Below are 162510 nucleotides of genomic sequence, written 5' to 3' on the forward strand. Positions count from 1 at the left end.
CGAACACGGCGCGCAGATAGGCGAAGGGCTCCACGTCATTGAGCCGCGCCGTGCTGATCAAGCTATAGATTACCGCCGCACTGTGCCCGCCGCTATCGGCGCCGGCAAATAAGTAATTGCGTCGACCAAGCACCAACGGGCGGATCGAACGCTCGGCGGTATTGTTGTCTATTTCAATGCGACCATCGTCGCAATAACGGGTCAGTGCCGCCCAGTGGCCCAGCGTGTACTTAATTGCCTTAGCCAGTTCAGACTTCGCTGAGACGGTCACGAGCACTTGCTCCAGCCATTCCTTTAAACTGGTCAGTAGTGGCGCGGCCTGTCGTTGGCGCACTGATTGGCGAAGCGGCACCGCACAGCCTCGGATGTCCCGCTCAATGGCATACAGGGCGCCAATGCGGGCTAACGCCTCTTGTGCGATGGGCGATGGCTCATGCTTGAACAGGTCGTAGAATTTGCGCCGAGCGTGCGCCCAGCAGCCAGCCTCCACGATTTGTCCGCCACGGTACAGGGCACCATAGCCACTATAGGCGTCGGCTTGCAGAATGCCGCTAAAGCCTTGTAAATGTTTCTGAGGTCGTTCGCTTTTGCGATCCGGCGAGTACTGATACCAGACCGCAGGCGGCGCGCGGCTGCCGGCCGGTCGATCATCACGCACATAGGTCCACAGCCGCCCGGTGCGGGTTTTACCCCGCCCCGGGTCAAGAACCGGCACGGGCGTATCGTCTGTGTGGATCTTGTCGGCTTGGCGTACGTAACGGCCCAACGCATTGCTTAAAGGCTCCAGTAAGCGGCTCGACTCACGCACCCATGCGCCCAGCGTTGCACGTTCCAACTGAACGCCGGCACGACGATAGATTTGCGCTTGCCGATACAAGGGCGTGTGATCGGCATACTTGGCCACAACGACCTGCGCAAGCAAACCGGCATCGGCCATGCCGCGCGTAATCGGGCGCGAAGGCGCCGGCACTTGCTCGATATGAGAGCAGGCGCGACAGGCAAGTTTGGGCCGCACATGTCGGTGCACCTTGAAGTAGCCCGGCACGTAGTCAAGCGTTTCGCTGACGTCCTCACCCAATGTGCGCAACTGGCCACCACAGTGCGCACAGCCGCAAGCAGTGGGCGCATGAACGATGGTTTCGCGTGGCAGGTGCGTGGGGAAGGCGCGCGGCTTGCGACGTAAGATGGTGACGTTATTAGACGGCTGCGTCGGCAAAGCATCAGACGACCCAGCAACGGGCAATGATTCGTCGGCAGTTTCGGGCAGATCGCCCAGCGCCAACTGCAATTGATCCATCAATTCGCTCACCCGCTCCGAGGAGCGCCCGTATTGCCAGCGCTTTAATCGGGCAATTTCTGCCACCAACTTGGCAATGGTCTCGTCGCGCGAGACTAGCATGCGCTTGAGCGTATCAATGTCGTTGGGTAAGGCGTTGGCGAGCATGTGCGTCAGTATAAAGTAAGGCGCTTACCCTGGAAATAACTTTGTACTGATTCTATGCCTAGGCCGCCCTGGTTGGCTGCCACGTGCGCTCTGGACGGCGCCAATCGATGCCTTCGAGCAACATCGACAATTGCGCACCCGTCAAATGCACACTGCCATCTTGGGCTTGCGGCCAGACGAAGCGACCACGCTCCAGACGCTTGGCGTACAGGTTCATCCCGTCGCCGCTCCACCACAGCAGCTTGACCAGATCGCCGCGTCGGCCACGGAAGATAAAAATATGACCTGAGAACGGATCGTGTGCCAGCGTGGTCTGAATGAGTGCTGCCAGTCCATTCATGCCGCGACGCATGTCGGTCACGCCTGCGGCAAGCCAGATGCGTGTACCAAAGGGTGGCGCGATCATACCGGCATCAGGCAACGTAGGACCAGACGCAACTGGGTCGGATCCACCTTGCCGCGTACCTGCACCCGAGCTCCGTTCAGTTCGATCTCGATGCAGCTAGCCATCGCCAGCGTGCTCTCGACCGATTCCGGCTCGCGCTGATCGGTGGCCTTGATTGCGCCGGTCAGCGCCGGCGGCAACGTCACCGGCACCAGTGCACAGCCATCAGTGCTGCCCAGCAAACCAGCACGCAGCTCCCGCCGCCACTTGAACACCATATTGGCGTTCAGCCCATGAGCCAGGGCCACCTTCGCTACCGAAACATCCGGTGCGCAGGCGGCCATCGCCACCTCACGTTTGTAGGCACGCGGGTAATTGGGTCGACCTTTGCGGTTTGAAACCCGCACTTCACTTGTAGACATTGTGATCCCCACTACTTTTTGGTGGGCACCACTTTGGACTGATTCAGCCGTCGCGACTAGGCGGCCTTCACATGACGCTTACTTATTATCGATAAAACGGGCACCTTAACGGAAGGACGGCCAGGATTCGATCATGCCGCTGGAACGCATGACTATGAAGCAACGGAAGTCCTGCGGCTTGCCGCCAGCCTGGATCAAGGCAGCGAACACCCACTGGCCGCAGCCATTGTTTCAGCCGCGAAAGAACAAGGCTTGTCTCTAGCTGCAGTGCAAGATTTTGATTCCGAAAGCGGCATTGGAGTGAGCGGCACAGTTGAAGGGCGCAGGCTCATTTTGGGCAATACAACACTCCTGCAGGCGATGGGTATAGATGCGAGCCCACTGAAACAAACGGCTGATGCGTTGCGTGAACAAGGAGCCAGCGTAATGTTTCTGGCTGTTGATAACAGCCTGGCAGGCTTGCTCTCCGTCACCGACCCAATCAAACCCAACACGCAAGAAGCCGTGAAAAACTTACAAGAGGCGAACATTCAAATTATCATGGCCACGGGCGATGGCCTCGCCACAGCAAAAGCGGTTGCCAGTGAACTGGATATCGATGAAGTACATGGCGAGGTAAAGCCCGAAGACAAGCTGAACCTGGTGGCCGACCTGCAAAGCCAGGGACGCATCGTGGCCATGGCAGGCGACGGTATCAACGATGCGCCCGCGCTTGCCAAGGCCAATGTGGGTATTGCAATGGGAACCGGCACCGACGTCGCGATGAACTCAGCTCAGGTGACCCTTGTCAAAGGAGACCTTCGCGGCATCGCCATTGCCCGGAGTCTATCCGAAAAAACCATTGTTAACATGAAACAAAACCTGGGTTTCGCCTTTATCTACAATGCGCTGGGCGTACCCATAGCGGCCGGAGTGCTCTACCCCATAACGGGAATGCTGCTTTCCCCAATGTTTGCGGCACTGGCGATGAGCCTAAGCTCGGCATCGGTTGTATTCAACGCGTTGCGCTTGCGCAGAAAAACTTAAGACCAATAAAAAATTAAAAGAAATCAGCGAACGACGAACTGGCCCATCATCCCGTTATCCTCATGCTCAAGAATATGGCAGTGGTACATGAAAGGGGATGATATCGCCGGTTGCAAAAACCTCACCAGAAGTTCCACCGGCTCTCGGACTACGACCGTGTCTCTAAGACCTTGATCTCGAATACCTTTGTCCGACCCGTTCCGGCTCAAAACTTCGAAATGAACACCATGAATGTGAAACGGATGTGTCATCATATTTCCCGAAACATCCCAAATCTCTGTATCACCGAGCCTTACTTTTTCATTGATTCTTTGCATATCGAATGCATGCCCATTGATACCGAACATTCCCATGCCTCTGCCCATCATGCCGCCCATGCCCATATTCATTACAAAGCGCCGCCGCCGAACCGCCTTCGATACATCCAGACGCTCATGGGTGGAAAGCTTCTCTGGCACCTTGGCCCCAAGGGCTTCCGTGCCCTCAGGCTCGAAGCCGACGACTGTCTCCCGTCCGACCCCACCCAGTCCGGCAACACCTGACATCATTCGCATCATCATCGAAACATTGTTATCCGGCGCTGTATCCAGAGTGGTGGCTCGACCATCAGAGAAATCAACGAGTATTTCGGCTCGTTCACCCGGCGCAAGTCTCAGAGATCGCAGTTCGACCGGTTTTTCAAGCAGACCGCCTTCAGAAGCAATCCAGTGAAATAACCGATCGTCTGCAAAAGCAAGATCGTACTCCCTGGCGTTGGAACCATTTGCCAAGCGGAGACGAACCAGTCTGCGCGGCACACGGGTGACCGGGTTAACGGTTCCATTGACCATGAGGGTATCGCCTCTTCTACCGTGCATCGCCGCCATCATTCCCTGAGGGAATACAAGAGCACCATCTTCGAATTGCCGATCCTGCAATATTAAAGGTAGATCGTCAACCCCGTATTCCGAAGGCAACCCAAGCGCCTTTTCCTCGTCATCGGTGACGATAAGCAACCCCGCCAACCCGGTATACACTTGTTTCGCCGTACGACCATGGACATGCGAGTGATACCAGAGGGTCGCTGCGGGCTGATTGATCGGGAGCACCGGTCGCCATGTAGACCTGGGACGTATTAGCTGGTGGGGTCCACCGTCAAGCTCTCCTGGAACAAGCAAGCCATGCCAATGGACCGTTGTGTCTTCACGAAGAGCGTTTGTAATGGCGACCTCTACGTCATCGCCGCGATGAACACGCAGTGTCGGGCCAAGATAATTTCCGTTGTAGCCAAGCGTCACGCTTTCCCGCTCTGGAAAAAAGGAGGTCTTACCTGCCTGCGCGATTAACGCAATTGATTGTCTCTGATTGCGGGCATCGATCAACTCAGGAATTTTCAATTTTCTCGGATCACTATTTGCCGACGATGGCCATATGGCTGACCCAACTAAAAGTGAGCCTCCCGCAAGTACGGCACCAGTCAGAAAAGAACGACGAGTAAACATCATATTTTTTTCCTATAATAAAATTCTGTTCAACTATTGTCCTGCACGCCAGTGAAATAAAGTTTCACGAACCAAAAGAAAAACTTTATCGCTGTCTAAACCCCGACCCACCTCAATGCGTTGTACGTATAGGTACTAAGCCGGATTTCATTCAGCCTAGACTGGCATCAAAATTGATCGGGGCGTTGATGGAGGATTGGCTATCACCAAAGATATGGATTCCTAAAAAGATGCATCACAAGACAGTAAACGACGTTCGCGGATGTCAATATTTGTCTGTACATAGATGTAATCAGCCAATGTTCCCCAAAACCGGGAACGTTCTAAGCAGCCAAATCGCAAAACGAACCATTTGCCCGCTGGCCACTGCAATACCCATCAGTACCATAATCACGCCCGTCACGATCCGAAGGTAGCGACCTGTCCGTCTCAGCGCACCTAATCGGCGCACAAACGGCGTCATGAAGTAAGCCGACAACAAAAAGGGAATACCAAGCCCCAACGCATATACACCTAGTAGCAACATTCCCTGATCTAATGTCTGAGCCGTGGCGCCCAATGCCAGAATGCCTCCTAACACCGGCCCGATACAAGGGGTCCAGCCAAAGCCAAAAGCTATACCCAGCACGCCTGCCGACCAGGGGTTACCTCCACTTGCCTTCGACTCAAAGCGATAATAGCGTTGCGTCCATAAGGGTGCCCGCACCACACCCATAATCAATAGACCGGAAATAACAATAATGACACCCGCTACAATATTGAGCTCATAGCGATAGGACAAGAACAGGCGTCCAATCGCCGTAATGCTGGCGCCAAGAACGAGAAAAACCAAAGAAAATCCCAGAACAAAACACGCACTCAATCCCAATATTCGCCACCGGGCGATACGCGCCTCCGCAGAAGATACTGTGGGAGCCACTGAGCCACCGGCAATATAAGAAAGATAGCCTGGAACGAGCGGTAAAACACAGGGCGACAGGAATGACGCAATACCGGCAAAAAATGCCGTCGGCAACCCCAAAATACTTAACTCAAGCATCGCACCTCCTCAAAAACTTCATTAACTTAATCTTTAGCGCTAGAGCGCAGCAGTGCGGCATCAATCAAGGCGTCGACTTGCGGGCTGTCCCAGGCAGCCGCGCCCATTGCCCGCCCTATTTCACGACCCTCATGATTAATCAGCAATGTCGTTGGTACCCCCGGAATTCGCAAAGTATCGGCAACCTTTGTAGTCGGATCAAAATAACCGTGCAGGGTTTGTATGTTGAACTCTTTATAGAACGGCTTGACCAACGCCGGGTCCCGATCAATAGAAAGCGCCACCACTTCGAATGTCGGCCCCCCTCGCTTGGCATTCAACCGATCAAGCGACGGCATTTCCTCACGGCAAGGCGGACACCATGTAGCCCAGATATTGAGTAAAACAACTCGACCGCGAAAATCAGCCAGACTGATTGTTTTTCCTGCTTCGTTCTGAAAAGAGAAGGCCGGCAATTCGCGCGGGGTGTGCCACCGCATGAAGCGCTGATTACCTATATCAATCGCAACATTCAGCACACCGCCAAAGTTATTATTCGAGGCGTTATTATCCTGATAACGATATAAAGCCGCGGCTATGGCGATGACACTTATTAGCCCAAGTGCAATCCATCCGGTTTTCCTAAAAATTTGCTTCATCATAAAAATCCAATACTCAACGCTCTTGAGGTACGAAGCGGCCTTGCTCGCGACGCGCCCGCTCTATACTGCCAGCCACTGCGCGCGAGGCATCGGAGCCGTCAGGAAGCAAAGCCAACAACTTTTGCCAGGACTGGATAGCCTCCTGATAATCACGTCGTTCAAGCGCTGCCGCGCCGGCTAAAGTCAACGCAAAAGGCTGATTGGGATCAAGACTTAATGCTTTCTCAATCAATTGCTGAGGCTTACCCTCAAACCCTTCGCTAGAGCTTCTAGCCAGCGTTTCTGCATATTCTGCCAACGCCAACGGGTCTGCCTCAATCACAGTCGTCGCCTTGCCAAAGGCTTGAGCCGCTTCCTCATATCTTTCAAAATATCGATAAGAACGCGCCAGCATAAGCCAGCCAGCCGGATCGTCCGGATTGCGTTCGAGTCGCGCTGCAAGCGATTCCACCATGGACTGCACATCGGCCTGTGTAACTCGCGCCGGGCTTTGTATCGGCTCCGGGGCAATCGTCGCAGGATTGCCCAAAGCCAGATATGTCAATGCGGAAGCAAGAGGGAGTGCAATAGACAGAACAACGGCTGAATACTTGCCGCCCTGCCGGGCCATGGTGCCTGTTCGTGCAGGCTCCACCTCATCGAGCACCCGTCGTTGGATATCTTGTCTGGCTTCAGCGTGATCACGCGCAGAGAGCGTGCCGCTCACGCGATCATGCTCCAGCTCCCGTAATTGATCACACAGTACGGTCGCATTGACAGCCTGATGCTCAAGATTGCTATCGTTCCGTGGGCTTCGCCAGAGTACAAGTCCAAGAGGAAGAACTACACCAGTCACGAGGAGTGCCGCGAACAAGATAAAAGTATGACTCATGGCTGATTTCCATTACTTGTGATTTGCTTCAAGAGTGCGTCTGCTCGCGCACGCTCTTCATCGGACAATACCGGGTTCATCGCTCTCGCTTTACGGCGGATCAGAGAAACTATCAATACGAGAAGACCCAAAAGAAAAAACAACCCAGGGCCGAGCCATAGCAAAAACGTAGTAGCTTTGAAAGGCGGGCGATAAAGCACGAAATCGCCGTAGCGTTCGACCATATATGCGCGAATTTCTGCATCACTCTGGCCGGCTTCAATTTGCTCGCGAATCTGCTGACGCAAATCGACCGCCAAATCTGCTCTTGAGGCGGCGATCGACTCGTTTTGGCACACCAGACATCGCAGTTCAGACGCAATGCCGAGCATGCGTTTCTCTAGGTCAGGGCTTGTCGCCCACGACGGCACCACAAGCGCCGCACATAGTAAGACCATCCACAAACGCCTCATTGCTGCAACTCCCTAATCAACGGCAAAATGGTGTCGCGTGCAACGCGTGGCGTAACTGCGCCAATGTGCTTATAACGAATGACACCAGCCTTATCGATGACAAAGGTTTCTGGTACCCCATAGACACCAAAGTCTATGCCCACCCGCCCCTGTGTGTCGGATACAGAAAGCATATAAGCGTCGCCATTGCGTTCCAGCCATGCCAGCGCCTCACTGCGCACATCCTTATAGTTGAGCCCTACTATTGGAACTGAATGCGTCTTGGCTAGATCCATAATGACAGGATGCTCTTCAAGGCACGCGTAGCACCACGATGCCCAAACATTGAGTAGCCACACTTTGCCTTTCAACTGCTCCGGCGAAAAAGTGTGTTCAGGCGAGGCCAATAACGGCAGGGTAAAGCTGGGTGCAGGCTTATCAATTAATGGCGAAGGCACTTCACTGGGCTTCAATGTAAGACCCACAGCAAGAAAGCCCACCAACACAATGAAACCCACAAATGGCCATAAAAAACGAGTCATGAGGCGCCTCCCTGAAGCTGTACAGATACACGGCGCTCTCGTCTTTTCAGTCGATAACGCCGATCACTGATCGCTAACAACCCACCCAGGGCCATCAGTATGCAGCCACCCCAGATCCAGTCCACGAAAGGTTTGTAATAAACCCGTATGCTCCAGGCCCTTTCGCCAAGCTGTTCCCCCAAGGCGACATATATATGACGTAACCCGTTGGCATCAATCGCCGCCTCCGTCATCGGCATGGGCGAAGAGGCATAACTTCGTTTTTCAGGGTGAAGCAAGCGCAAAACTTCTCCATCGAGTGACATTTCGATGTCCCCAACGTCGGCGATATAATTTGGCCCTGGTGCTTTACGTACCCCTAAAAACTTCAGGTCGTAACCGCCCGCAGTCACGATATCTCCGGGTGCCATGCGTACATCTTGCTCAGTTTCGTAGCCCACGACGAGCGTCACTCCCGCCACAAAGACAGCAATGCCCAGATGCGCCACATGCATGCCAAGCCAACTGCGCGGCTGGGCAAACAATCCACCGCGTGTAGCCCGCACACGCTCTAAGACACCCAACACCACAGCGGTTGCAATCCACGTGGCCAATGCCAATCCCAAAGCCACCGGCCAAGACCAGCGACCCAACGCAATTGGCGTCGCGACGCCAATTACTAATGCTACAGCGGCCGGTATGTACAACCGTTTGAGCATGGCCCTCATTTTGGCCGATTTCCAATTGGCAACCGGCCCTACCGCCATCAATAACAGTGCCGGCACCATAAGTGGCACAAAGACAGCATTAAAGTACGGCGGGCCCACAGAAAGCTTGCCTAATCCCAACGCATCAATAAAAAGTGGATACAAGGTTCCAAGAATAATCGAACCCGCCGCCACGGCCAGCAATACGTTATTCACAAGCAACAAGGATTCACGAGAGAGCAAATCGAACCGTCCACCAAGCCCCACCTTTGGGGCGCGTAGGGCAAACAAAAATAAGGAGGTCCCCACCACCACAGTAAAGAGCAGCAGAATGAATACACCCCGGCGTGGATCGGTGGCAAAGGCGTGTACTGATGTCAGCACACCCGAACGCACGAGAAATGCGCCCAATAAGGACAAGGAAAAGGTGCTAATGGCAAGTAACACCGTCCAGCTTTTGAAACTGCCCCGCTTTTCTGTGACGGCCAATGAATGAATTAAAGCCGTACCCACCAGCCAAGGGATAAAGGAGGAATTTTCAACCGGATCCCAGAACCACCAGCCGCCCCAACCAAGTTCGTAATAGGCCCACCAACTTCCCAAGGCAATGCCCAAGGTAAGGAATAGCCACGCCGCCGTGGCCCATGGCCTGGACCAGCGGGCCCAGGCGGCGTCCAACTGCCCCGTTAAAAGCGCAGCAACCGCAAACGCAAACACGACTGAAAATCCTACGTAGCCCATATATAGCAGAGGAGGATGGAAGATCAATCCAACGTCCTGCAGCAACGGATTTAAATCCAATCCCTCCATCGGTGGCGGTACCAACCGTTCGAAAGGGTTGGATGTAAGCAAGACGAAAAGCAGAAACCCCGCCGCTACCAGCCCCAACACTCCCAATATGCGCGCCACCATCTCATCGGGTAACTGCCGTGAGAACACACTGACCGCGCACGCCCAGCCGGTTTGCATTAGCATCCACAATAAAAGCGAACCTTCATGCCCTCCCCAGACTGCTGCGATTCGATAAAACAAGGGTAACTGCGAATTAGAGTTCTGGGCGACATATGCTACCGAGAAGTCTTTGGCAATAAACGCCCAAGCCAGACTGACAAAGCTGATAATGATCAATAAAAATTGAATGCACGCAGCCGGCCTGGCAAAAGCCATCCACCGCAAATTGCCGTTAGCGGCGCCGGCAAGCGCGAAACCACCCTGGGCCAGCGCCACAAACAATGTCAGAATCAGAGAAAAATGGCCGATTTCAGGAATCATGGTCGTCATGGCCTCGTAGATGAAGTGTTCTTGGTGGCCTGGTCCAAAGCATGCTGGGCCTCAGGCGGCATGTAGTTCTCGTCGTGTTTGGCTAGAACCTCCTGAGCACGAAAATGCCCGCTTGGCTCAAGCCTGCCTTGGGCCACAACTCCTTTCCCTTCCCTGAACAAATCGGGCAAAATTCCCGTATAGGTAACGGGTATGGTCTTAACGGTGTCGGTGACGATAAAACTCACAGTAAGGCCGTCGTTTTGGCGCTGAACACTGCCTGTTTGAACCATTCCCCCAATGCGAAACGTATGCTCTTTGGGAGCTTCGCCCGCACTAACCTGAGTTGGGGTAAAAAAGAACACAAGGTTGCTTTGAAACGCATTAAGCACTAGCACCGTAGCTACGCCCAATGCAGCGACACCACCCGCGATGAGCGCAATTCGCTTATGTCTGTTTTTCATTGTCATCATTCCTTTCCGTAGTTGATGCACGCTTTATCCGGGACAAGGCGCTTTTGCGCCGTTGACCGAGCACGAATAACTCAAGGCTCAGAGCTGCGACGGTAACGCCTACTGAACCCCATACATAAAGCCCATAGCCACCCATCGCAAAAAAATCAGCCGCACTATTCCAACTCATCGCCTCACCTCAATCAATTCAATTAGCCAATCAGCATGCCGTTCTCTTTCCAGCACAATGCAACGCAGCCGCATCAAAGCAACAACCACCGTATACATCCAGGATGCAAAGGCCATAAGCAACATGCCTACGAGCATGAGCGTTGCCATCGAAGGAGCTTGCGTTAAAGAGACCGATGCCCCTTGATGCAAGGTGTTCCACCACTGCACTGAGAAATAAATAATCGGAATATTGACAACGCCGACAAGCGCGAGCACCGCTCCTGCTCTATCGGCTCGACGCGGCTCATCAATCGCAGACTGCAGTGCCAGAAACCCCGCATAGAGAAAAAATAAAAGCAGTTCCGAAGTTAAACGCGCATCCCACACCCACCAAGTTCCCCACATCGGTTTTCCCCAGAGCGCGCCGGTCCAAAGCGAAAGAAATGTGAACATAGCACCAGTGGGCGCCAAGGCCGAGGCCATCATGGCCGACAGCCGACTGTTAAATGCCAGGCCTATCGCTGCCCAAAAAGCCATGACCAAATATATGAACATCGACATCCAGGAGACAGGCACATGAAAAAAGATAATTCGATAACCTTCACCCTGTTGCGCGTCTGTCGGAGCCAAAATAAAGCCAACATACAGCCCCGCGGCGGCCAATGACACCGCGCCCGCAGCGAACCAAGGAATCATTTTTTCGGCCAGAGGATAGAACATTCTGGGCGAAGCATACTTAAACCAATTAATCATTCAATTGCCCTTATTCCAATGCAATACGCAGCGCCACGGTCGTAGCCCACGGTGCAAAAAAGCCGGCCAGAACCAATATCGCGGCCAGCAATGACAGATGTGAAGCTGCTTCCAACCCAGCATTCACGGCGCCCACCGAGCCGGCACCAAAGACCAGGACCGGCACATAAAGAGGCAGCACCAATAACGCCACCAACACCCCTCCACCACGTAAACCAAGGGTCAACCCGGCACCGATCGCTCCCACCAGACTGAGCACCGGCGTGCCGATCACCAAAGATAGAGTCAATGCAGTCAATGACGAGGCCGAAAGGTCGTATTGCAAGCCTAACAGCGGTGCCAATAACACCAGGGGCAATCCAGAGAGCAGCCAATGTGCAAACACTTTCCCTACTACCAGCATGCCCAACGGAGCAGACGAAAAAAACAGTTGCTCCAGAGTGCCATCGGCGTAATCCTGCTCAAACAGCCGATTCAACGACAACATACCGGCTAACAGTGCTGCCACCCAAAGAACGCCTGGCGCAATTTGTCGCAACGTATCTCGCTCCGGACCAACTCCTAAAGGAAACAGGCTCACCACGATGACAAAGAAAACAAGCGGTGTGAACGCATCCGCCTTACGACGCATGGCGATCTTTAAGTCACGACGTATAACTCCACTCAACGCAATCAATCCAAACATCTTGCTCATACGCCTATCCGGATGACCTGCGGCGTGTTCATTAGCGCCATTCCCTGATGACTCGTGATGACCACGACGCCGCCAGAATCAAGGTGTGCGTCTATCACACCAGTAAGCCATCGAACAGCCTTGGCATCCAGCGCTGTCAGGGGCTCATCCAGAATCCAAAGTGCACGTGGCTGAAGCAGTAAACGAACCAGGCTAACGCGTCGCTTTTGCCCTTGCGATAAAAATCGCACCGGAAGATCCTCCCTGTCAGCCAGCCCGCTCCGTCGCAACGCGTCGCGAACAGCACAAACCTCAACTGGGTCGTCTGCCAATGAAGCCGCGAACATCAAATTTTCTATTGCGCTCAACTCATCTTTAAGGCCCAAAAGGTGGCCACAATAGAGCAACTCACGACGATAATCACCGCCTGATTGCTGTATGGATCGCCCATTCCAGGACACAATTCCGGCCGAGGGTGGAATTAACCCCGCAATCATGCGCAGAAGACTAGTTTTGCCACTACCATTCTCACCTTGCACATGTAAACACTGGCCAGATCCAATCTGAAAACTGACATGACTGAATAAACTGCGCTCGTCGCGTATGGCCTGCAGGTTGACGCCTTCAAGCATCATCGCTCATGAATATTAAAAATATGAACATCAGAAATCTCCACTACTCGCACTTGCCACCTAACGGCCGCACATGCAAATGTGCTGGGGTTATGACATGCACAACAACCCCATCAATCAATTAATAGTTGGCAATAAACTTAGTGTTGCAGCAAGCTTATTTTCGTGATTGAGACGTGCACCAAGCGCGCACCCCGTAAGAGTTCAACGCTTTAACTTGCGGCTATAAATGAGATAGCTGGCGAGAACGACTCAGTAATGTGCCATTTAAGCCACGTTAAACCACTGAGGCCGCTCGGGTCGTTCGCCAAGGGTGCCTGAAAAATGACGCATCTCAAGAAATTGATGCGCTATATCAGAGGGAATTTGCGGTGTATTAGCGTGTTGCACGCTAATAAAAGGGGCACAATATACGTGACATGAATGCACGTTATGTTTGACATTTCCTTCATCAAATGCGCTGCCATCTGCACTCGTGGAGACATCGTCTGAAGCTTGTTGCCCTTCACTGTCACATGGTGTTGAACACACTGGCTGCCCGGACTGACAATATAAACCCACGACGCCCCAAGACGCCTGGAGCGGAAGCAGAGCCAGTATGAAGAGAAGAAGCAGCTTTTTCATCGCAGTGAAGATTTTACGTACAACAGTTCAGGTTAGTAAACTACCATTAATATAAAAACGTCAATTTCGGTAATCCCGCTGCTCGTTCGTCCAGAGGGTTTTGAGGTACTCGATCACCGCCCGTATTTCCCGGTCAGTCAGCTCATCTTCAAAGGCCGGCATAGTCAGTCGATCAGTCTCATTGAAAGGGTGTCGCCAACCCTTTGCGATCATTTTAAACAACATAGCATCGCTATGGCGCCAGGTATGGCCGGTTTCATCATGAGGAGGTGCCGGCATTTCGCCTTTTTCATCGGGCTGTTGCCAAACGGCGGCACCTTCGCCCTGCCATCCATGGCAAACGGCACAGGACTGCTCATACACTTGCCGACCCTGCTGAATTTCGTCAAGCGCGCCGGCGCTATCCGGCTGCTCGCCGGAGGCAATAGCAACTACCGGCACAAAGAGTACCGCAAGTGCACCAACCCACTTATTCATCGATCCGCACCCACTCACGAGCAGCATTCAGAAAAAGCAAGTTCCCGGTGGCCGTACCCACCACAAGCCCCAGTATCGGCGAAAATACAACAGCCGTCACAGTTTGAGGTACCTGAAGAGATGTCCAGTTCTGACCGCCATCCGCGCTGTGATAAATCGCGCCATCGATAACTGCATAGACATTTACAGGAGCTGCCGGATCATAACTGATGGCGGATACCGTACCACGCAGGTCACCGGCATCACCCCACAAGCAAAAGCAATCCATGGAACGGGAAACGCCACGAGTTGTCCCGGCGAAAAGCCAGCCGCTCTCCATACTGCCAGGCATGTCCGAATGCAGGAATGCCTGCACAGGCTCTCTGGGACCATTGTCAACTTTTACCCATTCGTCCCCGCCGTCGATGGATCGAAACATACCTTTATCCAGATAATAAGCGTAGAGCGTAGCCGGCTGGGTCGCGTGAGCCGCAATGGCCGTAACGTCAAGACTGGGCAAGGTCTTATTGAGGGACTGCCAGCGCTCACCGGCGCTGTCATATCGCCAGACGCCCATGCCTGGCCCCCCAAGGTAGACACTGCTGTCCGCGCCTTTGGCCAAAGTTGAAGCATGAGCTTGCGGATTGTTCATCGGAAGCGGGATTCTGGTCGACGCCCCACCTTTAATGGTAAACAAGCCTGTGTCTCGCAACACCACAAGTTCACCTGAAGAGTTCGTAGTCAGTGCCTTCACTAATTGATCTTCAACCGTAGGCTGGGCGTAAACCAGTGCGGGCAGCATGGCCACAAGCGTGGGCAAACCAAAGCGACGGATTGCCCTGCCAACAAGATAAATAATTGCTGTCATCGGATCAACCTCAGTAATCCTTATACTCGCGGAATACGCTTTGCTGACCGTTGGCACTAAAAGCGATGACTTGATAGTCTTCCTTTTTGCCCGTTTCCATTCCCGGAGTGCCCTGAACCATACCTGGCACCGAAAGCCCGACTATATTGAACTGCGGATTTTCCAGATAAGCCAAAATATCACTAGCTGGCACATGCCCTTCAATGACCAAACCATTGATCAACGCAGTATGGCAGGAGGCCATTTCCCGTGGAACGCTATGTTTCTGCTTAATCTCATAGAGACTATTGGTATTAACGATTTTGGTTTTAAATCCGTTGGCTTCGAGATATTCCACCCACGACTGGCAACAACCGCAACTGGGGCTCTTGTAGATGGTGATTGCGCGCTCATCGGCATCGGTGAAGCCTTGTATGGACGACGCTAAGACAGGTTGCGCCAAGGTGGAAGCGGTAGCTAGAAGAATGGAGGTTACGCTTGTATACAAGGGATTCTTTTTCGTCTTCATGATAATTCTCAAATTAGATCGGTAATAGTCGCTATCAAACCCGGGGTTGCCGTAGCCTCCCCGGGCAAGTGATTTTAGTTCAGGTTATTGCCAATGTCGTTAGTTAGCGTTAGCGGCACCTTCATGCTCCGCGCCAGCGCTGGTGTCGCTACCGTAGTTTTGCATCATTTTCATGCAAGCCTCGGTCATGGCTTTCCGATCTTCGGGGGACATGTCAGACATCATGTTCATCATCCCCATCATGCTGCCCATTCCCTCCATGCTTTCCGATGACATCATTCCTTTTCCTTCGCTCTCATGAGCAATGGCCGAGAAAGTGCCGATCGAACCAACCAGGAAAAGCGCTGTAGCAGCTAATTTGATTTTTGAGTTTTTCATTTAATTCACTCCAGTTAAGGTACCGTGATAGCTCGTATAAAGCACGGGGCCTTGTTGTAAAAATTAACTTCAATGGAATTTGCACGATGAGCAATATCCAAGTTAAAAATCAGGAGCGATATTTCGGAGGGGGTAAAAGAGAGACCAAGAACGGATCCTGGTAAAAAATTGCGCGGATGCGGGTTCTTAGGCAAGAACTACTACTTGCCAAATTACCAGAACCTGCTGGCAAGAAAACAAAATTGAAGCTGGTATTGCAATTATTTGTCCCGCTCGGGCCGGGACAGCTCATATCCGCAACGACAATGCAATTATTTCCAGCTTCAAGGAATGAGCTGGCACCTTTAGCTTGAGTTGACTTTAAGGAATCACAATTTGTTGTCACTGCGGAACTCGTTTGCTCTTTCGCGACTTTCGAAATAGCCAAAGTTGGCCCGCTCACCATAAGAAGTAGTGAAATCAGAGCAGAAAAGATATGGCGGCAGGTTGCAGTCATCTTGACATCAAGTACTAGAAATGGCCTCAACAATGAGGTTACGCATCTAAGACAGAACCATCCCAATTTAGTTCCCAGCAGCATTCAATGCTGCGTTTCTGGCATCCAGATACACCGATTCTGTATTTGATACAAAATCACGTAGGGAAAAACTTGAAACAGCCCTATGTCGAGCAGCAAGACGCATCGGAATCAAACTGTATCGATTCATTAACACACGCTTCAAAATAGATGAAACGGCCTCTGGACTTTTAACAGGCACAATCCAACCATCTACACCATGTTCGACATTCTCTGCCAACCCACCAGAATTACTAACAATAACCGGAACACCCGTACTCATCATTTCCCGACAAGCAAACGATATCGTCTCCACTCCAGAAGAGAGTACGAAACCTATATCCAAAGTAGTAATAAAGGGGTAAACGTCCTGCAACAAACCTGTAAATACTACATTTTGTCCCATACCAAGCTGATGAACTTTGGCCAAATCAGACTTTGGGGGTAACAGACCTGCGACCATAACAACGACTTGCCTACGTAAATTGTGAGGCAACATGGCTACTGCCTCTACCATGTCCATCCAACGCTTATATTCTGCCGTCCCGGCATTACTGCCTATAACCAGCTTTCCTGAATGCGTCGAGCCAATCCAATGAGCACGATTACGTTCCACTTCGTCTGCGCTAGGAGGACTAAATCTATCCACATCAACACCGTTATATATTCTAGTTATGTCACATTGCGAGAATGGGCTTTTTCCCAACTTACGCTTGCTATTGTCGCATACACAAATTACTTTCGTTGTACCAAAACGAGCTCTTATCCAAACACCTAAACTATTCATTTCTTTATCATTATGCTTTGTAAAAACGATGGCAGGGCGCCTCGAACCAAGAGTCACAGCAGCCAAAAAACACAATCGGTGATCAACGGAACCATTTACATGCACGACATCAAAGTTCTCTCTACGAAGTAAGGCACGAAAACTAACAACATCACCTAAAGTTTTTAACAAGGCACCTTTAAAATCGTGAGCGATAAAACGGACGCCAGAAAATACGGAAAGAGTTTGATATAAACGACTGGTCTTTGGGGCAATAACGGTTATATCGTGCTTTTCTTTAAAGGCCATCACCAACGCAGTAATGTATGTAGTGTGACCTCCGCCATCGCCCCGGTGAAAATTGGTGATAAGAATTTTCATATATTTTTAATACAAAAAGGAACCCTTCAACGCACGAGAACCACGTAGCAGCATGCTCTTGTAGTGAATATGAGTGCGCTTAATAGCTGATGTGGTCCATCAGAAATACAATGATTATTTCTGCTCTTGTGGCGCCTTAACCTGATCCAAGATATATTTGGGGCGTGCCTTGGTTTCATGGAAAAGACGACCGACATACTCACCCACAATGCCAACTGCCACGAGTTGCAACCCACCCAAAAACAAAACGGCGACAATCAGCGTAGGAAATCCTGGCACAGGATCGCCATAGACTATGGCTTTAACCATAAAGTAGACACCGCTAAAGAAAGCCGCTAAAGAACTAACCAAGCCCAGATACATTGAAACTTTCAAAGGTCCTGTGGAAAAAGAGGTGATGCCATCCAAAGCGTAATTCCATAGTTTCCAATATTTCCACTTGGTAATTCCTGCGTGACGCGGCTCACGAAAATAGTTCAACGTAACTTGATGGAAACCAATCCACGCATACAACCCTTTCATAAACCGGCAGCGCTCAGGCAAAGTGTTTAATGCATCAACTGCACGTCGGCTTAATAGCCGGAAATCACCTACATCTTGGGCAACCGGAACATCACTCAGTCGATTCATTACTCGATAAAAAAAATGAGCAGTAAACCGCTTGAAGAGCGTTTCTCCCTCGCGGCTGATCCGCCGCATATTGACAACATCAGCCCCCTCTCGCCAGACGTTCATCATGTCTATAATCAGTTCAGGAGGGTCTTGCAAATCAGCATCAATAACCACCACTGCTTGCCCTCTTGCAAGATCCAGACCGGCACTCAGAGCACTTTCTTTACCAAAATTTCGACTAAGTCGCACAAGCCCTACACGTACATCATGAGAATGAATGGCTTCTAATTTTGCAAAAGACTCGTCCGTGCTGCCATCATCAATGTACAGAACTTCGCTCTGCATTCCCTCTAACTGATTTAGCGTTGAGCTTAATCGTGCATGAAATGCATCGAGTACCGGGGCCTCGTTGTAAACCGGAACGATGACACTCACCAAAACTTCATGAGCATTGTCGTCCAGCTCTGCGGATAAAGACATTTGACTAGCAGCAGGCTTAATCACGAGAAAATTTCCGTCCCTTAAAGTCTACTGTTACTAAATTTCCATCTAGTGCTCCCATGCCCGGCGAATTGATAGGCATACCCGGAGCAGACACCCCTTCTATTTCAGGCATGGCAAGAAGCTTTTTGACGGCGGCAATTGGAACATGCCCTTCAATAATTTGCCCCGACGTTGCCAGAATAGCGGTATGACAAGAACTTAACTTTTCTGGAACACCCAACCGAACCTTATGTGAGGCGACGTCTGCAGTCTTGATAGTTGTGACATTGAAGCCCGAAGACTTCATGTAATCTGACCATCCAGAACAACACCCACAGTTCGGATTCTGATAAACCGTAATACTCTCAACCCCAGCACTCACCGCTGAATTTGCCGACAGTATTGCGGCAAGGAGAATCCATCTTTTCATGCATATCCTTATCTTTTCACAGAGGCACAAATCACTTGCTGTTTCTGAGCGTGACTTCTTTTTGTGCCTCTAATACTCTTGGCGGCCATGTGCTCTTAATATATGCAATGACCGCAACTATTTCCTCGTCTGTCAACAACCCGCCATAGGCTGGCATGTCACTTTCATAGCCTGGCGGGGCGGTACGGCCAGGCACCAATCCGTGTTTCACCATATCGACTAACAGCCTGTCAGGGTGGTGCCACGTATGCCCAGTTTTGTCATGGGGAGGGGCAGGCAAGCGGCCATTATCAAGCCGCTCCCTCCAGTTCGCCTGACCTTCCAGATTAGCCCCGTGACATGCAGCACAATTTGCGGTGTACACCGTCTTTCCCTGCAGAAGTCGCCCCTGATCAGCGAACGGATCGATAAAGCCATCACTGCGCGCCAAAGTAGTCAAGTAAAAAGCTATTACCAGCAAGACCACCAACATCACAAACAATAATGGAATACGCCGGGTTTTCAGCACGCCAGTCGCCTACCGTCAGTTGACTTCGACTTTACCCATCATGCCTGCCTCCATATGGCCGGGAATCAGGCAAGCAAAATCAACAGTGCCTGCCTGATCAAAAGTCCATACCAACCCCCCTCGTTGACCACCGTTCAAAGTAATCATGTTGGGCTCGGCATGCTTCATATCAGACATATTCCGCATTTCTTCAGCGTGCGCCTTCAAATCATCTATTGAACCAATCACCATTTCGTGAGGAATTTTTCCTGCGTTCTTGACAAAAAAACGAATAGTTTCGCCCTTTTTTACTTCAATCAAAGCCGGCTCAAAACGCATGGAATCATTCATGACCACCTCCACCGTGCGATCCACCTTACCCGGATCGCCCGGTTTACCGACACTCGACATACTTGACATGTCATGCCCTTCCATACTGTGCCCCGGCATGTCATTACCATCCATGGTGTGACCGCCCGAATGCTCACCTGCAGCCAATGTCAACAAAGGTGCAACACTTAAAACCAGCGCTAATACGTACTTTTTCATGCTATCTATCCTCATTGAATTAACATCAGAACCAGAAACCAACACCGGCGACAAAACGCGTTTCTTGCTTGGCACCACCAGCTTCTTCAGCTATGTCGGCTGTTTTCCCAAATTTGCTTGACCATTCCACCCCTATATAAGGCACAAACTGACGGGTTATCTCGTACTTCAACCGCAAACCCACTGTGCCATCCGAAAACCCCCGTCCAATATCTCGTTCTGGGTCATCCTTGCCATAAAAATTCACTTCCATAGCTGGCTGAAGGTACAGCTTCTGCGTTAAAAGCAAGTTGTACTCCGCGCTGAAGCGCAAGGCCGTCCTGCCTTCAGAACCCAAATAAGCTGTTGCATCGAGCTCAAACCAATAGGGAGCAAGCCCCTGAACGCCAAGAGCCAACCATTGTCGAGAAGGCTCGCCCCGACCGTAATCGAACCTGCCGCCCATTTGGGTATCCCAAAATGTACTTATTGCGTGGCCCCACAGCACCTCTGTACGTGATTCCTGTATTTTTCCATCTTTAAACTCACCTTCACCTTTAAGTACAAGCCGGTTGAATGTACTGCCTATCCAGGCCTGTCCCTCGTAGGCGCCCCATTCCTGTCCACGCGCTCTGACATATTCCAGGTTATCCATCCACAAGCTGGCGAACAAGTGTTCATCTGACATCTTCAAGCGGTAGCGCGGATCCAGCGCATACTGACCCTCGTTGCGCTTAAAGCCCCCGGAGTAGGCATTTGGATCCCGTGCATCAGCGGGAGGCGAACCGCCCTGCATTTTCATGTCACCATGATCCATTGGCGTCATTTCGGTTGCCGGATCGCGCGTCGTATCAGCCTGAGACGACGAACTGTGGCCGGCATGGGAGTCTTGAGTTTGTCCTTGCGCAGCGAAAGGCAAGACCAACACGACAACCAGGCCAAAGACTATTTTCTTGAGTCCTGTTTTCATTATCAAAGTATCCTTTCGTTGTTTTGTTGTAGTCATGCAATCACCACTTCACGGAACATACCCATATCCATGTGGAACATAAGATGACAATGCCAGGCCCAACGGCCCAATGCGTCAGCCGTTACCAAAAAACTGATACGTTGGGCAGGTTGCACAGGAATCGTGTGCAAGCGTGCCTGGAAGTTGCCATCGGGAGTTTCTAGCTCACTCCATACGCCGTGTAAATGCATGGGATGTGTCATCATGGTGTCGTTGTGAAGAATCACCCGAACCCGCTCACCATAACGAAAATGCACAGGCGTTGACTGCCCAAACTCCAGGCCGTCGAACGACCAGCTGTAGCGTTCCATATTGCCGGTCAGATGCAGTTCAATTTCCCGCTCAGCACCGCGCGGATCCATAGGGCCGCCAACCGTATGCAAATCGGCCAGGGTTAAGACCTTACGACCGTTGTTTCTCAAGCCAATGCCAGGATCGTCCAGATTCATACGTGGTGTGTCCACCCGCATATCAATGCTGGCGCCGTACTCGGTGCGCGCATGACGCACGGTCTTGCTTGGTCCGGCAGAAGACGAGCCATGTCCCATCGCACCATGATCCATTCCCGATGGTTTGGAACTGGAAGAGGCATGATTCATTTCACCATGACCCATTGGGACTTGGCCCATACTGCCATGATCCATCGCACCATGATCCATCGCACCATGATCCATGCCTCCCATATCGCCCATCATGTCAGTCATGGTCAGCCATTGTGCCGGATCAAGTGCCGGAATCGGCGCCTGCAAGCCCTCACGAACCGCCAGCGTTCCCCGGGCATAGCCGGTGCGATCCATCGACTGGGCAAACACCGTGTAAGCGTCGTCTTTGGGTTGCACTACTACATCGTAGGTTTGTCCGGGCCCAAACCGGAATTCGTCCACGGTAACCGGCTCAACGTTCTGGCCATCGGCTTGCACCACCGTCATTTTCAAGCCGGGAATCCGGACATCGTAAAACGTGTTGGCCGCACCATTCACAAAACGCAAGCGTACGCGTTCGCCTGGCCGGAACAACCCCGTCCAGTTGCCAGCTGGTGTCGTTCCATTCATCAAGTACGTTAATACATCTGCCGACAGATCAGCCAGGTCTGTCGGGTTCATACGCATTTCGTTCCACATCTGGCGTTTGTCCAGCGCCGCGCTCATTCCCATTTCGGAAACATCACGAAAGAAATCCACAACCGTTGGCTTGTTATAGTTGTAATAGTCGCCCTGGGCTTTTAACTTCGAAAGAACCCGCATCGGGCTTTCGTCTGTCCAGTCAGAAAGCTGAATAATATAATCACGATCAACACGAATAGGGTCGGTATCTCGCGGCTCAACGATAATAGCGCCGTACATTCCCTGGGCTTCCTGCATACCGGAATGGGAGTGATACCAGTAGGTGCCACTTTGCTCGAGCTTAAACTGGTAAACAAAAGTCTCGCCCGGCGCAATGCCCGGAAAGCTGATGCCAGGCACACCATCCATCTGATAAGGCAAAATAATGCCATGCCAGTGAATCGACGTATCTTCTTTCAGGGTATTTTTGACCCGGATAGTCACCGTATCGCCTTCGCGCCAGCGCAAAGTAGGAGCAGGAAGAGAGCCATTGATCGTGACTGCCATTCGCGGATTACCCGTAAAATTCACAGGCGATTGCCCCACTTCCAAGTTGAACTCTGTGCCAGTAAGCACCGGGGCCGCTCCTGTGCGTGTACGCTCTGAAATGGCACCCGCGGCATGCGCAAACGGCGATAAACCCAACATGACACCGCCGGCAGCGAGGCCCTGAACGAACCGGCGCCGTGGCATACGCGGAGAGATTGTTGATAACGAACGTCTCACGTGAAAATATCCTTCTGAAAAAATTGATGAAAAACGCTACGGCGGGTAAACCGCTGAGCTAAAGTTGAGAATTAAACTTTAGCGGTATGCAGCTGTCACCAGAGTGACGCTTGAATTACATTTGTGTAATGCAAATTGAACTGCTGTCAGAAAACCCGAACGACTTTTGAAATGGCCCCTGTCTTTTATCAGTTGCTTTCAATTGGTTCATCAACAACACGCTTTGGAGTGTCACCCGGGCGAGCCGATGTCGTTTGACCCGTTGTTTTGTGATCTTGGGAACTCATGCCTTTCATCATTAAAAACATCGATAAGGGACAAATAAGAAACAACAGAAATGGTGCGATTGCTAAAAGCACCTCCCGGAATGCCGGAAAAGCAAGGTACAAAGCACCGAGCGAGAGCAGCACTCCAAAACCAACTTTCAGCATAGTTTTCATCGAACACTTCATGACAACCTCCGTCCACAAAATACGCGGCCTCCAAAAACGGGATCCAAATATATAGGCCTTTCGCTTACTGTAATGCCCTACACCTGTCGACGACATGACGTTGGAATTACATTTAAGTAATGATTTTCAGATGGCTAGTTTCATTATACTCTAGTCATACAATCGCAATGTTTCTGACATGTTCGCCACGTTAAAGTAGAGTTATATTCAGTTGGCTTCATATCTCGGGGATAACGGTCACCTGACATGCAACCGCTTGGATTACACGTTATGAAATTATTAGTTGTTGAGGACGAATTAAAAACAGGCGAGTATCTTCGTCAAGGATTAGTAGAGTCAGGCTTTCTCGTTGATTTAGTCCATACGGGCCTGGACGGACATCACCGGGCGCTCACGGAACACTATGATCTTATTGTTCTAGATGTAATGCTTCCTGATGTGGACGGCTGGCGCATTGTTCAGGCCCTGCGTGATGCCCAGTCCAGTACACCTGTACTGTTCCTTACCGCTCGAGACAGCGTCGAAGATCGCGTGAAAGGATTGGAACTCGGTGCAGACGACTACCTGGTCAAGCCATTCGTATTTTCCGAATTGCTGGCACGAGTACGAACTCTCCTGCGACGTGGTAACGCCACCTTGGCGCAAGAACAGATTCAGATTGCAAATCTTATACTTGATATTCCCCGACGACGGGCCATACGCGGTAATGTGCGCATTAACCTCACGAACAAGGAATTTGCATTGCTAGAGCTTCTGGTACGCCGACAAGGTGAAGTATTACCAAGATCGCTCATCGCCTCGCAAGTGTGGGATATGAATTTTGATAGCGACACCAATGTCATTGATGTTGCCGTTCGTCGTCTCAGGGCGAAGATTGATGATGCATTTGAACCCAAACTTATCCACACGGTACGCGGTATGGGCTACATGCTGGACATACCGGAGCAACAGAATCCATGAAATTTTGGATACACGGCACGCCTTCCCTTACACTAAGACTGACGATATCCATTGGGGCAGGCATATCCTTGCTTTTACTTAGCTTTGGATGGCTGATAGAGCGTTCAATAAATAATCATTTTGTCGATCAAGACGTTGATGAGCTTAACGCGGCGCGCAAATCAATTGAATCGACAATTGAGCTTGTTGCGGCCGGCGAATCCATTGAGTTCTTGAAAAACCGCTTCTCCAGCGCAATTTCAGGCCATCACAACGCCGAATTTCTCGTAGCCGACACCAATGGAACAGTCATTTATGCTACACCCGGCGGGAACCTTACTCGGCTTCTCACCGACATTCCTCCCACACGCGTGATCGACGACAATACGGTTAGTCTTTGGACAAGCAACGGTCAAACGTATCGAAGCGCTGTTTTTGAAGCTATCTCACCCACAAGCCAAATCCAGAGTCCACTTAAGATCGCACTTGCGACCGAGATCGACTTTCATCTGCACTATCTGGAAAGTTTTCACGCGTATCTGCGATGGCTAACAATTCTTGCGTGCCTTATCGCCATCGTGACCACATGGCTTGCTGTTCATCAAGGCCATGCCCCCATTCGCCGAATCAGTCGCCAGATCAACGCCATCACCTCAGAACAGCTACATCTTCGTTTGGAGACTCAAGGCGTACCGTCGGAACTAATGCCTCTGGCAGCTGCATTCAACAACATGATTGATCGTCTGGAAGATGGATTTCAACGTCTGTCCAATTTTAGCGGTGACATCGCACATGAGTTGCGCACCCCCATCACGAATCTGATGACCCAAACGCAGGTTGCTTTGTCAAAAGCCAGAACGGCAACGGAATATCGTGAGATACTCTACTCAGGCTTGGAAGAGTATGAGCGCATGACCAAGATGGTCAGTGACATGTTGTTTTTGGCGAAGGCCGACAATCAACTCATCGAACCTGAGCTCACAGACATATACCTTGTCAACGAGTTGCTGGAACTAGCAGACTTCTTTGAAGCTTGGTCTGAAGCTCGGCAAGTCGCTATTGTGGTGGCAGGTAACAAAGAAATTACGGTGACCGCCGATCGGGCCATGTTGCGAAGGGCGCTTTCAAATCTAATCTCAAATGCTGTTCGATATACTCCTGCTGGCAATAGCGTACAAGCCGTTGTACAGACGGATAAAGACGGGGTAACTGTGAGTATCACAAACCCAGGACCAACTATTCCGCCCGAACATCTGGGACATCTTTTCAAGCGATTTTATCGCCCAGATCCCTCACGACGCCGCAATGGTGAAGGGGCAGGATTGGGACTGGCAATCGTTAAGTCAATTGTTCAAGCCCACGGTGGAAAAATAAAAGCAACTTCTACTAACGGAGTTACAGTCTTTCAAATCCGCTTTAATACAGTAGATCCACACCCATATCAGCACACAACAGATTAGCGCGGCCACTTAGACAAGAACTAAATATTTGGTCGTCGTCAAGTTGACTTAATGTATCACCCGTGAAGATAAATTGTTGGCTTTCCTAATAACAATCGAGAAGCATCAAGCCGATAACCATTGTCGCGTTTTAAAATGCCTCTTTACAAAAGATCCCAATTTCAGTGAACGCTTCTTGGCTAAATGCTTAATGAGCTAAGCCTTCTTGCTGAACCTTGAATCGGCCAGGGTTTGCTAGACACTTTTTAGCCTCATAATACTCACCCAGGAGATGATTATGAGCACGGTCCGATTTACGGAAGAATTCAAACTTGAGGCGGTCAAGCAGGTGACCGAATACAAGCGGCCGGTGGCCGATGTGGCCCAACGTTTGGGTGTGTCGACCCACAGCATGTATGCCTGGCTCAAGCGCTATGGCAAGCCTGCCGAACAACGTCAGCAAGAGTCGAACGAGGCCGCAGAATTGCGTCGGTTGCGTGCTGAGGTCAAACGTCTGACCGAGGAGCGAGACATCCTAAAAAAGGCCGCCGCGTACTTTGCCAAGCAGTCCGGCTGAAGTACGCGTTTATTCAGCAACTTTCGACTCACTATGCCGTGCGCCGGCTCTGTCAGGTACTCGAGGTTCACGTAAGCGGGTACTACGCCTGGCTACGCAACCCCCATAGCCAACGACATCATGAAGACCAACGGCTGCTGACACTAGTCAGACCCTCCTGGTTTGAGAGCGGGCGGGTCTATGGATACCGCAAAGTTCATCATGATTTACGTGCCTTGGGCGAGACATGTAGTCGTCATCGGGTAGCGCGTTTGATGCGCGGCCAAGGCTGGCGTGCTCAGGTTGGGTACCGGCGCCGACCCGGTTTTTACGGCGGTGCGGCACACAACGTAGTAACCAATGTCCTTGACAGGCAGTTTGATGTGGCTGCGCCTAACATGGCGTGGGTAACTGACCCCAAGTTATCCCCACAATCTGTGGATAACGCTTTCTATAAGTTGCTCATCTTTTTGCGAAATGCACCGAAATACAGGCATTGAGGGTTACACGATTAAAAAATAACCACGTATACATCCACACCGCTTGCCTCAGGTGACTTTAGCAAGGATCAAGCTTTGTCTGAGCAGGTAAGAGAGCAAGTCTGGGAGTTCGCCCAACAGTTCAAACGTAAAAGCGAGCAGCAATGAAAGACCAACGTATTTACCCAGTCCAAATTAGCTTGGGTGAACAAACCCAAACATACAGCCCAGCCTTTCAGACAGAAACCCAATTTAGCCAGGCCTGGAAAAAGGTTCTGATGATGGCTCACGGTAAAGCTGTCGTGCGCTGCCAGTGTTTAGGCGAAGGCGAAAAGCGACTTTCCGTTCACAGCCGATCTAATTCGGATCACTTTCACCTTGCCCGCTTTCCAGACACTGGACCTGAGCATGCTGAAGACTGCATATTCTTCGGCGTCGATCCAAACGCCTCCGGCCTTGGTGCCTACAAGCGCGGTGTTGTCGAAGAACTGGACGACGGCAACGTCAAAATCAAGCTAAAAGTCGGTTTGCAACAACGCCTTACCAAAGCCCTCGACGAAAGCGACGTAACACCGAATGGGCCGGCAACATCAAAAAGTACGCGCTCCGGCCAATCCAGCATGACTTTGTTGGGTCTACTTCATTATCTTTGGACGCAAGCTGGACTTAACACTTGGACACCTGCCATGCAGGGCAAGCGCACACTGGGCGTGGTGCATCATCATTTGATGCGTATAGCAATGAGTACTTATGCCGGTAGGGTAAAACTGTCACAGAACTTGCTCATCGGCACACCTGTGGCCGAAGGCAGTCAACCTAGATTGAATCAGGCTAAAGCACATGCTGCCGCAGACGAGCGACGTCGACTGGTTGTCATTGCACCACTTGCAAAATATAAAGAAGGAATAGAAAACGCCGACACGGTACCGATTTCCGGTTTTCATGGTATTCCCCACCTAATCTTGTCTGAAGAACTACGCGCAACGGTACTACACCGATTTTCGCGAGAAATGAATGCTTGGATTGCCGCTAATCCAATCATAGCGGTTATTCAAACCGATCCGCCCAAACGAAGCGGCGCTCACCTACAAGCCGATGTCATTGATATGGCATTAATGGGGATGACTAAAGACTGGATACCAGTAGATTCTGGCTTTGAGTCGCTGGTTGCAGAAAAACTAGTGGCTGAAAACCGTAAGTTTGAAAAGCCACTTCGCTTTGATAGCGATGAGGCCGTGTTTCCAGACTTCTGGCTCAAGGATCGCGGAGCGCCCGTACCTATGGAAGTATGGGGTATGGCCACTGAAGCGTATCAGACTCGTAAAAAGGAAAAAATCGCCCACTATGACCAAACTTATGGCCCCGGTAACTGGTGGTCCTGGAACGGTGCGGCTGGTGATCAAATTCCTGACTTCCCAACGACAACATTACCCCCTGAGCGCGGCGTACCCTAAGTATTTCGCACTGATTAACAAGGTAATCATCCCGTGAATAGTGTACCCACCCATAAAAGTGGCATTTCTGACGAGCAGTGCGTCCAAGTCTATGTCATCTTCAAAACTGCCGAGCAAGCTAGTCTACTTGAGCGCCTAATTAAGCGAATCACGCGAAGCGATCTACGAGCACTCATGTTCGCAGAAACAGAAATTAATCCGTTGCTATCGGCCCTTGGATCTGTACGAGCACCGATTAAAGAGCTACGTATAGTCACCTTACAAAAGCCGAGCGACTCATAGTTGTTGCTCAATAGCCATTTGTGATCGAGTGTAAGTTATGTCTGCCTATCTAACCCCCCCAGAACTCGAAGATCTGACCGGATATAAAATTAAATCAGCTGTATTACGCTGGCTCGATCGGCACAAATGGCCTTATGTCGTCGGTGGTGCCGATGGATGGCCACGGGTACTGCGTCAATACCGCGACCAGCGCCTTCTAGGTATGAACAACAACACAGTCAGAAGAAAGGCTGAGCCAAACTGGACAAAGCCATGATTGCGAGACGTACTAAGAATAAGCAACTGGGCTTATTACCCCGAATGGATGCCAGAAAGCGCGTCAAGGGTGGTTATACCTATCGGTATCTAACATATGATCGCAAATACATTAATCTCGGTCATGATCGAGCCGAAGCAATTCTTAAAGTTCTCGAAATGGAACGCCGCGCACCTACCACTGGTACTGTTCAAGAGATGGTGGAAACGTACCTACAGAGCACAACGTTCTATGAGAAAGGGAAACGGACTCAAGAAGACTACCTGCGACACAGCAAGCAAATTTTGCGTGTCTTTGGTGAAATGCAGGTTGACGATGTCACTCCACCCCATATAGCCCGATATTTGCGCATGGAGCGCAAAGAGGCGCCTGTTCAAGCTAATCGAGAGATCGCGTTTCTATCCTCGTGTTTTCAAGAAGGAATAGAGCAAGGCCTTGCATTGAAAAATCCCTGCAGGGAAGTGCGACGCAATACTGAAAGACCGCGTTCGCGCCTGCCTGAATCAGATGAAATCAAGTCATTCATGAAGATTGCGAAGGCGCGCGGCGCCGGGTCTGAACTAATCGGGTGTATGGCAAAGTTCGCAGCGTTAACTGGTCGGCGCCGTGCGGAATTTCTGTCGTTACGAAAAGATGCCATCGGCCCCGACGGTATTAACTTCAACTACGCTAAATCAACAGCTAGCCAAGCCACCAGAAAAGGCTTAATTCCCATGAGCCCGGCCTTGGAGTCATTACTTCGAGATATCGAAGAAATAAAACGTCCGGGCAAAAACCCATTGAAATCAATCTACGTGTTTGCAAATCGCAGAGGTCAGCCTTACACCGAGCAAGGTTTCAAATCGATGTGGGCAAAAATAATGCACAAGTGGCTCAAAGAAGACAAGAGCCGTGAAAGATTCACATTTCACGACTTACGGGCTTACTACGTTACTCACATGGTTGAGGCCGAGAGAAACCCAGAAACCCATGCAAATCCGGCAACGACAAAACGGGTTTATGATCGGCGAAGAGTAGTGAAAGTACAGGCCTTAGAATAGGCCATGTCACCAAATTGGTGTCATGTCACCAAAACGGGTTTCGGAAAAACTCCCGAAACCCGCTTAAAATCTGGGGTGACCGATGGGGCTCGAACCCACGACAACCGGAATCACAATCCGGGACTCTACCAACTGAGCTACGGTCACCATTGGTTTTACTGCTGTCGCAAAACACAAAATGCGTGCTGCGAAGAATCGAGATTCTAACACGAAATTCGAACCTATATTGCCAACTTATATATACTTCGCCTGTGCAGCACGGAAAGTTCAAACCCGCTTTTGCAGCGCACACCCGAAATCTCAGGCGATACACAAGATTAATGACTGCTATTGATACCCTGCTCTCTGCATACTGGCCCCATATTGCATTTCTTACCAGCCTGTGTATTGGTGCAGTTGCGGCCGTTCATGCCGCCATGACGAAAACCGATGTTCGCGCCGCCATTGGTTGGGTCGGCGTTATTCTTCTTTCCCCGTTTTTTGGCGCATTGTTCTATATTATTGCGGGCATCAACCGGGTGCGAAAAGACCAGATTTCCCAGCAACGCGATGCCGCGCTGAAAGAGTATGGTGCCTCAACCACCCAAACCATCACAAGCGTCTCGCAGTATTCCGCCCCGCAGTTCGAATCGCTTAAAATCCTTGGCGACACAATCGGCCACTTTCCACTTTTAATTGGGAATCGGGCCACTATGCTGCAAAGCGGAGACGAAACCTACCCGGCGATGCTTAAGGCCATTGAGCAGGCGCGACACAGTATTGTGCTGCAAAGCTACATCTTCGATCACGATAGTGAAGGTATCAAGCTGGCTGAAGCGCTGGAACGGGCGCAAAATCGCGGGGTACAAATCCGGGTGCTTATTGATGCGGTAGGTTCCAAATACTCGCGCCCGCCTATGATTCGCACGTTGCGCAAAAAGAAAATTCCTTGTGCACTGTTCATGACCAACCCGCTGGGCATGCGGATGCCTTATGCCAATTTGCGCAGTCACCGCAAAATTCTGGTGGCGGATGGCGAAATTGGCTTCACCGGCGGCATGAATATTCGCGCAGGGTTTGTGAAGGCCATTGCCGGTAGCAAGGCCACCCGTGACACACATTTTTGTTTTGAGGGCCCCATTGTGGCCCAGTTAATGGCTGTTTTCGCGCACGATTGGCGTTTCACCACCCGGGAGATACTGCCGGTTGACGAATGGTGCAGCAAACAATGGGCTACCACGAACGGCTCAGTGCCGGCGCGCGGCATCCGTTCGGGCCCCGACCGCAACATTGGCAGCAATCACAGCATGCTGCTTGGGGCGTTTGCCGTCGCCCAAAGCCATATTCGTATTCAATCGCCCTATTTCCTGCCCGACATTACTTTGCTGGGCGCCATTGCCACGGCCGCGCGGAGGGGTATTCAGGTCGATATCGTTTTACCGGGCGAAAACAATTTGCGTCTGGTCAGTTATGCCATGATGGCCCAGATCGATCAGGTGATTAAAAGTGGGTGCCGTGTCTGGCTCAATCAGGACACGTTCAACCATTCGAAACTTATCACGGTCGATAATGCCTGGTCTTATATTGGATCATCCAATATCGACCCGCGCAGTCTTCGGTTAAATTTCGAGCTTGATGTTGAAATGTACGATCGCAACCTCGCCCAACAGATATCCGCGCAAATCGACCATGAAATTAGCCACGCACAACGGCTAACGCTTGATCAGCTTCAAGCCATCCCCTTCGTGAAAAAGCTGCGCAATAAAATTATCTGGCTGGCGTCACCCTATCTTTAGGCAACCTATATCCAGATAACCGGCCGCCAATTTCGCGCTGGGTTCGTTAAAACGCGGGATACAGCCAAGACACGGCGCAGCTAACGCGTCACGCAAGGTTTGAATATTTTCGTCGCGATAAGGCATCGCCGGATCAACGGTATTGGCCACCCAGCCGGCAAGCATCAGGCCGCGCGAGCGAATCGCTTCGGCTGTTAACAAGGCATGACTAATGCAGCCCAATCGCAATCCAACCACCATCACAACCGGCAAACCCAACGCCACCACCACATCAGCCATGTTTGCTTCAGACGAAAGCGGCACGCAAAAACCGCCGACCCCTTCCACAATGATCGTATCGGCCCTTTGCGCGGCAACTTTATAAGCCTGCTGGATCACATCGACACGCATGACAACACCATTTTTTTGCGCAGCAATATGGGGGGCAATAGGCTCATCCCACAGGTATGGCGTCATTTCATTTTCAGGAAGGGCCACATTCGCTTGCGCGCGCAGCAACTCAATATCTTCGTTAACGCGAACACCGTTGTGTAATGTCACGCCTGCGGCAACCGGCTTCATGGCGGCAACCCGCAGCCCGGCCTGCACAAAGGAATACAACAAGGCCGACGAAACCAGCGTTTTACCAATTTCGGTGTCCGTTCCCGTTACAAAGAAAGCGTGTTTTGAAATAGACACAATCAACTACCCCTACGTTGCATATTCTTGTTCAGCTTGAACCACCGCACGGGCCAGGCGAGTGACCTCGTTACGCGTATGCGCAGCTGAAAGGGTGATCCGCAAACGTGCAGTATCGGCAGGAACAGTGGGAGGCCGAATAGCGGGCACCCACAGGCCCTGATTCCAAAGAAACGAGCCCACTTGAAACGCCAATTCATTCCCCCCGATAATAACGGGCTGAATCGCCGTATCGGATTCCGGCGCCTGCCACTTCTGCAAATGCAAATATTGTTTAAGAGTGGCCTGATGCGCCGCCAGAGACGCCCTTCGCTGCCGCCCCTGCGTTCCCGTGATCAGATCTAGACTGGTTTGCAACGCATGCGCCAAAGCCGGGGCCGCCGCAGTTGTATAAATATAGGAACGCGCTTGTTGCACAATCCATTCAACAAGTTGCTCGTTTGCCACCACAAACGCCCCGGATACCCCGGCGGCCTTGCCCAACGTTCCCATATAAATCAAGTTGACGTACTGCAAAGACAAGACTTCAAGCACCCCCAGCCCGTGCTCACCCAACACACCAAACCCATGTGCATCGTCAACGACCAAAATCGCATCGTATTGCCCACATAACTCCGCCAGCTCCCGCAGAGGTGCAAGATTGCCGTCCATGCTGAACACGCTGTCTGTTACAACCACCCGCATCGCCGCCGGCGTTTCGGACAACAGCCGGCCCAGATGGGTAACGTCAGCGTGCTCATAAATACATGTTTTGGCACGCGCGAGCTTTAAACCATCGATAATCGACGCATGGTTTAAACGCTCGGAGAAAAAGACCGTTTCGTGTTCCAGTCGTGCCAAAGAAGTCATCACGGCAAGGTTCGCCATATAGCCGGTAGACAAATACAAGGCACGGGGAGAATCGAAATAACGTGAGTACAGTTGCGCCAGACGCGCCTCGAGCAGGGCATGCGCGTGCGAATGACCACTGATTAAATGAGATGCGCCACTTCCCGCCCCGTACCGCTGCGCGCCCTCTTGCAACGCTGCAATGATCTCGGGATGCGAAGCCAGCCCAAGATAATCATTGCTGCAAAACGCCAACATGTCGCGTTCATTCACACGAACTTTGGGGCCGCAGGCCGTCTCGACCTGCCGCAACCGGCGGCGCAAGCCTTGCTGATCCAATGCCGCCAGGCGCTGTGCAATACGGGTCGACAGATCCATTATCTTTAACTTAATACCTGATGCAAAACGGCATGTACGCCATTTGCCAAAAACGCAATTTCCGTATCACTTAGGATATACGGCGGCATAAGATACACCGTTGTACCTATCGGCCTGATCAATAAACCGTTCAACAGGGCTACCGAGAAAAACTGCCGTGAAAACTGCGAAGCCGCCACCGGATCGTTGAACTCGACATCGAAGGCCCAAATCATTCCCTGCCGGCGGAAATGCTTCACCCGAGGATGCGCTTTAACCGGTGCGAGCGCCTGACTGAGCTGATCGGCTTTAACCAGATTGCCCTGCAAAACATTGTCCTGCTCGAATATATCAAGCGTTGCAAGCGCTGCGCGACATGCAAGCGGATTTCCCGTATACGAATGTGAATGCAAAAAGCCCCGCGTTAATTCATCGCTATAAAACGCGCTGTAGATCTCGTTCGTTGTCATCACCAGCGACAACGGTAAATAGCCCCCGCTAATGCCTTTGGACAGGCAGATATAGTCGGGCCAAATCTCTGCCTGCTCGCAGGCGAAAAACGTTCCCGTACGACCACAGCCTACCGCGATTTCATCGGCAATTAAATGCACGTGATAGCGATCACACAGCTTACGCAGACCCGCCAGATAAGACGGTTCATACATGGCCATGCCGGTGGCGCATTGCACCAGCGGTTCGACAATAATAGACGCAATCCTGTCGGCTCGCTGCTGAAATAACGCCTCTACTTCATTCAGGGCAGCCTGCACAACGTTGCCTTCGGGCACATTTTGCCGGGCATCGGGCGACATCACCACGTGCGCCTGCCCCAACAAGGGACCATAAGCATCACGAAACAGGGCCACATCGGTTACCGCCAACGCCCCCAGTGTTTCACCGTGATAACTACCCCGCAAGCATACAAATTCGCACTTTTCCGGATGACCTGAATTACGCCAGAAATGAAAGCTCATCTTGAGTGCAATCTCAACCGCCGAGGCACCGTCGGAGGCATAAAAGCAATGGCCCAAATGGTTTCCGGTAAGCGCACCAAGCCGCTCTGACAAAAGCACAACCGGCTCGTGTGTGAAACCCGCCAGCATGGCATGTTCAAGTTGGTCGAGTTGCTGTTTTAACGCATGATTAATGCGCGGATTGGCATGGCCGAAAAGATTCACCCACCATGAGCTGACCGCATCAAGCAACCGCCGCCCTTCATGGTCGAACAACCAGGCGCCCTGCCCGCGCGCCAGCGATACAAGCGGAATGTGCTCGTGATGCTGCATTTGCGTGCAAGGATGCCAAACACTTTGCAGGCTACGGTGCACCCAGTCGGGCTGAAACGTTTCAGATGACACGTTACCCCCGTTAGCGGGCATTGATAATTTGAACCACTTCCTGGGCAAACGGTGACTTCGGATCACCCAACACGTCCAGCACAGTGAAATGATGGGTATCAGGCACCACGTGATGATTGGTCACGCAAGCACCCCAGCGCTGCATCAAAGCGGCCGACTGCAAATGAAATTGCCCTGTCTCATGCTCACCAATAATGGTGTGCACTTGTGCACCGAGCGGTGCGGGGCGCACGGCTGGGCTTAAAGCTTCTGCGCGCTGCTTGTCGAGCGACAATGCGCCGTTAACAGTTGAGGGGATAAGTGGCGGCAGATCAAACACCCCACTAATGGGGAACACATGCCGAATCGGCGGCATACCGCGGTTGTCATCATCATGCGTAACCATCATGCTGACCAAATGCCCACCGGCGGAATGCCCCATCAGGGAAATGCGGTTAGGGTCAATGGCGAAACGGTCGGCGCGGGCGTGCAGCCATTTTACCGAATCACGTACTTCGGACACCATTTGTTCAATGGGTGCGTCCGGGGCCAACGAATAGTTGATCACCGCAACGCTGATGCCGGCCTCCACGTAAGGTGCGGCAATAAAACCGACGTCGGATTTGTCACCGCTTTGCCAATAACCACCGTGAACGAAAATCAGCAAAGGTGCGCGGTCACCGACCGCCTTATAAAAATCGAGATTCTGCAGCGGCCGGTCGCCGTAGGCTATGTCTTGCTCCGGCTGATGCTTTTGAATAACAGCCTTGGTTGTATTTTGCCAACCTTTCAAGACATTGGGAAAATCGGAAAAGGCTGCCCGCAGGTTGTAACCCTTTTCACATAGCGCTTCAGGACACTGAACACGCCCTTGGGCAATTCCGTTAAAACTTGACATACACGGGTCTCCGTTGTTTTAGAGTTCATTGTCATTTCAACCCAACAATATAATCCATAACAACGGAGCCGTGCATGCGCAACAGCGCTTACAGCTTGATGCAAACGTTGCGCGGCTCGGTATAGAACTCGAACGAATGGACACCACCCTCACGGCCAATACCCGATTGTTTGGCGCCGCCGAACGCCGTACGCAAATCGCGCAGGAACCACGAGTTCACCCAGCAAAGCCCAACCTCGAGTGCAGCACCCATGCGGTGGGCCCGGCTTACGTCCTGCGTCCAAACGGTGGCCGCCAAGCCGTAAGGCGTATCGTTGGCCATGTTGATCACTTCTTCTTCAGCATCAAATGGCGCGATGTGGCAGCAAGGGCCAAAGACCTCTTCCCGAATCACAGCGGAAGTTTCCGGCAAGCCCGTCCAGATAGTGGGTTGAACCCAGGACCCATTGGCCAAATCGCCCGGCAAATCTGGTACGCCACCACCGGTGACAATTGTTGCGCCGTCGTCAGCCGCCTTCTTGTAATAAGACAAGACTTTTTCACGGTGTTCTTTCGAGACGAGCGGACCGAAATTCATGCCCTTATCGGTGGGGTTACCCATTTGAAACGCTTCAGCGCGTGCTTTAAGCGCCTGCACAAAACGCTCGAAAATGGGCCGCTCGACATATACGCGCTCGGTGCCAAGGCACACTTGCCCGGTATTTTCGAATGAAGAACGGGCAATGCCGGCCACCGCCTTGTCGAAGTCGGCATCAGCAAAAACGATACCAGGATTCTTGCCGCCCAACTCAAATGAAACGGGGCGCACACCATTGGCGGCGGCTTTCATAATGGCTTCACCCGTACGGGTTTCACCGGTAAATGTAATGCCGTCCACGCCCGGGTGTTCAGTTAAAAACTGACCGGCGGAGTCGGGGCCAAACCCGTGGATAACGTTGTAAACACCTTCAGGCACACCCACGGCATTCATAACCTCACCCAATAATGTGGCGGTCGCAGGTGTTTCCTCCGATGGTTTCACCACGACGGTGTTGCCACACGCCAATGCCGGGCCTACTTTCCAGGTCATCAGCAATAACGGCAAGTTCCAGGGGCAAATAACACCAATCACGCCGCGAGGCGCACGTACGCCATAATTAACGGCGTGACCGTTATCGGGCGTGCGCATTGGGAAACACTCTGTCGGCGCATTGCGCATTAAATCCGCGAACGCCTTGAAATTGGCCGCGCCACGGGGAATATCCAGGTGGCTCGCCAGCGAATATGGCTTGCCTGTATCGGCAATCTCGGCTTCCAGAAACGTGTCAAAACGACGATTGATTTCATCTGCGATAGCCACCAGCATTGAGCTACGCTCTTCCAGTTTCATTTGGCTCCACGGCCCGCGCAAAGCGGTACGCGCCGCCTTTACCGCAGCATCCACCTCACTGCGTCCGGCTTCATGCACATGGGCAATCACTTTGCCGTTTACCGGGTTGATGTCTTCAAACGTTTTGGATGTTGAGACCCACTGCCCATTAATGAAATTCTTTATTTCATGCATCGATAAACTCCTTGTTTGCTGATCCAATTAAATAACTTCTGTTGCCAAATCTTCAGACCACTCCGGGTCATCCGCCGCCAGATACGCCCACATACGTTCGAAAATCCGCCCTGCCGAGGTGGCACGCAGTTTCGCCTGGCCCGGACTCACAACGCCGTCAAGCGACGCCAGGCCGGCTGCCCTTAATTGCAGTTCCACTCGTGCGGCATCTTCCAGATACCACGTTAACGCGACGGCCATGGCCAGATCTTTACCAGCCACCACAGCTCCATTACCCCGCATGACAACGGCAGGATGCACGTCGAGCTGATCCGCCACCCCCTGCGCCTGCTTGTCGGTTCGAATAAGTTGAATATCGTTCCACAGCGGTACGCCGGGCGAAAAATACGTCCCTATGCCGTGTCGTGGCATGGGCGTGAGGCCGGCTGCCGAAAGTGTCATTACGTCGCGCGGCATACTGCGAACAATGCCGCCGACATCCTTCCTGCGCCGATAAATTTGCTGGTGAATCCGCACCTCGCCCAGCACACCGTTAGGCAAATCACCATGAACAGGCACGACGCGCCCCAAATCCTTGCTGGTAATCAGCCCCATTGGCTTGGCCGTGCACACCAGAAAATGCTGCTCATCGAGCCGCAAACTGCAATGGCCATAGGCGTGCACCAACCCGGCACGTGCCAGCGCGCGCGCCGCCACACGAACCGAGCGTTGTTGCTGCGCAGTGGGTTTCGCTGTTCCCGCCACGCTCATTTGAACTCCGGGATATCGGGGCGCGAACCCCACATGCAAAATGATTCCGGAGTAAACGGAAAATTCCGTGGCCGATAAGTGTCCTCATCTTCGGGCTGGATCAACCTGACACCGGTTGAATATTCATACACCATCCCATGAGGCCCTTCAAAATACAAAAACATCGCGCCGGAAGTAGGGTGACGGCCCGGGCCAAAACGGATCGGAATATTTCTTTCTTTCAATATGTAATAGGCCCGCATGACATCGTCGATGCTTTCTACTTGATGATTGATATGTTGTACGCCCGGGTAAGTAGACGGAAACAAAGCGATTTTGTGATGCACTTCATCAATGCGCAGCAATGGCGCATCACCGATTCGGTCACTCACACGGGCCCCCATTAACCCGGTCCAGAAGCGCTCATCGCGACGGGCATTCACCGTTCGCAAGCCAATGTGACTAAAGCCGGTAATGCCCGCATCGCGGGTGGGGAAATAACGACGGCCGCTATGATGCGGCTCGTACACCAAATCGACACTGTTGCCCGACGGATCTTTAAAGTTGATGAACTCGCGCACACGACGCTGCTCACATTCAGTCGCGGAACCCAGATGCACCTGAAAGCCCCTGCCCTCAAGGAATTGGGCCGCCGACTGCAACTCTTCCAAGGTGTCCACTTCGAAAGCCACCGTATGATCAGCCGGGTCACCCTCAAAATAACAAAGCGTGTGATCCCGACTATCGGAACGAAAATACACGGATTTGTTTTCACGACTGGCCACTTCCAAGCCTAACAACTCCGTTGAATATTTAACGGCTGCATCCATATCGGACGTCCCAAGCCTGACATAGCGAATATCATGCAAATGAATCACGACGTTGTTCCCTTTACCCGCAATTTAATTGCCTATTAGCGCCTAAATTTAGGCGCCGGCGTTTTACTTCAATCACAAAAGAGTAGCCTCTGAAAATATCGAAGTCAAATATTTTTATCGAGATTTTTGTAAAATTATACTGATTAATGCCTTTCCCGGAAAAATAAGATAAACTTGCGCGGTAATTTGCGGTAACCACGTCCGCCTCTTTCTCCTAAGGGATTTTCATGCTCGAGCGCCCTTCGTCTGACTCGTCCGCCGCGCCACCTGATGACGCATCAGGCAATGCCACTTCACCCAAAACACTGGTTAGCGCCGCTTATCAGCGTCTGCGTCGCGACATCATTGAAGGACGACTGGCGCCTGGGGCGAAATTACGGGTAGAACATTTGAAAGATGAGTACGGTGTTGGTGCCGGCACCTTACGCGAAGCACTGGCTTTGCTGGTATCGGACGCACTGGTGGTGGCCCGCGGGCAGCGGGGCTTTCACGTTAAGCCCATTTCAATCGAAGACTTTCACGATATCACTCGGACCCGCATTTTGCTTGAATGCGAAGCCTTGCGTCAGTCGATTGAATTTGGTGACGACGTTTGGGAGGGGCGCGTTGTTGCTGCCTTTCACCGCCTTGACCGCATAGAGCAGCGGTTAGCCAGTTCCCCTCCCGATGATTTCGACGAATGGGAAGACCGCAATCGTGAGTATCATCAAGCCTTAATCAGCGGCTGTCGCTCGCCGTGGATACGCCATTTCTTAGGTATTCTGTATCAGCAGGCTGAACGCTACCGGCGACTGGTTATTACACGCAAACCCATTCCCCGCGACTTGCACGGGGAGCATCGTGCTATTCTCGACGCCACATTGGCGCACGATAGCGGGGTGGCCTGCAAATTGCTGGCCGAACATATTAGTATGACCTACGAGGCAGTCAAACAACTTCCCGAAACCCTATTCAGCGAGTAAGAATGCCGGTTGTCCTTTTGTTTCAAAGCTGGCCGGCCTTATGTGCGCTCGTCATTCTGATAAGCCTGTTCACGTCAACCACCCTCGCCAACACCTCTAGTACCAGCCAAGAACCCATTTCAGTTGGCGTCGTTGCCGACAATGAACCGTACTCCAACTTCAGCGCCAATGGTACCGAAGGATTTTCAATTGATGTTCTGAATGAAGTCAGCCGGATAAGCGGACTGAAATTTGAGTATCGTGTGGGCAGTTGGTCGGACATTTTCGCTGCATTTCAGCGTGGTGAAATCGACGTCGTTGATGAGGCGTCATGGCGCGAAGATCGTGCCCAGAATATGTTGTTCACGCGCCCCTACCATATCCGCCAAACGGTCGTCATGCACGATAAACGCCGTCCATTGCCCCCCATCCGTTCACTTGACGATTTAAAGCCATACCGGGTGGGTTCACTGAAAGACATTTATTACGCCTCCGTTTTACGTGATGCCGGTTTAAACACGGCCGAATACAGTCTGCAATCTGAAATGGTGCAGGCGTTATCGTTTGGTTGGATTGATGCCATTATCGGGCCGGAAATTACGTTGAACTACTTCGCCCGGCAAAAAGGTTTTGCCAGTTTGGAGGTGGCGTCATCAGCACCTCTAAACGGACAAGACGAAGAAGATTTTCGACTTGCGGTTGCACCAGACCGTCCCGATTTACAGGCCAAACTGGATCAAGCTTTGGCGCAAATCAAACCGGAATGGCTTGAAAAGCTCCGGATACGATGGCAGGAATTTGGGGGACGTCCTTTAGTATCAAAGCAGTTCGAACTTTCACCATCCGATAAAGCCACCATTCGCCAACAAGAGCCGCTGCGCGTCGGGCTGATGCGCGACTACGCACCGTTGTCGTTCGACAATGAGGGTAAGGTCCAGGGGCTGACTGTCGATGTGCTGTCCAGAGTGGCAGACCTAACCGGCGTTCGCGTGGTACCGGTTGTCGACCAATGGCACAACCTGATCGAACTGTTTCAAAGGGGCGAAATCGATGTCATGGCGAATATTTCCGACCTGCCTGCGCGTCGCAGCTTTGCCCATTTCACCACACCCTATCACCATGTATCGGTCGTTGGGTTCAGTCGCTCGCCCGATATACGGCTTGAGTCGGCGGCCGATCTGGAAGGCCTAAAAGTCGGCTACGGCGGGGGTATCTTCTACGAGAAGGCATTGCAACAGACTATTGGTACTAATGCCGTTGCGTTTAGTGACCAGGCTTCTATGTTTATTGCCCTGCAAAACGGCCAGGTCGATCTTGTACTGACTGCGCTCGACAATGGAAACCATTGGGTTCGGGAAATGGGCTTGTACAACTTGCATATCGCGGGCGAACTTATGCTCAACGGCGAAACCGTTCGTGAAGACCTGCGTTTCGCCTTTCGTCCCGCCCTTGAGCCAATGGTACCCGTTTTCAACAAAGCGTTAAACGCGATTGCGCCCGCGGAAATGCGTGTGATCGAAAACCGTTGGTTAGGTGCCGCAATGAATAATCCGGCATCGAATAGCCCCCTCACATTTACCAAAACTGAACAGGCGTATCTGGAAAGTCGGAACTATAGGTTGACGTTTTGCGCGCATACCGACTGGATGCCGTTGCAGGGAATATCGGAAGACGGAAAACATCAAGGGATGGCCGCAGGTTTGCTGGGCCACCTTGCCAAACGGTTATCTGTTCAGTTCGAACACCATCCAACAGAAAGCTGGCCTGAAGCCTTGCAAGCACTTGCAGGCGGCCGGTGCGACCTTTTACCTGCTGTACCCGCCAGCAACACCCTGGAAAGCAACCCAAACATTACGCTCACCGAGGCGTACTACACCTTACCCACGGTTGTTTTAGGGCGCATAGAAACCCCATTTTTCAATTCAATTACCGAACTGCATGGCAAAAGGATCGGCGTTTCAAACCATACTGCGTGGGCTAATGATTTAAGCCTATCGCATCCCGGCCTGAACCTGCAAGCTCATCGCAACGAGAAAGTGGCCATTCAAAAGGTACAAGCAGGAGAGCTCTACGGCTATATCGGCACACTGGCAAGCACCAACTTCTTGCTGCAAGAGCTGGAAATCAATGACATACGCGTGGTGGGTCGTATTCCTATGGACACGTCTCTTGCCATTGCCATTCACGAAAAAAATACGGTCCTTGTATCAATTCTGGAAAAAACGCTCGCCACCCTTAGTGCGGCGGAGCGTAACGATATGGAAAGGCGCTGGCGTTCCATATCGCTGGAAGAAAAAGTGGATTACGCACTTTTGTGGAAACTTCTGGTCGGCGCGTTTATTGTTTTCGCATTGCTTATATACTGGAATCGCAAACTTCGACGGCTTAATCGGGAATTGGCCCGCGCCAACCACAAACTTGCCGAAATCAGTACCACCGACCAGCTTACCGGCGTAGGCAATCGAACCTATTTTGAACAAATGTTCGAGGCCCGTTTCGACGCGTGCCGAAACGCCAATAGCCCTTACCTGGTGGCCATGATCGACGCCGACCACTTTAAACGTGTTAACGACCAATGGGGTCATGAGGCCGGTGATGCATGCCTTATGCAATTGGCAAACATTCTGAAATCACATTTCAGTGATTTCGACAGCGAAATCGTACGTTTTGGTGGTGAGGAATTTGTAATTTTTGCAACAATTACCCACAGCGAACAGGTTGAAGGCAGGCTGGAAAACCTACGCGACAGGGTGGAAAAAACCGCCATCTCGTTCGAAGCCAACCCCATTGAATTAACCATCAGCATTGGCTATTGTTGCGCAACTCCGCAAGCAGCAGACCTGCCGCAACAGTGGTTCAGGGCGGCTGACCGCGCACTTTATGACGCGAAAGACGCCGGACGAAATTGCGTTATAAAGCGACAACCATAAAGCAATTTCGAACTGTGCTTTTTGAAAATGGCGCGTCGTGAGGGTCTCGAACCCCCGACCTCAGGCTTAGAAGGCCCGTGCTCTATCCAGCTGAGCTAACGACGCTTCAAATTACATCAGGCAGGCATTATAAAGTATGCCTGCATCATTTATTTGTCATTTGCCATGAAACTCGACGATTTATGCCGCTCCGGCATCACAGTGCTGTTTGTCATCATCACGTTTGCCATGGGCGCGCACAGCCGGGCCGAAACACCGCCGACACATCGTGTCGTGTATTCCATTGCTCAGCAGTCGGCAATGCCGGGCCAGACAATCACACTTGAAGAAACCCGGCTTAACGCCTCGAACCAACCTTTGCAATGGCAGCCGGAACACGCTGTTCGTGCTGTGTGGCACTCCAATGGCGGCACGTACGCCGCCCATGCCGTGCTGGACAACCCGGAACAAACCTATATCTTGCAACCCGGCACTTTCCAAACAGTTAAGCGAACGTTGCATTTACCGGCAGATTTAAGCTCTGGTGCCACAACCATCAGCATTGAAGGCTATGCCGGTTTGCTTGCACTAAATATAAACACCGACCATGCAAGCTCGGAGAATAACGAGTTGCCGCCGACACCTGTGCAGGCCAATACGGCAAATACCGTTCCGAATCAAAGCTTGCAACCTGCACCCACTTCCGCTTTTGACGCATTCCGCAATGCCATCTCCAGCTACGAGCCGGTTTATTTCGATGTTGGCGGCCGGGACGGCGCAAATGCCCGTTTTCAAATCAGCTTTAAATATCGCCTGTTCAGCCCGGAACCCAACGCATCGAGCCGGTGGCATAACCACTTTTATCTGGGTTACACGCAAACATCGCTTTGGGATTTGGCAGGTCGTTCGAAACCTTTTGTTGATACAACCTATAACCCAGCGGTATTTTGGCACAATCCATTGCTATGGGAGTCGGACAGCACGCATTGGGCGGCAGGTTTGGCAAGCGGCATATCGCATCGCTCAAATGGTAAAAGCGGTGCAGACTCCCGCTCGTTGAATGAGGCATTCATTCAACCGGAATTTAACTATCGCTTCAACGACGGCAGCCAACTTAGCTTTCAGCCACGCTTCAAAACCTATTTCAATAAAAACGAGAACCCCGACTACGCCGACTATCTAGGCTACGTCGACTGGAAACTAAGATGGGCACAACCAAACAGTTGGGTCGTTACTGGTTTATATAAACAAGGAAAACAGGGGCGTGCCACAACACAGTTGGAAGTAGCCTGGCCGCTGAAGCGTACCTTTTTAAACATGAATGGATATGCCCATATCCAGTACTTCCAGGGCTATGGGCAAACCCTGTTGAACTATCGCCAAAAAAGCGAACCGCAGATACGTTTCGGCCTTGCACTGGTACCCTGATGGGTATCAGTGCAGGCCGCGACAAGGCAATAAACTAAGCGGGTTCAGCGGATGGCGCACGACTCTGTGCCGTAGCCAGCCCCGCAAGAATACGCCCCGGCGTAAACGGCACCTCGCGATACCGAACCCCTGTAGCATCGAACAAGGCATTTGCAATCGCAGCACCACTTGGCACGGAAGACGACTCACCCGCGCCCATTGGGGGCTCGTTTTGCCGATCCATCAGCACAATTTCAATGGGCGGTATGTCCATGAAATTCATAATGGGGTAAGCCCCCCACTCGTGGTCGACCACGCCTTGATCATTGAACTTCACCGCCTCTTTAAGAACACGGCTTAATGATTGAATCACATTACCGTGAATTTGATGACGGACACCAACGGGATTCACCATCATGCCTGTGTCCTGCCCCACCACGAGACGCTCGACACTGACTTTACCCGTTTCAACATTAACGGCCACATCGACCACCCAGGCGCTCCATGCCGCTCCGAAGCCCGGAAATTTGCTGTGCACATAACGCGCGTAGGCAACACCCCTGCCCCGCAAAATACCATGCTCATCGGCCATACCACGCGAGCCCGTCGCGCCGGTTTGCCAGCCTGCCTTATGCGCAGTTTCCGCCAAAACATCACGCGCACGGGCTTCACGCAAATACTGCAAACGAAACTCCACCGGGTCGGCGCCCGCCTCGTGCGCCAACTCATCGATAAATGAATCGTGGGCGAAGGAGTTCGGCATTGCCGAAACGCCTCTTAACCACGCCGCCCGCACAATGGGTGCCATATCGTGAGATGCAATGTTCATACGCGGATAAACGTAAGGCGGCACCGAAGTACGATCGCCCATTTGCAGTGTTCGAGGCTGATTGCTTCTAACGCCTGTAAGTATCAACGCCAGACTGGGCGCATCGTTAGAGGGATAACGCGTAACGAAGTTGTATGCCAACAAGCGCCCCTGGGTATCCAGGCTGCCTTCGATATCTATTAATTGAGCCGCTCCTTTTGGTTCCCACGCGTGCTCTTGCTCACGTGTCAGTTGAACCCGAACCGGATGACCGATTTCCTTTGAAATCAGCGCCGCATCGGCACACACATCGTCGGCACAATTACGACCATAACAACCCGAGGCTTCATAACGCACGATGTCAATCGCACCTTCACTGAGCTCGGCCAACTGAGCAAGCTCTACCCGCAACATATGCGGATTCTGTGTACCCGACCAAACAGTCAGCCCGTTGTTCGTATAGTGTGCCACGGCACACGATGGGCCAACCGACGCATGCATTTGATAGGGCCACACATAGCTGCGCTTGAGCGATACCCCGGGCTCAACGCCGGGTTGCGTTTCGTCTTCGTTAAGCAAAGGACGCTCATTGTATTCGTGATGACGCAGCGCCTTTTCAAGGTTATCGAGCGGTTGCAGGTTCGGTACCGGTCGCCAGCACAATTTCAAACTGCGCATGGCTTTAATGGCGTGTTCTTCACGCCTGGCCGCCACCGCAACAAAATCTCCCTTTACAACCACCTTAATGTCGTCGGCAATACCGGCGACCGATGTCTCATCTACCGACAGTAAGCTGTGGCCGATAAAATCACCCCCATCGCGACCGCTGTAAGGAGGCCGGATAACCCGGGCGTGCCACATGCCCGGCACCCGAACGTCGTGAACAAAACTAAGTTGCCCTGTTGCTTTGGCTGGGATATCAACACGCGGTTGCGATTTTCCGACAATTTCATATTGTCGACTGTCCTTCAACGGAACTTCAGCCTGATATTCGAGCTGAACCGTTTGATCGGACAGCAAAGAGCCAAAATTAACACTACGGCCGTCGGGCGCAGTAACACTAGCGTTGCGAATTTGTACGCCTTCCGAGCCGGCCAGGCCGAAATGCGCTGCGGCCTTTTCAATAAGATATTCGCGCGCCTGAGCCGCCGAGTTGCGCAACGGAACAGCCGAAATCTGAATACTGGCGCTTGCAATCGTTGGACCTTGGTTCGGCGTCGCCTCGGTGTGCCCGAGCACCATCGTGACGCTCTCAAAAGGAACACAAAGCTCCTCGGCCACAATTTGCGCCAAAGCCGTGCGAATACCGGTTCCCAGGTCGACGTGGCCGTTGAACGCCAGCACTTGCCCGGAGTCGAGCACAGCCACAAAAAGATCGGGATGCGGTTGTAGATAATCGGACTTAATACCCGGTTGCCCGGGAGCAGGTGTAGGCGGTGGCGCAGGCGGCCTGACAACGAGCAATGTTCCGGGCCTTGAAAATAAGGCCTCGCGATCGGCTTTCGGGTCAACGAAACGCATTTCACATCCTTATGACTGGAAACGGGCACATTCCACAGTGTACCGGATATACGGCAGCACCTAAAGCGAATTTATGCAATGTATGCACCATATTATGAAAAAATAATCCATACCGTGAAAAATGACATAAAACCCCTTTATTAAAATTCAATAAATATTAACAATTACATTTAAATTCAAATGCTTATTAATAATAAAAGTTGACCACTAAAATTCAAAAAAGACTAGGTAGAAACACCAATAACGATTTCCTTTACCCAAAAAAATAAAGCGTATACACTTTATTTAAAGCATATTTAACCTTTCTTCTTTTTCCTTCGGGAGTCTCATCATGAAAAACAATCCTCGTATCGCATTTATTGGTGCCGGCCTGGGGGGCACAGCCGGTGCAGGCCTTATGGCCAAAGCAGGTTTCAACGTAAAAGTGTATGAACAGGCACCCGCGTTTGCCCGCATGGGCGCAGGCATTCACTTGGGCCCGAATGTCATGAAAGTTATGCGAAAGCTGGGCATTGAAGATGAACTTAATCGCACTGGCGCTCACCCCGATTACTGGTACAGCCGCGATGGGATTACAGGCGACGTAATGGCTCAAATCCCACTAGGGGACTACGCCGTTTCCCATTACGGCGCCAGTTATCTAACAGTCCACCGCGGCGACTTCCATAAGCTCATGACTGACGCCCTGCCCGATGGCGTACTGGAGTTCAATAAGAAATTAAGTGAAATTGAAGACCGGGGCGACAAAGTCGTCATGAAATTTACCGACGGCACGGTTGAAGAGGCCGACTTCGTTATTGGTGCCGACGGCATCAACTCTAAAGTGCGGGAAAGCCTGCTGGGTGAAGAGCTACCAATCTACACCGGCTATGTCGCCCATCGTGCCGTTTTCCCAACGCCCGTCGACAGCGGTACCCTTCCCTTTGATATGTGTTGCAAATGGTGGGACGGTGATCGCCACATGATGGTGTACTTCGTTACCAGCAAGAAGGACGAAATCTATTATGTAACCGGTGTCCCGGTTGAATCATGGGACATGAACAAGAGCTGGGAGCCGTGCACCAAAGATGAGATGCGCGAAACATTCAAAGGATGGCACTCAAGCGTACAAGCTTTGATTGAAGGGACACAAGAAGTGACACGCTGGCCGTTGCTGGAACGCGATCCTCTGCCGATATGGAGCCGCGGACGTTTGGTTCTTCTGGGTGACGCATGCCATCCGATGAAACCCCATATGGCGCAGGGAGCTGCCATGGCAATTGAAGATGCCGCAATGTTAACGCGTTGCTTCCAGGAATTGGGCTTTACAGACTACGAAGCGGTGTTTAACCTATACGAAGCCAATCGCGCTGAGCGCGCCAGTAAAGTGCAATTGGTATCCCATAACAACACTTGGTTGAAAACCAACGAAAATCCCGACTGGTGCTTTGGATACGATGTATTCGAAGTTCCATTGGTTGAATCTGAGAAACAATGAGCAAAACAACCCAGATTACCGAATTAAGTGTCAATGGCCAAAGCCATCAAATTGAAGCAGATGCCGATACACCCCTGCTTTACATTTTGCGTAACGACCTCGAGCTGAACGGCCCGAAATTCGGCTGCGGTCTGGGTGAATGTGGTGCCTGCACCGTTTTAATCGACGGGGTCGCCGCCCGATCCTGTGTTTTACCCCTGCGCAGCGTGGCAGGACATGACATCACAACGCTTGAAGGCCTGGGGAGTTCAGCATCCCCAGGCCGCGTTCAACAAGCGTTTATCGACCAGCAGGCGGCTCAGTGCGGCTACTGCCTGAACGGCATGATCATGACGATTCAGGCTCTCTTGAACCGTAATCCGCACCCAACCGAGCAGCAAATTCGACAAGAACTTAAATATAATCTTTGCCGCTGCGGCACCCATGTTGAAATTATGGCAGCGGCACGCCAAGCAGCCCAATCAGAACAATGACAGTCCCGGCTCCATCATCACGTCCGTCATCAATCGAAACGGACAAACAAAACCTTGCCCCGCCCAGTGCCGCACGGCTCTTGCACGGCGTCGTTCTGCGACCCGATCAGCTCTTATGGGACGGCCGACACTACACGGGCCCAGCCCCTGTTGAAGTTCACGCTGATGGGGCGCGTCATGTGCCGGGCGTCGTCGCCATTGTTATCCGCCAAAGCTTTATCGGGGTAGTTGCATCGCAGCCCGGGCAGGCACAACACGCCAAATCGCAAATTCATGTGCAATGGAGCCGTCCCGTTACGGATACGCCCAAATCACTGCCTGGCGCGCCGGTAACGCAAAGTGCGCGCTCTTATCAGTATCAAACCGACACACAAGCAGCAAGCTGGGCCATTGCGCTGTTCGACGAGGCCACACTAAAGGTATGGTGCCGCACAACGCAGCCGGAATCACTTCGGCATGAAATCAGCGCCCTGCTTTCGCTTACCCCTGAACAAATACAGATTCTTCCAAACGGACAATACCCTACAGAAAGTTATGACGCCGCCGTCGATGCCGCCTTACTCTGTATACATGCTACGGGCCGCGCCGTAAAAGTGGCTCAACCGGCGCACCCGGCCACATTAATTCGTATTACCGTCGACGGTGATAAAAACAGCCTGACCGAAAAACTATCGCAATACCCTGCGCGCCGCCCTTCGGTGGCTGCGCTTCTATGCGGGTTTACCCATACCTCGCCGGCTACCGCGGTGCAGAACAACGACGCCTACGGTACGCCTATTCGCCTTACGTTCGAAAATCCCACAACCCCTATTTCAACCTACCCCTCCGAGCAGGTGGGAGCCGCACAAATTTTTGCCCGGGAATCATTTTTCGACGAAACATGCAAAGCACAAAAACTGGACCCGGTTCAGGCACGACTCAATCAACTGACGCATGATCTTACCGGTAGAAACCTGATCGAGTCGGTGGCATCGCGTGCCCAATGGAATAATCGGCCGTCAAAAGCGGGAACGGGCCAGGGTTTTGCCTACGGCCACGTTATCGATAACGAACAAGACCCCCCCCAGCAAATATGGTCCGCATGGATTGCTGAAGTTTCAGTCGATAAAGAAGGCTTGGTCGACATTACCCGATTAACTGTTGGCCATAGCACCGAAGAACTCAATAGCCGGCAGGCCACACCCGAGATCGAGTCATCGCTCCGGCAATTTGCACAAGGCTTATTGAAGCCGCCCGACTCTTTTGATCAATGGGGAAACGACAAAGAGAAGCCTGACTTTCAAGTGGCCAGGCCCAATATTGATATCGTCCCCCAACAAAACGAAAATGCGATATCCACTCACATTGCATGGAATGAGAAAGCACGTTGGCCGGCCGCTGCGGCCATTGCCAACGCAATCCACGACGCAACGGGTGTGCGATTAAGGGACACCCCCTTTGATAGCCGTCAATTACAGCAAGCCCTTGCACAGAAGCCGACACCGCCTGCTTATAAGAAATGGACTTATGGATTGCTTGGCGGGATTGCCGCAACAGCGGCCGGGTTGGTTGTAAGCGCGATGCCATGGCGCAGCGCAATCGCTCCGGTTGCCGTAGACACTCGCATCTATTCAGAGGAAGCCATTAACCGTGGCCGCTTGGTAGCTATTGCAGGTGATTGTATGGTTTGCCATACTGCGGAAGACGGCCTGGAAAACACGGGCGGACGAGCACTGGAAACGCCGTTTGGCGTTGTCTATAGCACCAATATCACACCCGACCCCGAAACCGGAATTGGCTCATGGTCGTACGAAGCATTCGAACGTGCCATGCGAGAAGGCATCCATCGCGACGGACGGCACCTTTATCCAGTGTTCCCTTATACGGCCTTCGCCAAAATAAGCGACACAGACATGCAGTCGCTTTATGCGTATTTAATGACGCAGCCGGCGGTTAAACACACCCCGCCGAAAACCGAATTGACGTTCCCATATAACGCTCGCCCTTTAATGGCAGGCTGGAACACACTCTTTCACGAGAATGCGCGTTTCGAGCCTGATCCAACGAAAACAACGCTTTGGAACCGCGGGGCCTATTTGGTTCAAGGCGCGGGGCATTGCGCGGCCTGTCACACCCCACGCAATGCACTTGGTGCAGAAAAATCGGGGGAGAAAAACTATTTGGCCGGTGGATTTGCCGATGGTTGGGAGGCGCCTCCATTGAATGAGTTATCTAAGGCCCCCATTGCCTGGACGGAAGCCTCCCTCTATGACTACCTGCGTACAGGGTTTTCATCGTTACATGGTGTCGCCTCGGGCCCAATGGCACCGGTTGTTGAAGGCCTGGCACAATTACCCGAATCGGATGTACGTGCCATCGCACACTATCTAAGCAGCTTGAATCCCGGCTCATCTGAAAGCGAACCGGCGGCCTTAACCGCCGCAAAACTCGAAGAAATCAGCAGAAACAACAGTGCAGTCATGACCATGCCCGGAGAAAGCCTCTTTGAGGGAGCCTGCGCAGTTTGCCATGATGCGCGCGAAGGGCCGCCATTGTTTGGTTCACGCCCGTCGCTGGCCCTGAACACCAACCTGCATAGCGACCATCCCGACAACGTCATTCAGGTAATGATGCACGGTATCGCCGATCCCACTCAACTCGGTTTGGGTGACATGCCCGGTTTCAAAGACAGCCTCAACAATCAGCAAATGAAAGATCTGCTGGAGTACATGCGTGCGCGCTTTGCACCTGAAAAAGCCCCTTGGCAGGGGCTTGATGAGAAAATTGAGACAATACGAAATCAGACCGTAAGATAGCTTCGGCGAATCTCTTCGTTCTCGGCCAGTTCCGCCATGGTGGCAGCATAGCGGATCTGGCCTTTTTCAAGTACATACACCCGGTCGGACACCAATTCGGCAAAATGAATGTTTTGCTCGCAAAGCAATACGCTGACACCATGCTCCTTCAGCGCAATAATCATATTGGCCATTTGTTCCACGATAAGTGGTGCAACCCCTTCCGACGGCTCATCCAGCAAAACCAGGTATGGGTTACCCATTAGCGTACGTGCCACCGTAAGCATTTGCTGCTCACCGCCACTCATCTGCCCGCCCGGGCGATCCTGCATGCCGCCCAGATTGGGAAAAAGTTTGTACAAATCTTCGGGTGTCCAACGGAATGCAGGCTTACCATCCGGCCAGGTTCGGGCCGGCTGACGCCCCACCTCAAGATTTTCGGTAACGGTGAGGTCACTGAAAACGCGCCGGTCTTCCGGCACGAAACCGACACCGCGACGGGCAATCTCGAACGACTGACGCCCGGAGATTTTGCTCCCCATGAAGTGAACATCACCTTTGGATTTTTCAATTAAACCCATAATGGATTTAAGCGTTGTTGATTTGCCCGCCCCGTTTCGACCCATTAGGGCCACCACCTCGCCGCGACGAACGTTCAAGTCGACATCAAACAAAATATGCGCGGCGCCATACCAGGCATTCAGTTTCGAGACCGTCAAAAGCGGCTCATCGGGATTGAAATCTACCTTACTCATGCTGTTGCATCCGATTGTTTCTTTTCAAAAGTTTTACCCGTGCCGAAATACACTTCCTGCACCTTGGGGTGATTACGAATATCTTCGGCACTACCTTCGGCAATCAAACGGCCGCGAGCCAGCACAATCATGCGATCGGCGTAGGCAAACACGACATCCATACTGTGTTCGGTGAATAAAACTGCCATATTTCGATCAATAACCAACTTCTTGGTTAGCGCCATAAGCTCATTACGCTCTTTGGGCGCCATACCTGCAGTGGGTTCGTCCATGAGCAACAGCACCGGATCATTCGCCAGGCCAATGGCCAGCTCAACCCGCTTTACGTCACCATAGGCAAGTTCGCTGCAGGGCCGTTCAGCCTGGCTGTCCATGCCAACCTGCTCAAGCAACGACATGGCTTTGTCACGGTAGTAGGACGCTGCCGGTTTCCAGAACGAATAGATTTTTCGCTCATGCGCCAAAATGGCCAATTGCACGTTCTCAATAACGGTTAACGATGCAAAGGTTGCCGCAATCTGAAAGGTGCGCCCCACGCCCATATGGGCAATTTGCCGTGGCGGACGCCCGACCAATTCCCGACCATTCAATTGAATGGATCCGGCCGTAGCAGGCAGTTGACCATTCACCATATTGAAGGTGGTTGTTTTGCCGGCACCATTCGGCCCGATAAGGGCAAGCAACTCGCCCGCTTTTAACTCGAAGCTCACTCCATCGACCGCAATATTACCGCCAAAGGCTTTCTTCAGATCTTTTACTACTAATAAACTCATGGCGGTTACTCCTTGGAAGCGGCCAGCGCCTGGTTGCGCTTGGCTGCTCGATAATCAAAAAACTCCTTGAAATATCCGGCGACCCCTTGCGGGAATACCAACACAATTAGGAGAATGACGCCACCGAACAAAGCCAACCAATAGTCGGTGATACCCATGAAATAATCCTGCAGGAACTGGAAGGTCGCCGCGCCGACAATGGGGCCGATGAGCGTTTGAATACCGCCCAGCAGGACCATGACCAGGCCATCTACTGATTTACCCACCCAAATAATTTCCGGCGATGCACTGCCTTTTGAAAAGACATACAGCACCCCTGCCAGGCCGGCAAAAATACCCGCTATAACGAATGCGACAAGTTGCACCCGCTTTACATTGATACCCAATGCATCAGCCCGCAACCCGGAATCACGGGCTGCACGTAAGGCATACCCAAACGGAGAGAACAACAAACGGCGCAACACAATGGCGGAAATGATGACAATCGCGAACGCAAAGTAATAATACGCATCACCTGACAGCCATTCGGCCGGCCAAATACCGATCATGCCGTTGGAGCCACCGGTAAAACTGTCCCATTGATAAATAACCGACCAGACAATCTGCCCGAATGCCAGCGTAAGCATAGCCAGATAAACCCCGGCCAACCGAACGCAGAACCAACCGAAAATCAAAGCACCAAAACCAGCGATGATAGGTGCGATGGCCATCGACAAACCCATTGAAAACGCCGCCGACTTCAACAATAGCGCGGCACCATAAGCCCCCAAACCATAATAAGCGGCATGACCAAATGAATGCATCCCACCGGGCCCCATAATGAAGTGCAGGCTAAGAGCAAACAGCGCAGCCACCATAATATCCAGCGCCAGCACCGGTGCATAAGGCAGCCACTCCGACATCAAGGGCAATGCAGCAACGGCCGCAATAACCACAGCAATAAACCATTTGAATGGGGCGGTTGCAGGCCGATAAGGCGCCTCGATAGGCGCGGAATTACGACTCACGGAAGCTTCTTTACCGAACAAGCCCCATGGACGGAACACCAAAACCAAGGCCATGAATATAAATTCCACTACCAGCGTAAGACGTGGAAAATCGAACTCGATTCCAAAAAGAGAAACCGTTCCAAGCGCAATACACATGGCCTTCAGTTCGGCAATAATCAGGGCGGCAACGTACGCACCCGGGATTGAACCCATACCGCCGACAACCACAATGACAAAGGCATCGCCGATTACGCCCAAATCCAGCGTTAAATTGGCGGGTAACCGCGGAATCTGAACTGCCCCCCCCAACGCGGCCAGAAACGCACCCAACGCGAATACGGCAGTGAACAACCAGGCCTGGTTCACACCTAAAGCACCTAACATCTCGCGGTCTTGGGTGGCCGCACGCACCAAAGTACCCCAGCGCGTACGCGTAAGCAACAACCACAATAAACCTAAAACAACAGGGCCGATCAGAATCAGTACAAGATCATATTTGGGAAAATAATGACCCAGAATCTTGATGGAACCATCAAGCCCGGGCGCAATCGGGCCAAGCAAGTCTTGCGGGCCCCAAATAAACAGTGCTGCGTCACGGAAGATCAGCACCAAAGCAAACGTTGCCAACAGCTGAAACAATTCCGGAGCGCGATAAATCCGCCTCAACAGGACAATTTCAACCAACGCGCCCAATACGCCGATTGCCAGCGCGGCAAGCAATAAACTGAACCAGAAACCAAACGCGCTGTTTCCCAGCTCTTGCACAATGCTGTAGGCCACATAGATACCCAGCATATACAAGGAGCCGTGAGCAAAGTTAACGATGCGCGTGACACCAAAAATCAGCGAGAGACCGGCTGCAACCAAAAACAGCGACGATGCTTCCGCAAAACCGTTCAGAATCTGAACAATAAAACCCGACAAGTCCATTTGACTGATATCCAAAAATTAAAACCTCTGCCACCCAAAAGAGTGACAGAGGTGCACTTCATGACGTTACTCGGAAGCCGAAGCCGGACGTAATTTCTTTACCTCAGCGGCAGGTGGCAACACGTCTTTACCGTCTACATAAACGATGTCAGTCATAATGCCTTTGCCGTCCTTCTTGGCAAGCTTGCCAACATAGGCACCCATGGTGGACTGGTGATCAGCCACACGATATTCAATGGAACCAAAGGGTGACATCAGTTCTAGACCGCGGAAGGCTTTAATCATATCTTCCGTTTCGGTTGAGCCCGCTTTTTTGATCCCCTCAGCCAAAGACATAATGGCGGAATAGCCCACTACGCTTCCCAGGCGGGGGTAGTCATCGAACTTAGCCTGATAAGCGTCAAGGAAAGCCTTGTGCTCGGGCGTGTCGATTGCATACCATGGGTAACCCGTTACCACCCAGCCTTCAGGTGTTTCACTACCCAACGGGTCAAGATACTCGGGCTCGCCCGTTAGCAAGCTGACAACCGGCTTGTCGTCGAAAAAATTACGCTGAGAGCCGGCTCGGACGAACTTGGCCAAATCGGCTGCAAACAGCACATTGAATACAGCCTCGACGTTTGCATCAGATAACGCTTGAACAACGCTTCCGGCATCGACCTTACCCAATGGCGCAGCCTGCTCAGCCACAAACTCAACATCGGGCTGCGCTTCTTTCAAGAGTTTCTTAAAAGTTGCAGCGGCAGACTGGCCGTATTCATAGTTGGGATACACAAGCCCCCAACGCTTTTTGTTCATTTTTACGGCTTCGGGAATCAATGCGGCAACTTGCATATAAGTTGAAGGACGCAAACGGAACGTGTAGCGGTTGCCGTTTTCCCAGACAATTTTGTCGGTTAGCGGCTCAGCAGCCAAAAAGAAGGTTTCCTTTTGCTTGGCGAAGTCGGTAACCGCCAAACCAATATGCGAAAGAAAAGTACCCGTAAGTACATCAACCTGGTCTCGGGAGATAAGTTCTTCCGCAACGCGAACAGCGTCACCAGTCGTTGCGTTATCGTCCTTAATGACCAACTCGACTTTCTTGCCGTTCAAGCCGCCCGACTCGTTAATTTGCTCAATTGCGAGTTCCATACCATTTTTGTAGGGACCCAAGAACGCGGGTTGCGCTTTATAACTATTCAGTTCGCCAATTTTAATGACGTCCTCGGCGGCTGCTGCAGTTGACACCGCCGCGCCCAAGGTTAACGCCATAAGTGAAGAATAAAATTTCATGCCTTTCATATTAGATTTCCTGTTTTACGCACGTTTTGGTAAGAAATAACGAAATACACCTAAACCGTGCCGTTGCTAGAATCAAGCACGCTTTTAAAGTGTACACATCGAAATTTACTGCGTAAAGACAGTAGGCACTAGGGATAAACCCTTGATTTATAAAAGTTCACATTTAGGGATAAGCACCTGTAAGAAAAGCACCTTAACCCCTAAAACACCTAGTAACAATAGAGTGAGCACTCAATAAATTAAACAAACAAATAGAGCGTGTACACTCAAAAAAAATAGAAATTTCCTGCAAAAATCGATTCAAAGTCAGTCGTCGTCACCGTCGGTTTCACACATCTTGTTTAAAAGGTAAACCAACGCGAGCCTCTCAGCAGGATTGAATCCATTAAATGTTTTTTCGGTAATCTCAAACGCAAACGGCACCATGGTTCCCACCAAATCCATGCCAACGGGGGTCAGTGAAACCAGCACTTTTCGACGGTCTACATCATCGTGACGAACGGCAATCAACTTACGCGCCTTCAAACGATCAATAACGCCGCGCACCGTTGCCTGATCGATAGCCGTGCGTTTTACAATTTCGCTAAGCGAGCACGCGCCCGAATCTTTCACTGCACACAGCACCACAAACTGTGCAGCTGTTAACTGCGTGTCCGGTATGGTTTGTTGAAAAAGCGCAATATGGCGCTGATAGGCACGTCGGAGCAAATGCCCCACTTGCTCGGAAAAATCATAACGCGCGACCAACGTGTCGGCAGACGATTGCGGATCATTCTTATCAGCCATTTTTCAACCTAAAAAACTATCGATTACAAAACCACTCACTAGTGTTAAGGTGGCCCTTCACGAACACGTGTTCCTACTATATATTACGCCACGTTAAAAAATAGCCGCACCCTTCCTATGCTTCAACTCACACTCGTATTTATTCTGGCCAGCTTCATGCTACTGACGGTCAGTAGGCTTTTATTGGCGGGCTGGCAATGGCGACGCGTTCAGAAAGCAGGTGGCTTACTGCCGATACTGATTGGTGGTTTGCGTATCGACGCCCACCAAATTGCCATTCTGGCCGGCATACCCCTGTTAGCGTCATTCTGGCTGGGCGACACACCATTCGCGCTGCATATCGCCGAATGGTGGTTCCAATTGGCCTGGCTTTTACTGGGGTTTCTTGAGTTAGCAACCCCCCAGTTCATTACCGAATACGACTCGCGCCCGAACCGTTTATTTGTTGAGTACCTGGAGCATCCCAAAGAAGTATTCGGCATGCTTTGGAAAGGCTACAAAGCCGTTATTATCTGTGCGCTTGCCCTTTTGGGCGTGCTTGGTTGGGTGGGGCACCTGCTGTTTGGCCATGCAACCCCCGACCTACCTCTGCCTGTGTGGCAGGCAGCGCTACTCACACTGGTATCGGCCTGCATTATTTTTCTAGCTATTCGAGGGACTCTGCGCCACCGCCCCATTAACCCATCAACCGTCGCCTACTGCGGAGACAGCCTCTTAAACACACTGCCGTTAAACTCTTTGTATAACGTAATTTATGCCATTTACAGCAAAAAAAATGAGCGTTCGGCAGCCGATGTCTACGGCAATCTCGACCCCAGCGAAATATTAGATATCGTTCGAGAAAGTGCGCATATTGACGGTGAAACATTAACCCGCTCCATCCCTACCCTGCACAAACAAATCGCCGACCGACCGGAACCAAGCCGGCTCAAAAATATTGTCATTATTGTGGAGGAAAGCCTGGGTGCGCAGTATGTCGCCAACCTTGGCGGGCAAAAACTCACTCCAAATATCGACCAGCTTGCCGGTACGGCCTGGAACTTCACACGAGCTTATGCCACCGGTACACGGTCCGTACGCGGACTTGAGGCAATCTCGGCCGGCTTTCCCCCAACATTATCCGACGCAGCGTTGCGCCTGCCGGGAGCACAAAGCCGCTTCTTTACGCTTGCACAGTTACTCAAACAATACGGCTATCACTCACGTTTCGTTTATGGGGGGGAAGCGCATTTCGACAACATGAAAAGCTTCTTCCTGGGCAACGGCTTCGATTCATTGCACGAGCGTGAAAGCTTCAATAACCCCGCTTTTATCGGTACTTGGGGCGCTTCCGATGAAGATATGTTTAACAAAGTGCACAGTTTGCTCAACACGCCCTCAGATCAGCCCAGCCTCACCTTGGCTTTCACAGTCAGTAATCACTCACCTTGGGAATACCCTGCGGGTCGAATCGACGTTCAGGGAGACCCTGCTACGGTTGAAAACACGGTTCGCTATTCCGATTGGGCGCTTGGTGCGTTTTTCGAACGGGCAAAAGAAAGCACCTATTGGGATAACACCCTGTTCCTGATTGTGGCCGACCACGACGCCAGAGTGGGCGGCGAACAATTAATTCCATTGAAACACTTTCACATTCCTGCCTTGATACTGGGCTGCGACGTTCAACCGTGCAACGACGCACGCATTATCAGCCAAATCGACCTTGCCCCCACCCTGCTATCGTTGGCAGGCATTTCGTCTGAACACCCGATGATAGGACATGATTTGACGAAACCAACGGGCGGCGGACGCGCCATGATGCAATTTTCAGACAATTATGGCTACCTGAAAGGTGATCAGCTTCTGGTTCTGGAACCGCACCGACCCATTCGTCAGTTTACCTATCACGCGCCCGATACCTACACTGCCGAAACGGTTCAGCACACGTTGGCACAAGAAGCGCTGGCACATGTGCTTTGGCCCGACTGGGCCTATCGACACCAGGAATACACGCTTCCCCATTTGCAAGCCAGGGTCGCTTATGAATAGGCACTCGTCTTCGAAATGACAAGCCATACAGAATGTGTCATAATCGCATTCTTTTCGGGGCGTAGCGCAGCCTGGTAGCGCATCTGGTTTGGGACCAGAGGGTCGCGAGTTCGAATCCCGCCGCCCCGACCATTATTCAGTAAAAAGGGCTCGTATGATTTTCATTCATACGAGCCCTTTTTGCGTTCTCTTTCATCCCCTTGCCTTGGAAAATATGTTGCATTGCACATTTTGTCTGACAGACTTCATTCCAAGCTGTCAGACAGATTAGTTCAAGAACGGCGAAAAATTATTTATGCTTAAAAAATTTCACTCTGAAACCCGCATTTTTAAAGGGCTTCAACAGAAATGGGGGAAACTACCAAGAAGCATTGCGTCATAGTTTTGAATACTATTGAACTGAATCAAAACAATCAATTCGTTAACTACCGGAGAGAAGTATGCGTTTAAGCCGTTTTATTGCATCTGCACTCATTGCCCTGAGCTCCAGCGCTGCGTTCGCGGAAACCGATATCCGTTTCGCCCTCGATTGGCGATTTGAAGGGCCGGCCACACCATTTTTTGTGGCAATTGACAAAGGCTATTATGAAGCCGAAGGCCTGAACGTCACCATCGACCCGGGTGCCAGCTCGGTTGAGCCAATCAACCGCGTTGCAACCGACACTTATCAAATGGGTTTTGCCGATATCAATTCTCTTATCAAATATCGCGACAACCCCCAAAACCCACCCGTTAAAGCCGTCATGATGGTTTACGACGCACCGGCGTTTTCCATCGTTACGCTGAAAGACAAAGGCATTAACAAACCCAAAGACCTTGAAGGGAAAATACTCGGCGCCCCCGCCCCTGATGGAGCCTATGCACAATGGCCGATTTTTGTCGATGCCAACGGCATCGACGCCTCGAAGGTACAAATTGAAAATATCGGCTTCCCCGTGCGCGAACCCATGCTGGCACAAGGGCGCGTCGACGCCATCACGGGTTTTTGGTTTTCGTCTTTCATGAATCTGAAGGCTAACGGCGTAAAAGACGAAGATATCGTAGTCATGTTGCTGGCCGACTATGGAGTCGACCTTTACGGAAACGCCATCATGGCCAATCCGGAGTTTGCCAAAAACAACCCCGAAGCGGTGAAAGGCTTTTTACGCGCAACCATCAAAGGTATTCAAGACACCATTAACGACCCTGAAGCCTCAATTGATTCACTCATGAAACGCAACGCCATCGCCAACCGCGACGTCGAGCTTCAACGCCTGAAAATGGCACTCGAACGCAACTTCGTTACGCCCGACGTTAAAGCGAATGGATTGGGTGCTATTGATAAAGCCCGTATGGATAAAGCCATCGACCAAATCGGCCTGACATTCGACTACACCAACAAACCCACTACTGAAGAAATATTTACAGCCGAATACCTTCCTCCCAAAGAAGAGCGCATGGTCAAGTAAAGCGAAAACAACACTAAATAACAAGTATCAGGAAGGAGATGTGCATGACCGAAGCACTGGTCGAACTTGAAAACATCTCAATGGCTTATGGCAAAGGCAGTGAAGCCGTCAAAGCCATTGAAGATGTCACTTTATCAATCAGGAAAGGGGAATTCATTGCAGTTGTTGGGCCCTCGGGCTGTGGGAAAAGCTCATTAATGAAGCTTATTTCAGGCTTGCACCCACCCTTAACCGGCAAACTCACAGTCGAAGGAAAGCCTGTAGATGGCCCACTCAAATCGGTGGGAATGGCCTTCCAGGCAAGCAATCTGTTGCCCTGGCGTAATTGTGTCGACAACATTCTATTGCCGCTTGAAATTGTACGACCTTACCGCAATCAAATCTCATCGAAACGCGCCGAATTCAAAGAAAAAGCAGTCAATTTGCTGAACTCGGTTGGGTTAACGGGTTTTACCGAAAAGTTCCCATGGGAACTTTCGGGGGGGATGCAGCAGCGTGCGTCTATTTGCCGGGCGCTTATTCACGAGCCTGATATCCTCATGCTCGATGAACCATTCGGTGCACTTGATGCGTTTACCCGAGAAGAGCTCTGGTGCGCACTGCGCGACATCCAGCAAGACCGCAAAGTCACGGTCATGCTGGTAACCCACGACCTTCGCGAAGCAGTGTTCCTGGCCGACACGGTTTATGTCATGTCGAACCGCCCGGGCAAAATCGTAAAGAAATGTGAAATAGCCCTCCCTCGTCCGCGCGACCTCGAGGTGACCTATACACAGGAATTTCAAGATATTGTCCATGAGTTACGATCCATGATCGGAGGGAAACACTAATGCGACGTGAAGATCTCTTCCGCAACACCGTGCCGCCCACCCTCTTCACAATCGCCCTGTTCGTGATCTGGGAAATTGTATGTAGAGGATGGAATATTCCACTCACTATTTTGCCCGCACCATCCGATATTTTCATTGCGTTATGGCAATATCGCGCCCCCATCGCCGACAATTCCTGGGTAACACTCTGGACAACCCTGGTGGGCTTCTTATTGGCAACAGGCGGCGGCTTGCTGCTGGGTATTGTCGTCGGGTGGAATAAAAACCTTTATACGGCAATCTACCCGGTTCTGGTCGGGTTCAACTCGGTCCCAAAAGTGGCCGTCGTGCCTATTCTAATCCTGTGGTTCGGTTTGGGTGAACTACCCGCCATTATTACCGCTTTCCTCATTTCATTTTTCCCCATCGTGGTCAACGTTGCTACCGGCCTGGCAACCACCAGCCCGGAACTCGAAGACGTTTTGCGCGCACTGGGCGCTTCAAAAATGGACATCATGAAGAAAGTAAGCATCCCGGGTGCATTGCCCTACTTTTTCGGCTCACTCAAAGTGGCTATTACGCTTGCGTTTGTCGGGGCAGTGGTATCGGAAACAGTTGGGGCAAACAAAGGTCTCGGTAAGCTCATGCTCGACGCACAGGCGGCTTTTCAGGTGCAAATTGTTTTTGCCTGCTTGCTGGTACTGGCTTTCCTGGGCATTGTCCTGTATGCCGTTACCGCCATCGTTGAAAAACGGTTCACAGGCTGGGCATTCCGGGGGCAAAATCGTTAAATTAACGATCGGACCGATCTTGAAATCACAATTTTTCGATTACCCATAATAAAACTAGTCGATCGAAAATAACCACTGCATCACCTTAGCCCCGCAATAAGCGGGGCTTTTTTCTGGTGAACAAACCTAATGAAGCGTTCGTACAAATTTCTTGTTGTCTTTATGATTCTACTGGTTAGCGCCATGACAGGCGGCTCGCGACTTCACCCGAAACGCCCGGTAATATAGTCTTCCGTTTCCTTGCGCTGGGGCTTCACGAAAATGCTGTCTGTGTCGCCAAACTCCATCAGCTCGCCCAAATACATATAGGCAGTGTAATCGGAGCAGCGTGCAGCCTGCTGCATATTGTGCGTAACAATCACCACAGTATAGTCCGCCTTCAACTCACTAATAAGCTCTTCGATTTTGGCCGTGGAAATAGGGTCGAGCGCAGAGCAAGGTTCGTCAAGCAATAAAATTTCAGGCTTAATCGCAACACCGCGAGCAATACACAAACGCTGTTGCTGCCCGCCCGACAACCCATTCCCACTTTGGTGCAGTTTATCTTTCACTTCCGGCCACAATGCCGCTTTAGTCAATGCCCACTCAACGCGCTCTTCCATTTCACCTTTGCTCAGCTTTTCGAATAAACGAACACCGAAAGCAATATTATCGAAGATACTCATGGGAAATGGCGTGGGTTTCTGGAAAACCATCCCGATTTTGGCACGTATTAGCGAAATATCCATGGTCGACGTCAGAATGTTTTCGCCATCCAGATTAATCTCGCCTTCAGCGCGCTGCCCTGGGTATAGCTCAAACATGCGATTGAAAGTGCGCAATAACGTTGACTTTCCGCAACCCGATGGGCCAATAAAAGCTGTGACCTTATTTTCCATAATGGAAAGGTTAACGTCGCGAATTGCCTGAAAATCACCGTAATAAAAGCTTAAATTCTTAACATCAAGCTTGATTCGATTAGCTGAAGGGTTCTGTGTTTGCATGAGTTATTTTTTCCGGAAAAGTACGCGCGCAAGAATATTGATACCCAAGACCAAGAGCGTGATCAAAACCGCTCCGGCCCATGCAAGGTCGTTCCAATCTTGAAATGGGCTGGCTGCATATTGAAAAATCACAACCGGCAAATTGGCCATCGGCGCGTTCATATTCAGAGACATAAATTGATTATTCAGCGCAGTAAACAGCAGCGGCGCTGTTTCACCGGAAATACGCGCAATTGCCAACAGAATGCCCGTAATCATGCCCGACCGGGCTGCGCGATAGCTGATCAAAGTAATAATTTTCCACTGCGGGCAACCCAAGGCCGCAGCGGCTTCACGCAGACTGTTAGGCACCAGACTCAACATATTGTCAGTTGACCGCACAACAACCGGAATCACAAGAATGGCCAAGGCGCATGCACCTGCCCAACCCGAATAATGCCCAACTTGCGCAACATAAATGGCATAAATGAACAAACCAATCACAATTGAAGGCGCAGAAAGCAACACATCATTTAGAAAACGAGTGGCCGGCGCCAACCAACCGGTTTTACCGTATTCAGCAAGATAAGTACCGGCCAAAATACCAATAGGTGTACCAATAAGCGTGCCGAAAAACGCCATTAATACGCTGCCGATAATGGCGTTCAGCAACCCGCCTGCCGCACCAGGCGGGGGAGTAGGCTGTGTTAATAAAGTCAACGACAACGCGCCGCCGCCTTTCACGATTAAGGTGTAAATAATCCAGAACAGCCAAAACAAACCAAACGCAAGCGCGCTCAGCGCCAACGCCAACATCAGCTTATTTACAAGCCGCCGCCTTTTGAAGACCGGATTCTGCAGCGTTACGGTTGAATCAGTATTGAACATAGCGAATTTTGTTTGCGTTATTGCGTGAATGGAGAGTTAGTGCGCCACACCGTCATTTCTGCCAAGACGCGACAACAACAATTTGGAAAACGCCAGCACGACGGTGGTGATCAGGAACAAAATCAACCCTAGTTCAAGCAGGGCAGACTTTTGCATCCCCCCTGCCTCATTAAATTCGTTGGCCAGTGCCGATGCAATTGAGTTGGACGGCGCAAACAATGACTCCGGCAAATTGAAAGAATTACCAATCACAAATGTCACCGCCATGGTTTCACCCAAAGCGCGCCCCAGCCCCAGCATAATTCCACCCACAACCCCATGTTTGGTATAGGGCAAAATAACTTTCCACACCACTTCCCACGTAGTGCCGCCCAATCCATACGCAGACTCTTTCAACAAAGGGGGAACCAATTCAAATACATCTCGCATCACAGCCGAGATGAAAGGAATAATCATGATCGAAAGAATCAGGCCTGCGGTGAACACGCCAATACCAAACGGCGGCCCGGCAAACAACTGCCCTAGAACCGGAATAGGCTCGAAAAAGGCAATAAGTCCGGGTTGCACATAAGACTGGAATATCGGCACGAAAACAAACAGACCCCACATCCCGTAAATAATGGAAGGGATCGCAGCCAGCATTTCAATTGCCGTCCCTAAGGGTCGTTTTAGCCAATTAGGCGCCAGTTCCGTTAAGAACATGGCAATGCCGAACGAAATTGGTACGGCAATAATGAGCGCGATCACCGAGGTTAACAATGTACCGACAATGGGAACCAGCGCGCCGTAGCTATCCTCAACAGGGTTCCAGTCATTCGTCCAGAGGAAGCTGAAACCGTATTCGGAAATAGACTGTCGGCTCCCATAAATAAGCGACACCATAATGGCCGCAAGCAAAATGAACACTAAAAACGCAAACGTTCGCGTCAGGTTCTTAAACAACAGGTCCATTAAGCCGGATGAAAGCGTTTTCATATTGAGTATGCCGGGTTGCGAGCCAGAATTTTTGCAGTGTACGCCGAATTTTACATAACAAGACGATGCGGCTTTGGGCCGCATCGTCTTCACTGGTCAGGCTGTTTGCATCTTGACAGCAGCAGCCGTTAACCAGTTAATGCCGTTTACTTCCAAATCGTCGAACCGTCTTCAGCTTTAATTTCGGTTTTCCATGCCTGGGCAATTTGATCGGTTACTGCTTTGGGCAGAGGCACATAATCAAGCTCTTTGGCCATTCCTGCACCTTCAGCAAATGCCCAGTTGAAGAACTTCAATACTTCCGCCGCGGTTTCAGGATTGGCCTGTACCTTGTGCATCAGAATGAAAGAAGCCGACGTAACGGGCCAGGAATCTGCACCCGGTTCGTTAGTTAAAACAACCCCCATGCCGGGCGCACTTTTCCAGTCTGCATTGGCTGCGGCCGCTGCAAACGCTTCTTGCGAAGGCTGTACATATTTGCCGTCACGGTTCTGCAAAGCAGTCCAAGACAAACCGTTTTGTTTCGCGTAGGCATACTCGACGTACCCAATTGAGTTCTTCAACTGGCGAACATAAGCGGCAACGCCTTCGTTACCTTTACCACCCTGGCCGGTAGGCCATTTAACGGCTTTACCTTCACCAACCGTCTCTTTCCACTGTGGGGAAACTTTCGACAGGTAGTTTGTCCAGCCGAACGTGGTGCCGGAGCCGTCGGAGCGGTGAACCACAATAATCGACGCAGACGGCAGTTTCACATCGGGGTTAATCGCTTTGATCGCCTCGTCATCCCACTTTGTGATTTTGCCCAGGAAAATGTTCGCCAAGACTTCGGGCGTGAGCTTTAATTGACCTGGCTCAATCCCTTCCACGTTGATCACTGGAACCGTACCGCCAATAATGGCGGGAAACTGGAAAAGATTGTGCTCTTTGAGCAGCTCTGCCTTCATCGGGTCGTCGGAAGCACCGAAGTCAACCGTTTTGGCAATAATCTGTTGCTGACCGCCACCCGAGCCAATCGACTGGTAATTCACACGGTTGCCCGTCACTTCCTGATACTTGGCTGCCCACTTGGCATAGATTGGATAGGGGAAAGAAGCGCCGGCGCCTGTGATATCGGCTGCCTGAGCGGCCAAAGAGGCAGCGCCAATGGCGATACCAAAAGAAACTTGTTTTAGAACACGTTTAAACATCGAGTAGTCCTCTTGAACTGTTTAACAATTTACACAGGCACACCCTGCATAAACAACATGCTAAACAGCCAATATGACATGTTCGTGACAGACGGGCGGTTTTTTACTTGTCGAGCAATTCCATGAGTTTTTTCTGCATATTTACCGCGCGCCCCCGCCCCTTGACCTTTTGGTATGCGCCATTCGGAAGCGCCCGCCATGCCAGTTGGTTATCACGCATGGCCCAACTGAACGATTCGCTAATAACGCGTTTTTTCAAGACCTTATCAAGCACCGGGAACCCCACCTCAACCCGGCGGAAAAAATTGCGGTCCATCCAGTCGGCGGAGGACAAATAAACATGCTCGACACCATTATCGTAAAAATAAAATACCCGTGAATGTTCGAGAAAACGCCCCACAATAGACCGTAATCGGATATTTTCCGACAACCCCGGCACGCCGGCGCGCAATGCACACGCCCCCCGAACAACCAAATCCACCTTCACGCCGGCCTGGCTTGCCTGGTAAAGCGCATCAATCACCTGACGCTCCAGCAACGAATTCATTTTCGCCTTAATACTGGCTTTTCGACCGGCTTTAGCGTGCTCTGCTTCGCGTTGAATCAGGGCAATGACAGTGTCATGCAATGTAAAGGGCGACTGTAAAAGCAACTGCAACGGGCGACGCGACCCCAACCCGGTTAACAATGAAAAGACTTTATCCATGTCTTCGCACATCCGCGGGTTTGCAGTCAGCAACCCGAAATCGGTATACAAGCGCGTCGTGCGCATATGGTAATTGCCGGTACCCAAGTGTCCGTAGCGCCTTATATGACCCTTTTCCCGGCGCAGTACGAGCGCCATTTTGGCGTGCGTCTTGTGGCCTACCACCCCATAACTCACGTGCGCCCCAACCTCTTCCAAACGGGATGCCCAGTTAATATTGGTCTGCTCATCGAAGCGCGCCATGAGTTCGACAACAACCGTCACTTCCTTCCCCGCCTTGGCGGCGGCCAGAAGAACCGCCATCAATTCGGAGTCCTCCCCCGTTCGGTAAATAGTTTGTTTGATGGCGACAACATCCGGGTCGCGCGCCGCCGCCACCAAAAAATCCAGAACGGGCTGAAAAGATTGATAAGGGTGGTGCAGCAAGTAGTCTTTTTTCCCGATAATGTCGAAAATTACCGAAGGATGGTGGGAAATATCGGCAAAAGGCGACGGCACCCTTGGACGATAGTCGGGAAAAAACAATTCAGGGCGATCGACCAGGTTACATACCTGCATGAGGCGGGATAAATTAACCGGCCCATTCACTTTATAAGTGTCGTGAGGCTCAAGCAAAAACTCTTGCTGCAGGAACGCCACCAGCTTTTGCGGTATGACATGATCAACCTCAAGACGAACCGCAGCCCCGAAATTGCGCTGCGACAACTCCCCTTGAAGCGCAAGGCGCAAGTTGGTAATTTCTTCCTCATCGACAAAAAGATCGCTGTTACGCGTTACGCGCCACTGGTAACAACCGCTAACCTCAAGCCCGGGGAATAGCTCTCCCACGAACTCACTGATCAGGGTTGAAAGCAAAATGAAACCATGCGGTATACCCGCCACTTCCGGCGGCATTCTAATCACGCGGGGCAGCGCGCGCGGCGCCTGCACAATGGCAATATGGCCTGGTCGACCAAACGCATCTTCACCCGACAGCGCAACAATAAAATTCAAACTTTTGTTGAACACACGCGGAAAAGGGTGTGCCGGGTCGAGCCCAATAGGCGTAAGCAGCGGCATCACGTCGCGCATAAAAATCTCATGGGCCCACAGCCGCTGCTCTTCGGTCCAGCGCAACGGATCGGTCAGGCCTATCCCTTCTTTAGCCAGCTTCGGAAGAATTTGATTGGTTAAGAGACTATATTGCTTTTCAACCAACTGCCGCGTGGCAAGCTGAACGCGATCAAACGCTTCGCCCGGCGTGTAACCGTCGGGCCCAACCATATGCGCGTTGCGGGCCAGTTGCTCTTTAAGGCTCGAAATCCGAATTTCAAAAAACTCATCGAGATTCGAACTGACAATGCAAACATAACGCAGACGTTCCAGCAAAGGGGTCGAATCATACTCAGCCATCGCCAACACGCGCTCATTGAACTTAAGTAAGGACAATTCACGATTAAGCAGCGCAGGCTGCATCGGTGACGCAGGAACGATCGACGGCATACGGTTTCCGGATAAAAAAAGACGATGATGTCACTTATACGACATCTATTTGACACGATTATGACAACCGCCTCGTAGACATTCAAGCGATTCACCGGTAATTTAGAACGCAACTATCGCAACACTATTTATAATTTACGCTTAAATAACCAAAACTCGGGTTTATGGATCACTTACTTGCGGCCGTCGATCTCGGTTCAAACAGCTTCCGGCTCTCTATAGGCCGCGTCGTGCAACAAGACAATATCGCGCATATTTACGCCGTTGACCGACTGAAAGAGTCGGTACGTCTGGCCGCCGGCTTGGGGCCCGACAATCGACTCGACAATGCATCCATAGAACGCGCCCTTACCATTCTGCGGCGCTACGGGGAACGACTGAAAGGGTTTGATCCTGATCGTGTGCGCGCCGTGGCCACCAGCACCTTCCGGGTTGCCCGCAATGTTGATGAAATATTGCCGCGCGCCGAAGAAGCATTGGGTTTTCCCATTGAAGTGATTTCAGGGCAAGAGGAAGCGCGGCTTATTTTCTCGGGCGTCGCGAACGAGCTGCCGCCTTCCGACAATAAACGCCTGGTTATCGACATCGGCGGGGGTTCAACCGAAGTCATTATTGGAAAAAGCTTTGAACCCATGCAATTGTCTTCATTGCTCATGGGCTGCGTGAGTTACACACAAAAATATTTTCCCGACGGCATCGTGTCGGGCGAACGGATGGACAAAGCCGTGCTGGCCGCACGACGCGAATTCGAAGGCGTGGCCAAACGATTTCGGAAAATGGGCTGGCAAGAGGCCTACGGCTCGTCGGGCACTGCGAAAGGTTTGTTTGCCGTATTAACCGACTCACACATGTCACGGCAAGGTATTACTCTCGACGGCCTGGAAAAACTGCGCCGAAAATTGGTGGAAGATCGCCAGGTTATTGTAGAAGAGCTACCTGGCTTGAAAGAGTCCCGCGCAGCTGTTCTGCCCGGCGGGCTGGCCATTATGCTGGCGGCATTTTACGAACTGGGAATTGAGACCATGATGCAGGGCGAAGGCGCCTTGCGGGTGGGGGTACTGTACGATCTTCTGGGGCGCGAATCAAAACACGACAAACGCGACGAAACCGTTCGCCAGTTTATGCGTCGCTATCATATCGACCAAGGTCAGGCCACACGGGTCAGGGCCTGTGCGCTCCATTTATTCAATGCGATTCCGGTTAACAAAGAAGAAAAAGAGGATTTGCAAAAATGGCTGGGTTGGGCGGCAGACCTGCACGAACTGGGAATGTCCATTACTGCAGAGGACTATCACAAACACGGTGCTTATATCCTCAAACATGCAGACATGCCGGGCTTTTCCACAGATGAACAGGCTATTATTTCCTGGTTTACGTTAGGGCACTCAGGGAAACTTAGAAAACTGAAAACCTATCGCCCTACTTGGGGTCAATGGGTTGCTCTGCTTTGCATGAGGCTATCTGCATTATTAATGCGGCCCCGGGAGAATCTGGGCCGGATACCGTTAAGCCTGATGGTTAAAGGCCGCGCATTAACCATTACGATTAATGCCGCCTGGCTTAAGGCGCATCCGCTCACCGAATATTCTTTACAGAATGAAGTAAATGAATGGGAAAAAACCGGATTTAAAATTATTTTAGCGGCTCAGTAAGCTCCGGCAAACTTAAACCCTGCAACTCAAAGCTGCAGCACGCAATATACTAATCGAGCCCAAAATGTTTGCGATATCGTTCATCAAGCCGGTTCATATCGAGCAAAACAGGAAAGTCGGCCGTATTAAAATCGGGATCCCAGGCCGGCTCGCCGCAAATCGTGGCTCCCAGCTTCAGATAACCTTTGATGAGCGGTGGAATACGCGCCGGCAGAGAACTGTTCAATCGCTCAACCGGATAACAATGGCGTGGCACAACCCTGGGCACCTCTGGGCGTTCATTTAACATTTTGCAGGCTGTACGCCACACTTCCGCTGCAGTAACGCCATCGTCGCGTAAACTCACGCTGGCACAACCCAACATATAGCGTAGCCCCTGTTGTTTCATCAGAGTGGCGATACCCGACCACAACAACATGATGACCGATCCGTTCCGATAGTCGGCGTGGATGCAAGAGCGCCCCACCTCTGCCATATCGGACCGTAAAGACGCGAGCGTTGAAATATCAAACTCTGATTCAGAGTAGTAGCCACCCGCCTTGGCAACATTGGTGGGCGGAAGAAACCGATATGTACCAACCACACGGCCTGTATTGATTTCTTTCACCATGACGTGTTCGCACCAGGGGTCATAACGATCTGCATCGAGACCGTCGACCGCGTCGGGAAACACTGCGTTCATTTCTTCGGTAAATACCTTGTACCTAAGCCGCTGAATCGCCTCCAGCTCTTCATTGGTGCGGGCCAGACCCATAACCAAGCCCTCTACGGGTGATTTAGGCCATACGGCAGCGGTATCGACAGTTGCGTTCACACGCACAAGCTCTAGCATAGATATCACTCCACAAACACACCACGGATTATGTACGCCTAATATTTCAGCACTTTGATATTTACGTTACTGCTTTGTTAAATTCACTGCAACCAATTCTCGCACACATTGCTCGGCCAAGTCAGCCTCCTCAGCCTCAACCATTAAACGCAACTTCGGCTCGGTTCCGGAGGCCCTGATCAAAACCCGCCCGCGCTCACCCAACTTCTCCTCGACTCGCGCACGCGCCGCTAGCAAGCCGGCGTGTTTTTCCCAGTCAATACCCGGCTCAAGCCCCACATTCACCATTTTTTGCGGGTACATATACAAGCCGGCCACCAATTCGGGCAAATCCAGGCCAGTTTTGCGTATCGCCGTTAATACCTGCAGAGCGGCAATAATGCCATCTCCCGTAGTGTGACAGTCGAGGCTGAGCAGATGGCCGGAACTTTCACCCCCGTAAAGCCAACCCTTTTGCTGCATCAGTTCAAGCACATAACGATCACCGACGTTGGCGCGCGCAAAACCGACACCCAATGCCTGCATTTGCTTCTCAAAACCCAGGTTTGTCATGAGCGTACCCACAACGCCCGCCACTGGACCGTTAGCCAAACGACCTTTCACCAAAACATAAAGCAACTCATCACCGTTGTAGACGCGACCGTTGGCATCAACCATTTGTAAACGATCGGCGTCTCCGTCTAGTGCAATGCCCAGGTCGGCCCCTTCTTCACGCACGGTGCAAGCCAGATTTTCGGGATGCAATGCGCCCACACCCTCATTAATATTGAATCCATCGGGTTGGCAACCGATTTCCACTACTTCGGCACCGAGTTCACGAAACACGTGCGGCGCAATATGATAGGCCGCTCCGTGGGCTGCGTCGACAACCAAACGCAAGCCCGACAAGTCGAGATGATTGGGAAACGTGCTTTTGCAAAATTCAATATAGCGTCCTGCAGCGTCCTCGACGCGTCGGGCTCGACCCAACGATTCCGAACTGACACACCCAAGCTCACCGTCGATGGCCGCCTCGATCTCAGACTCAATTGCGTCGGGCAACTTCATGCCATAGGCTGAAAAAAACTTGATGCCGTTGTCATGATAAGGATTATGCGACGCGCTAATAACGATACCGGCCGTCAGGCGCAAAGCACGTGTCAGATAAGCAACTGCGGGGGTTGGAACCGGCCCAGCCAAAAGGACATCGACCCCGGCAGCCGATAACCCAGCTTCAAGTGCAGATTCAAGCATATACCCGGAGATACGAGTATCTTTACCGATAATAACGGTTGGCCGCCCTCGACCATGCGTATGATGACGCGTCAACACCTGTCCGGCGGCAAAACCCAGCTTCAACGCGAAATAGGGATTAATCGTTGCCCCACCCACAACACCACGAACGCCGTCCGTACCAAAGTATTTTCTTTGACTCATTCTTCTATTCCATTTTCTACCGCCTGCCACACCTTAATGGCATCCAGCGTAAGCGCAACATCGTGTACCCGTACTATTTTCGCACCTCTGGCAATACCCGCCAAGGCACCGGCCACACTGCCCCCCAGACGATCACGCGCCTCACGACCGGTAACATGCCCGATCATCGATTTGCGGGATAAGGCCACCACCAATGGATAATCGCCAAACTGCAATTCAGCAACCCTGCGTAACAACGCATAGTTTTGCGCGGCTGTTTTACCAAACCCAAATCCAGGGTCAATCACCACTCTGGAGGGGCTCACGCCTGCGGTCTGCAATGCCTCTACCCGCTCCACCAGGAAAGTACGGATATCCGCCACAACGTCATCGTAACGGGGCGCGCTTTGCATCGTTCGTGGCTCGCCCTGCATGTGCATGACGCACAAACCACAATTGGAATCGGTTACGACCTCAATCGCACCCGGCTGCCGGAACCCATAAATATCGTTGATCATGTCTGCCCCGGCTTGCAAAGCGCGTTGCATGACAAGCGGCTTGAACGTGTCAACGGAAATCGGCACATTATGCGGCCTGAGCGCTTCAATGACAGGCAATAGGCGTTGAAGCTCTTGTTCCACATCGACGGGTTGCGCCCCAGGGCGGGTGGATTCGGCTCCGATGTCAATAATATCGGCCCCTTCATCGATCAGGCGACGCGCATGGGCAATGGCCCTGTCTGTTTGGAAATGTAATGAACCATCCGAAAAAGAATCCGGCGTGATGTTCAGGATACCCATAACAAGCGGGCGCTTGAACGTTAGTTCAAAGCGCCCGCACAACAATGTTGAATTCATTCGTAAGACAAAAAATAAGGTCTAAGCAGGATTGGTTGCCGTATCGGAGCCACCTTCTTTATTATCAGAGGCCGACACCCCCTCGGAAGGCGTACTGCCTGAAGACGAATCGTCGGAGGACTCATCCAAACCTTTGGGAGGCCGAGGCGGACGACCAGACATAATGTCGTCGATTTGATCGGCATCGATGGTTTCCCACTCCAGCAGTGCTTTGGTCATGGCTTCCATTTTGTCGCGGTTACCTTCGATAATGTCGCGCGCAACCGTGTACTGCTGATCAATGATATTACGAATTTCCTGATCAACCTTTTGCATGGTGGACTCAGACACATGCGTTGTTTTCGTTACGCTGCGCCCCAAAAAGACTTCACCTTCATTCTCGGCGTACACCATAGGCCCAAGAGATTCAGTCATGCCGTAACGTGTCACGATGTCGCGTGCGATGGCCGTTGCCCGCTCGAAGTCGTTCGATGCGCCCGTCGTCATTTGATTCATGAACACTTCTTCAGCAATACGCCCCCCGAACAACACCGCAATGGTATTCAGCAGACGCTCCTTGTCCATACTATAGCGATCACCTTCAGGCAACTGCATGGTGACGCCCAATGCACGACCGTGTGGAATGATAGTAACTTTATGGACCGGATCTGTTTTGGGTAACGAACGCGCCACCAGCGCATGGCCGGACTCGTGATAAGCCGTATTACGCCGCTCTTCTTCCGGCATGACAAGACCGCGACGTTCAGCGCCCATAATGATCTTGTCTTTGGCTTTCTCGAAGTCTTGCATGTCAACGGTTCGACCACTTCGCCGTGCCGCAAATAGCGCAGCCTCATTCACCAGGTTAGCCAAATCCGCACCGGAAAACCCGGGTGTGCCGCGCGCCAGCACATGGGCGTCGACGTTGGTTGAAAGCGGTACTTTACGCATGTGCACTTTCAAAATTTGTTCACGGCCACGAATATCCGGCAGGCCCACTACAACCTGACGGTCGAAACGGCCGGGACGCAATAACGCCGGGTCGAGCACATCGGGACGGTTAGTGGCGGCAATAACCAAAACACCCTGCCCGGTCTCAAAGCCGTCCATTTCAACCAGCAATTGGTTCAAGGTTTGTTCGCGCTCGTCGTTACCGCCGCCCAAACCTGCACCGCGTTGACGACCCACGGCATCGATTTCATCAATGAAAATAATGCAAGGGGCCTGCTTCTTGGCGTTTTCGAACATGTCGCGAACGCGTGCGGCGCCCACGCCAACGAACATCTCAACGAAATCCGAACCGGAAATACTGAAAAACGGTACTTTCGCCTCGCCGGCAATTGCCTTGGCCAACAAAGTTTTACCGGTACCCGGCGACCCGACAAGCAGAACGCCGCGTGGAATACGCCCGCCCAGACGCTGAAACTTGGTTGGGTCGCGCAGGAAATCAACCAATTCTTTAACGTCTTCCTTGGCTTCGTCGCAGCCCGCCACATCGGCAAACGTAATATTGTTGGTGTTTTCGTCCATCATGCGGGCACGTGATTTACCGAAACTGAACGCACCACCCTTGCCGCCACCTTGCATTTGGCGCATGAAGAAAATCCATACCGCGATTAACAACAGCATGGGGAACCAGGAGATAAACACACTGGCAAGGAACGAGGGCTCTTCCCGGGCTTTGCCGGAAACCTGCACACCCGACTTGACCAGCTCCGGCACCATCCAGAGATCACCCGGGGAGGTTAATGTGTAAGGACGACCGGATTCAGGCGTCACGTGTAGCGTGTCCCCCTGGATATCCACCTTGGAAATACGCCCAGCCCGGGCGTCATCCATGAACTGGGTATATGTGACGGTTTCAGACGTGGTCACACGACCATCGAACTGCTTAAAAACCGTAAACAGCACCAGTGCAATCACCATCCAGATTGCGACTTTGGAAAACGAGTTGTTCAACGCCAACCTCCTGAAAATACCCGGCCAGACAAAACTGACAGAAATCTGACCAACCGCTGATAAGCCATTCTAACCTGTCCGACGGTTTTATGGGAAAACCCTGATACCCGTAGACTTAAGACGCTGTCCGACAAGAAAAGTTTCTGAAGACTTATCGCGCGACGCCTTGGGTTTGCGCTCTACCACACGTACAAAGTGTTGTTTGAACATCTGGACGATTTGAGAAAACCCACTGCCGTGAAACGCCTTCACAATAAGCGTCCCATCAGGCTTTAGATGATTCATCGAAAATTCAAGCGCCAACTCACAAACATGCTGGATACGTGCGGAATCTGCCGCCCCTACACCCGATAAGTTGGGGGCCATGTCGGAAATAACAAGGTCAACCTTCGAACCTCCCAGCATTTCCTCAAGCTGACCAAGCACACTTTCCTCACGAAAGTCTCCCTGAATAAACTCCACCCCGGCAATGGGCTCCATGGGTAATAGATCTAATGCGATAATACGCCCATCGACTCGCCCACCGGCTCCAAGCAATCGCTCGCGTACAACCTGCGACCAACTGCCCGGTGTTGCACCCAGGTCAACCACAACGTCACCCTTACGCAACAGTTTTTCGGTGTCCAGTATTTCGGTTAATTTGTATGCCGCGCGTGCGCGATAGCCCTTTTGTTGCGCCATTTTCACAAAAGGGTCGTTAATATGCTGGTGAACCCAGTTTTTCGAGAATTTTTTCTTCGCCATTCCCTTACAATCTCTTTATGCCGAAATTAGAACTTACTTCGCAAGAACGCAGCGCACTTCGCGCCCGCGCCCACCCTTTGCGCCCCGTCGTTTTACTTGGCGACAAGGGCCTCACCGAGGCTGTCATCAAGGAAATCGACCGTAATCTTACCGCGCACCAGCTTATTAAAGTAAAAGCTGCCGGTGAAGACCGCGACTCCCGTCAGGAAATGCTTGACACTTTATGTGAAACCTTATCGTGTGCACCCGTCCACCATTTGGGCAAAACATTAATTCTGTATCGCCCCAATGAGTCGGAATTGGCCGCTCAAGCTGCCGATTTACAGACCCGCGCCGTGCGCAGGGCATCGGAACCTCACACACCCAAAAAACTGGCCGCATCGGGCATCACCCGCACCCGCAAAGGCGAAATCGCAAAGCGTGCAGCCCGTAAAACAGAGCGTCTTGAAGAAGCCGCTCCGCAAGCGCGAAGAGCAATGTCAATGGAAGGCCTGCAAAAACCCGGTATGCGTAAAGTTGCCGGCTCACATGGCATTCCCAAACGATCCGGCAGCGCGCTGTCTTTGAAAGCCGGTGCCCGGCGGCGCCTGAGCACCAGAAGCCGTTAAGCCTTGTATTGCAGCCTTCTAAAAACAAAAGCCCGTCACGCTTTCGGTGCGGGCCTGCAACAAAATTGCGCCTTCAGGCGCTTGCCTGACGCATGAGTAACGCCGGACTGACTAATCAGACGTAGCTGATCGACAAGACTTCGTACTCACGCACACCCGAGGGCGCCTGAACCTCAACAACATCGCCTTCCGAACGACCAATTATTGCACGAGCGACCGGACTGGAAATAGAGATGCGATTTTCGCGGATATCCGCCTCAATATCACCCACAATCTGATAGCGGACCCGTTTCCCTGATTCCAGGTCCTCGATTTCCACAGTTGCGCCGAATACCGCCTTGCCCTCGCTATCAAGTGTCGAGGGGTCAATAACTTGCGCATTCGACAAGGTTCCTTCCAACTCTTTGATACGACCTTCCACAAACGCCTGCCGTTCACGCGCAGCATCGTACTCGGCGTTCTCCGACAAATCGCCTTGAGCACGTGCTTCGGCAATGGCATTAATTACCTCGGGCCGTTCCACGGTTTTCAATCGATGTAATTCTTGTTGTAAGCGCTCAACACCGCTTACTGTCAACGGAATCGCAGACATAATGCTTCCTGAATAAAGTAAAAAGACGCCCCGAGAGGAGCGCCGGATTGATCACAACAATGTTGTGGAGACAAAGCAAATCCCCGGATCGAAGAACCGGGGATCTGGGGTTATTGTCGGCAAAGTTCAGATAAAAAGCAAGTCATTAGGTTAAACGAATTAAAACTAATGGTTATAGCGATTTTCCACGACTGCCAATTCGTAACAGCGCATACAGAATAATCGCGCCGAATGTAGCCGTACCGATGCCGTCCAGGCGGAACGCACCCAACTGAAGCCCAAAATTACCGGCGCCCAGTACCAACGTAACCGATGCCACAATCAAATTACGATTATTGGTGAAGTCAACCTGATTAACCACCCAGATACGAGCACCCGCAATGGCAATGAGCCCAAAAACCACAATTGACATGCCACCCAGGACCGGCCCTGGAATTAATTGGATCAACGCACCAAACTTGGGTGAAAAGCCAAGAAAAATAGCGATTAAAGCCGCAATAACAAAAACCAATGACGCGTAAATACGGGTCACGGTCATGACACCAATATTCTCGGCATAGGTTGTCACGCCTGTTCCCCCAACGGCGCCCGACACCATGGTGGCAACCCCGTCCCCAACGAATGCCCGACCCAGATATTTATCGAGATTCTGGCCGGTCATCGCGCTGACGGCCTTGATATGCCCCAAATTTTCGGCCACAAGAATGATGGCAACCGGGGCAATGACGCTCATGGCGCCAACTTCGAAAACCGGGCTGGAGAATGTGGGCAGGCCGAACCACGCCGCGCTTGCTACACCGCTGAAATCCATTGGGGTACCGAAACCCATGCCGTTAGCCAAAACCCAATACAGAAAACAAGCCAAAAGCAGGCCAACCAGAATAAGCAACCGTTGCGTAACCCCGCGGGTATAGACCGCTACGCCGCCCACGCATAAAACGGTTAGCAGCGCCATGAGCGCTTCGAAAGTGGTACCGCCCATTGCCCCTTTTACGGCAATAGGCGCCAGGTTCAAACCAATGACGGCCACAATGGAGCCGGTAACAACCGGCGGCATCCAATTGTCGATCCAATTGGCGCCGTCGCCGGAACGCGCGTTGACCCACCAAACAATCAGGCCAATAACCGTATACACGACCCCGCAGGCAATAATTGCCCCCAGCGCCACGCCGATATTGGCATTGGGCCCGGCGCCGGCATAGCCGGTTACCGCAATGACCCCACCAATAAATGCAAAACTGGATCCTAAATAACTGGGGACACGCCCGCCCACAAAGAAAAAGAAGATAAGGGTCCCGATACCGGACATAAGAATCGCGACATTGGGATCAAACCCCATTAAAAGCGGCGCAAGAATCGTGGAACCAAACATGGCCACCACGTGCTGTGCGCCCATCGCCACATTCTGAGGCCACGACATGTATTCGTTGGGCTGAACCACCCCTCCCTGAGCATCCGGGCTGACTTTACGCCAGGCTGGGAAATAAGAATCTGACATTGAAATGCCTTTTTAAAGTGTCGTTAATATTGAAATTGATTTACAGTTGGGCGTGAGTTTAAGGGTGTGTCCGCACAACCGCAACTATTCAGATGCCCGCGGCTTGCGCTTTCGCTTCTGGGCCGCCCGGTCATAAAGGAAATTCGGTACTAAACCAAGCATTCGCCCCACCCACGCCATTTGCCAGGGTATAACGCGATAACCGTCGCCCCGCTCAATCGCTTTGGCCGCGCGCTCGGCAAACGCATCAACCGGCATTAAAAACGGCATATGGTAGGGATTATGCGCCGTCATGGGAGTATCAATAAATCCGGGAGCCAACGTAATGACCTTTATCCCGGTGTTGGTGAGCTCTACCCGCAAACTTTCACAATAATTGCGCACGGCGGCCTTTGATGCACTGTAAGCGCCTGCACCCGGCAAACCCCGAACGCCGGCAACACTGCCCACCGCCACCAATCGGCCGTCTGATCTGGCTTTCATGCCGGCAATAAATGGCTCGAATGTCGCCACGGTGGCCATCACATTGGTCTGCATGATGCGCTGAAAGATTTCGAAATCCTCCTCGGCCTCGGTCAGCGTTCCAACACTGATACCCGCCGACGCGATCACGACATCAACCGGCCCAATTGACTGAAAAGCATGCGCGGCCTCATGCAAGGCATCGCGATTGTTTACATCAAGCACATAGGTTTGATGGTATTCGCCCTGAACCGAGTCAATCACCTTTTGAAGCGCATCGGCTCGACGGCCAACCAAACCCAACTCACATCCTTGAGCGGCATAAAAACGGGCGAGCGCGGCACCAATGCCGCTGCTCGCCCCGGTAATGAATACGCGCTTCATTAACCTTGCCCGCCCTCGGTCACTATACAACCAGGGTTTTATGCAAGTGTTGCAACGAATAAACTTTCAGGCCGTCACCCTGACGCAGATATTGCAAGCCTTCAACAGCGGCACGTGCACCGGCAATAGTTGTAAAGAACGTCACCCTGGAGGCCAGCGCGACCGTACGAATATGACGTGAGTCTGCAATGGCGTTACGACGCTCTTCCACCGTGTTGATGACCAAGGCAATTTCATTATTCTTGACCATGTCGACAATGTTCGGGCGCCCTTCTGCCACCTTGTTGACAACTTGAACCGGAATACCGGCCGCCTCGATCGCTGACGCGGTGCCTCGGGTTGCCACAACGCTGAACCCGAGATCTGCCAAACCACGCGCGACCTCAACCGCCTTGGGCTTGTCTTGCGCCTTCACGCTGATGAACGCCACACCGGATTTCGGCAAAGTGACACCGGCAGCCATTTGCGACTTCACAAACGCTTCACCGAAGCTTTCTCCTACACCCATTACTTCGCCCGTGGACTTCATTTCCGGCCCGAGAATCGTGTCTACGCCGGGGAACTTAACAAACGGGAATACGGCTTCTTTAACCGAAAAATACTGAGGCACCACCTCTTTGGTAACACCCAAATCGGCCAGAGAACGGCCTGCCATCACGCGGGCTGAGATTTTCGCCAACTGCAGCCCAGTAACCTTGGAAACATAAGGAACCGTTCGAGAAGCGCGCGGATTCACTTCAAGAACATAAACTTCGTTGTCTTGAAGGGCAAACTGGACATTCATCAACCCTTTCACATTCAAGGCACGGGCCATCAGCCCTGTTTGACGCTTGATTTCCTCGATTTCCTGTTCCGACAAGGAATAAGGCGGCAAACTGCAAGCCGAATCTCCTGAGTGGACACCGGCTTGTTCAATGTGCTCCATTACGCCCCCGATAAACACCTTTTCGCCGTCGGAAATGCAATCGACGTCGACTTCGGTTGCATTGTTCAGGAAGTGATCAAGCAAAACCGGGGAATCGTTGCTAACTTTCACCGCTTCACGCATATAGCGTTCCAGATCGGCGGGTTCGTGCACAATTTCCATGGCGCGGCCACCCAGCACATAGCTGGGCCGCACGACCAACGGGTAGCCAATTTCGGCTGCCAAGGCCATTGCCTCGCCCTCTGTACGGGCAGTTCTGTTCGGAGGTTGCCGCAAACCAAGCTTGCTGAGCAATTTCTGGAAACGCTCCCGGTCTTCCGCAATGTCGATTGATTCCGGGCTGGTCCCGATAATGGGTACGCCGTTTGCTTCAAGGGCACGCGCCAGTTTTAACGGGGTTTGCCCGCCATATTGCACAATCATGCCAATCGGCTTTTCCTTGTGCACGATTTCCAATACGTCCTCAAGCGTGAGTGGCTCGAAATAGAGCCTGTCGGACGTATCGTAATCGGTGGAAACCGTTTCCGGATTGCAATTGACCATAATGGTTTCATAACCATCATCACGTAATGCCAGAGCGGCGTGAACGCAACAGTAGTCGAACTCAATTCCCTGACCAATACGGTTCGGACCACCGCCCAGAACAATAATTTTCTGTTTATCAGTAGGAGCCGATTCGCATTCCTCTTCATAAGTGGAATACATGTAAGCGGTTTTGGTTTCGAATTCCGCCGCGCAGGTGTCAACCCGCTTATATACCGGACGAACCCCAAGTTGATGGCGCACTTTACGCACTTCACCCTCAGAGGTATCAAGCAAAAAAGCCAGACGACGGTCGGAAAACCCGCGACGTTTCAATTCGCGCATCGTGTCGTGATCAAGATCGGCCAGCGTGCGCTGTTCAAGCGCCAGCTCAATGTCGACAATTTCCTTGATTTGAGCCAGAAACCATGGGTCGATCTTGGTTAGGTTGTGTACTTCGTCGAGCGTAAAACCCTGTGCAAAAGCATCGCCCACATACCAGATACGCTCCGGCCCAGGCTCACCCAACTCAACCTGAATTTTTTCACGGTCAGTCGTTTTCTGATTCAAGCCGTCAACCCCAACCTCAAGGCCTCTCAAGGCTTTCTGGAATGACTCCTGGAACGTGCGACCCATTGCCATGACTTCGCCAACCGACTTCATTTGTGTGGTTAAGCGGGAATCGGCCTGAGGAAATTTCTCGAACGCAAAACGCGGGACTTTGGTTACCACGTAATCGATTGTGGGCTCGAATGAGGCAGGCGTTGCACCACCGGTAATTTCATTGCGCAACTCGTCGAGCGTATAACCCACCGCCAGACGCGCAGCCACTTTCGCAATCGGAAAGCCGGTAGCTTTCGACGCCAAAGCCGATGAGCGCGAAACACGCGGGTTCATTTCAATGACAATCATGCGGCCATTGTGCGGATTCAGGGCAAACTGAACATTCGACCCACCTGTATCAACACCGATTTCACGCAATACCGCGATCGATGCATCACGCATGATCTGATATTCCTTGTCGGTTAAGGTTTGCGCCGGGGCCACCGTAATGGAGTCGCCCGTGTGCACGCCCATCGGGTCCAGGTTCTCGATTGAGCACACGATAATGCAGTTGTCGGCGCGGTCGCGCACCACTTCCATTTCGTACTCTTTCCAGCCCAGCAACGACTCTTCGATTAAAAGTTCATTGGTAGGTGAGGCTTCCAGACCACGACGACAAATGGTTTCGAACTCTTCAGTGTTATAGGCAATACCGCCACCTGAACCGCCCAACGTGAAGCTGGGGCGAATCACCACTGGAAACCCTGCTCCACCCGAGACTTCAGAGATTTGACGCTGGACATCCCATGCCTCGTCCATTGAATGCGCAAGCCCGGACTTGGCAGACTCAAGACCAATTTTGGTCATGGCATCTTTAAATTTCAGCCTGTCTTCCGCTTTATCGATTGCGGCCGCATTCGCACCGATCAACTCAACGCCATGCTTTTCCAACACACCGAAACGCTCGAGATCAAGCGCGCAATTAAGCGCCGTTTGTCCACCCATCGTAGGCAAAAGCGCATCGGGCTTCTCAACTTCAATAATCTTTTCAACCGCTTGCCATGTAATGGGTTCAACGTAAGTAACGTCGGCGGTTTCCGGATCCGTCATGATGGTCGCCGGATTACTATTGACCAGAATAGTGCGATAGCCCTCGGCTTTCAGCGATTTGCAGGCCTGGGCGCCGGAGTAGTCAAATTCGCAGGCTTGCCCAATAACAATTGGGCCCGCACCAATAATAAGAATGCTTTTAATATCTGTACGCTTTGGCATGATGCTGAATTAGTTCCGTGCAGCCATAAGGCTAATGAATTTGTCGAAAAGCACCACAATGTCGTGTGGCCCGGGGCTGGCTTCGGGATGACCCTGAAAACAAAACGCAGGTGCGTCGGTTAACTCGAAACCTTGCAATGTGCCGTCGAACAGCGAAATATGGGTTACTCGTGTGTTTTCAGGCAGGCTATCGGCGTCAACTGCAAACCCGTGATTCTGACTGGTAATGAACACGCGCCCGGAGCTCAGGTCTTGTACTGGATGATTCGCACCATGATGCCCCGTTTTCATTTTCAGCGTTTTGGCCCCCACGGCCAGGCCCATGATTTGATGGCCCAGACAAATACCAAACAACGGAATTTTTTTCTGGATCGCGGCGCGTGCCGTCGCAACGGCGTAATCACATGGCTCTGGATCACCCGGGCCGTTGGCCAGGAAAAGGCCGTCGGGATTGAGTGATAGCGCCTCTTCAACAGGCGTTTGAGCCGGCACCACAGTAATGCGGCAACCACGCTGCTTCATGAGACGCAGGATGTTCGACTTTACGCCGAAATCGTACGCTACAACGTGATACTTGCCGTCGTTGTTCTGAGTATGGCCTTGCCCAAGTTCCCAAACGCTTTCAGTCCACTCATAACGTTTTTGAGTAGACACGACCTTCGCCAGATCTTGTCCGGCCATGCCGGCAAAAGCCTTGGCGAGCTTAACAGCCTGTTGCGCATCATCGCCCACCATAATGCAGGCGCCCTGCGCACCGCTCTCACGCAAAATTCGCGTAAGTTTACGGGTATCGACACCCGAAATCGCCACCACGCCCTGCTCGCGCAAATATTCGGGCAGCGACTGCGTTGAGCGGAAGTTTGAAACGCGCAAAGAGCAGTCACGAATAACCAGCCCGGCGGAATGCACACGGGCGGACTCAACGTCTTCCGGATTAACGCCGGTATTGCCAATGTGGGGATAAGTAAGTGTGACGATTTGACCGTTGTAACTGGGATCGGTCAGAATTTCCTGATACCCGGTCATGGATGTATTGAAGACAATCTCGGCGACAGTATGTCCATCGGCGCCGATAGAGACACCCTTGAAGATGGTTCCGTCCGCCAATGCCAAGATTGCTGGAGACAAAGAGGATGTCCCCTCTGGAAGAAGAGATGGCAGCACAGTGTGAACCCCGATTGAAATTTTTCAGTAAGTAAACCTTGGGATTATACCGTGAGAAGCAAGCGTTTTCAGATACCGCTAAAATCAAAACAAACTTACCGTCACCAAAAAGCTGTCTTATGCCTAATCAACTTGAATCTTTGCGTCAGTACACCACCGTTGTCGCCGACACGGGCGACTTCGATGTTATGCGTGAACATCGTCCAACCGACGCCACAACCAATCCCTCACTGATTCTTAAAGCGGTACGAAAAGAACGATACCGCCCGTTGCTCGACAAGGTTGTTAAAGATCATGCCGGTGCTCACCTGACGGAACTCGCCGACCACTTGCTGGTTGCCTTCGGGCAGGAAATCCTGCGTATCATTCCCGGACGCGTGTCAACCGAGGTTGACGCGCGCCTGTCATTTGACACAACAAAAACCATTGAGCGTGCCCGCGGCATCATCGGCCTGTATGAGGCAGCAGGCATCGAGCGAGAACGTGTATTGATAAAAATTGCATCGACATGGGAAGGTATCCAGGCCGCACGCGTTCTGCAGGCGGAAGGAGTCAGTTGTAACTTAACCCTGCTGTTCTGCCTGCCCCAGGCGGTTGCCTGCGCCGATGCGAACGTGAAACTCATTTCTCCGTTTGTAGGGCGAATCTACGACTGGTACAAGAAGTCAGCCGCCGATAAATGGGATGAACAGGCGAATACTGGCGTAAATGACCCCGGGGTGCAGTCGGTTACCGCCATATATAACTACTTCAAAGCCCGCAGTATTAAAACTGAAGTCATGGGTGCCAGCTTTCGCAATGTCGGCCAAATTATTGCGCTGGCCGGTTGCGATCTGTTAACCATTAGCCCGGAACTGCTGCAAACACTGTCGGCGTCGGAAGCGCCCATCACCCGGCAGTTGAGTCCTGAGTCAGCACAGAAAAACGCTACTGAAACACTGCCTTGCGACGAAATTTCATTTCGCTACCTGCTGAATGACAGTGCTATGGCCACCGAAAAGCTGGCTGAAGGGATTCGTGTTTTTGTTGCCGATGCCGTTCAGTTGGACCAACTGCTTGAGCAGGCGAAGGCCGGATAAATGTACTCAGGCATCGCGCCGCTCGATCAGCGCCCAGGCCAATGTACTGGCGTCCACATACTCAAGCTCACTACCGGCTGGTACCCCGCGCGCCAGGCGCGATACTGCTAAGCCGCGGGCGCGCAGCAACTCCGTGAGGTAATGGGCCGTCGTCTCACCTTCCGGGGTGAAATTTGTGGCCAAAATGACTTCTGTCACTACCCCATCCGTTGCGCGTGTCAGCAAACGCTCGAACTGCAGCTCCACCGGCCCCACGCCCTCGAGCGGCGCAAGCCGACCCATTAACACGTAATACAAGCCACGATAGCCGTGGCTCGACTCAAGCATGTTCTGGTCTGCCGGCGTTTCCACCACACACAGCAGCGTCGGGTCACGACGCGTCCCCGCACAAACCGAACAAACTTCCGCTTCGGTAAAGTTGTTGCATCGGAGGCAATGGCGCAAATTGGAAACAGCGTGCGCGAGTGCGTCGGCAATCGTTAGCGCGCCACTTTTGTCATGCTGAAGCAAATGGTAAGCCATCCGGCGAGCCGAACGAACGCCAACCCCAGGCAAGCGCTTCAACGCATCCACCAAAGTTTTTAGCGGCTCTGGTTCGGGCAGCTGAGCATCCATTAGAACGGCAGCTTCATTCCCGGAGGCAAGGGCATACCCGCTGTCACCGAAGCCATTTTTTCCTGTGACGCAGTTTCCGCTTTGCGCAAGGCGTCGTTGAACGCCGCTGCGACCAGGTCTTCCAGCATTTCTTTATCGTCTTCAAGCAAGCTGGGATCAATGGTGATCCGCTTTACGTCATGACGGCAACTCATGGAAACTTTAACCAGGCCACCGCCGGCTGCACCTTCCACCACAATATTTGCCAGCTCTTCCTGAGCCTTTTTCATATTGTCCTGCATTTGCTGGGCCTGACGCATCAAGCCTGCCATCTGGTTTTTCATCATGTCTATTCATTCCCTGGAAAAATATTCGACAAAACAATCATACTGACAAAGACAAACCCAACCTTTACAAAATCACGCTGCTTTGTCATTTAGCGGAACAATTGACCCAGGCAAGATTCTGGCATCAAATTCACGCAATAAATCAAGTACAAGCGGGTCACTTTGCGCCGCCGCTTCGGCCTCATGCTGACGCTTTTGACGCTCTGCCTGCTGGACGGCATGAGCGGTATCGGAACCCGTTACGCCAAACTCAACGCGCAGTGTTACCACTTGCCCGAAATGTTCCGACAGCAATGTACAAAGACGTGCTTTACCGGGACTTTCAGCCAAGGTTCTGACCGCGACCCGGAGAATAATTTCACTATTGTCCACGCCCAGCCATTCACTTTGGCGCGCCAGCTCCGCAGCGACACCGGTTGCCGCCAGACCCGCAGCCAGTTCCGGCCAGTCTTTGGCCGTCATTTTCTTTAACGTCGGCGAAACAGGCCGATTGCCGCTGATGGGTTCGTGATAGTTTGCCGGCTCGTCGAAATCGGATACCGGCAACATGAAATCATCTTCCGACAAAGACTCCGCATGGGGTTCTGGGTCATCACCGGCGTCGATATCTGATGTCTCTTGCGATTGAGTATCGATTTCATCGGCAAAAGTCGGCTCGGGCTCAGTTGTAATCTCTTCCCAGGCAGGCACATCGTCTGGGTTGCTGAGATCCTCTGCCTGACTGGGCTCCTCTGCCTGGCCGTGATCTTCCCCCTGCACCTCGACTTCCGCTGCTGTCTCGGCAGCCGGCTCAGGATCCCGACTCTGCGTCGTTGTAGTGGTTTGCGCACGGGTATTTGGGTCGGTTCGGGCCACCGGTGCAGGTTTTGAATCAGGTTGAGTACGTTTGGTATTCGTTGGTCCCGAAGGAGGTTCAGGCGCCCCGCCTGACAGCAAAGCCAGCATGCGCAGGCACGCCATCACAAACCCGGCGTACTCGTCGGGCGACAACGCAAGTTCAGAACGACTATGGACCGCCACTGTATAAAAAAGCTGTACGACATCAGGCGACAGCTTTTGAGCAAGCGCCTTGATATCGTTACACGCAGGATCGTCTTCCGGCGTAACACCGGGCACACGTTGCTCGATTGCCACGCGCGACAACAGAGTCGAAAAATCAGCCAGAGCACCGCTATACGATAAACCACGAATGGCAAGCTCATCGGCAATTTGTACGACTGCCGCGCCGTCTCGGGCCGTCAAACCATCAAGCAATCGAACCAGATAGCGCTGGTCGATGGTGCCCAGCATGCCACGCACATCTTCGGCCGACACACGGCCCGCGCTGTAAGCGATAGCCTGGTCAGTTAACGAAAGCGCATCACGCATTGAGCCCGAAGCAGCCTGAGCGAGCAGGCGCAACGCCGGGATTTCAAACTCGATAGCCTCTTCGTCAAGAATTGCCTGTAAATGCCCCACAATACCTTCGGCGGTCATTTGTTTCAGGTTGAATTGCAAACACCGCGACAACACCGTAACCGGAATTTTTTGGGGATCGGTCGTTGCCAGAATAAACTTGACATGAGGAGGCGGCTCTTCAAGCGTTTTCAGCATGGCGTTGAACGCATGGCCGCTTAACATGTGAACCTCGTCGATCATGTAAACCTTGAAACGACCCGCGCCGGGCGCATATACCGCTTGCTCAAGCAGCTGCGTCATTTCCTCGACACCACGATTCGACGCAGCATCAAGCTCAACATAATCCACAAAACGCCCGGCATCAATTTCAGTACATGCCTGACACTGCCCACACGGCGATGACGTGATGCCTTTCTCACAATTCAGCGATTTGGCCAAAATACGCGATAGTGTGGTTTTACCGACACCACGGGTGCCCGTAAATAACCAGGCATGATGCAGGCGTTGCGTGTCAAGCGCGTGCGTCAGCGCCCGGACCACATGATCCTGGCCAACAAGAGTGTCAAACGAGCGGGGCCGCCATTTGCGCGCCAGTACCAAATACGTCATGAAGTATTCTTTAATGAAGAAGGCGAGCCTGACTTCGGCACTGGTTCTAAACGACTATGGCTGCTTCGTTCCCGACCTGACCAGGTTTGCCGCCGAACCATGCGAAGGGGCCCGCCAAGCCAAAGTTTAACAGGAATCCGATTCACTATCGGAAATCCAGATATCAGCGCGTGGAAAGTAGAGCGCCGTTTGTACCGGACGACCATCAAGCGCAGCTACCGACTGCCGGTAACGCGCCATTTGGTCGGTGTACCGTGACTGCATTCGTGCAACGAATCCTTGAGTAGATTCCCCGGGCGCGGGGCAACCTGTTTTGTAATCCACCACCAACCACCCCGCTTCATTATGAACGGCCAAATCAATCACTGAAACACGACCGTCCGTGTCAAGCAACGCCCACTCACGATACGCATCGGCCAAACCAAGTAACCAGCGCCCCCGTTCGCTACACAATGTGCACTCAATTGTTTCGCATACAACCCGTATTGCCTCGGTTACCCGATGATCAAACAAGCCGGCACGTAATAACTGACGCTGAACAACCTGTTCTCGCCCGGCTTCGGATAGGTCGCGCCACACCTGCTCTCCCTGTTTCCCAATTTGCTCCAGCCAGCCGTGAGCAACAATACCCGCAATGGCCTCATCTTGATTCGCCTGAATCCAGGCGTCACGAGCGCCAAATTGCAACGAGGCGGAAACAGGTGCAATTGCCGGCCGTGCAGGGGTAAGGGATGCCCTAGGCAAGCGCGCGAGTGCAGACCAATTATCAGAAGGCGGGGCCCCATTACGCGACGATTCGACGTTCGCATCAGCGCGCTCTGAAGAATGATTTTCAGTTTGAACCTGCGATACCGTGGCGGCCTCAATAGCGGGCCACAGGCGCCCCAACAAACTATTTGGTGTCGGGGGTTTTACAGCCCCTTCATCATCAACATCCACATCGACGATCAAATGCAAAGCCTCACGGGCACGCGTTACAGCAACATATAACAATCGGTCAATTTCGTAATCGGCGCGCTTTCTTTCCCTGCGTCCCAGATACTCTGCCAACGAATCAACACTACCCGCGGTACGCTGCTGAATCGGACCCAACAAGACACGCCCTTCAGCCATCTCGACACGCATCAACGGCGTTTCATCCCGCCTGATTCCCTGATGTAATCCCATCAGGATAACGGTGTCGAACTGCAAACCTTTGGACTTATGAATCGTCATCACCTCCACTGCAGCGCCTTCGGTACTTCGTGGGGCCGCATAAAGCCGTTCAATCTGTTGTTCCAATTCAACGGGGTTCAAGCCACCGTAAGGTGCCAAACGTTCTACCAGTTGCAAAAGGCTTTGTGCATCTGCACGATCCGCTACCTGGGAATAAACTTTTTCGCCTCCGAGCCGCCGCCAACATGCTTCCAGCCACGCAGCGAAAGGCATGCGGCCCGAACGGTTTCGTTGATCCAACAGAACTGCGCATGCGTGACGTACACGCAGGGCCTCCTCTCCCTTGATACCGCGCCCGTCAAGAAAACCGTCATCAAAGCAGGAAGACAGAATATCGGGTACTGCCTTATGAGGATATTCTCCAAACAAAGCATGTAGCGTATCGAGCCGCAAGCCACAAACCGGCGAACGCAAAATCGATAACCAAGCCAAACGGTCGCCGGAGTGAGCCAGCGCCCGGGCCAACTGAACCAGATCATTCACAACCGGACGTGATTTCAGAGAGACAAGCTCCACGGCACGACACGGGACACCATGCCGGTATAGCTCGTTAACGACATCTTGAAGATGCGCCCGCGCTCGCACCAGAATCGCCACAGGATGTCCGCTTTCCGGTCTGCGCGCCAGCGCTTCCTGAACCAGCGATAATGTTTTCTGCGCCGCAGATGTTGTACCTATAGAGGGCGTTCCGCCTTTGCCCCCCGTAACGACCGCATGCACATGCACCCCCAGGCCGTCCAACTGCGCATGAAAAGCCGACGACTCGGTATAAGGAATTGCGCCCAAACCGGCGTGGGCAACCTGGGGAAGCAAAGGTTTGAATACCTGGTTCACCCATTCCACCACCGTTTCCTGAGACCGAAAATTCGTGTTCAATTGCAAAGAAACAAGCGGGATATCACCCAGGCCTTCACGTTGAACTCGCAAGAACCAACCGACTTCCGCCTTGCGAAATCGGTAAATCGATTGCATTGGATCACCTACCAGAAACAGCGTTCGACCCTCGCCCGGCTGCCATCCCGAGGTCAGTTTTTGTAGCAAACGGATCTGCGTTTCACTAGTATCCTGAAATTCATCAACGAGCAAATGGGAAATAGACGCATCCAGCGTTAAAAGCAGGTCAGAGGGCGCATCGGGATGCCCCAAAGCATGCAGTGCGCGCTGCGAAATTTCAATAAAATCCACCTCGCTGTGCTGAGAAAACTGCACAAGCAACTGCGCGTGAGCCAGCCGTAGAACATCGAACAGGGTCAGGAGCGTCGTGAGGTGATGATGCGTATACCCCAAAGGCGCCTGCCGAATGTCGGCTAATGCACTCACCCAGGGACTACTATTGTCAAACGCATCGAGCCATCCCTGTAAAAGGGTCTTGGCAGTGCTCCCCGGCGGGAAACCCTGGCGCTTATCCAAACGTTTTCGCAACTCTTCCTTATTGGTCAGCAGGAAATCAGCCAACGCCTGCCACTGAGGCAAAGAACCGATATTGGCGCCAAAAGGTGCCCCATCCCATGTTGCCAACACCTCAAACGCCTGCTCCCCTTGCTCAACCCTGTTTCTGGAGGCTTCGGCCAGTGGGCCTGCCAATTGGGTTGCCCAACCAACGGGCATGCTTTGCTGCAAATAAGCAAGGTCTTCTTCAATTGCCTCACGCAAATGCGCTTGCAAAAGTGCTGGATCCGCACCCGACTCAAACAAGGGTAGCCACTGGTCGCGCGTTGCCAGCATGCGTGCAATCAAACTCCTGGCGGCTCGCAAATCAACATCAAGATGCGCAACCAATTGGGCAACGGGCTCATAGTCATCAATCAACTCGAGTGTGTTGCGCGCCGCGGCCTCATAATGCGCACCGGCATCGTCACACAATGAAGGCATTCCGCCCAGTTCGCTCATCCAAGGCATGGATCGAACAAGCGAGGCGCAAAACGCATCAATCGTACGAATACTGAGCCGGGCGGGGTACTGTAAAAGCTTCCAGCCCTTTTCGTCATTCCGGGACATTGCCTGACGGGCCAGCCGCCAACTTAAGTGGGCATGTTCCGCTTGCGGTTCGGGCCCCGATGCGGCCTGAAGTTTACCCAGAACGCGGGCATGCATTTCCGCCGCTGCTTTACGCGTAAACGTAATCGCCACAATTTCTTCCGGCCGCTCAACCACCCCCAGCAAAGCCAATATCCGGTCAGTTAAAAGCTCGGTTTTACCTGAACCGGCCGGTGCCTGAACCAAAAATGATTCTTCAGGATTCAAAGCGCGTTGGCGCACCAGTGCATCAGTCATTTGCGAAGCCATCACACCCCTCCCTCAAAACGTCGCAAGAACGGTTTGACATCGCAATACTGCAAATCCTGTTCCGACCAAACACGGTTGTCCGCTACACCGGAAACAAACTCATCAGCAAGCATCGAAATAGCCCGGCGCCAATCGACCAAAACCTGTTCCCACGTTTTGTCCGTTGCTTCAGGCCACGTCCACTTTTCCACCGCCGCCACCCCAGGAAAGCAGTCGATGTCGGCCAAGCCCCTTGTTTCATTGCCGCGTGCATGCAACTTTGCCAATACCAGTGCGGCAACGCTTTCCGCTTGAGACTGCGCATACTCTTGCTGCAAGACTGCCGCATACAAGGGAAGTTGCAAATCGACCGGGCGCGAACGGGTCCACGAAGACCTGGGATCAACAGAGCCATTGCCCGATTTATAGTCAATTACCAGCCATCGACCATCAGCCAACAGATCAATGCGATCGATTTGCATACCCAGCTCAAGATGTTTGTATTGCCATACATGTCGGCGCTCCAACTCGTAAACCGAGAACGGCGGCCGTTTTTGTTCGACCTCCAGCCACTGTTCCACCACTGTGCAGGCGCGCGTCACCTCTAATTGGCGCAAACGTTCACTGTAATCCGGCAAAGCAAGCTGCGCCGCTTCATCCGCGCAAAGACGTACTATTGCGCTCACCCGGCCTTGCTCAACCGACTCGTGCAATTTGTCCTGGCTTTGCAAATGCCGCCATACCCGCTCCATGACACCGTGTAAAAATATGCCACGGGCATTCGACTCCCCCGGTTCGGCATAGTCGCTTAACTGACGCGCATGTAACCGATACTTCACAAAAGCCCATAAAGGATTGCGCGCATGATCATCCAGCACCTGTACCCCGCCCCTAACTCGCTCTTGCGGCAATAACGCAGGCCCTTGATTGTCGATCAACACATCCATTTCGACGGGGGAACCTGAAGCAGATTCATTGGTTTCAGCCGTCGCCGACGGCACTAGAGCCCGCATGGGCCAACCTGCAATAAATGGACTGGGGCGCAACTCGCTTTCACCTTCATGCAAAGCGTGGCTCACGACCACATCAGGCGCGCAGCAAACCAAATCCTCAAAAAGCCCTTGCGCCCACTGTAACTCCCTCTCGGGCGTTGCTCGTGGCGCTTGCGCCGCTTTCAAAACAGCGGCCGGTATTAAAGGATTGGGCCGAGGTGCCGCCGGCAACACATTATCGGTTAGCCCCATTACCCATAGGGCATCCCAATGGCCGCCCTCAGCCTCAAGCAAGCCGAGGACGTCAAGCCTGGATGTGGGGTCACGTTGCGGTTGGAAAAGCGTTTCACGTAACAATCGGCGCAGAATGGCGATGGCTTCCGTTACACCAATAGAACCCAACAATGCAGCCTGACGCGCAAATTGCGTTAATACGCGATCGAAGGCTTCCAACGATTGAAAAGTGTCACTATCGAGCGTCTCCACCCCTGGAAAACCCAGCGCGGTTAGCCACTCCCTTATTGTTTGAGCCCACGCTACCGCCCCCTGACGGCTGGGCGCCTGCTCGCAAAGGTGCATGGTGGCCACCCACGACTCATGCAACACAGGTGTCACATCAGCCAAATATTGAGAAAACTCGGGCAAACTGATATTCACCACGCGATTGCGGCGCCAGACAGCGTCAAGAGCTGCCCTCTTTCCTGCTTCCTGCGCGTGCGCAGCGCAACCACCGGCCAATAGCGCCGCCCCCGCGACAGAAGGAGAAACGGCACGATCACGCAAAACGGCCCCAATAACATCCAACCAATGGATTGCGGCCCGAACCAAAGGCCACTCCATCAACGGACGGGCCACAGCGATATTAAAAGCCAGGGGAGCCGACTCACCAGGCTCCTGAAGTGTTCGTGCCAACAGACGATGCGCCAGCACGGCATCCTGCTCCAAATTTGGGTTCACAATCGCTACGCGTTGCTCGGGAGAATGCCGCAACCGCTCGTGCGCCCAACGTACGGCCGCTTCCCATTCCTCAATCGCATCACCGGCCAAGACACGAGTGCGGTTCTGAGCAGGCACACGATCATTTTTCAAACGATAAATATGGCAACCCGCTGCAACCAGGCAATCAAGCAAGCGCGCCATTCTTGGGCTGATCTCACTAAACCCGGCCAGCACGATTTGCCCCGCACAGGGCAAACGTCCAGACTCAAATGCTTCGCATACACCTTCAAAAGCCAGGTTCGCATCCTCTGCGCCAAGATCCATTAACAAAGCCCGGTATCGCTCACGCCAGGCCCGAAACCGTTGATAGTCGGGTGTTTCGTGCAACGTGGGCACGCTTAACGCCCACTCGTCTATCAATCGATCCGCCTCAATTGCCAGACGCACCGCCGATTGAACATCCAGAAGTGGCGCATCACGCTCGACATGTTCGATGGCCTGCTTCCAGACAAGGCCGGCCCCAAAATGATCAAGCACATACGAAGGCATATTCGCCTCGGGCGCAAATGCCCTTTGATCTGACATCTGTCGAACCCACGACGACCATGGCAAAATAGCCGGCAAAGCTACAACCTGTCGTGACACCCCCAATAACGACGACAAATCACTGACAATTCGCCTAGCATAACGGTTGTTAACAGTCAGCACTGTCGTAGTTCGGCTATCGAATGTTAGCAATCCCTCATACGAAATGGGGTCAAAGTGAGTGGATTCCGTTACAGTGGTGCTCATTGCCATGCCATTAACCATAAACGTTGAGTGTACTGTGCCGCACTTCAGACACCGAAACAAGCAGGACAATATGGTCGTATCGAAAAAAACAGCCCACCCGAGCCTGATATCGAATCATGCCATTCACGCATTTCTTGATGCCATCTGGCTTGAAGACGGCTTGGCCGACAACACGTTGGCGGCTTATCGCCGCGATATTACCGCCTTTGCGCACTGGTTGGAAGAAACCCGCAAGTACGACATTGACCATGCCCAAACGGCAGATATTCAAGCCTGGTTTGCCCATCTTCACCCCAACTCGCGTGCAACAACCGCAAACCGACGCCTTGCCGCGTTAAAAAAATATTATCTTTGGGCCCGGCGCCAACAACGGATTAGCATTGATCCTTGCCTGAACCTGAAGTCTGCAAAGCAGCCGTCGCGCTTCCCAAAAACGCTCACGATGGAACAAGTGGAGGCGCTTCTCGAAGCCCCGAACACGCAGAGCGATCTAGGCTTACGTGATCGCGCCATGCTGGAAACACTTTATGCAACAGGATTGCGGGTGAGCGAACTGGTTAATTTAAAACTGCTTGAAATCGACCTTAATGCAGGCGTTGTAAGGGTTGTGATGGGCAAAGGCGGAAAAGATCGACTGGTTCCCTTGGGAGAAGAAGCGCAACACTGGCTCAACGATTACTGCACACAATCGAGGCCTGCCTTGCTTGGTGCAAAAAGAAGTGATGCCTTGTTCGTTACCCAGCGTGGCGGGGCCATGACACGCCAGGCTTTCTGGCTCATCATAAAAAAATATGCCGCTCTGGCCGATATTCACACCCCACTGTCGCCCCACGTTTTACGGCATGCTTTTGCAACCCACTTATTGAACCATGGTGCCGATCTGCGCGTTGTTCAAATGTTGCTTGGGCATGCCGACATTTCAACAACGCAAATCTATACGCATGTTGCCAGAGAAAGATTGAAATCTCTCCACGCCCAACATCACCCAAGGGCGTAAACCCGATCGGGGCTGTTTAAGCCCTGAACCCACTATGAAGAAAAATCCACTCAAGCTCAAACTGCCCATCCTCAATCTTGGTCGACTGATTGTTTTCCTGACGATCGTTACCGGTTTGGTCATGATGATTAACACCTTTATTGCCAGCTATCAACGCCAGCAGGTCATTCTGCTGGAGAGCCGGCTTGAACTCAATCATGCCTACGCCACCAAAATCGCGCAAAGCACGGACCGCTTCCTGGCAAATGCATTACAACAGTTGAATGTCAGCGCCAAGAGACTCGGACAACAATTTAATCGCCAAACACAAACCGAAGAGGTTGAGCGACTCTATCGCCAAACCAACGATTTCAGCGCAACAGGCGTCATCGACAACACGGGTAATCTTAAAGCCGGCTCTACCGGCCGTTCGGACGTAGCCGGCATCCCTTTGAATAGCACGGGTGTAAAACTTGCCCTAAACCGCAAGGCGCCCACCATTAGTCCGCCATACCACAACCACAACGGCCAACTCACCATCGCAATATCGCAACCCATTTTCGACCCCCAGGGCAACTATCTGGGCTTTGTAAGTGGCGCGATTTATCTGGGGCAAGCAAATAGTTTGGATGGCATTTTGGGGCACCACTATTACAGCGACACGTCATACGTATACGCTGTTGATGAACAACGGCGTTTGCTCTATCACCCGGCACGCGAACGTCTGGGAAGTATTGTGGGCGAAAACAAAGTGATTGACCTGGTATTGCATGGGCTTACAGGTTCCCAGCGCGTCATCAACAGTCAAGGTCGAGACATGCTTGCGGGATACGCTCCCGTTGCGGCCACAGGCTGGGGGGTTGTAGCACAAAGCCCCACGGGGCACATCACGGAACCCTTGACTTCAAACATGCTCGACTTAATTCTTGATACGAGTTTTCCCGCATTAACAATCCTGATTCTCGCCTGGTGGGTGTCAAGGCTGATCGCCAAACCCTTAACAGAACTGGCGATTCGCGCACGTGAGCTGCACACCACCGACCCAAACCATTCGTTGCACTCAATCCGGTCATGGTATTTCGAAGCGCGCCAGCTAAAGCGCGCCTTAATGCAAAGTCAGGCCTCGTTCCACCACCAAATTGACAAGCTCAACGAAACCGCACAAACAGATCCCCTAACTGGCTTGCTAAACAGGCGAGGCTTGGCGGATGCAATTAATATGCTTGAGCAAAACGAACATGCCTGTGGTCTGATCGCAATTGATATCGACCATTTCAAACAAGTGAACGACACGTACGGCCATAACACCGGCGATCAAGTACTTAAGTATCTCGCCGACGTTATGAAAAAACACTCCAGGCAAGAGGACATCCTGTGTCGTAACGGTGGCGAAGAGTTCTTGATGCTTTTACCCGACGTTACCCTTGACCAGACAATACAGGCCGCCGAAAGGTTAAGAGCATTCGTCGCAAATCAGGACAACATTCCCGGATGCCGTCGTTTAACGCTTTCTTTAGGTGTTACACACTGGTCCCCCGACTCAAACGAATCCATCGACACCGCGCTTAAACAAGCAGACGAGGCGTTGTATAAAGCAAAAGAAACGGGGCGCAATCGCGTCAACGCCGGTTATTCCTTATAGAAAGCAACTTATGCACGGCCATCACCACCACCATCACGCACCCGAGCAGTCATCAGAAAAACGTATCGCGCTGGCTTTTTTTCTGAATTTGCTCTTTTCCATTATTGAATTCATTGGCGGCATGCTCACCCAAAGCACTGCAATTATGGCGGATGCCGTTCACGACCTGGGCGATAGTTTGTCGATTGGTACGGCATGGGTTTTGCAACGCCTGGGACGAAGATCAGCAAACTATACATTCACCTATGGATATCGGCGACTGTCCTTGCTCGGCGCCGCTTTAAACGGTCTCATTTTGCTTGCTGGATCGGCCTGGGTACTGAGCGAAGCCTTCAACCGCCTGAACAACCCTATTATGCCGGTTACAGAAGGCATGTTCTTGCTGGCAATACTGGGCGTTTGCGTAAATGGATATGCCGCCTACCGCCTCAGTAAAGGCAACACGCTGAACGAACGGGTACTCAACTGGCATTTAATTGAAGATGTACTGGGTTGGTGCGCGGTGTTGATACTTTCAATCGTGTTGCATTTTTTCCATTGGCCCATTCTCGACCCGCTGCTATCGATTGCCTTTACCTTATTCATTCTGTTCAACGTTGCCCGAATGCTGTGGTCAACCGCGAAACTGTTTTTTCAAGCGGTGCCGGATACGCAACTGCTGCACGATGTTCGCCAGACTCTGCTTGGCTTGCCCGGCACACAGGCTGTGCACCACCTTCACCTTTGGTCGCTCGATGGGGAAAAACACGTACTGACCGCCCATGTTGTTGTTCAAAACGACACATCAATTTCCGATTATCAAAATATCAAAGCAGACCTGAAAATCGCACTGGAGCAATTCAACCTTTCACACACGACCATCGAGATTGAATTGTCTCAGGAAGATTGCCGGGATGCCGGCCTGTAAAGATGCCGCTGCGTCAGGCCTCATCGCGATCGGTTTGAACCAGGTAGATCAATACCAGCAGAATCGTCACGAAAAAGCGAAACGCGTCGGGAACACCATTCCATTGGTCGGACATCCACATACCAAACCACTCACCGCCAATCGACATGAACCCTACCTGCCAAACCAGAAAGCCAAGCAACAGCCCCCAAACTGCAATGGGTTTGGCGCGGTTAAAGTCAGTTGCGGGTGCACGCGCCTTAAGCAGTAATCGATAAGCGCCCACCCAGCAAAGAATAGCAACGAGCGACTCGGCCGCAATAATCAAAATATACGCGGCATGGTGCAGAAAGGGGGACTCAATAGCCCGGTAATGAATCGTGGCATTGGGAAAAATAGTATCCATCATTAGGACATGCTGAACAAAAGCAAAGTTACTGCCGTAGTCGGTTATGTTACCGAACGCCACCAGTGTTGCAAATAGCGCCATTGCGGCAACCAAAACAACTTTTGATACTCGCACAGCCAGCATACTCCCTCCCTTTTAAAAACCAATAAATCAGGTAATCAACTCGACCCGGCCGGTTTTCAATTGATACAACCCGCCTACCACTTTCAATTGCCCCGCCTCTACGGCGCGCCTTAACATGGGCGTGGAAGAAGCCAGCCTGGCCATATTCATGCGAATGTTCTGGATCGTCACATCGCGCATTAACGCTGCTGGATCGGGCTTCTTTGCCTTGGCCGCCGCCACTGCCGGCGCCAACTCAGTTGTAATGCTTTGAATATGCCCCGGGTAATCAGTGTGATTATCGTACGCGTCGATTGCAGCGCCTATGGCACCGCATTGCGTATGACCCAGCACCATGATCAGCGGCGCCTTCAAGACTCCCACCCCATACTCCAGACTTGCCAGAATATCCATCGTGACGTAATTGCCGGCAACGCGCGTTACAAACAAATCTCCGCGAGACTCATCGAAGCAAAATTCAGGGCCAACGCGAGAGTCGGCGCAACTTAACAAACATGCATAAGGATTTTGGCCTTGCGCCAATGCAGCGCGTGTTGAAGCGAAGTCTTTGGTTGTCGTTTTGCCGCTCACATAACGCTCGTTGCCTCGCATCAAGCGATCAAGCGCCGCATCGGGTGTTAATTGATTCTCGGGCCGAGGTGGGTCGGAAGCGGCCAGGGCATGAGGGGACACAAAAGGCGCGGCGGCCAATCCGGCCATCGCCAATAACGCTGACCTGCGGGACACACTTTTTTCAACATTGGTCGTGCGTTCGGATTCAAACCGCTGCGGAGTTTCTGAAATGTCACAACGTACACACATGATGCTTCCCCTTTAAAATTAGAATGGAAGCGCAACCCCGGCGGCCCTATGTGGCTGGCGCCACCTACGCGTCGGTCCGATTTTGCAACGAATTAGTTACAAACACAAGCATTTCTAATCTTTTGCCCTGGCACCAAATTCCGTTGCAAGATCCGAAAGCTGTGCCACAGCCTGTCGAAACAAGACCACATCACTACTCATGGTGAAGAAGCGATAACCCCAATTAACGTAACGTTCCACGTCGTCAATACCATGCGAGGTGATACCTAACGCAATACCCGCATTCCTTGCTCGCCGGCCAATTTCTTGCAAAACAGCCTGCACTTCAGGATGCCTGATCTGCCCAAGGTACCCCAGATCGGCTGCCAGATCGCCAGGGCCGACAAACAGCGCGTCCACACCTTCAACGCCGCCTATCTGCTCCATCCGCTCAACGGCTTGGGCGGACTCAATTTGAACAACCACCCCAATAGACTGATTAATAAACTGAAAATAATCTGTCACCCGCCCATAACCGTTATTACGGTGATAAGCCGAGACGCCACGGGTGCCGTCGGGTGGATAACGCGTTGCCGCTACGGCCTGTTTCGCCTCTTCAACCGTTTGAACGTTAGGAATCAACAAATTGCGGAAACCGATATCCAGCAAACGCTTGATCTCGGCAGGATGGTTCTGAACCGGACGCCCTACTGCAGGTTTGCCCGAAAAACGTATGGCCTGCAGTTGGGCAATGAGCGACTGAATGTCATTCGGTGCGTGCTCCGTGTCGAACAACATCCACTCGAACCCAGGATGCTCTGCCACAATTTCCGCCAACATCGGGTTAGCGAGCGCATTCCAGAAACCGAGTGTGATCCGGTTTTGCCCAAGCCAATGCTTGAAAGGGTTTTCCTGCGCAGCGCGCATATGCATATCCGCCATCATCTCTCTTTGCGCCAATCAGGGTTTCAGGAGAATCGAGCCGGTCGTCGCGCGGCTTTCCAGGTCTGCATGGGCCGACGCAACATCTGACAGCGCATAGCGTGCACTAATCATTGGCGCGACCTTTCCGGATTCCAGCACATCGAATAAATCAGCGGCCATGTGCTCCAGCCGCTCACGTGTTCTGGCGTATGAAAACAAAGTAGGCCGTGTAACGAACAATGAGCCTCGGGAAGCCAGTTCGCTAAGGCTGAACGGCGGTACCGGCCCTGATGCATTGCCAAAGCTGACCATCATTCCCAAAGGCGCGAGACAATTGAGAGAGTCGTAGAACGTGTCCGTGCCCACCGAATCGTACACAACCGGAACGCCCTTCCCGTCGGTGATCTCTTTGACCCTTTCAACAATATTTTCGGTTTTGTAATTAATCGTGTGAGTGCAGCCATGCATGCGGGCCAGCTCGGCTTTTTCGTCCGACCCAACCGTCCCGATCATGGTCACGCCCAGAGCGCGAGCCCACTGACAGGCAATCAACCCGACCCCCCCGGCGGCGGCATGAAACAATATCGTTTCACCGCCCTGGAGCACAAACGTTTGGCGAAACAGGTACTGCACAGTTAAGCCTTGAAGCATCATCGCGGCTGCCGTATCGAACTCAATCGAAGCGGGTAGTTTAAGAACCTGTTCAGCCGGCATTGTGCGCCGTTCCGCATAGGCTCCGGGGGGCAGGCAAGCGTAGGCAACACGATCACCCACCGCAACATGTGTTACGCCTTCGCCCACAGCCTGAACAACACCGGCCGCCTCCATACCCAGGCCTGCCGGCAAGGATTGCTTGTACAGGCCGGTTCGGTAATAAACGTCGATAAAATTCAACCCGATACTTTCATGACGAAGCGTGATCTCACCCGCAGCGGGAGCAGGAACATCCACATCGACAAACTGCATCACTTCGGGCCCGCCATTGTCGAAAATTCGGATTGCCTTGGACATGTTCGCCTCAATTGATAACGGTGTTGAGAATCAGCAGTGTTGAGAATCAGCACTTGATTTGACAGACTGGCGCCCCCGACAGGAATCGAACCTGTAATATTCCCTTAGGAGGGGAACGTTATATCCATTTAACTACAGGGGCGTCGCGCCCACGCATTGTAACAAGTTGCCCAAACGTCTGCGCGCAAGGTTTTTTGAATAATATGTTGTTTTTTTTTCTTAGTATTAACGATAGTTTTGTCGATTGAGGCCACGCGAGCAACCAAGCCGAAATGCAATAACTATAAAGCCCCGGACAGATCAAGAAACTCACAAACTGAAGCCTCATAGCCGATTCGCTCACATCCAGCCATTATCCGCACCCCATTCTCAGGACAAAAGAAGATGGAAGATAAACGAGTTTTAAACGAAATTAGCATTTTTTTGAACGACGAAGACGAAACTGAAGCATTGGCAAGACAATTTGCCCCCCTCTTGACGAAACCAGATCCCACTCAAAAAACCCCGATAACGGGTGGTCACATTTACTTGCGTGGAGACCTTGGCGCAGGCAAAACCTGCTTCGTACGGGCGTTTTTAAGGGCTTGCGGCGTTACCGGACGAATTAAAAGTCCAAGCTATGCTTTACTTGAATCTTATAAAGTTTCTAACTTATACTTCTATCATCTTGATTTTTATAGATTTAGCGACCCAAGAGAATGGATTGACGCCGGGTTTCGCGACATTCTTCAGGAAAATGCCGTCGTTTTAATTGAATGGCCTGAACAAGCCGGTGGCCTTTTACCCCCTCCTGACGTCGAGATAAGCCTGGAATACGCCGACCACGGACGCAACGCGAGAATTACCGCCTATAGCAATAAAGGACAATCATGGCTGAGCAAAATCACCCCCCCGGGCCCAGCATCAAGCCCGAAAGATTCGCCCGCCGGCGATTCGTAGCGGCGGCCACCACCTTATTTTTATTGCCCGTCATACCGCGGGTTGCAAAAGCCGCCACGATTCTTGCCGTACGTACCTGGCCGGCCGACGAGTACACACGCGTTACGCTGGAGATGGATAGCGAGCTTAAAGCAGAACACTTTACGCTGGAAGGTCCCCACCGGCTGGTTGTCGATATCGAAGGTCTGACAATGAGTCAGACCATCAACGAGCTGGTTTCAAAAATCAAACCAAACGACCCCTATATCGCGAGTGTGCGGGTGGGCCAGAATCGCCCCAATGTCGTTCGGCTGGTCATGGACCTGAAACAACCCATTGCGCCACAAGTCTTTACGCTCAAGCCAATAGGTGAATACAAATATCGCCTGGTTCTTGATCTGTACCCGCGCGTAGCGCAAGACCCTTTAATGGCGCTGGCCAAATCCCAAGACGATAATGACCCGCTGGCCGAGGTGCTGGAAAACCTCGCACAAGGCAGCGATGCGCCCATTCCTTCGGTTGAGGGCCAACAGTTACCGCCTATCGCCCAAAAGAAACCCATGCCGGAAATCCGGCCTGAGCCCAGCCCCCGGGACCCAATCCCCAGCAAACCCAACCGGCCGATTTTGGTTGCATTGGACCCGGGACACGGTGGCGAAGATCCCGGCGCCGTCGGTCCTTCAGGCACATATGAAAAAAATATCGTGCTGGGGATCGCCAAACGCTTGAAAAAACTCATTGATGCACAACCCGGCATGCAGGCCTACCTGACCCGCGACCGTGATTATTTTGTCCCATTGCAAGTGCGGGTTCAAAAAGCACGACGCATCAAAGCGGATCTGTTTGTGTCCATTCATGCGGATGCCTGGATTAAACCCTCCGCCCGGGGCTCATCCGTCTTCGTACTGTCGCAAAAAGGGGCATCAAGTGCGGCAGCACGTTGGTTGGCGAAAAGCCAGAACGAGGCCGACCTGATTGGCGGCATCAATGTCAATACCAACAACCAACATGTCATGAAAGTGCTGCTCGATATGTCGACTGCGGCCCAAATCAATGACTCCGTTAAAGTGGGTGGCCGTGTACTTGGGGAAATCGGAAAAATAAACCGTTTGCACAAAAAACATGTAGAGCGGGCGGGCTTTGCAGTCCTCAAAGCCCCCGATATTCCATCCATTCTGGTGGAAACTGCTTTTATCAGCAATCCTCATGAAGAACGGTTGTTACGTAGCGCCTCGCATCAGGAAAAACTGGCACGAGCCATGCTAACCGGCATTAATGATTATTTTTCCACTAGCCCGGGGCTGGCACGTAGGGCATAATTTGCCCTAGTATGCTGCAGCGCCGTTCAATTACCCCCCTTCCCGATCCGCTCATTAGCCAAATCGCCGCCGGCGAGGTTATTGAGCGGCCGTCGTCGGTCCTCAAGGAACTTCTGGAGAATGCCATTGATGCCGGCGCTACCGGCATTGAAATTCGCCTTGAAGGTGGCGGCATCCGTCGCATTCTGGTCAGTGACAATGGCTCGGGCATTCCTCAAAATGAATTGCCTTTGGCGCTTACGCGTCACGCCACCAGCAAAATTCGCAGTCTCGAAGAGCTCGAAGAAGTCGCATCAATGGGTTTTCGCGGCGAAGCCTTGGCATCAATTGCCTCAGTGGCACGTCTTACCATCACATCACGCACGCCCGACGCGCCCCATGCCTGGCAACTCCAGGCAAACGCGTCGGAACCTATCGCCGCTTCCGGCGGGCAAGGCACCAGCGTGGATGTTCGTCAGCTGTTCGAGACAGTCCCAGCCCGACGTAAGTTTTTACGTACTGAAGCAACGGAATACGGCCACTGTGTTGAGGCGCTGGAACGGATTGCACTGGCACATCCGGCTGTCAGCTTTCGTCTCTTTCACAACGACAAACCTCAAAGAAACTGGCGCTCATCAGACTTACCGCAACGGATTCTGGATGTTCTGGGAACAGAAATAGTTGCACAAGGGTTACATGTGGACCAACAGCATGGGGTCATCAACTTACGCGGTTTAATCACCAAGCCCACCTTTGCGCGGCCACGTGCCGACAAGCAGTATCTTTACGTGAATAATCGCTTCGTGCGCGATAGAACCGTTTCGCACGCGGTGCGCCAGGCATACTCAGATGTATTGCATGGCGACCGTCAACCCGGCTTTGTCTTGTTTCTGGATATTGCCCCCAGTGCAGTCGATGTCAATGTTCACCCGGCAAAAAGTGAAGTACGGTTCCGGGAAAGTGGCGCAGTCCATCAATTTGTTGCGCGTACCCTGGACCAGGTACTGGCCCAAACACGCCCAACGGATTCATCGACTTTCCCCGAATCATCGCAGCACGGGGCGCCGGCACCCCATTCCCACGACATTGCCGGAACGCAGCAAGCTGCCGTGACACAACGATATGCCCCGGCCCAGCATAGTCTAGGCTTGCCCCCTCGCCACGGCAGCCCACCTAATCCCGCTTCCTGGCAAAGGCTTTATGAGCCACTCCCCAGTACCGGCGCAACGCCTCCCTCGGCCCAAACACCTTATTCTTCTGAACCGGCAATACAAACGTCCGAAACCCACCCACTTGGTATGGCGATCGCGCAACTGCATGGCATTTATATATTGGCGCAAACACAAACCGGCCTGATTATCGTTGACATGCACGCGGCGCACGAACGCGTGGTATACGAGCAGCTCAAACACGCCCTTGATGCGCGTGACCTGCCCCGGCAGGAACTGCTTGTTCCCGTCGTTTTTCAAGCCAGTGAAAAAGAAATCGCCCTGGCCGAAGAGTTTGACGAGCAGTTGTCCGAACTTGGCCTGACGCTGCGCCCCGGGGGCCCAAACAACCTGGTTGTCCGATCGGTGCCGGGCCTGCTGGCCAAAGGCGACATTGAAGCGCTGGCAAAAAATGTTTTACGCGATTTGGCCCAAGTCGGCAGCTCGCGTCAATTGCTCGAGCAAAGAAACCAGCTGCTTTCCACCATGGCTTGCCATGGGTCGGTAAGAGCCAATCGGCGTTTGACCCTCGACGAGATGAATGCATTGCTGCGTAAAATGGAACAAACTGAACGTGCAGATCAATGCAACCATGGGCGTCCCACATGGTTGTACTGGAGCCTGCCGGAAATCGACAAACTTTTCATGCGCGGCCAATGAGTCATCACCGTTTCATCGTGTGCCTGGCCGGCCCCACCGCCTCCGGGAAGAGTGCCGCAACATTGGCGCTAGCCCAATATTGGCCCATTGAAATAATCAATGTCGACTCAGCCACCATTTATCGACAGATGGACATCGGCACGGCCAAACCCAGCCCCGCGGAGCGACGCACCGTACCTCATCATCTGCTTGATATCCGCGACCCATCGGAAACGTATTCCGCAGCAGAGTTCTGTACCGACACGTTGAGGCTAATTGAGGACATTCATTCACGTAATCGCATTCCCTTGCTATGCGGCGGAACGATGATGTATTACAAAGCCTTGCGCGAAGGCCTGAATAACCTCCCGTCTGCCAACCCCGGCATACGACGCGAACTGGAAAACGAAGCAGCGGCATCAGGCTGGCCCGCCATGCATGCCCAATTACAGCATGTTGACCCCCTTACCGCGCAGCGTTTGGCCCCCAACGACAGCCAAAGAATCCAACGCGCCCTGGAGATTCACCGCATTACCGGCAAACCCATGTCGCAATTGTTAGCAGAACAACGCCCGAACCAGGAAAAACCTTGGCACTACGTCACCATCAGCCTTGAGCCGTCCGACAGGGCAGTGTTGCATGAGCGTATTGCAACGCGCTATCACGCTATGGTCGAGAATGGCCTGGTGGCGGAAGTGGAAGCCCTGTTCAACCGGGGCGACCTGAGTGAGTCGATGCCATCGATACGATGCGTGGGCTATCGACAAATCTGGGCTTACCTGAAAGGAGAGGTTGACCTGCCAACGGCGATTGAACAGGCGATCGCCGCCACACGGCAGTTGGCCAAACGTCAACTTACGTGGTTGCGCGCCCAGCCCGATCGGCATATTGTTGACTGCCTTTCGCTTAACACTGCCGACCAGATACGGGATATCGTCCCACAATACTGGAACGCACCACCCCGTTAAACAACAACGGTTTGCGCTTCTTCCGGTGCGCGTTCAACGATTTCGCCCAAACGGAAAACCTGTTCACCGTTCTCGTTAAGCGTCGCTGCAACAGCATGAGCCTGATCGGCCGCAACCACGACAACCATGCCGATACCACAGTTGAAAACACGATACATTTCTTCGTCGGCAACCCGACCGCCTTCCTGCAGCCAACGGAACAGCGCAGGCATTTCCCATGCCTCGCGATACAACCGCGCAGCCAAACCCGCTTGCAAAATACGCGGAACATTATCCAACAGGCCGCCGCCGGTAATATGTGCCAACCCTTTTACTGCGGACGCATGCTGTTTGATGGCTGCAAGCGCAGATTTCACATAAATACGCGTAGGCGCCATCACAACATCGACCAAAGGCCGGCCGTGGAAATCATCGGTTGGTTTGGCACCCGTGGTTTCAATAATCTTGCGCAGCAAAGAGTAGCCATTGGAATGGGCGCCACTGGATGCAAGCCCCAAAACGACATCACCCGGCTGGATCGACTTGCCATCGATAATTTCCGATTTTTCCACTGCACCAACTGCAAAGCCCGCCAAATCGTATTCGCCATCCGGATACATACCAGGCATTTCGGCGGTTTCCCCCCCTATCAGGGCACAGCCGGCCAGTTCACAACCACGTGCAATACCCCCAACCACCGCCGCAGCGGTATCAACCGATAATTTGCCGCAGGCAAAATAGTCCAGAAAATAAAGCGGCTCGGCCCCCTGAACCAAAATATCATTCACGCTCATGGCCACCAGGTCGATGCCGACCGTATCGTGTCGATTCCACTCAAAAGCAAGTCGCAGCTTGGTACCCACGCCATCGGTACCCGAAACCAGCACGGGTTCTTTCAGGTGCTTAGGCACCTCGAATAACGCGCCAAACCCTCCAATACCTGCCATGACACCAGGGCGCATCGTACTAGCCGCCAAAGGCTTAATCCGATCAACCAGTGCGTCGCCTGCATCGATATCGACGCCTGCATCACGATATGTCAGGGAATGGGAAACTTTGTTTGTCATGAGAAAAACCGTGGGATATGTAAGAATTGCGTCTTGGGTATTGACCCGTCATGCGCATTTTACGCTTTTTACCGCCGCCATTTTTACGCTCAATGACGCAACAACTGATTCTTGAACTGATTCCGGCGCCACCGCCTACTCTCGACAATTTCATTGTGGGGCGAAATGCAGCCGCCGTAGACGCAATCAAGCACTGCGGCAACGGCCGGGCGGTTTACCTTTGGGGTCCCGACGGCGCCGGCCGAAGCCATCTATTACAAGCCCGGTGCGGGGCAATCACCGATGCCATTTATGTACATCCGAGCAACGCTCAATCGCTTCTCGAGCGTATTTTGAATGACGAAATTACCTTTCCGAAACTCGTGGCGGTCGACGATGTGAATCATCTGGACGACGAGACACAAGGGCAACTATTCGCCCTGTACAATCTATGGCGTGCATCGGCTGCCAGCCCCAACGCTTTTGCACTCATTGTTTCAGGATCATTTTCACCCCAGGCCATGCCGATCCGGGAAGATCTGCGCACCCGTCTGGGTTGGGATCTGGTCTTTCGGCTGGAGCATTTATCTGACCAAGACCGGGCACAAGCACTGAATAACCAGGCACGCGAACGCGGTTTGCAACTGGCACCCGAAGTCGTGAATTGGCTGCTAACACATTACACTCGTGACATGAGCCGGCTTATTACACTGATTAACAACCTGGACCATTATTCGCTGGAAAAACAGCGCGGCATTACGCTGCCGCTTTTACGCGAATTTTTGGCGCAACGCGAACCTTTGCTCGCACGACAGCAACATGACTGAACCCAAACGACTTGCCCTTTTTGATTTAGACCATACGCTCTTACCACTGGACAGCGACTACCAGTGGGCCGACTATCTGGCGCGCACGGGGCGCGCGGGCAACCCTGAGGAAGCCCGCCGCCGCAACGAAGATCTCATGGAGCGATACAACGCGGGCGATCTCACCGCCGAACAGGCGGCCGAGTTCATGCTGGGCCTGCTGGCACGGGCAAACACCCATGATCTCGCCCACTGGCATGAACAATTCATGCATGAAGTCATTCGCCCCCATATTCGCCCGGTTGCGCTCGAGCTGGTGAACCAGCACCTGCAACAAGGCGACTTATGCGCCATCGTAACGGCAACAAATCAGTTTGTCACTGAGCCGATTGCCCGTGCATTCGGCATCCCGCACCTGATCGCCACCGTACCCGAATATGCTCAAGGCCGTTACACTGGCCGCATTGCGGGCGTCCCCAGTTTCAAAGAAGGCAAAGTGGTTCGCGTCAACAACTGGCTGCAGCAGCAGGGGCTCGACCTGTCCGGCTTCGAAACCTCCTATTTCTACAGCGACTCCCCCAACGACTTACCCCTGTTGGAAGTTGTCACACACCCCATCGCAACCAACCCCAGCCCTGCGCTAAAAGAAATAGCCCAGACCCGGGGATGGCGCATTCTGGATATTTTCAAGGACATGCAGGACGCAAAGTCCTAAAATAACGCCCATGCTCACTGAAACAATAAAAACATTCGTTGGACGCCTGTTAAGCGGCGGCGGGCGCGGGCCCGAACGCTTTACCCGTGAAAAACACGGTATCGACCGGCGTCACGTGTCCCGACATGCCGTCAAAGTATGTGAAGTTCTGCAGCAGGCAGGATTTGAAGCCTATATCGTTGGCGGCGCCGTTCGCGATCTTATCGTCGGGCTGGAACCAAAGGATTTCGACATAGCAACCAATGCCACGCCGGCTCAAATCCGGCCCCTCTTTCGCAGAGCCCGCATTATTGGGCGACGCTTTCAACTCGTTCACGTTGTTTTCGGCCAGGAGATCATTGAAACCTCCACGTTCCGCGCTCCCGCTTCAAATGGCCATGAAACCGATGAACATGGGCGTATCTTGCGCGACAATCAATTCGGCACCAATGAAGAAGACGCCGTGCGCCGCGACTTTACCCTTAACGCGCTCTACTACGACCCGGTTCGCGAAGAAGTCATAGACTACCACCGCGGTGTCGCCGACCTGAAAAAAAGAACGGTACGCATCATTGGCAACCCTGAAACGCGCTACCGTGAAGATCCGGTGCGCATGCTTCGCGCTGTGCGCTTCGCTGCCAAATTGAATGCAACGATCGACCCGGCAACATTAGCCCCGATCAAACCCATGGCTCACCTCATTTCCAATGTGCCCAGTTCGCGGCTGTTCGATGAAGTCATCAAACTTTTAACGTGCGGCCACGCGATCGACTGCCTAAAGCAATTGGAAACGCTTGGGTTGCATCAACACCTGCTGCCTTTCATTGATACTCTTTTCAATAACCCCGATCATTTCCGCTTTCTGGAACTGGCGCTCGATCGCACCGACGCGCGAGTGCGAACCGGAAAAACCATCAGCCCCGGCTTTCTGTTTGCCGCTCTGTTATGGAAACTGGTAAATAATCAATGGGACATCAACCAGAAAGAAGGGCTGCCTCGTGTACAGGCCCTGGTTGAGGCCGCCGACACAGTCATTAACAATCAGGCTTCCAACCTGGCTATTCAACGTCGTTTTCAAGCCGACATGCGTGAAATCTGGTTCATACAGCCCCGTTTTGAACGGGCAACTCCCCGCACAATCTGGCGCCTGCTGGAACACCCCCGGCTGCGCGCAGCCGTCGACTTCCTGCAATTACGTGCCGAAGCCCATGAAGTCGACAGCGTTGATGCGCAATGGTGGATGGACCTGGCCAACGCCGACAGCGACAAGCGCAGCACCATGATTGAAGAGCGCCAACGCGAAAAACGCAGCGACCGACCAGGAACAGGCAAATCATCTACCAGACGCCGCCGGCGTCCGCGTCGAAAAGCACCGCCGGAACAACACTGACCCTTCATGAAACGTGCTTTTATAGGCCTTGGGGCAAACCTGGGGCCATCGTTGGAAACTTTAAAGCAAGCGGCGCTGCAACTGGCGGAGCACCCTCTTATTAGCGCCTTCCAGCTTTCTCCGCTATACAAAAGCAAGCCAGTTGACTCCCAAGGACCTGACTACGTTAATGCGGTCGCGAGCCTGCGCACGAGCCTTGAACCGGTTGCTTTGCTTGGGCTATTACAGGAAATGGAACAAGCTTACGGCCGTCAACGGCCTTATCGGAATGCCCCACGAACACTCGACCTCGACCTGCTGCTGTACGAGGGAGTCAAATTGAACACAGACATACTCACTGTGCCCCACCCCCGCATGCATTTACGGGCATTCGTACTGCAGCCCCTGCACGACCTGGAGCCTGAGCTCGCCTTGGATCAAGGTAGCCTGGCGGCGCTGCTTAAAGCATGCCGCCACCAGGAAATCGAACGACTGTCGTAAAGCGCTTTCAACTGCCTTGTATCAGGCAGGCAAAATGGCTATTTCGGCAATGCGCGCCTGCCACTCTTTAGGGCCGGTTTGATGCACCGAGGTACCGTTTGCATCCACCGCCACAGTAACCGGCATATCCTTCACCTCGAACTCATAAATAGCTTCCATGCCCAAGTCTTCAAAGCCGGCAACCCGTGCGCCACGTATCGCTTTGGAAACCAGATACGCGGAACCGCCCACCGCCATTAAATAAGCCGACTTATGCTTGCTGATAGCCTCAATAGCCACTGGGCCACGCTCGGCTTTGCCAATCATGGCAATCAAACCGGTTTTCTCAAGCATCATATCGGTGAATTTGTCCATGCGCGTTGCCGTGGTGGGGCCGGCCGGGCCCACCACCTCTTCACGTACCGGATCCACGGGGCCGACATAATAAATAACCCGGTTCTTGAAATCGACCGGTAACGGCTCACCTTTTTCCAGCATTTCCTGAATACGCTTATGGGCAGCATCGCGGCCGGTAAGCATCTTGCCGGACAACAACAAGGTTTGCCCAGGCTTCCAGGAAGCGACCTCTTCCTTGGTGAGTGTGTCGAGATTCACTTGAGTTGACTTGTTGTAGTCGGGCGCCCAGTTAACATCGGGCCACAACGACAGGTCTGGCGGGGCCAGTTCGGCAGGGCCGGAGCCGTCGAGCTCGAAGTGCACGTGCCGGGTCGCAGCACAGTTGGGAATCATCGCAACGGGTTTGGAGGCCGCATGGGTGGGGAAAGTATTGATTTTAACGTCGAGTACGGTGGTTAGCCCGCCCAAGCCCTGCGCGCCGATACCCAGCGCATTCACTTTCTCATAAAGCTCGATACGTAACTCTTCCACCTTGTTCTGTGGGCCACGCGCCAACAAGTCATACATGTCGATATCGTCCATGAGCGACTGCTTGGCCATGAGCATGGCTTTCTCTGCTGTTCCCCCAACGCCGATACCCAACATACCCGGCGGACACCAACCCGCGCCCATTTGCGGCACGGTTTTCAGCACCCAATCCACCAAAGAGTCGCTTGGGTTCAGCATGACAAACTTCGATTTGTTCTCGGAACCGCCCCCTTTGGCAGCCACCTGAACATCGACTTTGTCGCCTTCAACCAGCTCGACATTCACAATACAGGGCGTGTTGTCGCGCGTATTTTTGCGGGTAAACAAAGGATCGTTCAAAACCGACGCCCGCAACGGATTGTCGGGATTCAGATAGCCCTGGCGCACTCCTTCGTCGCACACATCCTGCAAACTGCGTTTGGCATCAATACGTACGTTCATGCCAATTTTCAGGAACACGTTCACAATCCCCGTATCCTGGCAAATGGGGCGATGCCCTTCCGCGCACATGCGGGAGTTGGTCAGAATCTGGGCGATGGCATCTTTTGCCGCAGGATTCTGCTCGCGCTCATATGCACGGGCAAGATGCTGAATGTAATCGGCAGGATGATAAAAACTGATGAACTGAACCGCGTCGGCAATCGACTGGATCAAATCGGCTTCTTTGATAATGGTCGTCATAATGAAAAGTCCGGATAAGAAATGGAATGACTATTATTTGCCTTGCCACACCGGCTTGCGCTTTTCAGCAAAAGCCGTGGCGCCTTCTTTAGCGTCGGCCGAGGCGAAAATATGGGCCACGCGAGGCCGTTGCAAGTCAAACATATCGGCCTGGCGCCAATCTTTCGACTCCAGAATAATTTTCTTTGCGGTACGTACGGCCAACGGACCATTTTCGGCAATCATGGCCCCCAATTCCTGCGCCGCCTCAACCGCCTTGCCCGATTCGGCCAAGCGATTCACCATGCCGAAGTGATACGCGCGTTCGGCCGACACCATTTCGCCGGTCAAGATGACTTCCATGGCAATATGGTGCGGAATGCGCTGGGGCAAACGCAGCATGCCGCCTGAACTGGGCACCAACCCACGCTTTGTCTCGGGTAAGCCAAACTTCGCGTCATTGGCGGCCACAATCAGGTCGCACGCCAAGGCAAGCTCGCACCCCCCTGCCAATGCATAACCTTCCACTGCGGCAATCAGCGGTTTTTCAGGGCTCTTTTCACACAAACCACCCAGGCCTCGCCCTGGCACTAAAGGGCGCTGCCCCGTCTTGGCAAATGCCTTCAGATCCATCCCCGATGAAAACGTGCCGCCGGCACCGGTTAACACGCCAATAACAACATCGTCGTTGGCATCCAGCGCGTCGAATGCTTTCGCCATTTCAACAGCAGTTTCAAAATTGATTGCATTGCGGGCTTCGGGACGGTTGATGGATATCACCATAACGCGGTCAACCACCTCAATCTTCACGAGATCCGACATGTAAAAAGCTCCTGACACCTTGAAAGGTAAAGTAAAAAATAACTGGTAACCCGTTATCATACGTCGATTCGGCGTTCGAATAGAAATCGACCCTTAACCGGCAAATAAAGCTTTTTAACGAAGCACGTTAAAATCTCACACTTTGCGGCCATTTCGCGTTAAAGCGCTTACTCATGCTCACGTTTCAGCAAATTATCCTGACACTTCAAAACTACTGGGACCAGCAAGGCTGTGTCCTGCTTCAACCCTACGATATGGAAGTGGGGGCGGGTACGTCTCACACTGCCACCTTCCTACGTGCCATCGGGCCGGAACCTTGGCGTGCCGCCTATGTTCAGCCCTCGCGGCGCCCTAAAGACGGGCGTTACGGCGAAAACCCAAACCGACTTCAACATTATTATCAGTATCAGGTAGTCCTGAAACCGGCCCCGCCCGATATCCTCGAGCTATATATCAACTCCTTGCGGGCACTCGGTATTCAACCTGAAGAACACGACATCCGTTTCGTTGAAGACGACTGGGAAAACCCAACGCTGGGGGCATGGGGCCTGGGCTGGGAAGTCTGGCTCAATGGTATGGAAGTGACGCAATTCACTTATTTTCAGCAGGTGGGCGGCCTCGATTGCACGCCCACAACGGGCGAGATTACCTATGGCCTGGAACGTCTGGCCATGTATCTGCAAGGTGTTGAAAGTGTGTACGACCTTGTCTGGACGCAAGATGCGCAAGGCCGAAAAGTACTGTATCGCGACGTATTCCATCAAAACGAGGTTGAGCAATCCACCTACAACTTCGAATATGCGTCAACCGAAGCCTTGTTTCGCCACTTCAACGACTATGAAGCGGAAGCTGAAAAGCTCATTCAGGTTCCACTGGCGTTGCCCGCTTATGAACAAACGCTCAAAGCGGCTCATACATTCAACATGCTCGATGCGCGCGGCGCAATCAGCGTAACCGAACGTGCCGGCTATATTGCCCGCATTCGTAATTTGTCGCGTGCCGTTGCACATGCCTACTATGAATCACGAGAAAAGCTGGGTTTCCCCATGTTAGCTAAACAATCGGAGGCAGTTTGATGAATCACGCTGCCACACAAGAGACGCAACACCCCCTGTTGGTTGAACTGGTTACTGAAGAGCTTCCTCCGAAAGCACTCAGCAAGCTTGGCAAAGCCTTCGCCGATGGAATCACGACCGGATTGGCACAACAGCACTTGCTGGCCGAAGGCTGCACAACAACCTATTTCGCCACACCACGACGCCTCGCGGTAACGCTTAGCCACGTTCTGAAACAAGCCCCTGACCAGCCATTTGCAGAAAAGCTCATGCCGGTGAAAATCGGGTTGGACGAAAACGGTCAGGCAACAGCGGCTTTAAAGAAAAAGCTTGATGCGAAAGGTTGGAGCCATCTGCAACCCGAGAACCTGCATACCGAGTCTGACGGCAAGCAAGACTACCTATACGCCAAAGGCACCGCCCAGGGTGCGCCACTAGCACAAGGCCTGCAAAAGGCATTGGAAGAGGCAGTTGCAAACCTGCCCATTCCCAAAGTCATGCGATACCAACTGGCCGACGGCGAAACCAGCGTAAAGTTTGTACGCCCGGCACACCAGCTGGTGGCGCTGCTTGGCGCAGATATTGTTCCGGTAACCCTGCTCGGGCTTGAGGCGGGCCGCACCTCCAGCGGACACCGTTTCATGGGGCAGCAATCAATCGGAATTCAATCGGCTGATACATACGAAACCCAACTCACTGAGGAAGGACGCATTATTCCCTCCTTCGAAGTGCGTCGTGACACAATCAGAAAACAGCTTGAAACGCACGCAAACGCATTGGGTCACACAATTGGTAATGATCCGGAAACCTGGGCGTTACTCGATGAAGTAACCGCACTGGTGGAGCACCCCACGGTTTACACAGGCCAGTTCGACCCGGCTTTCCTGGATGTTCCGGCAGAGTGCCTTATCCTTACCATGCGGTTGAATCAAAAGTACTTTCCTTTGTTTGATCCGGCTTCCGGCAAGCTTACGCATCAATTCCTCATCGTAAGCAATATGGAAGTGGCAGACCCTTCCAACATCGTGGAAGGTAACGAACGCGTGGTCAGACCCCGCCTGGCCGACGCCCAATTCTTCTACGACACCGATCGCAAAACCTCGCTGGCAAGCCGCGTTGAAGGGTTGGCAAGTCGCGTTTATCACAACAAACTGGGCTCTCAGCGTGAGCGTATTGAACGCGTTCGTGCCATAGCGCGCCATGTCGCCGAGAAAATCGGCGCCAACACGAACGATGCCGACCGCGCCGCCCTGCTCGCAAAAGCAGACCTGAACTCAAATATGGTGGGCGAATTCCCTGAGCTGCAAGGCATTATGGGCGGCTACTACGCGCAAGCCGACAACGAACCTGCGCCTGTGGTTAATGCCATTACCAGCCAATACCAGATTCGTCTTGAAAGCTCTGTAAATACCAGTAATGAAGCTGCCGTTGCGCTTTTTATTGCTGAACGCGCTGAAACACTGATCGGTATCTGGGGGATCGGCCTTGTACCCAGTGGGGAACGCGACCCGTATGGCCTTCGCCGAGCAGCGCTTGGGCTCATCAGTGCTTTCGAGCAGCTTGCCGCGGGCGAATATTTAAAACCCGGCCAGCCCAATAAACTCACCATTACAGGGTTACTTGAATTCGCGCGAAGCACCTTTCGCGATACTCCTGTTAGCGAAAATGTTGTCGCCGAGGTAGGCCACTTTATTTATGAACGTTATCGCAACCTTCTAATGTCGGAGTTTGACCGAACGGTTATCGATGCAGTGCTTGAGCTTGAACCGCCATTGAATGAAGTGCACGCGCGCATCCAGGCCTGCACTGCTTTTGCCGCACTACCCCAAGCGCAAAGCCTCGCCTCTGCAAATAAACGCATTGTCAATTTGCTTAAAAAGGCAAATGCGAACCTGCAAACCGTTGACCCGCAGTTACTTGAAGAGCCGGCAGAGCAAGCGCTGGAAAAACTCATTGACGAGCTTGAGCCACGCGCGCATCAGCAGTTCAAAGACGGCGATTTTCGCGGTAATCTAATGACTTTGTCGGGCGTGCGGGATGCCGTCGACCAATTTTTCAACGACGTCATGGTCATGGCACCCGACCCCGCCCTGCGGGACAACCGTCTGGCCCTGCTGGGCCGGCTCAAACAACTCATGAATCAAGTAGCGGATATTTCCAGGTTAGCGCAGTGAAACTTGCCATTCTCGATCGCGACGGCGTCATTAACTTCGACAGCGAGGCATACATTAAAAGTCCCGACGAATGGGTCCCCATTCCCGGCAGCCTCGAAGCCATTTCACGTCTTTCGCATGCCGGTTGGCGTGTCGTTATTGCAAGTAACCAGTCGGGTCTGGCGCGAGGCCTGTTCAGCGTTGAAACGCTGAATGCCATTCATGCAAAATTGCGCCATGAGCTTGCCCAGCTTGGCGGCCATGTCGACGCCATTTTTATCTGTCCTCACGGTCCCGACGACGGTTGCGAATGCCGCAAACCTCGCCCCGGCCTATTTCACGATATAGCACGTCGTTACGATACAAAATTAGACCAGGTGCCCGCAGTGGGTGACTCCTGGCGCGACCTGCAGGCCGCCAGTGCGGCGGGGTGCGCCCCTTGGCTGGTCATGACGGGTAACGGCAAAAAAACATGGGCTAACGGTGACCTGCCCAGCGGAACGCAAGTGCGCGATACCCTAGCCGACGTTGTCGACGCTTGGCTGGAGGCCTGAACATGGCCTGGATACGCTCTGCGCTTTACATGGCGTTCCTTACCATTACCGTTATCCCTTATGCTTTTGCCTGCCTGGCTTGGTCGTTTCTGCCCTTGCATCAACGTTATCGGCTTACCATGGGCTGGCCCCGCGTGGCTATTTGGGGGGCACGCATCATTCTCGGTATCAAATGGCAAATCAAAGGGTGGGAGAACCTGCCGAACGGCCCGGCGGTCATTCTTGCCAAACATCAATCCGCTTGGGAAACTTTATTCCTACCTGCCTACCTGCCGCGGCAAGCCTGTTTTGTGTACAAAAAAGAGCTTCATCGCGTTCCATTTTTTGGTTGGGGGCTGGCTTTGCTGGGCATGATTCCAATCAACCGCAGCAAGGGGCGCGACGCCTTTGAACAAGTCGTGGAAATCGGGCAAAAAAGACTTAATGAAGGTCGCTGGCCGGTGCTCTTCCCAGAGGGCACCCGTGTCGCACCCGGCAAAACCGCCCGCTTCAAAACCGGCGGCGCCATGCTGGCTGTTCGCACTGGCGCACCGGTCGTGCCAATAGCGCTTAATTCAGGTGAGTGCTGGCCTCGCAACGCATTTATCAAAAAACCCGGTCACATTACCGTGTCAATTGGCCCTCCTATCGAAAGCACCGGCCATAACGCGGCCGAGGTTAACCAGCTTGTGCAAAAATGGATCGAATCGGAAATGCGCATTCTGAACCCGGAACGCTATGGCACCAAATGAACAATTAGCACTGTTCGAATACGCATCACCCTCTGGGAAGCCCGAGAAGCCTCCCGCCCCCTCCCCTGCATTGCGAACCGAAAACGCGCACAACAGCGGCCCGATCCCAACGCCGCCGCCCCCTTCATTACCCGATGGCGCGCAATGGCGAGAAACAGCAACCTCACTGCAAACAATTGGCTTCGTGTTACTGCGGTCACGCAGAAAAAGCATCGGCCTGCAAGTTAACGAAGATGGCTTGCGTGTTACTGCACCCCGTTGGGTCAGTTTGAAACAGATCAACGCGGCAATCGACGATAAAGCCACCTGGATTCTGGCTAAAATCCGCCACCATCAGGAACGCAGAAAGAAACTGGCCTTAGCCGACACGCAATGGCACGACGGGGGAAGAATTCCCTATCTGGGAAATTTAATTGTTTTACGACTGGGTCTGGAAACACAAACCCGCTTTCGCGGCAACACGCAAGCGCCAAAGCCTGATGATGCATTGCTCATTGGTTTACCCGCTAACGCGGATCACCGCCGTGTCCGTGACAGTACACACATGTGGCTGCAAGCGCGGGCAAAAGAATGGTTTGACCTACGCATTCGTTTTTTCACCCATCATCACCCGGACCTTTCCATTAACCGCTGGCGCCTTTCAAACGCAACAACCCGTTGGGGCTCATGCAATTCCGACCGGAATATCATGTTGAACTGGCGTCTGATTCATTTTGAACCCGACGTCATCGATTACGTGATCGCACATGAACTGGCCCACCTGCGTCATATGGACCACAGCGCTTCTTTTTGGCGTGAGGTAGGTCGCTTGTGCCCCGGTTTCGAGCGCGCCCGTGATATCCTGCGGGGTCAAGATCCTGCATCCTTACCTTTGCTTCAAGGAGACTTCTGAATGCGAATACTGCACACCATGTTGCGCGTTGGCAACCTTGACCGTTCCCTGGCCTTTTACACGGAAGTTTTAGGGATGCGTCTGCTGCGTAAACAAGATTACCCAGGTGGAAAATTCACCCTCGCTTTTGTCGGCTATCAAGACGAAGCGGACGGCGCTGTTATCGAACTGACATACAACTGGGATACCGACCAATACGACCTTGGAAACGGTTACGGCCATATCGCCCTGGAAGTAGAAGATGCTTACGCGGCCTGTGAGACCATTCGCAATAAGGGTGGTAATGTCGTGCGGGATGCGGGCCCCATGAAGCACAGCACCACGGTTATTGCGTTCGTCGAAGACCCAGACGGCTACAAAATCGAGCTGATTCAGCGTAAAGGCCGCGCCGACTAAAGCAGCACAACCGCTTACCCAACGATGCTGAACGCTCTTTGGCTAGCCTTCTTTCTGATTGCGGCTTGTGCGGGCCTCTATCAATGGTTAGTGCTTTCCGATCCCGACGTATTCGGTCGTATTGTGCAAAGCCTGTTCCAAATGGCCGAATTGTCGGTCAGCATCATGATTTTGCTGTTCGGCACCCTAACATTATGGCTTGGGTTTTTACGCATCGCCGAATCCGCAGGGCTTATCAACACGCTCTCAAGATGGCTAAGTCCGCTTTTTCAAAGACTCATGCCGGAGGTGCCCCGAAATCATCCCGCTTTGGGTTTAATTACACTCAACTTCGCAGCAAATGGGCTGGGGCTAGACAATGCCGCCACCCCAATCGGCTTGCGCGCCATGCGCGAATTGCAAAGTCTTAACCCCACACCGAATACCGCCAGCAACGCACAAATTTTGTTTTTGGTCCTGAATACCTCGTCACTGACACTGCTACCGGTCACGATATTCATGTACCGTGCTCAACAGGGTGCCCCCGACCCCACGCTGGTATTTCTACCCATTCTACTGGCAACAACGGCCTCATCGCTGGCAGGTTTGTTGGCTGTAGCGCTGGTGCAGCGCATTAAACTCACCGACCCGGTTGTGATGCTGTGGTTAGGCGCAGCCGCCGTACTCCTGGGCAGTTTCATGGCACTGTTGGCGGGCTTATCGGCCACGGCACTGAGTGCGCTTTCCTCCTTGCTCGGAAACCTGATTCTTTTCGGCCTGATCATCCTTTTTCTGATCGTTGGCTTCATACGCAAGGTTCCTGTCTACGAGCACTTTGTTGAAGGTGCCAAAGAAGGGTTTGAAATCGCAAAGAGTCTGCTGCCTTATTTGGTTGCCATGCTGTGCGCAATTGGTGCATTGCGTGCGTCCGGTGCGCTTGACGCGCTGCTTGAGCTATTACGATGGATTGTTGCCGGTTTTGGTATGGATACGCGCTTTATAGACGCCCTGCCAACAGCGCTGACCAAACCGTTCTCGGGAAGCGCCGCACGGGCCATGATGCTGGAAACAATGCAGCATCATGGCGTAGATAGTTTTGCAGGCCTGTTGGCAGCCACCGTTCAAGGCAGCACCGAAACAACCTTTTATGTACTTGCTGTTTATTTTGGCGCTGTGGGAGTCCAGCGAGCACGCCACGCCGTGCCATGCGCACTTATTGCCGATTTCGCCGGCATCACTGCTGCCATCGCCGTTTGCTATTGGTTCTTCACCTGAGGCAATAGGTAATCGGCCAAAGCAATAAACTGCGCAACCGACAATGCTTCCGGCCGCGCTGTTTCAGCGATACCCACAAAACCCCAGTCAACCAGCGGTGCCCAGTCACCCAAACTGCGCCGCAGCATTTTTCTGCGCTGACCAAAAGCCCGTGCAACCAATGCCGAAAACATGCCTTCGTCTTGAGGGCGCAAACGATCGTGCGGCAGCGGCACCATTCTTACAATTGCTGAAACCACCTTCGGCGGCGGCTCGAACGCAGTGGGCGGAACATCAAACAAACGCGTCATAGCGTAGCGCGCCTGAAGCATCACCGACAAACGACTGTAGTGAGGGTCTCCCGGCACTGCAACCATACGATCGACAACCTCTTTTTGCAGCATAAAATGCTGATCTTTAATTTGATCGGCATAATCGATCAGCTTGAAAAGCAAAGGGCTCGAAATATTATAGGGAAGGTTACCGACCACCCTTAAAGAAGACCCTAGCGGCGAAAAATCGACATTTAAGACATCGGCCTCAAGAACCGTTAACTGAGTGTCCGGAAACCGGTTTCTGAGCCGCTGGGCCAGATCGCGATCGATCTCGATAACGGTCAAGTGGTTCAAACGCGCTAACAGCGGGGCCGTTAATGCCGCCTGCCCAGGCCCGATTTCCAACACCCTGTCAAGGGCATTGGGATCAATGACACGAACAATTTGATCGATTACCGAAAGGTCAACCAGAAAATTCTGGCCGAATCGCTTGCGAGCCTGGTGTATACCCATTTAATTCCGATTTAGCTGGTTCCCACGTGGATCAAGGCGATTATCGATATACGCCTGTGCACGAACCCGCCCGAGCCAATCATCAAAAGCAGGACCCACCTGACGCTCAAACAACACCTCGCGCGCGCGCATCCGCTTGAACTCTTCTTTCATATCCTCAGTTCGACGCTCCTGGACCGTAATCAGATGCCAGCCAAAAGGCGTTCTTACAGGCTCACTGATTTCACCAGGCTGTAAGTTATCCATTGCCTGCTCAAATGGCGGCACAGTTTCACCCGGCGAGAGCCAACCCAGATCACCACCCAGTGGGGCCGACGCATCTTCTGAATAACGACGCGCCAGATCACCGAAATCCTCGCCTGCCAAAACCCGTTGCCGAATATCCTCAAGACGGGTGCGGGCACGCTCATCGGAGGTTGCCTGATCGGTTTTTATCAGAATATGGCGTGCACGCGTTTGCGTCACCATCATCGGGCCTTCTGATTGAAATACAGCGGCCATTTCATTTGCGCGCGAATCAACTTCGGGCGGTGGCGGTACTTGTTGCTGAGCCGATTGCTGAGGCCCTGGACCCCGGGTTGTTACTTTCAGAATATGAAATCCGTTACCACTGCGAATAATGTCACTAACCTCATTCGTAGATAAACCCTGAACCGCCTGCAAAAACAAGTCGGGCCAGCCCTGCGCGGGCCGAACCCCCATATCGCCGCCTTCCAGCGCGTCCGGGCCGTCAGACACTGCGGCGGCAACGGCGGCAAAATCCGCACCGGCTTGAATCCGAGCCAACGCATCTTGAGCTTCGCGCCGATACTCTTCAACTTGTGAAGGCGACGCCGACTCGGGAACCTGAATAAGAATCTGCGCCAGGCCCAAAGGTTGCATGGGCGAAGCTTGAGCCGGCGCTTGACCCGCCGGTGCACCAGCGGTTGGCTGCCCGCCCCCCACAAATCCACCCGTCACACTTTGACTGCGCAAAAACGCATCCACTTCGCCGTCGGAAATCATAATTCGGCTATCAACTTCACGTTGACGCACCAAATCGGTAAGAATTTCCTGACGCAACGACTGGCGGTAGTATTCCCAGGTAACACCCGATTTTTCGATCTCCGCCCGCAATTGTGCCTCGGACATATTGTTGCGCTGAGCGATGTTGGCAACTGCCTGATCAAGCTGGGCATCATTCACGCCAACATTCAAACGCCTGGCCTCTTGCCGAATTAACTCTTCGGTAATCATGCGCTGCAAAACCTGGCGCCGAAGCGTATCGTCATCGGGTGCCTGGATGTTTTGCATGGCAAGTTGTGCTTTAGCCGCCTTCAGCTCCTGCTCAAGTTGGTACAAAGTAATGACTTGTTTATTGACAACAGCAGCAATCCCGTCGACAAAACGCGTGGGCGATTGCGCCGCTTGTCCGGCTGCCGACGCGGAGCCATTTGGCTGTGCATGAACAACACCCATTACAGCCAGCAGACCCAGAACTGGCATTGCAAATACCGCAAGCCGGCGTTTTACGGACAAAACAAACATTATTCATACCTCTCGAAAGTGGTTGTGTCGGGGATGGGCGGCGTAGCCGACTGATACCCACGTATATTACGCCCCAGGAACCCAAGTGGATCGGTACCCAGCGAACCAAGACCATTCAACTCCAACTGCAGGAACAAAGCCGTATTCTTGTCTCCGAGCGATACGGCATAACGCTGGAATACAACGCGAGCTGCCCAGCAACAGTCACCCTGATACTCCAGCCCCATAATGGATTGGGTGGTGCGCTTTTCATCAATAGCGTAATCGATTCGGCCCATGAGTGAAATTTTAGAGGTGAGCGGCCACTGGCCCGAGACACTAACTTGCTCTTTGGTTAAATTAGGGTCGTTGGGACCATAAACATAATCTGGGTTGGATACCTGTCTTGGATCACGCTCGTATCGATAGGAGGCGGACAACGTGGCCAACCGTTTGGGATTCCAGCGCAAACCCGCCGTCATTCTATTGCGGTCGTTCGATTCGGGGTTGAATTGCGCATCAAAACGCACATTGAGCTTATCAGTGAGGGCCGCATTCACTCCCACCAGGTAATCCGATTTTTTATCCGTACGGGGAGCACCGCCAGGTAACGTAACACGCCGGTCATCGAAGTAGATTCTCTGGGCGGCCGATAACGACAGCCTTTCGAAACCCGTATCGGCATCCAGCCACCGCGTGGTAAGACCCACGGTTAACTGGTTGGCGTCGGCAATTCTGTCCCAGCCGCCGCTGAAATAGTTTTCATCGAAGGCTTGGGCAAAATTGAACGTTGCAATACCCGTATCATAAACAGGCAGATTGTCTTGGTCGCGATAGGGGACTCTTAAATAATAGAGGCGCGGCTCTAATGTTTGAACAGAAGGGTTACCAAAGAAATGGGTGTCTCGTTCGAACATGAGGCCCGAATCAATCGAAAACAAAGGCACCACGCGCGACTCCGACCCCGGCCGGCCCGAAAACTGCGGGAATTGACCAGGATACCAGTTGGTGTTGTACTGGCTCATGTGGAGCGCGGCTTTAGGTGTAACGTACCAACCCGGCTTGACGACGGGAAAGGAAATGGCGTTGTACGACGTCATGCGCGTACCGTCGGGCCTTAAACGTTGGCCATCCACCAAGCCCGGATAACCCCCACCTTTATACCGGGGCATCACAAACTTGGTTGCATAGTTCAACGACACCAGATCAAAACCATTCCAATCGTAACGGGCGCCGCGAACAAAGAGCTCCGGCTCTTTGTTGAATTGCGGATAACGATACGACGCGCCGGCTGTCGTATCCTGAATTGTTTGATAAGTGTAATGTTGGACTGAGGCCTGCCAATAAGGGCTCCCGGCCCAGCCCACTGTTAAAACGCGCGGCAGATAGTCGATGGAAGCCTGGTTTACGCCAATGGTTGAAAAATCACGAAAATAATTGTCATCAGACACCGCGTTAATGTCGGCCGAAGCATAAAACCCATGCCCGAAACGATGCTCATGACGCCAGGTATACATCCAACGCTTTTCTTGCGTTTGCTTGTCGTTGGGAAGATAAGTGCCTGCCAGCATACCGCTGTAGGACCGCCCTAAATAGCGGTACTCAGCCCCAAGTTGCAAACCCCTTTTGGACATGTAGCGCGGTGTTAACGTTAAATCGTAATTGGGCGCCAAATTAAAATAATACGGTAAGGCGAACTCGTAGCCTGAATTACTTGACCCTCCATAACTGGGGATCAGGAAACCAGATTTGCGCTCTTTGCGGATAGGAAACGACAAATAAGGTGATGCCAGAATCGGCACGCCTTTGAAAAACAGCACCCCGTTACGAGCCACGCCTTCGTTCTCGTCGAAGTCAAAATCAACGCGGGGAGCCGATATATACCAAGCCGGATCGGGGCATGGGCATGCGGCGTATTCCATATCGGTCATGCGCATTTGCGACCGACTAAAAACCTGCGTTAAGGCCGACGTCCCCGAACCACCGCCGGCACCCAACCAGAAATCAGCATTTGTGATTTCCCCTGTTTCACTATCGAGGTTGTAGTGAATTTCCGGGCCTTTTACAACGTTACCGTCGCGCATCAGGTAACCATCACCCCAAACGTCAACCTGCCCGGTTCCACGTTGGTAATCGATACGTTGACCTTTGACCACCGCGTCGTTGCGCCGAACCTCGGCATTGCCGGTAAGAATAATTTTATCGTCGGTATCGTTCTCTAATTTGTCAGAAATCGTAAACGCCGATAGCTCGCTTTCCGGTACTCCGCCATGAACATTCAACCGGCTGGACTCGCGCAACCCCTGATCGGCTGCCGGTATTTCCGAGATGCGCATCGACGGGACCGGTTCGGCAAACTGCTGCCCACTGGCCTTTGCCGCAGACAAAACACTTACCGCCAGAAACACCGACCAACAGACAAAACGCACGAGAAATCAACCCCACGAAACAGTTATTATTTTGGCACTGTGGCCGCAACGAAAGAAACAGCAACCCGGTATTATAGGAGAACCTGACCAAACCTCCAGTTTGCCGTTACAAAAGAACTTTTGCTTATTTTTTCTTACCGAACATGACTCAACACAGCACGCAGCAACCTCCCGACCATCGCCTGACTCAGTTAAAGGAATGGCTCCAACGCACAACGCCCTCAATGGGTATTGCACTTGAAACACTGGAACCCGCCTCCAGCGACGCCAGCTTTCGACGTTATTTCCGGGTAAAAGCGCATGATCGCACCCTAATTGTTATGGATGCGCCACCCACGCAGGAAAATTGCGAACCATTTTTACACGTAACGGCTTTGCTGCGCGACGTCGGTTTGAATGTTCCCACCATTTTGGCCCAAAACCTTCAGCACGGCTTCCTGCTTTTATCCGACCTGGGGCCTCAAACTTATTTCCAGGCAATCCAAACCGGTCTGCCCGACGCCGTCTTGCAGGCACGCTACAAAGAGGCGTTATCGGCGCTGGCTACCATGCAAACAGCGCAAACCTCCGGCCTACCCTTTTACGACAAGCCTCGCATGCTCACGGAACTATCCCTATTCCCGGAGTGGTATGTAGAACGTCATTGCAACGCGACGCTTACCGGACAAGAAAAAGACGACCTTAACAACCTTTTCCAAGCGCTCGTGAACGATAACGTTCGCGCTGAAAAAGTACTGGTTCATCGCGATTTTCACTCGCCTAACCTGATGCTCTGCACCGAACCCCGATTCGGAGCGAACCCAGGCATTATTGATTACCAGGATGCCTTGGCCGGCCCGATCACCTACGACATTGCCTCGCTTGTTATGGACGCAAGAACCAGTTGGGAAGAACCACAGCAGTTGGACTGGGCCATACGTTACTGGGAGGAAGCACTCAAACTTGGGTTGCCTGTCGACAAAGATTTCGCAGACTTCCATCGCGCTTATGAATGGATGAGCCTGCAACGTAACTTACGCATTCTCGGCGTATTCGCCCGACTTTCTTTACGCGACGGCAAACACCATTACCTCGACCACATCCCTCGGGTCATGACCTATGTGCGGCAGGTCGCCGACCGATACGGCGAATTCAAGGCACTTCTACGGCTTCTCGACCGCCTTGAAGGCAAAACCCGCGTGATGGGATTGTCGCTGTAATGCGGGCAATGATTCTGGCAGCGGGGCGCGGTGAACGTATGCGACCTCTAACCGACCATACGCCCAAACCCCTGTTGCCCGTAGCAGGAAAGCCCCTGATTGTCTGGCATATTGAGCGGCTGGTAGAAGCGGGCATTACCGAAATTGTTGTTAACCATGCTTGGTTGGGTAAAAAGATTGAAGCCGCATTGGGCAACGGATCGGCATTCGGCGCAACACTGGAATACTCCCCCGAAGAACATGCCCTGGAAACGGCCGGCGGCATTGCCAAGGCCCTGCCACTGCTTGGAGAGCAGCCATTTTTAGTTATGAACGGTGACGTGTGGTGCGATTGGTTGCCGCGTCATGCCGCAAAACATGCCCACACGCTGCAAGAACAAGAAAAAAACGCGTGGCTGCTTTTGGTTGACAACCCCGACCACCATCCCAACGGCGATTTTTATCTTGATACAACTGATGAACTTCGTCACAGCAATGGGTGTCGTACTGATCGTAAGCTTACATTTTCAGGAATTGGTGTATATCAACCCGCTATGTTTTCCAGTATCCCCAGCAATGAGCCCGCTCGTCTTGCGCCTGTTCTGTGTAAAGCCATGGACAAGCACGAGGTGATCGGAGCGCATTACAATGGTTACTGGATCGACGTCGGCACACCCGATCGTCTCCACGTACTGGAACGCAAACTCCAGTTTTAATCGCTTCCGGCGCACACTATTCTGATCTCACGACCTGCGCAACACTCAGGACTCAAGCAATGGCATTATTTGGCTCATCAAATCGCAACACCTTCAAACCCACCCCTTATGGCGCAACCCGCAAGAAACGGCGGATACCGCGCTGGTTAATCCTGATGCTGACCGGCATTGTTCTGGGTGCGGGCGGCGTATTATTCGTGCAAACAAGTTACGGACCCACCCTGCTCACAGTCGAGCAAGCCGAACAACTGCGCCAAGACCTGAACAGCGCCAACCTTGACAAACAACGTCTGCAATCGCAACTGAACCGGACTACGCACGAACTAAAAGAAAGCCAGGCAGCGCTGGTTGAACAGACCGAGCGCGCCACAACGGCGCAAGAGGCGGCAGAGAGCCTCAAGGACGACGTTCTGCTGTTGGCGGGCGCGGTTGCACCCGACCCCCGAGGCACCTCTCCGGGAATTCGGGCGGCTGACTTCACCAATGCTCAGGGCCAATTAAATTACAAACTGCTCGTTATGCAAGACAACCCCGAGGCACCCACCTTTAACGGCGTCATGGATTTTGCGGTTGCAGGACGCTACCCGAATGGTCGAGCCACCACTTTGGATATCCCGGTTGGCGATGTCAATATCGGATACTACTCACAGCTGTCAGGCAATGTTGAACTGCCGGATGGATTCACAGCAACACAGGTGACGATTCGTATTCGTCCGGGAGCGGATGAATCGATTGCGGCCACCCGTACCATTCGTGTGCCTCGCTAACAGCGGGCCCGGGTCGGCGCTGATTCAATGACCCGGGCCATTTAACGACTGGCCTTTCACCCCGGCATAAAAAACAATGAGCTCAACGGCTTGCGAACCACTTGTTCCGCGGTGAACTGTATCAACGGTTTCAGGCAGAGTGTCACCCTCCGACAACAATAACTTTTGGCCCGATTGCGTCTCAACGGTTAAGCTGCCACGTACAACATAGGCGGCATTCGGCATTGGATGCGTATGCCATGGCAAGGTTGTGTTTGGAGGAATGTCAATTTTAAGAATCGAAATCTCAGGGCGCCCGGTTGGATAAGGCCCATAATCAACGCCATCCCACGATTGCGTTGTTTTCATCAGTGTTTCAACTTTTACGCTATTGCTCTCATTCTTGTTTTTTTGAAGAGCATCAGCAGCAAAGGCTGAACCGGCCCAGCATTGAAGTGCAAGCAAATAAAGACACAAACACCGCTTCATATTTTGCCTCCTGGCAAAAACGGGAACCGGCTCATACTATCAGGTGACATAAGTTCGATAAAGCCCAAAAACACAAAAGGCCGCGCTTTGAAACGCGGCCTTAAGGGCAATTTAATTAGGTTTGGTGGGCTGACTGGGACTCGAACCCAGGACCAACGGATTAAAAGTCCGGTGCTCTACCAACTGAGCTATCAGCCCGACCGAAGAACAAGATTATGAAGTAATTTTATTTAAGTGTCAAACGACTTTGAAAAAATTAATACGCTGAAGTCGGACCATACCATTTCAACCTTATCGCATGCGTGAAATGCGCACCTCAGCGCCACGACGTTTAACCTCCAAACCTTCGGAAGGCAGTATTTTCAACCCTTCCAAACCTTTGATGTAGCTGGACCCTTGCATCTGCATCACGCGGATTTTATTGCGCATTGCCGCAGGACTATGCTCCGGCATGCCAAACAACCAGACCTCGTCCAGCAAACGCGCCGAGTTGAATTCGGACGTACGGGGTGCATACGGCCCCAAACACAACATATGACCCTCGCGCCCGAATACCGGCAGAGCATCCAATCCAAACTCAACCTCCAGAACCGTCCCACCCTCATAACGCCATCCGGTATTTAAATCCCACCATCCGGAACCTTCCGGCAAATAAACCTTTACCTTCCCACCTGGCTGAGTAAAAGGTGCGACGAGTAAAGCTGGACCAAACATATACTGCGTGTCCCAACCATGAGCTGCAGGGTCGTCTGGAAAGGCAAGCAACATGGAGCGTTGAACAGGCAACCCTGTGCGAACCGCATCCTCGATGATGCCAAGCGTGTAGGGAATTAAACGATAACGCCACTGCAACCAATGTTGCACCAGCGCTTGCGTCTTTTGATCGAAGGCCGTCGGCAACAAGGCGGGTACGGCCTGAAAACTGAAGTTACCCGAGAAAACCAGGCAAGATAACCAACGAATATAAAGTTCAGGGGTCATCTCACGCACCGGCTGCGCAGCATTCCCCAATGTGTGCATTTGCACCGGCACGGCACTTGCTCCCAGGGCCAATGCCGTTCGTAACGAATGCGTGAGGCCCGACCAGTCGTTACCAACATCGGGGCCCATTTGCCACGCATAACGTTGCACTGCAGGAAATAAATCACTGCTCAGCACAATACCTTCCTGCGGGGTTTTATGGCCGGCAAAAGCATCAAACAATGCATTACGCGCCAGCATTGGGTAAACCACACGCAAGACCGAGCCGCACTCCCCACCCCGAGCGGTAATGCCGTCTGGGATATCGTATTGCGCATTGCACATAGGCGCAGCAATACCTTCATCGAACATCTGCCTCTGGCGTTCGGACCAGAGCTTGTAAACGTCTTTATTGGTTAAGTCCAATAAACCGTATGAACGCCCCCCACTTAACTCATCACCCGGAAACACATGGGCTTCGCCGCTATCATCATTTATCAGTAACCAGCCCCGATCTTCCCATTCCTCGAACAATACGGTGCCAGTAAAAACACCTGGAAAGGTGGGAGCAACCAGTTGCACGTTCACCGACTCAAACACACTGCTCAGGCTGCGTGCATCCGCGGCACGTTGCGGATCCCATTCGAATGCGGGTTTGTCGTCTTGAAACGCATACGCCGCTGTACCGGTAAGACGAACAACATCGAATGAGAAGCCTCCTGAGCGCAGGCTTTGCGCAAGCGAATGAAGCGATTCAGTAGATTGCCCTGGTGCCTGGTCGAGCCATACACCCATCGGCCATAGCCCCGGTTGACCGGCGCGTCCCGTCAGTGCGGTATATTGATTCAAGATTTCGGCCGGATCCCCCACAAAAAGAAAGATATCAAAACCTCGATCCTCTATGGAAACTTGGCAATGATTTGGAGTGGTGCCGCCCAAGTCATAAACAATGCGCCCCAGCGTATTGACATAAACACCCCAGCCGGTTGGGCTCCAGAGCAAAGGCAAGGCCCGTTCTGCTGCGTGATCACTAGTGATACGTTCACCGCGTCGGTCGAGCGACCCCAATGTTTCACCCAATCCGCATAGAACCTCTTCATCGGCAAGCTCCAGGCAAGCATCCCAGCGCAGCCCCTGACCGGCGTCATGAACTCTAAGACCCGCATCATCCGCAGTACCCAGCACATAGTCATCGCCTTTATATAAGGACCATGACAAAGGCGAACGCATGATATCCAACACCATATCGCCCTGCTCAATACGCCACCCATCCCCTTCTTCCGGCATGAGGGAACTCACCGACAACTCACCCACCGGCTCCTGTCTGACAAGCAACATCTCGGCGTGTTGCCGGGCTCGAGATGTGAGTTTGTCAGCGTTCATGGAAGCGGCAGGCCCGCAACGCATGCGGAAAACCCCCGGCGCGTGCGCTTCAACACGAAACACGTGTTCCGTATTTTCCAGTTCAAAATCGACTGTTGTCGATTTTGCATTTAGGAACCGCGAAAGCATCATTGATTTCACGTTATCAGAGTCAGACTTAGTCGACACAACGAATCCTTGGGCATCAATCGCCTGAAAGCGTCCAAAAGAGCATATTTTGACGGATTTACGCCATAAAATAAAATCGCGAAGCAAAAAACATAATAATTAACTGAATTCAGAGCCAGTTCGGCTATCTGGGCAATAGCGCTGCAGATAGCTCTCGTTCCACAATAGCAGGTTCATCATTGAGCTTCGCCCCGATCAAATCGGCGGCCAAGGCCGCCCAGGTCAACCCCCTTGACCCGTAAGCAGTAGCCAGCCAAATATCGTGCTGCTGATATAACGGCCCGATTACGGGAAGCCGTCCCGTTACCACTGCGCGCCAGCCGGCCCATCCGCCGACAGCAGAGTCGGAATTCGATAGAGTCTGCCGGTGCGCCGGCAAGAAGTAACTCAGTTTACGAGCAATTTCCCGTTGCCCCTGGCGAGTCACTTCCGCGCGCGTCTGCTCCAAATCGTATGTCCCCCCGGCGGTGAGTAACCCCTCAACTTGCGGCAACCAGTAAGCCGAAGCGTCAAGCACGCACGCTGGTCCGCCATTAAAGCCGGCAGCATCGAAGTAACTGACCTGCCCTGGCACCGCCTGCAGACGCTCCAGCTTCGGAAAGTCTCCCGGCTCTGTAAGCCGGCAGAGCAATGATCCTATATTGCGCGCGTTGGCCAGAACCACAACCGACGCTTCATAGTTTGAGCCGCTTTCTGTCTTCAAGCCACACCCCCCCTCGCGAAACCGCGTGACCTCGGTAACGGTTTCCTCAACACAGGAAATCCCTGGGTGACTCAACAATGCCGGCAAAAGTCGGTTCGGTTTAACTAATAAACCAGACGCCCGATAGCAGCCTCCAAACTCCAGAAACTCGCCCGCTTTCTGCGATGCTGCTTCAGGCTTCAACCAACCAGCCCAATCATTTGGAAAGCCCAGACTCCAAAGCACTTCCTGCCACGACGCTATGTCACGATCCTGCGTGGGCAAGCCGAGTGTTCCGCATCGTATCGGACGAGCGGGCTCCTCCAATTGCGACCAGTTCGCCCAGGCGCGCGCGACGCCGACACGACTCAACCGCGCACGATAATCATCATCTTTGGAAAGATACGGTGATACCGCCGCCGCAAAATGCCCCGCATGCGCCCCTGCTTTACTTAACTTCAACATGGGATCGAAAACTTGCACATGATGCCCACGTTGCGCCAGCCCCCAGGCGATGGCCGCACCGGCCACACCGGCCCCAACCACCAGAACATCGGCACCAACAAAAGAAGACCGCCGGGTGTGGCATAAGCCGTCACGCAATCGCGCCCGCACAAATCCCTTAAACGCATTTCTAGCCCCTTGAATCTCGAAGCCCGACTGTTGCAATACACCCTGCAACCGTTGCGCATTATTGTCAACCAAACCTACAACCTCGGCACGTGCACCGGCAACACGCACTAATTTGCCAGCTGGTGAGGCACCCCCTGCCTCACCCAGAAAAGCGGCTGAATCTGACAACCAGAACACGTCGACAATCGCGTCCATTTGACGCAAAGCCACCGACAAAGGGTGAAAAATCAGCGTTAGCGTTACTGTGCCGCCTTCAAAACTAAGCTTGTGTACTCCCGGCAAAGCATCCGGCCATTGCGCCTCCAGTTGCGCCTCCAGACCCCGAAGCGACTGAGGAACTTGATCATCAGCCCCACCCTTTTTCAAAGCTGCCCAAGACTGCGGTGAAGAAAATGCAATGATCTGTAGCTTGGCACCGGGCGCACGATGGGAGCGCCAAAAAGACCATAGCGAAAGAAAGCGCATACCATCACCAAACGACGTATCGCAAACCGTCATACTATGCAGTCGTTCATCACAGGCAAGGCGAGCCGTTACTTTGACCCAATCCTCGGGCGACGCCGCCACGGATGCTGTTCCGTACAAATGCTCAGATTCCATCATTCTGTCAAAGACGCAGTGCACAATGTTGCGTAAACTATTGGTTCTTATCTAAATCTGCCCAGCCAATGAATAAAACCGCTTTGCATCTTAGTGAAAATCTTGAACTCGCGGTACGAGCCGCACGCGCGGGCGCGGCTGTGTTGCAATCGTACGCACACCGTCGCGCCGACCTGCTGATTGACAAAAAAGCGCGAAACGACCTGGTTTCGCAGGCAGACCACGAGGCTGAAGCCGCCATTATCGACGTCCTGAACTCAAGTACCAACACGTTTGGCATTATCGCGGAAGAGTCAGGCGGCACGACCCGGGAAACCGCAACATGGTACATTGATCCGCTGGACGGCACCACCAATTTCCTGCACGGAGTGCCGCATTATGCCGTGTCCATTGCACTGGTCGCCCATCGCGGTGCGATCGTGAACGGTGCACCGCTTGAACACGACACCCCCGTTGTTGCTGTCGTTTACGACCCCAACCAAGAGGAAATATTTTCGGCGTTATACAACACCGGCGCCTGGCTGAACGATCATCGCATCCAGTGTTCGCAAACAGAGTCGCTGGCTGAGGCACTACTGGCCACCGGGCTTCCATTTCGAGACTTTAGCTTCGCCGACAACTATATGCCGACGTTGCATGACGCGATACACACAAGCCGCGGCGTGCGGCGTTTCGGTTCTGCAGCACTCGATTTGGCCTGGACGGCATGCGGTCGCTTTGACGGCTACTGGGAAATGGGTTTGGCCTCGTGGGATGTCGCTGCGGGCACATTACTGGTGCGAGAGGCTGGTGGCGTTGCGGAAGACCTGCATCATCAAGAACCCTGGCCGATAGGCGGTTATGTTTATGCCGCCAACAAGAACCTGGCGCCGGCGCTTCACACTATGGCTGCCGCCCATTTAACATAGATATGCTTGTGCGCATTCAAACGAGTCCTTATCATGAAATTAATCGAACCGCTTATTGCCTGGAAGGATGAAATGACGGCTTTACGCCGGGACATTCATGCGCACCCGGAGCTGGCCTACGAAGAAGTGCGAACATCCGATGTTGTCGCCAAAAACCTTGAGTCATGGGGTATCCCTGTGCATCGCGGCCTTGGTATTACCGGCATTGTGGGTACCATTAAGGGTCGCAACGAGAACGGAAAGGCAGTGGGATTACGTGCCGACATGGACGCACTTCCCATGCAGGAAACGAATACATTCGAACATGCCAGCAAACATGAAGGCAAAATGCACGCGTGCGGACACGACGGCCACACCGCGATGTTATTGACTGCCGCACGCTACCTGGCTGAAAACCGCGATTTCGACGGCACCGTATATGTTATTTTCCAGCCTGCCGAAGAGGGCTTCAGTGGTGCGAAGCGCATGATAGACGACGGCCTTTTTGAAAAGTTTCCCATGCAGGCCGTGTTTGGGCTGCATAACTGGCCCGGCATGCCGGCGGGTACTTTCGGTATTGTTCCAGGCCCCATTATGGGTGGGAGCAATCTTTTCAAGATCACACTGGAAGGCAAAGGCGCCCACGCAGCAATGCCCAACTTGGGGCACGACCCAATCATGGCTGCCGTACAACTGGCCCAATCGTTACAAACCACCATTACGCGCAACCTCGATCCACTCGACCCTGCTGTGCTTAGCATCACCCAAATTCACAGTGGAACGGCCGACAACGTTATTCCGGATAACGCCGAACTCCGGGGCACGGTTCGGACACTCTCGGAAGAGGCGTTGGACCTAATCGAAAGGCGCATGGCTGAAATCACCGACCTGACCGCCCAAGCCTTCGACTGTCAGTCCAACTTTGTTTTCTCGCGAAAATACCCACCCACAATCAATCACGCAAATGAAGCGGCCCTTTGCGTGGAGGTTGCAAAATCAATTGTCGGGCCCGAAAACGTCGATCAAACCATCCGGCCGTCCATGGGGGCGGAAGACTTTGCCTTTATGCTTAAAGCCAAACCCGGGTGTTATGTATGGCTTGGAAACGGCGACGGTGACCACCGCTCCAAAGGACACGGACTGGGCCCGTGCACACTGCACAACGGCAGTTACGACTTCAACGATAATCTTCTGCCAATTGGTGCCAGCTACTGGGTGGAACTGGCAAAGCGTTGGCTGGCCAAAACTTAATCGGGAATAACTGATTATGCAGCATCCCCCCGAAGAGCACGCTGTAACGCCTGCGGAACCCATTGTCATTCCCCGCCGCCTTGACCCGGAAGACGCCCAACTTGCATTGCAAAAACTGCAGGCCATCCTGAAACGCGAGGAAGTGGCGGAAGCGCTCGCTCATCGTCAAGAAAATGATGACGATGAATCCAACCTGCTGGAAGGCATGTTGCAGCGCCGTCATGAAAACGAAATCAAGTCCATTGTAAATAGTCTGCACCCATCAGACATTGCCTTTATCCTGGAATCACTACCGGTTAACGAGCGCCAAGCGGTCTGGCAATTGGTCAACCCCGAATTCGACGCTGACGTTCTGCTGGAAGTCGATGATTGGGCTCGTGAGTCGCTGATTAAAACAATGGATCTGCAAGATCTCGTCGCAGCGACGGGAACGATGGATGCAGACGAAATCGCCGATCTGGTTCCTGACCTGCCCCCCGACGTCATTGCTGAAGTGCAAAAAGGCCTGACCGACGAAGAGCGTGCGCAGTTGATTGAGGCCATGGGATACCCGGAAGGTACTGTGGGCGCAATCATGGACTTCGAAATGGTTCGAGTTCGTGAGGACGTGTCGCTGGAGGTGGTTTTGCGCTACCTGCGCCGATTACAGGAACTACCTGATCATACCGACCAAATCTTCGTTGTCGATCGCCAAGACAAACTTCAAGGTGTATTGCCCGTCTCCAAGCTTTTGGTCAGTGAACCGGAAATCGACGTGGCGCAAGTCATGCAAACCGACTTCCTCACACTCAGCCCCTTGGATTCTGACGCCGATGCCGCCGGCGCCTTTGAACGTTATGACCTGGTTTCAGCACCGGTAATTGACGATCATGGTCGCCTGATTGGCCGCGTCACGATTGCTGAAGTCGTCGACGTGATTCAGGAAGACTCACAAGAACAAGCCCTGTCACGTGCGGGCCTGCAAGAAGAAGACATTTTTGCCCCTGCCCTGACCGCCTTGCGCAACCGTGCTCCCTGGCTGCTCGTGAATCTGGCCACAGCTTCAACCGCGGCCTTCATCGCATCACGCTTCGAAGATACCGTTAGCCAAATTGTGATTCTGGCATTTCTTATGTCTATTGTTGCCGGGATTGCCGGCAACTCGGGCAATCAAACCATGACCATGGTTATCAGGGCCATTGCCGTGGGTCGTGTCAGTGGTGCCAGCACCTGGAACCTCGTAAAGCGTGAAATAAAAATCACTTTAATGGTCGGTTTTTGTGGCAGCCTTGTTGCTGCCGCATTCGCCTGGGCGATTTCACAATCATGGGCCATCGCGCTGGTTATGATGGTCGCCATGATTGGAAACATGTTAATGGGTGCGGCACTCGGCGTTCTTATACCCGTGTTACGCGACCATTTCGGCAAAGACCCCGCCATGGGATCGTCGGTGCTTCTTACGTTCGTTACCGACTCCCTTGGATTTTTCTTGTTTTTAGGGCTTGCTTCGATTTTCCTGTTGTAATGCAACCAGCCGTCACTGCCACAATTGAAAAAGCCTGGTTAAAAACCAGGCTTTTTCAATTCAACTAACAACAATATCGGTTCAGGCTATCCGCCCATGACAATGTTTGTACTTCTTCCCACTGCCACATGGGCAAGGTTCATTACGCCCGACCTTGGGAACCGCACCAGCAGATGCCGCCCCACCAGACGCCGGCTGCGTTGCACCCAACGGCTCTTCCGCAATGCCGGGATCCTCACCACTTAACGCGGCATCATAATCAGAATGGTGATAGGTAACACCTTCCACACTTTCAGGCTCGGTTTGAGCAACTTGTTCCGGTGTTTGAATCCGTACAGTGAGTAGCACCCTAACGACATCCGTACGAACGCGATCAAGCATCCCAGAGAAAAGCTCAAACGCTTCACGCTTGTACTCCTGCTTCGGGTCTTTCTGCGCATAACCACGCAAGTGAATGCCCTGACGCAGATGATCAAGAGACGAAAGATGGTTACGCCAATGCGTATCAATTGACTGCAGCAACACCGACCGCTCAAAAGGAGCCCAGTTATCACGGCCAACCAATTCAACCTTAGTACTGTAAACACGGTTGGCCTCCGCCAAAACGCGCTCCAACAGGTCTTCATCAGTTAAATTAGGCTCTTTCTCCGCCCAATCCACCAGCGCCACCTCGATGCCCCAGTCGGACTCCAATACCGATTGCAGACCGGCAACGTCCCACTGCTCTTCCATCGATTCCGCAGGGATATAGGCATGAAAAACTTCCGTGATCGTGGCGCTAAGCAGGTTCAGCACCATTTCACCGACATCTTGTGCCTCTAAAACCTCATTTCGCTGCGCATACAAAACCTTGCGCTGATCATTGGCAACGTCATCGAACTGCAACAGTTGTTTGCGAATATCGAAGTTCCGCGCTTCTACCTTGCGTTGGGCGGATTCAATTGACCGGGATACCATTTTGGCTTCAATAGGCTCACCCTCGGGCAAACGCAAACGCTCCATAATGGCGCGAACGCGATCACCCGCGAAAATGCGCATGAGCGAATCTTCCAACGACAAATAGAAACGAGTTGAACCCGGGTCGCCCTGACGCCCTGCACGACCGCGCAATTGATTGTCGATACGGCGTGACTCGTGGCGCTCGGTACCTATAATACGCAAACCGCCGGCAGCCTTAACCGCCTCATTTGCAGGAGCCCATTCATCGCGAATTTGCTGGATGCGCGCCTCTTTTTCTTGCGCGCTTAAGTCGGCATCGGCACGGACAAGGGCAATTTGCTTTTCGACACTTCCGCCCAACACAATGTCAGTACCACGACCGGCCATATTGGTTGCAATCGTGATACGACCAGGCTTACCGGCTTCAGCCACAATTTCCGCTTCACGCGCATGTTGCTTTGCGTTCAACACTTCATGCGCCAGTTTTTCGCGCTTGAGCATCGAGGACAAACGCTCGGAATTTTCGATACTCGTCGTACCTACCAAAACGGGCTGACCACGCTCCTGGCAATCTTTCATGTCAGCCAGAATAGCGTTGTACTTCTCGTTATCGGTTTTGAAAACCTGATCGTTCTGATCAACACGAATCATCGGCTTATTGGTTGGAATAATAACCGTTTCCAACCCGTAAATTTCCTGGAATTCATAGGCTTCCGTGTCGGCCGTCCCCGTCATCCCCGCCAACTTGTCATACATACGGAAATAGTTCTGGAAGGTAATAGACGCCAACGTTTGATTCTCGTTCTGAATCGTCACGCCTTCTTTGGCTTCCACCGCCTGATGCAAACCATCGGACCAACGACGCCCTACCATCAGACGCCCTGTGAATTCGTCAACAATCACCACCTCGTTGTCGGTAACAACGTAGTGCTGATCACGAAAAAACAGATTATGAGCACGCAGTGCCACCATAAGATGATGAATGAGCGTGATGTGACGCGGATCGTATAACGACTCGCCTTCAGGCAAAAGACCCAAACGCGAAAGGATTTCCTCGGCCTGCTCCATGCCGGACTCGGACAAGTGTACTTGCTGACCTTTTTCATCAACCCAAAAATCACCTTCCGGCTCCGGCTCATGCGGTTTGGGCTCCGACGCCATGCGTGTGAGCATGGGAGGCACGGCATTCATTCGAACATAAACTTCGGTATGATCTTCGGCCTGCCCCGAAATAATCAACGGTGTGCGCGCTTCGTCGATAAGAATAGAGTCAACTTCGTCGACAATAGCGAAGGACAAACTTCGTTGACGACGGTCTTCCGCGCGATACTCCATATTGTCGCGCAAATAATCGAAACCAAACTCGTTGTTAGTCCCGTATGTGATGTCGGCACGATACGCGTCCACTTTTTCTTGAGGATCCTGCTGAGGGACGACGACGCCCACACTCAAACCGAGGAAGTTATACAACTGCCCCATCCATTCCGCATCGCGACGCGCAAGGTAATCGTTCACCGTCACAACATGCACACCCTTAGACGCAAGAGCGTTCAAGTACACGGCTAATGTTGCCATTAGCGTTTTACCTTCCCCGGTGCGCATCTCGGCAATTTTTCCGTGGTGCAAGGCAATCGCACCCATAAGTTGCACATCAAAATGCCGCATACCAAATACGCGTTTGCTGGCCTCGCGGACAACGGCAAATGCCTCTGGTAACAGTTGGTCGAGCGTTGAACCCGAAGCCAACTGCTCTCGAAACTGAACGGTTTTGTTTTTCAGGTCTTCGTCGGAAACCGCTTCAAGAGACGGCTCAAGCGCATTAATTTGCCCGACCTGTTTGCGGTACTGCCTGAGGATTCGATCGTTGCGACTACCAATAAGCTTTTTGAGCAGGGAAACCATAGATTTATTGTCTAAGTTGGCGGTTAAACCGCAGGAAAACAATACAGTTTAACGTACCTCGGCACTATCAGCTTGCAGATCATCTGAAGCGTCAGCCAAGCGGACTTCAGGCTCGTTGGGATCCGGCAAAAAAAGCGACGGATCCAGAGGCTGACCCGCGACCCGAACCTCGAAATGAAGATGTGGCCCCGTTGATTGGCCGGTAGAACCGACATTGGCAATAAGTTGCCCTTTTTCCACCAGATCACCCCTTTTAACCTGCAAGCTTGAGGCATGCGCATAAACGGTTACGAGATTGTGACTGTGCTGGATCTCGACGGTTTTGCCATAACCGGTCCGATAGCCGGCGAACACCACCATTCCACCCGACGCGGCATGAATCGGTGCGCCATGGGGTGCGGCAAAATCAAGCCCTTCGTGCATTTTGTTACGCCCCGAGATGGGGTGACGACGCCAACCATAAGATGACGTCATGTAAGGGAAGTCAACCGGAGACAACGAAGGAAGACTTGCTTCCAGGCCCGCGCGTCGCGTCATGACCATGTCAAGCATCGCCAGCCCATCGCGCTGTCGGTCGAGCCGTTGGGCCATCGTATCAAGTTCGCGCCCTAACTCTTCCGCTGAATCAAACACCATGGCCTGCGGCTTGTCATCGCTCACAACCGTGCTGCCATTCAGCGTTTCCTGTACTTCCGGGTTGGTATAGTTCACGCCCGCCACTTCAGCCAGACGCTTGCTGACGCCATCCATTTCAATAAGACGTGCCTGCAACTGCCCTACTTTCTCACCAAGTTGGTGCAGGCTGGCCTTAAGCATTTGCGACTCCAGCTCCAAACGGTCTTTTTCAGTCTGCCGAACGTCAAGGCTGACAAGTGTGGGAAGATTCGACATAATATGCTGACCATAAGCCCAGGCACCACCCAAAGCGGACAAAACCACCAAGCCCGCCAACACCGGCACAATCAGCCACACGCTAATGCCACGCTCAGCCAGGCGGGCCAAGCCGCCCGATCGCTCGTTTAACAAAATTATTCGCACTACTTATCCCTTTACCAACTATGTCCCGTTTCGCACGCAGCCATTCCCCTTCGAAAGAAAACAAGCAAAGCTTGTCGGCCATCGATTGGCTCGGCCAAAGTCGGCAAAGCGCCGACGTCCTGGCTACCGCCCGGAGAATGATTGAAATGGAGCATATTATTTCTCAGGCGCTACCTGGCAACCTCGCCATGGCCTGCCGAGTAGCCCGAGTCGACCATCAAGACCTTACACTGGCGGTTCCCAGCGCGGCTCATGCTGCAAAACTCAGACAACTTGCTCCCAGAATCGTTCAACGACTGGGTCAACACGGCTGGAACATTAACCAATTACAAGTCAAGGTTCAAGCCGGTTTAAACCAAAACGCAACAAATTTGTCACGCAAAAAAGAGGTCATTCCGCTTGATGAGCAGGCTTTGACCTCTTTCGAAGAGTTATATAGTAACACCCCACCCGGCCCTCTGGCTGAATCCCTGAAGCGCCTGATTGAGCGACACCGAGCTTCCCTAACGTAACACTGCTTAACGTAGAAAAGCCAGAGCTATGCCAGTTTCCACTCGCGGGTATAAGCTTTGGGGGCTGTCACAGCCGATTCATAACTGACCAGTTCCCATGCTGTTTCATCAGCCAACAATGCCCTGGCAAGCTGGTTATTCAGACCATGACCCGATTTACAAGCAACGTACCGCGCCACCAACGGCTTACCAATAAGGTATAAATCGCCAATGGCGTCAAGAATTTTATGCTTCACAAATTCGTCTTCGTAACGCAAGCCATCGGAGTTCAACACACGGAACTCATCCATGACAATGGCGTTATCGAGACTGCCTCCGCGAGCAAGCCCTGCAGCCAGCAATGCCTCAAACTCGTTCACAAAACCAAAGGTGCGTGCCCGCGCGATAGACTTGACGTATGAGTCATTGGCAAAATCAATTTCAGCAAAATTCGCCGTTGCATCGATTGCAGGATGATGGAAATCGATGGCAAAAGACAGGGCGAAACCATCATATGGCTCGAGCCGTGCCCATTTCTCGTCGCCCCCTTCACCTTCCCGAACTTCCACCGGTTTAAGAACGCGTAAAAACTTCTTGGCGGCAGGCTGCTCTTGAATACCCGCTGAACGCAGCAAATAAACAAATGTTCCCGCACTACCGTCCATAATAGGCACTTCCTCTGCTGTGAGGTCTATGTGCAGATTATCGATGCCCAAGCCCGCAAGCGCGGACATAAGATGTTCAACAGTGGAAACGCGAGCTGTTCCCTTTTGCAGAACTGACGCCATGCGCGTACCGCCCACCAGATGAGCCTGGGCGGGAAAATCGACCACTTCGGGCAGGTCAACCCGGTGGAAGACGATGCCCGTGTTGGGTTCTGCCGGGCGTAAGGTGATTTCAACCCGACGGCCGGAATGCAAACCCACGCCTTTGGTACTAATGGCGTTTTTCAGGGTGCGTTGACGTAACATAAACTGTTGAACAATAAAGAAAATGCCTTTTCAGGCGGAATATTCTTACTATTGTAACTTGATATGGGTAGTTTCCCCAATTTTTTCAAGCGACAAGCTGAAAAAAAGGTTTCAACGTGTTTTACAAACGTGCTGACCGAGCCGACCCCGGGGAGAGCCGACCCGGCCAACCGCGTGACTCATTTCGAAAAACTGAAAAGAGTCACGCTGGCGTGTGAGAGTCTACCTTCAAGCCTTGTTTTAATCGGCTTGTTTACGCAAGAATGCCGGAATATCGAAGTGATCCATACCGGCCGTTTCCAGTGCACGAACTTGCGCCGACGCCTGGCTTCGAGGGTTGCGGATAACTGTTGGAACTTCCGCGCTCTGCATGTCATGACCGGCATTCGTAAACGGCGCGTCATCCGTACCGGTCCTGCGCGCTTCCTGGTTGTTTTGAACCAGTTGTGGACGGCTGTTCGCACGGCCCAGGCCGGTAGCCACAACCGTAACACGCAGGCTCTCACCCATGGACTCATCGTAAGCCGTTCCGTAAATAACAGTTGCATCTTCGGCGGCATAGCCTCGGATCGTTTCCATGATCTCGCGAGTTTCACGCATTTTAAGCGTACGGCTGGCAGTGATATTTACCAGAATGCCGCGTGCGCCGTTCAGGTCGACACCCTCAAGCAATGGGCAAGCAATTGCCTGCTCGGCCGCTTCGCGCGCGCGATTTGCGCCAGACGAAATAGCCGTACCCATCATGGCCTGACCTTGTTCACCCATAATCGTCTTGACGTCTTCGAAGTCGACGTTCACATTGCCTTCGACATTGATGATCTCGGCAATACCTGCGCAAGCATTATGTAACACATCGTCAGCCGACTTGAAGCAGTCTTCCTGCGTCGCATCCTCGTCCATGAGGTCGTACAAATTTTCATTCAGAACGACGATCAGCGAATGAACGTGCTTGGCCAGCTCTGCAATCCCTTCCTCGGCCATTTTCAGACGACGCGAGCCTTCAAACGAGAATGGCTTGGTGACGACACCCACAGTGAGAATACCCAGTTCTTTGGCCACCTCGGCAACAACAGGACCTGCACCGGTACCTGTACCGCCGCCCATACCGGCAGTAATGAATACCATATTGGCGCCGTTCAATGCCGCGCGAATTTCTTCACGCGCTGTTTCGGCAGCCGCACGCCCCTGATCCGGCTTGGCACCGGCCCCCAGGCCGGTGCGGCCCAAACGAATTTGCACAGGCGCTTCGGTAGCGGCCAATGCCTGGGCATCGGTATTGGCGCAGATAAACTCCACGCCGCTAATCCCTGAACGAATCATGTGTGCAACAGCATTACCGCCTGCACCCCCTACGCCAACGACCTTGATGACCGTTCCGCTATTATTGGTATCGAGCATTTCGAAATTCATAATGTTGACTCCCTCACAAATCTGAATTAACAGTTATTAAGCAAAATTTAAAAGTCCCCAAACTACCTATTTGGAAATCGCTTCAAAAAAGATGCCAACATTTGGCTCGCACCTGACTTGAAACGCCTTCCCGGACCCGGTTTGCAACCACCCCGCACCCGTCAGGCCTGTACCTCAGGCCTAATTCATAAACCATTCTTTCATTCGGGCAAGAATGGTCTTTACGCTACCTTTCTGTTGCGCCACTTTCTTTCCCCTGGCGCGTTGTACCCGCGCCTCTGTCAACAACCCCATAACCGTAGAAAAGCGCGGATTACGCATCACATCGACCAAACTGCCTTCGTAAGATGGAACCGCAATGCGTACCGGCTTCAGAAAGACGTCTTCAGCCAGCTCGACAATGCCCGGCAACAGCGCCGTTCCGCCGGTCAGCACCACACCCGATGCCAATAGATCTTCATAACCCGACTCCCGCACCACTTGCTGTACAAACGTAAACAGCTCTTCCACGCGGGGCTCGATAACCGCACCCAACGCCTGGCGCTTAACCTGACGATTGGGCCGATCTCCCAATCCCGGCACTTCAATCTGCTCATCCGGATTCACCAGAATTTGCTTGGCGATCCCGTAACGCAGCTTGATTTCTTCAGCATCTGGTGTCGGCGTACGCAGCATGGCGGCAATATCGCTGGTAATTTGATCACCGGCGATAGGAATAACAGCCGTATGGCGTATGGCCCCGCCTGTATAGATGGCGATATCCGTCGTGCCACCACCGATATCAACCAGCACGACACCTAACTCTTTTTCGTCGGAGGTCAAGCAAGCCATGCTGGAAGCCAAAGGCTGCAAAATCAGATCCTGCACTTCAAGCCCACAACGCCTGACGCACTTCACGATGTTTTGCGCAGCGCTGACTGCGCCCGTCACGATGTGTACGCGAACTTCGAGACGCAAACCACTCATTCCAATGGGCTCTCGAATATCTTCCTGGGAGTCGACGATGAACTCCTGGGTTAAAACATGCAAAACCTGTTGATCCGTTGGAATATTGACGGCTTTAGCGGTTTCAATGACACGCGCCACATCGGTTGGCGTCACTTCTTTGTCTTTAACGGCAACCATCCCACTCGAGTTAAAACTGGTGATGTGGCTGCCCGCAATACCTGTATAAACCTCTCGAATCTTGCAGTCGGCCATCAGTTCGGCCTCTTCGAGTGCCCGCTGAATAGAATTAACCGTTGCTTCGATATTGACCACCACGCCTTTACGCATGCCCTGTGATTCGTGTTGACCCAGCCCGATTACTTCAAAACGGCCCTCAGGCAAAATTTCGGCTACCACTGCAACGACTTTGCTGGTACCGATATCCAGGGCAACGATCAAGTCCTTGATGTCACGAGTCATAATTTTTATTCACCAGATGATTGAGTAACCGGCGCCAAAGTAATGGCAAAGCCGTCGGGATAACGTAAATCGGCACTGGCCACCTGCCCCTGCAGGCGCGCGGCCAACGCCGGCCAATTTCGAACAAATCTTTCAATTCGGGATGCAAAAGAAACCGCACCGGAGCGGCCATGCGGATCAGCCACATCAGCCGCTGGATCGCGACCTAAATTCAAATGCAAGCCATCCGACAGCTTCACAGACCATGCGTAACGCGGGCTTAGTTCAATCTGATCAACAGTGAGTCCCAACGGCGCAAACCAACGTAATAATTCGGCATAGCGTTGCACCACCAAACGCTCTGCATCATCCGGACCGGAGAATCGGGGTAAACGGGCGTTGTCGGGTAACTCACCCTGATTAGCGCTGAACGCTTCGCCCCAGGTATTAATCATTTGGCCATCGTTCCAAATTGCCAATGGTTGTTGCTCTTCAAATCGAACCTGCAAGGTATTGGGCCACACCCGCCGCACACTGGCATGCCGTACCCATGGCACTGCCTCAAAAACGCTGCGTGCCTTATCAAGGTCAATGGTGAAGAAATTACCTGCCAGCCGTCCCGCAATGGTTGCCTGAACGGTTGGGGCCGAAACGTAACTCAAACTCTGAGACTCCATAGGTTCAATCTTGATCTGGGTGATGGAAAAATAAGGGCGCTGGACTAACCAGATAACAAACCCGGCAATCATGGCAACTACTGCCAGCAGTGCCAGCATGTTCGCCAAGAAGTTGATTACCCGGGCCTCGTTCACCATCTCTCCTTTTATAGACTCATGGGATCCGACGCCTGCACTTTGCACGACGCCGTATCGAGAATCGCCAGACACAAATCGGCATAATCCATTCCTGCCGCTGCAGCCCCCATCGGCACCAAAGAATGACTTGTCATTCCTGGTGAAGTATTCATTTCAAGCAACCAAGGCTGGCCATGTTTATCAAGCATGAAATCGGCGCGCCCCCAGCCTTCGCAACCCAGCTCGATATAGGCCTGTTCGGCTAAATGAATCAATTGCACAGTCAAGTCTTTACCCACCTCCGCCGGACACACATAACGCGTGTCATTTGAAAGGTATTTATGTTCATAATCGTAATTGCCACCCGGAGCGATAATTTCAATTGCCGGCAATGCTCTGACCTCACGGCCTTTACCTAACACCGGCACGGTCAATTCACGCCCATCCACAAAGGTCTCAAGCAGCACTTCGGCATCAAAACGAGCGGCCAAACGATAGGCCGCCAGCAACTCGCCTTCTTCCGTCACCTTGGTAATACCAAGCGTCGAACCTTCATGCGGAGGCTTCACAATTAACGGCATCCCAACGTGCTGCAACGCTTCATCCAGCTCTTCCTCTGACTGCACTACGGCATAACCTGGTGTCGGTAGACCGGCATTCAACCAAATGCGCTTGGTCATGATTTTGTTCATGGCCAGGCTGGAAGCCATCGTTCCACTTCCGGTATAGGGCACCCCCATGAGTTCCAACAAGCCCTGCACTGTTCCGTCTTCACCGTAACGCCCATGCAACGCAATAAAAACACGGTCGAAACCCGACTGCACCAATTCAGTAAGGCTACGTTCCCCGGTATCAAACAAATGCGCGTCCACTCCACGGCTGCGTAAAGCTTCATAAACGCCTTTACCCGACATCAGAGAAACCTCGCGCTCGGCAGAGGTACCACCGTACAAAACACCTACACGACCATAATCCGGACTCACACCAACTCCCCCACTCTGGACGGCACCTTGCTGATTGATCCCGCCCCCATCACAATCACGACGTCACCATCTTCAACAAAATCCAAAATAGCCTGAGGCATATCGGCAACGTTCTCTACAAATACAGGCTCAACTTTGCCGGCAACACGCACCGCGCGCGTTAAGGCGCGACCATCGGCAGCAACCAATGCCGGCTCGCCTGCGGCATAAACCTCGGTTAGCAATACGGCATCGGCACGGCTTAATACTTTTACAAAATCCTCGAAACAGTCTCGCGTGCGAGTATATCGATGCGGCTGAAATGCAAGAACGATGCGACGATTCGGCCAGGCTCCTCTGGCCGCCTCAAGCGTGGCCTGCATCTCAACCGGGTGATGACCATAGTCGTCGATCAGGGTAAATTCCCCACCGCCGTGCGCTGCAGATACCGGGAAATTCCCAACTTGAGTAAAACGCCGCCCAACGCCGTTAAATTCCGCGAGCGCCGAAACGATCGCGGCATCTTCCACACCCAGCTCAGTCGCGACCGCGATAGCCGCCAAGGCGTTCTGTACATTGTGGCGCCCGGGCAAATTCAAGGTAACCGACAACACAGGCAACTCGCCCGACGAAGTACGTCGCATCACATCAAATGACATCCTGGCCTCGCGCGGCTTCACGTTAATTGCACGAATCAACGCTTCTTCATTAAAACCATACGTTGTTACCGGGCGCGAGATGAAAGGAATAATTTCCTTTACATATGCATCATCACTACACACGACGGCACTGCCGTAGAACGGCAAACGATGTGTAAATTCAATGAATGCACTTTTCAGTCGGGCCACATCGTGACCATAGGTATCCATGTGGTCGACGTCAATATTGGTAATGATTGCCATCACGGGTAACAAATTAAGGAACGATGCATCAGATTCATCGGCCTCAACAACGATGTAGTCGCCCTGCCCCAAACGCGCGTTTGCGCCCGCAGACGTTAACCGCCCCCCAATCACGAAGGTGGGGTCAAGATCACCTGCCGCCAACACGCTGGCGACCAAACTGGTGGTCGTTGTTTTTCCATGTGTCCCTGCAACAGCAATGCCACGTTTCAACCGCATCAGTTCAGCCAGCATCAAGGCGCGCGGAACAACCGGAATTCGCGCAGCCCGGGCTGCCAAGACCTCGGGATTGTCGGATGTAACCGCCGTTGAAGTGACCAACGCGCCCACACCTTTGATATTGGCGGCATCATGGCCAATCATGACACGCGCCCCTAAAGACGCTAAACGTCGCGTAACTGCCGACTCCTGAATATCCGAACCGCTAATGGCATATCCAAGATTCAAAAGAACCTCGGCAATACCGCTCATTCCAGAGCCACCGATCCCCACAAAATGAATACTTTGAATTCGATGCTTCATGCGGACCTCCTGACGGCACTCTCGCATGCATCGGCAATCATTTGCGCCGCGTTCAAAAATGCATGTTCATGCGCATGACCGGCCACAATAGCCAGCCCATCGCGTGTTTGCTCACCCAGCCATTTTGCGAGCCACTCCGGAGTGAAAGCCCCTTGCGGTTGCAGCCACCCGCCGTGACAATCGCTTAGATAACGCGCATTAGCGGTTTGATGATCATCAATGGCATGAGGTAAAGGAACAAACAAAGCTGCTACGCCGGCCGCAGCAACTTCCGCCACCGTCATCGCACCGGCACGACAAATCAACACATCAGCTTGCGCCAAAGCCTCTCCCATATCTTCAATAAACGCGACACAATTTGCTCTTATTCCATGCGTTTCATAACTGTGCCGAACACTATCCAAATGCTGCTCACCTGATTGATGCGTCACAACAGGCCGCGCTTGCGGCGACAAAAGTGCCAGCGCGACAGGCACGACCTGATTCAACGGACGTGCGCCCAAACTTCCCCCAAGAACCAAAAGACGCAAAGGCCCTTGTCTCTGACCATACCGTTGTTGCGCCGGCAACTTGCTGATGACTTCCGAGCGGACCGGGTTGCCTACCATCAATGCACCCGGCAACGCCCCCGGAAACCCCACCAGCACTTTACGTGCCATACGAGCAAGCCAGCGATTCGCCGTGCCGGCAATCGCGTTCTGCTCATGGACCAACAGCGGAATACCCGCCAATCGGGCCATCAGCCCACCGGGGAAAGCAACATATCCGCCCATGCCCAACACAACGTCAGGCTGAACTCTATGCAAAGCTTTGCGTGCCTGAAAGCAGGCACGAAGCAAACGAAACGGCAGCGCCAACAATGCTCCCACGCCTTTTCCACGCAAGCCCGAGAAACGCAACGGCTCCATGGGGAGACCGCGCGCGGCAACCAAACGCCCTTCCATTTTTTCTGGGTGCCCCAGCCAGACAACACGCCAGCCACGGCTTTGCATTTCTTCGGCAACAGCCAAACCCGGCATGATATGGCCGCCGGTACCACCTGCCATGACCAAAAGGGTTTTGGTATTCATGTCCGTTTCCCCCTCATCATGTTGCGGTTCTCGAAATCGACACGCAGCAACAAAGCGACCGCCGCCATATTCATCACAATGCCCGATCCGCCATAGCTAACCAGGGGTAACGTCAGGCCTTTGGTGGGTAATAAACCCACGCACACACCAATATTGATAAAGGCCTGAATGCCAAACCATAAAGCCACACCTTGAGCAACCAAACCGTTAAATACCCGCTCCATCGCGAAGGCCTGGCGCCCAATATCGAAGGCCCGCCATATCAACAGGAGAAACGCGGCGACAACCGCCACCACACCGACAAACCCCAATTCCTCACCGATCACCGCAACGATGAAGTCGGTATGCGCCTCAGGCAAATAGTGCAATTTTTCAACACTGGCGCCGAGACCGACACCAAACCACTCGCCACGCCCCAGCGCAATCAAGGAATGCGAAAGTTGATACGCACTACCGTAAATATTGTCTGGGTTCCAAGGATCCAAATACGCAAACAAACGTTCGCGACGCCAGGGGGCCAACCAGATCAACAACACAAAACTGGTAAGCAAAATTCCAATCAACGCTGAAAACAGGCGCCCGTTCAACCCCCCGATAAACAACAAGCCAACCGCGATCGCAACAATAACAATGAATGCGCCCAAATCGGGTTCAAGCAGCACAGCGCTGCCGACAGCAGCCAACGCGAACGCCATAGGCAAAAAGCCTCTGGAAAAACTTTGCATATGCTCCCGCTTGCGTACCGTATACGCGGCGGCATAAAGACAAATCGCAAGTTTCATCATTTCGGAAGGCTGAAAATTCACCGGCCCAAGGGGTAACCAGCGACGCGCGCCATTGACTTCACGGCCAATCCCCGGAATCAATACAATGACAAGAAGCAACAGGCAAAGGAGAAATAACGGTACCGCCAATTTCTCCCATACACGCATTGGAATGCTAAAAGCGAAAATCGCCGCGATAAGGCCCAACGTAATAAAAGTGGCATGCCGGAACACAAAATAATACCGCCCGTAGTTTGCGTAACGCGGTCCATCCGCCAAAGCAATAGAAGCGGAATAAACCATCAACAAACCGAACAGCACCAAAGACACGGCAACAATCAACACACTCATGTCCAACAACGGCAAACGGGTGCGCCCCGGCTTAACCGCATTGATGCCACTGGTCAGTTCCGCAAATAAACTCATGCCACCTCCCCGTGATCCAGCGCCAGTGAATTCACTGCATCAATGAACGCCTGGGCACGATGCGCATAATTCCTGAACATATCCATACTTGCACACGCAGGCGACAGCACGACTGCCTGCCCCGGTCTGGCCATAGACATTGCACGGGTCACTGCTGAGTCCATATCCGGTGCGCGCTCAACGGGCATATCCATGCCCTTGAGCGACGCTTGAATGAGTCCGGCATCGTGACCAATTAACACCACACCCACTGCATGACGGGAAACCGCCTTCGCCAGCAAAGAGAAGTCTTGCCCTTTACCCAAGCCACCGGCAATCAATACAACCGGCTGCCCCAAGCCTTCAAGCGCCGCCACAGTTGCACCAACGTTAGTTCCCTTGCTGTCGTTAATGAAATCAACACCGGCAATCGAACGAACAAACTCTGTGCGATTAGGCTCACCGGCATAATCACGTACCGCATGCAACAGTGGGGCCCAAGGCAGATCTACCGCGCGGGCCAGTAACAGCGCCGCAAGCGCATTCATCGCATTGTGGCGCCCACGCACACGCAACGCATCACTGGGCATAAGCTGCACAACGCGACCCGATTTTCGTACCGGCTTCTCGGTTTCCTTACGACGACGCACAGATTGAGGGATATCAAAATCATCTGGCTCGGCAGCCAACAACCAACTCACGCCCTGCTCAACATCCAGCCCCAGGTCACCAATAAAACGAGGGCGACCTGAACCAAAACTGCGTACCGATAATGCGCCGAGTTCGTCTACCATTTTGCTCACGGTGTCATCATCGCGATTAACAACAGCTATATCGGCCCACTGCAAAAGCCTGGCCTTCGCCTGTGTATACGCCTGAATTGAACCGTGCCAATCCAGATGATCTTGCGAAATATTCAAAACCACTGCTGCATCGGGACGCAAACTATGGGTTGAAACCAACTGAAAACTGGACAGCTCCAATACCCACACTTCGGGCAACTCTCCAGCATCCAGGGCTGCCGTTAACGCAGCAAGAGCGGCAGGACTGATATTACCGGCGGCTACCGCCGACAATCCGCACCCCTGCATCAAATGGCGCGTCATCGCGGTAACCGTTGTTTTCCCGTTTGTCCCTGTGACGGCCAGTACCCGAGGCGCATAACCCTGTTCACTCATATCACGCAAGGCGCGCGCAAACAGCTCAATTTCACTAATGACTTCAATGTCCTGCTGATGCACCTTGGCAAGGAACTCCGCCACGCCCGGTGAACCCGGTTCCAAGCCAGGACTGATCACAACACTGGCGACCAAATCCAGACTAGCTTGACTTAAAGCATTCGCTCCGAAGCAAAACTCTATGTTTGATGCATCTACTGCTTCCTTCAGTCGGCTCCAGCCGGGTGGATCGTCGCGCGTATCTACGACCCGCAACGGCACACCCGCGCGCGCGCACCATAGTGCTGCGGCCAAGCCGGTTTCACCCAGTCCCAGAATCAGAACCGTGCGATCAGTTAACAAAGAAGGGAAGCGATATTCCACCAAACTGCTCACCGTAGTTTCAAGGTTGCCAATCCCACCAGCACTAACATCATGCTGATAATCCAAAAGCGAACGACCACCTGTGTTTCTTTCCAACCACCCACTTCAAAATGATGGTGCAAAGGCGCCATACGAAATATTCGTCGTCCTTCGCCATAACGCCGCTTCGTGTACTTGAAGTACGCCACCTGCATCATGACCGACAAGGTTTCCACGACGAAAACGCCGCCCATGATGAACAGCACAATTTCCTGTCGCACAATCACGGCAATGGTTCCCAACGCGCCACCCAAAGCCAACGCCCCCACGTCGCCCATAAAGACCTGAGCGGGATAGGTGTTGAACCATAAAAAGGCCAGCCCCGCACCCGCGATCGCGGCGCATAACACCATAAGCTCGGAAGCCCCGGGAATATAGGGAAATAAAAGATACTTGGAATAATCGACCCTGCCGACAACGTAAGCAAAAATCCCCAATGCGCTGCCCACCATGACGGTTGGCATAATGGCCAAACCATCCAGGCCGTCAGTCAGGTTAACGGCGTTGCTGGAACCCACAATGACAAACCAGGTCAGCGCAACAAATCCAAATACGCCCAAGGGGTAACTGACACTCTTGAAAAACGGCACAATCAAGTCGGCCCTTTCCGGCAAGGCCATCGTAAAACCGCTTGAAACCCAGTTGGTAAATAACGGCCATAGGTCGGCGTTAGCCGGTGCAGACACTGCAAATGCCAAATAAACCGCAGCCACAATACCAATTAACGCCTGCCAGAAAAATTTGTGACGCGATTTCATGCCTTCCGGATCACGATGCACGACTTTCCGATAATCATCGACCCAACCAATCCAGCCAAAACCAAAAGTAACCAGCAGCACAACCCAAACGAAACGATTGGTCCAATCAGCCCATAACAATGTGCTGACGGCGATAGAGATAAGAATCAGCGCTCCACCCATTGTGGGCGTACCTGTTTTTACCAAGTGAGTTTGAGGACCATAGCTACGCACGGCCTGGCCGATTTTCAATGCCGTCAATCTGCGAATAACGGCCGGCCCCGCGACTAATCCAATCAGTAATGCTGTTGCGCATGCCAGCACGGCGCGCAACGTAATATATTCAAAAACAGCAAAAGCACGAACATGCTCTTCAGACAACCACCGCGCCAATTCAAGCAACATGGTGTGCCCCCCCATTCAATGATTGTTTTTGTTTCATGGCATGAACAACGCGCTCCATCTTGCTGCTGCGCGAACCTTTTACTAAAACATGGGCCGGCGTCAAATTGCTTAACGCCGAGAGCAACGCATCAATATCAGCAAAAGAGTGCGCCCCATCGCCAAACGCGACAGCGCAGTCTTTGGCTGCGGCACCGAGTGTGAGCAAAACATCAATACCTTGCTCACGTGCATAACGACCCACTTCGGCATGCATTTGAGGCCCTTGCTCGCCAACCTCAGCCATAGCGCCCAACACAAGCACTTTGCGCCCCGCCAACTCGGCCAGCACTTCAATTGCCGCCCGCACAGAGTCGGGGTTCGCGTTATAAGTATCATCGATCAGTTGATAACCATCCTGTTGCGGGTAAAACTGCATACGGCCCGCAACGGGGTTAAACCGCTCCAGCCCCCCCACAATCGCGTCAAACGGCACTCCTGCAGCCACTGCGCACGCTGTCGCGGCCAGTGCGTTGCGCAAGTTATGTAACCCTGCCGCATTCAAGCACACAAGCGACTCCCCAACAGGGGTTTTCAGCTCGAAAACTGTTTGACTGGGCTTTGCCTGAATATATTCAGCCCCTACATCCATGCCTTCTGCCGAGCCAAATAAAACGCATCGACGTGCATCCGATAACTTTTTCCAAAGCTCCGTATACTCATCATCTCCGGGAAACACCGCCACGCCCTCCGGCGACAGCATCTGCAGTACTGATCCGTTCTCGCGGGCCACCGCTTCAACCGTATGCATGAATTCTTGGTGTTCTCGTTGAGCGTTGTTTACCAAGCCAACAGTTGGCGACGCCATACCGGCCAACAAGCGGATTTCCCCTGGATGGTTCATCCCTAACTCCAGCACGGCGATACGATGCTGGTGACGCAAACGCAAAAGCGTTAGCGGCACGCCCAAATCGTTATTGAAATTGCCCTCAGTAGAGAGCATTTTGTCGCCCTGCCAGGCCCGAAAGATAGAGGCAATCATCTCTTTAGTAGTGGTTTTGCCATTGCTACCGGTGACGGCCACGAGCGGTATATCGAAACGCTTGCGCCAGACACGCCCCAGCGTTTGCAAAGCCTGGCGCGTATCGCCCAACGCAATTTGCGTTAGCGCACATGACTTAACACGGCTTTCAACAATGGCTGCAATCGCATTTGCCTCAAGTGCGGTGTCTAGATAGTGATGTCCATCGAACCGATCGCCTTTCAACGCAATAAATACTTGATCGCTTGCCAGCGTACGGGTATCCGTGCTTAACGTCGGCTCAGTCACCAATAAGAGTGCTGCTCGAGCCCACTCACGATCATCAAAAGGCAATCTTTCGCCATGAATCTCTTGATACGTTTCATGACCTTTCCCAGCAAGAAGCACCACGTCTTCCGCTGCAGCAGACCATACTGTTTGCAGAATCGCTTCCGAGCGATCCACAACAATTTGATAATCCAGGCCAGACAAGCCAACCACAATATCTTCAAGAATCGCTTGCGGGGACTCACCGCGAGGATTATCGCTGGTCAAGACAACCCTATCGGCCAAACGCCCGGCAATTTCTCCCATCATTTCACGCTTGCCGCGGTCTCGGTTACCGCCACAACCAAACACACAATGCAAACGACCACCGCGCGCCTCGGCCAAACCGCGAAGCGCTTCTAACGCGCGCTCCAACGCATCCGGCGTATGTGCGTAATCCACAACAACCATCGGCTGCCTGACAGGCTCAACACTGCCGCCAATAGATTCAACGACGTCCATCCGCCCAGGTACCGAAGTCAGTTGCCCCAATGCACGCCCAACTTTTACAACCGACCAGCCCAGAAAATGCAGCACCCCTGCGACCAACAACAAATTCGACACGGTATGCTGACCAACCAGGCGTGTCACAATTTGGGCCGCTCCATCAGGCAATTCCAAATTAAAAACCAACCCATGTGATCCGGCATGAATCTCGCCCGCACGTACCGCGGCTCCTTCATATACACCCGTGGAATAGCCAAGCACCTGAATGCCACGGTGGGCGGCAGCAGGCACCTTTCGACCTACGACATCGTCGAAGTTTGTTACGACCTGCCGGACAGACTGTCTATTAAACAGTGTTAGTTTTGCCGTTTCATATTTATCCAACGAGCCATGGTAATCAAGATGATCGTGGCTAAGATTTGTGAACCCGGCGATCGTAATCTCCACGCCGTCGAGACGACCTTGATCAAGACCAATCGACGACGCCTCAAGCGCCACCGATCGCGCACCGGAGCGATAAATCGTCGCCAACGCCTGATGCACTGACAACACATCAGGCGTAGTTAACCGTCCTTCAAGTAACGTACCGTCCGGCAAGGCAACCCCAAGCGTTCCGATTGTCCCGCATGGAATCCCCGCATCGTTCAAAGCTTGAGCAATCCAATGCACAGTTGACGTTTTACCGTTCGTGCCCGTAATTGCAATAACCGACATCATCATTGAGACACGGCCGTACCATTCGTGTGCAACCTGCCCCAATAACTGTCGCAGCGACTCAACCTCAAGCACCGGCACCGATATCGAAGCAGCGACACCGATACCCGACAAGGGCTCAGTCACAACAGCCGACGCACCCTTAGCCACCGCTTGCGCGATATAGTCTCGACCATCACCCTCATAACCCGGGCAAGCAAAGAACACATCGCCAGAGCTTACCTGGCGTGAATCAAGGCACAAGTCAGACTGAGGATCGACGTGCTCTTTTAACCAATTCAAGACTTGATTTGCAGTCATCGTGGCACCCCGTCATCCGGCCCGGCCGCTAATACTGGCTCCAGTGGCGCATCGGGCTGAACCCCCAAACGACGCAAGCTGCTGGCGACCACTTCAGAAAATACCGGTGCCGCCACGCGACCACCGTAGTACACGCCCGCATGGGGCTCATCAATGGAAATTGCCACGACAATCCTCGGATCCGAAACAGGAGCGAATCCGACAAAGGAGCTGCGATATTGTTTCGTGCTGTACTTCCCGTTCACCAACTTTCTGGCTGTTCCACTTTTTCCCGCAACGCGATACGCTTGAACTTGGGCCAATGTCGCGCCGTCACGGCCCGCTGCCTCATCAAGCATTGCACGCACAGTCGATGCTACCTTAGGAGAGAAAACCTGCACACTTGTGGGCTTTCCCTGACGACGTACCAGCGTCAGGGAAACCATATCACCATCACGCGCAAACGCAGTGTAAGCATGTGCGACCTGAAGTAAGGAAGCCGACAAACCATAGCCGTACGCCATGGTTGCACGCTCAATGGGACGCCAACGCTCCCAAGGACGCAAACGCCCTTCCGCAACACCAGGAAAATTGGCATTAGGCGCACGCCCAAAACCAAGCTCAGTAAACTTTGTCCACATTTCCTGCGACGTCAGGCGCTCGGAAATCATGGTCATACCTATATTGCTTGAACGACGCAGAATTCCGCCGACATCGACAACGCCATTACGCGATACGTCAGAAATCACAGCGCCCTGATAGCGGTACTTACCGTTACCCGTGTCGAACTTAGTATCGGGCCGCACCCGACCGAGATCCAAAGCCAATGCCACTGTAAACGGCTTCATGATTGATCCGGGTTCGAAAGTATCGACCATCGCCCTGTTTCGCAGGGCTTTACCCTGTCGATTGGCGCCCTCGTTGGGATCGTAGGTGGGCAAATTGGCCAATGCCAGAATTTCCCCGGTTTTCACATCAATAACGACGCCTGCAGCCGCGGCAGCCTTATTTTTGATCCGTGCATTCTCCAAGGCGGAGAACAAATCGTACTGCACACCCGCGTCAATCGACAGGTACAAATCTTTACCATGAACCGGCGGGATGGCCGCCTGCACATCCTCAACCACGCGACCCAAACGGTCTCGAATAACACGCCGGGTACCGGGTTCTCCCGACAACAAATGATCAAATGCCAGCTCAACACCCTCAATACCACGATCTTCAATATTGGTGAAACCGACTATATGGGCCGTCATTCCACCTTCGGGGTAGAAGCGACGCACCTCTGCTTGCTGATGGATACCAGGTATCTTCAACTTGGCGATTTTCTGCGCCGTCTCAACCGAAACCTGCCGCTTGATATAAACGAAATTGCGGCTTAGGTTCACGAGCCGGGCACGAATATCCTCAAGCGACATCTCTAGCAAACGCGCCAATTCACCCAACTGTTCAGGCGTTGCTTTTTGCGCATCCTCGGGCACCGTCCAGATAGCGCGGGCCGGCACACTGGAAGCCAAAACCACTTGACCGGTACGGTCGAATATTTTGCCTCTGGTTGCGGGCAGTACCAATGTTTTCTCGTAACGCAGCTCCCCTTGCTGCTGCAGAAAATCGTTTGACAACCCCTGCAAGTACAACGCTTTTGCCACAATTGCCAGGAACCCGAGCAGCATCAACACCAATACAAGACGTGAACGCCATAACGGCATTTGAATGTTAAGTACGGGGCTATCATGGAAACGAAAACGCTTCATTGCTCCCCCCCTTGCATCACTGCCGCCGGACCCGACACGATTTGCCCATTTTTCATGTAAACGGTCTGGGCGGGCGTTGGCACCACCATTTTCAATTCTTGACGCGCAATCTGATCGACACGCGCATTACGCGCCAACTCAGCCCGCTCAAGCTGCAATCGACGCCACTCGACGTCCAGCTCCTGAGTCTTGGCCGCCATACGCTCTGAGGAAACAAATAACAAACGCGACTGATAACGCGCCGTTACAAGTGACAACGCCGACAACATTAGGACGCACGCAAAAACCAGGCATAGACGGCTCATCGCTGCCTCCTGCCCGTTTTTGCTGGTTTACCGGAAACCGCTCCCAACGGGAGCCCCCGCACGAAAGAGGCCCCACCCCCTGACGGCAGCGGCGTCGAAGTGCGTTCCGCCGCACGCAACACCGCTGAACGGGCACGAGAGTTTGCCTCGACGTCTGCTTGCCCCGGCAATACCTTACCCAACGAGCGCAACAGTGGCTTGGGCATATCTTTCTCGGGGATGGGCAGCCGGGCCGTCGCTTCCGCCGGACGTGAAGCGGCCGCGATGCACTGCTTCACCATCCGATCTTCCAGAGAATGAAAGCTGATCACGGCCAGGCGCCCTCCGGGATTCAACAGCGTTAAAACTGCCTCGAGGGCGCGCGCGAGCTCCTCGAGCTCTTCATTGATGTAAATCCGTATAGCCTGAAAGGTGCGAGTGGCCGGATGTTGGCCCTTTTCGCGCGTGCGGACGACACTGGCGACGAGCTCGGCGAGGTCGAGCGTTGTGCACAGCGGCCTGGATTCGCGGCGAGCAATAACCGCCTTTGCAATCTGGAGAGCAAACCGTTCTTCGCCATATTTCGCTATGACCTCCCTAATTTCATCAACACTGGCTTGCGCCAGCCATTGCGCAGCGGTTAAACCCCTGCTGGTGTCCATGCGCATGTCGAGCGGACCATCGCGCATAAAAGAAAAACCTCGTTGAGCCTCATCGATTTGCGGAGATGACACCCCCAAATCAAGCATCACCCCATCGATATGCTCAACACCCAAATCAGCCAAGGCCTGCGCCATTCCGGCAAACCCTTGGTGCATAACCTTGACGCGGGCATCTTGCGCTTGCAGCGCATACGCCGCGGAAATGGCCTGAGGATCCTTATCAAAAACCACCAAAGTGGCCTTCGGGCCTAATTTCGACAAGAGCAAGCGGCTATGCCCACCACGACCAAATGTGCCGTCGACAAACACTCCATTCAAATTTGGCTCTGACGCCTCGGGAACAGATTTGCGACGAACCCTAACGCCAAAAGACGGATCAACGAGGGCATTAACCGTGGGTTCAAGAAGCACGGGGAGGTGGGATTTTTCCATCATCGCACTCAGAACGAAAAATTCTCGAGTGCATCCGACATGCCCTTGGACAAGTCTTCCGCTTCCCGGCGCGCCCACTCGGCGGCATCCCACAATTCGAAGTGACTCCCCATCCCCAACAGCATGACCTCCCGAGCCAGTCCGGCCGCCTGACGTAATTCAGGCGACACGAGAATACGTCCCGAACCGTCCATATCGACATCGAGTGCATTACCCAGCAATAGGCGCTGCAAAGGACGCGCAGACATGGGGAATCGTGCAATTTGCTCGCGTCGATCTTCCCAGACGGAGCGGGGATAAACCAGCAAACAACCGTCAGGATGCCGCGTAAGGGTTAAACGCCCCTGATCGGCCGATGTCAGCGCGTCACGATGCCGGGTGGGTATGGTGACCCTCCCTTTCGCATCGAGCGTGAGTGCGCTGCAACCTTGAAACACTTTTTACCCCACTTTTTTGCACTTTTTCCTACTTTTCCCCACTCTAAGGCATCAGTTAAACCGGGTCAAGCGCTAAATCGCATTTTTTTCAATGACAACAAGTACTTACAAACGAACTAACCAAACTTTTAAAAAAATTTGTGTCAATAAATCAATATGTTGCAAAAACAACTGGAAGTGCTTTATTCAATAGCAGACCCACTTCGGCGCGCCAGCGCGTTACAACAAAAAAATAGTGAGGCTTGCGTGCAGGTTCATTCGCCACACGCTGGGAAAACCATCAAATCCAGGGGGATCGCACGAAGGGGGAACCGCACGAAAAAAGCGCCGAAACAATTTTTGCCGGCGCTTAAAATAAGAGAAAGAGACAAAAGGGCGTATGAACACGCGAAAAAGGTGCGGAACAGATCTATAGGCCGGATTCTGTACATCGAGAATATCGATGGGCAATCATTCCTCTGGGTTGGCTATTACTAACCAACTCTAGCCACCTACCCGCATGCACGGACGGGCCGCCCGTATGGCCGCAAAGGCCATGCGCATGCCTATTTGGTGTTGCTCCGGATAGAGGTTACCGCGTTTCACCCTGCTACGTTGTACCTTGCAATACAAGGTACGCCACACGGATTCACCGTGTCAGTGCGCGCCGAAACACGCCCACGTAACAGACTCGTCTCTGTGGCCCTGTTCCTCGGTTATTACAACCGCCGAAGCGGCTATCGTTACCGGACGGCTGTTAGCCGCTACCCTGCCCTGTGGAGTCCGGACCTTCCTCGATAAAAAATTACCGCGACTACCCGATCTGCCCCGCACCCCCATTGTAATACTGAATAAAGCCTCGCAACCTGCGACAATAGTGTTTATATCGTTAAAAACCTGTGCGCATTACAACAACGTGAACAATGCGACACCAGCATACCGTATCACCCTACCCATGACAGCAACACTCATTACACTCGCCAATCTGCAACTCGCTTACGGCCATCATGCACTACTTGACCATGCTGAACTCACCATTCATCAAGGAGAACGTATTGGCCTTATCGGCAGAAACGGCGCCGGCAAATCTTCCTTGCTGAAACTCCTCGATGGTCGCACCCAGCCCGATGACGGCGAAATTCAGCGCCTCGGCGGATTAAGGATTGCAACCGTTGAACAAGAACCCGAACTTGGCGAACATAAAACCGTATTAGATGAAATCTGTGGTGAATTTGAACGAGACGAAGATTGGGCGCGTCCTGCGCGCGCCAAGGCGCTGATCAGCGAACTAGGCTTGCAAGAGTCAGCCTTCATAGACGGCCTTTCGGGCGGGACCAGAAAGCGCATCGCTCTAGCCCGAGCCATGACACTTGAACCCGACTTGTTGCTTTTAGATGAGCCTACCAATCACCTGGACTTCGAAGGCATTACCTGGCTGGAGCAACGCTTGAAACGTGCCGCCTTCAGCATTGTGCTAATAACGCACGACCGCCGATTTCTTGACACCGTAACAACGCGCATTGTCGAACTCGATCGAGGCAAACTCATTAGCTTTCCGGGCAATTTCACCCAATGGCAAGAACGTAAAGCGGAATGGCTTGAAGCCGAAATGCAACAGAATGCCAAGTTCGACAAGCTGTTGGCGCAGGAAGAGGTATGGATCAGGAAAGGCATTGAAGCCCGCCGTACACGTAACGAAGGACGTGTGCGACGACTCGAACAACTGCGACGGGAACGTGCGGCCCGCCGTGAACGCACTGGAAACGTTAACCTGGCCATTTCCGAAGGCCAGCGCTCCGGAAAAATAGTGGCTGAACTTGAACACGTTACTCACGGCTACCACGGGCGCACTTTAATCAACAACCTGTCCACGGTCATTTTACGCAAAGACCGAATTGGCATCATTGGGCCAAATGGTGCGGGTAAAACAACATTGCTGCGCATTCTTTTGGGTGAACTCGAACCCGATCAAGGCAGCGTGAAATCAGGCACAAACCTGAGCATCGCTTACTTCGATCAAATGCGGGGACAACTCGACGAAACCGCAACTGTGGCCGACACCATTAGCCCGGGAAGCGAATGGGTTGAAATTGGGGATCAACGCAAGCACATCATGTCGTATCTGGAAGACTTCCTGTTTCCCCCGGCTCGCGCACGATCACCGGTTAGCAGCCTTTCGGGCGGCGAGCGGGCACGGCTGGTACTGGCACGACTTTTCGCAACCCCGTCAAACGTTCTGGTTCTCGACGAACCCACCAACGACCTCGACATCGAAACGCTCGAACTTCTGGAAGAACTTCTGCAGGACTACCCCGGTACTGTGCTTCTGGTCAGCCACGACCGTGTTTTTCTAAACAATGTCGTCACGCAGACAATCGTCAGTGAGCCGGAGGGCCATTGGCAGGAATATGCCGGGGGATACGACGATTGGTTGGTGCAAAGCAACGTTAGCTCATCAAAGAATTCATCACAATCAGCCGTCAAGTCGCAAACGCAAGCTGCTGACGACGTGAGCCCTCACGCTCGGGAAGACAAAACGCCCGGGAAGAAACCAGCCGCAAATCGCGCCAGTCGATTCACTGCCTGGGAAGAAAAAGAACTCGAAGGTATCCCGGAAAAAATCGCCAAACTTGAAGCGCGCCAAGCGGAACTGGGGAACACTTTAAGTGACCCCAAAACCTATGAGAATACGCCGGACATTGCCATCGGCATCAATAACGAAATTACTGAAATCGACGATCAGTTAAACCGACTGTTCGAACGCTGGGAGGAGCTGGAATCGAAAAAAACCGGCACACAGTAACAAACGCCAAATCAGGTGTATGCTGCGTCAGCAAAACGCCAGGGTAAAGTTTCACCAGCTGCCAACGGCACCAACTCATCATCGCCCACACTAAGGGCATCGGGAATCGTGTAAGAAGCACGTTCCAACGTGATTTTTCGCTTGTTTACCGGAAGGCCATAAAACCTGGGGCCATTCAAACTGGCAAAGGCCTCAAGTTGATCAAGCTTGCCCACCGATTCAAATGCGGTCGCATAAAGCGCCATTGCGTATGGAGCCGTATAGCAGCCTGCGCAGCCACACGCGCTCTCTTTCATTCCCCTAAGATGCGGCGCGCTATCAGTGCCAAGGAAAAACCGGCCACTTCCTCCTGTTGCCGCCTCAAGCAAAGCTTGCCGATGAATTTCACGTTTCAAGACCGGCAAGCAATACATATGAGGACGGATTCCTCCATTAAACAAAGCATTGCGGTTATATAGCAAATGATGGGGGGTAATTGTGGCCGCTATTGGCCCGGCGGCGTCCCGCACGTACTCTGCGCCCTGACGTGTCGTCAAATGTTCAAACACCACCTTCAGCTCGGGCAGAGCATCCCTGAGCGGGATCATTACGCGATCGATAAAAACAGCCTCTCGATCAAAAATATCAATTTTTGGGTCTGTAACTTCGCCATGCATCAATAATGGCATCCCAACTTTTTGCATCGCCTCTAACGTTGATAAACAACGACCCAGCAAATCCGTCACCCCGGCAGCGGAGTTTGTCGTTGCGCCCGCCGGATACAACTTAACACCGTAAATAATCCCGCTTTCCGCCGCTTTATAAATCTCGTCAGGCGGGGTATCGTCTGTAAGATACAGTGTCATTAATGGTTCAAATTCTTGTGTCTCCCCGGCAGTGTCATTCAATGCTTGCAGAATTCGCTTGCGATACGCAGCCGCTTGTTCAACCTTGACAACCGGTGGCGTTAAGTTCGGCATAACGATAGCCCGTCCAAATTGCCCCACGGAACCTCGAAGTACAGACCGCAGAATGTCTCCGTCGCGTAAATGCAAATGCCAATCATCCGGCTGAGTGAGGGTTAAGCTGTTTATTGAAATATCCATAGAAAAAGTCACAAAGTTTATACAGCCGGTTTGAGAATAAAGTTAATCGCAATATGTTAACGTGTTTCCTTTTCAATCGCAGACGGTACGCAGTTCTTATGCGGTGAAGCGCCACTGCGCAAACGCAACTCATATTTGCACCGATGCAGATTCTGGAAAAATAGAGTACAAGACAGTTTGCCCGGGTATTTCATATTCGCAGTACTCAGGGAAAACAAGATTTTTAATTTCACTGGAGCGAACCACATATGGCAACGACTACAAAAACGACCCGTAAACCCAATGCCGCGTTTATGAAGCCCCTTACTCCAAGCCCCACCTTAGCGGCAATCATTGGTCCTGAAGCGGTTCCCCGCACGGAAGTTACCAAGAAAATTTGGGATTACATTAAGAAGCACGACCTGCAAGATCCAAAAAACCGTCGCAATATCAATGCCGACGACAAACTGCGCCCCTTATTTGGCAAAGAGCAGGTGTCTATGTTCGAATTAACCAAACTGGTTAGCAACCATTTAAAGTGAAACAAAGACACAACAAAAAAGCTGCCAATGGCAGCTTTTTTGTTGCTCTGTACTTTGCTTAAAGTTCGGGGCTTGGCGCTGCGCCCGACAATAACGCCAACCAGCCTTTGGCGATGCGGTATACCACCCAAACAATGGCAACCAACCCTGTTAACCACCCAATAAAAATCCACGTTGCCATTGCGCTAAGCACGAGCCACAACAAGCCCCACCAAAAAGTACGTATGATCCAATCGAAGTGACTGGCATATAAAGTACCCGCTGCATCACTTCGCTTCAGATACGCAAGAACAATTGCTGCTATCGAGGCAACACCCAGAAAACCCGCACTAATCAAACCCAAGGCAAAAAGCCCATAAACGATGTGAGTAAGCGTACGCAACGACACCCCGTTATTCTCTTCTGGTTGTAACGCATCCGACATGAAGTACCTCCTGGATTTATAAGTTTGCGGTTTATTCAGGCAATTTTACCGTTTTTTCGTTCTTCCAAAGTAAAACGCCCCAACATGTTTTGATGTTGGGGCGTTTTGGTATAAGAGCCTGACGATGACCTACTTTCACAGATGTACATCCACTATCATCGGCGC

138 protein-coding genes, 5 tRNA genes, 2 other RNA genes and 2 pseudogenes (1 of these 147 cut by a window edge) are annotated in these 162510 nt (G+C 52.6%); 49 read left to right on the plus strand and 98 right to left on the minus strand.

All coding sequences use genetic code 11. From position 1 onward, the window contains the following. The 3 genes in view from tnpC to tnpA are tightly spaced (at most 58 nt apart) and all read right to left on the minus strand, a layout consistent with a single transcriptional unit that may run on beyond the window. Positions 1–1444, minus strand: partial view of an IS66 family transposase gene (tnpC, locus tag CJO09_RS09620; RefSeq protein WP_119442160.1) — the 5' portion only. Its footprint begins 92 nt before the window's first position; 1444 of the gene's 1536 nt are visible here — the first part of the coding sequence; its start codon is at positions 1442–1444; its stop codon lies off the left edge, out of view. Between the two features lie 58 nt (positions 1445–1502). Further along, entirely contained in the window at positions 1503–1850 is a 348-nt protein-coding gene (tnpB, locus tag CJO09_RS09625) for an IS66 family insertion sequence element accessory protein TnpB (RefSeq protein ID WP_119442161.1), read from the minus strand. Beyond that, positions 1847–2251 (minus strand): IS66-like element accessory protein TnpA, encoded by a 405-nt coding sequence (tnpA, locus tag CJO09_RS09630; protein ID WP_119442162.1) that lies wholly within the window; start codon positions 2249–2251, stop codon positions 1847–1849. The genes tnpB and tnpA overlap by 4 nt, the downstream gene beginning before the upstream one ends. Before the next feature lie 81 nt (positions 2252–2332). Between tnpA and CJO09_RS09635 the strand changes: the two are divergent. Further along, a pseudogene (locus CJO09_RS09635) lies at positions 2333–3277 on the plus strand (HAD-IC family P-type ATPase); the annotation flags it as partial. 23 nt (positions 3278–3300) lie between these two features. On the opposite strand, the gene CJO09_RS09640 reads toward CJO09_RS09635, so the two are convergent. The 24 genes from CJO09_RS09640 to CJO09_RS09755 all read right to left on the minus strand — a co-directional run bounded on the left by CJO09_RS09640 (position 3301) and on the right by CJO09_RS09755 (position 23264). Beyond that, a complete protein-coding gene (locus tag CJO09_RS09640; RefSeq protein WP_119442164.1) occupies positions 3301–4761 on the minus strand; it encodes a multicopper oxidase family protein in 1461 nt (486 codons plus the stop codon). Positions 4762–5050: 289 nt separating this feature from the next. Beyond that, entirely contained in the window at positions 5051–5797 is a 747-nt protein-coding gene (locus CJO09_RS09645; protein ID WP_114421026.1) for a cytochrome c biogenesis CcdA family protein, read from the minus strand. Between the two features lie 26 nt (positions 5798–5823). Next, positions 5824–6435 carry a TlpA family protein disulfide reductase gene (locus CJO09_RS09650; RefSeq protein WP_245961282.1) on the minus strand — a complete coding sequence of 204 codons (612 nt, stop codon included), beginning with the start codon at positions 6433–6435 and terminating at the stop codon, positions 5824–5826. A gap of 16 nt (positions 6436–6451) precedes the next feature. Then, the gene (gene ccmI, locus CJO09_RS09655; protein WP_119442165.1) at positions 6452–7309 is read right to left on the minus strand and encodes a c-type cytochrome biogenesis protein CcmI; all 858 of its coding nucleotides are present in this window, start codon (positions 7307–7309) and stop codon (positions 6452–6454) included. Then, positions 7306–7680 (minus strand): cytochrome c-type biogenesis protein, encoded by a 375-nt coding sequence (locus tag CJO09_RS09660; RefSeq protein ID WP_425454090.1) that lies wholly within the window; start codon positions 7678–7680, stop codon positions 7306–7308. Before CJO09_RS09660 ends, ccmI begins: the two co-directional genes overlap by 4 nt. 77 nt (positions 7681–7757) lie before the next feature. Then, the gene (locus tag CJO09_RS09665) at positions 7758–8282 is read right to left on the minus strand and encodes a DsbE family thiol:disulfide interchange protein (RefSeq protein ID WP_119442166.1); all 525 of its coding nucleotides are present in this window, start codon (positions 8280–8282) and stop codon (positions 7758–7760) included. Next, positions 8279–10240: a heme lyase CcmF/NrfE family subunit gene (locus CJO09_RS09670; protein WP_114421159.1), complete on the minus strand. Its 1962-nt coding sequence runs from the start codon at positions 10238–10240 to the stop codon at positions 8279–8281. Before CJO09_RS09670 ends, CJO09_RS09665 begins: the two co-directional genes overlap by 4 nt. A 5-nt stretch (positions 10241–10245) precedes the next feature. Then, the gene (gene ccmE, locus CJO09_RS09675) at positions 10246–10692 is read right to left on the minus strand and encodes a cytochrome c maturation protein CcmE (RefSeq protein ID WP_114421030.1); all 447 of its coding nucleotides are present in this window, start codon (positions 10690–10692) and stop codon (positions 10246–10248) included. Further along, a complete protein-coding gene (gene ccmD, locus CJO09_RS09680) occupies positions 10676–10870 on the minus strand; it encodes a heme exporter protein CcmD (protein ID WP_119442167.1) in 195 nt (64 codons plus the stop codon). The genes ccmE and ccmD overlap by 17 nt, the downstream gene beginning before the upstream one ends. Next, the gene (gene ccmC / locus CJO09_RS09685) at positions 10867–11604 is read right to left on the minus strand and encodes a heme ABC transporter permease CcmC (protein ID WP_114421032.1); all 738 of its coding nucleotides are present in this window, start codon (positions 11602–11604) and stop codon (positions 10867–10869) included. Before ccmC ends, ccmD begins: the two co-directional genes overlap by 4 nt. 10 nt (positions 11605–11614) lie before the next feature. Continuing rightward, complete coding sequence (ccmB, locus tag CJO09_RS09690) at positions 11615–12289, minus strand: heme exporter protein CcmB (protein WP_245961298.1); 675 nt, start codon at positions 12287–12289, stop codon at positions 11615–11617. A gap of 5 nt (positions 12290–12294) precedes the next feature. Next, positions 12295–12909 (minus strand): cytochrome c biogenesis heme-transporting ATPase CcmA, encoded by a 615-nt coding sequence (ccmA, locus tag CJO09_RS09695; protein WP_174233163.1) that lies wholly within the window; start codon positions 12907–12909, stop codon positions 12295–12297. 684 nt (positions 12910–13593) lie between these two features. Next, complete coding sequence (locus CJO09_RS09700) at positions 13594–14010, minus strand: c-type cytochrome (protein WP_119442169.1); 417 nt, start codon at positions 14008–14010, stop codon at positions 13594–13596. Then, positions 14003–14857 carry a WD40/YVTN/BNR-like repeat-containing protein gene (locus CJO09_RS09705; RefSeq protein WP_119442170.1) on the minus strand — a complete coding sequence of 285 codons (855 nt, stop codon included), beginning with the start codon at positions 14855–14857 and terminating at the stop codon, positions 14003–14005. Before CJO09_RS09705 ends, CJO09_RS09700 begins: the two co-directional genes overlap by 8 nt. A 10-nt stretch (positions 14858–14867) precedes the next feature. Further along, complete coding sequence (locus CJO09_RS09710) at positions 14868–15365, minus strand: DUF411 domain-containing protein (RefSeq protein ID WP_119442171.1); 498 nt, start codon at positions 15363–15365, stop codon at positions 14868–14870. A 99-nt stretch (positions 15366–15464) separates the two neighbouring features. Next, on the minus strand, positions 15465–15743 hold the full coding sequence (locus tag CJO09_RS09715) for a hypothetical protein (RefSeq protein WP_119442172.1): 279 nt from the start codon (positions 15741–15743) through the stop codon (positions 15465–15467). 563 nt (positions 15744–16306) lie between these two features. Beyond that, positions 16307–17446, minus strand: coding sequence for a glycosyltransferase (locus tag CJO09_RS09720; RefSeq protein ID WP_119442173.1), 1140 nt, complete (start codon positions 17444–17446; stop codon positions 16307–16309). 114 nt (positions 17447–17560) lie between these two features. Then, positions 17561–18562, minus strand: coding sequence for a glycosyltransferase family 2 protein (locus CJO09_RS09725; protein ID WP_245961283.1), 1002 nt, complete (start codon positions 18560–18562; stop codon positions 17561–17563). Next, the gene (locus CJO09_RS09730; RefSeq protein ID WP_119442175.1) at positions 18555–18971 is read right to left on the minus strand and encodes a DUF411 domain-containing protein; all 417 of its coding nucleotides are present in this window, start codon (positions 18969–18971) and stop codon (positions 18555–18557) included. The genes CJO09_RS09725 and CJO09_RS09730 overlap by 8 nt, the downstream gene beginning before the upstream one ends. A 31-nt stretch (positions 18972–19002) precedes the next feature. Then, positions 19003–19443: a c-type cytochrome gene (locus CJO09_RS09735; RefSeq protein WP_114421042.1), complete on the minus strand. Its 441-nt coding sequence runs from the start codon at positions 19441–19443 to the stop codon at positions 19003–19005. A gap of 51 nt (positions 19444–19494) precedes the next feature. Then, a complete protein-coding gene (locus CJO09_RS09740; RefSeq protein WP_119442176.1) occupies positions 19495–20007 on the minus strand; it encodes a cupredoxin domain-containing protein in 513 nt (170 codons plus the stop codon). Positions 20008–20032: 25 nt separating this feature from the next. Next, positions 20033–20956 (minus strand): copper resistance protein B, encoded by a 924-nt coding sequence (locus CJO09_RS09745; protein ID WP_245961285.1) that lies wholly within the window; start codon positions 20954–20956, stop codon positions 20033–20035. Positions 20957–20988: 32 nt separating this feature from the next. After that, entirely contained in the window at positions 20989–22791 is a 1803-nt protein-coding gene (locus tag CJO09_RS09750; RefSeq protein WP_179950535.1) for a copper resistance system multicopper oxidase, read from the minus strand. A gap of 221 nt (positions 22792–23012) precedes the next feature. Beyond that, complete coding sequence (locus tag CJO09_RS09755; RefSeq protein ID WP_245961286.1) at positions 23013–23264, minus strand: DUF2933 domain-containing protein; 252 nt, start codon at positions 23262–23264, stop codon at positions 23013–23015. Positions 23265–23546: 282 nt separating this feature from the next. On the opposite strand from CJO09_RS09755, the gene CJO09_RS09760 reads away from it, so the two are divergent. From CJO09_RS09760 to CJO09_RS09790, 6 genes and pseudogenes are all read left to right on the plus strand, one after another. Continuing rightward, a complete protein-coding gene (locus CJO09_RS09760; RefSeq protein ID WP_119442180.1) occupies positions 23547–24236 on the plus strand; it encodes a heavy metal response regulator transcription factor in 690 nt (229 codons plus the stop codon). Continuing rightward, positions 24233–25675 (plus strand): heavy metal sensor histidine kinase, encoded by a 1443-nt coding sequence (locus CJO09_RS09765; protein ID WP_119442181.1) that lies wholly within the window; start codon positions 24233–24235, stop codon positions 25673–25675. The genes CJO09_RS09760 and CJO09_RS09765 overlap by 4 nt, the downstream gene beginning before the upstream one ends. Before the next feature lie 277 nt (positions 25676–25952). Next, a pseudogene (locus tag CJO09_RS15795) lies at positions 25953–26626 on the plus strand (IS3 family transposase); the annotation flags it as partial. 227 nt (positions 26627–26853) lie between these two features. Further along, the gene (locus tag CJO09_RS09780; protein WP_119442183.1) at positions 26854–28143 is read left to right on the plus strand and encodes a DUF1173 family protein; all 1290 of its coding nucleotides are present in this window, start codon (positions 26854–26856) and stop codon (positions 28141–28143) included. Positions 28144–28462: 319 nt separating this feature from the next. Then, complete coding sequence (locus CJO09_RS15945) at positions 28463–28681, plus strand: DUF4224 domain-containing protein (RefSeq protein WP_114421052.1); 219 nt, start codon at positions 28463–28465, stop codon at positions 28679–28681. Further along, positions 28678–29721, plus strand: coding sequence for a tyrosine-type recombinase/integrase (locus CJO09_RS09790; protein ID WP_114421053.1), 1044 nt, complete (start codon positions 28678–28680; stop codon positions 29719–29721). Before CJO09_RS15945 ends, CJO09_RS09790 begins: the two co-directional genes overlap by 4 nt. A gap of 71 nt (positions 29722–29792) precedes the next feature. Here CJO09_RS09790 and CJO09_RS09795 read toward each other — a convergent pair. Next, positions 29793–29868, minus strand: a tRNA-His gene (locus CJO09_RS09795). Positions 29869–30041: 173 nt separating this feature from the next. Here CJO09_RS09795 and cls point away from each other — a divergent pair. Further along, on the plus strand, positions 30042–31496 hold the full coding sequence (gene cls, locus CJO09_RS09800) for a cardiolipin synthase (protein ID WP_114421054.1): 1455 nt from the start codon (positions 30042–30044) through the stop codon (positions 31494–31496). Here cls and bioD read toward each other — a convergent pair. The 7 genes from bioD to CJO09_RS09835 form a co-directional block, all read right to left on the minus strand. Then, entirely contained in the window at positions 31482–32168 is a 687-nt protein-coding gene (gene bioD, locus CJO09_RS09805; protein ID WP_114421162.1) for a dethiobiotin synthase, read from the minus strand. The two genes, cls and bioD, sit on opposite strands and share 15 nt — an antisense overlap. Before the next feature lie 18 nt (positions 32169–32186). Then, positions 32187–33380 (minus strand): 8-amino-7-oxononanoate synthase, encoded by a 1194-nt coding sequence (gene bioF, locus CJO09_RS09810; protein ID WP_119442184.1) that lies wholly within the window; start codon positions 33378–33380, stop codon positions 32187–32189. A gap of 5 nt (positions 33381–33385) precedes the next feature. Then, positions 33386–34738: an adenosylmethionine--8-amino-7-oxononanoate transaminase gene (bioA, locus tag CJO09_RS09815; RefSeq protein WP_114421056.1), complete on the minus strand. Its 1353-nt coding sequence runs from the start codon at positions 34736–34738 to the stop codon at positions 33386–33388. Further along, complete coding sequence (locus CJO09_RS09820; protein WP_114421057.1) at positions 34728–35594, minus strand: alpha/beta hydrolase; 867 nt, start codon at positions 35592–35594, stop codon at positions 34728–34730. The genes bioA and CJO09_RS09820 overlap by 11 nt, the downstream gene beginning before the upstream one ends. Before the next feature lie 88 nt (positions 35595–35682). Next, a complete protein-coding gene (locus CJO09_RS09825) occupies positions 35683–37137 on the minus strand; it encodes a 2-hydroxymuconic semialdehyde dehydrogenase (protein ID WP_114421058.1) in 1455 nt (484 codons plus the stop codon). Positions 37138–37164: 27 nt separating this feature from the next. Then, on the minus strand, positions 37165–37887 hold the full coding sequence (locus CJO09_RS09830) for a class II aldolase/adducin family protein (RefSeq protein WP_119442185.1): 723 nt from the start codon (positions 37885–37887) through the stop codon (positions 37165–37167). After that, positions 37884–38744: a VOC family protein gene (locus CJO09_RS09835; RefSeq protein ID WP_114421060.1), complete on the minus strand. Its 861-nt coding sequence runs from the start codon at positions 38742–38744 to the stop codon at positions 37884–37886. The genes CJO09_RS09830 and CJO09_RS09835 overlap by 4 nt, the downstream gene beginning before the upstream one ends. Positions 38745–38971: 227 nt before the next feature. On the opposite strand from CJO09_RS09835, the gene CJO09_RS09840 reads away from it, so the two are divergent. Next, entirely contained in the window at positions 38972–39706 is a 735-nt protein-coding gene (locus CJO09_RS09840) for a GntR family transcriptional regulator (RefSeq protein ID WP_114421061.1), read from the plus strand. A gap of 2 nt (positions 39707–39708) precedes the next feature. After that, entirely contained in the window at positions 39709–42615 is a 2907-nt protein-coding gene (locus CJO09_RS09845) for a transporter substrate-binding domain-containing diguanylate cyclase (protein WP_119442186.1), read from the plus strand. A 28-nt stretch (positions 42616–42643) separates the two neighbouring features. On the opposite strand, the gene CJO09_RS09850 is transcribed toward CJO09_RS09845, so the two are convergent. Further along, a tRNA-Arg gene (locus CJO09_RS09850) sits at positions 42644–42720 on the minus strand. Positions 42721–42780: 60 nt separating this feature from the next. Here CJO09_RS09850 and CJO09_RS09855 point away from each other — a divergent pair. Next, positions 42781–44022 carry a phospholipase A gene (locus tag CJO09_RS09855; protein ID WP_114421163.1) on the plus strand — a complete coding sequence of 414 codons (1242 nt, stop codon included), beginning with the start codon at positions 42781–42783 and terminating at the stop codon, positions 44020–44022. A 34-nt stretch (positions 44023–44056) separates the two neighbouring features. On the opposite strand, the gene CJO09_RS09860 is transcribed toward CJO09_RS09855, so the two are convergent. Further along, on the minus strand, positions 44057–46330 hold the full coding sequence (locus CJO09_RS09860) for a xanthine dehydrogenase family protein molybdopterin-binding subunit (RefSeq protein WP_119442187.1): 2274 nt from the start codon (positions 46328–46330) through the stop codon (positions 44057–44059). 331 nt (positions 46331–46661) lie between these two features. On the opposite strand from CJO09_RS09860, the gene CJO09_RS09865 reads away from it, so the two are divergent. From CJO09_RS09865 to CJO09_RS09875, 3 genes are read left to right on the plus strand one after another with little or no spacing between them, the layout of a single operon-like run. Then, positions 46662–47807 carry an FAD-dependent monooxygenase gene (locus tag CJO09_RS09865; RefSeq protein WP_119442188.1) on the plus strand — a complete coding sequence of 382 codons (1146 nt, stop codon included), beginning with the start codon at positions 46662–46664 and terminating at the stop codon, positions 47805–47807. Continuing rightward, positions 47804–48280, plus strand: coding sequence for a (2Fe-2S)-binding protein (locus tag CJO09_RS09870; RefSeq protein WP_119442189.1), 477 nt, complete (start codon positions 47804–47806; stop codon positions 48278–48280). The genes CJO09_RS09865 and CJO09_RS09870 overlap by 4 nt, the downstream gene beginning before the upstream one ends. Next, positions 48277–51075: a c-type cytochrome gene (locus CJO09_RS09875; protein WP_119442190.1), complete on the plus strand. Its 2799-nt coding sequence runs from the start codon at positions 48277–48279 to the stop codon at positions 51073–51075. The genes CJO09_RS09870 and CJO09_RS09875 overlap by 4 nt, the downstream gene beginning before the upstream one ends. Here CJO09_RS09875 and CJO09_RS09880 read toward each other — a convergent pair. From CJO09_RS09880 to CJO09_RS09900, 5 genes are all read right to left on the minus strand, one after another. Beyond that, positions 51060–51809 (minus strand): ABC transporter ATP-binding protein, encoded by a 750-nt coding sequence (locus tag CJO09_RS09880; RefSeq protein ID WP_119442191.1) that lies wholly within the window; start codon positions 51807–51809, stop codon positions 51060–51062. The genes CJO09_RS09875 and CJO09_RS09880 overlap by 16 nt on opposite strands. After that, positions 51806–52582: an ABC transporter ATP-binding protein gene (locus CJO09_RS09885; RefSeq protein WP_119442192.1), complete on the minus strand. Its 777-nt coding sequence runs from the start codon at positions 52580–52582 to the stop codon at positions 51806–51808. The genes CJO09_RS09880 and CJO09_RS09885 overlap by 4 nt, the downstream gene beginning before the upstream one ends. 5 nt (positions 52583–52587) lie before the next feature. Continuing rightward, positions 52588–54501, minus strand: coding sequence for an ABC transporter permease (locus CJO09_RS09890; RefSeq protein WP_119442193.1), 1914 nt, complete (start codon positions 54499–54501; stop codon positions 52588–52590). A gap of 66 nt (positions 54502–54567) precedes the next feature. Then, positions 54568–55773 (minus strand): ABC transporter substrate-binding protein, encoded by a 1206-nt coding sequence (locus CJO09_RS09895; RefSeq protein ID WP_391523660.1) that lies wholly within the window; start codon positions 55771–55773, stop codon positions 54568–54570. A gap of 315 nt (positions 55774–56088) precedes the next feature. Continuing rightward, entirely contained in the window at positions 56089–56568 is a 480-nt protein-coding gene (locus CJO09_RS09900; protein ID WP_114421070.1) for a MarR family winged helix-turn-helix transcriptional regulator, read from the minus strand. Between the two features lie 117 nt (positions 56569–56685). On the opposite strand from CJO09_RS09900, the gene CJO09_RS09905 reads away from it, so the two are divergent. The 5 genes from CJO09_RS09905 to CJO09_RS09925 all read left to right on the plus strand — a co-directional run bounded on the left by CJO09_RS09905 (position 56686) and on the right by CJO09_RS09925 (position 61644). Next, on the plus strand, positions 56686–58596 hold the full coding sequence (locus tag CJO09_RS09905; RefSeq protein ID WP_119442194.1) for an LTA synthase family protein: 1911 nt from the start codon (positions 56686–56688) through the stop codon (positions 58594–58596). A gap of 55 nt (positions 58597–58651) precedes the next feature. Beyond that, positions 58652–58728: transfer RNA gene (locus CJO09_RS09910), tRNA-Pro, on the plus strand. 308 nt (positions 58729–59036) lie between these two features. After that, a complete protein-coding gene (locus CJO09_RS09915; protein WP_119442195.1) occupies positions 59037–60044 on the plus strand; it encodes an ABC transporter substrate-binding protein in 1008 nt (335 codons plus the stop codon). 44 nt (positions 60045–60088) lie between these two features. After that, the gene (locus CJO09_RS09920; protein WP_119442196.1) at positions 60089–60874 is read left to right on the plus strand and encodes an ABC transporter ATP-binding protein; all 786 of its coding nucleotides are present in this window, start codon (positions 60089–60091) and stop codon (positions 60872–60874) included. Next, on the plus strand, positions 60874–61644 hold the full coding sequence (locus CJO09_RS09925) for an ABC transporter permease (RefSeq protein ID WP_119442197.1): 771 nt from the start codon (positions 60874–60876) through the stop codon (positions 61642–61644). The genes CJO09_RS09920 and CJO09_RS09925 overlap by 1 nt, the downstream gene beginning before the upstream one ends. 203 nt (positions 61645–61847) lie before the next feature. On the opposite strand, the gene pstB is transcribed toward CJO09_RS09925, so the two are convergent. From pstB to ppk1, 5 genes are all read right to left on the minus strand, one after another. Continuing rightward, on the minus strand, positions 61848–62627 hold the full coding sequence (gene pstB, locus CJO09_RS09930) for a phosphate ABC transporter ATP-binding protein PstB (RefSeq protein ID WP_114421075.1): 780 nt from the start codon (positions 62625–62627) through the stop codon (positions 61848–61850). Positions 62628–62630: 3 nt separating this feature from the next. After that, positions 62631–63494: a phosphate ABC transporter permease PstA gene (gene pstA, locus CJO09_RS09935; RefSeq protein ID WP_114421076.1), complete on the minus strand. Its 864-nt coding sequence runs from the start codon at positions 63492–63494 to the stop codon at positions 62631–62633. Between the two features lie 36 nt (positions 63495–63530). Next, entirely contained in the window at positions 63531–64469 is a 939-nt protein-coding gene (gene pstC / locus CJO09_RS09940) for a phosphate ABC transporter permease subunit PstC (protein ID WP_114421077.1), read from the minus strand. 146 nt (positions 64470–64615) lie between these two features. Beyond that, entirely contained in the window at positions 64616–65659 is a 1044-nt protein-coding gene (gene pstS / locus CJO09_RS09945) for a phosphate ABC transporter substrate-binding protein PstS (protein ID WP_114421078.1), read from the minus strand. A gap of 103 nt (positions 65660–65762) precedes the next feature. Then, entirely contained in the window at positions 65763–67847 is a 2085-nt protein-coding gene (gene ppk1, locus CJO09_RS09950; RefSeq protein ID WP_114421079.1) for a polyphosphate kinase 1, read from the minus strand. Positions 67848–68011: 164 nt separating this feature from the next. Between ppk1 and CJO09_RS09955 the strand changes: the two genes are divergently transcribed. Continuing rightward, complete coding sequence (locus CJO09_RS09955; RefSeq protein ID WP_114421080.1) at positions 68012–69499, plus strand: Ppx/GppA phosphatase family protein; 1488 nt, start codon at positions 68012–68014, stop codon at positions 69497–69499. Between the two features lie 49 nt (positions 69500–69548). On the opposite strand, the gene CJO09_RS09960 is transcribed toward CJO09_RS09955, so the two are convergent. From CJO09_RS09960 to CJO09_RS09980, 5 genes are all read right to left on the minus strand, one after another. Further along, positions 69549–70331: a GNAT family N-acetyltransferase gene (locus CJO09_RS09960; protein ID WP_114421081.1), complete on the minus strand. Its 783-nt coding sequence runs from the start codon at positions 70329–70331 to the stop codon at positions 69549–69551. 66 nt (positions 70332–70397) lie between these two features. Beyond that, positions 70398–71747 carry a phosphoglucosamine mutase gene (glmM, locus tag CJO09_RS09965; protein WP_119442198.1) on the minus strand — a complete coding sequence of 450 codons (1350 nt, stop codon included), beginning with the start codon at positions 71745–71747 and terminating at the stop codon, positions 70398–70400. Next, positions 71744–72583 (minus strand): dihydropteroate synthase, encoded by an 840-nt coding sequence (folP, locus tag CJO09_RS09970; RefSeq protein ID WP_119442199.1) that lies wholly within the window; start codon positions 72581–72583, stop codon positions 71744–71746. The genes glmM and folP overlap by 4 nt, the downstream gene beginning before the upstream one ends. 21 nt (positions 72584–72604) lie before the next feature. Continuing rightward, positions 72605–74521 (minus strand): ATP-dependent zinc metalloprotease FtsH, encoded by a 1917-nt coding sequence (gene ftsH, locus CJO09_RS09975; RefSeq protein WP_119442200.1) that lies wholly within the window; start codon positions 74519–74521, stop codon positions 72605–72607. 87 nt (positions 74522–74608) lie between these two features. Further along, positions 74609–75265, minus strand: a complete 657-nt coding sequence (locus CJO09_RS09980; protein ID WP_119442201.1) for an RlmE family RNA methyltransferase — start codon at positions 75263–75265, stop codon at positions 74609–74611. 17 nt (positions 75266–75282) lie between these two features. On the opposite strand from CJO09_RS09980, the gene yhbY reads away from it, so the two are divergent. Then, positions 75283–75873: a ribosome assembly RNA-binding protein YhbY gene (yhbY, locus tag CJO09_RS09985; RefSeq protein WP_119442202.1), complete on the plus strand. Its 591-nt coding sequence runs from the start codon at positions 75283–75285 to the stop codon at positions 75871–75873. Between the two features lie 115 nt (positions 75874–75988). Here the strand turns inward: yhbY and greA are convergent, their stop codons facing one another. The 5 genes from greA to carA all read right to left on the minus strand — a co-directional run bounded on the left by greA (position 75989) and on the right by carA (position 83235). Beyond that, the gene (gene greA, locus CJO09_RS09990) at positions 75989–76465 is read right to left on the minus strand and encodes a transcription elongation factor GreA (protein WP_114421087.1); all 477 of its coding nucleotides are present in this window, start codon (positions 76463–76465) and stop codon (positions 75989–75991) included. Positions 76466–76637: 172 nt separating this feature from the next. Next, positions 76638–77963: a solute carrier family 23 protein gene (locus tag CJO09_RS09995; protein ID WP_119442203.1), complete on the minus strand. Its 1326-nt coding sequence runs from the start codon at positions 77961–77963 to the stop codon at positions 76638–76640. An 84-nt stretch (positions 77964–78047) separates the two neighbouring features. Then, positions 78048–78809, minus strand: coding sequence for an SDR family oxidoreductase (locus CJO09_RS10000; protein WP_119442204.1), 762 nt, complete (start codon positions 78807–78809; stop codon positions 78048–78050). A gap of 22 nt (positions 78810–78831) precedes the next feature. Next, complete coding sequence (gene carB, locus CJO09_RS10005; protein WP_119442205.1) at positions 78832–82071, minus strand: carbamoyl-phosphate synthase large subunit; 3240 nt, start codon at positions 82069–82071, stop codon at positions 78832–78834. 9 nt (positions 82072–82080) lie between these two features. Beyond that, on the minus strand, positions 82081–83235 hold the full coding sequence (carA, locus tag CJO09_RS10010) for a glutamine-hydrolyzing carbamoyl-phosphate synthase small subunit (RefSeq protein ID WP_391523644.1): 1155 nt from the start codon (positions 83233–83235) through the stop codon (positions 82081–82083). 119 nt (positions 83236–83354) lie between these two features. On the opposite strand from carA, the gene tal reads away from it, so the two are divergent. After that, positions 83355–84314, plus strand: coding sequence for a transaldolase (tal, locus tag CJO09_RS10015; protein ID WP_119442206.1), 960 nt, complete (start codon positions 83355–83357; stop codon positions 84312–84314). 6 nt (positions 84315–84320) lie between these two features. Here the strand turns inward: tal and recR are convergent, their stop codons facing one another. The 6 genes from recR to CJO09_RS10045 all read right to left on the minus strand — a co-directional run bounded on the left by recR (position 84321) and on the right by CJO09_RS10045 (position 93465). After that, a complete protein-coding gene (recR, locus tag CJO09_RS10020) occupies positions 84321–84929 on the minus strand; it encodes a recombination mediator RecR (RefSeq protein WP_119442207.1) in 609 nt (202 codons plus the stop codon). Beyond that, positions 84929–85255, minus strand: coding sequence for a YbaB/EbfC family nucleoid-associated protein (locus CJO09_RS10025; RefSeq protein ID WP_114421093.1), 327 nt, complete (start codon positions 85253–85255; stop codon positions 84929–84931). Before CJO09_RS10025 ends, recR begins: the two co-directional genes overlap by 1 nt. A 72-nt stretch (positions 85256–85327) precedes the next feature. Then, on the minus strand, positions 85328–87262 hold the full coding sequence (gene dnaX / locus CJO09_RS10030) for a DNA polymerase III subunit gamma/tau (protein ID WP_119442208.1): 1935 nt from the start codon (positions 87260–87262) through the stop codon (positions 85328–85330). A gap of 18 nt (positions 87263–87280) precedes the next feature. After that, an RNA gene (gene ffs / locus CJO09_RS10035) (signal recognition particle sRNA small type) lies at positions 87281–87378 on the minus strand. 10 nt (positions 87379–87388) lie between these two features. Then, positions 87389–90751 (minus strand): UvrD-helicase domain-containing protein, encoded by a 3363-nt coding sequence (locus tag CJO09_RS10040; protein WP_245961288.1) that lies wholly within the window; start codon positions 90749–90751, stop codon positions 87389–87391. Positions 90752–90762: 11 nt separating this feature from the next. Continuing rightward, positions 90763–93465 carry a PD-(D/E)XK nuclease family protein gene (locus tag CJO09_RS10045; RefSeq protein ID WP_158582745.1) on the minus strand — a complete coding sequence of 901 codons (2703 nt, stop codon included), beginning with the start codon at positions 93463–93465 and terminating at the stop codon, positions 90763–90765. A gap of 70 nt (positions 93466–93535) precedes the next feature. On the opposite strand from CJO09_RS10045, the gene xerD reads away from it, so the two are divergent. From xerD to CJO09_RS10060, 3 genes are read left to right on the plus strand one after another with little or no spacing between them, the layout of a single operon-like run. Then, positions 93536–94462 carry a site-specific tyrosine recombinase XerD gene (xerD, locus tag CJO09_RS10050; RefSeq protein WP_119442211.1) on the plus strand — a complete coding sequence of 309 codons (927 nt, stop codon included), beginning with the start codon at positions 93536–93538 and terminating at the stop codon, positions 94460–94462. Between the two features lie 34 nt (positions 94463–94496). Beyond that, positions 94497–96083, plus strand: coding sequence for a sensor domain-containing diguanylate cyclase (locus CJO09_RS10055; protein ID WP_119442212.1), 1587 nt, complete (start codon positions 94497–94499; stop codon positions 96081–96083). A gap of 10 nt (positions 96084–96093) precedes the next feature. Continuing rightward, the gene (locus CJO09_RS10060; RefSeq protein ID WP_119442213.1) at positions 96094–96990 is read left to right on the plus strand and encodes a cation diffusion facilitator family transporter; all 897 of its coding nucleotides are present in this window, start codon (positions 96094–96096) and stop codon (positions 96988–96990) included. A 13-nt stretch (positions 96991–97003) separates the two neighbouring features. Here CJO09_RS10060 and CJO09_RS10065 read toward each other — a convergent pair whose 3' ends face one another. The 5 genes from CJO09_RS10065 to CJO09_RS10085 form a co-directional block, all read right to left on the minus strand. Then, positions 97004–97498, minus strand: coding sequence for a DUF2165 family protein (locus tag CJO09_RS10065; RefSeq protein WP_119442275.1), 495 nt, complete (start codon positions 97496–97498; stop codon positions 97004–97006). 30 nt (positions 97499–97528) lie between these two features. Further along, a complete protein-coding gene (locus CJO09_RS10070; protein ID WP_245961289.1) occupies positions 97529–98302 on the minus strand; it encodes a carbonic anhydrase in 774 nt (257 codons plus the stop codon). Between the two features lie 114 nt (positions 98303–98416). Beyond that, positions 98417–99223, minus strand: a complete 807-nt coding sequence (locus CJO09_RS10075) for an HpcH/HpaI aldolase family protein (RefSeq protein ID WP_218961058.1) — start codon at positions 99221–99223, stop codon at positions 98417–98419. A gap of 18 nt (positions 99224–99241) precedes the next feature. Beyond that, positions 99242–100216, minus strand: coding sequence for a quinone oxidoreductase family protein (locus CJO09_RS10080; RefSeq protein WP_119442214.1), 975 nt, complete (start codon positions 100214–100216; stop codon positions 99242–99244). 67 nt (positions 100217–100283) lie between these two features. Beyond that, positions 100284–100358, minus strand: a tRNA-Arg gene (locus tag CJO09_RS10085). A gap of 242 nt (positions 100359–100600) precedes the next feature. Between CJO09_RS10085 and tsaE the strand changes: the two genes are divergently transcribed. Genes tsaE through miaA form a run of 4 tightly spaced genes read left to right on the plus strand, consistent with a single transcriptional unit; the run spans position 100601 to position 105247 of the window. Further along, a complete protein-coding gene (tsaE, locus tag CJO09_RS10090) occupies positions 100601–101155 on the plus strand; it encodes a tRNA (adenosine(37)-N6)-threonylcarbamoyltransferase complex ATPase subunit type 1 TsaE (protein WP_119442215.1) in 555 nt (184 codons plus the stop codon). Beyond that, complete coding sequence (locus CJO09_RS10095; RefSeq protein WP_119442216.1) at positions 101086–102453, plus strand: N-acetylmuramoyl-L-alanine amidase; 1368 nt, start codon at positions 101086–101088, stop codon at positions 102451–102453. Before tsaE ends, CJO09_RS10095 begins: the two co-directional genes overlap by 70 nt. A gap of 11 nt (positions 102454–102464) precedes the next feature. After that, positions 102465–104300, plus strand: coding sequence for a DNA mismatch repair endonuclease MutL (mutL, locus tag CJO09_RS10100; protein WP_119442217.1), 1836 nt, complete (start codon positions 102465–102467; stop codon positions 104298–104300). After that, on the plus strand, positions 104297–105247 hold the full coding sequence (gene miaA, locus CJO09_RS10105) for a tRNA (adenosine(37)-N6)-dimethylallyltransferase MiaA (RefSeq protein WP_119442218.1): 951 nt from the start codon (positions 104297–104299) through the stop codon (positions 105245–105247). The genes mutL and miaA overlap by 4 nt, the downstream gene beginning before the upstream one ends. Here miaA and purM read toward each other — a convergent pair. Continuing rightward, positions 105244–106293, minus strand: a complete 1050-nt coding sequence (gene purM / locus CJO09_RS10110; protein ID WP_119442219.1) for a phosphoribosylformylglycinamidine cyclo-ligase — start codon at positions 106291–106293, stop codon at positions 105244–105246. The genes miaA and purM overlap by 4 nt on opposite strands. A gap of 92 nt (positions 106294–106385) precedes the next feature. Between purM and hda the strand changes: the two genes are divergently transcribed. From hda to folK, 4 genes are read left to right on the plus strand one after another with little or no spacing between them, the layout of a single operon-like run. Then, complete coding sequence (gene hda / locus CJO09_RS10115; RefSeq protein ID WP_119442278.1) at positions 106386–107099, plus strand: DnaA regulatory inactivator Hda; 714 nt, start codon at positions 106386–106388, stop codon at positions 107097–107099. Beyond that, entirely contained in the window at positions 107092–107793 is a 702-nt protein-coding gene (locus CJO09_RS10120) for an HAD family hydrolase (RefSeq protein ID WP_119442220.1), read from the plus strand. The genes hda and CJO09_RS10120 overlap by 8 nt, the downstream gene beginning before the upstream one ends. A gap of 10 nt (positions 107794–107803) precedes the next feature. After that, a complete protein-coding gene (pcnB, locus tag CJO09_RS10125; protein WP_119442221.1) occupies positions 107804–109162 on the plus strand; it encodes a polynucleotide adenylyltransferase PcnB in 1359 nt (452 codons plus the stop codon). 6 nt (positions 109163–109168) lie between these two features. After that, entirely contained in the window at positions 109169–109642 is a 474-nt protein-coding gene (gene folK, locus CJO09_RS10130) for a 2-amino-4-hydroxy-6-hydroxymethyldihydropteridine diphosphokinase (protein ID WP_119442222.1), read from the plus strand. Positions 109643–109663: 21 nt separating this feature from the next. Here the strand turns inward: folK and CJO09_RS10135 are convergent, their stop codons facing one another. Continuing rightward, complete coding sequence (locus CJO09_RS10135; protein WP_119442223.1) at positions 109664–111187, minus strand: fumarate hydratase; 1524 nt, start codon at positions 111185–111187, stop codon at positions 109664–109666. Positions 111188–111220: 33 nt separating this feature from the next. After that, positions 111221–111988 (minus strand): crotonase/enoyl-CoA hydratase family protein, encoded by a 768-nt coding sequence (locus tag CJO09_RS10140; protein ID WP_119442224.1) that lies wholly within the window; start codon positions 111986–111988, stop codon positions 111221–111223. A gap of 173 nt (positions 111989–112161) precedes the next feature. Between CJO09_RS10140 and glyQ the strand changes: the two genes are divergently transcribed. The 7 genes from glyQ to CJO09_RS10175 are packed head-to-tail and all read left to right on the plus strand — an operon-like array spanning position 112162 to position 119023. After that, positions 112162–113064: a glycine--tRNA ligase subunit alpha gene (gene glyQ, locus CJO09_RS10145; RefSeq protein ID WP_119442225.1), complete on the plus strand. Its 903-nt coding sequence runs from the start codon at positions 112162–112164 to the stop codon at positions 113062–113064. Then, on the plus strand, positions 113064–115217 hold the full coding sequence (gene glyS / locus CJO09_RS10150; RefSeq protein ID WP_119442226.1) for a glycine--tRNA ligase subunit beta: 2154 nt from the start codon (positions 113064–113066) through the stop codon (positions 115215–115217). Before glyQ ends, glyS begins: the two co-directional genes overlap by 1 nt. Further along, on the plus strand, positions 115214–115750 hold the full coding sequence (gene gmhB / locus CJO09_RS10155; protein ID WP_119442227.1) for a D-glycero-beta-D-manno-heptose 1,7-bisphosphate 7-phosphatase: 537 nt from the start codon (positions 115214–115216) through the stop codon (positions 115748–115750). Before glyS ends, gmhB begins: the two co-directional genes overlap by 4 nt. A gap of 2 nt (positions 115751–115752) precedes the next feature. Then, positions 115753–116481 (plus strand): lysophospholipid acyltransferase family protein, encoded by a 729-nt coding sequence (locus tag CJO09_RS10160; protein WP_119442228.1) that lies wholly within the window; start codon positions 115753–115755, stop codon positions 116479–116481. Continuing rightward, positions 116468–117373 carry a M48 family metallopeptidase gene (locus CJO09_RS10165; RefSeq protein WP_119442229.1) on the plus strand — a complete coding sequence of 302 codons (906 nt, stop codon included), beginning with the start codon at positions 116468–116470 and terminating at the stop codon, positions 117371–117373. The genes CJO09_RS10160 and CJO09_RS10165 overlap by 14 nt, the downstream gene beginning before the upstream one ends. Next, positions 117374–117769: a lactoylglutathione lyase gene (gloA, locus tag CJO09_RS10170; protein WP_119442230.1), complete on the plus strand. Its 396-nt coding sequence runs from the start codon at positions 117374–117376 to the stop codon at positions 117767–117769. Positions 117770–117793: 24 nt separating this feature from the next. Next, on the plus strand, positions 117794–119023 hold the full coding sequence (locus CJO09_RS10175; protein WP_119442231.1) for a nucleoside recognition domain-containing protein: 1230 nt from the start codon (positions 117794–117796) through the stop codon (positions 119021–119023). Here CJO09_RS10175 and rsmA read toward each other — a convergent pair. From rsmA to CJO09_RS10190, 3 genes are read right to left on the minus strand one after another with little or no spacing between them, the layout of a single operon-like run. After that, positions 119005–119790, minus strand: coding sequence for a 16S rRNA (adenine(1518)-N(6)/adenine(1519)-N(6))-dimethyltransferase RsmA (gene rsmA, locus CJO09_RS10180; RefSeq protein WP_119442232.1), 786 nt, complete (start codon positions 119788–119790; stop codon positions 119005–119007). The two genes, CJO09_RS10175 and rsmA, sit on opposite strands and share 19 nt — an antisense overlap. After that, a complete protein-coding gene (locus tag CJO09_RS10185) occupies positions 119791–121275 on the minus strand; it encodes a peptidylprolyl isomerase (RefSeq protein WP_245961290.1) in 1485 nt (494 codons plus the stop codon). Positions 121276–121316: 41 nt separating this feature from the next. Beyond that, the gene (locus CJO09_RS10190; protein WP_119442234.1) at positions 121317–123725 is read right to left on the minus strand and encodes an LPS-assembly protein LptD; all 2409 of its coding nucleotides are present in this window, start codon (positions 123723–123725) and stop codon (positions 121317–121319) included. Positions 123726–123868: 143 nt separating this feature from the next. On the opposite strand from CJO09_RS10190, the gene CJO09_RS10195 reads away from it, so the two are divergent. The 3 genes from CJO09_RS10195 to CJO09_RS10205 are packed head-to-tail and all read left to right on the plus strand — an operon-like array spanning position 123869 to position 126386. Then, positions 123869–124924, plus strand: coding sequence for an aminoglycoside phosphotransferase family protein (locus CJO09_RS10195; protein WP_119442235.1), 1056 nt, complete (start codon positions 123869–123871; stop codon positions 124922–124924). Next, on the plus strand, positions 124924–125619 hold the full coding sequence (murU, locus tag CJO09_RS10200; RefSeq protein WP_119442236.1) for an N-acetylmuramate alpha-1-phosphate uridylyltransferase MurU: 696 nt from the start codon (positions 124924–124926) through the stop codon (positions 125617–125619). Before CJO09_RS10195 ends, murU begins: the two co-directional genes overlap by 1 nt. A 59-nt stretch (positions 125620–125678) precedes the next feature. Continuing rightward, the gene (locus tag CJO09_RS10205) at positions 125679–126386 is read left to right on the plus strand and encodes a DUF6776 family protein (protein ID WP_119442237.1); all 708 of its coding nucleotides are present in this window, start codon (positions 125679–125681) and stop codon (positions 126384–126386) included. Positions 126387–126410: 24 nt separating this feature from the next. Here CJO09_RS10205 and CJO09_RS10210 read toward each other — a convergent pair whose 3' ends face one another. The 4 genes from CJO09_RS10210 to CJO09_RS10225 all read right to left on the minus strand — a co-directional run bounded on the left by CJO09_RS10210 (position 126411) and on the right by CJO09_RS10225 (position 131283). Further along, the gene (locus CJO09_RS10210; RefSeq protein WP_119442238.1) at positions 126411–126854 is read right to left on the minus strand and encodes a cupin domain-containing protein; all 444 of its coding nucleotides are present in this window, start codon (positions 126852–126854) and stop codon (positions 126411–126413) included. A gap of 122 nt (positions 126855–126976) precedes the next feature. Beyond that, positions 126977–127052, minus strand: a tRNA-Lys gene (locus CJO09_RS10215). A gap of 93 nt (positions 127053–127145) precedes the next feature. Further along, positions 127146–129365: a glycoside hydrolase family 31 protein gene (locus tag CJO09_RS10220; protein WP_391523646.1), complete on the minus strand. Its 2220-nt coding sequence runs from the start codon at positions 129363–129365 to the stop codon at positions 127146–127148. A gap of 124 nt (positions 129366–129489) precedes the next feature. Continuing rightward, the gene (locus tag CJO09_RS10225) at positions 129490–131283 is read right to left on the minus strand and encodes an FAD-dependent oxidoreductase (RefSeq protein ID WP_119442240.1); all 1794 of its coding nucleotides are present in this window, start codon (positions 131281–131283) and stop codon (positions 129490–129492) included. 65 nt (positions 131284–131348) lie between these two features. On the opposite strand from CJO09_RS10225, the gene CJO09_RS10230 reads away from it, so the two are divergent. Genes CJO09_RS10230 through mgtE form a run of 3 tightly spaced genes read left to right on the plus strand, consistent with a single transcriptional unit; the run spans position 131349 to position 134922 of the window. Continuing rightward, positions 131349–132188 carry an inositol monophosphatase family protein gene (locus CJO09_RS10230; RefSeq protein ID WP_119442241.1) on the plus strand — a complete coding sequence of 280 codons (840 nt, stop codon included), beginning with the start codon at positions 131349–131351 and terminating at the stop codon, positions 132186–132188. Positions 132189–132221: 33 nt separating this feature from the next. Further along, positions 132222–133418 carry a M20 aminoacylase family protein gene (locus CJO09_RS10235; RefSeq protein WP_119442242.1) on the plus strand — a complete coding sequence of 399 codons (1197 nt, stop codon included), beginning with the start codon at positions 132222–132224 and terminating at the stop codon, positions 133416–133418. A 16-nt stretch (positions 133419–133434) separates the two neighbouring features. Beyond that, positions 133435–134922 carry a magnesium transporter gene (gene mgtE / locus CJO09_RS10240; RefSeq protein WP_119442243.1) on the plus strand — a complete coding sequence of 496 codons (1488 nt, stop codon included), beginning with the start codon at positions 133435–133437 and terminating at the stop codon, positions 134920–134922. A gap of 81 nt (positions 134923–135003) precedes the next feature. Here mgtE and secA read toward each other — a convergent pair whose 3' ends face one another. Together secA and CJO09_RS10250 are read right to left on the minus strand one after the other, a co-directional pair. Continuing rightward, entirely contained in the window at positions 135004–137763 is a 2760-nt protein-coding gene (gene secA / locus CJO09_RS10245; RefSeq protein ID WP_119442244.1) for a preprotein translocase subunit SecA, read from the minus strand. Positions 137764–137811: 48 nt separating this feature from the next. Beyond that, positions 137812–138801, minus strand: a complete 990-nt coding sequence (locus CJO09_RS10250; RefSeq protein ID WP_245961291.1) for a M23 family metallopeptidase — start codon at positions 138799–138801, stop codon at positions 137812–137814. Between the two features lie 20 nt (positions 138802–138821). Here CJO09_RS10250 and CJO09_RS10255 point away from each other — a divergent pair, with 20 nt between their 5' ends. Next, positions 138822–139313 (plus strand): DciA family protein, encoded by a 492-nt coding sequence (locus tag CJO09_RS10255; protein ID WP_119442245.1) that lies wholly within the window; start codon positions 138822–138824, stop codon positions 139311–139313. A 26-nt stretch (positions 139314–139339) separates the two neighbouring features. On the opposite strand, the gene lpxC is transcribed toward CJO09_RS10255, so the two are convergent. The 16 genes from lpxC to rnpB all read right to left on the minus strand — a co-directional run bounded on the left by lpxC (position 139340) and on the right by rnpB (position 158342). Further along, positions 139340–140263, minus strand: a complete 924-nt coding sequence (gene lpxC, locus CJO09_RS10260) for a UDP-3-O-acyl-N-acetylglucosamine deacetylase (RefSeq protein ID WP_119442246.1) — start codon at positions 140261–140263, stop codon at positions 139340–139342. A 240-nt stretch (positions 140264–140503) separates the two neighbouring features. Then, a complete protein-coding gene (gene ftsZ, locus CJO09_RS10265) occupies positions 140504–141676 on the minus strand; it encodes a cell division protein FtsZ (RefSeq protein WP_114421133.1) in 1173 nt (390 codons plus the stop codon). A gap of 177 nt (positions 141677–141853) precedes the next feature. Next, positions 141854–143080 (minus strand): cell division protein FtsA, encoded by a 1227-nt coding sequence (gene ftsA / locus CJO09_RS10270; protein ID WP_114421134.1) that lies wholly within the window; start codon positions 143078–143080, stop codon positions 141854–141856. A gap of 5 nt (positions 143081–143085) precedes the next feature. After that, positions 143086–143874 carry a cell division protein FtsQ/DivIB gene (locus CJO09_RS10275; protein WP_119442247.1) on the minus strand — a complete coding sequence of 263 codons (789 nt, stop codon included), beginning with the start codon at positions 143872–143874 and terminating at the stop codon, positions 143086–143088. A gap of 8 nt (positions 143875–143882) precedes the next feature. Further along, positions 143883–144836: a D-alanine--D-alanine ligase gene (locus tag CJO09_RS10280; protein WP_119442248.1), complete on the minus strand. Its 954-nt coding sequence runs from the start codon at positions 144834–144836 to the stop codon at positions 143883–143885. Continuing rightward, the gene (gene murC, locus CJO09_RS10285; protein ID WP_218961059.1) at positions 144833–146239 is read right to left on the minus strand and encodes a UDP-N-acetylmuramate--L-alanine ligase; all 1407 of its coding nucleotides are present in this window, start codon (positions 146237–146239) and stop codon (positions 144833–144835) included. Before murC ends, CJO09_RS10280 begins: the two co-directional genes overlap by 4 nt. Then, positions 146236–147309, minus strand: a complete 1074-nt coding sequence (gene murG, locus CJO09_RS10290; RefSeq protein ID WP_119442250.1) for an undecaprenyldiphospho-muramoylpentapeptide beta-N-acetylglucosaminyltransferase — start codon at positions 147307–147309, stop codon at positions 146236–146238. The genes murC and murG overlap by 4 nt, the downstream gene beginning before the upstream one ends. Next, positions 147306–148499 carry a putative lipid II flippase FtsW gene (gene ftsW / locus CJO09_RS10295; RefSeq protein ID WP_119442251.1) on the minus strand — a complete coding sequence of 398 codons (1194 nt, stop codon included), beginning with the start codon at positions 148497–148499 and terminating at the stop codon, positions 147306–147308. Before ftsW ends, murG begins: the two co-directional genes overlap by 4 nt. Then, the gene (gene murD / locus CJO09_RS10300; RefSeq protein WP_391523661.1) at positions 148496–150022 is read right to left on the minus strand and encodes a UDP-N-acetylmuramoyl-L-alanine--D-glutamate ligase; all 1527 of its coding nucleotides are present in this window, start codon (positions 150020–150022) and stop codon (positions 148496–148498) included. Before murD ends, ftsW begins: the two co-directional genes overlap by 4 nt. A 5-nt stretch (positions 150023–150027) precedes the next feature. Further along, positions 150028–151200 (minus strand): phospho-N-acetylmuramoyl-pentapeptide-transferase, encoded by a 1173-nt coding sequence (gene mraY, locus CJO09_RS10305; RefSeq protein ID WP_114421140.1) that lies wholly within the window; start codon positions 151198–151200, stop codon positions 150028–150030. Beyond that, a complete protein-coding gene (gene murF, locus CJO09_RS10310) occupies positions 151190–153985 on the minus strand; it encodes a bifunctional UDP-N-acetylmuramoyl-L-alanyl-D-glutamate--2,6-diaminopimelate ligase MurE/UDP-N-acetylmuramoyl-tripeptide--D-alanyl-D-alanine ligase MurF (protein WP_119442252.1) in 2796 nt (931 codons plus the stop codon). Before murF ends, mraY begins: the two co-directional genes overlap by 11 nt. After that, positions 153982–155718, minus strand: coding sequence for a peptidoglycan D,D-transpeptidase FtsI family protein (locus CJO09_RS10315; protein ID WP_119442253.1), 1737 nt, complete (start codon positions 155716–155718; stop codon positions 153982–153984). The genes murF and CJO09_RS10315 overlap by 4 nt, the downstream gene beginning before the upstream one ends. After that, positions 155715–156023 (minus strand): cell division protein FtsL, encoded by a 309-nt coding sequence (ftsL, locus tag CJO09_RS10320; protein WP_119442254.1) that lies wholly within the window; start codon positions 156021–156023, stop codon positions 155715–155717. The genes CJO09_RS10315 and ftsL overlap by 4 nt, the downstream gene beginning before the upstream one ends. Further along, positions 156020–157096, minus strand: a complete 1077-nt coding sequence (gene rsmH, locus CJO09_RS10325) for a 16S rRNA (cytosine(1402)-N(4))-methyltransferase RsmH (RefSeq protein WP_119442255.1) — start codon at positions 157094–157096, stop codon at positions 156020–156022. The genes ftsL and rsmH overlap by 4 nt, the downstream gene beginning before the upstream one ends. 8 nt (positions 157097–157104) lie before the next feature. Continuing rightward, a complete protein-coding gene (gene mraZ, locus CJO09_RS10330) occupies positions 157105–157533 on the minus strand; it encodes a division/cell wall cluster transcriptional repressor MraZ (RefSeq protein WP_114421145.1) in 429 nt (142 codons plus the stop codon). A gap of 396 nt (positions 157534–157929) precedes the next feature. Continuing rightward, positions 157930–158342, minus strand: an RNA gene (rnpB, locus tag CJO09_RS10335) — RNase P RNA component class A. Between the two features lie 125 nt (positions 158343–158467). Here rnpB and CJO09_RS10340 point away from each other — a divergent pair. Then, complete coding sequence (locus CJO09_RS10340) at positions 158468–160315, plus strand: ATP-binding cassette domain-containing protein (protein WP_119442256.1); 1848 nt, start codon at positions 158468–158470, stop codon at positions 160313–160315. Positions 160316–160326: 11 nt separating this feature from the next. On the opposite strand, the gene pyrC is transcribed toward CJO09_RS10340, so the two are convergent. Continuing rightward, positions 160327–161400 (minus strand): dihydroorotase, encoded by a 1074-nt coding sequence (gene pyrC, locus CJO09_RS10345; protein ID WP_119442257.1) that lies wholly within the window; start codon positions 161398–161400, stop codon positions 160327–160329. Positions 161401–161648: 248 nt separating this feature from the next. Between pyrC and CJO09_RS10350 the strand changes: the two genes are divergently transcribed. Next, complete coding sequence (locus CJO09_RS10350) at positions 161649–161921, plus strand: SWIB/MDM2 domain-containing protein (protein WP_119442258.1); 273 nt, start codon at positions 161649–161651, stop codon at positions 161919–161921. A 58-nt stretch (positions 161922–161979) separates the two neighbouring features. Here CJO09_RS10350 and CJO09_RS10355 read toward each other — a convergent pair whose 3' ends face one another. Then, entirely contained in the window at positions 161980–162345 is a 366-nt protein-coding gene (locus CJO09_RS10355) for a DUF4870 family protein (protein ID WP_114421149.1), read from the minus strand. Between the last annotated feature and the right edge of the window lie 165 nt (positions 162346–162510).

The sequence above is a fragment of the Neopusillimonas maritima genome (genome assembly GCF_003576595.1).
In the GTDB taxonomy this organism is placed as follows: Bacteria; Pseudomonadota; Gammaproteobacteria; order Burkholderiales; family Burkholderiaceae_B; genus Neopusillimonas; species Neopusillimonas maritima.

Excerpts from the sequence above, each read along its gene's own strand:
- tnpB (WP_119442161.1), bottom strand. The coding sequence starts at position 1,850 with ATGATCGCGCCACCCTTTGGTACACGCATCTGGCTTGCCGCAGGCGTG.
- tnpA (WP_119442162.1), bottom strand. The coding sequence starts at position 2,251 with ATGTCTACAAGTGAAGTGCGGGTTTCAAACCGCAAAGGTCGACCCAAT.
- CJO09_RS09640 (WP_119442164.1), bottom strand. The coding sequence starts at position 4,761 with ATGATGTTTACTCGTCGTTCTTTTCTGACTGGTGCCGTACTTGCGGGA.
- CJO09_RS09645 (WP_114421026.1), bottom strand. The coding sequence starts at position 5,797 with ATGCTTGAGTTAAGTATTTTGGGGTTGCCGACGGCATTTTTTGCCGGT.
- CJO09_RS09650 (WP_245961282.1), bottom strand. The coding sequence starts at position 6,435 with ATGAAGCAAATTTTTAGGAAAACCGGATGGATTGCACTTGGGCTAATA.
- ccmI (WP_119442165.1), bottom strand. The coding sequence starts at position 7,309 with ATGAGTCATACTTTTATCTTGTTCGCGGCACTCCTCGTGACTGGTGTA.
- CJO09_RS09660 (WP_425454090.1), bottom strand. The coding sequence starts at position 7,680 with ATGCTCGGCATTGCGTCTGAACTGCGATGTCTGGTGTGCCAAAACGAG.
- CJO09_RS09665 (WP_119442166.1), bottom strand. The coding sequence starts at position 8,282 with ATGACTCGTTTTTTATGGCCATTTGTGGGTTTCATTGTGTTGGTGGGC.
- CJO09_RS09670 (WP_114421159.1), bottom strand. The coding sequence starts at position 10,240 with ATGATTCCTGAAATCGGCCATTTTTCTCTGATTCTGACATTGTTTGTG.
- ccmE (WP_114421030.1), bottom strand. The coding sequence starts at position 10,692 with ATGAAAAACAGACATAAGCGAATTGCGCTCATCGCGGGTGGTGTCGCT.
- ccmD (WP_119442167.1), bottom strand. The coding sequence starts at position 10,870 with ATGAGTTGGAATAGTGCGGCTGATTTTTTTGCGATGGGTGGCTATGGG.
- ccmC (WP_114421032.1), bottom strand. The coding sequence starts at position 11,604 with ATGATTAATTGGTTTAAGTATGCTTCGCCCAGAATGTTCTATCCTCTG.
- ccmB (WP_245961298.1), bottom strand. The coding sequence starts at position 12,289 with ATGTTTGGATTGATTGCGTTGAGTGGAGTTATACGTCGTGACTTAAAG.
- ccmA (WP_174233163.1), bottom strand. The coding sequence starts at position 12,909 with ATGCTTGAAGGCGTCAACCTGCAGGCCATACGCGACGAGCGCAGTTTA.
- CJO09_RS09700 (WP_119442169.1), bottom strand. The coding sequence starts at position 14,010 with ATGAATAAGTGGGTTGGTGCACTTGCGGTACTCTTTGTGCCGGTAGTT.
- CJO09_RS09705 (WP_119442170.1), bottom strand. The coding sequence starts at position 14,857 with ATGACAGCAATTATTTATCTTGTTGGCAGGGCAATCCGTCGCTTTGGT.
- CJO09_RS09710 (WP_119442171.1), bottom strand. The coding sequence starts at position 15,365 with ATGAAGACGAAAAAGAATCCCTTGTATACAAGCGTAACCTCCATTCTT.
- CJO09_RS09715 (WP_119442172.1), bottom strand. The coding sequence starts at position 15,743 with ATGAAAAACTCAAAAATCAAATTAGCTGCTACAGCGCTTTTCCTGGTT.
- CJO09_RS09720 (WP_119442173.1), bottom strand. The coding sequence starts at position 17,446 with ATGAAAATTCTTATCACCAATTTTCACCGGGGCGATGGCGGAGGTCAC.
- CJO09_RS09730 (WP_119442175.1), bottom strand. The coding sequence starts at position 18,971 with ATGAAAAGATGGATTCTCCTTGCCGCAATACTGTCGGCAAATTCAGCG.
- CJO09_RS09735 (WP_114421042.1), bottom strand. The coding sequence starts at position 19,443 with ATGTTGGTGGTCTTGCTGGTAATAGCTTTTTACTTGACTACTTTGGCG.
- CJO09_RS09740 (WP_119442176.1), bottom strand. The coding sequence starts at position 20,007 with ATGAAAAAGTACGTATTAGCGCTGGTTTTAAGTGTTGCACCTTTGTTG.
- CJO09_RS09745 (WP_245961285.1), bottom strand. The coding sequence starts at position 20,956 with ATGAAAACAGGACTCAAGAAAATAGTCTTTGGCCTGGTTGTCGTGTTG.
- CJO09_RS09750 (WP_179950535.1), bottom strand. The coding sequence starts at position 22,791 with ATGCCACGGCGCCGGTTCGTTCAGGGCCTCGCTGCCGGCGGTGTCATG.
- CJO09_RS09755 (WP_245961286.1), bottom strand. The coding sequence starts at position 23,264 with ATGAAAACTATGCTGAAAGTTGGTTTTGGAGTGCTGCTCTCGCTCGGT.
- CJO09_RS09760 (WP_119442180.1), top strand. The coding sequence starts at position 23,547 with ATGAAATTATTAGTTGTTGAGGACGAATTAAAAACAGGCGAGTATCTT.
- CJO09_RS09765 (WP_119442181.1), top strand. The coding sequence starts at position 24,233 with ATGAAATTTTGGATACACGGCACGCCTTCCCTTACACTAAGACTGACG.
- CJO09_RS09780 (WP_119442183.1), top strand. The coding sequence starts at position 26,854 with ATGAAAGACCAACGTATTTACCCAGTCCAAATTAGCTTGGGTGAACAA.
- CJO09_RS15945 (WP_114421052.1), top strand. The coding sequence starts at position 28,463 with ATGTCTGCCTATCTAACCCCCCCAGAACTCGAAGATCTGACCGGATAT.
- CJO09_RS09790 (WP_114421053.1), top strand. The coding sequence starts at position 28,678 with ATGATTGCGAGACGTACTAAGAATAAGCAACTGGGCTTATTACCCCGA.
- cls (WP_114421054.1), top strand. The coding sequence starts at position 30,042 with ATGACTGCTATTGATACCCTGCTCTCTGCATACTGGCCCCATATTGCA.
- bioF (WP_119442184.1), bottom strand. The coding sequence starts at position 33,380 with ATGGATCTGTCGACCCGTATTGCACAGCGCCTGGCGGCATTGGATCAG.
- bioA (WP_114421056.1), bottom strand. The coding sequence starts at position 34,738 with ATGCCCGCTAACGGGGGTAACGTGTCATCTGAAACGTTTCAGCCCGAC.
- CJO09_RS09820 (WP_114421057.1), bottom strand. The coding sequence starts at position 35,594 with ATGTCAAGTTTTAACGGAATTGCCCAAGGGCGTGTTCAGTGTCCTGAA.
- CJO09_RS09825 (WP_114421058.1), bottom strand. The coding sequence starts at position 37,137 with ATGCATGAAATAAAGAATTTCATTAATGGGCAGTGGGTCTCAACATCC.
- CJO09_RS09830 (WP_119442185.1), bottom strand. The coding sequence starts at position 37,887 with ATGAGCGTGGCGGGAACAGCGAAACCCACTGCGCAGCAACAACGCTCG.
- CJO09_RS09840 (WP_114421061.1), top strand. The coding sequence starts at position 38,972 with ATGCTCGAGCGCCCTTCGTCTGACTCGTCCGCCGCGCCACCTGATGAC.
- CJO09_RS09845 (WP_119442186.1), top strand. The coding sequence starts at position 39,709 with ATGCCGGTTGTCCTTTTGTTTCAAAGCTGGCCGGCCTTATGTGCGCTC.
- CJO09_RS09855 (WP_114421163.1), top strand. The coding sequence starts at position 42,781 with ATGAAACTCGACGATTTATGCCGCTCCGGCATCACAGTGCTGTTTGTC.
- CJO09_RS09860 (WP_119442187.1), bottom strand. The coding sequence starts at position 46,330 with ATGCGTTTCGTTGACCCGAAAGCCGATCGCGAGGCCTTATTTTCAAGG.
- CJO09_RS09865 (WP_119442188.1), top strand. The coding sequence starts at position 46,662 with ATGAAAAACAATCCTCGTATCGCATTTATTGGTGCCGGCCTGGGGGGC.
- CJO09_RS09870 (WP_119442189.1), top strand. The coding sequence starts at position 47,804 with ATGAGCAAAACAACCCAGATTACCGAATTAAGTGTCAATGGCCAAAGC.
- CJO09_RS09875 (WP_119442190.1), top strand. The coding sequence starts at position 48,277 with ATGACAGTCCCGGCTCCATCATCACGTCCGTCATCAATCGAAACGGAC.
- CJO09_RS09880 (WP_119442191.1), bottom strand. The coding sequence starts at position 51,809 with ATGAGTAAGGTAGATTTCAATCCCGATGAGCCGCTTTTGACGGTCTCG.
- CJO09_RS09885 (WP_119442192.1), bottom strand. The coding sequence starts at position 52,582 with ATGAGTTTATTAGTAGTAAAAGATCTGAAGAAAGCCTTTGGCGGTAAT.
- CJO09_RS09890 (WP_119442193.1), bottom strand. The coding sequence starts at position 54,501 with ATGGACTTGTCGGGTTTTATTGTTCAGATTCTGAACGGTTTTGCGGAA.
- CJO09_RS09895 (WP_391523660.1), bottom strand. The coding sequence starts at position 55,773 with ATGAAATTTTATTCTTCACTTATGGCGTTAACCTTGGGCGCGGCGGTG.
- CJO09_RS09900 (WP_114421070.1), bottom strand. The coding sequence starts at position 56,568 with ATGGCTGATAAGAATGATCCGCAATCGTCTGCCGACACGTTGGTCGCG.
- CJO09_RS09905 (WP_119442194.1), top strand. The coding sequence starts at position 56,686 with ATGCTTCAACTCACACTCGTATTTATTCTGGCCAGCTTCATGCTACTG.
- CJO09_RS09915 (WP_119442195.1), top strand. The coding sequence starts at position 59,037 with ATGCGTTTAAGCCGTTTTATTGCATCTGCACTCATTGCCCTGAGCTCC.
- CJO09_RS09920 (WP_119442196.1), top strand. The coding sequence starts at position 60,089 with ATGACCGAAGCACTGGTCGAACTTGAAAACATCTCAATGGCTTATGGC.
- CJO09_RS09925 (WP_119442197.1), top strand. The coding sequence starts at position 60,874 with ATGCGACGTGAAGATCTCTTCCGCAACACCGTGCCGCCCACCCTCTTC.
- pstB (WP_114421075.1), bottom strand. The coding sequence starts at position 62,627 with ATGCAAACACAGAACCCTTCAGCTAATCGAATCAAGCTTGATGTTAAG.
- pstA (WP_114421076.1), bottom strand. The coding sequence starts at position 63,494 with ATGTTCAATACTGATTCAACCGTAACGCTGCAGAATCCGGTCTTCAAA.
- pstC (WP_114421077.1), bottom strand. The coding sequence starts at position 64,469 with ATGAAAACGCTTTCATCCGGCTTAATGGACCTGTTGTTTAAGAACCTG.
- pstS (WP_114421078.1), bottom strand. The coding sequence starts at position 65,659 with ATGTTTAAACGTGTTCTAAAACAAGTTTCTTTTGGTATCGCCATTGGC.
- ppk1 (WP_114421079.1), bottom strand. The coding sequence starts at position 67,847 with ATGCCGTCGATCGTTCCTGCGTCACCGATGCAGCCTGCGCTGCTTAAT.
- CJO09_RS09955 (WP_114421080.1), top strand. The coding sequence starts at position 68,012 with ATGGATCACTTACTTGCGGCCGTCGATCTCGGTTCAAACAGCTTCCGG.
- CJO09_RS09960 (WP_114421081.1), bottom strand. The coding sequence starts at position 70,331 with ATGCTAGAGCTTGTGCGTGTGAACGCAACTGTCGATACCGCTGCCGTA.
- glmM (WP_119442198.1), bottom strand. The coding sequence starts at position 71,747 with ATGAGTCAAAGAAAATACTTTGGTACGGACGGCGTTCGTGGTGTTGTG.
- folP (WP_119442199.1), bottom strand. The coding sequence starts at position 72,583 with ATGAATTCAACATTGTTGTGCGGGCGCTTTGAACTAACGTTCAAGCGC.
- CJO09_RS09980 (WP_119442201.1), bottom strand. The coding sequence starts at position 75,265 with ATGGCGAAGAAAAAATTCTCGAAAAACTGGGTTCACCAGCATATTAAC.
- yhbY (WP_119442202.1), top strand. The coding sequence starts at position 75,283 with ATGCCGAAATTAGAACTTACTTCGCAAGAACGCAGCGCACTTCGCGCC.
- greA (WP_114421087.1), bottom strand. The coding sequence starts at position 76,465 with ATGTCTGCGATTCCGTTGACAGTAAGCGGTGTTGAGCGCTTACAACAA.
- CJO09_RS09995 (WP_119442203.1), bottom strand. The coding sequence starts at position 77,963 with ATGTCAGATTCTTATTTCCCAGCCTGGCGTAAAGTCAGCCCGGATGCT.
- CJO09_RS10000 (WP_119442204.1), bottom strand. The coding sequence starts at position 78,809 with ATGAAGCGCGTATTCATTACCGGGGCGAGCAGCGGCATTGGTGCCGCG.
- carB (WP_119442205.1), bottom strand. The coding sequence starts at position 82,071 with ATGCCAAAGCGTACAGATATTAAAAGCATTCTTATTATTGGTGCGGGC.
- tal (WP_119442206.1), top strand. The coding sequence starts at position 83,355 with ATGCCTAATCAACTTGAATCTTTGCGTCAGTACACCACCGTTGTCGCC.
- recR (WP_119442207.1), bottom strand. The coding sequence starts at position 84,929 with ATGGATGCTCAGCTGCCCGAACCAGAGCCGCTAAAAACTTTGGTGGAT.
- CJO09_RS10025 (WP_114421093.1), bottom strand. The coding sequence starts at position 85,255 with ATGATGAAAAACCAGATGGCAGGCTTGATGCGTCAGGCCCAGCAAATG.
- dnaX (WP_119442208.1), bottom strand. The coding sequence starts at position 87,262 with ATGACGTATTTGGTACTGGCGCGCAAATGGCGGCCCCGCTCGTTTGAC.
- CJO09_RS10040 (WP_245961288.1), bottom strand. The coding sequence starts at position 90,751 with ATGACTGATGCACTGGTGCGCCAACGCGCTTTGAATCCTGAAGAATCA.
- CJO09_RS10045 (WP_158582745.1), bottom strand. The coding sequence starts at position 93,465 with ATGAGCACCACTGTAACGGAATCCACTCACTTTGACCCCATTTCGTAT.
- xerD (WP_119442211.1), top strand. The coding sequence starts at position 93,536 with ATGGTCGTATCGAAAAAAACAGCCCACCCGAGCCTGATATCGAATCAT.
- CJO09_RS10055 (WP_119442212.1), top strand. The coding sequence starts at position 94,497 with ATGAAGAAAAATCCACTCAAGCTCAAACTGCCCATCCTCAATCTTGGT.
- CJO09_RS10060 (WP_119442213.1), top strand. The coding sequence starts at position 96,094 with ATGCACGGCCATCACCACCACCATCACGCACCCGAGCAGTCATCAGAA.
- CJO09_RS10070 (WP_245961289.1), bottom strand. The coding sequence starts at position 98,302 with ATGTGTGTACGTTGTGACATTTCAGAAACTCCGCAGCGGTTTGAATCC.
- CJO09_RS10075 (WP_218961058.1), bottom strand. The coding sequence starts at position 99,223 with ATGGCGGATATGCATATGCGCGCTGCGCAGGAAAACCCTTTCAAGCAT.
- CJO09_RS10080 (WP_119442214.1), bottom strand. The coding sequence starts at position 100,216 with ATGTCCAAGGCAATCCGAATTTTCGACAATGGCGGGCCCGAAGTGATG.
- tsaE (WP_119442215.1), top strand. The coding sequence starts at position 100,601 with ATGGAAGATAAACGAGTTTTAAACGAAATTAGCATTTTTTTGAACGAC.
- CJO09_RS10095 (WP_119442216.1), top strand. The coding sequence starts at position 101,086 with ATGGCTGAGCAAAATCACCCCCCCGGGCCCAGCATCAAGCCCGAAAGA.
- mutL (WP_119442217.1), top strand. The coding sequence starts at position 102,465 with ATGCTGCAGCGCCGTTCAATTACCCCCCTTCCCGATCCGCTCATTAGC.
- miaA (WP_119442218.1), top strand. The coding sequence starts at position 104,297 with ATGAGTCATCACCGTTTCATCGTGTGCCTGGCCGGCCCCACCGCCTCC.
- purM (WP_119442219.1), bottom strand. The coding sequence starts at position 106,293 with ATGACAAACAAAGTTTCCCATTCCCTGACATATCGTGATGCAGGCGTC.
- hda (WP_119442278.1), top strand. The coding sequence starts at position 106,386 with ATGACGCAACAACTGATTCTTGAACTGATTCCGGCGCCACCGCCTACT.
- CJO09_RS10120 (WP_119442220.1), top strand. The coding sequence starts at position 107,092 with ATGACTGAACCCAAACGACTTGCCCTTTTTGATTTAGACCATACGCTC.
- pcnB (WP_119442221.1), top strand. The coding sequence starts at position 107,804 with ATGCTCACTGAAACAATAAAAACATTCGTTGGACGCCTGTTAAGCGGC.
- folK (WP_119442222.1), top strand. The coding sequence starts at position 109,169 with ATGAAACGTGCTTTTATAGGCCTTGGGGCAAACCTGGGGCCATCGTTG.
- CJO09_RS10135 (WP_119442223.1), bottom strand. The coding sequence starts at position 111,187 with ATGACGACCATTATCAAAGAAGCCGATTTGATCCAGTCGATTGCCGAC.
- CJO09_RS10140 (WP_119442224.1), bottom strand. The coding sequence starts at position 111,988 with ATGTCGGATCTCGTGAAGATTGAGGTGGTTGACCGCGTTATGGTGATA.
- glyQ (WP_119442225.1), top strand. The coding sequence starts at position 112,162 with ATGCTCACGTTTCAGCAAATTATCCTGACACTTCAAAACTACTGGGAC.
- glyS (WP_119442226.1), top strand. The coding sequence starts at position 113,064 with ATGAATCACGCTGCCACACAAGAGACGCAACACCCCCTGTTGGTTGAA.
- CJO09_RS10160 (WP_119442228.1), top strand. The coding sequence starts at position 115,753 with ATGGCCTGGATACGCTCTGCGCTTTACATGGCGTTCCTTACCATTACC.
- CJO09_RS10165 (WP_119442229.1), top strand. The coding sequence starts at position 116,468 with ATGGCACCAAATGAACAATTAGCACTGTTCGAATACGCATCACCCTCT.
- gloA (WP_119442230.1), top strand. The coding sequence starts at position 117,374 with ATGCGAATACTGCACACCATGTTGCGCGTTGGCAACCTTGACCGTTCC.
- CJO09_RS10175 (WP_119442231.1), top strand. The coding sequence starts at position 117,794 with ATGCTGAACGCTCTTTGGCTAGCCTTCTTTCTGATTGCGGCTTGTGCG.
- rsmA (WP_119442232.1), bottom strand. The coding sequence starts at position 119,790 with ATGGGTATACACCAGGCTCGCAAGCGATTCGGCCAGAATTTTCTGGTT.
- CJO09_RS10185 (WP_245961290.1), bottom strand. The coding sequence starts at position 121,275 with ATGCCAGTTCTGGGTCTGCTGGCTGTAATGGGTGTTGTTCATGCACAG.
- CJO09_RS10195 (WP_119442235.1), top strand. The coding sequence starts at position 123,869 with ATGACTCAACACAGCACGCAGCAACCTCCCGACCATCGCCTGACTCAG.
- murU (WP_119442236.1), top strand. The coding sequence starts at position 124,924 with ATGCGGGCAATGATTCTGGCAGCGGGGCGCGGTGAACGTATGCGACCT.
- CJO09_RS10205 (WP_119442237.1), top strand. The coding sequence starts at position 125,679 with ATGGCATTATTTGGCTCATCAAATCGCAACACCTTCAAACCCACCCCT.
- CJO09_RS10210 (WP_119442238.1), bottom strand. The coding sequence starts at position 126,854 with ATGAAGCGGTGTTTGTGTCTTTATTTGCTTGCACTTCAATGCTGGGCC.
- CJO09_RS10225 (WP_119442240.1), bottom strand. The coding sequence starts at position 131,283 with ATGATGGAATCTGAGCATTTGTACGGAACAGCATCCGTGGCGGCGTCG.
- CJO09_RS10230 (WP_119442241.1), top strand. The coding sequence starts at position 131,349 with ATGAATAAAACCGCTTTGCATCTTAGTGAAAATCTTGAACTCGCGGTA.
- CJO09_RS10235 (WP_119442242.1), top strand. The coding sequence starts at position 132,222 with ATGAAATTAATCGAACCGCTTATTGCCTGGAAGGATGAAATGACGGCT.
- mgtE (WP_119442243.1), top strand. The coding sequence starts at position 133,435 with ATGCAGCATCCCCCCGAAGAGCACGCTGTAACGCCTGCGGAACCCATT.
- secA (WP_119442244.1), bottom strand. The coding sequence starts at position 137,763 with ATGGTTTCCCTGCTCAAAAAGCTTATTGGTAGTCGCAACGATCGAATC.
- CJO09_RS10255 (WP_119442245.1), top strand. The coding sequence starts at position 138,822 with ATGTCCCGTTTCGCACGCAGCCATTCCCCTTCGAAAGAAAACAAGCAA.
- lpxC (WP_119442246.1), bottom strand. The coding sequence starts at position 140,263 with ATGTTACGTCAACGCACCCTGAAAAACGCCATTAGTACCAAAGGCGTG.
- ftsA (WP_114421134.1), bottom strand. The coding sequence starts at position 143,080 with ATGACTCGTGACATCAAGGACTTGATCGTTGCCCTGGATATCGGTACC.
- CJO09_RS10275 (WP_119442247.1), bottom strand. The coding sequence starts at position 143,874 with ATGGTGAACGAGGCCCGGGTAATCAACTTCTTGGCGAACATGCTGGCA.
- murC (WP_218961059.1), bottom strand. The coding sequence starts at position 146,239 with ATGAAGCATCGAATTCAAAGTATTCATTTTGTGGGGATCGGTGGCTCT.
- murG (WP_119442250.1), bottom strand. The coding sequence starts at position 147,309 with ATGAATACCAAAACCCTTTTGGTCATGGCAGGTGGTACCGGCGGCCAT.
- ftsW (WP_119442251.1), bottom strand. The coding sequence starts at position 148,499 with ATGAGTTTATTTGCGGAACTGACCAGTGGCATCAATGCGGTTAAGCCG.
- mraY (WP_114421140.1), bottom strand. The coding sequence starts at position 151,200 with ATGTTGCTTGAATTGGCGCGGTGGTTGTCTGAAGAGCATGTTCGTGCT.
- murF (WP_119442252.1), bottom strand. The coding sequence starts at position 153,985 with ATGACTGCAAATCAAGTCTTGAATTGGTTAAAAGAGCACGTCGATCCT.
- CJO09_RS10315 (WP_119442253.1), bottom strand. The coding sequence starts at position 155,718 with ATGAAGCGTTTTCGTTTCCATGATAGCCCCGTACTTAACATTCAAATG.
- ftsL (WP_119442254.1), bottom strand. The coding sequence starts at position 156,023 with ATGAGCCGTCTATGCCTGGTTTTTGCGTGCGTCCTAATGTTGTCGGCG.
- rsmH (WP_119442255.1), bottom strand. The coding sequence starts at position 157,096 with ATGGAAAAATCCCACCTCCCCGTGCTTCTTGAACCCACGGTTAATGCC.
- CJO09_RS10340 (WP_119442256.1), top strand. The coding sequence starts at position 158,468 with ATGACAGCAACACTCATTACACTCGCCAATCTGCAACTCGCTTACGGC.
- pyrC (WP_119442257.1), bottom strand. The coding sequence starts at position 161,400 with ATGGATATTTCAATAAACAGCTTAACCCTCACTCAGCCGGATGATTGG.
- CJO09_RS10350 (WP_119442258.1), top strand. The coding sequence starts at position 161,649 with ATGGCAACGACTACAAAAACGACCCGTAAACCCAATGCCGCGTTTATG.
- CJO09_RS10355 (WP_114421149.1), bottom strand. The coding sequence starts at position 162,345 with ATGTCGGATGCGTTACAACCAGAAGAGAATAACGGGGTGTCGTTGCGT.